The 230,686-nt window shown below is 64.1% G+C and carries 203 protein-coding genes, 1 tRNA gene and 8 pseudogenes (2 of these 212 only partly in view); 126 read left to right on the top strand and 86 right to left on the bottom strand.

Going from position 1 to position 230,686, the window contains the following annotated elements; all coding sequences use genetic code 11:
* From murD to dnaE, 14 genes are all read left to right on the top strand, one after another.
* Positions 1–1,301: the 3' portion of a UDP-N-acetylmuramoyl-L-alanine--D-glutamate ligase gene (gene murD / locus H4V95_RS12370; protein WP_209730774.1), read on the top strand. 250 nt of this gene lie to the left of the window's left edge; 1,301 of the gene's 1,551 nt are visible here — the last part of the coding sequence; its start codon lies beyond the left edge, outside the window; its stop codon occupies positions 1,299–1,301.
* A complete protein-coding gene (gene ftsW / locus H4V95_RS12365; protein WP_245345685.1) occupies positions 1,301–2,659 on the top strand; it encodes a putative lipid II flippase FtsW in 1,359 nt (452 codons plus the stop codon). Before murD ends, ftsW begins: the two co-directional genes overlap by 1 nt.
* Entirely contained in the window at positions 2,656–3,765 is a 1,110-nt protein-coding gene (gene murG / locus H4V95_RS12360) for an undecaprenyldiphospho-muramoylpentapeptide beta-N-acetylglucosaminyltransferase (protein ID WP_209730773.1), read from the top strand. The genes ftsW and murG overlap by 4 nt, the downstream gene beginning before the upstream one ends.
* Positions 3,762–5,183, top strand: a complete 1,422-nt coding sequence (gene murC, locus H4V95_RS12355; protein ID WP_209730772.1) for a UDP-N-acetylmuramate--L-alanine ligase — start codon at positions 3,762–3,764, stop codon at positions 5,181–5,183. The genes murG and murC overlap by 4 nt, the downstream gene beginning before the upstream one ends.
* Positions 5,180–6,052 (top strand): cell division protein FtsQ/DivIB, encoded by an 873-nt coding sequence (locus tag H4V95_RS12350; RefSeq protein ID WP_209730771.1) that lies wholly within the window; start codon positions 5,180–5,182, stop codon positions 6,050–6,052. The genes murC and H4V95_RS12350 overlap by 4 nt, the downstream gene beginning before the upstream one ends.
* A 186-nt stretch (positions 6,053–6,238) precedes the next feature.
* Positions 6,239–7,432 (top strand): cell division protein FtsZ, encoded by a 1,194-nt coding sequence (gene ftsZ, locus H4V95_RS12345; RefSeq protein WP_171585401.1) that lies wholly within the window; start codon positions 6,239–6,241, stop codon positions 7,430–7,432.
* 11 nt (positions 7,433–7,443) lie between these two features.
* Positions 7,444–8,157 carry a polyphenol oxidase family protein gene (locus tag H4V95_RS12340; RefSeq protein ID WP_209730770.1) on the top strand — a complete coding sequence of 238 codons (714 nt, stop codon included), beginning with the start codon at positions 7,444–7,446 and terminating at the stop codon, positions 8,155–8,157.
* The gene (locus H4V95_RS12335) at positions 8,154–8,897 is read left to right on the top strand and encodes a YggS family pyridoxal phosphate-dependent enzyme (protein WP_209730769.1); all 744 of its coding nucleotides are present in this window, start codon (positions 8,154–8,156) and stop codon (positions 8,895–8,897) included. Before H4V95_RS12340 ends, H4V95_RS12335 begins: the two co-directional genes overlap by 4 nt.
* 38 nt (positions 8,898–8,935) lie before the next feature.
* Positions 8,936–9,454, top strand: a complete 519-nt coding sequence (locus tag H4V95_RS12330; RefSeq protein WP_171585398.1) for a cell division protein SepF — start codon at positions 8,936–8,938, stop codon at positions 9,452–9,454.
* 60 nt (positions 9,455–9,514) lie between these two features.
* Positions 9,515–9,811, top strand: a complete 297-nt coding sequence (locus tag H4V95_RS12325) for a YggT family protein (protein WP_196867937.1) — start codon at positions 9,515–9,517, stop codon at positions 9,809–9,811.
* A gap of 141 nt (positions 9,812–9,952) precedes the next feature.
* On the top strand, positions 9,953–10,765 hold the full coding sequence (locus tag H4V95_RS12320) for a DivIVA domain-containing protein (RefSeq protein ID WP_209730768.1): 813 nt from the start codon (positions 9,953–9,955) through the stop codon (positions 10,763–10,765).
* A 158-nt stretch (positions 10,766–10,923) separates the two neighbouring features.
* Positions 10,924–11,544, top strand: a complete 621-nt coding sequence (gene lspA / locus H4V95_RS12315; protein WP_196867935.1) for a signal peptidase II — start codon at positions 10,924–10,926, stop codon at positions 11,542–11,544.
* Positions 11,541–12,476 (top strand): RluA family pseudouridine synthase, encoded by a 936-nt coding sequence (locus tag H4V95_RS12310; protein WP_209730767.1) that lies wholly within the window; start codon positions 11,541–11,543, stop codon positions 12,474–12,476. Before lspA ends, H4V95_RS12310 begins: the two co-directional genes overlap by 4 nt.
* A gap of 159 nt (positions 12,477–12,635) precedes the next feature.
* Entirely contained in the window at positions 12,636–16,112 is a 3,477-nt protein-coding gene (gene dnaE, locus H4V95_RS12305; RefSeq protein WP_245346141.1) for a DNA polymerase III subunit alpha, read from the top strand.
* Positions 16,113–16,122: 10 nt separating this feature from the next.
* On the opposite strand, the gene H4V95_RS12300 is transcribed toward dnaE, so the two are convergent.
* Positions 16,123–16,641: a flavin reductase family protein gene (locus tag H4V95_RS12300; protein ID WP_209730766.1), complete on the bottom strand. Its 519-nt coding sequence runs from the start codon at positions 16,639–16,641 to the stop codon at positions 16,123–16,125.
* 55 nt (positions 16,642–16,696) lie between these two features.
* On the opposite strand from H4V95_RS12300, the gene H4V95_RS12295 reads away from it, so the two are divergent.
* The 3 genes from H4V95_RS12295 to H4V95_RS12285 all read left to right on the top strand — a co-directional run bounded on the left by H4V95_RS12295 (position 16,697) and on the right by H4V95_RS12285 (position 18,769).
* Entirely contained in the window at positions 16,697–17,209 is a 513-nt protein-coding gene (locus H4V95_RS12295; RefSeq protein ID WP_209730765.1) for a hypothetical protein, read from the top strand.
* Between the two features lie 83 nt (positions 17,210–17,292).
* Positions 17,293–18,315 (top strand): NADPH:quinone reductase, encoded by a 1,023-nt coding sequence (locus tag H4V95_RS12290; protein WP_209730764.1) that lies wholly within the window; start codon positions 17,293–17,295, stop codon positions 18,313–18,315.
* Positions 18,316–18,364: 49 nt separating this feature from the next.
* The gene (locus tag H4V95_RS12285) at positions 18,365–18,769 is read left to right on the top strand and encodes a hypothetical protein (RefSeq protein ID WP_209730763.1); all 405 of its coding nucleotides are present in this window, start codon (positions 18,365–18,367) and stop codon (positions 18,767–18,769) included.
* Between the two features lie 626 nt (positions 18,770–19,395).
* Here H4V95_RS12285 and H4V95_RS12280 read toward each other — a convergent pair.
* Positions 19,396–20,535: a calcium/sodium antiporter gene (locus H4V95_RS12280; RefSeq protein ID WP_209730762.1), complete on the bottom strand. Its 1,140-nt coding sequence runs from the start codon at positions 20,533–20,535 to the stop codon at positions 19,396–19,398.
* A gap of 238 nt (positions 20,536–20,773) precedes the next feature.
* A complete protein-coding gene (locus H4V95_RS12275; protein ID WP_395939873.1) occupies positions 20,774–21,919 on the bottom strand; it encodes an IS30 family transposase in 1,146 nt (381 codons plus the stop codon).
* Positions 21,920–22,167: 248 nt separating this feature from the next.
* Here H4V95_RS12275 and H4V95_RS12270 point away from each other — a divergent pair, with 248 nt between their 5' ends.
* Positions 22,168–22,617: a hypothetical protein gene (locus H4V95_RS12270; RefSeq protein ID WP_209730761.1), complete on the top strand. Its 450-nt coding sequence runs from the start codon at positions 22,168–22,170 to the stop codon at positions 22,615–22,617.
* Positions 22,614–22,919, top strand: a complete 306-nt coding sequence (locus H4V95_RS12265) for a transcriptional regulator (protein ID WP_312884028.1) — start codon at positions 22,614–22,616, stop codon at positions 22,917–22,919. The genes H4V95_RS12270 and H4V95_RS12265 overlap by 4 nt, the downstream gene beginning before the upstream one ends.
* A 34-nt stretch (positions 22,920–22,953) precedes the next feature.
* Here the strand turns inward: H4V95_RS12265 and H4V95_RS12260 are convergent, their stop codons facing one another.
* The 4 genes and pseudogenes from H4V95_RS12260 to H4V95_RS12245 form a co-directional block, all read right to left on the bottom strand.
* A complete protein-coding gene (locus tag H4V95_RS12260) occupies positions 22,954–23,403 on the bottom strand; it encodes an SRPBCC domain-containing protein (RefSeq protein ID WP_209730759.1) in 450 nt (149 codons plus the stop codon).
* Between the two features lie 253 nt (positions 23,404–23,656).
* Positions 23,657–23,947, bottom strand: coding sequence for a hypothetical protein (locus H4V95_RS12255; RefSeq protein WP_209730758.1), 291 nt, complete (start codon positions 23,945–23,947; stop codon positions 23,657–23,659).
* 283 nt (positions 23,948–24,230) lie between these two features.
* Positions 24,231–24,656, bottom strand: coding sequence for a hypothetical protein (locus tag H4V95_RS12250; protein ID WP_209730757.1), 426 nt, complete (start codon positions 24,654–24,656; stop codon positions 24,231–24,233).
* A gap of 119 nt (positions 24,657–24,775) precedes the next feature.
* Positions 24,776–25,388 (bottom strand): annotated as a pseudogene (locus tag H4V95_RS12245) (recombinase family protein).
* Positions 25,389–25,680: 292 nt separating this feature from the next.
* On the opposite strand from H4V95_RS12245, the gene H4V95_RS12240 reads away from it, so the two are divergent.
* Positions 25,681–26,828, top strand: a protein-coding gene (locus tag H4V95_RS12240; protein ID WP_209730756.1) for an IS3 family transposase whose coding sequence is annotated in 2 segments (ribosomal slippage) — positions 25,681–25,960 and positions 25,960–26,828 — 1,149 coding nt in all. Because the reading frame shifts where the segments join, the coding sequence is not laid out codon by codon here.
* Positions 26,829–26,876: 48 nt separating this feature from the next.
* Positions 26,877–27,584, top strand: coding sequence for a class I SAM-dependent methyltransferase (locus H4V95_RS12235; RefSeq protein WP_209730755.1), 708 nt, complete (start codon positions 26,877–26,879; stop codon positions 27,582–27,584).
* A 75-nt stretch (positions 27,585–27,659) separates the two neighbouring features.
* Here H4V95_RS12235 and H4V95_RS12230 read toward each other — a convergent pair whose 3' ends face one another.
* On the bottom strand, positions 27,660–27,959 hold the full coding sequence (locus H4V95_RS12230; RefSeq protein ID WP_209730754.1) for a hypothetical protein: 300 nt from the start codon (positions 27,957–27,959) through the stop codon (positions 27,660–27,662).
* A 374-nt stretch (positions 27,960–28,333) separates the two neighbouring features.
* Between H4V95_RS12230 and H4V95_RS12225 the strand changes: the two genes are divergently transcribed.
* A complete protein-coding gene (locus H4V95_RS12225; protein ID WP_209730753.1) occupies positions 28,334–28,783 on the top strand; it encodes a hypothetical protein in 450 nt (149 codons plus the stop codon).
* 314 nt (positions 28,784–29,097) lie between these two features.
* Here the strand turns inward: H4V95_RS12225 and H4V95_RS12220 are convergent, their stop codons facing one another.
* Positions 29,098–29,940, bottom strand: a complete 843-nt coding sequence (locus H4V95_RS12220) for a helix-turn-helix transcriptional regulator (RefSeq protein WP_209730752.1) — start codon at positions 29,938–29,940, stop codon at positions 29,098–29,100.
* Positions 29,941–30,041: 101 nt separating this feature from the next.
* Here H4V95_RS12220 and H4V95_RS12215 point away from each other — a divergent pair, with 101 nt between their 5' ends.
* Positions 30,042–30,833 carry an SDR family NAD(P)-dependent oxidoreductase gene (locus tag H4V95_RS12215; RefSeq protein ID WP_209730751.1) on the top strand — a complete coding sequence of 264 codons (792 nt, stop codon included), beginning with the start codon at positions 30,042–30,044 and terminating at the stop codon, positions 30,831–30,833.
* A 48-nt stretch (positions 30,834–30,881) separates the two neighbouring features.
* Positions 30,882–31,841, top strand: coding sequence for an SDR family NAD(P)-dependent oxidoreductase (locus H4V95_RS12210; protein WP_209730750.1), 960 nt, complete (start codon positions 30,882–30,884; stop codon positions 31,839–31,841).
* A 59-nt stretch (positions 31,842–31,900) separates the two neighbouring features.
* Here H4V95_RS12210 and H4V95_RS12205 read toward each other — a convergent pair.
* A protein-coding gene (locus H4V95_RS12205) for an IS3 family transposase (protein WP_209728238.1) occupies positions 31,901–33,297 on the bottom strand; the annotation gives its coding sequence in 2 pieces (ribosomal slippage) (positions 31,901–32,946 and positions 32,946–33,297; 1,398 coding nt in all).
* 87 nt (positions 33,298–33,384) lie between these two features.
* Here H4V95_RS12205 and H4V95_RS12200 point away from each other — a divergent pair.
* The gene (locus tag H4V95_RS12200) at positions 33,385–34,236 is read left to right on the top strand and encodes a universal stress protein (RefSeq protein WP_209730749.1); all 852 of its coding nucleotides are present in this window, start codon (positions 33,385–33,387) and stop codon (positions 34,234–34,236) included.
* Positions 34,237–34,331: 95 nt separating this feature from the next.
* On the opposite strand, the gene H4V95_RS19000 is transcribed toward H4V95_RS12200, so the two are convergent.
* A complete protein-coding gene (locus tag H4V95_RS19000; RefSeq protein ID WP_209730748.1) occupies positions 34,332–34,538 on the bottom strand; it encodes a PLDc N-terminal domain-containing protein in 207 nt (68 codons plus the stop codon).
* 554 nt (positions 34,539–35,092) lie between these two features.
* Between H4V95_RS19000 and H4V95_RS12190 the strand changes: the two genes are divergently transcribed.
* The 3 genes from H4V95_RS12190 (at position 35,093) to istB (H4V95_RS12180) (ending at position 39,045) form a co-directional block, all read left to right on the top strand.
* Positions 35,093–35,590 carry a tetratricopeptide repeat protein gene (locus H4V95_RS12190; protein WP_209730747.1) on the top strand — a complete coding sequence of 166 codons (498 nt, stop codon included), beginning with the start codon at positions 35,093–35,095 and terminating at the stop codon, positions 35,588–35,590.
* Between the two features lie 1,137 nt (positions 35,591–36,727).
* Positions 36,728–38,269, top strand: coding sequence for an IS21 family transposase (istA, locus tag H4V95_RS12185; protein ID WP_209730746.1), 1,542 nt, complete (start codon positions 36,728–36,730; stop codon positions 38,267–38,269).
* A complete protein-coding gene (istB, locus tag H4V95_RS12180; RefSeq protein ID WP_196842421.1) occupies positions 38,266–39,045 on the top strand; it encodes an IS21-like element helper ATPase IstB in 780 nt (259 codons plus the stop codon). The genes istA (H4V95_RS12185) and istB (H4V95_RS12180) overlap by 4 nt, the downstream gene beginning before the upstream one ends.
* A 543-nt stretch (positions 39,046–39,588) precedes the next feature.
* On the opposite strand, the gene H4V95_RS12175 is transcribed toward istB (H4V95_RS12180), so the two are convergent.
* The 6 genes from H4V95_RS12175 to H4V95_RS12150 form a co-directional block, all read right to left on the bottom strand.
* Positions 39,589–39,882 carry a transcriptional regulator gene (locus H4V95_RS12175; RefSeq protein ID WP_209730745.1) on the bottom strand — a complete coding sequence of 98 codons (294 nt, stop codon included), beginning with the start codon at positions 39,880–39,882 and terminating at the stop codon, positions 39,589–39,591.
* A gap of 155 nt (positions 39,883–40,037) precedes the next feature.
* Positions 40,038–40,514: a DUF4166 domain-containing protein gene (locus tag H4V95_RS12170; RefSeq protein WP_209730744.1), complete on the bottom strand. Its 477-nt coding sequence runs from the start codon at positions 40,512–40,514 to the stop codon at positions 40,038–40,040.
* A 56-nt stretch (positions 40,515–40,570) separates the two neighbouring features.
* On the bottom strand, positions 40,571–41,350 hold the full coding sequence (gene istB / locus H4V95_RS12165) for an IS21-like element helper ATPase IstB (RefSeq protein ID WP_245345517.1): 780 nt from the start codon (positions 41,348–41,350) through the stop codon (positions 40,571–40,573).
* Between the two features lie 20 nt (positions 41,351–41,370).
* Positions 41,371–42,909 carry an IS21 family transposase gene (gene istA, locus H4V95_RS12160; protein WP_312883925.1) on the bottom strand — a complete coding sequence of 513 codons (1,539 nt, stop codon included), beginning with the start codon at positions 42,907–42,909 and terminating at the stop codon, positions 41,371–41,373.
* Positions 42,910–42,995: 86 nt separating this feature from the next.
* Positions 42,996–43,271: a DUF4166 domain-containing protein gene (locus tag H4V95_RS12155; protein ID WP_209730743.1), complete on the bottom strand. Its 276-nt coding sequence runs from the start codon at positions 43,269–43,271 to the stop codon at positions 42,996–42,998.
* Between the two features lie 1,409 nt (positions 43,272–44,680).
* Complete coding sequence (locus tag H4V95_RS12150) at positions 44,681–46,330, bottom strand: carboxypeptidase regulatory-like domain-containing protein (RefSeq protein ID WP_245346140.1); 1,650 nt, start codon at positions 46,328–46,330, stop codon at positions 44,681–44,683.
* An 810-nt stretch (positions 46,331–47,140) separates the two neighbouring features.
* On the opposite strand from H4V95_RS12150, the gene H4V95_RS12145 reads away from it, so the two are divergent.
* Both H4V95_RS12145 and H4V95_RS12140 read left to right on the top strand, forming a co-directional pair.
* A protein-coding gene (locus tag H4V95_RS12145; RefSeq protein WP_209728238.1) for an IS3 family transposase occupies positions 47,141–48,537 on the top strand; the annotation gives its coding sequence in 2 pieces (ribosomal slippage) (positions 47,141–47,492 and positions 47,492–48,537; 1,398 coding nt in all).
* A gap of 364 nt (positions 48,538–48,901) precedes the next feature.
* Positions 48,902–51,592, top strand: coding sequence for an HAD-IC family P-type ATPase (locus tag H4V95_RS12140; RefSeq protein ID WP_209730741.1), 2,691 nt, complete (start codon positions 48,902–48,904; stop codon positions 51,590–51,592).
* A 194-nt stretch (positions 51,593–51,786) separates the two neighbouring features.
* Here H4V95_RS12140 and H4V95_RS12135 read toward each other — a convergent pair whose 3' ends face one another.
* The 7 genes and pseudogenes from H4V95_RS12135 to H4V95_RS12105 form a co-directional block, all read right to left on the bottom strand.
* Positions 51,787–52,242 carry a succinate dehydrogenase hydrophobic membrane anchor subunit gene (locus H4V95_RS12135; RefSeq protein ID WP_245345682.1) on the bottom strand — a complete coding sequence of 152 codons (456 nt, stop codon included), beginning with the start codon at positions 52,240–52,242 and terminating at the stop codon, positions 51,787–51,789.
* Positions 52,239–52,823 carry a dTMP kinase gene (locus H4V95_RS12130; protein ID WP_209730739.1) on the bottom strand — a complete coding sequence of 195 codons (585 nt, stop codon included), beginning with the start codon at positions 52,821–52,823 and terminating at the stop codon, positions 52,239–52,241. Before H4V95_RS12130 ends, H4V95_RS12135 begins: the two co-directional genes overlap by 4 nt.
* 107 nt (positions 52,824–52,930) lie before the next feature.
* Positions 52,931–53,104 carry a hypothetical protein gene (locus H4V95_RS12125; protein ID WP_209730738.1) on the bottom strand — a complete coding sequence of 58 codons (174 nt, stop codon included), beginning with the start codon at positions 53,102–53,104 and terminating at the stop codon, positions 52,931–52,933.
* Complete coding sequence (locus H4V95_RS12120; protein WP_312884026.1) at positions 53,101–53,421, bottom strand: winged helix-turn-helix domain-containing protein; 321 nt, start codon at positions 53,419–53,421, stop codon at positions 53,101–53,103. The genes H4V95_RS12125 and H4V95_RS12120 overlap by 4 nt, the downstream gene beginning before the upstream one ends.
* Positions 53,422–53,763: 342 nt before the next feature.
* Positions 53,764–55,030: pseudogene (locus H4V95_RS12115) on the bottom strand (IS110 family transposase).
* A 518-nt stretch (positions 55,031–55,548) separates the two neighbouring features.
* On the bottom strand, positions 55,549–56,673 hold the full coding sequence (locus H4V95_RS12110; protein WP_209730736.1) for a TerC family protein: 1,125 nt from the start codon (positions 56,671–56,673) through the stop codon (positions 55,549–55,551).
* Positions 56,674–56,951: 278 nt separating this feature from the next.
* On the bottom strand, positions 56,952–57,530 hold the full coding sequence (locus tag H4V95_RS12105; RefSeq protein WP_209730735.1) for a hypothetical protein: 579 nt from the start codon (positions 57,528–57,530) through the stop codon (positions 56,952–56,954).
* Between the two features lie 498 nt (positions 57,531–58,028).
* Here H4V95_RS12105 and H4V95_RS12100 point away from each other — a divergent pair, with 498 nt between their 5' ends.
* From H4V95_RS12100 to nrdR, 3 genes are all read left to right on the top strand, one after another.
* A complete protein-coding gene (locus tag H4V95_RS12100) occupies positions 58,029–59,129 on the top strand; it encodes a D-TA family PLP-dependent enzyme (RefSeq protein WP_209730734.1) in 1,101 nt (366 codons plus the stop codon).
* Between the two features lie 97 nt (positions 59,130–59,226).
* The gene (gene hisD, locus H4V95_RS12095; protein WP_312884024.1) at positions 59,227–60,603 is read left to right on the top strand and encodes a histidinol dehydrogenase; all 1,377 of its coding nucleotides are present in this window, start codon (positions 59,227–59,229) and stop codon (positions 60,601–60,603) included.
* A 97-nt stretch (positions 60,604–60,700) separates the two neighbouring features.
* The gene (nrdR, locus tag H4V95_RS12090; RefSeq protein WP_196866607.1) at positions 60,701–61,198 is read left to right on the top strand and encodes a transcriptional regulator NrdR; all 498 of its coding nucleotides are present in this window, start codon (positions 60,701–60,703) and stop codon (positions 61,196–61,198) included.
* Between the two features lie 289 nt (positions 61,199–61,487).
* Here nrdR and ppgK read toward each other — a convergent pair whose 3' ends face one another.
* Both ppgK and map read right to left on the bottom strand, forming a co-directional pair.
* Positions 61,488–62,327 carry a polyphosphate--glucose phosphotransferase gene (gene ppgK, locus H4V95_RS12085; RefSeq protein ID WP_196866608.1) on the bottom strand — a complete coding sequence of 280 codons (840 nt, stop codon included), beginning with the start codon at positions 62,325–62,327 and terminating at the stop codon, positions 61,488–61,490.
* A gap of 62 nt (positions 62,328–62,389) precedes the next feature.
* Positions 62,390–63,268 (bottom strand): type I methionyl aminopeptidase, encoded by an 879-nt coding sequence (map, locus tag H4V95_RS12080; RefSeq protein WP_196866609.1) that lies wholly within the window; start codon positions 63,266–63,268, stop codon positions 62,390–62,392.
* Between the two features lie 60 nt (positions 63,269–63,328).
* Between map and H4V95_RS12075 the strand changes: the two genes are divergently transcribed.
* The gene (locus H4V95_RS12075; protein WP_019481305.1) at positions 63,329–63,493 is read left to right on the top strand and encodes an SPOR domain-containing protein; all 165 of its coding nucleotides are present in this window, start codon (positions 63,329–63,331) and stop codon (positions 63,491–63,493) included.
* Between the two features lies 1 nt (position 63,494).
* Here the strand turns inward: H4V95_RS12075 and panB are convergent, their stop codons facing one another.
* Entirely contained in the window at positions 63,495–64,379 is an 885-nt protein-coding gene (panB, locus tag H4V95_RS12070; protein WP_209730733.1) for a 3-methyl-2-oxobutanoate hydroxymethyltransferase, read from the bottom strand.
* A gap of 116 nt (positions 64,380–64,495) precedes the next feature.
* Here panB and H4V95_RS12065 point away from each other — a divergent pair, with 116 nt between their 5' ends.
* From H4V95_RS12065 to H4V95_RS12055, 3 genes are all read left to right on the top strand, one after another.
* Positions 64,496–66,109 carry an SLC13 family permease gene (locus tag H4V95_RS12065; RefSeq protein WP_196866611.1) on the top strand — a complete coding sequence of 538 codons (1,614 nt, stop codon included), beginning with the start codon at positions 64,496–64,498 and terminating at the stop codon, positions 66,107–66,109.
* 124 nt (positions 66,110–66,233) lie between these two features.
* Positions 66,234–67,574 carry a type I glutamate--ammonia ligase gene (gene glnA, locus H4V95_RS12060; RefSeq protein WP_196866612.1) on the top strand — a complete coding sequence of 447 codons (1,341 nt, stop codon included), beginning with the start codon at positions 66,234–66,236 and terminating at the stop codon, positions 67,572–67,574.
* Between the two features lie 13 nt (positions 67,575–67,587).
* On the top strand, positions 67,588–70,599 hold the full coding sequence (locus tag H4V95_RS12055) for a bifunctional [glutamine synthetase] adenylyltransferase/[glutamine synthetase]-adenylyl-L-tyrosine phosphorylase (RefSeq protein ID WP_209730732.1): 3,012 nt from the start codon (positions 67,588–67,590) through the stop codon (positions 70,597–70,599).
* 209 nt (positions 70,600–70,808) lie between these two features.
* Here the strand turns inward: H4V95_RS12055 and glnA (H4V95_RS12050) are convergent, their stop codons facing one another.
* Entirely contained in the window at positions 70,809–72,233 is a 1,425-nt protein-coding gene (gene glnA, locus H4V95_RS12050) for a type I glutamate--ammonia ligase (RefSeq protein ID WP_196866614.1), read from the bottom strand.
* A 261-nt stretch (positions 72,234–72,494) separates the two neighbouring features.
* Here glnA (H4V95_RS12050) and H4V95_RS12045 point away from each other — a divergent pair, with 261 nt between their 5' ends.
* Positions 72,495–72,932, top strand: a complete 438-nt coding sequence (locus H4V95_RS12045; protein ID WP_209730731.1) for an RDD family protein — start codon at positions 72,495–72,497, stop codon at positions 72,930–72,932.
* Here the strand turns inward: H4V95_RS12045 and H4V95_RS12040 are convergent.
* The 4 genes from H4V95_RS12040 to lipB all read right to left on the bottom strand — a co-directional run bounded on the left by H4V95_RS12040 (position 72,929) and on the right by lipB (position 75,905).
* Positions 72,929–73,267 (bottom strand): YciI family protein, encoded by a 339-nt coding sequence (locus tag H4V95_RS12040; RefSeq protein WP_209730730.1) that lies wholly within the window; start codon positions 73,265–73,267, stop codon positions 72,929–72,931. The genes H4V95_RS12045 and H4V95_RS12040 overlap by 4 nt on opposite strands.
* Positions 73,268–73,331: 64 nt before the next feature.
* The gene (locus tag H4V95_RS12035) at positions 73,332–74,084 is read right to left on the bottom strand and encodes a DUF4191 domain-containing protein (protein ID WP_196866617.1); all 753 of its coding nucleotides are present in this window, start codon (positions 74,082–74,084) and stop codon (positions 73,332–73,334) included.
* A gap of 96 nt (positions 74,085–74,180) precedes the next feature.
* A complete protein-coding gene (lipA, locus tag H4V95_RS12030; RefSeq protein WP_196866618.1) occupies positions 74,181–75,185 on the bottom strand; it encodes a lipoyl synthase in 1,005 nt (334 codons plus the stop codon).
* A 3-nt stretch (positions 75,186–75,188) separates the two neighbouring features.
* Positions 75,189–75,905, bottom strand: coding sequence for a lipoyl(octanoyl) transferase LipB (gene lipB / locus H4V95_RS12025; protein ID WP_209730729.1), 717 nt, complete (start codon positions 75,903–75,905; stop codon positions 75,189–75,191).
* Between the two features lie 111 nt (positions 75,906–76,016).
* On the opposite strand from lipB, the gene H4V95_RS12020 reads away from it, so the two are divergent.
* Positions 76,017–77,849, top strand: a complete 1,833-nt coding sequence (locus H4V95_RS12020; protein WP_209730728.1) for a serine/threonine-protein kinase — start codon at positions 76,017–76,019, stop codon at positions 77,847–77,849.
* Between the two features lie 40 nt (positions 77,850–77,889).
* Here H4V95_RS12020 and H4V95_RS12015 read toward each other — a convergent pair whose 3' ends face one another.
* Complete coding sequence (locus tag H4V95_RS12015) at positions 77,890–78,789, bottom strand: TIGR01777 family oxidoreductase (RefSeq protein ID WP_196866621.1); 900 nt, start codon at positions 78,787–78,789, stop codon at positions 77,890–77,892.
* 118 nt (positions 78,790–78,907) lie between these two features.
* Between H4V95_RS12015 and H4V95_RS12010 the strand changes: the two are divergent.
* Positions 78,908–82,298: pseudogene (locus tag H4V95_RS12010) on the top strand (S41 family peptidase).
* 74 nt (positions 82,299–82,372) lie between these two features.
* Here the strand turns inward: H4V95_RS12010 and H4V95_RS12005 are convergent.
* The 4 genes from H4V95_RS12005 to H4V95_RS11990 form a co-directional block, all read right to left on the bottom strand.
* Entirely contained in the window at positions 82,373–82,804 is a 432-nt protein-coding gene (locus tag H4V95_RS12005; RefSeq protein WP_196866623.1) for an OsmC family protein, read from the bottom strand.
* 45 nt (positions 82,805–82,849) lie between these two features.
* A complete protein-coding gene (gene sucB, locus H4V95_RS12000) occupies positions 82,850–84,667 on the bottom strand; it encodes a 2-oxoglutarate dehydrogenase, E2 component, dihydrolipoamide succinyltransferase (RefSeq protein WP_209730727.1) in 1,818 nt (605 codons plus the stop codon).
* A gap of 125 nt (positions 84,668–84,792) precedes the next feature.
* Entirely contained in the window at positions 84,793–86,175 is a 1,383-nt protein-coding gene (gene lpdA / locus H4V95_RS11995) for a dihydrolipoyl dehydrogenase (protein ID WP_209730726.1), read from the bottom strand.
* 189 nt (positions 86,176–86,364) lie between these two features.
* On the bottom strand, positions 86,365–87,900 hold the full coding sequence (locus tag H4V95_RS11990; protein WP_209730725.1) for a leucyl aminopeptidase: 1,536 nt from the start codon (positions 87,898–87,900) through the stop codon (positions 86,365–86,367).
* A 177-nt stretch (positions 87,901–88,077) separates the two neighbouring features.
* On the opposite strand from H4V95_RS11990, the gene H4V95_RS11985 reads away from it, so the two are divergent.
* The 3 genes from H4V95_RS11985 (at position 88,078) to H4V95_RS11975 (ending at position 92,018) form a co-directional block, all read left to right on the top strand.
* Complete coding sequence (locus H4V95_RS11985) at positions 88,078–89,076, top strand: proteasome assembly chaperone family protein (RefSeq protein WP_209730724.1); 999 nt, start codon at positions 88,078–88,080, stop codon at positions 89,074–89,076.
* 98 nt (positions 89,077–89,174) lie between these two features.
* Positions 89,175–90,485, top strand: coding sequence for a DUF4192 domain-containing protein (locus H4V95_RS11980; RefSeq protein WP_196866628.1), 1,311 nt, complete (start codon positions 89,175–89,177; stop codon positions 90,483–90,485).
* 249 nt (positions 90,486–90,734) lie between these two features.
* Positions 90,735–92,018, top strand: coding sequence for an RNA polymerase sigma factor (locus H4V95_RS11975; protein WP_245345681.1), 1,284 nt, complete (start codon positions 90,735–90,737; stop codon positions 92,016–92,018).
* Positions 92,019–92,120: 102 nt separating this feature from the next.
* Here the strand turns inward: H4V95_RS11975 and H4V95_RS11970 are convergent, their stop codons facing one another.
* Positions 92,121–92,345 (bottom strand): hypothetical protein, encoded by a 225-nt coding sequence (locus tag H4V95_RS11970; RefSeq protein ID WP_196866630.1) that lies wholly within the window; start codon positions 92,343–92,345, stop codon positions 92,121–92,123.
* A 259-nt stretch (positions 92,346–92,604) separates the two neighbouring features.
* On the opposite strand from H4V95_RS11970, the gene H4V95_RS11965 reads away from it, so the two are divergent.
* Positions 92,605–94,713, top strand: a complete 2,109-nt coding sequence (locus H4V95_RS11965) for a type IIA DNA topoisomerase subunit B (RefSeq protein WP_196866631.1) — start codon at positions 92,605–92,607, stop codon at positions 94,711–94,713.
* A 363-nt stretch (positions 94,714–95,076) separates the two neighbouring features.
* Here the strand turns inward: H4V95_RS11965 and H4V95_RS11960 are convergent, their stop codons facing one another.
* Both H4V95_RS11960 and H4V95_RS11955 read right to left on the bottom strand, forming a co-directional pair.
* Entirely contained in the window at positions 95,077–96,054 is a 978-nt protein-coding gene (locus tag H4V95_RS11960) for a M56 family metallopeptidase (protein WP_209730723.1), read from the bottom strand.
* A 4-nt stretch (positions 96,055–96,058) separates the two neighbouring features.
* Entirely contained in the window at positions 96,059–96,424 is a 366-nt protein-coding gene (locus H4V95_RS11955; RefSeq protein WP_196866633.1) for a BlaI/MecI/CopY family transcriptional regulator, read from the bottom strand.
* Between the two features lie 134 nt (positions 96,425–96,558).
* Here H4V95_RS11955 and H4V95_RS11950 point away from each other — a divergent pair, with 134 nt between their 5' ends.
* Positions 96,559–97,545 carry a GNAT family N-acetyltransferase gene (locus tag H4V95_RS11950; RefSeq protein WP_245345680.1) on the top strand — a complete coding sequence of 329 codons (987 nt, stop codon included), beginning with the start codon at positions 96,559–96,561 and terminating at the stop codon, positions 97,543–97,545.
* Between the two features lie 2 nt (positions 97,546–97,547).
* Here H4V95_RS11950 and H4V95_RS11945 read toward each other — a convergent pair whose 3' ends face one another.
* Positions 97,548–100,028, bottom strand: coding sequence for a DNA topoisomerase (ATP-hydrolyzing) subunit A (locus H4V95_RS11945; protein WP_209730722.1), 2,481 nt, complete (start codon positions 100,026–100,028; stop codon positions 97,548–97,550).
* A gap of 82 nt (positions 100,029–100,110) precedes the next feature.
* On the opposite strand from H4V95_RS11945, the gene H4V95_RS11940 reads away from it, so the two are divergent.
* Genes H4V95_RS11940 through H4V95_RS11925 form a run of 4 tightly spaced genes read left to right on the top strand, consistent with a single transcriptional unit; the run spans position 100,111 to position 105,447 of the window.
* Positions 100,111–102,813, top strand: a complete 2,703-nt coding sequence (locus H4V95_RS11940) for a bifunctional GNAT family N-acetyltransferase/acetate--CoA ligase family protein (protein WP_209730721.1) — start codon at positions 100,111–100,113, stop codon at positions 102,811–102,813.
* Positions 102,814–102,857: 44 nt separating this feature from the next.
* Entirely contained in the window at positions 102,858–103,535 is a 678-nt protein-coding gene (locus H4V95_RS11935; RefSeq protein ID WP_196866636.1) for a DUF5998 family protein, read from the top strand.
* Positions 103,536–103,541: 6 nt separating this feature from the next.
* Complete coding sequence (locus H4V95_RS11930) at positions 103,542–104,738, top strand: alkaline phosphatase family protein (RefSeq protein ID WP_209730720.1); 1,197 nt, start codon at positions 103,542–103,544, stop codon at positions 104,736–104,738.
* Entirely contained in the window at positions 104,731–105,447 is a 717-nt protein-coding gene (locus H4V95_RS11925) for a thymidine kinase (RefSeq protein WP_209730718.1), read from the top strand. Before H4V95_RS11930 ends, H4V95_RS11925 begins: the two co-directional genes overlap by 8 nt.
* 52 nt (positions 105,448–105,499) lie before the next feature.
* On the opposite strand, the gene sepH is transcribed toward H4V95_RS11925, so the two are convergent.
* A complete protein-coding gene (gene sepH, locus H4V95_RS11920; RefSeq protein ID WP_209730717.1) occupies positions 105,500–106,747 on the bottom strand; it encodes a septation protein SepH in 1,248 nt (415 codons plus the stop codon).
* 279 nt (positions 106,748–107,026) lie between these two features.
* Here sepH and H4V95_RS11915 point away from each other — a divergent pair, with 279 nt between their 5' ends.
* Positions 107,027–107,326, top strand: a complete 300-nt coding sequence (locus tag H4V95_RS11915) for a DUF4193 domain-containing protein (protein WP_209730714.1) — start codon at positions 107,027–107,029, stop codon at positions 107,324–107,326.
* Between the two features lie 17 nt (positions 107,327–107,343).
* Here the strand turns inward: H4V95_RS11915 and H4V95_RS11910 are convergent, their stop codons facing one another.
* On the bottom strand, positions 107,344–107,808 hold the full coding sequence (locus H4V95_RS11910) for a DUF3093 domain-containing protein (protein WP_209730713.1): 465 nt from the start codon (positions 107,806–107,808) through the stop codon (positions 107,344–107,346).
* Positions 107,809–107,940: 132 nt separating this feature from the next.
* Here H4V95_RS11910 and dut point away from each other — a divergent pair, with 132 nt between their 5' ends.
* The 4 genes from dut to H4V95_RS11890 all read left to right on the top strand — a co-directional run bounded on the left by dut (position 107,941) and on the right by H4V95_RS11890 (position 110,488).
* Complete coding sequence (gene dut / locus H4V95_RS11905) at positions 107,941–108,429, top strand: dUTP diphosphatase (protein ID WP_196866642.1); 489 nt, start codon at positions 107,941–107,943, stop codon at positions 108,427–108,429.
* Between the two features lie 229 nt (positions 108,430–108,658).
* Positions 108,659–109,387 carry a DUF3710 domain-containing protein gene (locus tag H4V95_RS11900; RefSeq protein ID WP_196866694.1) on the top strand — a complete coding sequence of 243 codons (729 nt, stop codon included), beginning with the start codon at positions 108,659–108,661 and terminating at the stop codon, positions 109,385–109,387.
* Positions 109,380–109,760: an OB-fold nucleic acid binding domain-containing protein gene (locus tag H4V95_RS11895; RefSeq protein WP_196866643.1), complete on the top strand. Its 381-nt coding sequence runs from the start codon at positions 109,380–109,382 to the stop codon at positions 109,758–109,760. The genes H4V95_RS11900 and H4V95_RS11895 overlap by 8 nt, the downstream gene beginning before the upstream one ends.
* Entirely contained in the window at positions 109,757–110,488 is a 732-nt protein-coding gene (locus H4V95_RS11890) for a DUF3159 domain-containing protein (protein WP_196866644.1), read from the top strand. The genes H4V95_RS11895 and H4V95_RS11890 overlap by 4 nt, the downstream gene beginning before the upstream one ends.
* A 57-nt stretch (positions 110,489–110,545) precedes the next feature.
* On the opposite strand, the gene H4V95_RS11885 is transcribed toward H4V95_RS11890, so the two are convergent.
* Together H4V95_RS11885 and H4V95_RS11880 are read right to left on the bottom strand one after the other, a co-directional pair.
* Positions 110,546–111,262 carry a TrkA family potassium uptake protein gene (locus H4V95_RS11885; protein WP_196866645.1) on the bottom strand — a complete coding sequence of 239 codons (717 nt, stop codon included), beginning with the start codon at positions 111,260–111,262 and terminating at the stop codon, positions 110,546–110,548.
* On the bottom strand, positions 111,259–111,933 hold the full coding sequence (locus tag H4V95_RS11880; RefSeq protein ID WP_196866646.1) for a TrkA family potassium uptake protein: 675 nt from the start codon (positions 111,931–111,933) through the stop codon (positions 111,259–111,261). The genes H4V95_RS11885 and H4V95_RS11880 overlap by 4 nt, the downstream gene beginning before the upstream one ends.
* Before the next feature lie 127 nt (positions 111,934–112,060).
* Between H4V95_RS11880 and H4V95_RS11875 the strand changes: the two genes are divergently transcribed.
* The 16 genes from H4V95_RS11875 to H4V95_RS11800 all read left to right on the top strand — a co-directional run bounded on the left by H4V95_RS11875 (position 112,061) and on the right by H4V95_RS11800 (position 131,030).
* A complete protein-coding gene (locus H4V95_RS11875) occupies positions 112,061–114,037 on the top strand; it encodes an APC family permease (RefSeq protein ID WP_196866647.1) in 1,977 nt (658 codons plus the stop codon).
* Between the two features lie 58 nt (positions 114,038–114,095).
* Entirely contained in the window at positions 114,096–115,409 is a 1,314-nt protein-coding gene (locus tag H4V95_RS11870; protein ID WP_196866648.1) for a class I SAM-dependent RNA methyltransferase, read from the top strand.
* Between the two features lie 163 nt (positions 115,410–115,572).
* The gene (gene dxs / locus H4V95_RS11865) at positions 115,573–117,546 is read left to right on the top strand and encodes a 1-deoxy-D-xylulose-5-phosphate synthase (RefSeq protein ID WP_209730711.1); all 1,974 of its coding nucleotides are present in this window, start codon (positions 115,573–115,575) and stop codon (positions 117,544–117,546) included.
* A gap of 375 nt (positions 117,547–117,921) precedes the next feature.
* Positions 117,922–121,200 carry a ribonuclease E/G gene (locus H4V95_RS11860; protein WP_209730708.1) on the top strand — a complete coding sequence of 1,093 codons (3,279 nt, stop codon included), beginning with the start codon at positions 117,922–117,924 and terminating at the stop codon, positions 121,198–121,200.
* A gap of 283 nt (positions 121,201–121,483) precedes the next feature.
* On the top strand, positions 121,484–121,792 hold the full coding sequence (gene rplU, locus H4V95_RS11855) for a 50S ribosomal protein L21 (protein ID WP_019482657.1): 309 nt from the start codon (positions 121,484–121,486) through the stop codon (positions 121,790–121,792).
* A 35-nt stretch (positions 121,793–121,827) separates the two neighbouring features.
* Positions 121,828–122,088: a 50S ribosomal protein L27 gene (rpmA, locus tag H4V95_RS11850; RefSeq protein ID WP_081743419.1), complete on the top strand. Its 261-nt coding sequence runs from the start codon at positions 121,828–121,830 to the stop codon at positions 122,086–122,088.
* Positions 122,089–122,204: 116 nt separating this feature from the next.
* Positions 122,205–123,824: a GTPase ObgE gene (gene obgE / locus H4V95_RS11845; protein ID WP_312884023.1), complete on the top strand. Its 1,620-nt coding sequence runs from the start codon at positions 122,205–122,207 to the stop codon at positions 123,822–123,824.
* A 7-nt stretch (positions 123,825–123,831) separates the two neighbouring features.
* Positions 123,832–124,965 (top strand): glutamate 5-kinase, encoded by a 1,134-nt coding sequence (proB, locus tag H4V95_RS11840; RefSeq protein WP_196866651.1) that lies wholly within the window; start codon positions 123,832–123,834, stop codon positions 124,963–124,965.
* Positions 124,966–124,974: 9 nt separating this feature from the next.
* Positions 124,975–126,258, top strand: coding sequence for a glutamate-5-semialdehyde dehydrogenase (locus tag H4V95_RS11835; protein WP_209730707.1), 1,284 nt, complete (start codon positions 124,975–124,977; stop codon positions 126,256–126,258).
* Positions 126,259–126,351: 93 nt separating this feature from the next.
* Positions 126,352–126,597, top strand: a complete 246-nt coding sequence (locus H4V95_RS11830; protein ID WP_196866653.1) for a hypothetical protein — start codon at positions 126,352–126,354, stop codon at positions 126,595–126,597.
* A gap of 59 nt (positions 126,598–126,656) precedes the next feature.
* Positions 126,657–127,280: a nicotinate-nucleotide adenylyltransferase gene (gene nadD, locus H4V95_RS11825; RefSeq protein WP_312884101.1), complete on the top strand. Its 624-nt coding sequence runs from the start codon at positions 126,657–126,659 to the stop codon at positions 127,278–127,280.
* 7 nt (positions 127,281–127,287) lie between these two features.
* Positions 127,288–127,950 (top strand): hypothetical protein, encoded by a 663-nt coding sequence (locus H4V95_RS11820; protein WP_196866654.1) that lies wholly within the window; start codon positions 127,288–127,290, stop codon positions 127,948–127,950.
* 31 nt (positions 127,951–127,981) lie between these two features.
* On the top strand, positions 127,982–128,443 hold the full coding sequence (gene rsfS / locus H4V95_RS11815; RefSeq protein WP_312884022.1) for a ribosome silencing factor: 462 nt from the start codon (positions 127,982–127,984) through the stop codon (positions 128,441–128,443).
* Complete coding sequence (locus tag H4V95_RS11810) at positions 128,440–129,120, top strand: histidine phosphatase family protein (RefSeq protein ID WP_196866655.1); 681 nt, start codon at positions 128,440–128,442, stop codon at positions 129,118–129,120. Before rsfS ends, H4V95_RS11810 begins: the two co-directional genes overlap by 4 nt.
* Positions 129,121–129,227: 107 nt before the next feature.
* Positions 129,228–129,303 (top strand) — tRNA-Ala (locus H4V95_RS11805).
* A gap of 296 nt (positions 129,304–129,599) precedes the next feature.
* Complete coding sequence (locus tag H4V95_RS11800; protein ID WP_209730705.1) at positions 129,600–131,030, top strand: IS1380 family transposase; 1,431 nt, start codon at positions 129,600–129,602, stop codon at positions 131,028–131,030.
* Positions 131,031–131,201: 171 nt separating this feature from the next.
* Here the strand turns inward: H4V95_RS11800 and H4V95_RS11795 are convergent, their stop codons facing one another.
* A complete protein-coding gene (locus H4V95_RS11795) occupies positions 131,202–133,193 on the bottom strand; it encodes a S8 family peptidase (protein ID WP_245345678.1) in 1,992 nt (663 codons plus the stop codon).
* Positions 133,194–133,447: 254 nt separating this feature from the next.
* Here H4V95_RS11795 and H4V95_RS11790 point away from each other — a divergent pair, with 254 nt between their 5' ends.
* Complete coding sequence (locus tag H4V95_RS11790; RefSeq protein WP_196866657.1) at positions 133,448–133,918, top strand: hypothetical protein; 471 nt, start codon at positions 133,448–133,450, stop codon at positions 133,916–133,918.
* Here H4V95_RS11790 and H4V95_RS11785 read toward each other — a convergent pair.
* From H4V95_RS11785 to H4V95_RS11775, 3 genes are all read right to left on the bottom strand, one after another.
* Entirely contained in the window at positions 133,915–134,934 is a 1,020-nt protein-coding gene (locus H4V95_RS11785) for a DUF808 domain-containing protein (protein WP_196866658.1), read from the bottom strand. The genes H4V95_RS11790 and H4V95_RS11785 overlap by 4 nt on opposite strands.
* A gap of 959 nt (positions 134,935–135,893) precedes the next feature.
* Positions 135,894–136,145, bottom strand: coding sequence for a zeta toxin family protein (locus tag H4V95_RS11780; protein WP_196866659.1), 252 nt, complete (start codon positions 136,143–136,145; stop codon positions 135,894–135,896).
* On the bottom strand, positions 136,136–137,122 hold the full coding sequence (locus H4V95_RS11775; protein ID WP_281064588.1) for a LacI family DNA-binding transcriptional regulator: 987 nt from the start codon (positions 137,120–137,122) through the stop codon (positions 136,136–136,138). The genes H4V95_RS11780 and H4V95_RS11775 overlap by 10 nt, the downstream gene beginning before the upstream one ends.
* Before the next feature lie 303 nt (positions 137,123–137,425).
* Between H4V95_RS11775 and H4V95_RS11770 the strand changes: the two genes are divergently transcribed.
* From H4V95_RS11770 to H4V95_RS11730, 9 genes are all read left to right on the top strand, one after another.
* Complete coding sequence (locus H4V95_RS11770) at positions 137,426–138,697, top strand: M20 family metallo-hydrolase (protein ID WP_245345677.1); 1,272 nt, start codon at positions 137,426–137,428, stop codon at positions 138,695–138,697.
* Positions 138,698–138,742: 45 nt separating this feature from the next.
* Positions 138,743–139,498, top strand: coding sequence for a DUF5058 family protein (locus H4V95_RS11765; RefSeq protein ID WP_196866661.1), 756 nt, complete (start codon positions 138,743–138,745; stop codon positions 139,496–139,498).
* A gap of 28 nt (positions 139,499–139,526) precedes the next feature.
* Positions 139,527–140,258, top strand: a complete 732-nt coding sequence (locus H4V95_RS11760; protein ID WP_196866662.1) for a hypothetical protein — start codon at positions 139,527–139,529, stop codon at positions 140,256–140,258.
* Positions 140,259–140,296: 38 nt separating this feature from the next.
* Complete coding sequence (locus H4V95_RS11755) at positions 140,297–141,526, top strand: amidohydrolase (RefSeq protein ID WP_196866663.1); 1,230 nt, start codon at positions 140,297–140,299, stop codon at positions 141,524–141,526.
* The gene (locus H4V95_RS11750; protein WP_209730703.1) at positions 141,523–142,935 is read left to right on the top strand and encodes an amidase; all 1,413 of its coding nucleotides are present in this window, start codon (positions 141,523–141,525) and stop codon (positions 142,933–142,935) included. The genes H4V95_RS11755 and H4V95_RS11750 overlap by 4 nt, the downstream gene beginning before the upstream one ends.
* Positions 142,936–143,103: 168 nt before the next feature.
* Positions 143,104–144,450: a sensor histidine kinase gene (locus tag H4V95_RS18800; RefSeq protein WP_196866665.1), complete on the top strand. Its 1,347-nt coding sequence runs from the start codon at positions 143,104–143,106 to the stop codon at positions 144,448–144,450.
* A gap of 89 nt (positions 144,451–144,539) precedes the next feature.
* A complete protein-coding gene (locus H4V95_RS11740) occupies positions 144,540–145,229 on the top strand; it encodes a response regulator transcription factor (protein WP_196866666.1) in 690 nt (229 codons plus the stop codon).
* A 79-nt stretch (positions 145,230–145,308) separates the two neighbouring features.
* A complete protein-coding gene (locus tag H4V95_RS11735) occupies positions 145,309–146,190 on the top strand; it encodes an ABC transporter ATP-binding protein (RefSeq protein WP_196866667.1) in 882 nt (293 codons plus the stop codon).
* On the top strand, positions 146,187–147,434 hold the full coding sequence (locus tag H4V95_RS11730) for an ABC transporter permease (RefSeq protein ID WP_209730701.1): 1,248 nt from the start codon (positions 146,187–146,189) through the stop codon (positions 147,432–147,434). The genes H4V95_RS11735 and H4V95_RS11730 overlap by 4 nt, the downstream gene beginning before the upstream one ends.
* A 30-nt stretch (positions 147,435–147,464) precedes the next feature.
* Here the strand turns inward: H4V95_RS11730 and H4V95_RS11725 are convergent, their stop codons facing one another.
* The 4 genes from H4V95_RS11725 to H4V95_RS11710 form a co-directional block, all read right to left on the bottom strand.
* Complete coding sequence (locus tag H4V95_RS11725) at positions 147,465–148,154, bottom strand: hypothetical protein (RefSeq protein WP_196866669.1); 690 nt, start codon at positions 148,152–148,154, stop codon at positions 147,465–147,467.
* A gap of 276 nt (positions 148,155–148,430) precedes the next feature.
* The gene (locus H4V95_RS11720; protein WP_196866670.1) at positions 148,431–148,790 is read right to left on the bottom strand and encodes a VOC family protein; all 360 of its coding nucleotides are present in this window, start codon (positions 148,788–148,790) and stop codon (positions 148,431–148,433) included.
* A gap of 91 nt (positions 148,791–148,881) precedes the next feature.
* Positions 148,882–149,817 (bottom strand): 5'-3' exonuclease, encoded by a 936-nt coding sequence (locus H4V95_RS11715; protein WP_312884019.1) that lies wholly within the window; start codon positions 149,815–149,817, stop codon positions 148,882–148,884.
* Positions 149,818–150,075: a hypothetical protein gene (locus H4V95_RS11710; protein WP_209730699.1), complete on the bottom strand. Its 258-nt coding sequence runs from the start codon at positions 150,073–150,075 to the stop codon at positions 149,818–149,820.
* Between the two features lie 155 nt (positions 150,076–150,230).
* Here H4V95_RS11710 and H4V95_RS11705 point away from each other — a divergent pair, with 155 nt between their 5' ends.
* The gene (locus tag H4V95_RS11705; protein ID WP_209730698.1) at positions 150,231–151,859 is read left to right on the top strand and encodes a cellulase family glycosylhydrolase; all 1,629 of its coding nucleotides are present in this window, start codon (positions 150,231–150,233) and stop codon (positions 151,857–151,859) included.
* 29 nt (positions 151,860–151,888) lie between these two features.
* Here the strand turns inward: H4V95_RS11705 and H4V95_RS18795 are convergent, their stop codons facing one another.
* The gene (locus H4V95_RS18795; RefSeq protein WP_209730696.1) at positions 151,889–153,382 is read right to left on the bottom strand and encodes a GGDEF domain-containing protein; all 1,494 of its coding nucleotides are present in this window, start codon (positions 153,380–153,382) and stop codon (positions 151,889–151,891) included.
* A gap of 189 nt (positions 153,383–153,571) precedes the next feature.
* Positions 153,572–154,309 carry a M50 family metallopeptidase gene (locus H4V95_RS11695; protein WP_209730695.1) on the bottom strand — a complete coding sequence of 246 codons (738 nt, stop codon included), beginning with the start codon at positions 154,307–154,309 and terminating at the stop codon, positions 153,572–153,574.
* 53 nt (positions 154,310–154,362) lie between these two features.
* On the opposite strand from H4V95_RS11695, the gene H4V95_RS11690 reads away from it, so the two are divergent.
* Positions 154,363–155,469 carry an App1 family protein gene (locus H4V95_RS11690; RefSeq protein ID WP_196866675.1) on the top strand — a complete coding sequence of 369 codons (1,107 nt, stop codon included), beginning with the start codon at positions 154,363–154,365 and terminating at the stop codon, positions 155,467–155,469.
* Here H4V95_RS11690 and H4V95_RS11685 read toward each other — a convergent pair.
* Entirely contained in the window at positions 155,435–156,553 is a 1,119-nt protein-coding gene (locus H4V95_RS11685; RefSeq protein WP_209730692.1) for an aromatic acid exporter family protein, read from the bottom strand. The two genes, H4V95_RS11690 and H4V95_RS11685, sit on opposite strands and share 35 nt — an antisense overlap.
* Positions 156,554–156,914: 361 nt before the next feature.
* On the opposite strand from H4V95_RS11685, the gene H4V95_RS11680 reads away from it, so the two are divergent.
* Together H4V95_RS11680 and metE are read left to right on the top strand one after the other, a co-directional pair.
* On the top strand, positions 156,915–157,832 hold the full coding sequence (locus H4V95_RS11680) for a methylenetetrahydrofolate reductase (protein WP_209730690.1): 918 nt from the start codon (positions 156,915–156,917) through the stop codon (positions 157,830–157,832).
* Between the two features lie 30 nt (positions 157,833–157,862).
* Entirely contained in the window at positions 157,863–160,178 is a 2,316-nt protein-coding gene (gene metE, locus H4V95_RS11675; protein WP_209730688.1) for a 5-methyltetrahydropteroyltriglutamate--homocysteine S-methyltransferase, read from the top strand.
* On the opposite strand, the gene H4V95_RS11670 is transcribed toward metE, so the two are convergent.
* Positions 160,175–161,098, bottom strand: coding sequence for a LysR family transcriptional regulator (locus tag H4V95_RS11670; protein WP_196866679.1), 924 nt, complete (start codon positions 161,096–161,098; stop codon positions 160,175–160,177). The two genes, metE and H4V95_RS11670, sit on opposite strands and share 4 nt — an antisense overlap.
* 200 nt (positions 161,099–161,298) lie before the next feature.
* Here H4V95_RS11670 and H4V95_RS11665 point away from each other — a divergent pair, with 200 nt between their 5' ends.
* The 8 genes from H4V95_RS11665 (at position 161,299) to nrdF (ending at position 170,340) form a co-directional block, all read left to right on the top strand.
* On the top strand, positions 161,299–162,672 hold the full coding sequence (locus H4V95_RS11665; RefSeq protein WP_209730685.1) for an NAD(P)/FAD-dependent oxidoreductase: 1,374 nt from the start codon (positions 161,299–161,301) through the stop codon (positions 162,670–162,672).
* The gene (locus tag H4V95_RS11660; protein ID WP_196866681.1) at positions 162,669–163,424 is read left to right on the top strand and encodes a DUF1365 domain-containing protein; all 756 of its coding nucleotides are present in this window, start codon (positions 162,669–162,671) and stop codon (positions 163,422–163,424) included. The genes H4V95_RS11665 and H4V95_RS11660 overlap by 4 nt, the downstream gene beginning before the upstream one ends.
* Positions 163,421–164,698, top strand: a complete 1,278-nt coding sequence (locus H4V95_RS11655; RefSeq protein WP_196866682.1) for a cyclopropane-fatty-acyl-phospholipid synthase family protein — start codon at positions 163,421–163,423, stop codon at positions 164,696–164,698. The genes H4V95_RS11660 and H4V95_RS11655 overlap by 4 nt, the downstream gene beginning before the upstream one ends.
* Positions 164,699–164,715: 17 nt before the next feature.
* Positions 164,716–165,990: a cyclopropane-fatty-acyl-phospholipid synthase family protein gene (locus tag H4V95_RS11650; RefSeq protein ID WP_245345676.1), complete on the top strand. Its 1,275-nt coding sequence runs from the start codon at positions 164,716–164,718 to the stop codon at positions 165,988–165,990.
* A 363-nt stretch (positions 165,991–166,353) separates the two neighbouring features.
* Positions 166,354–166,608 (top strand): glutaredoxin-like protein NrdH, encoded by a 255-nt coding sequence (nrdH, locus tag H4V95_RS11645; protein WP_196866683.1) that lies wholly within the window; start codon positions 166,354–166,356, stop codon positions 166,606–166,608.
* 25 nt (positions 166,609–166,633) lie between these two features.
* Positions 166,634–167,107 (top strand): class Ib ribonucleoside-diphosphate reductase assembly flavoprotein NrdI, encoded by a 474-nt coding sequence (gene nrdI / locus H4V95_RS11640; RefSeq protein WP_196866684.1) that lies wholly within the window; start codon positions 166,634–166,636, stop codon positions 167,105–167,107.
* A 68-nt stretch (positions 167,108–167,175) separates the two neighbouring features.
* Positions 167,176–169,275, top strand: a complete 2,100-nt coding sequence (gene nrdE / locus H4V95_RS11635; RefSeq protein ID WP_209731358.1) for a class 1b ribonucleoside-diphosphate reductase subunit alpha — start codon at positions 167,176–167,178, stop codon at positions 169,273–169,275.
* A gap of 90 nt (positions 169,276–169,365) precedes the next feature.
* Positions 169,366–170,340, top strand: coding sequence for a class 1b ribonucleoside-diphosphate reductase subunit beta (nrdF, locus tag H4V95_RS11630; RefSeq protein WP_019482488.1), 975 nt, complete (start codon positions 169,366–169,368; stop codon positions 170,338–170,340).
* Positions 170,341–170,389: 49 nt separating this feature from the next.
* Here nrdF and H4V95_RS18405 read toward each other — a convergent pair.
* Positions 170,390–170,551 (bottom strand): annotated as a pseudogene (locus H4V95_RS18405) (NAD(P)-dependent dehydrogenase); the annotation flags it as partial.
* Positions 170,552–170,703: 152 nt separating this feature from the next.
* Between H4V95_RS18405 and istA (H4V95_RS11625) the strand changes: the two are divergent.
* Both istA (H4V95_RS11625) and istB (H4V95_RS11620) read left to right on the top strand, forming a co-directional pair.
* Positions 170,704–172,451, top strand: a pseudogene (gene istA, locus H4V95_RS11625) (IS21 family transposase).
* An 11-nt stretch (positions 172,452–172,462) separates the two neighbouring features.
* Positions 172,463–173,272, top strand: a complete 810-nt coding sequence (gene istB, locus H4V95_RS11620) for an IS21-like element helper ATPase IstB (protein ID WP_312884100.1) — start codon at positions 172,463–172,465, stop codon at positions 173,270–173,272.
* A 43-nt stretch (positions 173,273–173,315) separates the two neighbouring features.
* Here the strand turns inward: istB (H4V95_RS11620) and H4V95_RS18995 are convergent.
* From H4V95_RS18995 to H4V95_RS18990, 4 genes and pseudogenes are all read right to left on the bottom strand, one after another.
* Positions 173,316–173,561: pseudogene (locus H4V95_RS18995) on the bottom strand (DUF5956 family protein); the annotation flags it as partial.
* 81 nt (positions 173,562–173,642) lie between these two features.
* Positions 173,643–174,422, bottom strand: a complete 780-nt coding sequence (istB, locus tag H4V95_RS11615; RefSeq protein ID WP_245345517.1) for an IS21-like element helper ATPase IstB — start codon at positions 174,420–174,422, stop codon at positions 173,643–173,645.
* Between the two features lie 20 nt (positions 174,423–174,442).
* Positions 174,443–175,981 (bottom strand): IS21 family transposase, encoded by a 1,539-nt coding sequence (gene istA, locus H4V95_RS11610; RefSeq protein WP_312883925.1) that lies wholly within the window; start codon positions 175,979–175,981, stop codon positions 174,443–174,445.
* A 521-nt stretch (positions 175,982–176,502) separates the two neighbouring features.
* Positions 176,503–176,637 (bottom strand): annotated as a pseudogene (locus H4V95_RS18990) (NAD(P)-dependent dehydrogenase); the annotation flags it as partial.
* Positions 176,638–176,785: 148 nt separating this feature from the next.
* On the opposite strand from H4V95_RS18990, the gene H4V95_RS11605 reads away from it, so the two are divergent.
* The 3 genes and pseudogenes from H4V95_RS11605 to H4V95_RS11595 form a co-directional block, all read left to right on the top strand.
* Positions 176,786–177,742: a TIGR03885 family FMN-dependent LLM class oxidoreductase gene (locus tag H4V95_RS11605; protein ID WP_209730681.1), complete on the top strand. Its 957-nt coding sequence runs from the start codon at positions 176,786–176,788 to the stop codon at positions 177,740–177,742.
* Complete coding sequence (locus tag H4V95_RS11600; RefSeq protein WP_209730679.1) at positions 177,742–179,415, top strand: alpha-amylase family protein; 1,674 nt, start codon at positions 177,742–177,744, stop codon at positions 179,413–179,415. The genes H4V95_RS11605 and H4V95_RS11600 overlap by 1 nt, the downstream gene beginning before the upstream one ends.
* 9 nt (positions 179,416–179,424) lie before the next feature.
* Positions 179,425–179,652, top strand: a pseudogene (locus H4V95_RS11595) (DUF3140 domain-containing protein); the annotation flags it as partial.
* A gap of 220 nt (positions 179,653–179,872) precedes the next feature.
* On the opposite strand, the gene H4V95_RS11590 reads toward H4V95_RS11595, so the two are convergent.
* The 4 genes from H4V95_RS11590 to H4V95_RS11575 all read right to left on the bottom strand — a co-directional run bounded on the left by H4V95_RS11590 (position 179,873) and on the right by H4V95_RS11575 (position 184,461).
* Positions 179,873–180,721, bottom strand: coding sequence for an alpha/beta fold hydrolase (locus H4V95_RS11590; protein WP_209730677.1), 849 nt, complete (start codon positions 180,719–180,721; stop codon positions 179,873–179,875).
* A 180-nt stretch (positions 180,722–180,901) separates the two neighbouring features.
* Positions 180,902–181,585: a DNA alkylation repair protein gene (locus H4V95_RS11585; RefSeq protein ID WP_209730675.1), complete on the bottom strand. Its 684-nt coding sequence runs from the start codon at positions 181,583–181,585 to the stop codon at positions 180,902–180,904.
* Positions 181,586–181,726: 141 nt separating this feature from the next.
* A complete protein-coding gene (locus tag H4V95_RS11580; protein ID WP_312884017.1) occupies positions 181,727–183,214 on the bottom strand; it encodes a DUF222 domain-containing protein in 1,488 nt (495 codons plus the stop codon).
* Positions 183,215–183,315: 101 nt separating this feature from the next.
* Complete coding sequence (locus tag H4V95_RS11575; protein WP_395939873.1) at positions 183,316–184,461, bottom strand: IS30 family transposase; 1,146 nt, start codon at positions 184,459–184,461, stop codon at positions 183,316–183,318.
* A gap of 493 nt (positions 184,462–184,954) precedes the next feature.
* On the opposite strand from H4V95_RS11575, the gene H4V95_RS11570 reads away from it, so the two are divergent.
* Entirely contained in the window at positions 184,955–185,185 is a 231-nt protein-coding gene (locus H4V95_RS11570) for a hypothetical protein (RefSeq protein ID WP_209730671.1), read from the top strand.
* A 323-nt stretch (positions 185,186–185,508) separates the two neighbouring features.
* On the opposite strand, the gene H4V95_RS11565 is transcribed toward H4V95_RS11570, so the two are convergent.
* On the bottom strand, positions 185,509–186,054 hold the full coding sequence (locus tag H4V95_RS11565) for a flavodoxin domain-containing protein (RefSeq protein ID WP_209730669.1): 546 nt from the start codon (positions 186,052–186,054) through the stop codon (positions 185,509–185,511).
* 222 nt (positions 186,055–186,276) lie between these two features.
* On the opposite strand from H4V95_RS11565, the gene H4V95_RS11560 reads away from it, so the two are divergent.
* Entirely contained in the window at positions 186,277–186,687 is a 411-nt protein-coding gene (locus H4V95_RS11560) for a hypothetical protein (protein ID WP_209730667.1), read from the top strand.
* Here H4V95_RS11560 and H4V95_RS11555 read toward each other — a convergent pair.
* The 3 genes from H4V95_RS11555 to H4V95_RS11545 form a co-directional block, all read right to left on the bottom strand.
* A complete protein-coding gene (locus H4V95_RS11555) occupies positions 186,651–187,118 on the bottom strand; it encodes a pyridoxamine 5'-phosphate oxidase family protein (RefSeq protein WP_209730665.1) in 468 nt (155 codons plus the stop codon). The two genes, H4V95_RS11560 and H4V95_RS11555, sit on opposite strands and share 37 nt — an antisense overlap.
* Before the next feature lie 3 nt (positions 187,119–187,121).
* On the bottom strand, positions 187,122–187,988 hold the full coding sequence (locus H4V95_RS11550; RefSeq protein WP_209730663.1) for a universal stress protein: 867 nt from the start codon (positions 187,986–187,988) through the stop codon (positions 187,122–187,124).
* Between the two features lie 116 nt (positions 187,989–188,104).
* Positions 188,105–188,806 (bottom strand): FadR/GntR family transcriptional regulator, encoded by a 702-nt coding sequence (locus tag H4V95_RS11545; protein WP_209730661.1) that lies wholly within the window; start codon positions 188,804–188,806, stop codon positions 188,105–188,107.
* A 156-nt stretch (positions 188,807–188,962) separates the two neighbouring features.
* Between H4V95_RS11545 and H4V95_RS11540 the strand changes: the two genes are divergently transcribed.
* From H4V95_RS11540 to H4V95_RS11530, 3 genes are read left to right on the top strand one after another with little or no spacing between them, the layout of a single operon-like run.
* Positions 188,963–190,342, top strand: coding sequence for an SLC13 family permease (locus H4V95_RS11540; protein WP_209730659.1), 1,380 nt, complete (start codon positions 188,963–188,965; stop codon positions 190,340–190,342).
* Between the two features lie 59 nt (positions 190,343–190,401).
* Positions 190,402–191,616, top strand: a complete 1,215-nt coding sequence (locus tag H4V95_RS11535; protein ID WP_209730657.1) for a CaiB/BaiF CoA-transferase family protein — start codon at positions 190,402–190,404, stop codon at positions 191,614–191,616.
* Between the two features lies 1 nt (position 191,617).
* The gene (locus tag H4V95_RS11530) at positions 191,618–193,144 is read left to right on the top strand and encodes a carboxyl transferase domain-containing protein (protein WP_209730655.1); all 1,527 of its coding nucleotides are present in this window, start codon (positions 191,618–191,620) and stop codon (positions 193,142–193,144) included.
* A gap of 86 nt (positions 193,145–193,230) precedes the next feature.
* Here the strand turns inward: H4V95_RS11530 and H4V95_RS11525 are convergent, their stop codons facing one another.
* Positions 193,231–193,842 (bottom strand): rhodanese-like domain-containing protein, encoded by a 612-nt coding sequence (locus H4V95_RS11525; RefSeq protein WP_209730653.1) that lies wholly within the window; start codon positions 193,840–193,842, stop codon positions 193,231–193,233.
* 122 nt (positions 193,843–193,964) lie between these two features.
* Here H4V95_RS11525 and H4V95_RS11520 point away from each other — a divergent pair, with 122 nt between their 5' ends.
* The 3 genes from H4V95_RS11520 (at position 193,965) to H4V95_RS11510 (ending at position 195,814) form a co-directional block, all read left to right on the top strand.
* Complete coding sequence (locus tag H4V95_RS11520) at positions 193,965–194,222, top strand: metal-sensitive transcriptional regulator (RefSeq protein WP_196867462.1); 258 nt, start codon at positions 193,965–193,967, stop codon at positions 194,220–194,222.
* 127 nt (positions 194,223–194,349) lie between these two features.
* Positions 194,350–194,973: an ECF RNA polymerase sigma factor SigK gene (gene sigK / locus H4V95_RS11515; protein WP_196867461.1), complete on the top strand. Its 624-nt coding sequence runs from the start codon at positions 194,350–194,352 to the stop codon at positions 194,971–194,973.
* 19 nt (positions 194,974–194,992) lie between these two features.
* Positions 194,993–195,814, top strand: coding sequence for a GAF domain-containing protein (locus tag H4V95_RS11510; RefSeq protein WP_209730651.1), 822 nt, complete (start codon positions 194,993–194,995; stop codon positions 195,812–195,814).
* Positions 195,815–195,842: 28 nt separating this feature from the next.
* Here the strand turns inward: H4V95_RS11510 and H4V95_RS11505 are convergent, their stop codons facing one another.
* Together H4V95_RS11505 and H4V95_RS11500 are read right to left on the bottom strand one after the other, a co-directional pair.
* Positions 195,843–196,865, bottom strand: a complete 1,023-nt coding sequence (locus H4V95_RS11505; protein ID WP_209730649.1) for a CNNM domain-containing protein — start codon at positions 196,863–196,865, stop codon at positions 195,843–195,845.
* Positions 196,862–198,292 (bottom strand): hemolysin family protein, encoded by a 1,431-nt coding sequence (locus tag H4V95_RS11500; RefSeq protein WP_209730647.1) that lies wholly within the window; start codon positions 198,290–198,292, stop codon positions 196,862–196,864. The genes H4V95_RS11505 and H4V95_RS11500 overlap by 4 nt, the downstream gene beginning before the upstream one ends.
* A gap of 247 nt (positions 198,293–198,539) precedes the next feature.
* On the opposite strand from H4V95_RS11500, the gene H4V95_RS11495 reads away from it, so the two are divergent.
* From H4V95_RS11495 to H4V95_RS11480, 4 genes are all read left to right on the top strand, one after another.
* Positions 198,540–199,037: a DNA alkylation repair protein gene (locus tag H4V95_RS11495; protein ID WP_209730645.1), complete on the top strand. Its 498-nt coding sequence runs from the start codon at positions 198,540–198,542 to the stop codon at positions 199,035–199,037.
* Positions 199,038–199,435: 398 nt separating this feature from the next.
* Positions 199,436–200,212: a thioesterase family protein gene (locus H4V95_RS11490; protein ID WP_209730644.1), complete on the top strand. Its 777-nt coding sequence runs from the start codon at positions 199,436–199,438 to the stop codon at positions 200,210–200,212.
* A 68-nt stretch (positions 200,213–200,280) separates the two neighbouring features.
* Positions 200,281–201,312, top strand: coding sequence for an aldo/keto reductase (locus H4V95_RS11485; protein WP_209730642.1), 1,032 nt, complete (start codon positions 200,281–200,283; stop codon positions 201,310–201,312).
* 100 nt (positions 201,313–201,412) lie between these two features.
* On the top strand, positions 201,413–201,697 hold the full coding sequence (locus H4V95_RS11480) for a DUF427 domain-containing protein (protein WP_209730640.1): 285 nt from the start codon (positions 201,413–201,415) through the stop codon (positions 201,695–201,697).
* Here the strand turns inward: H4V95_RS11480 and H4V95_RS11475 are convergent.
* Both H4V95_RS11475 and H4V95_RS11470 read right to left on the bottom strand, forming a co-directional pair.
* The gene (locus tag H4V95_RS11475) at positions 201,681–202,118 is read right to left on the bottom strand and encodes a DUF2177 family protein (RefSeq protein ID WP_209730638.1); all 438 of its coding nucleotides are present in this window, start codon (positions 202,116–202,118) and stop codon (positions 201,681–201,683) included. The two genes, H4V95_RS11480 and H4V95_RS11475, sit on opposite strands and share 17 nt — an antisense overlap.
* Entirely contained in the window at positions 202,115–202,498 is a 384-nt protein-coding gene (locus tag H4V95_RS11470) for a DUF2177 family protein (protein WP_209730636.1), read from the bottom strand. Before H4V95_RS11470 ends, H4V95_RS11475 begins: the two co-directional genes overlap by 4 nt.
* A 19-nt stretch (positions 202,499–202,517) precedes the next feature.
* Between H4V95_RS11470 and H4V95_RS11465 the strand changes: the two genes are divergently transcribed.
* A complete protein-coding gene (locus tag H4V95_RS11465; RefSeq protein ID WP_245345675.1) occupies positions 202,518–203,285 on the top strand; it encodes a lipoyl protein ligase domain-containing protein in 768 nt (255 codons plus the stop codon).
* A 35-nt stretch (positions 203,286–203,320) separates the two neighbouring features.
* Entirely contained in the window at positions 203,321–204,127 is an 807-nt protein-coding gene (locus H4V95_RS11460; protein WP_245345674.1) for a PIG-L deacetylase family protein, read from the top strand.
* A 75-nt stretch (positions 204,128–204,202) separates the two neighbouring features.
* On the opposite strand, the gene H4V95_RS11455 is transcribed toward H4V95_RS11460, so the two are convergent.
* Positions 204,203–204,832 (bottom strand): MBL fold metallo-hydrolase, encoded by a 630-nt coding sequence (locus H4V95_RS11455; RefSeq protein WP_196867450.1) that lies wholly within the window; start codon positions 204,830–204,832, stop codon positions 204,203–204,205.
* On the bottom strand, positions 204,832–205,917 hold the full coding sequence (locus tag H4V95_RS11450; RefSeq protein WP_209730634.1) for an S-(hydroxymethyl)mycothiol dehydrogenase: 1,086 nt from the start codon (positions 205,915–205,917) through the stop codon (positions 204,832–204,834). Before H4V95_RS11450 ends, H4V95_RS11455 begins: the two co-directional genes overlap by 1 nt.
* Positions 205,918–206,153: 236 nt before the next feature.
* Here H4V95_RS11450 and H4V95_RS11445 point away from each other — a divergent pair, with 236 nt between their 5' ends.
* The gene (locus H4V95_RS11445; RefSeq protein ID WP_209730632.1) at positions 206,154–207,809 is read left to right on the top strand and encodes an HNH endonuclease signature motif containing protein; all 1,656 of its coding nucleotides are present in this window, start codon (positions 206,154–206,156) and stop codon (positions 207,807–207,809) included.
* 100 nt (positions 207,810–207,909) lie between these two features.
* Here H4V95_RS11445 and H4V95_RS11440 read toward each other — a convergent pair whose 3' ends face one another.
* Both H4V95_RS11440 and H4V95_RS11435 read right to left on the bottom strand, forming a co-directional pair.
* Positions 207,910–208,167 carry a mycoredoxin gene (locus H4V95_RS11440; protein WP_196867447.1) on the bottom strand — a complete coding sequence of 86 codons (258 nt, stop codon included), beginning with the start codon at positions 208,165–208,167 and terminating at the stop codon, positions 207,910–207,912.
* Positions 208,168–208,306: 139 nt separating this feature from the next.
* A complete protein-coding gene (locus H4V95_RS11435) occupies positions 208,307–208,744 on the bottom strand; it encodes a VOC family protein (protein WP_196867446.1) in 438 nt (145 codons plus the stop codon).
* 128 nt (positions 208,745–208,872) lie between these two features.
* Between H4V95_RS11435 and thrS the strand changes: the two genes are divergently transcribed.
* From thrS to pdxS, 4 genes are all read left to right on the top strand, one after another.
* Positions 208,873–210,888 (top strand): threonine--tRNA ligase, encoded by a 2,016-nt coding sequence (gene thrS, locus H4V95_RS11430; RefSeq protein ID WP_209730630.1) that lies wholly within the window; start codon positions 208,873–208,875, stop codon positions 210,886–210,888.
* Positions 210,889–210,893: 5 nt separating this feature from the next.
* Positions 210,894–211,544: an HIT domain-containing protein gene (locus H4V95_RS11425; protein ID WP_209730628.1), complete on the top strand. Its 651-nt coding sequence runs from the start codon at positions 210,894–210,896 to the stop codon at positions 211,542–211,544.
* A complete protein-coding gene (pgsA, locus tag H4V95_RS11420; protein ID WP_196867443.1) occupies positions 211,534–212,154 on the top strand; it encodes a phosphatidylinositol phosphate synthase in 621 nt (206 codons plus the stop codon). The genes H4V95_RS11425 and pgsA overlap by 11 nt, the downstream gene beginning before the upstream one ends.
* A 69-nt stretch (positions 212,155–212,223) precedes the next feature.
* A complete protein-coding gene (gene pdxS / locus H4V95_RS11415; protein ID WP_171586949.1) occupies positions 212,224–213,138 on the top strand; it encodes a pyridoxal 5'-phosphate synthase lyase subunit PdxS in 915 nt (304 codons plus the stop codon).
* Between the two features lie 65 nt (positions 213,139–213,203).
* Here pdxS and H4V95_RS11410 read toward each other — a convergent pair whose 3' ends face one another.
* The 3 genes from H4V95_RS11410 to H4V95_RS18790 form a co-directional block, all read right to left on the bottom strand.
* Positions 213,204–213,914 (bottom strand): GNAT family N-acetyltransferase, encoded by a 711-nt coding sequence (locus H4V95_RS11410; RefSeq protein ID WP_209730626.1) that lies wholly within the window; start codon positions 213,912–213,914, stop codon positions 213,204–213,206.
* 6 nt (positions 213,915–213,920) lie between these two features.
* Positions 213,921–215,930: a M3 family metallopeptidase gene (locus H4V95_RS11405; RefSeq protein WP_209730624.1), complete on the bottom strand. Its 2,010-nt coding sequence runs from the start codon at positions 215,928–215,930 to the stop codon at positions 213,921–213,923.
* A 94-nt stretch (positions 215,931–216,024) separates the two neighbouring features.
* Entirely contained in the window at positions 216,025–216,321 is a 297-nt protein-coding gene (locus H4V95_RS18790) for a hypothetical protein (RefSeq protein ID WP_312884016.1), read from the bottom strand.
* Here H4V95_RS18790 and H4V95_RS11400 point away from each other — a divergent pair.
* Complete coding sequence (locus tag H4V95_RS11400) at positions 216,311–217,327, top strand: CapA family protein (RefSeq protein ID WP_312884015.1); 1,017 nt, start codon at positions 216,311–216,313, stop codon at positions 217,325–217,327. The two genes, H4V95_RS18790 and H4V95_RS11400, sit on opposite strands and share 11 nt — an antisense overlap.
* Positions 217,328–217,361: 34 nt before the next feature.
* Here H4V95_RS11400 and H4V95_RS11395 read toward each other — a convergent pair whose 3' ends face one another.
* Both H4V95_RS11395 and H4V95_RS11390 read right to left on the bottom strand, forming a co-directional pair.
* Positions 217,362–218,084, bottom strand: a complete 723-nt coding sequence (locus tag H4V95_RS11395; RefSeq protein WP_209730622.1) for a type 1 glutamine amidotransferase — start codon at positions 218,082–218,084, stop codon at positions 217,362–217,364.
* Positions 218,084–219,355, bottom strand: coding sequence for a Mur ligase family protein (locus H4V95_RS11390; RefSeq protein WP_209730620.1), 1,272 nt, complete (start codon positions 219,353–219,355; stop codon positions 218,084–218,086). The genes H4V95_RS11395 and H4V95_RS11390 overlap by 1 nt, the downstream gene beginning before the upstream one ends.
* A gap of 69 nt (positions 219,356–219,424) precedes the next feature.
* Between H4V95_RS11390 and pdxT the strand changes: the two genes are divergently transcribed.
* From pdxT to H4V95_RS11345, 9 genes are all read left to right on the top strand, one after another.
* Positions 219,425–220,141, top strand: coding sequence for a pyridoxal 5'-phosphate synthase glutaminase subunit PdxT (pdxT, locus tag H4V95_RS11385; RefSeq protein WP_209730617.1), 717 nt, complete (start codon positions 219,425–219,427; stop codon positions 220,139–220,141).
* Positions 220,125–220,883 carry a YebC/PmpR family DNA-binding transcriptional regulator gene (locus H4V95_RS11380; RefSeq protein WP_209730614.1) on the top strand — a complete coding sequence of 253 codons (759 nt, stop codon included), beginning with the start codon at positions 220,125–220,127 and terminating at the stop codon, positions 220,881–220,883. Before pdxT ends, H4V95_RS11380 begins: the two co-directional genes overlap by 17 nt.
* A gap of 49 nt (positions 220,884–220,932) precedes the next feature.
* On the top strand, positions 220,933–221,505 hold the full coding sequence (gene ruvC, locus H4V95_RS11375) for a crossover junction endodeoxyribonuclease RuvC (RefSeq protein WP_196867435.1): 573 nt from the start codon (positions 220,933–220,935) through the stop codon (positions 221,503–221,505).
* Between the two features lie 104 nt (positions 221,506–221,609).
* Entirely contained in the window at positions 221,610–222,236 is a 627-nt protein-coding gene (gene ruvA, locus H4V95_RS11370; protein WP_209730612.1) for a Holliday junction branch migration protein RuvA, read from the top strand.
* Positions 222,236–223,375 carry a Holliday junction branch migration DNA helicase RuvB gene (gene ruvB / locus H4V95_RS11365; RefSeq protein ID WP_245345672.1) on the top strand — a complete coding sequence of 380 codons (1,140 nt, stop codon included), beginning with the start codon at positions 222,236–222,238 and terminating at the stop codon, positions 223,373–223,375. The genes ruvA and ruvB overlap by 1 nt, the downstream gene beginning before the upstream one ends.
* A 106-nt stretch (positions 223,376–223,481) precedes the next feature.
* The gene (gene yajC, locus H4V95_RS11360; protein ID WP_312884014.1) at positions 223,482–224,033 is read left to right on the top strand and encodes a preprotein translocase subunit YajC; all 552 of its coding nucleotides are present in this window, start codon (positions 223,482–223,484) and stop codon (positions 224,031–224,033) included.
* Between the two features lie 86 nt (positions 224,034–224,119).
* Positions 224,120–225,856, top strand: coding sequence for a protein translocase subunit SecD (gene secD / locus H4V95_RS11355; protein ID WP_209730610.1), 1,737 nt, complete (start codon positions 224,120–224,122; stop codon positions 225,854–225,856).
* Positions 225,857–226,867: a protein translocase subunit SecF gene (gene secF, locus H4V95_RS11350; RefSeq protein WP_209730608.1), complete on the top strand. Its 1,011-nt coding sequence runs from the start codon at positions 225,857–225,859 to the stop codon at positions 226,865–226,867.
* A gap of 359 nt (positions 226,868–227,226) precedes the next feature.
* Complete coding sequence (locus H4V95_RS11345; RefSeq protein WP_312884099.1) at positions 227,227–229,527, top strand: bifunctional (p)ppGpp synthetase/guanosine-3',5'-bis(diphosphate) 3'-pyrophosphohydrolase; 2,301 nt, start codon at positions 227,227–227,229, stop codon at positions 229,525–229,527.
* Between the two features lie 28 nt (positions 229,528–229,555).
* On the opposite strand, the gene H4V95_RS11340 is transcribed toward H4V95_RS11345, so the two are convergent.
* Together H4V95_RS11340 and H4V95_RS11335 are read right to left on the bottom strand one after the other, a co-directional pair.
* Positions 229,556–230,197 carry a hypothetical protein gene (locus H4V95_RS11340; protein ID WP_209730604.1) on the bottom strand — a complete coding sequence of 214 codons (642 nt, stop codon included), beginning with the start codon at positions 230,195–230,197 and terminating at the stop codon, positions 229,556–229,558.
* Positions 230,198–230,287: 90 nt separating this feature from the next.
* Positions 230,288–230,686 carry the final stretch of a DUF349 domain-containing protein gene (locus tag H4V95_RS11335; RefSeq protein ID WP_209730602.1) on the bottom strand. It continues 1,197 nt past the right edge of the window, so only the last 399 of its 1,596 coding nucleotides appear in the window; its start codon lies off the right edge, out of view — the gene reads right to left on this strand; it ends in the stop codon at positions 230,288–230,290.

Genomic DNA, 230,686 nt, shown 5'->3' with positions numbered 1-230,686 from the left:
TCGACGGCAGCCTCCCGGACCTGGTGGTCACCTCTCCCGGTTGGACACCTCAACAGCCCCTGCTCCTCGCCGCAGCCGACGCCGGCATCCCCGTCTGGGGCGACGTGGAGCTCGCCTGGCGGGTCAGGATCCGCGAGGGCCGGTCCACCGCGGAATGGCTGACCGTTACCGGGACCAACGGCAAGACCACCACCGTGACACTGGTGGAGTCGATGCTGCAGGCCGCCGGGCTCCGCGCGATTGCGGCAGGCAACATTGGCACCCCAATCCTCGATGCCATCAGGGACCCGCAGGGTTACGACTTCCTCGCCGTTGAACTCTCCAGTTTCCAGCTGCACTGGATCACAGCCATCTCCCCGCTGGCCAGTGTCTGCCTGAACGTCGCCGAGGACCACGTTGACTGGCATGGCGGATTCGACCAGTACACGGCCGACAAGGCAAAGATCTACGCCAACACGAAGGTCGCGTGCGTCTACAACGCTGAGCAGTCTGCCACCGAGAGGATGGTGGAGGACGCCGAGGTCGTCGAGGGGTGCCGCGCGATCGGCTTCACCACCTCCGCACCCATGGTGAGCATGCTCGGCGTGGTCGACAACCTGCTGGTCGACCGCGCGTTCATTGAACAGCGCAAAGATTCGGCCGTCGAGCTCGCGGCCATCACGGAACTCGGCGAACTGGTGCCCCGCCACCTGGTAGCCAACGCACTGGCTGCCGCGGCGCTGGTCCGCGCCGCCGGTGTGGCGCCGGCAGCGATCCGCACCGGAATCCGGAATTTCCAGCCCACCGACCACCGGATCCAGTTGGTCTCCTCCCACGGCGGAGTCCTCTGGATCAACGACTCCAAGGCAACCAATCCGCATGCGGCCGCTGCGTCCCTGGCGGCGTTCCACTCGGTGATCTGGATTGCCGGGGGCCTGTCCAAGGGCGTCAATTACGACGAACTGGTGCGGACCCACGCCCGGCGGCTGAAGGCGGTGGTGCTGATCGGTGCGGACAGCTCCGACCTCATCGCCTCATTGCGCCGACACGCTCCGGATGTTCCGCTGATCAACGCTGGCACGGGAGAGACTGGGAGCGTGACGTTGGCCGACGAAACCACCACCGCGCCCCAGGGCGAGCGGGTGATGGAATCGGCGGTAAGGGAATCGGCACGGATTGCCATTGACGGTGACACCGTGCTGATGGCTCCGGCGGCAGCATCCATGGATCAGTTTTCCTCCTATGCTCACCGAGGCACGGCCTTTATCGAGGCGGTCCGCGTGATCGTGGAAGGGCAGGCGAAGACCGCAAAGGAGTTCTAATGGTCACCACGCCCACCCGGCCAGTCCGCCGGAAGCCGGTGATGCGTCAGCATTCCCGTTCTTCGACCCCAACCGCCACGGCACCCCCTGCCTCCGGCGAGCAGGCTACTTCCCCCGACGAAGCAGTCGCACCCGTGAGAGGCCTCCGCGCCCGCTTCGGCAGGTTCTGGACCTACCTCGAAGGCAGCGACAAGCAGGCCAGCGGTGCCAGCTACTACATGATCCTCGGGGCGGCCCTCGCCCTCACGGCGATCGGCCTCATGATGGTGCTCTCGGCATCATCCGTGGAAGCGATCGCCGAGGGAAGCAGCGAGTTCGAACTCTTTCTCCGGCAGGCCACCTGGGCCGGCGGCGGCGTGATCCTGATGTTGCTGCTCTCCCGGTTCAGTCCCCGCGCCTACCGGATGATGGCGTGGCCGGTCCTCGGCATCGCTGTGCTCCTCCTGGTTCTGGTGCTCGCCATCGGCGTCAACATCAACGGCAACCAAAACTGGATTCAAATCGGTGGCTTCACCATGCAGCCCTCCGAACCCGCGAAGCTCGCCCTGGCCATCTGGCTTGCCAACGTGTTGGCCCGAAAGGGGCGGCTCATCCGCGACTGGAAACACGCGATGATTCCGGCCCTCCCACTCGGTGGGCTTCCCATTGGGCTGGTCCTGCTTGGTGGTGATCTGGGCACCGTGATCATTCTGATGATGATCCTCGCAGCCGCGCTCTTCTTCGCCGGGGCGCCCATGAAGATGTTCACCATTGCCGGAATCGCTGGGATCGCGGGAGCGATTGTCATGGTTCTGGTGAGCGGGAACCGCAGCGACCGGATCAGCGCCTGGCTCCGCATCAACTGCGAGGACGGCCAGGACCTCTGCCTGCAGGCGGACAACGGGCTGTTCGCCCTAGCCTCCGGCGGCTGGTGGGGTGTAGGCATCGGGCAAAGCCGGCAGAAATGGAACTGGATTCCCGAGGCCCACAACGACTTCATCTTCGCGATCATCGGCGAGGAATTCGGGCTGGTAGGCACGCTCGTCGTCGTCGCACTCTTCGGCATCCTCGCGGTCGCCACCATCAGGGTTGCCCGCCGCTACACCGACCCGTTTGTGCGGATCCTGCTGGGTTCAATCCTGGTCTGGCTGATTGGTCAAGCCTTCGTCAACATCGGCATGGTCACCGGCGTGCTGCCCGTGATCGGCGTACCCCTGCCCTTCATTTCCTACGGTGGGTCAGCGCTGACCTTCACCCTCGCCGCCGTCGGGGTGCTCCTCGCCTTCGCGCGGAAGATGCCTCCCGCCCCCGTGACGGAAGCGCCGGGCGCCTCCGTCACCACCCTTCGTACCCCAGAAAGAGATTCCACAGCCCGATGAGCACAAGTCCCCTCTCAGTGGTCCTGGCCGGCGGCGGTACCGCCGGCCACATCAGTCCACTGCTGGCCATCGCCCACTCCCTCAGCGAGCACGATTCAAGCATCCGCCTCACGGTGGTGGGCACCGCCGCCGGCATGGAAACCCGGCTGGTTCCGGCTGCCGGCTACCCGCTCGAAACCATCGACCGGGTCCCAATGCCCCGCCGTCCATCGATCGACCTGGTGAAACTGCCCGTGCGGCTGGTGCGCGCCGTCCGTCAGGCGTCCGCAGTGATTGACCGTGCCGGTGCCGACGTCGTCGTGGGGGTGGGCGGCTACGTCTCGACCCCCCTGTACCTGGCGGCGTGGCGGCGGAAGGTCCCGGTGGTTATCCATGAGGCCAACGCGCGGCCGGGGCTGGCCAACCGGCTGGGTTCCCGGATCGCCACCTCGGTGGCCGCCGCGTTCAAGGGCACTGGCCTGCCCCGGGCTCAGGTGGTCGGCATGCCGATGCGCCGGAGCATCTCCACCCTGAATCGGGCGGACGCGCGTTCCGCGGCGCGGAACGCGCTCGGGTTGAACCCGAGCAAGCCGGCCCTGATCGTGACCGGCGGCTCGTCGGGTGCCCTCAGCATCAATCGCGCCGTGGCGAATATCGTGCCCTTGCTCGCTGCCGAAGGGATCCAGTTGCTGCACATCACCGGTGGCGGCAAGCAGGTATCCGGTGCCGACGGGCAGGCCCTGCAGGCCGAGGGCTACCGCCAGGTCGAGTACGTCGATGACATGGAAACGGTCTACGCGGCAGCCGACCTCCTGCTCGCGCGGGCCGGGGCCGCTACTGTGAGCGAGGTCAGCGCCGTCGGCCTGCCCGCCGTATTCGTTCCCCTTCCGCACGGCAACGGTGAACAGCGCCGCAACGCCGCCGATCTGATTACTGCCGGGGGTGCGCTCCTGGTCGAGGATGCGGCACTGACCGCGGACTGGCTGCAGAAAGAGGTGTTCCCGTTGCTCAAGAACGAGGCGGCCCTGGCCGCGATGGCCGCTGCCAGCGCCAAGCTGGGCATCAGGGACGCCGACATCCAGATGGCCCACCTGGTGGTCGCCGCTGCACGGAAGTCCGCGGCATGAGCGCCCCCGATCTGACACCGGGTGACCTGGGCCGGGTGCACTTCATCGGACTCGGTGGCGCGGGCATGTCGGCGGTGGCCCGGGTCCTGCTGGGCCAGGGCGTGCGGGTGTCCGGATCGGATGCCGCCGCATCGTCGACCCTCAGTGCCCTCGCCAGCCTCGGGGCCGACACCACCGTCGGCCATCAGGCCGGGAACGTTGACGGGGTGGACACGGTGGTGGTGTCCTCAGCCATCCGGGCCACCAACCCCGAGCTGGTGGCGTCCCAGCAGCGGAACCTGCGGATCCTGCACCGGTCGGAGGCTTTGGCCGTCGCGATGACCGGCCGGGAAGTGGTGGCCGTGGCCGGCACCCACGGCAAAACCACCACCACCGCCATGATCACCGTGATGCTGCAGTCCGCCGGACGGGAGCCATCCTTCGCCATTGGCGGCGACGTCGCGGCGCTGGGTGTGAACGCAGCCTGGGCTGACGGCTCCGTGTTCGTCGCCGAAGCAGATGAATCCGATGGATCCTTCCTCAACTATTCGCCGCGGATCGCCGTGGTCACCAACGTCGAGGCAGACCACCTGGACCATTACGGCACGGCCGAGGCCGTCTACGAGGTGTTCGACCGCTTCGCCGCCCTGCTGCCTGCTGACGACGGCGTGCTCATCACCTGCCTGGACGACGACGGCGCCGCCGCCCTCGTTGCCCGGATCGGTGACACCCGACGGACGCGGACCTACGGGTACTCGGAGTTTGCCGACGTGCGCATCGGTGAGACACACACGGCGGGCAGCGGCTCTACCAGCCTGCTCTCCTTTTCGGTGGACGGGCTCGACTGCGAGCAGGAACTGCGGTTGAGTGTCCCCGGTGCCCATAACGTGCGGAACGCTGCTGCGGCGTTCACCGTGGCCCTCGAACTGGGGGTGGATCCGGCCGCCGCGGCCGTGGGCCTTGCCGCCTTCACCGGCGCTGCCCGCCGGTTCGAAGCCAAGGGCACCGGGAGGGGAGTGCGGGTGTTCGACGACTATGCCCACCACCCCACCGAGGTGACCGCCGCGCTGCACGCCGCCCGCGCTGTCGCCGCCGGGCACGGCGTCCATGTGCTCTTCCAGCCGCACCTGTTTTCCCGGACCAGGGAATTCGCTGCCGAATTCGCGACGGCCCTGAACCTGGCCGACTCGGCCACCGTCCTGGACATCTACGCCGCTCGGGAAGACCCCACGCCGGCGGTGACCAGCCGGCTGATCACCGACCGGCTCACCGTGCCGGGCGGCTACCTTGCCGATCCCGCCGAGGCGGTGCAAGCGGTCGCCGCCCGTGCCGTCCCGGGTGACATCATCCTCACGATCGGCGCCGGCGACGTGACCCAGTACGGCGCCCACCTCGTGGCTGCCCTGACCGGCTCCGGCAATCCCACCGGTCCCTCATGAGCCGCAGAAAGCCAGCCCCGCCCGTGGTATCCGCCACCGACATTTCCGTGAAGCCTGGGCCGGTCCGCGTCCCAAGGGTCAACAGCAGCAAGGTTTCCCTCCTCGACACCCCCGATGACCCGTGGCTACCGGCGGAGGACGACTCCCACGGTTCGGTGGTCGCATTTCCGACACCGCGCAAGAGCCGACGACGGCTGTACCTCATCCTCGGACTCAGCACGCTGATCCTGCTGATTGGCGGGCTGCTGGCCTACCTGATCTTTTCCCCGGCCCTGGCGCTCCGCAGCGTTGAGTTCACTGGCAACACCCTGGTGACCTCCGAAGAAGCCACCGAGGCGCTGGAGCCGCTGCTTGGCATTCCGCTGCCCCAGATCTCTGATGGGCAGGTCGAGGAACTTCTGGACGGCTTCGCTCCCATCGAGAGTGTCACGGTCGCCGCGGTTCCGCCGTCGGGACTGGCCGTCACCATCCGGGAACGCGTTCCGGTGGCCATCCTCCAGAGCAGTGGACAGTTCCTGCTGATCGACGAGGACGGGCGCCAGCTCGCCTCAGTGGAGGACCGTGAAGCGGTGCAGCTTCCCCTGATCGACGGGGGCACAGACGCGGTCAACAGTGAGGTGTTCTCCTCGATCGCTGCGGTCCTCGCCGCGTTGCCGGAGAGCATCCTGAACCAGCTGAACCACGCCTCGGCGGACTCGGTGGATTCGGTGGAACTCTCGCTCGCCAACGATCAGACCATCTTCTGGGGAAGTGCCGAGGAGAACGAGGCCAAGGCGCTGGTGCTCGAGGCGCTATTGGGGGCCCCGCCGGCCGATCCGCCAGCCGAGGTCTTCGACGTGAGCACGCCGTCAAGTCCGGTCACCCGCTAAAGAAAAATCCGACACGCGGGTTCGGTCATTGCAGAAGCATGCACCTGCCCATAGCGTCTTGAATAGAAGTTACTTGACATAACATTGACTTTCAAGTTGAGAGTTAACGTTGGTCAAGGTGAAGGCTGGGAATACATCCAGCCGGACAAGCCCCACACTTAGCATTCGAACAAGGGACACAGGACCGTGGCAGCACCGCAGAATTACTTGGCCGTCATCAAGGTAGTAGGTATCGGCGGCGGTGGCGTGAACGCCGTCAACCGCATGATCGAGGTGGGGTTGCGTGGCGTTGAGTTCATCGCCATCAACACCGACGCGCAGGCACTCCTGATGAGCGACGCCGACGTCAAACTAGACGTAGGGCGGGAACTGACCCGCGGCCTCGGCGCCGGCGCCGACCCCGAGGTGGGCCGCCGCGCCGCCGAGGATCACGCAGAGGAAATCGAAGAAGTACTGCGCGGCGCGGACATGGTCTTCGTCACTGCCGGCGAAGGTGGTGGCACCGGCACCGGTGGCGCGCCCGTCGTCGCCCGCATTGCGCGCTCCCTCGGCGCGCTGACCATCGGCGTGGTCACCCGCCCCTTCACCTTCGAGGGCCGGCGCCGGTCCAACCAGGCCGAAACCGGAATCGACACCCTCCGCGACGAGGTTGACACCCTGATCGTCATCCCGAACGACCGGCTGCTGTCCATCAGCGACCGCAACGTGTCGATGCTTGACGCTTTCCGCTCGGCCGACCAGGTACTTCTCTCGGGCGTGCAGGGCATCACCGACCTGATCACCACCCCGGGTCTGATCAACCTCGACTTCGCCGACGTCAAGTCAGTGATGCAGGGTGCAGGTTCGGCCCTGATGGGCATCGGCTCGGCCCGCGGCGAAGACCGCGCGGTCAAGGCAGCCGAACTGGCCATTGCGTCGCCGCTGCTTGAGGCATCGATCGACGGCGCCCACGGCGTCCTGCTGTCCATCCAGGGCGGATCGGACCTGGGCCTGTTCGAGATCAACGAGGCCGCACGCCTCGTCCAGGAAGTGGCCCACCCCGAGGCGAACATCATCTTCGGTGCTGTCATCGATGATGCTCTCGGAGACGAGGCGCGGGTGACCGTGATCGCTGCAGGCTTCGACCAGGTCGATGCCACTTCTCAGCCCAGCGCTCAGCTGTCCAAGCCGGTCTCCGCTCCGTCAGTGGGCGCCAGCGTGCCTGCCGCCGCCGCAGCCGTTCCCGCCTCCGCGGGTCTCGGTGCCTGGTCGCAGCGTTCACAGCAGTCCAACAACGTCCCCGCCGATTCAGGTTTTGACGTTGACCTGCCAGCCGTCGTCGAACCGGATTTTTCCTCGAGCCGCTCCGATGAACTCGACGTGCCGGACTTCCTGAAATAACAGCCGACTCAGTGTTCTTCTGGCGCCAGGAAATCTACCCGGGCCGGTGGGCGGCCTTTTCGGATGCCGGGGCGGGCAATCTCGCGCTCCATGTGGGGGACGAGCCCGCTTCGGTGCTTCGGCGCCGTGCGCAATTGGAGTCTGCCATGGACGTCCCGGCAGGTTCGTTGCGCTTCATGCACCAGACCCATTCCGCGCACGCGGTCGCGGTGGGGTCAGGGGATGACCGCAGCGCAGTGGTACCCGCTGACGCACTGATCAGCGACGACGGATCGGTTCCCCTGGCAGTCATGGTTGCCGACTGTGTCCCTGTGGTGCTTTCGGCCCGCGGGGGCGGCGGGGCGACCGCCGTCGTCCATGCAGGCCGGCAGGGAATCCTTGGCGGCATCATCGAGAACACCGTGGCCCAGCTTCGCCGCAACGGTACCCAGGATCTGGTGGCGTGGATCGGCCCGTCCATCTGCGGTGACTGTTACGAGGTTCCCGCGGGCATGCGCGACGACGTCGCAGCGGTGGTCCCGGCCGCGAGGGCAACCACACGCTGGGATACCCCCGGGCTCGACCTCCCGGCAGCGGTCGCGTCGCAACTACAGCAGGTGGAGGTGCAGGTGTTCCCAGTCGGAGACGATCCGGCACAGCTGTGCACCCTGGACAACGAGTCCCTCTACTCCCACCGCCGCAGTCCCGCCTCTGGCCGGTTCGTAGGGCTGGTCTGGAACCAGTGACTGCTACCTCGCGGGCGGAGGAACTTACCGGGCGGCTGGCGGCAGTCCACCGGCGCATCGATGCTGCCCTGCTCGAAGCCGGACGCACTGACCGGCCCCGGCTCATTGTGGTCACCAAGTATTTCCCGGTGGCCGACCTCAGGATCCTGGCTGAGCTTGGGGTGGCGGACCTCGGGGAGAACCGGGACCAGGAAGCATCCGCCAAAGCGCAGGAGCTTGCCGACCTTGGCCTGCGCTGGCACTTTATCGGTCAACTGCAAAGCAACAAGGCGCGATCCGTGGCGCGGTATGCGCACGCAGTGCACTCGGTGGATCGGGCCTCCCTGGTGAAGGCGCTCGGCAAGGGCGTTGCTGCCGAGCGGGAGACCAACCCCGAGGGTCGAGCCCTCGACTGCTTCATCCAGGTTGACCTCTCGGGCGCCGACGGAGCCACCGAGGGTGTCAGCGGACACCAACGCGGGGGAGCGGCCCCGGAAAAGGTCAACACGCTCGGACACCTGATCGAGGGCACCGACGGACTGTCCCTGGCCGGGGTGATGGCGGTTGCTCCACTGGGGCGAGAACCGCGGGCGGCCTTCGAGCAGCTCGCCACGATCTCCGCCCTGCTCCGCACCGAATTCCCCGCCGCTACGGGCATCTCGGCAGGCATGAGCGGGGATCTGGAAGCCGCGGTGGCGGTGGGCGCGACACACCTCAGGATTGGCTCTCAGGTCCTCGGTGAACGCCCGCCCTTGGGGTAGCGTCTGGGCTATACCTAACGAAATGACAGGAGCTACCCATGGCTGGCGCACTGCGCAAGACAATGATCTATCTTGGGCTCGCCGACGGTGATGAGCACTACGAAAACGAGCAGAAGACAACACATGCCAGGAACGAGGATCACTCAGTGGACTACGACCGAGACGACCGCCATGCTGACGCCGCTCCTGCGGCACGGCTTGCGCCGGTCGACGAGTATCGGGCCCCGGTGACACCGATCAAGCGTGCGCAGTCCTCACGCGAAGACTCAGCCGCCCTGCGCCAGATCACCACGGTGCACCCGCGCTCCTACAATGACGCCAAGCTCATCGGTGAAAGCTTCCGGGACGGCATCCCTGTCATCATGAATGTCACCGACATGGGTGAATCCGATGCCAAGCGTCTGGTCGACTTCTCGGCAGGTCTGGTGTTCGGGCTCCACGGAAGCATCGAACGCGTGACGAACAAAGTGTTCCTCCTGTCGCCCTCCTACATCGAGGTGCTGGGCGAAGACCAGAAGGCCAGCGAGGCGCAGGCTAGTTTCTTCAATCAAAGCTAGCGTGGTTAACTGGTTCACGGGTTCCTTTCGAATTATCGTTTTTAGGACTGTGACTGCCGCGTGAGTTTGGTTTTTGTTCTGATCTACCTGGTACTGATGGTTGTCCAGGTGGCGCTGATTATTCGGATCGTTTACGACGCCGTGCAGATGTTTGCGCGCGGATGGCGCCCCAAGAGGCTCGCACTGGTCCTCGCATCGGGCGTGTATACCGTGACCGACCCACCGATCAAGGCCTTCCGTCGGCTCATCCCGCCGCTGCGGCTGGGTGGGGTGTCGCTCGATCTGGCCTTCCTGGTGGTGTTCATCGGAGTGACCATCCTGATGTTCGTCGCTGCCAGCCTCGCCACTTCGGTCTAACGGTTCGTTTTCGAGTCCCCAAAGATATACGCTGAATCACATAATCGGTGTAGATTCTAGAGTTTCGTGTCCACAATTCGGTACCGTAGTCAGGTCTGCTTCATAGGCAGGCATGTCTTATAACCACTATGAGGTGACCAGATGGCCCTGACGCCAGAAGACGTTGTCAACAAAAGGTTTCAACCCACTAAGTTCCGCGAAGGCTACGATCAGGACGAGGTAGACGATTTCCTCGACGAGATCGTCGTCGAGCTTCGCCGCCTGAACCAGGAGAACGACGAACTGCGACGCAAGGTCGCGGACGCCACCTCCTCCACGTCCCAGGACGCGGCCCCTGACACAGCAGTGCCGGCCCCCGTAGCGGCAAGCTCGCACACGGAGAAGGTCAAGGACGAGCCGAAGGGTCCCGCGGCCAAGGCGGACGACACCAAGACCGCCGCACCGAAGGCTGACGCGACCAAGACTGACGCAACGAAGGCTACTGACGCCAAGACTGACGGTGTGCAGGCCGATGACGCGAAGGCCTCGGACGACACCACCACCGCGGCGCCTGCAGCAGCAACGCCTGCCGTCGGCACGGCCGACGCAGCCGCTGGCGTGCTTGCTATGGCTCAGAAGCTCCATGACGAGTACGTCAACGCGGGTGTCGAGCAGCGCGACAAGATCATCGCCGAGGCGCAGGTCAAGGCCACCGGAATGGTTGACGACGCCGAAGAGAAGACCCGCCAGACTCTGGGCGCGCTGGAGCAGCAGAAGGCTGTTCTTGAGGGCAAGGTCGAGCAGCTCCGGACCTTCGAACGCGACTACCGCTCACGCCTCAAGGCATACATCGAGGGGCAGCTCCGCGATCTGGATTCCCGCGGATCAGTTGCGTCCGAGACCACCAGCACCGGGACCACCGGCCCCGGTACCACTAGCTCCAAGAGCACCGGCTCCGAGGCCACCAACTCGTAGGTCCAATCCGTGCGGCGCTTAGTCGCCGCAGCACAGTTCAAGGCACGCCATGAGGCCGGCCACCGGGATCCCCGGCGGCTGGCCTCTGCCGTAGGCTGGTTACCAGCACTGATGCACCCCTCCCGCTAGGCGCGGCCAGCGCCAAACACGAAAGCGCTATGACAGACCAGACACCCGAGCGTGGCACCCCCACCGGCTCCGACGAACCCTCACCGGCCGACCGCGCCCCGACGACGGACGCCAGCCACCGGCGACGCACCGGCGCCCGGTACGCGCTGCTCTTCATCGCCTGCTTCGCGGTCATCTACATCGCGGACCAGCTGACCAAGATCTGGGTGGTCTCAACCATGACCGAGGGCCAGATCACCCCCGTGTTCCCGCCCCTCCTCAACTGGCACTTCATCCGCAACCCCGGGGCGGCCTTCTCCATCGGCACCGACTACACCTGGGTGTTCACCATCATCATGGCGGCGGTGGCCATCGCTATCATCACCCAGGTCCGCAAGGTGGCGTGCTGGTCATGGGCTGTTGCACTGGGCCTGGTGCTCGGTGGGGCTGTGGGAAACCTGACCGACCGGTTATTGCGGGAACCCTCCTTCGGGCAGGGCCACGTGGTCGATTTCATCGCCTTCCCCAACTTTGCCATCTTCAACATCGCCGACTCCGCCGTCGTCACCGGCGTCTGCCTGATCTGCCTGCTCACCCTTCGGGGGATCGGCCTGGACGGTCAACGCGTCGTTGATGAACCGGCCGTCGACGGCCCGGAAGAGACCAAGTGAACGCCGTGGAACGGGACGAGCGCGTCCCGGCTGATCTCGGCGGTGCACGCGCCGACGCGGTACTCGCAGCGGTCGCCGGGGTCTCCCGGTCCGCTGCCGCCGCCTGGTGCGTGGCCGGTTTCGTCATGAGCAACGGAAAGGCGGTCGGCAAGTCCGACCGACCGGCCGCGGGAGCGGTCCTGCAGATCAGGGTGCCCGCCACCGTTGACCCCCTCGCGGTCGTCGTCGAGACCGTTGACGGCATGGGCATCCTGTACGACGACGACGACCTGGTGATCATTGACAAGCCCGTCGGCGTTGCCGCGCATCCCTCGCCCGGCTGGGTGGGACCGACGGTAGTGGGCGCCCTCGCGGGGGCCGGATACCGGATCTCAACATCGGGCGCCACCGAACGCGCAGGGATTGTCCATCGCCTGGATGTGGGCACCTCCGGAGCGATGGTGGTCGCGAAAACCGAGCACGCCTACACGGTGCTGAAACGCGCATTCAAGGAACGCAGCGTGGAGAAGGTCTACCACGCCCTGGTCCAGGGGCTCCCGGACCCGCTGGAGGGAACCATCGACGCTCCCATCGGTAGGCACCCGGCGCACGACTGGCGCTTCGCCGTACTGGAGGATGGGCGACCGTCCCGGACCCACTACACGGTGCTGGAGGCGTTCGGGAAGGCGAGCCTGCTGGAGGTCAACCTGGAGACCGGGCGTACCCACCAGATCAGGGTGCACTTCTCGGCCCTCCGCCACCCCTGCGTCGGGGACCTGACCTACGGTGCCGACCCCAGCCTGGCCGCCCACCTGGGGTTGACCCGGCAGTGGCTCCACGCCCAGAAGCTCACGTTTGAGCATCCGGTGTCGGGGGAGACCGTCAGCGCGACCAGCCCCTATCCGGACGATCTCCGGTACGCGCTGGAAGCCCTCGCCGCCGGCACCGTGTGAGCTGAGCCGCCTCCTACGGTGCCCGGCATGTCCGTCGGGCAGGGAGGTGGACTGGCCTAGAATGGGAGGGTGGTTTCAACAGCATCTCCCCAAGCTTCCCCAGCCAAGCCGACCCGTGACGATTCCTTCGTCCACCTGCACAATCACACCGAATACTCGATGCTGGACGGTGCAGCCCGGCTGACTGACCTGTTCAGTCACACCGAGGAACTGGGCATGAAAGCCCTCGCCACCACCGACCACGGCTTCGTCTTTGGGGCCTTCGATTTCTGGGACAAGGCCCGGGCAGCCGGGATCAAACCGATCATCGGCGTCGAGGCCTACCTCACGCCCGGCACCGCACGTGCCGACAAGACCCGGGTGAAGTGGGGCGGTGGCGGCCGCGACGACGTCTCGGGGGCCGGCGCGTACACGCACATGACCATGTGGGCTGAAACCACCGAGGGAATGCACAACCTCTTCCGCATGTCCTCGCTGGCGTCCCTGGAAGGTTACCTGTACAAGCCGCGGATGGACCGGGACCTGCTGCAGACCTACGGTAAGGGTCTCATCGCGACCACCGGCTGCCCCTCGGGTGAGGTGCAGACCAAGCTCCGCCTTGGCCTGTACCGCGAGGCGATGCAGGCGGCCTCCGACTTCCGCGACATTTTCGGCGCCGACAACTTCTTCTGCGAACTGATGGACCACGGCCTCGACATTGAGCGCGCCGTCCAGTCGGACCTGATCAAGCTCGCCAGGGAACTCGGGCTGCCCATGGTCGCCACCAATGACCTGCACTACACGCATGCGGAGGACGCTAAGGCCCACGCGGCCCTGCTCTGCGTGCAGTCCGGGTCCACGATGGCGGACCCCAAGCGGTTCAAGTTCGACGCCGACGAGTTCTACCTCAAATCGCCTGCAGAGATGCGCTCCATCTTCAGGGACTACCCCGAGGCCTGCGACAACACCCTGCTCATCGCCGAGCGGTGCGACGTCGAATTCAACACCAAAGCCAACTACATGCCCGGTTTCCCCGTTCCCGAGGGGGAAAGCGAGCAATCCTGGTTCGTTAAGGAGGTCGAGACCGGGCTGCAGTACCGCTACCCGGCGGGCATCCCCGACGCCGTCCGCAAGCAGGCCGAGTACGAGACCGGCGTCATCACCCAGATGGGCTTCCCCAGCTACTTCCTGGTGGTCGCCGACTTCATCAACTGGGCTAAGGACAACGGAATCCGGGTGGGCCCTGGCCGAGGCTCCGGCGCCGGGTCGATGGTCGCCTATGCGATGCGCATCACCGACCTCGACCCGCTGCAGCACGGTCTGATCTTCGAGCGGTTCCTGAACCCGGAGCGCGTCTCCATGCCCGACTTTGACGTCGACTTCGATGATCGGCGCCGGTCCGAAGTGATCCGGTACGTCACCGAGAAGTACGGCGACGAGCGGGTCGCCATGATCGTCACCTACGGCACCATCAAGGCCAAGCAGGCCATGAAGGACTCCTCCCGGGTGATGGGTTACCCGTTCTCGATGGGGGAGCGGCTCACCAAGGCCATGCCGCCGGACGTCATGGGCAAGGGACTGGCCCTGACCGATGTGCACGACAAGAATTCGAAACGCTACTCCGAAGCCGAGGAGCTGCGTGAGCTGCTAAAGTCTGACGCCGACTCGGCGAAGGTTTTCGAAACCGCGCTGGGCCTGGAGGGCCTGAAGCGCCAGTGGGGTGTCCACGCCGCCGGTGTCATTATGTCCTCCGACCCGCTGATCGACATCATCCCGCTGATGCGCCGTGACCAGGACGGTCAGATCATCACGCAGTTCGACTACCCGACGTGTGAAAACCTCGGACTGATCAAAATGGACTTCCTCGGCCTGCGGAACCTGACGATCATCACCGACGCGGTGGAGAACATCAAGCTCAACAAGGACATCGACCTGGTGCTGGAGGACCTGGACCTCGAGGACCAGGGCTCCTACGAACTGCTGGCCCGCGGCGACACCCTGGGCGTGTTCCAGCTTGACGGCGGTCCGATGCGAGCCCTGCTGAAACTGATGCGTCCGGACAACTTCGAAGACATCTCCGCGGTCATCGCGCTGTACCGGCCGGGACCCATGGGCGCGAACTCGCATACCAACTACGCGCTGCGTAAGACCGGCGCGCAGGAGGTCACCCCGATCCACCCCGAACTGGAGGAGCCCCTGGCCGACATCCTGGGGACCACCTACGGCCTGATCGTGTATCAGGAGCAGGTAATGGCCATCGCCCAGAAGGTCGCCGGCTACTCCCTGGGCCGCGCCGACATCCTCCGCCGCGCGATGGGCAAGAAGAAGAAGTCGGAACTGGACAAGCAGTACGAGGGCTTCGCCAACGGCATGAAAGACAACGGATACTCCGAAGCGGCGATCAAAACGCTGTGGGACATCCTGTTGCCGTTCTCCGACTACGCGTTCAACAAGGCCCACTCCGCCGCCTATGGGCTGGTGTCCTACTGGACGGCCTACCTCAAGGCCCATCATCCGGCCGAGTACATGGCCGCGCTGCTGACCAGTGTGGGCGATGACAAGGACAAGCTGGCGATCTACCTCAACGAGTGCCGCCGGATGGGCATCACCGTCCTCCCGCCGGACGTCAACGAGTCGAGCGTGAACTTCACCCCGGTCGGCACCGACATCCGCTTCGGGATGGGGGCCATCCGCAACGTCGGCGCCAACGTGGTGGGCGCCATGGTCGGGGCCCGCACCGAGAAGGGGGCCTTCACCTCCTTCAGCGACTTCCTGCAGAAGGTCCCGGCGGTGGTCTGCAACAAACGGACCATCGAATCCTTGATCAAGGCAGGGTCGTTCGACTCGCTGAAGCACCCCCGCAGGGCCCTCGCCATGATCCACGAGGAAGCCGTGGACTCGGTGATTGTCCTCAAGCGCAACGAGGCAGCGAACCAGTTCGACCTGTTCAGCGCGTTCGACGAACCCGGATCCGTTGGAGGCCTCTCCGTCGAGGTGCCGGACCTGCCGGAGTGGGAGAAGAAGGACAAGCTCTCCTTCGAACGCGACATGCTCGGCCTGTACGTCTCCGACCACCCACTACAGGGCCTCGACAAGATCCTGAGCCAGCACGCCGACTCCTCGATCACCTCGATCATCAGCGACGAAGGCCCCGCCGATGGTTCCATGGTCACCATCGCGGGCATGATCACCTCGCTGCAGCGGCGGATCGCGAAGAACAGCGGCAACGCCTACGCCCGCGCCGAGATCGAGGACCTCGCCGGGTCGATGGAAGTGATGTTCTTCGGGCAGGTGTACGGTCCGATCGCCGGTGTCCTCGCCGAGGATCTGATCGTCGTCGTCCGGGGCCGGCTGCAACGGCGCGACGACGGCGCCGTCACGTTGAACGCGCAGGAGCTCAGCGTCCCGGACCTCAGTGAGGGCCACTCCGGGCCGGTGGTCATCTCGATGGCGCACCACAAGGCCACCGAAACCGCCGTCGTCGCGCTCCGGGACGTGCTCCGGACCCATCCGGGCACCAGCGAGGTTCAGATCCGGCTGAACAGCAACCGCAAGGTCGAGGTGATGAGGCTCGGCGTCGAGCTGCGGGTCAATCCGACGTCGTCACTCTTCGGCGACTTGAAGGTGCTGCTGGGGCCCGCCTGCCTGGACGTATAGGCGGGCGGCGCTAGATCTCGTAGTCAAGCGCGGCCGGCTGGCCGTACGCTCCGCCGTGGTAGAGCAGCGGGACGCCAGGCTCACCCACTTCGCCTGACGTAACCTCCGCCACCACCACCGCGTTGTTCTCGAAGGACAATCGCATGCTGATCCGGCCGATCAGGTGCGCCGCCACGTTCTCCAGCACCGGCACGCCGTGCGGGCCCGGCTTCCAATGGTCGCCGTCGAAACGGTCACGGCTGCGCGCAAACCGGTCCGCGAGCTCACGGTTGGCGAGCCCCAGCATGTGGACCCCGATGTAGCTGGTATTGGCGACGGCGGGCCAGGACGACGAGGTGCGGGCCATGTTGAAGGTGAACCGTGGCGGGTCGGCGGAGAGGGAAGATACCGAGGTTGCGGTGAACCCAAACGGTTTACCCTCATAGACAGCGGTGATGATCGTGACTCCCGCCGGATGGCGGCGGAAAGAGTCACGGAAGGCTGCTGCCGGGTCGAGGCCTGGCTGGTCGGCGGGAGCTTGTTGATTCACGCACCCCACCCTAGGTGAGGTCCTGGTGCCGGATAACTTTGTTAATGTATAAGTCATGCGCCCCACCAGCCCCGACGCCGAGCACCCCGGCAGCTACCCACCCCCCGTGTACACCGTGGCCGCCAAGGACACCGGCGTTCCGCCGACGTCGCTTGTCTGGTGGGCCTGCGCCATGGCCGGTCTCGGGTTGCTGATGGGCGTGGCGTGGTGGTTTGCCGCACCCGGGGGTGGCCTCTACGGCGACCCGGGGCCCGAGGAAGCAGCTCTGGTGGGCGACCTCACCCTTGCAGGGCTCCAGCTGGTCGTCGGTATCGTGGTGGGCTGGCTCCTGGTGCAACGGATGGATCTGCCTGGGGCCTGGGAGCGGATTGGTGCGGCGGTGGGCGGATCACTGGTGGGGTCGGTGCTCGCCGTCGTCGTCGGCCAATGGCTGGGCATGATGTTTGGTGCGGAACCGGACTTTGTCCTGCATTCACTGGGTGCGGCCGCCATCTGGCCGGCAGCTGCGGCACTTGTCGTGTTCATTTCCGCCCTGATCGATTTGGCCTGGGGCAAACGCCGCGCCTAGCACCTGGTCCCCGGGACCAGGTGCCTACATCAGGTCCGCGGTCCGCAGGGAATAGGGCGCTGACACAGCCCGTTGGCCTGAGTATGAAAGCAATCGTTTACTCCGGAACCGGAGCATCTTCAGTCCTGGCCCTCGTAGAGCGTGAAGCAGCCGCTCCCGGCCCCGGTGAAGTCCGGGTTCGCGTTGTCGCCTCCGGCGTCAATCCCACCGATTGGAAGGCCCGCTCCGAAGGGGAGCTCGCCTTTGACGAGGTGGTCCCCAACCAGGACGGCGCCGGCGTGATCGAGTCGCTCGGCGACGGCGTCACGGGTCTGGCAGTCGGGGACAGGGCCTGGCTGTATCTGGCTGCGCATGGCCGTCCCACGGGAACCGCGCAGGAGTTCACCGTACTTCCCGCTGACCGGGTGGTGACGCTTCCTGAGGGTATCGACTTTGACGTGGCCGCCAGCCTTGGCGTTCCGGCGATGACGGCGCACCGTGCACTCACCGTCCACGAACAGGGGCCGGCCCGTCTGGGACCAGACGCGCTGAGCGGCCGGGTGGTTCTGGTGCAGGGCGGAGCGGGGGCCGTCGGACATGCCGCGATCCAGCTCGCTGTCTGGGCAGGCGCCACCGTGATCGCGACGGTGAGCAGCGACGCGAAGGCTGAACTGGCCCGAGTGGCGGGTGCCCACCACGTGGTCCGGTATCCCGATGACTCCCTCGCTGAGCGGATCCGCGAGATCGCTCCCGACGGCGTCCACCACGTGGTCGAGGTGGCGCCAGCCCAGAACGCAGCGCTCGACGTCGAGGTGCTGGCCAACCATGGCAGCATTGCCTACTACGCGAACAACAACGGGGACGAGTTCACGGCCCCGATCATCGCTAGTTTTGCGAAGAACGTCCGCTGGCAGGGTCTGCTCCTCTACACAGTGGGGGCCGAGCCGCTGCAGGCTGCTGCTGAGGACATTACCGCTGCATTGCGCGCTGGCGCTCTGCCCGTGGGGGAGTCCGCCGGACTTCCGCTGCACTGGTTCCCTCTGGAGGAGACGGCTGCCGCGCACGACGCCGTTGAAAGCGGCGTGACCGGCAAGGTCCTCATTCGGGTTGCGGACGAGACCGTCTAGGTCCCGTGCGTCCACCTGACGGCCCCTCGATCCACCGGAGAAGTGGGATATGAAATTTGAGCATCACGACATTTTTCGTCGCCTTCTGCTCCGGGTCGGGCGGGGTCTAGCTCTCGGTGCCGGTGTTGGACTTTTCGTGGGAATCATCGCGGCTGTGGTGACCTCGGGTGGGACGGACAACGTCCTGCGCAGCGACGTGGGGTGGCGTGCAGGACTGGTGGCCTTCGCGATTGCGTTCCTGTTCACCATTTTCCTTCCCTCGCACGACGCCAACGACGACGACGCCGATCCAGACTCCGGATCCCAGGTCCCGGGCGGCGCGGCCTTGCGTGGGCCCTCAAGGGATGAGCTGAGTCAGCGTCTGCGAGGGGAGGAACCGCTGGGCCGCCTCAAAGCAGACGATCCGATGATCGAGCCGCCAAGGTTTGGACAGCGGATCGATCCACAGCCGTAGGGTTGCCACCGTGGACCTGGGCGGTCGCGAGCTGCTGGTCCCTTCCCTGGTCACCAGGAAGCGTCGATCACGTTTCTTGACCCATGAATCGCCATACTTTTCACGGGCGATACCGTCTATCCGGGGCGCGTGGCAGGTGTGTCTTCCACGCCCAGTTTGGGCCGGTCTTTTCGCCGGCATTGATCTGGGCCTGGACCACCCAACGGCGCAGCGATTCAGCACCGACTCCCAGCTTCGGCGCCAGCGCCTTACAGGCTGTATAAACAGAGGGATAGTCGGACAACCGATCCACCGTCATGCGAACTGCACGAGAAGACAGCGGCATCAAATCCGGGACGGTTCACTTCGCCTTCTACGCGAGGTGATGTGACCGGCACAGCGCTAGTTGGCAAACCCGTAGTAGCAGTAGTAGCACCTCTATTCATCGCGGTCGCCCCCGTGCGCTCCACCTATCGATCCGGCTTGCCACAGAGCAGGCAATAGCATGGGTCCCTCTGTCGGTTCATCTCCGGATGGGAAAGGCTAGCAAGCGGATTAGGCCCGGAGGCAAGCACACCCAGCGGTATTCTTGCCGCTGCTTCGGTGGGGCGTCCGCCTCGTTGGTCCGGCGGGACCAAGGACATGGACTAGGGCGAGCTCTTGGTCTGGTCCGGGTTTTGGCGTCCTTTGTGGAGCCCGATTTCATAGGCTGTAAAGGAGATGAGGGTCATCGCGATCAATGGCAGCACGAACCAGGCCATGGCTGCAGTGAACCCTTCCAGCGCATCGTGTGCGGTGGCGGTCAGAATGACATATCCGGTGTAAGCCAGGTATAGGCCCACGAACAGGATGCCCTCCCAACGCGCGATTGCGAAACCGGTGAACGCGACAGGCAGCAGGGCCACCGCGGCCGCCAGCAACACCGGCATATCGAAGGCCACTGCAGCAGCGGATACGGGAATACCCTCAAGCGAAATCAGTGCAGGCAGACCAAGCACCACCCCAATGTTGAAGATGTTGCTGCCGACTACGTTGCCTACGGCCAGGTCACGTTCACCGCGACGCACCGCAATGATGGATGTCGCCAGTTCGGGCAACGACGTCCCGACTGCCACCACAGTCAGACCGACCACGAGGCTGCTCACGCCCAGTGTGGCGGCAATGCTCACCGCGCCTTCCACGAGCAGCGTGGCACCGGCCACCAGTAAGGCGACCCCCAACAGCACCAGCAGTAGCGATCTGCCGAAAGAGTCGGCAGGCGCTGCTTCTTTTCCCCGGGACGGATCGGCGGTGTTCGACCCCCCGGCCAGGACCGGCGTCATGGGGATCTTTGCATCGCGCCGGCTGATGACGACGGTCATCACAGTGTGCACGACCACGACGCAGAAGAGGACCAACCCATCTACCGCGCTGATCCGCCCGTCCAAGGACACGAGGAACAAACCGACTGATAGGCCGACCATCAAGGGCAGGTCAAAGCGCACCAACCGCTGCTTCACAGCAAGCGGAACAACCAGTGCGGAAAGCCCCAGGATGAGCAGGACATTGACGATGTTGCTGCCGACCACGTTGCCCACAGCAAGCCCGGGTTCGTCGCGCATGACAGCACCGATGGTCACGGCCAGCTCCGGTGCAGATGTGGCCGCCGAGACCACGGTGAGCCCAACCACCAGCGAGGAGATTCCCACGCGTCGCGCCATCGCTGAGGCCCCCCGTACCAGGAATTCCCCACCCAGCACCAGCAACGCCAGTCCAGCCACAATCCGTCCCACGTCAAATGCATCCATGGGTAGGAGTGTACGGACCACAGCCCCAGCCCTGCCATCGGTGCCCACAGCAGCTAACGGTGCTCCGTCACCGCCGACATCGTGGAAGCCGCGCTCTCAACCCTCCTCGCAATCGGATATCAGCTGAACCGCCAACCAAAGCTGTGATAAAACGCCACCCACGGCTAACAGTCGCACATATGGGATTTTGACTTCCGGGGGAGCGGTGAGAAGGTGTCGCGGTGAAGGACCGGCGAATTTAGGCGGTCGTTGCAACGATGGGTTTGCCTGGTTCGAATAGTAGTCGTTCCATGGCTTGTGCGGGGGTGATCCCGCCGAGTGTTTTGCGGGGCCGGTCGTTGAGTTCGGTAGCGACTTCGAGCAGCCGCTGGGGTGAGTGCACGGACAGGTCTGTGCCTTTGGGGAAATACTGGCGCAGCAACCCGTTCGTGTTCTCATTGGAGCCCCGCTGCCACGGTGAATGAGGGTCGCAAAAGTAGATGGCCATTTTCGTGGCCATGGTGATCTGGCGGTGCTGGGCCAGCTCGGTGCCCTGGTCCCAGGTCAGCGACTTAGCCAGGTGTGCTGGGAGGGTCTTGATGGCCGCCAGGAGACCGTCACGGACCGCGATGGCGCCATGGTCCTCGGGCAGGTGGATGAGCATCGTGAACCGGGTCTGGCGCTCCACGAGGGTGGCGATGGCCGAGCGGCAGTTTGAGCCCAGCACCAGATCCCCTTCCCAGTGGCCAGGGACGGCGCGGTCTGCGACCTCGGCGGGCCGTTCGCTGATCAGGATCATGTCTGGGATCTTCCCCGAACTCTTAGCAGCGGTGGAGCGTCTGGGACGCCTCATGGCACGGCCGGTGCGCAGGTGTTGGTGCAGGTCAGCGCGTAAATGACCGCGGCCCTGGACGTACAGTGCCTGGTAGATCGTTTCGGGACACACCTGCATCTCCGCTCGGTCTGGGAACGCCGCGGCGAGGTGGTCGCTGATCTGCTCGGGGCTCCACTTCACGCACAACTTGGCCTGTACTAAGGATGCCAGTTCCAAGTCATCAAACTTGCTGGCCTTGGGTCGGCGTCCGCGGAGCTCGGCCCGTTTCTGGGCAGCATACGGAGCGTACTTCCCCCGCCCCCGCGGACCCGGTTCGGGGCCGTTGCGGTGCAGCTCACGGCTGACCGTCGAGGCCGACCGCCCCACCTCTCGGGCGATCCCCCGCACGCCGGTCCCGGCCAGATGCAGGTCGGCAATCCGCAGCCGATCCTCCAGGCACAGGTACCGACCCGACGGCTCCGGCTTGGCACGCGGGATCCGCCCACCGGTTGCTTGCCGCCAACGTCGCCCAGTTTGTCGATTCACACCCACAGCATCACACGCCGCCGTCAACGTGGAGCCCTGCGCCATCAACACCCAAAACCGCGCCTCATTCTCGATCCGTTCCTTCTTCGACAACGTACGCAGCACCTCACATCAATAGGGGTGTTGCAACGACCGCTTGAGCTCGCCACCGGCTTACGGACACCTTTCAAGTGTCGGGTCGGAGAACCTAATTGGGCAGACGTTCGACGAAAATTCTGATAGTGCCTTCTAGTGAAGTCTTCATTTGCACTAAGTTTATTGACGATTCGTTAACTGATCAATAGGTTGGAAACATGGATAAGGACGAGCTTCGCGGCGACAGTGTTCCAATTCGATCGGCTGTTCGAGGCCAGGTAGCTTTCAAACGGGTATCCAGCCGGCGAGATGGGATGCTCGTGGCCGCGTGGGCAACGTCGATTGCAGTCTATGTCCTGCTGATGTTCCAGTTTGGAACGGATCTCTGGGTCGAGACCTATGGGCTGATAGTCATCGGGGGATGGCTGCTGCTGGGGGTTCTGCTCAGCGTCGTTCATTCTCGTGTCAGAACAGTGCGTCCGCGCCACTACAGGACAATAGAATCCCTTGCAGCTCTGTGGGGTGCAATCGGTGCTTCACTCGCAGTGCAATGGCTGAGAAACGATGTTGAATCCCCAGCTCATTTTGGTGTCGCGCTCTTGGTAGCCCTGCTTGTATCCGCCCCCATGTTCGCATGTGCACTGTGGCTCTTGGTGCGCAGCCGGTGACACTCGGGGACTCCCGAGCAAAGCTCGATGACTTGGTACACTCCCCGGTGCGGTTCACAATCATGGCTGCACTATCTACTGTGGACGATGCAACCTACCAAGTGCTGAAGGAAGAACTGGCAGTCAGCTACGCACTATTGTCCAAACACGCGGCGATCCTTGAAGAGCACGAGCTGATCGAAATTAAGAAGTCCTTCCTGGGGAAAAAACCTCAAACTGTTTTCCGCCTTACCCGCAAAGGAAGGAAAGCATTCAAGGAGCATGTAACGGCGTTGGAAGAGATCTTGAAGGGGCTGGTGTAACGGTTGAGGATCGGCGTATGGGCGGTGGAAACGACTATTCGTCAAGAACAAACTCTTCGAGCTGGTTTAGTGCCTTTGCGTGCCCGTTTCGGTTACCCTCGATCATGCCGTCACCGACGAATGAGGTGACTTGGCTCGTGAGCTGCACCTCGGTTATATCCCCGCTGACGGTGAAACTCCAGGTGACCACGCCCGCGCTTAGTGGCTGATCAGAGGTCGTCACGGTCTCGGTGTACACAATAAGCGATTGGGGCACGATGAGCGAGTAGTCGACGATGTTGACGAAATCGAGCGATTCAGGCGAGCCGCAGCGGTATCGGTCGCGACCACCGACTTCGAACGCTGCCCGTTCGTAGACCATCGCTTCGCCCATAGGCACGCTCCACCGAGCACGCTGAATCGGATCAGCGAATGCTTCCCAAACCCTCGATAGCTCGGCATTAATCGTTTTCGTGAACTTCAGTGTTTCGTGAACGATCGACATTCCAGCTCCTGTGCGATTATGTATCCGTTGTTGCCATTGACGCCCACCTTACGGACCGGCTGAAGATGTCTGCCGGGGACAACCCACTGTGCCCTTTGTGCGGAGTGCAAGTCATCAGAAGCACCGCAATTAACCGCCATTTCTGGCTCCAGTGCGGATTTGTTTCCCAGGCTCTGGCGCTGGCTGCGTTCGTCTCAGCAATGTGTCTGAAGGTCATCACTCTCATCAACAGCCCAAATGACCTTTGATGGGATTATGGGCCGCTGATGAGGGTTATGGTGACGACGAGGACCTGGATAAGGACGAAGCCCCAGAGGGCGGAGGTTGCTGCCCACCACGGATGCCTGGTTCGCAGCGCGAAGGCAGCTCCGGTCAGGCCGAGAAGGATGGGTATGGTGAAGACCCAGATTGGGCGAGGGGTGCCGCTTCCAGCCCAGTCGGGGAGAAGGAAGACGACAGCGAACGCCAGGAGCATCAACACCCATGTAGCAACGGGCCGAGTGGCTCGCGGTTCCTGGTGGTCCGCGTGATCTGCGTAGGTCATGACTTCAGCACCTCCTATCCTTCGTGCAATCTATTGTGTCGTTGACGGCCTACTTCAAGGGGTTGCAGAGGCAGTAGGTGAAGTAGGTACTCACTGCTGCAGCTACGGCTCGTTCCTGTGTCTTCATGCGGGACGCGTTCGCGCGTACGTCGCGGACGATGGCCCGGTCACAGGAACATGCGAAGTAGCCGCGTGAGCCGTAGCACTGGTCGTGGGTGCGGCAAATCGAGTCAAGGACGTCCACCGCCGCGCCGCCACCGTGGCCGGGGCCACACCAGTTGCCTCAAATGGGCAAGCTCGCCCGGATCGACACCTGACCTTCAGGAGCGGGCTGCTGGGACGCGGCGAGCTGATTGATGACGGTTCCCATTTCCAGGATCGTCAGGTCAGCATTCGCCGCGTGTGCGGCGTCGGTGTCGAAGTAGGTGGAACCATCAGGGGCCGTGCGCATGAACTTTGTTGCTTCCTCGACCTGACAGTCGAAGGCCTGCGTGACGTTGCCTTTGCCCTTTCCTTGACCTTTCCCGTTGCCGTGTCCTTGGCTCTGAAGAGTGCCGGCATTGTCCGCTGTCGCTGAGATGGACATCATGAGAGGTGACGCGGCGATTGCTGGGGACCCTCCTGTGAGGACGAGGGCTGTGAGGCCAAGAACGGCCCAGTTGCGCAGATTGGATTGACCGAGCTTGGGTGATGACAGACGTGAGACCATTTTTCTTCCCCCAAAGAAGTCACAGGTGCTCCAGTGCCTGATCGGCACCTTCGACGGTAGGGCTGACAGTATGCTGGGCCCACCCCGCGGTCAATGGTCGGATTAGGGGCCGCCGGCAACTACGGCGGATCAGCTGATTGGGAGGCGACCCATAGTTTCGCGTCTAGGTGGCCGATGCGCCGATATACGGTGGTCCGTGACATGCCCAGGTCTCGGGCGACGTGAGAGGCGGGTTGGCCTTGTTCGATGAGCCTGCGGGCATTGGCGATCTGGCTGTCGGAGAAGATTGGGCGTCGGACGCCGAGGTCGAGGCCGGCGTCTCGGCGTTTGGTGATGGAGTTGTTGGCGTGTTCGCGTTTGATCTCCAACTCCATCTGGGCCAGGGCTGCCATGACGGTGAAGACCATCGAGCCCATGGGTGTGCCTGTGTCGACGTTCCCGCCGCCGAGATTCAATACCCGACGGTTTACCTTCCATGCCTTTAGCTCGTCGGCAAGGGCGAGCATGTCCGATGTCGATCGTCCCAGCCGATCAAGCGCCGTCACGATCAGGGTGTCACCCGGGTGCACTGCCTCGAGGGCTTTATTGAACTCGGGGCGGCGGGCGTGAGCTCCGCTGACTCCGTGATCGATGTAGAGGTCATCGCGACGAACGCCGGCGCCAAGAAGGTCTGCGACCTGCCGATCGGTGGGCTCGGGTTAAAACTCTCGCATATCCCATCAGCTTGCTCATGCCGCTCCTCGCACCAAATTCTCCACTAGGTGCCTTGCAACCAACGCTGTTGCCGCTGATTGGCACCCCTGCTTAGGAGGCAGGGTAGCAAGACATAATAGGAGCAGTGGTGGGGGAGAAGAGGTTGTGTCTGGGGTCAGACCTCGGGGAATGTCTTGCGGTTCGGGATCGTCCGCGAGACGTCGGTTCCCGCGACACCAATCAATCTATGGGAGGGTCGAGTGGGACTGCTGAAGGTTTGGTTGACTCCTAACCTGTGAGGATTAGCCTCGCGGGTGGAAGGATGTTCATCATGCCTAAAGCCTTTCCCGAAGAGTTCCGCCGTGACGTGGTCGCGGTTGCCCGTAAGGGCGAAGCTCCCTTGTCCACGATTGCTAAGGACTTCGGTGTTTCCTCGGCTGCCCTGCACCGTTGGTTGAAGAAAGCCGACGAGGAAGACGACCCTAAAGCCAGAGCGGCGAAGGAAGAATCCGTCGAGTTGCGCGACGCCAGGAAGCGCATCAAGTTGCTCGAGCAGGAAGCCGAAGTGATGCGAAGGGCCGTCGCTTATCTTTCCCGGGACGTCAACCCAAAATGATGTACCCGCTGGTACGCGAACTGGCCGCTGACGGTGTTCCCGTCACGGTGACCTGCCGGGTATTGCACTTCTCCAAACAAGCCTTCTACAAGTGGAGGGCAAACCCTGTCGCAGCCCGGGATTGGGAAGAGGCGCACCTGATCAACGCCGCCCTCGACATCCACGCCGACGATCCGGCGTTCGGATACCGGTTCATCGCCGATGAACTCAACGCCGACAAGGCCCCTGTGGCCAGTGAGCGGCGCATCTGGCGGCTGTGCTCGACCAATGGCATCCTCTCGGTCATTCACCGCAAACGGGTCGGAGGAGGCAAGGCTGGCCCGCCGGTCCACGATGACCTGCTGCAACGGGACTTCACCGCTGACGCCCCAGATACCAGGTGGGTTACCGACATCACCGAACACCCCACCGGGGAGGGCAAGCTCTACCTCCGCGCGATCAAGGACCTGTATTCGAACCGAATCGTGGGCTACTCCATCGACGGACGGATGAAAGCCTCACTAGCGGTCGCCGCGCTGGCCCACGCTGTGGCGCTGCGAAGCCCTTCCGGGACCGTGGTGCACTCAGACCGAGGCAGTCAATTTCGGTCCCGGAAGTTCGTTTCCGCCCTGCACGCCAACGGGCTGACAGGGTCCATGGGACGAGTCGGCGCATGCGGCGATAACGCAGCAATGGAATCGTTCTTTTCGCTACTGCAGAAGAACGTGCTGAACCGGAAACGGTGGGAAACACGCCACGAACTACGGTTGGCGATCATCACCTGGATCGAACGCACCTACCACCGCCGGCGACGGCAGAAAGCCCTCGGTAAACTAACCCCGATCGAGTTTGAGACAATCAACAACATGGCGCTAGCCGCCTAAGAAACTATCAACCCCACGAGTCAACCAAACCGTGGGCAGTCCCAGTTCATGCTTACAGATTTCACCAAGGCATGGAACCAAGGTCAGAACGTCGTCCTCTACGAGAAGGAGAATGACGCGATCGACCATGAGGGAACGCTCTGGCGTGCGATTCAGGCAGCTGCGCCTTGGGAAGGGAAAGACCTTCTAGACCTGGGATGCGGCACCGGATATTGGTTACCTCGCTATGCCCCGACCACACGTCGGCTTTACGGCGTGGAACCCGACACGACCCTCTTAGAGGCTGCAAGCGAAAGGACCTCTAATGCGGAGGTACTTCACGGCTCAGCTGAACACATTCCATTACAAAATGCCTCGGTCGACGTTGTGCATGCTCGCTTTGCCTACTTCTTTCCCTCGCCAAACAACGAGTGCTCAGCAGGATTGGCTGAGGTGCTCCGTGTTCTCCGACCGGGTGGTTCGCTGGTCGTGATTGATAATGACCAGGAGCATGGCGACTTCGCTGATCTCCTTCGGGCTGGCAACGTAGCCGAGTATCAAGGACCGGGTGAGTATATTCTGCAGTGGTGGCGGGATCGAGGCGCCACTACCGAAAAGGTTATGAGTAGCTGGACTTTTCGCTCCGCGCGCGACCTGGAAGAGGTAGTTGCCATGGAATTCCCTCAGGGCACGGCGCGGTCCTGGCTCCAAGACCACCCGAATCAAACAATGCTTTCTTATGGCTATCTTCTCCACACTCTGACTAAAGCGATTTGAGCGCAGTCTTCAGACGAGCATGCGAGATGCAGGGTTTGCTGTCGCGGTCAAGGATCCGCCTGCAGGCGTTCAGCGCTACTTCACTTCAGTGAAACGAGTGCCAAGAGGTTCAGATAGAACTGAGAGGTCCAAGGTTTCAGGATCTGTGGCGCCGAGCCCGACCTCGGAGTAATCAACGACGAACCAGTTCTTTCCCTCGGCGAAGTACACGGAACCGCCAGTCTCCGCCGTGCCAGCCATCAAGTTGTATGCATCGTCACGAGCATCTTGCGATGTGAAGTAAAAGATCTCGGCCGTTTGAGTGCACTTCACCGATTCGGCAGGTATCTGTCCGTCATCCCCGATGACAGTGGTGGGTGAGGGTGGGTCATCCAAGCAGTCGAGATGGTTGGACACAACCCCTCGGGCATCTTCCAAAGAATTGATCGACGGCAACCCATCAATAGATCGGTTCTCCGTATTGCAGGCAGTGCAGGTTCCGACGAGAAGTGTAAGAAAGGCTGTCATCACCGCAATTCGGCTTTTCACCATTATCTGTCCCCCATCTACTTTGCAAGATATCGTGGCACACTCAGGACCAATTGAGAAAGATACGGCCGATCTTCTGGTGCGGCCGGGGATACCTCTATGGATCGTCGGCTGATCTGCGACGCTAGGCAAGGATGAAGTTGTGCCACAACCGATAGCGGGGAACGTGAGCCATCTGCCAGGACAACCGAGCATGTTAGTGACCGACGGAGTGAGCCATTGTGGTTGAGATGTGGGATCGGTTGAACGTTCCGCAGCGGCTGGTAGCGCAGGCTGTGGCGGCTGCTACGTTGTGGGTCCTCACCTATCTGTCGTCGTTCCTGTGGTTCGCGTGGCTTGGGGGCACTGTGCGTGACGGTCTCTGGTATTCCTATGGTCAGGCATGGGAGTACGTCGGTCTGACCGTGACGGTTATTGTCCTGAGTCGATGCTTTGCCCTAATGCTCAACAGGGGCCTTGTCATAGGAACCATGTCCCTGTCGTTGATCTTCGCCTTCTATGATTCGACGCGAGGGGATGTGACCGGCACCTCGCTCGTTGGCATACCCGTCGTAGCAGTAGTAGCACCTCTGTTCATCGCGGTAGCCCTCGTGGGCTCCACCTATCGATTCCGGCTTGCCACCGAGGAGGGCAATGACGAGCTCGAGGGTTCTGCATGGAATCGATCGTAAATGGACAGGAAGTCAGTCCCTGAGCCGGGCCGTCAGCTCGTGACTGCCCGTGAACGAAGCCTCCGCATAAAGACCGTGCGACGGGGCCAGAAGTCTCCTCTAGCTGGAGAGCTGTAGATCCTTAGGGGAGTAGCGATACTCGTAGCGAAGTTTCTTGATTTGTTTGATCGCCATGAAGATCAGAAGGGGCTCCCTGATCGGCTCGAATCCCTGGTCTGTGCGACAGGAAGCTCGGCTCGCATGCTCGTGCGAAGTGTGGGTCTCGGATTTGGGAGGTCCATGAGCTAAGGGTGAATGCTCGACGGCGCCTTGAATCAGGTGGTCGTGGTGTTGGCCATGCTCCAGCTGGCGAGGAAGGGTAGTTTCCGTGTGGTGTCCGAATCGGGTTGCGCCGTGTACACGATGAGGACCTGATCGGCGTTGCGTGTCGACGTCATGGTCTCGATGTCGAAGGACAATGTCCCCACATCGGGGTGGAGGATCTGCTTTGCGGCGGATGCATAATCCTGGACGCTGTGGTCCTCCCACCATCGTGCGGCGTCGACGTCCCGCGATCTGAGTTCATCGATTAACGTGATCAGCCGGTGATCGTCGGGGTGGCGGCCGAGCTCACCGCGGAGAGCAGAGATTGATGAGGCGGCGAAATGCTCCCAGTTCACGATGCGTTCCCGGGCGAGGGGTTCGAAGAACAGGTAGCGCATCAGGGATGAGCCGGGTCGTACGTCACCGAGGACGGCGGCGAGGAGCGCATTGGTCGCCAGCACTTCTCCCCGGCGGGCGAGGATGAGCGCCGGCACATGATCGATGACGGTCATCATCCGGAGCAACCCCGGGTCAGCGTGCTGCTCGACGGCGATTGGGGAACGGCGCCGCGGTGAGGGACTGGCCAGTATGTGAAGGTGCTGCCGCTCTACTTCCGTCAGGCGCAGCGCCTTAGCCAGGGCGTCGAGGACGCTTCGGGAGACATTCGCCTGCCGTCCTTGTTCCATGCGGCTGTAGTAGTCGGAACTCACGCCGGCCAAGACCGCTAGTTCCTCCTTGCGTAGTCCGGGCACACGGCGCGGCCCGGGGAAGGCCCGCATACCGACGTCTGCCGGGGTCAGGCTGTCGCGGCGGGAGCGCAGGAACAATCCGAGGTGCGTTCGATCAGCTGCCATGTCCTCACTGTAGGGTCTCGCGTACTGCTCTGCGTGGTCCTGTCATGCCCGGGTTGACTGTGATCTGGTTCCCGTGTCCGGCCCGGATGTAGAAATGATTCATGCCATTGACATCGATTAACCCATCCATCAGCGCCCGGTCCCTTGAGGGCCGGACTGCGCTCGTTACCGGTTCCACGAGCGGCATCGGGGCCGCCATCGCCTCTACCTTGGCGGCGGCTGGCGCGGGGGTCCTGGTGAGCGGACGTGACAAAACTCGCGGACAGACGGTCCTAACCCGGATCCGGGAAGAGGGAGGCCAGGCACGGTTTCTTGGCGTCGATCTGGCCGCCGACCACGGGGACCTGCGACAGTTCGCCATCGAAGCCACCGATCTGCTCGGAGGACGCATCGACATCCTCGTCAACAACGCGGGGATCTATCCTGCGACGACGACCGCGGACCTTACCGACGGTGAGCTCGATGCCATGCTCGCCGTCAACGTGCGGGCGCCTCACGTTCTTGCGTCATTAATCCTTCCGGCCATGGCCGAGAATGGGGCGGGCGTGGTTGTCAACGTCGGTTCGTGGATGGCGTCGGTCGGTAACCCTTTCGCGGCCATGTATACGGCGACGAAGGCGGCCGTCGAGCAACTCACCAGGTCATGGGCCGCCGAATTCGGTCCCAGCGGTGTGCGTGTCAATACGATCTCCCCGGGAGTGACGCTGACCCCGGGTAACGAGGCAGCCCGCCCGATCCTCGATGCCATGACGGCCGTGACACCGGCGGGCGTGGTGGTACAACCCGAGGACATCGCGCAGGGAGTACTCTTCCTTGCCTCCGACGCCTCCCGCATGATGCACGGAAGCATCCTGGCGATCGACGGGGGAATTCTCTCCACGCGGCCGGCTTGAGACCAAACAACCAGAAACAACTATGAGCACCATGACAGGACTCTCTCCATGGTACGTATCGATTCACCGTTCACTGCAACGAATACCGCCCGGGAGGTCGTCGAGGGTATCGATCTGTCCGGCCGCACCGCGATCGTCACCGGAGGCGCTTCGGGGATCGGCATCGAAACCGCTCGGGCCCTCGCCCATGCCGGCGCGGACGTGACCCTCGCGGTCCGCGACATCAACGCCGGACAGCGTGTCGCGATGGAGATCACCCAGACCCACCCCGGTGCTGTCGTCCACGTCGCGCCCCTCGATCTCGCTGACATCGACTCGGTCAATCGGTTCGCGAACACCTGGTCGGCTCCGCTGCACCTGCTGATCAACAATGCTGGCGTTATGATGACTCCGCAATCGCGGACAGGGCCCGGGTGGGAGTTGCAATTCGCCACCAACCATCTCGGCCACTTCGCCCTCGCACACCGACTGCACGGTGCGCTAGCAGCCGCCGGTAACGCCAGGATCGTCTCGGTGAGTTCCAGCGGACACGGCATGTCCGACATCATCTACGAAGACCTGTTCTTCGAACGAAGACCGTACGACGCCAGTCAGGCCTACGGACAATCGAAAACAGCGAACGTGCTCTTCGCCGTCGAGGCAACAAGGCGATGGGCAGGCGACGGGATCACCGCGAACGCCGTCATGCCCGGCGGGATCTGGACCAACCTGCAGCGCCACTGGGATCCGGAGGTCCTGGCTACAACGAAGAAGCACGTCGCAGCTACGGGCCTGACCATTAAGACACCCGAGCAGGGCGCCGCAACCTCGGTCTTCGCTGCAACCTCCCCTTTGCTGGACGGCATCGGAGGACGATATCTGGAGGACTGCAGGGAAGCCGATGTGGTTCCTGCGATTAAGGACGGGATTTACGGGGTCCGGCACTACGCGCTGGACCACACCAGCGCGCGGCAACTCTGGGACGTCTCCCTCGACCTCCTGCAGCAAGCACCTACCCCGATGCACTGAGGGGTGAAACCGATCTGTGTCGGACCGGAAGTTGTCAAGGTGAATGGGGCCAGTGGGAGTTAGGCGGCTGCTTCTGTCTGGGTTTCCTGGGATGGTTTGTTGATCCATGCCGCGCCGGGGACGGTGAGTATTTTTGGGTCCGTTTCGGTGCTGAATCGTTCGGGATTCTTCTGCCGTGCGGCGGCCAAAGTGATGGAGCGTTCGGTGGCCTTCGTCGCGGCAAGACCGTAGTGGACGTCTGCCGGGGTGTTTAGTCCGATTCCGGTATGGCGGTGGCTGTGGTTGTATCCTTCGACAAAAGTCGCCATGAAGGCCCTCGCATCGGCCAGGGAGCCGAATCGTTCAGGGAACACGGGAGCGAATTTCAAGGTCTTGAACCACGCCTCGCTGTAGGGGTTGTCATTGGATACGCGGGGCCTGGAGTGTGACCTGGTGACTTCCAGATCGGAGAGCAGTACAGCTACGGTCTTGGACGTCATAGAAGTCCCGCGGTCCGCGTGCACGATTTCCGGGATGCCGTGGATACCGAAGATTTCCTTCATCATCTCCACCGCCAACTCCCCGGATTCGTGGGCATGGACGTATGCGCCCACGATGTAGCGGGAGTAAATATCGAGCATCACGTAGGCATCGAAGTACTTACCCCTGACCGGGCCGGCAAGCTTGGTAATGTCCCAGCTGTAGACCTGCCCGGGGCCAGCCGCTGTCAATTCCGGAACGGTCCTGGGCGGATGGCGTGCCTGCCGGCGGCGCTCTTTGACCTGCTTATTCTCAGTCAATATCCGGTAGATCGTTGAGATTGAGCACAGGTAGGTCCCCTCGTCCAGCAGCTGCGCGTAGATCTGGACCGGGGCTAGATCCACGAAGCGGGCAGAGTTCACGGCAGCGAGGATACCGGCGCGTTCGTCCGGGTCGAGCTTGTTTGCCGGGACAGACACGGGCATCGGCCCGGCCTGCGGGATCCGCGGGCTGCGGGTTGCGGTCGCCCGCGGTATCCCGGCCAAGACCGCCGCTTCCCGCGTGGGGATATGCGCACCTGTGAGTTCGGCATAAACCCCCATCAGGGTTTCCTGTACCACTGCTGCTGCTCCTCGCTTTCGGAGATTTCCTCCAAAAGCTGCCGTGCTTTTCCCATGATGTCCAACGCTGCCCGAGTCCGTGCCAGCGTGCGTTCATTCACCTCCAGTTGCCGGCGTAGACGGGCGATTTCGGCCTGCTCAGCGGTAAGCTTGCCGATCTTCTCCCCGGGCTTCCTACCCTCGAGCACACCTGCATCACGGAGTTTGCGCCACTCAGTGATCTGGGAGGAATAGATGCCCTCACGACGAAGGTACGCCCCGCCTCCGGAGCCATCGTCACAGGCCTGTTGGTAAGCGGCCAGATGGGCTAGTTTCTGCGCCGGGGTAAACGACCTTCGAGGCCTTGGACCGCCGGCACGAGGGCCAGAATTACTCATGGACCCATCTTCCCGCACCCGGGAAATTGTGGAGATAGACATTGGTTCTGATCCTGATTCTCGCCCTACGAATTAGACGGACTTGCTATGAGCCACTGGCCTCAACTCACCCTGACACGTAGGGTTGTTGGCTTCGACGGGTCTGACACAGCAGAACGTGCAGTGTTGTGGGCTGCGCATCACGCCGCAGCGACCTGGCTTCCCCTCGTCGTCACGCACTGCTGGATGGGAATGTCTCATCCAACGGTCCTCAGCCCGATGATCGACGACGCCGACAGTGCCCGGCGGGTCGCAGCAGAAAGAATTGCTGCCAGAGGTCTGGACCTCGCCAAACAGGCCGAACCGAAAGTCAACACAAGCGTTAAGATAGTTGCTGGGCGCCCTTCTGAGGTGCTCACCAAGGCCTCCACGGACGCTTCGCTGCTTGTCACCGGCTCTCGAGGACTAGGCGGCTTTAAGGGTCTTCTCATCGGATCTGTCAGCCTTCACCTCGCATCCAGCGCCTCCTGCCCCGTTGCGGTTGTACGCACAGAACGACCTGCGAAAAGGGGAATCCTCGTCGCTATTGATGGCTCCACTCAAAGCGACAAGGCCCTCTTGTTCGCCGCGGATATGGCAAGAGCGCAGCATACCTCTTTGCGTCTTCTACATATCCGTCCCTACAGCCGATATGCCATCACTCGGCCACCAGTCCCGGAATCAAAAGACGACCCCATCATTCAGCGGGCACTCAAACTGCTGCCGGATGACGTCGATGTCACCATTGTCGAAGACGAACTAGCCGGACCCACTGTCCCAAGAAATGTCGTGCTTCACGCACGAGAAGCCGCCTGCGTTGTTCTCGGAGCAAAGGGACGCAACACCCTTCCTGTTCGTCTCGGATCTACCGTGCACGCCGTCTTGCACTATGCCCAAGGGACCACCGTCATCGTCCGCTAACGAACTAAAAACCGATCCCCACCGCAACACTCAGTGTTTGGATGGCCTTCGGGCAAGCCGAGCCAAAGTGGAGGACCAGTAGGTGGCAGCCTTCTCTAATAACGGGAGTTGACTAGAGATTCGTTTACTGAGGGCGCGCTGCGGTGCCCGACGAGGAACCAGACGACCGGGCCAAGGAAGGGTAAAACGAGCGCTGCCCACACCCAAACCGCTTTGATCCTGGTAGTGAGGTGCTGGGAACGAAGTATGTCGATAAGTGCCGTTACAAAGAGCGCCAGGGCCAGGATAGAGATTCCCAGCACGCTAAACTCCCAGGCATTCGGCACAAGAGGATTTGACCCCTCTATGGCAAGTGACAGCACCTAAAACCCCCATCTCGACAGCATCTTTCCAGTCGGAGCTTGAACATACCCAACTCGAACAATTGGATAGCAGCATACCGGGATGTCAGCGACTTCAAATCCCGACGATTCCTCGACATTCCTCGGCCGCTCGTTGATCATCCGGGCATACAGCAACTTCCAGGAAACCAAACGTGATTCCTTCAAAACAGATTGTGGTTGACCAGGTCGTGGAGAACCTACTGCCAGCGGAGCTGATAAGTGACCATCCGGCGTTCAAACATGGTGGGCTACCTGACGATTTATCCGCCGGTCATCCCGGAGCCATTACGGATTCCAGGGAATGGCTCCGCTGCCATAAACAGATCGGTTTGGGAGTTCCCGGGCCACTGAGAGTGCTCTGGACTCCAGAAAAAGATTCGGCTCGGTGAACTGTCCGACGTGGACGATGTAGGTCTCTGCCTTGACGCTACGGGGATGGGGTTCGGACCATGACCGCGTGGCAAGCTGTCACAATGACTGATGCCAACTGGGAGCAAACAATCAGGCGATTCTACGAGCAGGAATTCGACGATTCCGACACGCATGGCTCTATCGCGAGAATGCGTGAACTCGTATCAGGGCGTCCAGAAGGTGACGCCGAGGCGTTATTTGAGTTAGCCGGCGTGCACGACGCCCTTGGGCTCGAGGGCAAAGCGATCCCGCTCTACAGGCGAGCCATCGAAACAGGTCTCAAGGGTACAAGTGCACTTCGTGCGACTATCCAGCTCGCGAGTACCCTGCGCAATGTCGGCGACTTTGCTGAAGCTGTGTCGATTCTCGAATTAATGCCCCATGCTGGAACTGACGAGGGTGCACGCCAAGCTTTCCTTGCTTTGGCGCTGCACGACGAGGGCCGTTACGGTGATTCGCTGCGGGTGGCGCTAGGAGCCCTCATCCCCACTCTGGACGGATATAAACGAGCCCTCACCGACTATGCGGCGCAACTCCCGAGCACTTTCGCTTCACCCTGAATCGGGGTGCTTCGGCGAAGGATCGGTTAGTGGGACTTGAACGCTCGGGACCCGAGTTCAACCATCCGAGTGGGTTGGCAGGAAACTATGATGCCAAGAATTCTTCTTGTATATGAATCTTGTCAGTGGGTTCGAGACGCGGGAATGCCGTCATTGCGCGTTTGCTGCGCCCCATACATACGACGCAGATACCCTGATCGGGTGACTGACCGAACGACCCAATCCCAATAGGTAACGCCGGGTTCAAGTCGAAGTTGCATCCATAAAGCGCCAGCATACAAGGCCTCGGCAATGATCAACCCGAGGGGCAGCATTAAGCCTTCAACAAGCAGAACCTGGCCCCGGAAGACGAGAACGGCAGCGGCAGCGCCACTAAGAATGAGACAACTTATCACGGGCGCCCACTTCACTTTGGGTACACGCGCCGAAGCTAAAACCACCCCAAGACACGCCCCGACAATTGCGATTCCAATCAGCATCATGAATCCCCCTCGATTTGTATTATTGCCATCATCGTCCTATCGGCGCCTTGGACCGAGCCGTTGCTGGTTGTTAGCCAACCGAACGGAAGCAAGGCCGATTCGATTGCTCCGAAGAAGCGTCGCGGTAGGGGTGGCGTATTCCAGCGGTCCCTCAACGCGACAGTAGATCCTGCTTTTGGCTACATCCGTTCTTGACCCCGTTCACGCCAGTAATCTTTCCTTTGCTTCCTTACGGCACGAACTAGGAATACCACCATCGACCCCACGACGACGGTTTGAACAGCAAGAACTACCCACTCCCACGCACCGCTCCTCAAAGCTGGTATCCACGGGGGTACAACTAACACAACAAGAACCAGTAGCAGAAACACCAGTCCTGCCCACTGCTGCTGCTGGGAACGTATCCCTGAGTCCTCGTCAGGTCTATTTGGAACGATACGGATCCAAGACTCCCCCGCCTTCTGTCAGCGGCCATGAAAAACTGCCCATAGGCGGCCACGGAACTGCCCACTGATGGCCAGTAAAACTGCCCGCCGGTGGCCATGGGATCTGCCCACTTCTTTACTGGATCGACCGCGCTTGCGCGGCGGGAGCCTCTTCCCGGGGTTTGATGACGGTGTCTAGTCGCACCAAAGTCGCCCGGGAAGAGGCCCAATTGAAGTCTGACGGAGAAATCATGGAAATACTTGCTGCTTATGATCTGACCGGGTCGTTGCGCGCTGCCGCGGAGCTTACGGGCTGTTCCCACCACACGGTCAACCGGCATGTTGGGGCGCGGAACGCGGGCCAGCCAATGGCCGAGCCGGTCTACCGGGGCCGTGTCACTGACGCGTTCCTGCCCAAGATCGAGGAATGGGTTGAGGCCTCCAAGGGCAAGATCCGCGCCGACAAAGCCCACGACAAACTCCGGGCCCTGGGCTATGAGGGTTCGGAACGCTCGACCCGCCGTGCTGTCGCCCAGGTGCGGGCGGCGTGGCGGCTGGGTCATGTCCGGGTGCACCGGCCCTGGATCACCGAGCCGGGGATGTGGCTTCAGTACGATTTCGGCGACGGCCCCCTGATCGAGGGGAGGAAGACCGTGTTGTTCGTGGCATGGCTGGCGTGGTCGCGGTTCAGGATCGTGATCGCTTTGCGGGACCGGACGGCGCCGAGTGTGTTCGCGGCATTGGACCGCACCTTCCGTGTCCTAAGCGGCGCGCCAACCTATGTCCTGACCGACAATGAGAAAACGGTCACCGTTTCCCATGTTGCCGGGGTCCCGGTGCGTAACCAGCAGACCGTGGACTTCGCCCGCCACTACGGTGTGACAGTGTTGACCTGCCAGCCGGCGGATCCTGCCTCCAAGGGCGGCGTGGAGGCATCGGTGCGGGTCGCTAAAGCCGACATCGTCCCCAAAGACACGAATCTGCGGGCCGAATACGCCTCCTTCGCGGAGATCGAAGCGGCGTGCCAAGTGTTCATGGACGAGGTCAACAACCGTGAGCACCGTGCCACCCGCCGCAAACCAGCGGTGATGCTCGCCGAGGAAGCACCCCGGCTGCACCGGATCCCGGACACCGCGCACACGGTCGCGTTCGGGCTCTCCCGGACGGTGCCGGAGAACACGCCGATGGTCACCTTCGAAAACGGCCAGTACTCCGTCCCGGCAGCCCTGCTCGGCGCGCGCGTATTCGTGCGCAGCCACGGCGCCGGACCCGGTGAGCAGGTCATCATCGTCCATCACGGCAGCGCCGGCCCGGTGGAAATCGCCCGGCACCAGCGGGCCCGCCCGGGCAGCCCCGCGATCAACGACGCCCACTTCCCTGATCACCGGCCGAAGATCCCAGGCGATTACGCGGTCAAGGCCCGCAACGCCGCGGAGGCGGAGTTCCTTGGCATCGGGGACGGCGCCCGCGCGTGGCTGCTCGAAGCCGCCGCCGCGGGCACGGCGCGGATGAACGTGAAGATGGCCGAAGCGGTGGCCTTGGCGAAGATCGCCGGGCAGGCCGACGTCGATCAGGCGTTGGGGACCGCGGCCGTCCATGGCCGCTTCGCGCACAAAGACCTGGCCTCAATCCTGACCGCCGGGGGCGCCCGCACCACGACCCACGCCGCGGACGAAACCCGGTCCTTGACCCAGGGCACGGCCGGGTGGGCGGCCATCGGACGTCCCCCCGGTGCCGGCCGTGGTGAGACCGGACTGGAGGAAAGCGCATGAGCCCGGTCCCGGTCACCGCGCCCGTCCTGCCGGCGGACCTGGAGGCGCTGATGCGGCAGCTGAAGATGCCCTACGCGCGGGCTCTGGCACCGGAGTTGATCGCGACCGCCCGTACGCAACGCTGGGAACCGGCCGAGGTCATCAAGGCCCTCTTCACCGAGGAAGTCGCTGGCCGGTCCCGGTCCATGCTCGCCACCAGGCGTAAAGCCGCAGGGTTCCCGACCGGGAAGACCTTCGGCACCTGGGATCCCGCCGCGTCCTCAGTCCCGCTACCGACACAGCAGGCGCTGCGGACACTGGAATGGATCGGGCGCAAGGAAAACGTTGTCATTTGCGGGCCCTCCGGCACCGGGAAAACGTTCTTCCTCGAAGCCCTCGGGCAGCAGGCCGTCGAGGCCGGCATGCGCGTGGCATGGTTCCGCCTTGAAGACCTCGGCGCGCTGATGCGCGCGCACCGCTCCGACGACAGCGTCACGAAAGTGGTCGCCAGGATCCTGCGCGCGGATTTAGTGGTGGTCGATGACATAGGGCTCCTGCCTGTCGGGACCGATGCCGCCGAGGGCCTCTACCGCCTTGTTGACGCAGCCTATGAGAAACGCTCCATCGCGGTCTCCTCGAATCTGCATCCCGCGGGCTTCGACGAGCTCATGCCCAAAACCCTCGCCACCGCGACGGTCGACCGGCTGCTGCACCACGCACACGTCTGCCAAACCACCGGGGAATCGATCCGCCTCAGCCAAGCCCTGGCCGGACAAGGAGTCACGCCAATGAGCTAAACAAATCCCGAACATGGCCAACGCCGCCGAATACCCGGTGGGCAGATCCAATGGCCATGACCGGGCAGTTTTCATGGCCACCAGCGGGCAGTAATGCTGGCCACCCGTGGGCACCTTTAACTGGCCCTTGACACCTTCCGCACCACTCTTCTGTCTTGATTACGCCAAATCACGAATGCGATTATCAGCAGAACTACGAAAATTGGAATCAAAATGGCGAATAATTCGGTTGCACCAGTATTCATAGTCGGCACATACGCAGCGCCACGCAAGAAGTCATGCCTGAGATCGTACTCCATCAACTGAGCATTTGTGCCTGACAGTAGGCCGTCCCTCACCGCCACCGGAGTCAACAGAACGACAGGATCCGAATTAGTCCCAACGCCCACTGGCAGAGTGACACTGGCTTTTTCGGATTGGACCACGATGAATGAAATATGTTCAGTGTGCCGATTCTTGTAGATCAGCGATTGGCATCACCGGGGTTATAAGAAGGAATTAACTGTGGCTGATTCGTACTCTCTACCGGCCGGCCCGGTAGTGTTATCGCAGGCCGCGTTGGATGTCTCTGAGCGCGGTGGTGTGGTCGCGGAAAGCCGTGCGCCCTCTACGGGTCAACCGAAACACGGTCTGAGGCTTCTTCGCGAGGAATGATTTTTGGGCCTCCAGGTAACCCTGCTCTTCAGCTTCATTTGAACCGGCCGGCCCTAGGACCTGGTTGGCAATCCCTTCGCCTACCCCTAACCAGAGGGCAGCGAATCCTTCGACCAGGTTGAAGTGCCGTGGACGCACGGTGCGGATGTTCGCCCGACCAATAAGGAACACGACGATCAACATGATAAAACCAGTAACAATTATGATGCTGCTGGCCCGGGCCCCTGAATCGCTCCATGCGGTGTAGCAAACCGATCCCTCACCGCGACATCTACCACGCGCCCGCTGACGTGTGATTGCTCTGTTGTTTGACCAATAACGCAAGCATTTGGTCATCGTTATTGGCGGGACTCTTCCCGAATGGGCCTCAAATGGTCGGGAAGACCTGTGGATGTCATCGATGGGAATTCACAGTTGAAGGTGCCGCTATAACCGAAAAGGAATCCGAAGCGGGGGTTGCGAACCTGCATCCTGACGGTGAAGACCTGGCGAATCTCGTCATACGCCTCGTGAAGCTCTGCTGTGCCGGTGAGTGACGCCGGAAAGGTGAACCCGAAGATGCCCTCGTAAAAGCGTTGTGTTCCAGAGGTGAGATATAGCGAACCATCTGTAAGGACTTTGAGGTCTAATCCCGTCGCAAGATGTTGGTGGGTGCCAAGGTAGTCGATGATTCGTCCCTGTTCCGGACTGTAGATCATCGTTGCGTCAAAACGGCGTATTCTTCGGGGACTCATTCTAAGAGTCCTCACGAACGTTACGGTCTCCCGTCCGAGACCATCGATGTAAGGGTAGTTCTCAATGGTTGGGAATAGCAAGTTGATTTGGCCCCGGTTTCGCCGCTTGTTTTGGCCCCACCCTGTTGGTGTTCCGGTCAGTTTTGCCGGGACTTGTTGATGGTCTGTTGGGTGGTTTTCAGCCGGTAGGAATCGGTGCCGGTGTTGATGATGTGGCCGCGGAAGGTCAGCCGGTCCACGACCGCCGCCGCGAGGCGCGGGTCGGTGAACGTCTGGCCCCACTCGCTGAACGGGGCGTTGCTTGCGCAGGCGATGGACGCCCGTTCTTCCCTGGCCGTGATGATCTGGAACAAAAGCTCGGCGCCGTGGGTATCGAGCTTGACGTAGCCGACCTCATCGAGGCAAAGGAGATCCAGGCGCGCGTATTTGCCCACCAGCTTTGATAGCTCCTTGTTGTCGGCAGCCTCGACGAGTTCGTTGACCAGCGCGGCCGTGGTGATGTAGCGGACCCGCCGTCCCTGCTCGGCGGCGGCCATGCCCAGGCCGATGAGCAGGTGTGTTTTCCCGGTCCCGGAATTGCCGAGGAGTACCAGTGGTTCCCCGGCATCGATCCACGCGCCGGTGGCCAGGTGTGTCAGGGTCGCCGGCGGCAGGTCAGGGATCTGGGCCAGGTCCAGGTCTTCGAGGCGTTTGCTGCGAGGGAACTTCGCTTCCTTGATCCGCCGGGCCCGGGCGCGGTTATCGCGTTCCTCGCATTCATAGGTCAGGACCTCGGCGAGGTAGGCCTGGTGGCTGAGGCGCTGCCGGGCCGCTTCGGCTGCCATGGACCCGGCGACCTGCGCGGTGCCTCTCAGATACAGGGTTTTGCAGGCTGCGCCGATCGCCGCCGCGGCGGCGGGCTCACTGAGCTGGCCCATGGACGGTCCTTGCCCGGCGCTCATCGGCTGCCCGCCGCGGCCAGCAGCCCGTCATAGCCGGCCAGCGAGGGCTCCCAGCGGTCGGGCAGGTGCCTGATCCGTCCGGAAACTTCATCAGGTAGCGCCGCCGGGACGTGGTGGAAGCTCTGGCTGGCACGGGCGTCGATGGCCAGATGATCGGGGTCGAAGTCCCCGGTCCTCACGGCGTTCTCCATGGCGCCGGTGACCGCGGCGGCCGGCAGGGTCCGGGCCATCAGCAGGACCTCGATCAGGGCCTTCGTGCCGGCCTTGTCGCCGAGCGCGGCCCGGGCCCTGTCCCAGTATTTCTGGTGGGCTCCGGTGAAGGCCCCGGAGGCGCGGGCGGCCATCAGCGCTGTTGCCCCGGCCAGGGCGCCGGGTTTGCGGGTGAGGACCTCAAGGTAGTGGTCCAGTTCCAGGACGTAGGAATACTTGTGGATGGCCCGGACGTGGGACGCGATCCGGGCGCCTTCGGCGAACATCTCGATGGTGCGGGCACCGAGCCGGACGCTGACCCGGCGCCCGGCATAGCGGGCCGGGACCGAGTAGTAGGACTGGCGGACGCAGACCTGGGACTTGTGGTCGGCCTTGAACGAGAACGTCGAGGCGGCCTCGAACGTGTCCGCCGGCAACGGCCGAAGCATGCCGGCTTCCTCCGCTGCCGCGGCACCGACGGTGACGGGGCGGCCCGTGATGACGCGGTGGTCGTCTTTGACATCGCAGCCAGCCATATACGCGTTCAGCCCGGCCAGGGTATCGAACTCCGGAACCGGGGTCAGCCAGCGGCGGCGGAACCTGCCGACTTCACCTTCGACGCCGCCCTTTTCGTGGGCGCCGTCGATGCCGGGCAGGCAGAAGAACGAGTCGAACCCGTAATGGGAGCGCAGGGCGATGAAGCGTTCGTTTTCCAGCCGTTCACGGCCCAGGATCACGGTGGTGACAGCGGGTTTGAGGTTGTCGTAGCGGATCATTTTGGCCGGGATCCCGCCGAAGCGTTCGAACGCGGTGTTATGCCCGTCCAGAAAGGACTCCTGCGACTGGTTCGCGTAGGCCACATGCGCGGCGCGTCCGGAGTAGGACAGCCGCATCACGAACATGAACAGCTTCGCCTGCACGCCGCCGATCACGGCCTGGAACTCGCCGAAATCGACCTCGGCTTCCCCGCCCGGGGTGTGGGTCTGCGGGACCGCGACGTCAGCCTGCGTGTCGACGAGCCCGCGGCGGATCCTGGCCACAGCGTGGGCGACCGTGGACTCGGCAACCACGACGCCGTGTTCATCGACCAGCCGCTGCCAGATCCGGCGGGCCGTGTGGCGCTGTTTGCGCGGTGACTTCTGGTCCGCGGTCAACCAGGCCCGGATGGTGTCCTCCCAGGGCCCCAGCTTCGGAGCCTTCCGCTCCGGCGTCTTCCGTGCCGGCGGCGTGGCCTCCGCCAACGCGGCCCGGACGGTACGGCGGTGAACGCCGTGCACCCGTGCCAACTCTCTGACCGACATATCTTTATCCCTCGCATCAAGGCGGATACGCTCGAATTGCTTCACTCTCGATCTCTCTTTCAAACCCGTTCCGATCTCTTCGTCTTGGCCGACAAAAAGAACGCTACGGGCGGGTCGAGGGTGGGGCCACTTCAAACGGCTAAAAGTCCCCTAAGTGGGGCCATTTCAGAGTGCCATACCCAAATGGTGAAAGGAACGTTCGTTCCTCTGTCCGGGAAAAGGATGTTGCGAAAGGCGCCCAAGCGCAGAAAAGGAACCGTCCACCATGCACCGCGTTTCACTTCGCCGAAGGTGCCGGAACCGATACAGGCGTAGCCGAAATCCACGCCGACACCGAAACGCTTCTGCAGCATTGGATGCAGCCGCTGGAAGTCCTCTCCCAAAGCCTCCCTAAAAATGGAAGTCATGCTCTGTTTTCCTTCATTTGTCCGTACTTCGAAGGTATGCCTAATGGAGTTGGCAGGGTTACAAGTGTGGGTGGTGCAGATGCCCCCTCTTTCACTAGTGGGCGTCTGAGGCATCGTCGGGCTCGAGGCACCGTTTGGTGAGCCGGAAGTAAAGTGACAGCAGCAATTGCTGCCGAAGAGAATGCAAGATGGAGTATACGGTGACGGCAGGGCTGAAACAGAGCGCGCCTCAAAGAAGTGGCTGCGCCGATAAGGGCGGCTGTTCGGGCGACTCCGTCGAGAATCCATCTAGTTCGTGCCATTGCCGGATCCTGCCCAGCTTCTGCCCAGAGACGGAGCCTGTCGAAGCTCACCGCCGTCGCCCATACAAGAGCTGGACGGATGAACCCGGAGTCCAATAGTCGGCCGACTAATCCCATCCCCGGATCATAGGTGTATCCAGTGATAAACCTGGTGCCGCGATCAGTCGGAATATAGCGCCAGTAGCCTGAGCCCTTCCTGATCGGCGATAAGGGGTTCGCGGTGGAGAACTTCAGTACCGAAGTTGCCTGCCCGTCTGCCCGGAAACGGTGTCCTAAGGAAACACCCATCCCCGCGATCGTGTAGAACGGTAGATTGAACGCATAGCGGAAATGTGTGACCTTTTGATCGTCTGTGCTAACCGGAACAATGCTAGAAAATCGCAGATCCCACCGGGGATGCTGTTCAGGGTTTTGGCTAAGATCCCATACTTCCTCAAGAGATGCGCCTATTAGGGTCTCGACATAAATCTGCTTCCGACCTGCGGCAGCTACCTTCTTGTTCCCCATTGCCCCCATCTCGGTAGCTTACTGGGCCGCTCATACCCTTCGGATCTACGGGTCTGGAACGCCGCACCCCTCATGATGATCCCGTTTCCCATACGGCCCATTTTCGGAGCCCGTAGCCGATCCCTCACCGCACCGCGCTCAACATCTTGGGGCGGCTGGCAGGTTTAGGTAGCAGGATTTGCATCTGTCGAATAGCGACGTCCCTGGCCGCACCTTGTTCCGACTTCCCAGCTGAAGCAAATTGCCCCGTTCTCGTATGAGCCCTGCAGCTCGGTGGCAAGTGCCCATGCTTCTTCCTGTGTCTCGAACACGCCGAGAACGGTATTGTCAGGAGTTTCGTCCTGGCAGACAATCCAATCTGTTTGGCCAATGCTGCAATCCTAAAGGCCCAAGCATCTCGTATGCCCATGCTCCTACGAGACGAAATGATGCGCTCGGAAGGGCCAATCAGAAGGACATTCCGCGCTAGGCAAGAGTGAATTGGCTCTAACCGAAAAGACTGTTTGTAGCCTTTATGGGAGGACAGCGACGAATAATGCGTTGAATGGAAGACGTCCCGGCCCGCGTGTCGGGCCGGGACATCTACTGTCGTGGTTCGGTTTATGGTTGTTCGTTCACCATCTCGGCGTAGCGGAACATGAATGCTGCCATTGCGTCGCGGTTCACTGGGTCGAGCGCGCGGTAGGTCTTTTGTCCGTCAGGTTCGGTCCAGCCGGTGCTGATGCCGGTGGATGCGAGCCAGGCGATGGCTTCGAAGTGTTCCTGTTCGACGCTGATGTCGGCAAAGGGTGACTGCGTTTGCGGATCGGTGTCTGGTTCGCCAGCGAACCGGTAGAGGAACGCGGCCATGGCGTCGCGGGCGATGGGGCTGAGCGGGCGGAATGCTTTATCGCCGTTTCCATTTGTCCATCCGGCGCTGATTCCCGTGGATTCGAGCCAGGCGATCTCCTTGTAGTACATGCTCTCGGTTGAGACATCGATAAACGGGGATTCCTTCGGTGCGTCGTAGTCCGGCGATCCTGCCAACCGGTACACGAAGGCTGCCATGGCGTCGCGGGCAATCGGGGTGACCGGGCGGTAGGTGTTGGTTCCATTCGGCCCGGTCCATCCTGTGGTTACTCCGGAGGATGCGAGCCACGAGATTTCGTCATGGAACAGCAGGCCCGTCGGCACATCGGTAAAGGATTTGGCTGGGAAATAGGTGACGGCGGGGGCTTCGCTGGTCTGGCCTGCCTGGACCGTTACTACTGCGGCATTGGACTTGAGGATCGCTCCGGAAATCCATTGCCCTGCGCGGGTGAGAGGCCGAAGATTGCTGCCCCTCGGCGGGAATGGCTCACTCAGGTACAGGCGGTAGGAACCTTCGGGCAATCCTCGAAACTCCAGCTCCGGGGTGTTTCCTAGTGCAATCTCCATTGCTACAGCGTCGGGAGAGTAGCCGCAGGGTTCCCCTGTCTGTGGACGTGCTCGAACAGGAAGTTCAGTCCGCCCGGTGGCCGGATAGGCGAAGACACAGGTCATCTCAACGTCAGCCTTCCCCTCTATGTTCAGAGCAATAGTCCCGCTTTCAGCCAGAGGCAGACTTTCGGCGGTCTCGATAGGATTGTCGATCAGGATGCTTTCGGCCGTGGTGAACGATGTGCCTCCGCCGTACCATGTGGGGGCAATGACCAAGGACGAGTGAACCATCATGCTGAACTGGAGCTTGTACTCTCGTCCGGGCGCGAGACCTGCCAACGCGTAGCTTCCGTCAGGTTGCACCTCCGCGTAGGAGGCGTATTGCGGATAATCGGCTGTATCGTACGCGGAGACGATGAGGCGTGAATCGCCCTTGCCGGTCACCGATCCCTGGATGGTGGCACCGGTGGCTAGTTCGAGATCAACGCCCGTTGTTTGTCCATTACCGACGCTCACGAGTTCCGCATCCGACACAGCGAACGCGTCACCGTAGTACTCAGAAACGAGGTTCCCAAACGCGTCGCTGACATAAACGGTGTATTGGCCGGGGCGCAGCCCCTGGACGGTGAACGATCCATCGTCATCTTGGGGCATTGCGTGGCCGTAAAAATAGGAATCCTCTTCGACAACCGAGATATTGATTCCCACGAGACTGCTGCCGGCCGGGGCGGTAATTGTGCCGGAAATGCTGCCGCCTGTATTGGCTGCGACCGACGGCAGCCCTGTTCCCAAAGCCACAGCGGTGGCGACTAGGCCGACAAGGGCGGTGCGCCACCTAGATACGGACCCCATCTGCGATTGCGTTCGTAATGCCTTCTTCATGCCCAATTGGGGTCCCCTCCATAGATGCGAAGCATCAGCCCGTCCTCGAACTGTGCGGCGAGACTAGCGCCCAGACAGTGGAATACGTCTTAGCGGTCTTGAAATTATTCTCGACGCTATTCCGTCCTTTGTTAGCCAACGATGCCGAATCTTCACCAACGATGCCGAATCTTTATGCAGGATCAAAGCACCACAACGCCGAAGTACCGTGCATTTCTCTTACTCAACCTTTCGTGGAAGTTCGAATTCGTCAGAATGAATCGTTCAGGAGTGGGCTGGAGCAAATCTGGCGACAAGAATCGCAACGTTGAACTAGAAAGTACCTCGAAGTGCGGTCCAATAAAGTCCATGCCGGGTTTTCGCAGGGTGCTGCACTGTCGTGGCTAAAGGTTCGCAAATGAATCTCACTGCGCATCATGCAGCGATCCGCACAGTTTTGCGAGATCTAGTGCCGCGGTGGGGGATCCCTCTATGGATCGTCGGATGATCCGCGACGCTAGGCAAGATGAAGTCATGTCACAACCGATAGCGGGGAACGTGAGCCATCTGCCAGGACGACCGAGCATGTTAGTGACCGACGGAGTGAGCCATTGTGGTTGAGATGTGGGATCGGTTGAACGTTCCGCAGCGGCTGGTAGCGCAGGCTGCAGCGGTTGCCCTACGTGTCAGGGTGAGTTGAGGCCAGTGGCTCATAGCAAGTCCGTCTAATTCGTAGGGCGAGAATCAGGATCAGAACCAATGTCTATCTCCACAATTTCCCGGGTGCGGGAAGATGGGTCCATGAGTAATTCTGGCCCTCGTGCCGGCGGTCCAAGGCCTCGAAGGTCGTTTACCCCGGCGCAGAAACTAGCCCATCTGGCCGCTTACCAACAGGCCTGTGACGATGGCTCCGGAGGCGGGGCGTACCTTCGTCGTGAGGGCATCTATTCCTCCCAGATCACTGAGTGGCGCAAACTCCGTGATGCAGGTGTGCTCGAGGGTAGGAAGCCCGGGGAGAAGATCGGCAAGCTTACCGCTGAGCAGGCCGAAATCGCCCGTCTACGCCGGCAACTGGAGGTGAATGAACGCACGCTGGCACGGACTCGGGCAGCGTTGGACATCATGGGAAAAGCACGGCAGCTTTTGGAGGAAATCTCCGAAAGCGAGGAGCAGCAGCAGTGGTACAGGAAACCCTGATGGGGGTTTATGCCGAACTCACAGGTGCGCATATCCCCACGCGGGAAGCGGCGGTCTTGGCCGGGATACCGCGGGCGACCGCAACCCGCAGCCCGCGGATCCCGCAGGCCGGGCCGATGCCCGTGTCTGTCCCGGCAAACAAGCTCGACCCGGACGAACGCGCCGGTATCCTCGCTGCCGTGAACTCTGCCCGCTTCGTGGATCTAGCCCCGGTCCAGATCTACGCGCAGCTGCTGGACGAGGGGACCTACCTGTGCTCAATCTCAACGATCTACCGGATATTGACTGAGAATAAGCAGGTCAAAGAGCGCCGCCGGCAGGCACGCCATCCGCCCAGGACCGTTCCGGAATTGACAGCGGCTGGCCCCGGGCAGGTCTACAGCTGGGACATTACCAAGCTTGCCGGCCCGGTCAGGGGTAAGTACTTCGATGCCTACGTGATGCTCGATATTTACTCCCGCTACATCGTGGGCGCATACGTCCATGCCCACGAATCCGGGGAGTTGGCGGTGGAGATGATGAAGGAAATCTTCGGTATCCACGGCATCCCGGAAATCGTGCACGCGGACCGCGGGACTTCTATGACGTCCAAGACCGTAGCTGTACTGCTCTCCGATCTGGAAGTCACCAGGTCACACTCCAGGCCCCGCGTATCCAATGACAACCCCTACAGCGAGGCGTGGTTCAAGACCTTGAAATTCGCTCCCGTGTTCCCTGAACGATTCGGCTCCCTGGCCGATGCGAGGGCCTTCATGGCGACTTTTGTCGAAGGATACAACCACAGCCACCGCCATACCGGAATCGGACTAAACACCCCGGCAGACGTCCACTACGGTCTTGCCGCGACGAAGGCCACCGAACGCTCCATCACTTTGGCCGCCGCACGGCAGAAGAATCCCGAACGATTCAGCACCGAAACGGACCCAAAAATACTCACCGTCCCCGGCGCGGCATGGATCAACAAACCATCCCAGGAAACCCAGACAGAAGCAGCCGCCTAACTCCCACTGGCCCCATTCACCTTGACAACTTCCGACAACGATCGGCTTACCCTGTGTGTCGTGGGTGCTCACGTTGGCACCATAGGAAGAGTTAGGTGGCTAGTCCCAGGTCTGGAACCGCCAATTCCTCTCACCAGGGATGGTGCAAAGCTCGCGTTCATCATCAGTCCTATGCGGTAGCGGGTCTCCTTCAATAGTGGCTTGATCCAATGCAGGCGGAAAGAGCCGAAAGGCCCGATTGCGGAAAGGCTTCGACGTGCGCCGTACGGGCAGCACTGGGACCCCATTGTCTTGTAAAAGTAAGTTGCAGAACTCGGTCCCAAGGTCCCTTGTCGGATAGTCGGTGTCCCAGAAGACTGAGCCTATGGCAGCCAAGTCCGCGGCCTCCGCGCCGAGCTCAGTTGGGCCGCCCTTATGGCATGCGATGAGTCCTGATGAGGTTTTCGCGGGTTTGTCCTCGGGCCCGCAAGGGCTCGGCAGTTCCGAAGCTGCTCGCCGACTGGCGGAACTGGGCGCGAATGAGTTGAGCTTTGCCAACGTGAGCCCCTGGTGGCGGGTGCTTCTTCGCCAGTTCATCAGCCCGCTGATCGGTATCCTGCTGGTGGCTGCAGTGGTGACGCTGGTCCAGGAGCACTGGGTGGACGCTGGCGCGATTTTCCTGATTTTATGCATCAACGCAAGCTTGGGATTTTTTCAGGAGCGAAAAGCCGAGGATGCGGTGCGCGCACTCCAATCGTTGTCTAGCCCGACGTGCCGGGTACTCAGAGATGGCGCCGAACAAGTGGTTCCGGGGCGCGACGTCGTTCTTGGCGACGTGGTGCTGTTGGAGAGCGGAGAAAGGGTGTCAGCCGACCTGCGACTCTTCGCGGTCAATGGCTTACAAGTGGATGAGTCGATGCTGACGGGGGAGTCTTTTGCGTCGTCTAAGCAAACAGCTGCTTTGCCAGCAGAAACTGGTGATGCAGATAAATCGAACGTGGCATTTAGCGGAACGTTCGTGGGGAACGGCAGGGGCAGAGGTGTTGTGATTGCGACGGGGGCAGGAACCGCGTTGGGGGAGATCAATGCCCTTGTTCAAGGGCCGACCGGGAAATCACCGCTGCAGTTGCTTACTCACAGCTTGGAGCGGCGCATCGGGATGATCGTCCTGGCTGCCATCGTCTTCATTTTTATTGCTGGGCTGGTGCTTGGCAATGATGTCTCCACAATGTTCCGCACCGCCGTCGGGTTGGCGGTGGCTAGCATTCCCGAGTCCTTGCCGATCGTCCTGACGGTGGCCCTGAGCCTGGGGGTGTCACGAATGGCTCGACGGAACGCGATCGTGCGTACCCTTCCTGCTGTTGAGACGTTGGGGTCCACAAATGTCATTGGCTCGGACAAAACCGGGACGCTCACTGAAAACCGCCTGACCGTGGAGAGAATCTGGACTTTCGACGGGATCTTGGACGTTTCCGGCGATGAGGGCGACGGCGCATCAATGGACCCGCCGTTGATTCGCGCTGTTCTGCGGGCCGGCGCGCTGACAAATGAGGCGACACTCTCTGCCGAGGACGAAGGCCTCGAATACTCAGGCGATGCGGTAGACGCTGCGATGGCCCGGATTGCTGTGGTCCGGGCCGCTATCAGCGAAGCGGAGCGCATAGCCGAACCGGCGGCTCATCAACCCTATGAGCCTCATCTGCGTTATTCGCAGACCGTCGTACAGGATGCTGACGGGCGTCGCGTCCTGTACGTGAAGGGGTCCCCGGAAGCGGTCCTGGATGGGGCTGTTGACATGGCGGCACCCGATGGCACAGCACCTCTAGATCCGAACCGAGTCCATGCGGCGAACGAGACGATGGGCCGCGAAGGACTACGCGTTATCGCTACTGGAACCCGAGTGCTTGCCGACAACGAGGAAGTGTCTTCACCGCTGCTGCCACCGACCGGCCTGACATTTCTAGGTATGGAGGGAATGACCGATCCGCCGCGGGCCGGAGTAGCTGATGCCATAGGGAGATGTAGGCGGGCCGGGATCAAGGTCATGATGATTACCGGAGACCATCCTGTGACCGCGACAGCCATCGCCGGTAGGCTCGGCCTCTCGACGGATAGGCCAGCACTAACCGGCGCCGAAATGGCGGCCCTAGATGACCATATGCTTGCCGCTCGCCTGGAGCAGACGTCCGTGGCAGCACGGGTTTCGCCTGTGGAGAAGCTCAGAATAGTGCGTGTGCTGCAGGCAAAGGGGAAAGTCGTTGCCGTCACGGGTGATGGGGTCAACGATGCCCCAGCCCTGAAGGCGGCCGCCATTGGCGTAGCGATGGGTAAGTCCGGAACAGACGTCGCCCGAGAATCATCCGACGTCGTGCTGACCGACGATAACTTTGTCACGATTGTGCACGCCGTGGAAGAAGGTAGAGTCACGTTCTCGGCCGTCCGTAAGACTACTTTTTTCCTTCTCTCCACTGGTGCCGCGGCTCTAGTAGCAGTGACGTTAAGCGTCTTCGCTGAGACGCCCCTGCTGTTCCTGCCGGTCCAGATGTTATGGATGAACGTCGTCACGAATGGCGCACAGGACATCGCTCTGACCTTCGAACCGGCAGAAGGTGATGAGCTTACTCGTCCGCCCCGCGCGCCATCCGAGGGCGTACTCTCGCGCACGCTGTGGTTCCGGGCCGGAATCACCGGCTGCTGGATGGCATTGGCTGTGACGTTGACTTTCGTCGTTGCTCTGCACAATGGGTATACAGAGACCCATGCGCGCACGTTTGCCCTGACCATGTTCGTGGTGCTCACTTTCTTCCAGGTCCACAGTTCCCGGGCTGAGAACAAGTCGATCTTCCAGCTTCGGTTGCTCGCCAACAAACCTCTCCTTTTCACCTCCCTGGCCGCCCAGACACTGCACTGGGCCGTCCAGACCTGGCCGGTCTCGGCAGACCTTCTTGGGCTTACGCCTTTGCATCCGTGGGAATGGCTTCTCTGTGTCGGCGTCGGCTCAACGGTGCTGGTTATCGTGGAGGCAGAAAAGGGTGTCCGACGCTGGGCACACAGACACGACGCACCAATGTTTTGACCAGAGTCAAGGACCCTCGAGACGACGATGATCCGGCGGCTGAAGGGTCACGCGAGAGTCTTTGTATGGTCGGCAGCGGCTATTCCCGTTCAGCAATCCGTCGTGGGAATCAGCTTCGGTAGTCGTATTCTGTTCCTTCTTCGGGAGGCTAGGGACCAGTCGCTATTGAGCCTTCGCGGTAGCTGATCTGATGCTCAGCTCGTCGCTTCTGGGCAGAACGTGGGGAGTGTTTCTGCGGGAGCGTTAGTGGGGCAGGGGTCGAAGGTGAAGATAACGAGTGTTCCGAGCACGATGATGGTTGCTGTGCAGATGGCCAGGAGGGTTTTCAGCACGAGGCGCGTTCGGGCTGCGCCCGTGTAGTCGTTGATGATCACGCGGAGGCCGTTGGTGCCGTGAAGCATGGCGAGCCAAAGCATGATGAGGTCGAACCACTGCCAGAAGGGGTTGGCCCATTTCCCTGCGACGAAGGCGAAGTCAATTTGTTGGATACCCTCGCCGAGAACGAGGTTGACGAAGAGGTGAACGAAGATCAGGATCAGGAGCAGCGCACCGGACCACCGCATGAACAGCCAGGCCATGAGTTCAAAGTTGCTACTTGCGAGCGGTCGGTGGCGGTAGGAGCTGATGGGAGTGCGGTGGGAGGAGCTCATGGTTGTAGTCCCAGACCGCATACCCCGAGTTCTTGCAGAATGTCGTCTACGACTTGCTCGGGGAAACGGTTCGCGTCGATGACGATGAAGGACGGAAATGCTTGAAGTGCCCGGTAGGCGTTGTCGAACATATCGAGGTGCTCGAGTGTTTCAGTATCCGCGGCCCGGCTACTCACCCTGGCGTGGGCGGTGTCGGCGTGGACAGCAAAATAGAAGACAATATCTGGGGCGGGAAGAAATTTGAGAAGTGTAGGCAGCAACCAGCCCGGGCGTAGGCCTTGTACCCGCCTCAGCGCGAGCTGACAGTAAAGGTAACGGTCCATAATGACCAACCGAGAACTGCTCCTTGCGCGTAAGTGCGAGATAACCACGTTTACGCAGCGTATACCGGTTTCTATCGCATCAAGCAGTATCCCAGGTGGGTGAATGTTCCAACGGTTGCACCATGAGGTGATGCTGCGTCGTCCGGACCGGTTGGTGGTGAAGACCGCGGGATAGGCCGCCGAGGAGAGTCGTTCGGCAAGTAGTTTCCCTGCCGTTGTTTTCCCTGCACCATCAACCCCGGTGAGCACAATTATCATCGTCTTTGGCTGCCCTCTTTGGTGTACCAAGTGACATCGTGTTCGTTCGTCATATCGCTTTCCGCCGCCTTACGTAGCCTCTCTCTGCTAATTCAGATTCAGGGCCGCTAGTCATCGTCTTTTTCGTTGTCCTGGTCACCGTTTTCGCCTTGCTCCTCGCCACCGTCTTGTTCTTCCACACCCGGCATTTGCGGAAGTGGCGTGTCGTTGCAACCGGTAAGGAACACGGTCCCGGTCAGGAGGAGACCAGCGCTCAGGAGTGCCGTGGTCCGGGTCTTCACGGTGTCTCCTTTCGGGAGTCTCCGTCGGTGGGCGCCAGAAGGTTCAGCAGTGCATCAATCTCTTGGTGCGCGATGGAGGGGTGGCGAAAATGTTGGTGCCTTTTCACTGTGTAGTGGGTCCGCCGTCCTGACTTGGTGCGGTTGAGGTATCCACTTTCTTCGAGGTCCGCGAGGATGTGAAGCGTTCCCCGCGGGGTGATCCCAACCGTCTCGGCGATGTCTTGCACTAACATGTCCGGATTGCTGGCGACGGTGATCAGAACGTGGCCGTGGTTCGTCAGGAACGTCCAGGGTGGACGGTGAAAGGTAGCAACCACTTGGCCTTCACCTCCAACAGCCGGGCTTTCGGCAGCTAAATCCGGTGAACTGGTGTGCGGCATTGCAGCGGTCCTTTCTATGGACGTCGATGAAGCTTCTTCTGAGCTTTGTGCTGTGTCGTCATTTGTTAGACACAGCACCTCCATCCCGCGTGTCAGCGCCCTGGGTAGTTTGATCGGTGTGACGATGACAGCCGCGCGTGCCCGGTGCGCGGCGCGGGGGGTGTCCCTATGTTCTTTGTCAAGCTGGTTGGGTGGTTTTCGGAGATTGGGGTTTGCCGGGTTTTTGGGCAGGAGGGAGTGGCCGGTGGCGCGTGGTCGGCCGGCTGCTGGGCTGGTTGTTTAGGCGGCTTTGACTGCGGGTGCCTCGTATAGCACTCCGTCGCGCAGCATCGCGAACAGTACATCGCAGCGGCGTCTGGCGAGGGCGATCAGGGCCTGATTATGCCGTTTGCCTTGGGCTCGTTTGCGGTCGTAGTACGCCCGTGAGACGGGGTCTTTCAGGGCCGCGAATGCGGAGAGGAAGAACGCCCGTTTGAGGATCTTGTTGCCCTTTTTTGAGGAGTGGTCTCCTCGGATCGAGGTACCGGATCGCCACGTCACCGGCGCGAGTCCGGCGTAGGATCCCAGATGCCCGGCGGTCTTGAATTCCTTGCCTGCAACCTCGGTAATGATCCGTGCTGCCGTCCTGACGCCGACCGCCGGTAGGGACGTCAGGAGTTCGTGAAGAGGGTGGGCCTCCACGATGGCTTCAACCTGGGTCAGAACCTCGGCACGAGAGGTGCGTAGTTGGGTCAGCTGCGCGGCGAGTTGGGGCAACACGACGCCGGCGGCGCCAGTGCCGGCCACGACTACGCTCTGCTCACCCAGAGCGGTGAAGATCTCTTCTGCCCAGCGCCTGCCGGCCCGCGGCGCGGACTTGGCCATGAACGCGGCGACCCGGCTCTGGCCAGCCCGGCGCAGAGCCTCAGGGGCAGGGTATTTCCGCAGCAGTTCGGCCATTACGGGGTGGTCCAGGTGCGGGCCGATGGCCCGTTCCAGGGCCGGGTGGATCTGCGTGAGGAGCCCGCGGATCCGGTTCGAGGCGGCGGTGGCCTGCTTGGCCAGGTCGTCGTCGAAACCGCAGAGCATTGACAGCTCTGCGGCCTGTTCATCGGCGACGGCAATCGAGCGCAGCGTGTGCGGCATGCTCCGGGCGGCCTCAGCAATGATGTAAGCGTCTCGGGCATCCGTCTTGGCCTCACCGGGGTGCAGGTCAGCGATGCGGCGCATCGCCAGGCCCGGCAGGTAACCGACGAGGATACCGGCGGCCTGCGCCACAGCGACCGGCAGTGCACCGATGGTGGCCGGCTGGTCCACGACGAGTAAAAGCGTGCCGTGCTTGGTGAGACTGTCGATGATCGCCCGCAGTTTCGCCTCGTCTTGCGGCAGTGCCTTATCGAGCAGTTTCTTGCCGTTCCTGTCCAACGCCACCGCGTGGTGGTTGGACTTACCGACATCGACGCCGATAAACACATCGACGAGTTCGTGATCCTTAATCACTACTACCTCCAGAGGTGAAACCCAATGAGACCGTGCTGGTCTGTCCTGCGGCCCCAGAGCTCGGCATCCACGTTACGGCCGACCTACCACGATGGTGTCTGCAGCTGGTCCGGTCCCCATTAGCGATCCTCTGGCGCCTATCGAACCCCGGTGACAACACCCCCCGGATCATACATTCGACTGGGGGACTCAATCATGCCAGGACCGACAGGCCAGCAACCCCGATTCTTGCTCGTTTAGGGGCTATAAGAAAGGTAACGGGGGCTGTGGCTCGGGCTGGTCGGGATCGTCTGAAAGACCTGGCGCCGTGCCACGCCACGCGGGTAGGTGTGAAGAATCCTGCCGCTATAAGGATTGGTTGTGCCTGGGCGGCAAGGATCTCAGCATCGCGGAGCAACCGGTGATAGATCCGTGCCACGGTCGCCGGGTCGGCGGTAAACGCCGGCCGCTGGATAGGTACCAAAAGAAGTAGTGGCCTGTCCTGGTCTGAAGCTACCCCTACCGCGGTATGAGCCACGATCGCTGCGTCCGTTTCATGAGTGATGATGGCAACAATGGGGCGACGTTGCGTTAGGACGATTGTATTCATCGCGAACCTCCGTCCTTGGTTGACACTTCGCGGTCAGCTTCGACGACGCCCTTGGTCTCACTCTCACCATCCGTATCTGCGGCATCGGATTGCTGGCGGGTGTGCGCTTTGGTCCGGCGACGCTTCCATACCGGTTCCAGCTCGATGTTCTCTTCGTCGGTGGCAACCCGGAAGGGCGGGTCCGTGGGCTGGGGGATGGATTTGCGTCCTTGACCGCGGGTAGCGCGCAGGCTGGCGACGACGGAAACCGTGATGATCGTTGCAACCACGGCCAACGAGACAGCCGTGGGGATGTAAAAAAGATCGATCTTCAGGAGCATCTTGATTCCGACCCAGATGAGCACCAGGGCCAATCCGACTTTCAAGTAGATGAATCGGTGTATCAGGTCCGCCAACAAAAAGTACATGGCGCGAAGGCCCAGAATCGCGAAGGCGTTAGCGGTGAAGACAAGGAACACTTCGTCGGTCACTGCGAAGATTGCCGGGATCGAGTCGACGGCAAAGACCACATCGGTGAACTCAATCAACACCAGCACCGCCAACAGTGGGGTGGCCAGGAGTACACCGTTACGCCGTACCAGCAACTTTTGTCCGTGGTACGCCTCGGTCATCGGTATGAAGCGGCGGAACCCGCGCAGCACCAGCGATTGTTCGGGGTTCAAGTGGTCATTTCGCTGCCGGATCATCCGATACCCGGTGTAGAGCAGGAAGGCGGCAAAGACGTACAGGATCCAGGCGAAGTTCTGGATGAGGACGGCGCCGGCGGCGATGAAAATAGCGCGGAATACCAGTGCTCCCAACACGCCTAGGAACAACACCCGGTGCTGGAACTCCCGAGGGACCGCGAAGTAGCTGAAAATGATGGCCCAAACGAACACATTGTCTACCGAGAGGGACTTTTCGATGAGGTAACCGGCGAAATACTGCTGGCCGAATTCGGCACCCCAGTTCATCCACACCAGCACGCCGAACGCGACTCCGAAAGCCACCCACACACAGGACCAGACGGCCGCTTCCCGCACGCCAATGACATGAGCTTTGCGGTGAGCCAAGAGGTCAACGGCGAGCATCACCACGATGAAGCTAAGCACCGCGGCCCACATCCAGAATGGGACATCCATAAAAAATCCTCCGATCGATTCGATCGGAGGTCTTTCCCGGCCAGTAAAGGCCTTGCCCGCCGGGCCGCTAAGGGCCGTAGTGACGACGGGACAATCAGGGGATACTCCCCTCCGTGTACAGAATAAGTGAAACATGCTTCATGTATCAGGGTCAAGGTGCAGCCAGATCCAAAATATCAAGCACTCGAACTCAGACCCCAGGTGAATAGGCTTTCGGGCTCCGATCGGAGGGGGCGATGGTGGGAAAACCTGATACGTCGTCGAAGGGGTGCGATTGGCTATCGATTGAGAAAGTGGGCATGGTCAAGAGCAGCCGAAAGATTCTTGTTGGTGTACTCGGGAAACTTAGCCCGCAGTTGTTCCATGTGGGGCCCGTTCCAGGAGCGCCACACGAGGGTCGAGGCGAATTTGATGACCTTGGCCGCACTGTGTTTTGCCGCTTTGATCTCCTCCAACGAGAAGACACTGCCTAGCTCGTGCTTTATGCCGATATGGCCGAGCCCGTCCTGAACATAGTGGTTGCCATACCTTGCGTTGAGAAGATGCAAGACGAACACTGCATTCAGTACATCGAGTTTCCTGGCTTCCTCAATTTCCGATTGCCGTCGCCGAAGACCGTTCTGCCTGTTCTCTTCGGCCCATTCCATCGCGCGGGTAAGTTCGCGTTCATAGGCCTCCGGCGCGAACCCCGGGGCGACGGACTGCATCCGTTCAATAGTTCGCTCCCTGGTCCATCCGTTGTACAAGTGGTGGCAGGCGTGCCAGTTCGAGCTGGCCCGGATCTGGTCCGCAGAGTGGGATCCGCTCGCACCTTCGAGATGTTGTTGGTCTTCCAAGCGATCGTTCTCATTCCCCATCGTTCGACTGTAGAGCACATCGACAATCCGATTTTGCATCGAGAAGATGCGCCACCCGGGATGAATACCTGCGGGCGGCCAGCGTCACGGGCTCACCCTCCCTGCGGAGGAGAACTGACCCACTAATCTATTCGCCTGGCACCCTGTGCAGTCTTGATTTCCTCGATACGAAGTCGAAGGAATACTGTCAATAGCACTAACGCATAGACCGCCAGTACTACGATTATCGCTACCACCAGAATGTATAAGATACCAATGATCCCTGCATATCCCATTCAGTAACCCCATCATTCTTCAGCTGATTATGCTCTGAGGCTTCGAGGCTAGCATTACTGCGGAATCACACGAAGCTGCGGCAGTATGCAGAAAGGGTAACTACCAGTGCGATGAGGGCCTCGGACTACCTTTCGGGTCAGACAATGGCCCATCATCCGAAACCAGCATCCGTTCGGAACCGGGGTAAGAAATGCCGCAGGGCCGGTGCCAGGAAGAGGAACAATGAGTGCTGTACCAGCTGAAATTGAGACCCCGGAGGTCCTGATTGACCGGGACGTTCTGGAACAGAACATTCACCGAATGGCGACCGTCGTGGGGGCCAAGGGAATGGACCTTCGACCCCATGTGAAGACCCACAAGATGCCGGAGATTGCCAAATTGCAACTCGCGGCGGGAGCGGTCGGACTAACGGTGGCGACCATCGGTGAGGCCGAGGTCTTTGTGCAACATGGTGCGAGGGATGTCTTTATCGCCTACCCCCTGTGGGTCACACCTCATCATGCTCGCAGGCTGGCCCAGCTCAGCTCCGTGGCCCGGGTTGCGGTCGGCACGGATTCGGTAGAGGCCGCGCAAGCAATGGGCGCGGCGCTTTCCGGCGCGGCCGAACAGATAGAGATCCTGGTGGAGATCGATAGTGGACACCATCGCAGCGGAGTCAGCCCATTACACGCTGTTGAGGTGGCCCAGTCGGCAACTGCTGCAGGTCTTCGGGTGTCCGGGGTCTTTACCTTCCCCGGGCACAGCTATGCACCGGGAATGCCGGTAAAAGCAGCCGAGCAGGAACAGCTCGCTCTCGACGAGTCAGCCAGCCTTCTGCGCAGTGCAGGATTCGACATTTCCAGGATCAGCGGGGGATCCACTCCCACGGCGGCCCTCGCTGGCCAGTCAGTGGCAAACGAGGTGCGGCCGGGTGTGTATGTCTTCGGGGATGCTCAGCAGCTGGAACTTGAACGGTGCACCCTCGACGAGATCGCGCTAACGATCGCGGCGACGGTCGTGAGCCGCCATGAGCGGCAGGGTTCAGCACCCCGTCGATGTGTCCTGGATGCGGGAAGCAAGATCATCGGCAGTGACCGTCCGGCGTGGGCGAGTGGTTTCGGGCGTCTCATGGACCATCCAGAAGCGCGCATCAGTGCGCTATCGGAGCATCACGCCACGGTGATCTGGCCAGAGGATAGTGAGCTTCCAGCGCTGGGAACACGTCTGCGGGTGATCCCAAACCACGTGTGCCTGACCATGAACCTTGTCGATGAGGCGACCGTTGTCAGTGGTGACAAAGTTATTGCCCGCTGGAGGGTCGACGCCCGCGGCAAGAACAAGTAGCCATCCTGCGGGCTCAGACTGGTTCTGATGGCCACGAGGCAAGGAGCGGCGTCAAAGCGACCAGGTCTCCGCTGGCGTAGCCCGGTAGACTCACAGGGTGAACAATTCGCTCGCTCAACAGTCTCCGACTGATTCCTTTACCGACTTCCGGACCATCGATCTGCGCGGCAGCGACCTCACCGGCGCAGCCCTTAGCGAGGTGATGCCACGTCCCGAGGTGGGTGGCTCCGGGGTGGAGGCGCCGGTCGCCGCGATCCTCGCCGATGTCCGGGAGCGCGGCCTCCTCGCGCTGCGGGAGCTGGCGCTGAAGTTCGACGGCGTTGAGCAGACGTCGCCGCGCGTTCCGCGGGAGGCGCTGTCACGGGCCCTTGCTGACCTTGACCCGGAGGTGCGTCTGGCGCTGGCCGAATCCATCGACCGCGCTCGCCGATTCGCTGCCGCGCAGGTCCCGGGCGATGTTGAGGTGGAGATCTCCCCGGGCGCCGTTGTGACCCACAAATGGATTGCCGTTCGCCGCGTGGGCCTTTATGTGCCGGGCGGTCTGGCCGTCTACCCGTCTTCGGTGGTGATGAACGTGGTGCCCGCGCAGGCCGCCGGAGTTCAGTCAATCGCGATCGCTTCCCCACCGCAGAAGGAATTCGGTGGGCTGCCACACCCGGTCATCCTCGCTGCCGCGGAGATGCTCGGCATCGCCGAGGTGTACGCGATCGGGGGAGCGCAGGCAGTGGCCGCGTTCGCGTATGGGGTGGACGGTGAGACCGCCGAGGACACCCTGGAACGCGTCGATGTGGTCACCGGTCCGGGAAACATTTTTGTGGCGACCGCCAAACGCCTGCTGAAAGGCACGGTTGGGATCGACGCCGAGGCCGGGACCACCGAAATTGCCGTCCTGGCCGACGCCGACGCCGACCCCCGGCTGATTGCCGCCGACCTCATCAGCCAGGCCGAACACGATCCGCAGGCCGCATCGGTGCTGATCACCGACTCCGAAGAGCTGGCCTCCATGGTCCGGATCCAGCTGTCAGCGCTGATCGCGACCACCAAACACGCCGAGCGGGTGCGGGAGGCATTGGCAGGGCAACAGTCCGGCACCATCCTGGTCGACGACGTCGAACACGGCATCGCTGTCTGCGACGCCTACGCTGCCGAACACCTGGAAATCCAGACAGCTGATGCTGCCGGGGTCGCCGCGCGGATCCGCAATGCCGGAGCAGTCTTCGTGGGCGAGTACAGCCCGGTCAGCCTGGGCGACTATTGCGCCGGGTCCAACCACGTCCTCCCGACCGGAGGGACCGCGACGTTCGCCTCCGGGCTCAACGTGACGACCTTCCTCAAAGCGGTCCAGGTGATCAATTACGACAGGGCAGCGCTGGCGGACGTCAGCCAGCACATCACCAGCCTGGCCGACGCCGAGGACCTCCCGGCCCACGGCGACGCCGTCACCGTCCGGTTCAGCCGAAACCACAACATGTAGTAATGACACTGTTGTAGTTTTCCCATATCTAGTTCTAGAATGGTGATATTGCACACGGTGGCCCCGCTACCGATCACCACCGATTGAAAGGCGCGGCATGTTTTGTCCCTTTTGCCGTAACGCCGATTCGCGGGTGGTCGACAGCCGGTTGGCTGACGACGGTTCAGCCATCAGGCGCCGTCGCCAGTGCCCGGAGTGCGGACGGCGGTTCACCACGGTCGAGACCACGAGCCTGAGCGTTATCAAACGCTCCGGTGTCGGCGAGCCTTTCAGCCGCAGCAAGGTCATCAACGGTGCCCGGAAGGCCTGTCAGGGCAGGCCGGTCACCGAAGACGATCTGGCCCTCCTGGCGCAGGAGGTCGAGGAGTCGATTCGTGCCAGCGGTGCCGCGGAAATCGACGCCCACGAGGTAGGGCTGGCAATTCTTGGTCCGCTGCAGAAGCTGGATCAGGTGGCCTACCTCCGGTTTGCCAGCGTGTATCAGGGATTCGACTCACTCGAGGACTTCGAGTCGGCTATCGCGAAGCTGCGCCGCGAGGCCGGCGAGGACCAGTCCGGCCCCACCGGCGCCCAAAGGCCGCTGACCGCGCGGTAACACCATGCTCCGGTGGTGGCTGCGGAGGGGAAGCCGACGCCACCACCGGCACCACTTCTTCACCATGCCAGGCCCCCGCGCCTACCCCCGCATTTCGTGGCGGGTCAGCGCCCACCGCTCACTGGCAGGATTGCCCGGTGATGTGGGACGCCACGCCGACAGGCCAGCACATCCACCGCACCCTTGGTCGCCGCATGGTGCACCCAGATGCCGGGAGCCCGCCTGTACCCCGGTGGAGGAGATCAGGTTGCGGGAACCAGGACCCCACCGGGGTGGTCAGGCATGGGAATCAGGCATCGGGGACGGCCGTCGCCAGCTTCGCGAGCCGCTTGAAGTGCAGGGCTGCCTGCAGGGCGGCACCCACGATGCCGGCCTGATTCTTCAGCTCGGCCGGGATGATGCGAGTGCGCAGGTTCAGCGCGGGCAGGTATTCCTTGCTGCGCTTGGAGATACCGCCGCCAATGATGAACAGTTCCGGCGAGAACAGGAACTCGACGTGTGAGAAGTACCGCTGGAGACGGACCGCGTACTCGTCCCAGTCGATCCCATCGCGTTCGCGGGCAACCGCAGAAGCACGGGTTTCGGCGTCGTACCCGTCAATCTCCAGATGGCCAAGTTCAGCGTTGGGCACCAGCTTCCCGTCGAAAATGAACGCGGACCCGATCCCTGTGCCCAGGGTGATGACCAACACCGTGCCGTCGATCCCCTTGCCAGCCCCGTACCGCACTTCGGCGAGGCCAGCGGCGTCAGCGTCGTTGATGACGTGAACGTCGCGGCCGAGAACCTTGCTGAACAGACCGTCAACGTCGGTGTTCACCCAGCTCTGGTCCACGTTGGCCGCCGACCGGGCGATACCATGCTGGATGATCGCGGGGAAGGTGACACCGATCGGGACGTCGGCCGCCGGTGCGTTGGGCCGGGTGGAGAGCTCCGCGACGATGTGCGACACCACCTCGGCCACCGCCTCCGGGGTGGATGGTTGAGGGGTGGGGACCCGGTAACGCTCACCGACGATCTCGCCAGCCACCAGGTCAACAATGCCGCCCTTGATGCCGGTCCCACCGATATCAATTCCGATGACGGTGTTGGGCAGGTGCTTGCCCTGCTTCTTCTCGGTACTTTTGCCCACGTTTATCTCCAGGGGTAGGTCATGGGTCGCCGGCGCAGCAGGGTGCCGCTGGAACCCGATGGCTAAGGGACGGTCAAAACTTCGGCGCCGCTGTCGGTCACCAGCAGGGTGTGCTCAAACTGTGCGGTGCGCTGGCGATCCTTGGTGACCACGGTCCACTCATCCGCCCACATGTCCCACTCGATGGTTCCGAGGGTGAGCATCGGCTCGATGGTGAACGTCATCCCCGGCTCGATGACCCGGTTGTAGGCCGGCGCGGCGTCGTAATGGGGGATGATCAGCCCGGTGTGGAACGCTTCACCGACGCCGTGCCCGGTGAAGTCGCGCACCACGCCGTAACCAAACCGTCGGGCGTAGGACTCGATGGCCCGCCCAATCACGTTGATTTCCCGGCCGGGGGCTACCGCCTTGATGGCCCGGTTCAGGGATTCCTTGGTGCGCTCCACCAGGAGGCGGGACTCGTCGTCGACGTCGCCCACCAGGAAGGTGTGGTTGGTGTCCCCGTGGACCCCGTCCAGGTACGCGGTGATGTCGATGTTGATGATGTCGCCGTCGCGGACCACCGTGGTGTCGGGGATGCCGTGGCAGATCACCTCGTTCAACGAGGAGCAGATGGACTTCGGGAACCCGCGGTAGCCCAGAGTTGAGGGGTACGCGCCATTCTCCACAAGGAACTGGTGTCCCACCCGATCCAGGTGGTCGGTGGTGACGCCAGGCTCAATGTGGCGTCCCACCTCGACGATGGCCTGAGCGGCCAGGCGGCTGGCCCGGCGGATCTTTTCGATCGTCTCCGGAGTCTTGACCTCGGACCCGGTGAAGGGTGCTGGCCCGCTGCGGCCGACGTACTCTGGGCGGGTAATGCTGGCCGGAACCGGCAGCTGTGGGCTGACGGTCCCCGGAACAAGCGTTCCTACGGGTGCGCTGACGGATTGCTGAGGCATACTCTTGATCTTATAGGCGGTACGGCGTCCCGCCGAAAGTGACCATCGAGGAGGACACCCATGGCCGAGTTCTGGTACAACGTACAGACCCACGAGATTGAAGAGGACGCACAGTCCGATTGGCGGAAACTGATTGGGCCTTATCCCACCCGGGCTGAGGCTGAGCGCGCCCTGGAGAAGGTGGCGCAGCGCAACCAGGCGTGGGACGCCGAGGACGAGCAGTAGCTCAGAAGCTGTGTTCCGGTCCGGGGAAGGTGCCGTTGCGTACTTCCTCGCCGTAGGTCGTCGCGGCCGCGGCCAGTACCGACCGCACATCAGCGAACTGCTTGACGAACTTCGGCTGACGCCCGGTCCGGACCCCTGCCATGTCCTGCCAGACCAGGACCTGCCCGGTGGTCGCGTTGCCGGCGCCGATCCCAATGGTCGGCACTCCGATGGCGCGGTCGACGGCGGCAGCCACGTCGGCGGGAACCATCTCCATTAGGACGCAGAATGCTCCGGCGTCGGCGAGGGCCACGGCGTCGTCAATCAGTTCCTGGGCGGCGTCACCCCGTCCCTGGACCCGGTACCCGCCCAGGGCGTGCTCGCTCTGCGGCGTGAATCCGACGTGGGCCATCACCGGGATTCCAGCGGTGGACAGGGCCCGGACGGTGTCAGCGTAATGCCGTCCGCCCTCCATTTTCACCGCGTGGACCCCGCCCTCCTTCATCAGACGCACCGACGACTCGATGGCCTGGGCGGGGGAGACCTCATAGCTGCCGAATGGCAGGTCGCAGACCACCAGCGCGCGGTGCGCTCCGTTGGTGACGGCGCGGGAGAAGATGATCATTTCGTCCACGGTGATCGGCAGTGTGGTGCTGTAGCCGAGTACGTTGTTCGCGGCGGAATCACCGACGAGCAGCACCTCGATGCCGGCGTCGTCGAAAATCTCCGCTGCGTACTGGTCGTAGGCGGTGAGCATCGCGAAGCGCCGACCCTCGGTCTTGGCCTGCTGGAGGTGATGGGTGCGGATCCGGGCCGGCGTCCGGGGCGTGGCGTCCACCGCTGGCGCGACGGCGTCGGCGTCCCGGGCGCCCGACCCGTAAGGTGCTGGGATCTCTGCTGAAGTCATACACCCGAGCCTACTTCAGACCCCCTGCCGGTATGTAGGCCGCAACATCCGTTATCGGTATGACCACCCGTGTTACGTTGTGACTCAAAACACGACGGCGTGCAGGAGCTGAACTTATGAGTGATCAGGCAGAAGAATCAAGAGCGGGCGGTACTTCAACAGCCGCCGCAACCGAGGGCGGCGAGCCGACCCGGTCGGCAGGGCGCCTCTGGATGGTGCGGGGACTCGGGGTGGCGATCGCCCTGGTGATCTACTTCGCCCTGGGCGGGTCTGAGCTCCCTAACGAGGCCCGGGCGGTCGCGGCTATTGCCGGCCTGATGGCCGTGTGGTGGATGACCGAGGCGCTTCCGCTGTCAGTGACATCGCTGCTGCCGATTGTCCTGCTGCCGATGCTCTCCGGATCGACGGTGGCAGAGGCGACGGCGCCCTACGCAAACCCCATCGTGTTCCTGTTCCTCGGCGGCTTCCTCATCGCCATCGCCATGCAGAAATGGAACCTGCACCGCCGGATCGCGTTGCTGACCCTGCGCCGCGTTGGCACCCATCCACGCCGGATCATCCTCGGACTGATGATCTCCACCGCATTCCTCTCGATGTGGGTCTCCAACACGGCGACCACGCTGATGATGCTCCCGATCGCGCTCAGCATCCTCACCCTCGTCGTCGAGAACAGCCACGGGTCCAAGACACCCACCGGCCAGACAGCCAGGGACCTCGACGCCGGCAAGTCCATCAGCGACGTCGTCAGCGACAAGGAGGTCCGCATTTTCGGTGTGGCCCTCATCCTCTCGATCGCCTGGGCAGCAACCATCGGTGGTCTGGGTACCCTCCTCGGCAGCCCTCCCAACGCGATCGTCGCCGGATACATCAGCACCGAACTCGGTGAGGACGTCGGCTTCGTCCAGTGGATGATGCTCGGTGTCCCGATCGTCGTCGTCTTCATCGGAATTGCCTGGCTGCTCATCACCCGTGTCATCTTCAAGTTCGCCCTCGAGGAAATCCCGGGCGGCAAGGAACTGATCGATTCCGAGATCAGCAAGCTCGGCACCATGAGCCAGGGCGAAAAGACCGTCCTCGTGGTGTTCGCGAGTGCCGCCTTCCTCTGGATCTTCCCGGGTCTCCTGTCGAACATCGGCGCGGTCGAGTCGGCTATGCCATGGCTTGGATCGCTGGATGACACGGCGATTGCGATCTCGGCGGGTATCGCACTGTTCATGATCCCGGCTGACAAGAAGGGAAACATGACCCTGGTCTGGAAGGATGCCGAAGAGGGCCTGCCCTGGGGTGTGCTGCTGTTGTTCGGCGGAGGCCTAGCCCTCGCCGGAGCGGTTGCGCGGACCGGGCTCGACGCCTGGTTCGGCGAGCAGGTCAGCGGGCTCGGCGCCCTGCCGATTGTGTTGCTGCTGGCCGTTGTGGTGACGATTGTACTGCTCCTGACAGAGATCACCAGCAACACTGCGACGGCAGCAACCTTCATTCCGATCCTCGGCGGCGTTGCCATCGGCATTGGTATCGACCCGCAGACGCTGCTCATTCCGGCAGCCCTCGCGGCCACCTGCGCGTTCATGCTCCCGGTCGGTACGCCTCCCAACGCGATTGTCTACGCCACCGGAAACGTGAAGATCACCGAGATGGTGCGCGGCGGTATTGTCCTCAATATCGTGGGCGTCATCCTCATCACGATCTTCACGGTCATGATTGGTCCTTTCGCCCTGGGCCTGGTGCTCTGACGTCACCCCGCCTGGCATAACGGTGGTGATCCTGCCGTACGAGACCCCGCCCAGTAGAGTGAACTGGTGGCCCGCCCTCGTGATGATGGGCGGGCACCAATCAACTGCATGAAAGAGGGTAGCAATGGACCGCCAGCAGGAATTTGTACTCCGTACCATCGAGGAACGCGATGTGCGGTTTGTGCGCCTGTGGTTCACCGACGTCGTCGGTTCACTGAAGTCGGTGGCACTTGCCCCGGCAGAAGTGGAAGGAGCCTTCGAGGAGGGGCTGGGCTTTGACGGCTCCTCCATCGAAGGCTTGGCGCGGGTGTTCGAGTCGGACATGCTGGCGCAGCCCGACCCGTCAACCTTCCAGATCCTGCCCTGGCGTGGGGAGAAGGAACCGACGTCGAGGATGTTCTGTGACATCCTCACCCCGGATGGGGAGCCCTCCACCGCCGACCCCCGCGGGGTGTTGAAGCGGACCCTGGCGAAAGCCGCGGACATGGGATTCACCTGCTATACCCACCCGGAAATCGAGTTCTACCTGCTCAAATCCGACGAGCTGGGCCCGGACGGCCAGCCCGTACCGGTGGACCAGGCGGGCTACTTCGACCACGTGCCGGGCGGCGTGGCGCAGGACTTCCGGCGCACCGCCGTCGCCATGCTGGAATCGGTCGGGATCTCCGTCGAGTTCACCCACCACGAGGCCGGGCCGGGCCAGAACGAGATCGACCTGCGCTACGCGGACGCGCTGCAGACCGCCGACAACATCATGACCTTCCGGACCATCATCAAAGAGGTGGCACTGACCCAGAACAGCTACGCCACCTTCATGCCCAAGCCGTTCTCCGACCACCCCGGCTCCGGCATGCACACCCATTTCTCCCTCTTCGAGGGCGACGCCAACGCCTTCTACGAGGCCGGAGCCGAATTCCAGCTGTCCAAGACGGCACGCCAGTTCATCGCCGGAATCCTCAAACACGCCCCCGAGTTCACAGCGGTCACCAACCAGTTCGTCAACTCCTACAAGCGGCTCTGGGGCGGGGGAGAAGCCCCCAGCTACCTGTCCTGGGGCCACAACAACCGTTCAGCACTGGTCCGCGTCCCCCTGTACAAGCCGAACAAGGGCCAGTCGGCGCGCATCGAATACCGCGGTATCGACTCGGCCAGCAACCCCTACCTCGCCTACTCAGTGCTGCTCGGCGCCGGTCTGAAGGGTATCGAGGAAGGCTACGAGCTGCCGCCGGGCGCCGAGGACGATGTGTGGAGCCTGACGGCCACCGAGCGCCGCGCGATGGGCCACGACCCGCTGCCCGCAAGCCTCCACGACGCGATCCGGGTGATGGAGGATTCGGAACTGGTTGCCGGGATACTGGGCGAGCAGGTCTACGAGAACTTCCTGCGGAACAAGCGCGCCGAATGGCACGACTACCGCATCCAGGTCACGCCCTATGAACTGCGGCGCAACCTCGGGATCCTCTAAGCTGGCACCCACCATGAGCCTGAACCGCCAACTCATCAGTAGGGGTTTTACTGATCTGGAGAAAAGCACCCGGTTCCTGGCTGCACCGGAGCTGAAGGACATCCCGGAGCGGGCCCTGTTCGATGGGCTGGCGCGCTCTGCCAACCCCGATCTTGCCCTGCAGTCGCTGGTCCGCCTTCTGGCGGTCCAGCCCGGTCTGGCTTCGGTGGTGGCCGACGGCGGTGCCAGCAGCGAACCGCTGTTCCGCCTCCTGGGTGCGTCGGAGGCGCTGGCAGAATTCCTGATGCGCCGGCCCGAGCACCTCGACACCATCAAGGTCAGTCCCAGCAGGGCCCCCGGAGGAGTTCCTGCCGCACACCTCCGGTCCTCTCTCCTGGAAGCGGTCGACGCCGACCCGTCGTCGGGCATGCCCGTGGCCGGTACCGGCGGCAAAGAAGCCTACGCTCTGCTGCGCACCCGCTACCGCTGCCATCTGGTGGAGCTTGCCGTGCGGGACCTGTGTTCGGCGTCGCCCGTGGACTACCTGCCCACCGTCGGCCAGGAGCTCGCAGATCTGGCAGCGGCGGCGGTCGAAGCAGCGTTGGCCGTCTCCCGCGCGGAACTGGCGAGCAGTTTCTCCGTCGCCGACATCGCATCGGTCCGCCTCGCTGTGATGGGGATGGGAAAGTGCGGCGCCGGCGAGCTGAACTACATTTCCGACGTCGACGTCATCTACGTGATCGACGCGCCAGACCTCGCCGAGGATCTGGCCGTGAAGATCGGGACGTCACTGGCCACCGGGATTTCCCGGGCCATCACGTCCAGCGGTATCGAGCCGGGCCTCTGGGAGGTGGATGCGAACCTGCGTCCGGAAGGCCGCGACGGTCCACTCGTTAGGACCCTCGACTCCCACCTGTCCTATTACGCGCGATGGGCCCAAACCTGGGAGTTCCAGGCACTGCTGAAAGCACGAACCATCGCCGGCGACGCCGACCTTGGCCGCCGGTACGAGGATTCCGTGGCACCCCTCGTCTGGAACTCGTCCGAGCGTGAAGGGTTCGTCGACTCGGTCCAGGCGATGCGCCGCCGCGTCACCGACAACATTCCCTCCCACGAGGCGGAACGCCAGCTGAAGCTCGGGCCAGGTGGCCTGCGCGACGTCGAATTCACCGTCCAGCTGCTGCAACTGGTCCACGGCAAGGCGGACGAAACGATCAGGATCAAGGACACCACGTCGGCGATCGCGGCACTGAGCGCGGCGGGCTATATCGGCCGTTCCGATGCGAAGGCGTTCGACGAGTCCTACCGGTACCTGCGCGTCCTGGAGCACCGGATCCAGCTGGTCAACATGCGCCGCACCCACCTCATGCCCGAGGATGACGCCTCACGCCGCGCCCTCGCCATGACCTCCCAGGGTGCACAGATCACCACCCGGCCCGCAGCTGCCGCCCTGCTGGAGCAATGGCAGCAGACCAAGCGGCTGGTGCGCGGATTGCACGAGAGCATCTTCTACCGCCCGCTGCTGAACACCGCCGCGAACCTTAGCGTCGACGACGTCAAGCTCACACCCGAGGCGGCCCGGGCTCGCCTTGCCGCCCTGGGCTACCTCGACCCGAAGGTGGCCATGCGCCACATCGAGGCCCTCACTTCCGGTATCAGCCGGCGCTCTGCCCTGCAGCGGCAGTTGCTGCCCGTGCTGCTCGGCTGGTTGGCCGACGGCGTGGATCCCGACGCCGGGCTGCTCGGTTTCCGGCGGCTCAGTGAGGGGCTGGGACAGACCCACTGGTATCTGGGCATGCTCCGCGACTCGAAGGCCGCCGCGGAACGGCTCTGCCACATCCTCTCCAGCAGCCGTTTCATCGCCGACCTGCTGGAAGTCTCGCCGGAATCGACGAAGTGGCTGGGCAACGACAAGGATCTGGTCCCGGTCGAGTTCGAAGCCCAGTGGGGCGAGATCCAGTCGAAAATGTCACGTCACCCGGAGCCGCGGGAGGCGATGCGGCTGATCCGGTTGATCCGCCGTCGGGAATTATTGCGGATTGCGATTGCCGACAGCTCCGGTCTGCTGGACCAGTCAGAGGTGGGGGCGGCGCTGTCCGCCACCGACCGGGCAGCTATTCTCGGCGCGCTGCATGTCGCCGAGGGTGCGGTGTTCGCCAACGAAGCCCCGCTGACCGACGTCGTCGTCGTCGCGATGGGCAGGCAGGGCGGTCGGGAGATCACCTATGGTTCGGATGCGGACGTAATGTATGTGCACCGTGCCCATCCCGGCGCCGATGAGGCAGCGGCGCAGGGTCAGGCCGAGCGGATTGTCAGTCAGCTGTCCGCTCTGCTGCAGCAGCCCTGCACGCCTGCCATCCAGGCGGAGCGGGTGCTGGAGATCGACGCTGATCTGCGGCCTGAAGGCAAGCAGGGTCCGATGGTGCGGTCGCTGGAGTCCTTCCGAGAGTACTACCGGCGCTGGGCCTTGGTCTGGGAGTCGCAGGCACTGCTGCGTGCGTTGCCTGTCGCAGGAAGCGACGAGCTGGCCGCGGCGTTCACCCAGCTGATCGACCCGATCCGGTATCCGGAGGCCATTTCCAGTCAAGGCCTGCGGGAGATCCGCCGGTTGAAGGCACGGATGGAATCGGAACGGCTTCCCCGCGGAGCCGATCCGTCACGCCATCTTAAACTCGGCCGGGGAGGCCTGAGCGACGTCGAGTGGCTGGTGCAACTGCTCCAGCTGCAGCACGCCCACGGGAACGATGCCCTGAAGACCACCTCCACCCTCACAGCGATGGACGCCATCGCCGCAGCCGAGCTGCTTCCTGCAGCGGACGTGGCCACCCTGCGGCAGAGCTGGTGCCTGTCGAGCCGGGTGCGGGCGGCGAACGTGATCTGGAGTGGCAAGGCGTCGGACCTGTTGCCGTCGTCGCGCCGGGATCTGGAAGCGGTGGCCCGCTGGTGCGGGTACGGCCCCGGAATGGGTGCCCTGTTGGAAGAGGACTACCTGCGGCTGACCCGGCGCGCCCGGTCCATCTTTGAGCGCGCCTTCTACGGGTACTGAGTTTCGCACCTATCCCGGTGCGCCGCCGTCGCATTTTCCCACCCACCAGCCCCGATCAGTGGGACTGTCTAGACAATCCCACTGATCGTTCGTGGTCAGCGGGATGGTTGAACTTGTTATGCAAGCGATAGACCCTTGCTGTCCAGTAAATTTTGGGCAGAAAGAAGGCCCGCACGGAATAACTGTGCGGGCCTTCTCCTTGCTAGAGACTAGACGCCGTAGTAGAGCTCGAACTCGTAAGGGTTCGGACGCAGCGACAGCGGAATGATCTCGAATTCGCGCTTGTACTCGATCCAGGTGTCGATCAGGTCCTGGGTGAAGACGCCGCCGGCCTGCAGGAACTCGTTGTCGGCCTCGAGGGCGAGCAGAGCTTCCTCCAGTGAGCCTGGAGCCTTCTGGATGTCCTTGGCTTCCTCGGCGGGCAGCTCGTAGAGATCCTTGTCGATTGGATCAGCTGGCTCGATCCGGTTCTTGATGCCGTCGAGGCCAGCCATCAGCTGTGCAGCGAAGGCCAGATACGGGTTGGATGAGGGATCCGGCGCGCGGAACTCGATGCGCTTGGCCTTCGGGTTTGAACCCGTGATCGGGATCCGGATACCAGCTGAGCGGTTGCCCTGCGAGTAGACCATGTTGACCGGGGCTTCGAAGCCCTTGACCAGCCGGCGGTACGAGTTGACCGTCGGGTTGGTGAACGCCAGCACAGCCGAAGCGTGCTTGAGCAGGCCGCCGATGTACCAGCGGGCCATGTCGGACAGTCCTGCGTAGCCGCGCTCGTCGTAGAACAATGGCTCGCCGGCGCTCCACAGCGACTGGTGGCAGTGCATGCCTGAACCGTTGTCGCCGAAGACCGGCTTTGGCATGAACGTTGCCGACTTGCCCCACGCATCGGAAACGTTCTTGACGATGTACTTGAACTTCTGCAGGTCGTCAGCTGCGTGAGTCATGGTGGTGAACTTGTAGTTGATCTCCGCCTGGCCCGCGCCACCTACCTCGTGGTGCGACCGCTCGACCTCAAGGCCGGCGTTGTCCAGCTCGACGCAGATCGCATCGCGGAGGTCGGCCTGCTTGTCGACGGGGGACACGGGGAAGTAGCCACCCTTGAACGGAGTCTTGTTGCCAAGGTTTCCGCCCTCTTCCTCGCGGCCGCTGTTCCAGGGGGCTTCGACCGAGTCCACCTTGTAGAAGCTGCCCTGGGGGAGGGATTCGTACTGCACGTTGTCAAAGATGTAGAACTCGGCCTCTGGCGCGAAGAACGCGGTGTCAGCGATGCCGGTTGAGCTCAGGTAAGCCTCGGCACGTTCTGCCACGCCCCGTGGGTCACGGTGGTAGGGATCGCCGGTCCGAGGGTTCACAATCGAGAAGCTCAGCGCGAGCGTCTTCTCCATGCGGAAGGGATCAATGAACGCAGTCGTAGGGTCCGGAATCAGCTGCATGTCCGACTCGGCAATTCCCTGGAAGCCGCGGATCGAGGATCCGTCAAACAGCTGCCCGTTGACAAAGAAGTCTGCATCGACTGTCTTTGCGGGAACGTTGAAGTGCTGCTGCACTCCGGGAAGGTCGGTGAATCGGACGTCGACAAACTTTACGTCTTCGTCAGCGATGAACTTGAGGACTTCGTCCGCATTCTTGAACATCGTTTATGCTCCTAACGCATGTGGGGGATAACGACCGGGCGCAGATCAGTGGCATTGAGCGCTCCGCCGCAATAGTTACAACTGTAGGAGATTGCAGTTTCCCACTGGTGTCGCAATTGTTTCCGGCACGTTACTTAAGGATGGTCGGGTGACTAGGGCTCTTTTAGCCTAGCCTGCTTTGGGCTCACCGGTCGGAAAGTGAGCTTCGGTACGACCGCGACGCCGGGAATCCGTGCCACCCGGAGGCGTTAAGATTGGACGGTGGTAGATAGAAATGACATCGGCTCATGGCTCGGCGGCTCGCCGTCGAACCACACCAACTACTGGCCGGGGCAGGGGATGGGTCGGCCGAAGGAAGGGCCGGCATCGATCGCCCGGCCAGCTCGCCGCGTCGGTGCGTTGCTGCTCGACTGGGCCCTCAGCTCGCTGATCTCCTCCCTGTTCTTCGACTACAACAGCTTCGCGACGCTGGGCGTGTTCGCGGTGACACAGATTTTGCTGGTCGGCTTCTTCGGCTACAGCATCGGGCACCGCATCATGGGGATGCAGGTGCAGACAGTCAGCGGTCGCCCCGCAGGGTACGGGAAAGCGGCCGTACGAACCCTCTTGATCTGCCTGGTGGTTCCCGCGCTCATCGTGGACCGTGATCAACGCGGTGTGCACGACCGCGCCGTCCAGACGGTCCTTGTCCGGATCTAGCGGGCCGGGTCGTACATGAACGCGCGCAATTCCTGCGAGCACCTGCACGCTGCTGCTATTTTTCGGGCCCACTCGACCGCTTCATCTCGGGTGGGGAGCTCCAGCACCGTGAAACCGCCCCGTAGCTCGCTGCCGGGATAAATTTCGGTGTTCATCTGGCCGTCAGCGGAGACGAGAACGGGATCCACTTCCTCGTCGATTCCGCCGCCGAACACATACACGCCGGCCGCTTTGGCTTCCTCGATCACCGCGTGTGACTCGGCGACGACGGTGGGGAACTCCTCGTCAGTGAGGACCATGGCTTCGCTCGGGAAAGAGATGAGGTATTTAGTCATGGCCCGATGGTGCCACCAACAGCCGGTGGCGGTCTAGCGTCTAGCCGATCATGTAATCGACGGTCTAGCGTCCGCGCATGGCCTTGCGGTCCGGGCGGGCCTTGAACGGATCGACGCCCTTGGGGATGGGCAGTTTGGTGCCCAAGGCGGTGAGGCGTTTGTTGACGGCCTGGACCTCCTGCTTGGTCAGGGTCTTCTTGAGCTTCTGCGCCTTTTTGGCCACCTTCGCCAGGGGAAGCTGGCCCTCGCCGCGGCCGGCTTCAATGACGTGAATCTGGACGTTGGGGACAATCCTTGCCATCTTGCGCCGTTCGGCGTCGATCAGGGGCTTCACCCGTGCGGAAGGACCCTCGGTAACGAGGACGATTCCGGGACGGCCGATGGCACGGAACACGGCGTCCTGCGACCGGGGATTCATGGCAACCGGCTGATCCTGGAGGATCCAGCCACGGCGCAGCACGCTGAGCGCGGCGCCCGCGGCTCCCGGCTGGCCCTCAATCTGCGAGAAAGCCGCGCGTTCGGCGCGCCGGGACAGGATGAACACTGCCGCGAGGAAGCCGAGGGGAATCGCGATGATGAGCATCGTGATCCAGTTCTGGATCAGGAAACCAATGACCAGGCCGACGGCGACGATCGAAAGAAACGCGAGCAGCATGACCCAGACAACATTCGGGTCGTTCCGCCGGGTCATCTTGAAGACCTCGGAGATTTGCTTCATCCGCCCGGTCTTCTTCGGCCCCTTCTGGGGCTTCGGCTTCCGGGAGAAAAGGCGCCGCTTGGGGGTGGATGATCCGTCTGATTCAATGCTGTTGGCCATAGTGCCTCAATTCTACGTGATCCTCTAATAGCGGGTGGACGTGCCGAAAGCACCCCCGGCCGTCAGACCTGGGGTGCTTTCGGCAGACCTCACGGACTAGCCCGTGGGTGCGAGACTTGACGCCTCCTGGAGCGTCGAACCGGAGTCTTCGATGTGGGCCAGCGCTGGGGGAAGTTCGAGTCCCTTCTTGCGCATGGCCCGTGCCCAGAGTCGGCCGGCACGGTATGAGGACCGGACCAGTGGCCCGCTCATGACGCCGAGGAAACCGATCTCCTCGGCCTCCTCGCGCAATTCGACGAATTCCTGAGGCTTCACCCAACGGTCCACGGGGAGGTGGCGTTCGCTTGGCCGCAGGTACTGGTTAATCGTGATCAGGTCGCAGCCGGCGTCGTGCAGATCCTGCATGGCCTCGGAAATTTCTTCCCGGGTCTCGCCCATGCCCAGGATCAGGTTGGACTTGGTGACCATCCCGAGGTCCCGGCCCTGCGTGATCACGTCGAGCGAACGCTCGTATCGGAAGGCGGGGCGGATGCGCTTGAAGATCCGGGGGACCGTCTCGACGTTGTGCGCAAAGACCTCGGGTGCGGCGTCGCAGATCGCCTTAATGTGTTCCGGCTTGCCGGAGAAATCGGGGATGAGGATCTCGACGCCGGTGCCGGGGTTCATGCTGTGGATCTGCCGGATCGTTTCCGCGTAGAGCCACACGCCCTCGTCAGCGAGGTCGTCGCGGGCGACGCCGGTCACCGTGGCGTAGCGCAGGTTCATCGACTGCACCGACTGGGCAACCTTGAACGGCTCGCTGCGGTCCAACGGCTGGGGCTTGCCGGTATCGATCTGGCAGAAGTCACAGCGACGGGTGCATTCGGACCCGCCAATCAGGAAGGTTGCCTCGCGGTCTTCCCAGCACTCGAAAATGTTGGGGCAGCCCGCCTCCTCGCAGACCGTGTGGAGGCCTTCCTTTTTCACCAGGTTCTTCATGGCCACAAACTCGGGGCCAATGTTCACCTTCGCTTTGATCCAGTCGGGCTTGCGCTCCACCGGGATCTCGGCGTTTCTGGCCTCGACTCGGAGAAGGCGTCGTCCTTCGGGGGCTAGACTCACGGGTTATGCTCCTTCCGGCCGGTGGGGACCGGCAGGGTTGACTGTGCTTGACGGGCGGGAAACCTCTGCCGCCTCGACAACCAGTGATGGTTCATTCTTGCGCAGTTCCTCTTCAATCCGCGAAACGACGTCTGACGGGGTCACCGTCCCGCCCGTTTCCGCCGAGATGGTGGTCACCCCGGCATCGTTGATCCCGCAGGGCACAATCTGCTCAAACGGGGCCAGATCGTTGCTGCAGTTGACGGCGAACCCGTGCATGGTGACCCGCCGGTTGATGCGGATCCCGATCGCGGCGATCTTTCGGTCCGGCCCCCGGCCGTCTGCCGCTACCCAGACTCCCGACCGGCCCTCGATCCGGATCCCCGTGATCCCGTAGTCCCGCAGGACGGCGATGATCACGTCCTCGAGGATGGCTACATAGCCAGCCACCCGCGTCGGTTCGGGGAGCGCGAGGATGGGGTAACCGACCAGCTGGCCGGGACCGTGCCACGTGAGTTTCCCGCCCCGGTCCACCGGGACGACGGGCGTCCCGTCGAAGGGCCGCTCGTGCTCCTCGGTGCGACGCCCCGCCGTGTACACGGCGCTGTGTTCCAGAAGCAGCACGGTGCTGGGCGCCGTGCCAGCCACCACGCCGGCGTGGAGTTCACGTTGCAGATCCCAGCCGGTCTCATAGTCGACGAACTCCGGGTCCAGCCCAATACGCAAGTACTGAAGTGTCATGGCTTAAGGGTAGACCTGCCCGGGGACCAAAGTTCACAGCGTCAGCCAGCGTGGCCTGGAGGCCTGTGGATAACTTCTGCAGGATTTCCCGGCATCCATTAGAACTGGGACATGGACAGCACACCCGCCGGCGAGGGCCGCCGGAACGATCAGGACGCCCGTCCACCCAGCGTGCCCGGTTACCAGAGCGAACGCCTGCTGGGCACTGGCGGTAGCGCGTCCGTGTGGCTGGTCCGCAACGATCAGGGCGCGGTTTTCGCACTCAAGGTCCTGGATTCGGCGGGTCGGGGTGACCACGGCGCGGACGTGGTCCGCCGCGAGCAGCTGTTGCTGTCCCGGTTTGCCCACGAGCACCTCCTCGCTCTCCACGAGGTGGTGGAGACCGGGCAGGGCACCGCGCTTCGAATGGACTACGCGGCTGGCGGATCGTTACTGAACCTTGTCTCGGTGCGGGGACCGCTCTCCCCAGGCGAGGTGGTGACCGTCCTGACGCCGATGGCCCAGGTCCTCGCCTATCTGCATGACGGAGGTGCCGTTCATGGTGATGTCGCGCCCGGCAACATCCTCTTCACCGAGTTGGGTAAGCCCCTGCTCGCCGATCTGGGAATCGCCCGCCTGATCGGGGAAGGCAGTCATGTGGCGGCGGGCACCCCGGGGTTTCAGGAGACGTCGCGCGACCACCACGGGTTGAACACCGAAGCGGACCTGTACGCCCTGGCCGCTGTCGGCTGGTTTGCCCTGACCGGCAGAATCCCCGGCCCTGCGAGCCAGCGTCCGCCACTGTCACTCCTGGTCCCCGACACCCCCGAGGCGCTCGTTGACCTCATTAGCTGGGGGCTGGAGTCAGATCCCGGCGATCGGCCCACCGCGATCGAATTCGCGCGGGCCGTGCAACGAACGGCGACCGCCACACCGCTGGACCTGCTGGCGGCGGTCCACCCCGATGTCACTCCGAGCCTCAGGACCAGGCGATCCGACCCGGGCGAACCAGAGAAAAAGCGCCGGCGACGGGGACTCACGGCTTCCGTCGTCACCCCCGTTCCCCGTAGGTCCACCCCACGCCGGGTAGCTCCCGCTTCGGGTGCACGACGCCGGGCCGCCGCCCCACCCCGGCGCCGGGCACGCAAAGTTGCGGCCGTGCTGTTCGCTGCCCTCACCCTGCTTGTCCTCGCGATTGCTGCCGTGCTGGTCAGTGTGCCCGGACCCGTGGACGCCGGAAGAATGGGCAGCGTCGAACTCCCGGACGGTGCCGTCCTGTCGGGCTCGACACCGACAGCGCCACCATCAGCCACACCGTCACCGTCACCGTCAACGTCACCGACAGCGCCACCATCAGCCACACCGTCACCGTCACCGTCACCGACACCGACACCGACACCGGCACAGGCACCGACGGCGATACCCCTACCGACCCCACCCGTTCCGGTTGCACCGCCGACGCGGGCTCAGACCCAGTCTCGGGGGTCCACTTCGGCAGCTGGACCAACGGTGCGCGCCAGCGACGCGGCAGCCGATGTCCTGACCGAAGCCCTCGCCGGAACCGATCCACTGGTGGTGCTGCCGCACCTGTCTCGGGTCCGGGAGCGCGCCTTCGAGACGGCCGATCCGACTCTGTTGCGGTACGTCTTCGTCCCTGAGTCGCCGGCGATGGCCGCCGACGAGGACGCCGTCGTCGAGCTGGCTACCCGCGGACACGTATTGACCGGGCTCAGCATCGACCTGGAGAACCTTGAACGAATCGAGCTCCCTGCGGGCAGCACGGCTGATGACGCGGCAACGGGCACGGTGGAGGTCGCCGCGACGGCCACCACCTCGGGCTATGCCGAGGTCTCGCCGGACGGCGAGACGCACCGGGTTGACCCGGAGGCGGTCACCCAGCAGTTGGTCTTTGTCCTGCAGCGGGTGGCGGACCGGTGGCTGATCCGGGAGGTGAGGGAATCCTAGGCGCGAGAACCCGAGAAGGGAAAACCCGGATCCGGCAACCCTAGGCGCCCCGTGAGTCCCGGACCCACCGGACCAGATCGTCCAGCGAGTCCTCGCGGAACTCGAATCCAGCGTCCCTGAGCACCGTCGGATCCAGACGTGCGCTGGGAAGAAGCAACTCGCGCGCCAACTGTCCCAGCACCGCGGTCAACAACCACTCCGGCACCCGGAACCGGGTGGGACGGTTCAGGGCGGCGCCCAGCGCCTCCGTCAGCTCGGTGACCGTCGCCGGGGAAGGAGACGCAATGTTGACCGGCCCGCTGACCTCGGCCTCCAGCAGGAAAGCCATCGCCCGCGCCTGGTCGTCGAGGGTCACCCACGGCCACCACTGCTTCCCGGAGCCCAGCGGTCCACCGACAAAAAGCCGCAGCGGCACAAGGAGCTTGGGTAGGGCGCCACCCTTGGTGGACATCACTACACCGGTGCGCATCAGGACGGTGCGGACCGAATCGGGTGCCCGCAACGCCTCGGCCTCCCACCGCCTGCAGATGTCGGAGAGCAGCAGGTCGCCGGAGGCTGCGGATTCCGGCAGCAGCTCCGATCCACGGTCCCCGTAGTATCCCGACGCCGACTGGCTCAGGAACACTGTTGGCGGTGATTCCGCCCGCTGCATGCTGTCGACCAGCGTGCGGGTGGCAGTCAGCCGGGACGAGTAGAGCGTTTCCTTGTAGCCGCGCGTCCACGGCGCGCCAGCGATCCCCGCACCGGAAAGGTTCACGACGGCGTCGGTGGCATCCATGATTGCCGGGTCCAGGCCACCCGCCGTGGGGTCCCACTGGATTTCATCCGGGGCGGACGGAGTGCGGCGGACCAGCCGCGTCACCACATGGGGCCCGGGGGCCACCTGCTGCATGAAGGCCTTGCCAATGGTTCCGGACGCACCGGAGATCAGAATTTTCATACCCCTATCCCACCATCCTGCGCGGCCCAAAAGGAACAGGTGGTGCCCGTGGCGTCCAGGGGTTTTCCACACTCGTACAGTCGGCCGACGCGGGGCCGCCAGTGACTATGATCGTGGGATGGTTCCCTCACACTATTTGCGCTTCCCACATGTCCACGGTGACCTGATCACTTTTGTCGCTGAAAACGATGTCTGGGTTGCCCCTCTGACGGGGGGGACGGGCCTGGCGTATTTCAGCAATGCAGCTGCCCGCACGCGGCCCCCGGTTCTCCCCGGATGGGACCACCATCGCCTGGACCGTCACCCAGGCGGGCGCTCCGGAGGTAGTGGCCGCCGGCACAGAAGGCGGCAATTTCCGCCGCCTGACCTACTGGGGCCATCAGAGCACCAAGGTCCGGGGGTTCACTCCCGACGGCGATGTCATCGCGACCAGTGCGTTCCGCCACCAGGACCCACGGCACGCGTGGGGGTACCGCGTACCCCTCGACGGCTCAGCGCAGACCGTTTACCCCTACGGCCCACTTGACGCAGTGGTCCAGGGCCCGGTGCCCGGAGGCATCCAGCCGGTCGTCATTGCCAGTGTCCTGACCCGCGAGCCCGCCTGGTGGAAGCGCTACCGTGGCGGCACCGCCGGGAAGCTCTGGATGGACGCCGACGGGTCCGGAGACTTCGCCCGATTCATCCCGGAGCTCGACGGAAACATCTCCGACCCCCTGTGGGTGAACGACCGGCTCGCCTTCCTCTCCGACCATGAGGGCTACGGGAACCTGTACTCGGTCACCGCCCAGGGGCAGGACCTGCAGCGGCACACCGACCACGACGACTTCTATGTCCGGCACGCCACCACCGATGGCACCCGGGTGGTCTTCGAATCCGCCGGTGTCCTCTGGCTGATGGGCTCGCTCGACGCCGAGCCCGTCCCGCTGGACATCTCCCTCGGCTCTGCCTCGACCGGACGCCGCCCCCAGCCGCTGAACGTGGTCCGGCATCTGGCTGCCGCCACCCCGGTTCCTGCCGGCACAGCGAGCATCGTCGAGAGCCACGGCACCCTGCACTGGCTGACCCACAGGGACGGACCGTCACGCGTGGTGGAAGCCACCGCCGGGGTGCGAGCCCGGCTCGGCCGACCGCTTGGCGCCGACCGGGTGGCCTACGTCGCCGACCACGACGGCGAGGAGTCCTTGTTCATCCGGGACGTGTTTGCCACCGGAGTCCCAGGCGCAGGGCCCAGGGCAGACGTCCCCTCGACGGTCACCTCCCTGAAAACAGCGGCAACCGCAACGCCGGTGACAGACGGAACGGCAGCTGAAGATACCGTTGTGGCGCAGGATACGGCCGCCGCCTCGGGAGTTTCGCGGTGGGCGTTCGACGGTCCATTCCGTGCCAGCAACCTCACCACCAGCCCGGATGGAACCCGGGTGGCCATCGCCGGGGAGATGGGCGAAATCCTTGTCCTGCAGCTCTGCAGTGGCACCCTGTTCACCCTCGCGTCAACCCATCACGGGGCGGTGGACGATCTGGCGTTCTCCCCGGATTCACAGTGGTTGACGTGGGCCGAACCTGTCACTGGCGAAGGGGCCAGGACCCGGGTCCGGCTCGCCCGGACGGAACCCGGCGCGGAGGTCCACAACGTGACCGATGGCCGGTTCCGCGACCACTCGCCGGTCTTCACCCGCGACGGCCGTTTCCTAGCCCTCCTCTCTGACCGGAGTTTCGACCCGGTGTATGACACCCACCGCTTCGATCTCAGCTTTCCCGTGTCCACCAAGCCCTTCCTGGTGGCGCTGTCGGCGGAGACGCCGTCACCGTTTGGGCCGTCAGTGCACCCGGCCGCCTCCGCACCGGGGGCCGCCATGGGCGCCAGCCAGGCCGACGACGAATCTGACGTCAGCATCACCGTCGACCCGGAGCACCTGGCCGAGCGGATCATCGCTGTACCCGTTCCTCAGGGCAACTACGAGGGTCTACGCGCCGTCGACGGTGCGCTGCTGTGGACAGCGATGGAGCGCGTCGGGGTGACCGGCGACGGGCGGGCCACGACCACGGCGAAGGATCCGGCGAAACGCCTTGAACGTTTTGACCTCGCCAGGCGTGACGCCGACACCCTGGTGTCGGAGGTGGACAGCTTCGAGGTGAGCGGCGACGGCGCCACAGTGGTCGTCATCCACGCAGGCAAGGTGACGGCCGTCCCCACCAAGGGCAAGGTCGACAAGGACTCCCCGGACAACGTGGAGGTCGACCTGGGCCGGATCCGCGTCCTCCTCGATCCCGTCAGCGTCTGGCGCCAGGCCTTCGACGAAACCTGGCGGTTGCAGCGCGACTTCTTCTGGGACCAGGGCATGGGCGGCCTCGACTGGCCCGCCATCCGGGACCGCTACCGTCCGCTGGTGGAGCAGCTGGGATCACATGACGACCTGGTGGATGTCCTCTGGGAGGTCCACGGTGAACTGGGAACCTCCCACGCGTACGTGACGCCGCTGCTGTTCGGAGAACCGGGAACGGGTGCCCAGGGCTTCCTCGGCGCGGAACTGGCTCCGGCCGAGCAGGGGTGGACAGTCCAGCGCATTTTCGCCGGCGAGTCCTCCGACCCACAGGCCGTATCCCCACTCACCGCCCCGGGCGTCGCAGTGGAGGTGGGGGACATCATCGCAGCCGTCGACGGCGTCCCCGTCCCGTCGGCGCACGGGCCCGCAGTGCTGCTCACCGGTGCCGCTGGCAAGACCGTCGAACTCACGGTGGTCAGGCGCCAGGACCAGGGTGAACCCCAGGTCCGGCGGGTGGCCGTGGTGCCGCTGCGCAGCGAGGAACGGCTGCGCTACCAGAACTGGGTGACCGCCAACCGGACGCTCGTCCACGAGACCTCGGAGGGACGTTTCGGCTACCTTCACATTCCGGACATGGTGGCCAGGGGGTGGGCGCAGCTGCACCGCGACCTCGACCGGGAGACCGCCCGCGCCGGACTGGTGGTGGATGTGCGGAGCAACCGAGGGGGCCACACCTCCCAGCTGGTCGCCGAACTTATTGGCCGCAAAGTCACCGCCTGGTCCTTTCCCCGGGGCGAGCAGCCGGGCACCTACCCCGCGCACGCGCCCCGCGGACCGGTGGTCATCCTGACCGACGAATTCGCGGGGTCCGACGGGGACATCATCACGCAGGTGTCAAAGCTCAGGGCGATCGGCCCGGTGATCGGGTCGCGTACCTGGGGCGGCGTCGTCGGAATCGACGGCCGGTTCTCCCTCGCGGACGGAACGGCTGTCACCCAGCCACGGTATGCGTTCTGGATGACCGGCGGCGTGGCCTGGGGCGTGGAGAACTACGGGGTGGACCCTGACATCGAGGTGCCATTCCCGCCGCACGCCCATGCGACGGGAAATGACCCACAGCTCCAGCGTGGGATGGAAGTCCTGCAGGAGATGATCGCTGCCACCCCCACCGACGTGCCACCCGTGCGGACGAACTACCCGCAGCTGAACCCGGGCAAGCTGCCGCCGCGGCCACCGCGTCGCTAGCCAGGCCGGGCATGCAAAAAGGCGGCCACCCGGGTAACCGGATGGCCGCCTTTACTGTCTACGCTACTCAGGAGCTAAGACTGAAGCGTCGCCTCAAGGGTGATGCTCTTGACCCCGGCCAGTGCCTGTGACACTGGGCAGCCGGTCTTGGCTGATTCGGCAAGCCGCTGGAAATCAGCGTCGTCGATGTCCGGGATGGACGCGTTGAGGACCAGCCGGATGGCGGTGATTCCTTCACCAGGTACGAAATCGACCTCGGCTTTGGTTTCGATCCTCTCGGCAGTCTTGCCCTCCTCGCTGAGCGCGAGGCTGAATGCCATGGAGAAGCAGGAGGAATGGGCGGCAGCGATCAGCTCTTCCGGGCTGGTCTTGCCTCCCGCGTCCTCCGAACGTGCCTTCCAGGTGACGTCATAGGTGCCGATACCGGATGTGTCGAGGCTGACCTGTCCGCTACCGGACTGCAGGTTGCCACTCCAAACGGTGTGGGCTGAACGTGATGTAGCCATAGCTGTTCTCCTTCGGGTTGGTATCGGACCTCGGGGGTGGAGCGGTTAAAGTCCGAGATCCGATTCGAATGCGCCGGCTTCCAGACGGGACTTCAGCGACTGCAGGAAGCGGCCGGCGTCGGCTCCGTCCACCAGGCGGTGGTCGTAGGTCAGGCTGAGGTACATCATTGAGCGGATCGCGATGGTGTCTTCCCCATCAGCGGTCACCACGACGGGCCGCTTCACGATCGCTCCGGTTCCCAGGATGCCCACCTGGGGCTGGTTGATGATCGGGGTGTCGAACAATGCACCGACCGACCCGATGTTGGTGATGGTGAAGGTGCCACCCGACAGCTCGTCGGGTCCGATCTTGCCGCTGCGGGTCCGTGACCCGACGTCGGCAATCTTCTTGGCCAGCCCGGCAAGGTTCAGGTTGCCGGCATCGCTGATGACCGGAACCAGGAGGCCCTTCTCCGTATCAACGGCGATCGCCAGGTGCTCAGCGTCGTGGTACGTGACTTCCTTCGCTTCCTCATCGAACGAGGCGTTCAGCTTCGGGTGCTGCTTCAGGGCCTCGGTCACCGCCTTGGAAATGAACGGCAGGAAGGTGAGCTTGGCACCGTTCTGCGCCTGGAAGTTGTCTTTGGCCGAGGTGCGCAACCGCGCGACCTTGCTCATGTCCACTTCGATGACCTGCGTCAGCTGGGCTGACACCTCCAGCGATTCACGCATCCGGCGGGCAATGGTCTGCCGGATCCTTGGAGCCTTCTCGACCGTTCCCCTGAGCTTGGAGACCTCCGCGGAGGGTGCTGCTGGAGCTGCTGCGGGTGCCGGTGTTGCTGCGGCTGGCTCGGACGTCTTCTTCGCCGCCTCGGCGGCTTCCAGGACGTCCTGCTTGCGGATACGACCGCCCACGCCGGTGCCCTTGATGGACTGCAGGTCGACGCCCTGCTGGTTCGCGAGTTTGCGCACCAGGGGAGTCACATAGGCTGCGTCGGAGCCGCCCGATGTGTCCTCGGCGGGCTTCTGTTCGGCTGGCTTTTTCTCTGCAGGCTTGTCTTCGTCGGCCTGGGGAGCTGCCTGCTTGGCCTCTTCCTTGGGAGCGGATTCTTCCTTTGCAGGTTCTTCCTTGGCCTTCTTCGGCTCGGCGACAGGCTCCTCGCGCTCCTCGGACGGAGCAGCGGCAACCGGCTCGGCGCCACCTTCGGCCTTGGCTGGAGCGGATCCGCCGGACCCGATGATCGCCAGAACGGCACCCACTTCAGCGGTCTCGTCCTCGGCGACGCGGATTTCCTGCAGTTTGCCGGCGACGGGGGAAGGGATTTCGGTGTCCACCTTGTCGGTGGACACTTCCAGAAGCGGCTCGTCAACCTCGACGTCGTCGCCCACTTCCTTCAGCCAGCGGGTCACTGTGCCCTCGGTAACGCTTTCGCCCAGGGCGGGAAGTGTCACTTCGGTGCTTTCGCCCGATGAATCACCCGACTCATCGCCGGCGGCGGACTCGGACTCCGGAGCCTTCTCTTCGGGCTCGGGCGCGGCTGCTGGTTCCTCAGCGGCTGGCTCTTCGGCGTCGGCCGCTGGCTCTTCAGTAGCAGCCTCCGACGCGTCAGCGTCATCGGAACTACCTGACTCCTCGGAGCCGCCGGATCCGTCACCAATGCGCACCAGTGGCGCACCAACTTCAGCGGTCTCGTCCTCGGCTACCAGAATTTCCTCGATGACCCCGGCAATAGGCGAAGGGATCTCGGTGTCCACCTTGTCGGTGGACACCTCGAGCAGGGGCTCGTCAACCTCGACACGGTCACCGACCGCCTTGAGCCAGCGTGTGACGGTGCCTTCGGTAACGCTTTCGCCGAGGGCGGGTAAGTTGACGGATTCAGACATAGTGTCCCCGTTTCTCCTGATTAGGTCTTGCTGTGCGGTGTCGGATCCCCATCGGGACCCGACACCTTCGAGCCAAGGTTGCGAGTAATGCTGGTGGAACGCTTAGTTGCGAGCTTAGTGCACGGTTATCCGTGCAGGGCCTTACCCGCCAGGGCGAGGTGCGCCTCGCCGAGTGCTTCGTTCTGCGTGGGGTGAGCGTGAAGCAGCTGCGCCACGTCCTCCGGGTAGGCTTCCCAGTTCACGATCAGCTGTGCTTCACCAATCTGCTCGCCCATCCGGGTGCCGATCATGTGCACCCCGACAACCGGTCCATCCTTCTCGCTGACCAGTTTGACGAGTCCGCCGGAGCCCAGGATGGAGGTCTTGCCGTTGCCAGCCAGGTTGTATTCCTGGGTCAGGACCCTGTCCTCGCCGAGCTTTTCCTTGGCGGCCTTCTCGGTCAGCCCAACGGAGGCGATTTCGGGTTCGCTGTAGGTCACCTTCGGGATGTTCACGTCTTCTACGATGACCGGCTTCAGTCCGTCGATCTCTTCGGCGACGAAGATGCCCTGCTGGAATCCGCGGTGCGCGAGCTGCAGGCCGGGAACAATATCGCCGACCGCGTAGATGTTCCCGACGCCCGTGTGCAGGCGCTCGTTGGTGATGACGAAGCCGCGGTCAATGGTGACACCGGCTTCCTCGTACCCGAGGCCATCGGTGACGGGTCCGCGGCCGACGGCGACCAGCATGAGGTCTGCTTCGAAGGTCTTGCCATCCACCAGGGTGACGACGACGCCGTCGTCGTTCTGTTCGACCTTCTCGAAGAAGGTGCCGGTGTTGAAGTTGATGCCACGCTTCTTGAACGCGCGCTCGAACGCCTTGATGATGGTGGCGTCCTCGTTCGGGACCAGTGACGGCAGGCCTTCGACAATAGTGACGTCGACGCCGAAGGATTTCCAGACGGAGGCGAACTCGCAGCCGATGACTCCACCGCCCAGCACGATGGCCTTCTTGGGCAGCGTGTCCATCTGCAGGGCCTGGTCCGAGGTGATGACCTTCCCGCCGATTTCCAGACCGGGAAGGGTCCGTGAGTAGGAGCCGGTCGCCAGGATGATGTTCTTGCCGGTGTAGGACGTGCCGTCCACCTCGACGGTGGAGGTGGAGGTCAGCTTGCCTGCACCTTCGATCACCGTGATGCCCTTGGACTTGATGAGACCCTGGAGGCCCTTGTACTTGCCGGCAATAATGCCGTCCTTGTAGGCGTTGACGGCAGGCATGTCGATCGATTCGAAGGTCGCCTGGATGCCGTATTTCCCGGCGGATCGCGCGGTATCGGCGACTTCGGCCGAGTGCAGCAACGCTTTGGTGGGAATGCACCCGTTGTGAAGGCAGGTACCACCCAGCTTGCCCTTCTCGATGAGTCCCACGGTGAACCCCAGTTGGACGGCTCGGAGGGCAGCGGCATAGCCACCACTACCCCCACCCAGTACCAGGATGTCGAATTCTTGCGCAGCTGCCGTATCGGCCACTTGGACGCTCCCTCGCGTAATCTGTGACGGGCCATTGGGTCCGTCGATTGATGATTTTGGCGGAATGCTTGGTGTGATCTGGATTTACCCTATCCCCAGATCACACCAGCATCCACTTGATGAAGGGCAATGTTTGCCCCTTTGTGGGCAGTCTCACCCCTGGTTGGGAAGCGAGACTGCCCAGCAGGCTTACTTTGTAGCGGCCACGTCTTCGGCGTATGCCAGCAGGGTGCGGACACCGACGCCAGTGCCTTCCTTCGGCGTGTAGCCGTACGGGGCTCCTTCGTTGAACGCAGGTCCCGCGATATCGAGGTGTGCCCAAGGGATCTTGCGTCCGTTGACTTCGCCAACAAACTCGCGCAGGAACACGGCGGCGGTCATCATCCCGCCGAACTTCTCGCCGATGTTGGCGATGTCAGCGACCTGGGAATCGAGGCTCGGTCGGAGTTCCTCGGGGAGGGGCATCGGCCAGAACAGCTCGCCCGAACGGTCGGCCGCACCCTTGACTGCATCCACCACGTCGTCGTCGCCCATGACTCCTGACACCCGTCGGCCCAGGGCAATCATCTGCGCACCGGTGAGGGTGGCGATGTCGAGCAGCGCGTCGGGGGCCTCTTCACTGGCGGCTGCTAGTGCGTCGGCCATGACGAGGCGGCCCTCGGCGTCGGTGTTGAGTACCTCGACGGTGCGTCCACCATAAGTGGTCATCACATCCGACGGGCGCTGGGCCGAGCCGGACGGCATGTTCTCGGCGAGGCACAGCCAGCCGGTGACCTTCACGGGCAGACCCAGTTCGGCGATCGCCAGGACGGCGCTGAGCACGACGGCGGCGCCGGCCATGTCGAGCTTCATGGTCTGCATTCCGGCGGCCGGCTTCAGGGACAGCCCGCCGGAATCGAAGGTGATGCCCTTGCCGACGAAGGCGAGGCTCTTCTTTGCGGAGTTGGGGGAGTATTCCACCTTGACCAGGCGCGGCTGCCGGGATGATCCCTTGCCGACGCCGAGAATGCCGCCGTAGCCTTCCTTCTCCAGGCGCTTCTCATCCAGCACGGTGACCTTGATGGGCAGGCCCTTGCTCAGGTCCTTGGCCGCCTGGGCAAAGGTCTCCGGGTACAGGTGGCTCGGCGGCTGGTTGACCAGCGTCCGGGTGATGTTGACGCCACGGCCGAGGATACTGGCGCGGCTCAGCGCGGCTTTCAACTGACGGTCCTGCGCCACCGGGGTCACCACGGTGACGCTCTTGACCGGCTGCTTGGCCGGCGAGCCGTCCTTGGCAGCGCGGGCGGACCGGTGCTCGTCGTAGGAGTAGGCTCCCATCGCTGCACCCTCGGCCACCGCCGCGGCGTCGGCCACTGTGGCCGCCGGCAGGGCGATGGTTACCGAGTCGAGCCCGATGAGCTGGCGGATTGCCGCCCCCGCGGCGCGGCGCAGCGCCTCCTGGGTAAGGGTTCCGTCCGATGGTAGACGGCCCACACCGGTGAGTACGAGGACTTCAGCGGTGGCTCCTTCAAGGCCCGGGAGCCGGCGAACCTCGTCGGCTCCGCCGGTGATGCCGAGCAGCGGCAGGGAGTCGGCGAGTGCCTTCGCATCCTTCGCTGAGAGCGGGGAGTCGAGCAGGACTGGCGCTCCGGACTGTTGGCCGACGCCGATTACCAGGGCGTCACCTGCGGTCTTCTTGGAGTCCTTGGTGACAGCTGTCAGCTTGAGTTCGCTGGCGATATTCACTGGGTGTGTTCCTCACTTCCATGTGCTGGACAGATTGGTGGCTGGGCGCTCGATGACGCGCCGTTCCACTATCGATCGTAGTCTGTTAGGGATCCTGACGTCGGGCGGAATGAATCTGCTCCCCTCCGACGTTGGAGAAGGTATCTGTAGAAAGCCGCGAACCTGTTAGGAGGAGAGATGCTTAATCCTGAAACTCTGTTCAACTCAAACGCCGACCTGATCAACGGCCAGCAGCTGCGGGGGCTTCCTCTTCTTGCTGGTTTTACTGGATTCGTCGACGCCGGGCACGTGGTGTCCCAGGTGATCGAGGAAATGCTGACCACGCTTGACCATGAACTGGTGGCGGTCTTCGACGCTGACCAGCTGATCGACTACCGCAGCCGGCGCCCACGGATCACTTTCGCTGAGGACCACCTCGCCGATTACCACCCGCCCCGGCTTGAACTGCACCGGGTGTATGACGGCATGGGCGTGCCGTTCCTGCTGCTGGCAGGTTTTGAACCGGATCTGCAGTGGGAGCGGTTCATCAGCGCGGTGACTGGCCTGGTGGACAGGTTCGAGGTACCGCTGGTGTCCTGGATCAACTCGGTGCCGATGCCCGTGCCGCACACCCGCCCGCTCGGCGTGACAGTGCATGGGAACCGTGCGGACCTGATCGAGGGATTGAATACCTGGCGGCCAACCGCTGAGCTGCAGGCGTCAGTGGGCCACCTCCTTGAGCTGCGCCTGATCGAATCCGGGCACGACGTCGTCGGCTATGTGGTGCACGTGCCCCACTACCTCGCGGAAGCCGAATACCCGCCCGCGGCGGTCACGGCCCTTGAGTATCTCGGTGCGTCCGCGTCTTTGGTGCTGCCTACCGACCGGTTGCGTGAGGCCGGCCGCGACGTGGAACGGCAGATCGCCCGGCAGGTCGACGGATCCGCCGACGTCCGGGGCGTCGTCACTACGCTTGAGCAGCGCTATGACGAGCGCGCTGGATCCGCCGAACGTCGTTCTCTCCTGGTGAAGGAGAACAGCGAACTGGCGGACGCTGACGAGATCGGCGCCGCGGTGGAAGCCTACCTGGCCAGCCCACAGGCCGCCGATGAGTCCGAGCAATTGCTGGAAGTGGACCGGAAGGCCGGCGAAACGCCTGAGCCCGACGTCGAGCCCAAGGATGAAGCCGGACCGTAGGGTTCCAACCCTTCCTCCACAAGGGTTTTTGTGTGGGTCTTACACACATAGAGTCGGCCCGGCCGCCGCGCAGGCCGGGCCGACGGCATGCTCGATCCATGACATCCGCGCCAGCCCCACCCGAGCCTCCCTTCAAGGTCACGTCCCCAGCCGACATCCAGAGCTACATTCTCCACACGCTGGGTTTCCAGCCGGAGGCGAGCCTGGTCCTGCTCACCATGTCCGGAAAGCGGGTCGGGGCGACGCTGCGGGTTGACCTGCCCCATCCAGACGCTGACCCGGGCGCCTATGCGGCGGGCCTTTGCTCAATCCTTGCCTCCGACACCTCCGCTGACGGTGCGCTGATGATCCTCTATACGGGAGAGTCGTGGGACCGTTACGGACCGCCGCCCCGCCAGGAGCTCGTCGGCTACCTCAGGCAGGCACTGGACGCGGCGGGCCTTGCTCTGCGCGATGGGTGGCTGGTGAACGAGAACTACTGGCGTGACTATTTCTGTCAGGACCCGGGCTGCTGTCCTTGGCCGGGGCACCCCTTGGCCAGCGTCCAGAACAGCCCATTGAACGCGGAATTGGTATACCGGGGGAGCAGCTATGCGGAGTCGCTGACCGCCGCCGTGGGCAACGTCGGCCGCGAACCGTGGACGGATCGGGCGGACCTCACCCGCCGGTGGCGGCGCGAGGAGTCCCGCCTGCGACGACGCTGGCGGGATGCCTCCCAATTCAAGGCCACCCTGGCGTTCTGGGAGAAGTTGTTCGACACCGCACCTGAATCTGCCATGACCGAACCCAGACCGGAGGAACCTGCGCCGGCAGAGTGCACCACGGGCGGACCCGCCGCCGACCTGGAGGTGACCGCGCACCTGCTGGCGTCCCTCACCTGCCGCAGCATGCGGGACGCTGTGCTGGTCCTCTCCGGACTGGGCAAAGACATCGCGCTGCAGGGGGCAGCTGAGCTCGGTCTACTCCGAGGTGCTGGGCCCGCTGGTACACCCCACGCGGACACGGCTGATCGGGAGACCCCCCAGGTGGAAAATCCCGACGTGGATACCCCCGATGTAGCTGCACCCGACGCCGGGGCAGCCGGGGACAGATACTGCAACGTCCTGATCGGTCGCTACCGTGGCCAGCTGCAATGGCACCGGATCGACGCAGCCCACCGCCACCTGACCCGGTTGTCCGCCGTCGCCGAGGGTGAACCCCTCGCCGCCCTGTTGGCCATGCTTGGGTGGATCGAGTGGGCGCGCGGTCGTGGTTCCCGCGCTCACCTGTATTTCCAGCAATCGTTGACGGTGCACCCCGGCTACACGCTCGCTGAGCTGCTCGAGGAGGTGGTGGCCCGGGGTATGCTCCCCGAATGGTCCAGGGACAAGGATCTGGCGTGGCGGAACGGCACCCCAGCTGCCACCTAAGCGGCAGCGATCGGGCGGTTTCGGGAGAGCAGGGGATTTATCGAAGCCCACGAATCGTGCGACAATGGGAATTGAGACCCGGTCGGGTCCGTGTGTCAAGAAGTGTTCTGTATCTCAACCGCCCATCCTTCGCGGGATGGTGTGGGGAATAGTGCAGGCGGCGGGACAGTTCCTCTTCAGTGAGGAAAGCCCCGTCAATCTCCTTGAATTCAATCACGGACTTGACAGGGTCATAGTGGTGTTGCCCCCTTGGCAGCATCACAGACGCCGTATGAAAGGTTCTCTGTGTCGGCCAAGAAGACAACTGCACCGGATGTTACAGAACCCGGGGTAACGACCACCAAACGCCGGGCCGCCCCCAAGAAGGCGGCACCGAAGACCGCTGCTGTGAAGCCCTTGTCAGCGCGGGCCGCGAAGGCGGCAGCGCAGAACGCCGCCGCCGCCGAGGTTGAAGACGACAGCCCGGAGATCGACGCCGCGGGAAACCCGGTCGAGCCCGCTGAAACCACCGAGCGCGCGGCCGCCGAGGCCGAAACCAAGGCCGGTTCAGGCTTTGTCTACTCGGACGCCGACGACGACGACGCCCCCGCCCAGCAGGTTATTTCCGCCGGTGCCACCGCTGACCCGGTCAAGGACTACCTGAAGCAGATTGGCAAGGTAGCTCTGCTGAACGCGGAGCAGGAAGTCGATCTCGCCCTGCGCATCGAGGCTGGCCTCTTCGCCGAGGAGAAGCTCGCCGCAGACAAGGACGCCGCCAAGCCGCTGGATCCGAAACTGCGCCGTGAACTGGAATGGGTCATCCATGACGGCAAGCGGGCCAAGAACCACCTGCTGGAAGCCAACCTCCGCCTGGTGGTCTCCCTGGCCAAGCGTTACACCGGCCGCGGCATGCTGTTCCTCGACCTCATCCAGGAGGGCAACCTGGGCCTGATCCGTGCCGTCGAGAAGTTCGACTACACCAAGGGCTTCAAGTTCTCCACCTACGCCACCTGGTGGATCCGCCAGGCGATCACCCGCGCCATGGCCGACCAGGCACGGACCATCCGTATCCCTGTCCACATGGTCGAGGTCATCAACAAGCTGGCCCGTGTCCAACGCCAGATGCTGCAGGACCTGGGCCGCGAACCCACGCCCGAGGAACTCGCACTCGAACTGGACATGACACCCGAGAAGGTTGTCGAGGTTCAGAAGTACGGTCGCGAGCCCATCTCGCTGCACACCCCGCTGGGTGAAGACGGTGACTCGGAGTTCGGTGACCTGATTGAGGACTCCGAAGCCGTCGTACCCGCCGACGCCGTCAGCTTCACCCTGTTGCAGGAACAGTTGCACTCGGTGCTCGACACCCTGTCGGAACGGGAGGCGGGCGTCGTCGCGATGCGCTTTGGCCTCACCGACGGGCAGCCAAAGACGTTAGACGAAATCGGCAAGGTCTACGGCGTGACCCGTGAGCGGATCCGCCAGATCGAATCGAAAACCATGTCCAAGCTGCGCCACCCCTCCCGGTCGCAGGTGCTGCGCGACTACCTGGACTAGCAAACCTTCGGGGCCGGGAACACCGGCTTCAACCAGAAAGGACCCCCACACCTGGAGTGTGGGGGTCCTTTCTGGTTCCGGGCCGTGGCCCGGGTGACGCTTTTAGTCTTCGCTTACCGGTCCGGGTGCTGCATTCAGACGGTTGGTCTCATCCTGCCACTCGGACGTCAGCGGCCTGAGATTCGACTCAACGGAACGCGCGTGGTGGCCACAAAAGAGCAGCTCACCACCGGAGGACTGAAGAACTGCGCGCACATAGGCCTGGGCTCCGCAGCGGTCACAGCGGTCCAGCGCGGTCATTTCGCGGGTTGCTACTGCTGTTGTCATGATTGCCTCCTTAGTGGTTCCTGTAGTTCATATAACCACTATTCGTTGCCGATCCATCGCAGGCTGGGTGATCTTTCGCTGAGCGCGTAGCACAGTCCGACGCCGTCACACCTTTGATGCCGGACCGTGCGGCCCGCCTACCCCGAACCGTCGGCCCGGGGGAATATGCTGGAGGGGTGCGGCCGGAGGTCTCCGGCGCGGCGCCCGGCTTCCGGTGTCGCTTCCAACCTGTACTACCTGCCAAGGAGTTTCACCCAACGTGGCGCCACCAAGCACCGAATACAACGCCCGTCACCTTTCCGTCCTGGAAGGGCTCGAAGCCGTCCGCAAACGGCCCGGCATGTACATCGGCTCCACCGACTCCCGTGGGTTGATGCACTGCCTCTGGGAGATCATCGACAACTCGGTGGACGAGGCCCTCGCCGGTCACGGCCAAAGCATCAAGGTCATACTCCACCCGGACGGCTCGGTCGAGATCCACGATGACGGCCGAGGCATTCCCGTCGATGCCGAACCCAAAACGGGCCTCAGCGGCGTCGAAGTGGTGTTCACCAAGCTGCATGCGGGTGGAAAGTTCGGCGGCGGGTCCTACACCGCGTCCGGTGGGCTGCACGGCGTCGGCGCGAGCGTGGTCAACGCGCTGTCCGCCCGGCTGGATGTCCAGGTGGACCGCGGCAGCAAGACCTATCAGATGTCCTTCAGACGCGGCGAGCCCGGCCGTTTCCTCGACGCCAAGACCCCCTCGCCCACCGCGAAGTTTGAGCCGTTCCTCGAAAGCTCCCGGCTCGAGGTGGTCGGTACCACCAAGCGAGGAGTCACCGGTACCCGGATCCGTTACTGGGCGGACCGCCAGATCTTCACCCCTGATGCGAAGTTCTCCTACGAGGAACTGCAGTCCCGTGCCCGCCAGACGTCGTTCCTGGTACCCGGCCTGCGGATCACCCTGCGCGACGAACGCCGTCTCGCTGGCACCGCCGCCGAGGCAGGACCACTGGAGGAAGTGTTCCAGCACGACGGCGGAATCTCCGAGTTCACCACCTTCCTTGCCGCCGACAGCGCGGTGACCGATGTGTGGCGCCTGCACGGCTCCGGACGGTTCAAGGAGTCGGTGCCGGTCCTCGGAGAGAACGGGCACAGCGAGATCGCCGAGGTGGAACGCGACTGCGAGGTCGACATCGCCCTGCGCTGGGGGATCGGCTACGACACCACCGTCAAGAGCTTCGTGAACATCATCGCGACGCCCAAGGGCGGCACGCACCAGAGCGGCTTTGAGCAATCCCTCCTGAAGTCCTTCCGCAAGGTGATCGAAGCCAACGCCCGGAAGCTCAAGGCCGGCAGCGACAAGATCGAAAAGGACGACGTGTTTGCCGGGCTGACAGCCGTCCTGACCGTGCGGTTGGCGGAACCACAGTTCGAGGGCCAGACCAAGGAAATCCTCGGCACGTCAGCGGTGCGGGCCATCGTGGCGAAGGTGGTCGAGAAGGAAATCCTCGCCAGACTCAACTCCACGGCCCGCGGCGACAAGGCACAGAGTGCCTTGCTGCTGGAAAAGGTTGTCGCGGAGATGAAGTCCCGCATCTCGGCGCGGGTTCACAAGGAAACCCAGCGACGGAAGAACGCGCTTGAGACCTCGTCGATGCCGTCCAAGCTGGCCGACTGCCGGATTGACGACGTCGAGCGTTCCGAACTGTTCATCGTCGAAGGTGACAGTGCGCTCGGCACAGCGAAGCTGGCGCGCTCCTCCGACTACCAGGCGCTGCTCCCCATCCGCGGGAAGATCCTCAACGTCCAGAAGGCCTCGGTGGGGGACATGCTCGCCAACGCCGAATGCGGCGCCCTGATCCAGGTGGTGGGCGCCGGCTCCGGCCGCAGCTTCCAGCTGGACGCAGCCCGCTACGGGAAGGTGATCCTGATGACCGACGCCGACGTCGACGGCGCCCACATCCGGACCCTGCTGCTCACCCTGTTCTTCAGGTACATGCGCCCGCTGGTCGACGCGGGACGGGTGTTTGCTGCGGTGCCGCCGCTGCACCGGGTGGAGGTGGTCAACCACGGGTCCAAGGCCAACGAGACCATCTACACCTACTCGGAGCAGGAGCTGAACCGGCTCCTGGCCGCGCTGGAGAAGCAGGGCAAGCGGTACAAGGAACCCATTCAGCGGTACAAGGGGCTGGGGGAGATGGACGCCGAGCAGCTGGCCGAAACCACCATGGACCCGCGGCACCGAACCCTCCGACGGGTCCGGATCCAGGAGGCCGAATCCGCGGAGCGGGTGTTTGACCTGTTGATGGGCAGCGATGTCGCGCCGCGCAAGGACTTCATCGTGGCGGGCGCCGCGTCCCTGGACCGGGAGCAGATCGACGCCTGACCGTTCAGTCAGCACGAATGCTCACCAGGGGAGTGGCTTCAATGTGCATGAGCGTTGATGCTCAGTGAGGGTGATCCCGTGGTGAGGAGCTGTGCCCGCCATCTGGTTCCCACTGGTTCACGGTGATCAGTGGGCATGTCTAGACATTCCCACTGACCGGATCCGATCAGTGGGAAAAGAGCCCGGGAGGGTGAATCTTCCGACCGTTCAGGCAGCACAAATGCTCACCAGGGGAGTGGCTTCAATGTGCATGAGCGTTGATGCTCAGTGAGAGTGATCCCGTGGTGAGCAGCCGTGCCCGCCAGGGCCTCCCTGCACAGGGGCACCACGAGGGGAGGGCGCCCCGGGCTGCGGCGTGATGTCCTAGCCCAACACCCAGGGGGCCATCAGGAGCAGGGTGGGGGCCACCAGCAGCAGGCCGGAGGCGCCGAGGGCTACTCCCTGCTGCGCGGGCGAAAGGGGTGGCTGCGGGGTGAGGAGCCGGTGGACCCGGTTCACCGTGGATCCGGTGTCCTGCCCGTTCGGGGGCCCGGGTGTCAGCATGGTCGTGGACAACGCGTCGGGTGGACAGACGCCGTCGGGATCGTCCAGCGGACCGGACGCCACAATGGCGATCGCCCGTGCCAGGACCGGCTCGCTGACCGTCTTCAGTGCCTCGTCGTCGGCCAGCATCTCGATCAGCTCGTTGACCGCTCGCTGCGCCAGCTGGGAAGTCGGCAACCACGGCAGTGCCGACCGCCAGGCGGCAAACGCCCAGAGCAGCAGGTGGTGGCGTTGGTGGAGGTGGGCGCGCTCGTGCACCAGGACGGCGTCTAGCTCCTGCGCGGTCAGCAGTTCCAACAGCCCGTTCGACAGGACGGTGACTGAGCGGGCGCCCCCCGGCAGACAGTAGGCGACGGGGGTGGGGTGGTTGATGACCAGTGTGGCCGGGCGGTTCGCGGCCGGTGAGCTGAGCAGGTTCAGCATGTCACGGTGGCGGCGGCGCTGGCCCTGGATCTTGGCGTAGGTCAACAGCAGCGTGAAGATCAGGTGGGCGCCCAGCAGACCTGCTGCGCTGAGCGCGAAGACGTGCACCAGGCCCAGTTCAGCGGCCGGCTCATTGCTGACGGCCATGGCTCCCAACCGGCCGAGAGCCTCCACGAGGTTGTCTCCCAGCGGGTCGAGCCCCCACACCAGCATGGCACCGATCATCGAGAGCCCACCGGCCAGTGCAATGGCCTGCCAGAGGATCATGGCGATCGCTGGTGCCCGGGTGGGCCACTTGGCCCGCGACAGTGCTACCGGAGCGGGCCAGGCGAGAACGACGGCGAGCCCGGCCAACAGATGGGCGGCCCAAAACATCCGTTCAGCTGCCGAGCAGTTTACGCAGCGCCTGTGCCTCGCTGTCCGATACGCTTCCGATGAACCGTGCCAGAACAGCTTCCCGGTCCGGCGCGGTGACGAGGACCTCGTGCATCAGCTCGGCGGTGTGTTCCTCGCGGCTGGTGATGGCCCGGTAGCGGTGTGGGCGGGTTTCGCGTTCCCGCTCCACCAGGCCCTTTTTCTCCAACCGTGACAGGACGGTCAGGACAGTTGTCACAGCGAGTTCCTTGCCCACGGCCTCATTTGTGGCCAGTGCCAGCAGGTCGCGGAGCGCATTGGCTGTCAAAGCCCCGGGGGTGCCCCACAGCAGGTCCATCACTGTGCGTTCGAGTTCTCCGAGGGTGGCCATGCAAATCCTTCGTGTTAGTTGTGGGTTACTGGCTAAATCTACTCCCTTTTCCAGCAATGTTCTACATACGGTAGAACAGATCACATTGACGACGGCGAAATGCTTCACCCGGCCTCGTGTCATATTCTTTTGCCATGACTAAGTCAGTGACGGAATACTTTCCCACCGGCACGCCCCTGCAGTGGCGGCCCATCACGCCGGACGATATCGGGCAGTGGCTGGAACTGCTCAAGCGCATGGCCGAGGAAGACAAGCCGGACTGGGTTGAAGAGCGCGCCGACCTGGAGCAGATTCTGGAATCGTCCAAAACCGACCCGGTGCAGGACACCATCCTGGGCCTGGACGCTGACGGCGTGCCCCGCGCGTTCGGTGCCATCCAGAAGAACCACGGTTCCACCCTGATCCACACGATGGGCGGGGTGGATCCGGCCTGGCGGCGCCGCGGCATTGGTACCGCATTGTATGGGTGGCAGGTCGGGCGGGCCCGTCGTCGCCTTGACGAAGACGGCGCAGCGGCAGGCGTGCTGCGCACCTATGCCGAGGAGCGGGTTCCCTCCCAGCTGGCCCTGATGGAGGCGACCGGGAACACCGTGGTGCGGTACTTCACCGAGATGACCCGCCCGCTGCGGACCGAGATCCCGACGGTCGAGATCCCGGCGGGACTGCGGATCGCGACGTTTTCCGAGGAACTTTCCGAGGCGGTCCGGCTGGCCCACAACGAAGCGTTCCAGGACCACTGGGGCAGCGAACCGCGGGATCAGGAATCCTGGCGGTACACAGTGACCCACCCCGAGTTCAAGCCGGATTGGTCCCTGGCAGTGGTCGACGAGGAAACCGGCGAGGTGGCCGCCTACCAGCTGGTCAGCTTCGACCCCGGCTCGAAGGACATCCTGGGATACACGGAGGCCTACACCGACCTGCTCGGGGTGCGCCGGAACTGGCGGGGGCTCCGGCTGGCCCCCGCGCTGCTCGTCGAGGCGATGCGCCGGTTCGCGGCCGACGGTATCGAGAACGCAGGTCTGGGCGTGGACACCGAGAATCCGTCAGGCGCGCTCGGCCTGTACGAACGTCTGGGCTACGAACCCACCCACCGGGTCAGGGTCTGCGAACTACCGATCTAGCCTCAGACCGGGCTGGGCCCGATCGCATCGACCGTCTGGCTGAGCGCCACGCCTGAACCATCACGCCGACCGTGCTCGGTGGGCAGCGCCCGGGACACACCGCTGGAGGATGCGGCCTTCGCCGGTCCGTGTCCAGCCCAGGCGACGACCAACCCATCCTCGTCCTTGAGGAACCGGTGGGCGCGCACCCCGGCGGTGGCCCTGCCCTTCGCTGGGTACTCGGAGAACTCGGTGACTTTCACCGATCCCGCGGAGGTGCCGGGCAGCGCCCCGCTGGCGGCTGCAACGGTGACGACGACGGCGGCCGGGTCGTCCGCGGTCACCGCACCGAAGTGAATGACCGAGTCGCCCGTTCCCAGCTTGATGCCCGCCATCCCGCCGGCGGTGCGGCCCTGGGGCCTGACTGTCGCCGCAGGGAAGCGCAGCAGCTGTGCCTGCGAGGTGATAAAGACCAGCGCATCCTGCTCGGCAGCAGCGGCCAGGCCCACCAGCCGGTCCTTCGGCTTCAGGGAAATGACCTCCCACTCGTCCCGGTTGAGCGGGTACTCGGGAGCCACCCGCTTCACCACGCCCTGTGCGGTGCCCAGGGCGATCACGGTGTCCAGGGGCGCCAACCCCACCAGGACCTCTCCCGGAAGCAGGGTCATAAACTCCTGGGCGGGGACGCCACCGGCCAGGTTCGGAATGCCAGCGGTGGGGGCCAACGCCGGCATGTCCATCACCTGCAGGCGGAGCATCCGCCCGGCGGAGGTCACCGCACCGACCTCTGCCCGGGCGGTGGAGGGAAGGACCGATCGGAACACATCGTGCTTGACCCGCTGCCCGCCCTCACCGAAGGGATCCTGGGTGGAGGTGCGCGCCAGCTGCCCTGACGTGGAGAGGATGACCCAGCAGGGGTCGTCCGCGATCTCGAGGGGCAGGGGTGCCGGCTTGCCGCCGGTCGCAGCAGCGGTCGGCATCACGGTGCCCTTCAGCGGGGAGCTGGACTCGGACTCCAGCAGGACCGTCCGGCGCGGCGTCGCGAATTCCTCCGCTACGTCGGCAAGTTCCTCCGACAGGAGGGCCCGCAGCCGTTCCTCGGAGCCGAGCAGCTCTTCCAGCAGCGCAATCTCGCGGCGCAGCTCGTCCTGTTCCTTCTCGAGCTCGATCCGCGAGTACTTGGTCAGCTGGCGCAGACGTAGTTCGAGGATGTAATTGGCTTGCAGCTCGGACAGGTCGTAGATCGACATCAGGCGTTCCCGCGCCTGCGCCGACTCGTCGGAGGAGCGGATGATCTGAATGACCTCGTCGATATCAACGATGGCGATCAGGAGACCCTCGACCAGATGCAGCCGGTCCTTCTTGCGCCCCAGCCGGTACGTGGTGCGACGCCGGACCACCGAGAGCCGGTGCTTGATGTAGACCTGCAGCAACTCGACCAGGCCAAGGGTGCGGGGCTGCCCGTCCACCAGGGTCACATTGTTGATCCCGAAGGAATCTTCCATCGGCGTGTACCGGTACAGCTGGGCGAGGACCGCGTTCGGGTTGAATCCGTTCTTCAGCTCGATGACCAGCCGGAGACCGTGACGGCGGTCGGTCAGGTCCACAATGTCGGAGATGCCCTGCAGCTTCTTGGAGGTGACGGCATCCTTGATCTTCTCGATGATCTTTTCCGGTCCCACCGTGTAGGGGAGCTCGGTCACCACCAGACCGGTCCGCCGGGCGGAGAGCTGTTCGATGCCCACGGTGGCCCGGGTCTTGAACGATCCCCTGCCGGTGGCATAAGCGTCCCGCACCCCGGCGAGACCGACAATTTTGCCGCCGCTCGGAAGGTCCGGTCCGGGAACGAAACGCATCAGGTCATCGAGACCCGCATCCGGGTTGCTGATCAGGTGCCTGGCGGCGGCGATCACCTCGCCGAGGTTGTGTGGTGCCATGTTGGTGGCCATGCCGACGGCGATGCCGGTGGCACCGTTGACCAGCAGGTTGGGGAACGCCGCCGGGAGTACTTCCGGTTGCAGGAGCTGGTTGTCGTAGTTCGGGACGAAATCCACCACATCTTCGTCCAGATGGTCGGTCATGGTGAGCGCCGCGGCCGCGAGCCGTGCCTCGGTGTACCGGGGGGCGGCCGGGCCGTCGTCGAGCGAGCCGAAGTTGCCGTGACCGTCAATCAGGGGCAGGCGCAGCGAAAAGTCCTGGGCCATGCGCACCATCGCGTCGTAAATCGCCGCATCCCCGTGGGGGTGCAGCTTTCCCATCACCTCGCCCACCACGCGGGCGGACTTCACATGCCCGCGGTCCGGCCGCAGACCCATGTCGGTCATCATGTAGAGAATGCGCCGCTGGACGGGTTTGAGCCCGTCCCGCGCGTCGGGCAGCGCCCGGGAGTAGATCACCGAGTAGGCGTACTCCAGGAACGAATGTTCCATCTCGGAAGTGACGTCGATATCGATGATGTTCTCGGTGTAATCCACCGGGGCTGCTGTGGTTTGGCGCCTGGCCATGATCGGGTGGTCCTCGGGTCGTGAAGGGGGTGTGCTGCCAACGGTAATGACGTGGGCGCCAAACGCCCACTAGGGTGAGTCTATGGCTGCTGGCGGACATTACCCGGAATATTGGGAGGCCGACGTCGTGTTGCGGGACGGCGCCACCGCACATTTGCGACCCATCTCGCCCGACGACGCGGATGCTGTCCAGCACTTTCACATGCAGCAGTCCGAGAATTCCATCTACCTGCGGTTCTTCACCTACAAGTCGTCGCTGAGTACCAAAGAGCTCAAGCGGTTCACCGAGGTGGACCACCGCGACCGGGTCGCCTTCGTTATCACCCGCGGCACCGACATCCTGGGCATCGGCCGGTATGACCGGCTCGATGACCCGACCGAAGCGGAGGTCGCGTTCAACGTCTCGGACGCCCATCAGGGCAGGGGGCTGGGGTCCATCCTGCTGGAACACCTCGCGGCAGCGGCCCGGGAGAACGGGATCAGCCGGTTCTCGGCTGAGGTCCTTCCGGAGAACCGGAAAATGATCACCGTTTTCGCTGAGGCCGGGTATGAGGTGCAGCGCCATTTCGACGACGGCGTGGTGATGCTGCAGTTCAACATCGACCCCACCGAGAAGTCACGAGCCGTCATGGAGTCCCGCGAGCACCGCGCTGAGGCGCGCAGCGTCGCTGACCTGCTCTCGCCGTCGTCGGTCGCCGTCATCGGCGCCAGCCGCGAATGGGGAACCATCGGGTACTCCCTCCTGGAACACATCATCGACGCCGGCTACACCGGTGACGTGTACGCCGTGAACCCCGAGGCCTTCGAACTGGCGGGAATGATCTCCTTTGCATCGATCGCGGAGGTGCCGGGGCCCGTCGACCTCGCGGTCATCGCGGTGCCCTACGACCAGGTGGCAGCGGTGGTCGACCAGTGTGGGGAGGCCGGCGTCAAGGGTCTACTCGTCGCGACCGCCGGGTTCGCCGACGACGGCGCCGCCGGCCTGGCCCGGCAGCGGACCCTCGTTCACCGGGCCCGGGCCTACGGGATGCGGGTGGTGGGACCGGCATCCCTGGGACTGGTGAACACCGACCCGGCGGTCCGGCTCAACGCGTCAATGGCTCCCGCCCTGCCCACCGCCGGAGCACTGGGCCTGTTCAGCCAGTCGGCGGCGATCGGTGTTCTGCTCTACGCGGCCGCCGGGCGGCGCGGACTGGGACTGAGCTCCTTCGTCTCCGCCGGGAACCGCGCTGACATTTCCGGCAACGATGCCATGCAGTACTGGGAAGATGATCCCTCCACCCGGGCGGTGGGGCTCTACCTCGAATCGGTCGGTAACCCCCGCAAGTTCTCCCGTATCGCCCGCCGACTGTCCAAGACGAAACCCGTCATCGTGGCGAAGTCCGACGTGATGGGCCTCCAGCTGCCGCCGGGCCACGCCGTGCGCACCACCCAGGCGCCGTCCGGCGCGCTGGATGCGATGCTCAAGCAGTCGGGGGTGATCCGGGTAGAGACCACTGCCCAACTGGTGGACATCGCCCAGATCCTTGTCAGCCAGCCGCTGCCCGCCGGTCCCACCCTTGCGGTGTTCAGCAACTCCCTGGCGCTCGGCAAGGTGGTGGCCGATGCAGCCGCCGCCCAATCCCTGGACGTACGGCGCCTGGTGACCGACATCGACCTGGACACCGGACAGTCGGTCGCCCTGCCCGCCCTCCGCGCAGCGGTCCTGGAGGCCTTGGCGGACGAGGAGGTGCACTCGGCGGTCGTTGCCCTGCTGCCCGCCCCGGGCCTGACGGTCGACGCCATCGCCGCCTGCCTCAGGGACTGCTCAGGGACGGCCAACAAGCCGCTGGTCGCGTCCTTCGCCGGCATCCTGGACCCGATGGTCCGCTCCGAGGGGCTGCTCGCTGTCCCCGACAATCCGGTGGGGGAACCTACCGGCCAGCGGGGGGTGCCGTGCTATGCGGGCCCAGGAGCGGCAGTCGCGGCGCTGGGAGCCGTCGTGACGTACGCCCGGTGGCGGGCCCGGGACAACGGCGGGTTCCACGAACCGGCGGATATCGATCCGGACGCGGCGTCGGAGCTGCTCCATCAGGCGCTGGAACGGGTCGACGGGGACGGGCTGACCCGCCTGGACGCGGCAGAATCTGCCACCCTGCTGGACCACTACGGCATCACCTTGCTCCCCGCTGTCCGGTTCACCACCGCCGATGAGGCGGTCGCGGCCGCCGACCGGCTGGGCTGGCCCGTGGTCATCAAGACCGTCGATGAGCACCTCCGGCACCGGCTCGATCTCGGCGGCGTCCGGCTGAACATCGAGGATGCCGACTCTCTGCGCCTCAACATTGCCCAGATGGAGAAGGTGCTCGCGCCCTTCGGAGTCAGCGGGATGGAGGTGCAGGCGATGGCGCCATCCGGTCAGGCGTGCACCCTCCGTGCCATCGAGGACCCACTACTGGGGCCGGTGCTGTCCTTCGGGCTGGCGGGCGACGCCGTCGACCTCCTCGACGACTGGGCCCACAGCATTCCGCCGCTCTCCACCGTGGACATTTCGGACCTGGTCCGTGCACCCCGGGCCTCCCGCAAACTGTTCGGGTACCAGGGCCTCCCGGCCACCGATATCGCGGCGATCGAGAACCTGATCAAGAGGGTCGCCGTCCTGAAGGACCGCCACCCCGAGATTGCCCTGCTCGAGTTCAACCCGGTGCTGGTCTCGGCGGGTGGGCTGGTTATCCTGAGCACGGACATCCTGGTGGGCAACCCGCAGCGACGGACCGACAGTGCCCGGCGCGCCATGCGGGACTGACACCGGGTTAGGCGGCGGGCGCCCACGTAAGGGAAACTGGATATATGACCTCATCGCTCTCCGCTGAACGCCGCAGCCTCGACGCCTCCCTGGAACGGGCTGGCTTCTACCCGCGTCTGGTCGCAGACACGGTGCACGATGCCCTCGACGGCAGGGAACCGCTCTCACACGTGGTTCACCTGGAGACTCACTTCGAGCGGAACGAGGTGCACCGCCACATCACCGTGCTGGTCCTCACCGAAGACATGCTGGTGATCACCCACGTGGACGATCAGCAGCTGGACGAGGACGGGCAGCAGATGATGGCGCAGGTCTCCACCGAGTCCGTCCCGGTCAGTCAGATCCGGTCAGTGGTGCTCAGCTACCTGTACGCCCAGCCGCAGGACTACAAGCCCTCCGATCAGGCGCGTGAACTGACCCTTGCTATCGCCTGGTCCGGCGGCCAGCGGCTGGATATGGGACCGGCCGGCTGCAGCGACCCACAGTGCGACGCTGACCACGGCTACACCGGCACCATCTCGCAGGAGGACATTGTGCTCCGCGTGAGCGCCGAGGCCGACGGCATGCAGGCCGTTCAGAACGCCAAGTCGTTTGCCCGCGCGCTGCGGAAGGTCAACACGGCCAACCCGGTCACGCCCGCCGCCGCGGGCACGTTGGCTCCGGCGCCGCGCAGGCAGCCCGGTCTCGGTGCGCGTTTCAGCCGGACGCACCACCAGGGCTAGCCCGCAGTGGACCACGTAACCGGACACCGGGAGCCTCTTCCGGCGGCACCCGCCTATGGCCGCAACACCATCGCCGAGGTGTTTACCAGCGCCGCCGCCGCCCTGGATCTCACCTCCGCCACCGGCCCCTTCGATAATGCCCTTGGCCTGCCGGACGCGTCCCGCGTCTGCGTGGTGGTGGTCGACGGTCTCGGGTCGGCGCTGCTGAAGAAACGTGGCGGGCACGCTCCGTTCCTGCGGCGGCACCTGGACAGCGCGCGCACCATCGGATCGGCGTTCCCGTCAACGACCGCCGCGTCGCTGGCCAGCCTCGGCACCGGTCTGCCTCCCGGGATGCACGGCCTGGTTGGCTACGACGTCCTGGATCCCGGGCAGGACAAGGTGGTGAACATGCTCGGCGGCTGGGACTCCGCAGTGGACCCAGAGCGTTGGCAGCCCTACCCCTCGGTCTTCGAACAGGTTTCCTCCCAGATCCCCGTGGTGAGCGTTTCCCTCCCGAAGTTCGCTGATTCTGCCATGACCCGCGCCGCACTCAGGGGCGGCAGCTACGTGGCAGCGGGAACCCTGCAGGCGCGGGTGCGCAGTGCACATGAGCAGCTTGCTGCGACGAAGCGCTCCCTCGTGTACCTCTACTTCAACGAGATGGATAAGGCTGGACACCGGTTCGGCTGCGGTTCGCCCCAGTGGGGTACCCAGCTGGAGGATGTCGACGCCGCTGTCAAAACGCTCGCCGCCCGCGTGCCATCCGACACGCTGCTGCTGCTGACCGCGGACCACGGGATGGTCGACGTCGATGTAGCGCACCGCTACGACTTTTCGACCGATCCCACACTGATCGACGGAGTCGCCCACACGGCCGGAGAGCCGCGGATGCTCCACCTGTACCTGGAGCCCGGTCTGTCCGCTGACCGGCGCGAGAGCCTCATCGCGGCCTGGCAAAAGGCCTACGGGCAGTTCGCGTGGATCTTCACCCGTGAGCAGGCCATCGAGGGAGGGCTGTTCGGACAGGTCGACGAACGGGTCCTGCCTCGCATCGGTGACCTCCTGGTCGCGGCACGGGAACCCATTGCGCTGTACGATCGCCGCCGCACCTCCGAATCGGCGATGGAAGTCGTGGGGCAGCACGGCTCCCTGACCCGCGCTGAACGCGAAGTGCCGTTGCTGACGCTCGGCCGTCCGGGCGGGAAGGTCACCCGTGGCTGAACTGATCTTCTTTTCCGGCACCATGGACTGCGGCAAGTCGACGCTGGCTCTGCAGATGGACCACAACCACCGTGCCAGGGGGCGTGCCGGTTTGCTCTTCAGCTCCCACGACCGGGCGGGGGAGGCGATGATCTCCAGCCGGCTCGGGCTCCAGACGGGGGCGGTGGAGGTCTCTGACAGCAGCGATTTCTGGGCCGAGATTGTCCGACGGCGTACGGCCGCGGAACGGGTCGATTACCTCATCTGCGACGAGGCCCAGTTTTACACCGGCGAGCAGATCGACCAGCTGGCGCGCATTGTCGATGAGATGGACGTCGACGTGTTTGCGTTCGGGATCACCTCGGATTTCCGAACTAGGCTTTTCCCGGGCTCACAGCGGCTGATTGAACTCGCGGACCGGGTCCAGGTGCTTCAGGTGGAGGCGCTCTGTTGGTGCGGCCGGCGGGCTACCCACAATGCTCGGACCATCGACGGCGTGATGGTTGTGGAGGGCGACCAGGTGGTGCTGGGCGACGTCGAACTACAGAAGGTGCAGCGGGACCCGCTGCAACCCGAACTACCGATTGTTGACGGGGTTGAGGAAGACGCTCCCCACCTGCCCGTGACGGCTTACGAAACGTTGTGCCGGCGACACCACACCCGGCGGGTCACCCTGCGGACAGCCAACGCAATGAAGAGCAACGAAATGCTGCTTCCGTTCTCACCCTAGGGGGGAACGGAAGCAGCATTTCGTTGTCTCAGTGCACGTGGTCTCAGTACACCTAGTCGCTCTTGGTACCGAAGACGATCTCATCCCAGCTGGGGACGCTTGACCGCTTCGGCCGGATCTTGCGATCTGCCGGCTCGTCTGCTGCCTTCGGTGAGCTGGCGGGCACCGGGTCCCGTCCCTGGCGGTCATCTGTTGCCTCAGCCGGGTCATCCGACGGCTGTACCGGGCGGCTGGGCCGGGCGAAAATACTGATCTCGTGGGTTTCAGTGCTCACTGCTTCGGAGAGGCGGGGCGAGCCATCACTGTAGGTCTGGTGCTCCTGGTCGTCGTCGTGCGGCACTGATGGGGCCAGGCTGAGGCCGGCAAACCGCTGTGGTCCCTCGGCGTCATCGGTGCTCTCAGCGGATCCGGTGGCCTCCAGCTCCTCTTCGCCCTCGGTGGGACGGGGGTGGGCAGCCGGGATGCTGCCCTTGGCCAGCAGGTGCGCGAGGGCGTCGTCGCCCTCCTCATCCACTCCCAGGCGCTGCCCGCGGCGGGACCGGAGCACGTCCAACAGGTTGTCGGAGGCTTCTTCGGCGGCAACCTCGGGGGACTTCTGGGCTTCGAAGTCGAAGACGTGATCGGCGACGGCGCTGAGCCGGCGCGTCGGCAGGGGGCCGTCGAGTGGTTCGAGCTCGCTGAGCAGCTGGGCCCAGCGGTTGGTGTTGAGGACCGTCTTGCGGCTGGGGTTGAACGTCCACTGGGCTGGTGGCTCCTCGCCCACGCTTACCCGGGCGTCGGTCGCGAGCTCAAAGCGGGCGACGACATTCCATAGTCCGTCCGGGCGGCGCCACGCGTCCCACTCGACGCCGCTCGGGTCCACCCCGTAGGCCTGCAGACGGTAGTCAACCATTTCACCCAGCTGCGCCGGGTTCTCACCAAACGCTGACCGGTAGCCATCGTGGGACGGCAAGGGGGAGGACACCTCGACGCGCTGGGCCAGGATGGCCATGTAATCTCGCTCGGCGCGCACCGGACCCTCGTAGCGGAGCACGTGCGCCAGTTCCTGGCCGGACTCGTCAACGATGTCCTGTGCCGTTGCGCCGCTGCGGATCCGCGCCTGGATGTCGCGCGGTGACAGTGGCACCACCGGCTTGCCCGCCGGGGGTGGTGGTGTGGTGATCTTGTGCTGTTCCATGGGGCGGGAAACCGCCATGCGGAGCGCCTCGTTGACCGGCAGGCTGTAGCTCGAGCCGTCCTCGCCGTTCAAGTGCAGGTGTCCGCCGTTTTCGTGAACACCTACCAGCCGTAGTTCCTGCATGAAAATCCTCCGAGCCGACATTGCTTCCTTACCGTGAAACTGTGCCACCTGTTGGCCCACATGCCTACTACACCCGTGGTGTGGCGAGGAACTTTCGCCGTCGGATAGGCCAGGACGACGCCGAATTGGACTATCACGGCAGCTTCCGTAACAATCGCTGGCTACGGGCACAAACTGCAGTCGGTCAGCGTTGGAGACGACGTTGCACAGTTTCGACATGAACGTTGGACAGGTTCCATGGAGCACAACCACAGAACACCGGAGAGTGAACAACCCCTAATGGCGCTTGATGACTATACGCCGCGCACCACCCACGAGGCCGTCGGCACTGATTCGGTCGATGAGTTGAACGCCCAACGTGCCGAGCACCAGTCGCCGGTGATCGACGAGGACGAGCTGGAAGCTGCCGATGGGTTCGAACTACCCGGAGCCGACCTCTCGGGCGAGGAAATCCAGGTGCGGATCCTTCCAGCCCAGGCCGATGAATTTACCTGTGCCTCCTGTTTCCTGGTGCGCCACCGATCCCAGATCGCCCGGCAGATCGGTGCGCTGACTTACTGCAGCGATTGCGAGGGATAGACCGCCAGGACCGAGCATTAGCTGGCCAGGGCGGCGACGAGCTGGTCGGGGCGGCGGGTGGAAGTCATCCAATAAGGAGTGGGATCCGCCGGGTCGGTGATGGCCACCCGGACCACCGGGGAGATCCAGCCGCGAATACACAGGTATGCCGTCGCATTCAGTTGCGGTCCGCGCTGCGCGGTCGCGTCCTCTCCCATGTAGGCCGTCGCCTCACCGAGGAATTGCCGTTCTATGGTGGCCCGTCCCACGGTCAGGTGCGACGAGGTGACGACGATCCGTGGGGTCGACAGCACCAGGAGCGTGACCAAAACCACCGCGACGACGGTGGCCGCGATGAACCCGGTGGTCAGGTTGATCGGGGCGAACGTGACGACTGAGGCGCCCGCTGCTCCGGCCGCGACGAGCCAGATCCACGGTGCGGGCCAGAGCCGCTCCTCGTAGATGACGGGGCTGGCGGATGGTCCGGGCGCGGGGGTTGACATACCCCTACCCTGACAGATTTTCCGGGCCACTTCATCCCGATGCGCACCATCAGGCCACCCGGCGGCCGCCAAGGTTAAGGCGCTAGAGTGAAGGCCTACCCCGATCACCCACGACGTAGCTGGAGTAAGAACGTGCTGGACCCACAGCGGAGACTTCCCGTGCAGATCAAACTGCTCGACGACGCGATGACACCCCCGGCGTACGCCCAGCCGGGTGACGCAGGAGCAGACCTGCGGACCCGCATCGATTTCCGGCTGGCCCCGGGGGAGCGGGCCCTGGTGCCCACCGGTGTGGCCATTGCCCTCCCGGAAGGGTATGTGGGCCTGGTCCATCCGCGGTCCGGTCTGGCTACGAAGCACGGGGTGACTGTGGTCAACGCTCCGGGGACCATCGACTCAGGCTACCGGGGTGAGATTGCCGTCACCCTCCTCAATACCGACACTACTGAGTCCCTGAGCTTCAAGCGGGGGGACCGGATCGCCCAGCTCATCATCCAACAGGTGGAACAGGCCGACTTCACCGTGGTTCAGGAGCTTCCGGAATCGGTGCGGGGCGCTGCGGGATTCGGGTCCACCGGCGGCTACACCATTGAAAACACAGCGCATCCGACCCACGCATAACCTAGAGGATATCCAGCTACGGGACCCGACACTACGGATCCCACACACCAAGGAAAGGAACCCAATCATGGTTTTTGGGCGCCTGAAGAAGAAGCAAGCGAACCTCCCGGCAGAAGAGGCGGCACCCGCCGGCAGCCCGGTCGAGGAACAGGATGCATCAGCGGCAGCCGCTGCAACCGACGAGGCAACCACCGGGGCGAGCACCCCGACGGACGTCCCCGAACCGGAAATGGTCTCTGACGACACCGCCGCTCCGGCCGCAGCCGACGACGACGTCGAGCCAACCCCCGCGGCCCCCGCAACTCCCGTGGCGCCCGCCCCAGGAGTGGTTGTCTCCCGTGACAACGGCCCGTTCGACGTCTCGGAACACGACAACGACGCCGGCTACATCGACCTCGGGGCCCTCCGTATCGGGGCGGCCGAAGGCCTGCAACTTCGTCTGGAAGTGGAAGAGAAGACCAAGCGGGTCATCGCCGTGACCCTCGACCTGAACGGATCGAACCTGCAACTGCAGGTGTTCGCTGCTCCCCGCACCGATGGGTTGTGGGACGAAATCCGCGCCCAGATCGGCGTCTCCGTCGGTTCGCAGGGCGGCACGGTCCAGGATCGGGTTGGAACCTTCGGCACCGAGCTGGTCGCCCAGCTCCCGGCCAAAACCGCCGATGGGCAGCCCGGCTTCCGGGTGGCTCGCTTCCTCGGCGTCGACGGCCCCCGCTGGTTCCTCCGCGGGGTCATCGGCGGACCCGCGGCGATCAACAAGGAAGCGGCCGCACCGATTGAGGAACTCTTCCGCAAGGTCGTCGTGGTCAGGGGAGACCACCCGCTGCCGCCGCGTGAACTGCTACAGCTCCGGCTGCCCAAGGAATCGGCGTCAGCGCGTCCCACTGAGCCCGTGCAACCGGCTCCTGATCTCACCGATCCGCTGAAACGCGGTCCCGAGATCACCCACATTGGCTGATCGGCCGGGGGTCGACAGCGCCGGGGTGCACCCCGGCGCCACAGGCATCGCAGGGCTTCCGGCCCGAGGACGGGCCCGGGCCCGGGGCTACATTTCCCGGATCACTGTCCTGCCCCGCAGCTCAGCACCCCAGTTCTCCGCGGTCGTGTCCGACGACGCCCCGCCGGTGACCGCCGGATCCGACCGCCGCGACAGTGTGTCCCGCCGCCAACGGGCCCAGGTGCGGTTGGTCTGGATCGGGCAGCGGCGGGTGCCGGGCATCGAAGCGGGAACCCAGATAGCTTTTGAAGGTATGGTCAGCCCGGTGGACGGGATGCCAACGATCTACAATCCTCGTTACGAAATCATCGGCCGTCCGGAGGCACAGCAGTGAGCACCCCGCAACCACCCAGCACCGGGCCCGAGCCCGATCCGGCGCAGCGTCAAGGGCCCTCGGCAGCTGAACTGGCGGAACAGTATGCCGCACGGTCCGGTATGCAACGCTCGGAGGACGGCCAGATCGACGTCCTGAAGTCGATTGGTGGCGTCAGGGGCCTCGCCGAAAGCATCCTGCCCGGCCTGATCTTTACGGTGGTCTTCACCATCAACCGGGACCTGGCGAGTTCCCTCATCGCCGCGCTGGGTGTCGCGGCTGTCTTCACCGTCATCCGCCTGGTCTCCAGGACCCCCCTCACGCAGGCGCTATCCGGCCTGATCGGCGTGGCGATCTGCGCTTTCGTCGCAAACCGCACCGGCAACGCCGAAGACTTTTTTGTCCCCGGATTCTTCACGAACGGCGCCTACATCATGGTGATGGTCATCTCCATCGCAGCGCGGTGGCCGATCGCTGGGCTGTTGTTCGGCTTCATTAGGGGCGAAGGAGTCGACTGGCGGAAGGACCCCCTGCGGGTCAAGGCGTACACCATCGCCACCTGGATCATCGTGACGGTTCTTGGACTGAGGCTCGCGGTCCAGATGCCCCTGTATTTCGCCGAGAACTTCGTGGCACTCGGGACCACCCGGCTGATTATGGGGCTACCGCTCTATGCGCTCGGACTGTGGCTCGCGTGGCTCGTGTCCCGCCCGCCCGCCCAGCTCCCTGCCGGGGCAGCAGGCCGGTAGCCCGAGGCTGGCGGCAGCCCTAAAGTCAGGGGAGCCGTCAGCCAGCGGAACTGTGGGTTAGGGCAGCCCCGGCGCGTCGACCGGCGCACCGGGCTCGTCGTCGCCCGCGTCACCGGGAACGGCGAGCAGCACGCTGCGGAGCGCATCCTCAGCGGCGATCGCGGCGATCAGGAACAGCTCGTCGCCCGGTTCCACCACATCGTCCGGGCTCGGCGTAATCGATGCGTCGTCCCGCAGGATTGCCACCACGGTGCAATCCTCCGGCAGGATCAGCGAACCGAGGGTCCGGCCCACGATCGGCGACTCCTGCGGGACAGTGAACTCGACGATCGACGTGACACCGCTCTGCAGTGTCAGCAGCCTGACCAGGTCGCCAATCTCGACCGCCTCCTCGACGAGCGCGGTCATCAGCCGGGGAGTGTTCACTGCCACGTCGACACCCCACGAGTCGTCGAACATCCAGTCATTCTTCGGGTTGTTGACCCGACCCACCGTCCGGCCCACCCCAAACTCGCTCTTCGCCAGCAGGGACACCACCAGGTTGACCTTGTCATCGCCCGTCGCGGAGACCACCACGTCAGCCTCATCCAGCCGGGCGTCCTTGAGCGTGGTCAGCTCGCAGGCGTCGCCGATCAGCCACTTGGCGCCTTTGAGACCGCTGCGGCCGATCACCTCGGGCTTCTCGTCGATCAGCAGGATCTCGTGGTTGTTCGAGAGCAGCTCCTTGGCGATCGACGATCCCACGCTTCCCGCGCCCGCTATGACTACTCTCACTCCGACTCCTCCACAGGTTTCTTGGCGAGGATACGCCCAATCTCGTCGGTGGCGGAGGTCTTCATCATGGCGTGCACAATGTCGCCTTCCTGGTAGGAAGTCTCCGAGGTGGGCAGCATCCCCTCACCGAACCGGGTGAGGTAAGCGACGCGGATCCCGGACGCGGCCTCGATATCGGCGAGCGACCGTCCCAGCCAGCCGTCGTGCAGGGTGAGCTCACCGAGAATCAACCGTCCCGAGGTCTCCCGGAAATCCCCGTTGATGCTCTGTTCCGGCAGGATGCGGCGCAGCACCTGGTCGGCGCTCCACCGGACCGCGGCAACGGTGGGAATGCCCAGACGCTGATAGATCTCCGCGCGTCCGGGGTCGTAGATGCGCGCCACCACGTGCGGCACATGGAAGATCTCGCGGGCCACCCGGGTAGCGAGGATGTTTGAGTTGTCGCCGCTCGACACCGCAGCGAAGGCATAGGCGTTTTCAATGTCGGCGTTCTTCAGCGTGTCGCGGTCAAAACCGACGCCGGTGACCTTCCGCCCCCCGAACGTTCCCCGGAGCCGGCGGAATGCGCGGTCGTCCTGGTCAATGATGGCCACCGTATGCCCCGACTCGTCAAGGGTATGGGCGAGACTGACGCCAACCCTGCCGCACCCCATAATCACAAAATGCGCCACTAGCGCCACCTGCCGTTCCAACCGATTGCCAACCTACGTGTCAACGCGCTCCACTCGCTGGGGGCCTGCGTCCGCTGCACCCAGCCTAATGGAGTGTGGCAGCAACAAACGCGCTAGTCTGTGGGCTGTGCTGACTTTCTTTGAAGCCGTCAAGCGGGTGCTGGTGGGCAAACCGTTCCGCAACGACCGGCTGCGGCATCAGACCCTGCCCAAGCGGATCGCGATGCCGGTGTTCTCGGCCAATGCCCTGTCCTCCGTGGCCTACGCACCCGACGAAATCCTCCTCACCCTGGCTTTGGCAGGACTGGCGGCCGTATCGGTGTCCCCCTGGGTAGGTTTGGCCGTCCTGGTGGTGCTGCTGGTGGTGATCGCCTCCTATCGGCAAGCCGTCCACGCGTACCCCACCGGGGGCGGCGACTACGAGATTGCCCGCCGCAATCTGGGAAGTTCAGCCGGACTCACCGTGGCGTCGGCTCTGATGGTGGATTACGTGCTGACCGTCGCCGTCTCCGTGTCCGCCGCTGCCCACTACCTCATTGCCCTCGCCCCGGGATTGGCTGGTGGCCAGACGGTGATGGCGGTGGCTGGCGTCGTCGTCCTGGTGTTGCTGAACCTCCGCGGCGTGTCCCGGAACACCCTCGCCCTGGCCATCCCCACCTATGTCTTCCTGGCCGCGATCCTCGGCATGTGCGCGGTCGGCATCATCCAGCGCCTCAACGGGACGCTGGGGGAGGCGCCCAGCGCCAGGTTCGAAATCATCCCGGACCCCGCGCTCGACGCCGGACTGGTGGGCCTCGCGGGTGCGCTGCTGATTCTCCGGGCCTTCTCCGCCGGGGCGGCAGCCCTCACCGGTGTCGAGGTCCCCAGCGCCAACGTGCCAAGCTTCCAGGCTCCCCGCAGCCGCAACGCAGCGTCCAGCCTGCTCATTCTCGGCGTCGCTGCGTCGGCCATGATGGCCGGGGTGATCTACCTGGCCAACGCGGTGAAGGTGCACGTGGTGCAGAACCCGCAGGAGCAGCTGCTGCTGGACGGCAATCCCGTATCCGAGGACTACATCCAGAACCCGGTGGTGAGCCAGCTGGCCCGCACCATCTTCAGCGACGCGGCGATACCCTTCGTCCTGGTGGTGGGCGCCACCGCCCTCATCCTGGTCCTGGCCGGTCACGCCGCCTTCAACGGCTTTCCCGTCCTAGCCTCCATCCTCGCCAAGGACGGCTATCTGCCCCGCCAGCTACGCACCCGGGGGGACCGGCTCACCTTCAGCAACGGCATCCTCGCCCTCGGCGCTGGAGCCATTTTGCTGATCTTTGTCTTCCGGGCCGACGTCACCCAGCTGGTGCAGCTCTATATTGTCGGCGTGTTTGTGTCCTTCACCGCCAGCCAGGCCGCACTGATCAAGCACTGGACCCGCGAACTGCGCAGCACCGCAGACAAGAAGCGGCGGTGGCGGATGAAGAAGTCACGGGCCATCAACACGGTCGGTTTCGTGCTCACCGCCGCTGTGCTGGTGGTGGTCCTGGTGACCAAGTTCAAATACGGCGCCTGGGTGGCGGTGCTGGCAATGGTGGTCCTGTTCGCGCTCATGCACAGCATCAAGCGGCACTACGACCAGGTGGCGAACGAACTGGCCCTCGACGAATCCACCTTCTCCCGGGCGCTACCGTCCCGCGTCCACGCGGTCATCCTGGTCTCCCACGTCCGGAAGCCGGTGCTCCGGGCACTGGCGTTCGCCCGCGCGTCCCGGCCGTCCAGGCTGGACGCGATCGTGGTGGACGTGGACCCCGAAGAGACCGAGCGGACGCTGCGCGACTGGGACCGGTACGAAATTCCGGTGCCGATCACCGTCCTGGCGTCACCCTACCGGGACACCATCCTCCCGATCATGGAGTACATCAGGAGCATCCGCAGCGACTCCCCACGGGACCTGATTGTCGTGTACATCCCCGAATATGTCGTCGGCCGATGGTGGGAGCAGCTGGTCCACAACCAGACCGCCCTCCGCATCAAGACCCGGCTGCACTTCGAGCCGGGGGTTATGGTGGCAAGTGTCCCCTGGCAGCTCGCATCCTCCGACGCTGCAAAGAAATTTCAGGACCTGCAGTGACATTGTTTTAGCTTCACCTTTCGTTCCACAGAGCCGCAGCACTAGTTAAGGACCCACAGTGACAGACGAGCCGTCAGGCACCCTCGACCTCTCCATCGGCCCGGTGGCCCACGGTGGCCACTGCGTCGCGCGACATGAGGGCCGGGTCATCTTTGTGCGTCATGCCCTGCCCGGTGAGAGAGTGCGGGTCAGGCTCACGGAGCACGACGACGGCGCGAGCTTCTGGCGCGCGGACGTGGTCGAGGCGCTGGAGGCATCAGAGCACCGGGTCAACCATCCATGGCCCCTTGCCGATGCGTTGCTGGCCGCCCAACGGGGCGCGGCGCCCGTGGGCGGTGCCGAGTTTGGGCATATCGCCCTGCCCACCCAGCGCCAGCTCAAGGGGACGGTCGTCAGCGAGCAGCTCGCCCGGCTGGCGGGAGTGGAGCGGACGGTCGAGGTGGAACCGGTTCCGGGCGAATCCCCGGACGGCCTGAGGTGGCGCACCCGGGCAAGTTTTGCCGTGGCACCCGACGGGCATCTCGCCATGCATGCCCACCGCTCCAACGAACTGATCCCGGTAGCCGAGATGCCGCTCGCCATCGATGCGATCAACGAACTCCAGCTGTGGACCATCGACTTCACCGGCATCCAGCGGGTTGAGGTGGCGGTCGGCTCCGCGGGCGGGCCGCCCCTTGTGCTCCTGGTTCCCGCGCCGGGGGCACGGCGCAAACAGACCGCGGCCGTCGTTCACCAGTTCGACGGTCCCGCGGTCGCCTTCTGGGATCCCGAGAAGGGGACGGTGGAGCGGGTTCGGGGCAAGACCTGGCTCGCTGAGACGGTGCGGGATCAGACCTACCGGATTACGGGCGACGGGTTCTGGCAGATTCACCGGGGCGCACCGGATCTGCTGATGGGCGCTGTCCTGGATGGCCTGGCCATCCAGCCGGGGGAGCGGGCCGCCGATCTCTATGCGGGGGCGGGGCTCTTCACTGCGCCGATCGCCGATGCCGTCGGCGACACGGGCAGCGTCCTCGCGGTCGAGGGGGCGCCCGGCGCCTCCCGCGACGCCAAGCGAAACCTGCACGGCCGCACCCAGGTCGACATCGTGCAGGGCAAGGTGGACCGGGTGCTCCAGGAGCGGAAGCCTTCGCTCGATGTTGTGGTGCTGGATCCGCCGCGCGCCGGCGCGGGTCAGGCCGCCATCACCGAGGTGATTTCCGCCGGTCCGCGTGCAGTGGGTTACGTGTCCTGCGACCCGGCGTCGTTCGCCCGCGACGTCGGATACTTCCAGCAGGCCGGGTGGGAACTGGACACCCTCCGCGTGTTCGACCTGTACCCCCACACGCATCACCTGGAGTCCTTCGCAGTGCTCCGACCGACTGCCGGCTAGGTCCGACGGCGGGTCGGTCGCCCATCGGTGCTCCCGGCCGGTCCCCGGTCGCCACCGGGTCCGTGGCGTTTTGGCCACGGGCACGCTTGGCGGGGATCCCGCGTTAGAGTTAAAGACCCGCAGGTGGACGTCCGGCGGGATTGACCAACGCAAGGAGGCACCGATGGGACTCTTGGAAACCATCCGCCACCCCCAGGATCTCAGCCGGCTCACCGACGACCAGCTGATGCGCCTGACCGGGGAGATCCGTGACTTCCTGATCACCAACGTGTCCCGGACCGGAGGGCACCTCGGCCCCAACCTGGGAGTCGTCGAACTGACCCTCGGGATGCACCGGGTCTTCGATTCGCCGCGCGATGCGATGATCTTCGACACGGGACACCAGTCCTACGTGCACAAACTTCTCACCGGCCGCCAGGACTTCAGCACCCTCCGCCAGCAGGGCGGACTGTCCGGTTACCCGTCCCGCGCCGAATCCGAACACGACGTCGTCGAGAGCTCCCACGCGTCCTCGTCCCTGTCGTGGGCGGACGGCATCTCGCGCGCCCGGGTGCTCGCCGGTGAAGGCGACCGGTACACCGTGGTGCTGGTCGGCGACGGTGCCCTGACCGGTGGGATGGCCTGGGAGGCCATCAACAACATTGCCGCCGACAAGCGTCGCCGGGTGGTGATCGTTGTCAACGACAACGGCAGGTCCTACGCGCCGACCATCGGGGGAGTCGCCGACTACCTTGCCTCGCTGCGGCCAACCCTCGACACAGTCCGCACCCACCCCGTCTACGAGGGAACCCTCGACTGGTCGAAGCGGCGCCTCCAGAACGGCGGTCCCGTGGGCCGTTTCGCGTACAAGAGCCTGCATGCCACGAAAAAGGGCATCAAGGACTGGTGGGCACCCCAGGGGTTGTTCGAGGACCTTGGGATGAAATACGTCGGCCCGATCAACGGCCACGACCTGGCAGCCGTCGAGCACGCGCTGCACCAGGCCCGCAACTATGAGGGACCGGTGATCGTTCATGCGATGACCGAGAAGGGGTACGGCTACGCCCCGGCCCGCGCCCACGTCGACGACCAGTTCCACGCAGTGGGCATCATCGACCCCGAAACCGGTCAGCCCGTCGGTGCCGCCGGACCGCAGTCGTGGACCTCGGTTTTTGCCGACGAGATCACGGCCATCGCGGACGAGCGCAAGGACATCGTCGGGATCACCGGCGCCATGCTCATCCCCGTGGGCCTGCACAAGTTCGCGGAGAAGTACCCGGAACGGGTATTCGACGTCGGCATCGCCGAGCAGCACGCACTCACCAGCGCCGCCGGGATGGCGTTCGGCGGGTTGCACCCGGTGGTTGCGCTGTACGCAACCTTCCTGGGCCGGGGCTTCGACCAGCTCCTGATGGATGTGGCACTGCACAAGGCGGGCGTCACCGTGGTCCTGGACCGTTCGGGAGTCACCGGCCCCGACGGCGCGAGCCACCACGGGATGTGGGACATGGCCATGCTCCAGATCATTCCCGGGCTGCACCTGGCCGCCCCCCGAGACGCCACCCGGTTGCGTGAAGAGCTTCGGGAAGCGGTCGCCATCGGCGACGCCCCCAGCGTGGTCCGCTACTCCAAGGGCGCGGTGGGCGCCGAGGTACCGGCCATTGAGCGGCTCGACGACGGCGTCGAAGTGCTCCTTCGCCGCCCAGCCGGATCGAACAACAATGACGTCCTCATTGTCAGTGTCGGCGCGATGAGCGAGCTGGCCCTGGACGTCGCCAACCGGTTGGGTGCCCAGGGGATCAGTTCGACGGTCATCGATCCGCGGTGGGTCCTCCCCGTGCGCCGCTCGGTGATCGACATGGCCGCCGAGCACCGCATTGTCATCGTGATTGAGGACGGCGTCAGGGCGGGCGGCGTCGGGTCACGGATCCGGCAGGAAATGCGCGCCTGCGGTGTCGACACCGCACTGAATGAGGTAGGGCTTCCAGTGGAATTCCTCGACCACGGCACCCGCAGCGAGGTGCTCGAGCGCGTCGGACTGACCGCCCGCAAGGTGGCACAGGACGTCGTCGAACAGGTGCTGGGCACCCGGGTCCCCGTCGCACGCCCCCTCACCGGTCAGGATTCACCGGTGACCGGGCAGCTGCCCAAACTCTAAACCACCGAAAAGCTCAGTGTCAGAAACAGTCTGTGAGACAATGAACGTGGCTGGCAGGGGAACCACATTCCCCGGCCGGTCCAGTGACAGGCTTCCGGCTCTGCCGGCGACGCTTCCGCGTGCATCGTGAAAACATCCTGACGGATGGGGTGCCGGGAATCCGCTGTGCAGGCCAACCGTTGGGAAAGCAGCGGGTAAGGAAAAGCGCCACTGGTCTTCGAGTGATGCCGCACCCCACGGATGGTGCGACCTCGAAGCTCACTTAGACGACTTCCGGTAAGCGCGAGGCGCCAAGGTCCGCGAACAACCGACATACTGCCCCCGGGGGCGTCGGAATGTGGCCGACGCCGCAGGGGCGCTGGAGCAAAACACCATATGGATCATCAGCAGAACCCGACAGAGCAAAATCCGACAGACCCCGCGCAGGAACAGCTCGATGTTCCGGTGAAGAAGGCTCCAAGGACCCGCCGCAAGAAGGTGGAGCCCGCGGCCGAGACCCCGCAGGAGTCACTCACCGACCCTGCCGCCACCGACGCTGCATCCACTGAAACGGCGGCCGCCGACGTGCCAGCCGCACCGCGCCGTCGCGCCTCGCGCAGCCGCAAGGCAGCGACCAGCGATATCGTCCTCCCCGATGCACCGGCCACCCCGCCAACGGGTGCGACGACGCCGGACCCGGCAGCAGCCGATCCTGCAGGCCAGTCAGCAGCAGCTGATCCAGCCGACTCAACCGAAGCCGAGCCCAAGGCGAAGGCCCCGTCCCGGCGCCGTTCCACCCGCAAGGCTGACGCCACGAACACAGCACCCAGCGAGGACACAGCGAGCGGGGACGCCGAGGCGGCCGCGCCACCGGTGGATGCCGAGCTGACCCCGGTCAAAAAGGCCCCGCGCCGCCGGCTCACCGTGGCCCAGAAGAAGGCTGCGGCCGCGGAGGCTGCCGCTGCGGAGGGCACCCCAACCCAGGAAGCGGCGGGCCAGGGCACCTCCAACGGTGCCAGCGCGGGTACTGGTGGCGTTGCCGCCGACCAGGACGCTTCCCGCGAGGCCGTGCAGGACGCACGGGAAACCCCAGCCGCGCTCCAGGTGGCCGAAGCTTCCGAGGTCCCTCCGACCCTGTCGGCGGCCGACCCCTTTGCGATCCCCGCGTCGCTGTTTCACGCCCCCGATCTGCAGGCTGTTGCAGCCCCCGTCAGGAAGACCGCTGTCGCGGGGCCCTCCGCCGAGGACGACACCGCCGAGGACGATGAGGACGGTGACACCGAGACCGGTGGGCGCCGCCGTCGTCGCAACCGTCGCAGCCGGGGCAGGGGCCGCGCCGACCAGGACGCCGGCAGCAACGACAACGACCAGGCTGCCGATGGCGGCTCGGACAGTGACAGCGATGAGGGCGTGACCTCGCGTCGCCGCCGTCGCCGTCGCCGCGGAGACGAGGACCTCGAACTCACCGGCGGCCAGGATGACGACCCACCCAACACGGTGACCAGGGTGCGTGCACCCCGGCAGGCCCAGGAGACTGCACCCTCCAACAAGGTCACCAGCGTCAAGGGATCCACCCGGTTGGAGGCCAAAAAGCAGCGCCGGCGGGAATCCCGCGACACCGGGCGCCGTCGCCAGGTCATCACCGAGGCAGAATTCCTGGCACGCCGCGAATCGGTGGACCGGCAGATGATCGTCAGGCAGCGCGACGACAGGATCCAGATCGCCGTCCTCGAGGACGGATTGCTGGCAGAGCACTTCGTGTCCAAGACGCAGCAGGACTCCCTGATCGGCAACGTCTACCTGGGCAAGGTCCAGAACGTGCTGCCGAGCATGGAAGCAGCGTTCGTCGACATTGGCCGCGGCCGCAACGCCGTCCTGTACGCCGGCGAGGTCAACTGGGATGCCTCCCGTCTCGACGGCCAGCCCCGCCGGATCGAGCTCGCCCTGAAGTCCGGCGACACCGTTCTGGTGCAGGTGACCAAGGACCCGGTCGGCCACAAGGGTGCACGCCTGACCAGTCAGATCTCCCTGCCCGGGCGCTACCTGGTGTACGTCCCGGGCGGGTCCATGACGGGGATCTCCCGGAAGCTCCCCGACGTGGAACGCAACCGGCTCAAGCGCATCCTCAAGGATCGCCTGCCCGACAACGCCGGGGTGATCGTGCGCACCGCTGCGGAGGGTGCCAGCGAGGAAGAGCTGACCCATGACATCAACCGGCTGCGGTCGCAGTGGGAAAACATCGAAGCCAAGTCCGGCTCCACCAAGTCCCTGGCACCCGAGCTGCTGTACGGGGAACCTGACCTGACCATCAAGGTGGTCCGTGACGTCTTCAATGAGGACTTCTCCAAGCTGATCGTCTCCGGTGATGAGGCCTGGGACACCATCGAGGCCTACGTCATGTACGTGGCTCCCGACCTGGTCGGTCGTCTGGAGAAGTGGACCGGCAACGAGGACATCTTCCTCGCCAGCCGGATCGACGAACAGATCCACAAGGCCCTCGACCGGAAGGTGTTCCTCCCCTCCGGCGGCTCACTCGTGATTGACCGCACCGAGGCGATGACGGTTGTCGACGTCAACACCGGCAAGTTCACCGGCAGCGGTGGAAACCTCGAGGAGACCGTCACCAAGAACAACCTGGAGGCGGCGGAGGAAGTGGTCCGTCAGCTGCGCCTGCGCGACATTGGCGGGATTATTGTCATCGACTTCATCGACATGGTCCTGGAAGCCAACCGTGACCTGGTGCTGCGTCGGATGGTCGAGTGCCTGGGCCGCGACCGCACCAAGCACCAGGTTGCCGAGGTCACCTCGCTCGGTCTGGTCCAGATGACCCGGAAACGGATGGGGACCGGGCTGCTGGAGGTCTTCGGCGAGAACTGCGAGCACTGTGCTGGCCGCGGTGTCGTCACCCACGACGAACCGGTGGAACACAAGCGGCATGCCGTCTCGCCGGACAACCATCAGCAGCACCTGCGGCAGGAGAAGGTTTCCCGGAGCGAACGCAAGCGCAACCGGAGCCGTTCCTCCTCGCCGGCCGATGAGGAGCAGCAGGCACCCGAGGCACCTCAGAACGACGCCGAGCGGCAGGCACGGGCCGAAGCGGCCCGGGTGGCCCTGGCGAGCATCGCTGCAGCCACTCACGCCGCCCACGAGGCCGAGGGCCACCCGGCGGCCGACGAGGCCGCCGAAGTGGTGCTCACCATCAACGGTGAGACGGTGAGCCTGCCCCGCGCGGAGAGCAGCGACGCCGAGGTGCAGGAAGCACGACGCCTGACCCTCGACAGCCTCACCCAGGCGTTCGACCGCAAGCCCGCTTCGGAACAGCCAGCCAACGAACGGCCTGCCAACGAACAGGAAGCCAACGACCGGCCTGCTGCGCAAGCACCGGTGCGTGCGGCGTCGGGTGGTGCAGGATCGTCCGGTTCCAGTCAGCAGTCGGTGAGCCCTCCAGAGCCTCCTCGCAGCCCGCGCCGTAACCGTCGGCGCGCCGGGAGCCCCCAGGGGACTGCAGCGACGTCCACCATCGAACGGAAGCAGTCCGGGGAGGAAGAGGCCGCCGAGAAGCCGGTGGCACGATTCGTGGCGACCGCAGTGGCACCCCGGAAGTCCCCGGCAGCAGCGCCAGCCAAGGATGAGCCGATGATCCTTGGGGTTGGGGTTCCCGCGTCCGAGTTGTAGCGGTGGGTTGCTCCCGCACCCCTGGTCCTCCCGTGGGAGGGCAAGGGGTGGGGGAGCAGACCCTCCCGGTTCGGAGGTTCCCGCGACTCGCCCACCCCCGGGAGGATTTGCAGGAAACCGCCGCTCTGGCGTAATCTTGATCTTCGGTGCGTTCGCCTTCTAACCGGTTATCCGGGGCGTCGATGCACAGCGTCAGCGGTGGGACCAATCAGTACGGTTTACCGGTGTAAGTACGCAAACAGTAGTTTTCCAAGCATAGTTGTCGAGAGAAGTGAGTTCCCAAGTGGTGTACGCGATTGTCCGCGCAGGCGGCCGGCAAGAAAAGGTTTCCGTGGGAGACCTCGTAACCCTTGACCGCGTCACCGGTAAGGCCGGCAGCAGCTTTCAGCTGCCCGCCCTCCTCCTGGTCGACGGCGACAAGGTAACCTCAGCAGCAGATGACCTGGCCAAGGTCGCCGTCACTGCCGAGATCATTGAGAATCTTCGTGGACCGAAGATTGTCATCCAGAAGTTCAAGAACAAGACCGGCTACAAGAAGCGCCAGGGTCACCGTTCGGAACTGACCCGCGTCAAGATCACAGGCATCAAGTAACCTCTTCGTTCTTTATCAAAAGGTAGGCAAAGCAGATGGCACATAAGAAGGGTGCGAGTTCCACTCGCAACGGTCGCGATTCAAACGCCCAGTACCTTGGCGTCAAGCGGTTCGGTGGACAGGTTGTCAAGGCTGGCGAGATCATCGTCCGCCAGCGTGGCACCCACTTCCACCCCGGCGCTGGCGTTGGCCGCGGCGGAGACGACACACTGTTTGCACTGGAGGCCGGCTCAGTAGAGTTCGGTAGCCGCCGTGGACGTCGCGTCGTCAACATCGTGGGCGCAGTCGCAGAGTAGTTTCTGCGCACCAAGCATTAGGCAGTGAGGTGGGGTGAGCCGATCCGGCTCGCCCCACTTTCTTTTTAAGCCGGGATCATCTCGGCATCAATCCAAAAATTCTGAAGGAGTTCAACGTGGCAAGCTTCGTTGACCGGGTGGTTCTGCATGTGTCGGGCGGTACCGGCGGTCATGGCTGCGTTTCCGTCAAGCGTGAAAAGTTCAAGCCGCTGGGCGGGCCTGATGGCGGCAACGGCGGCGACGGCGGCAGTGTGATCCTGCGCGTCGATTCGCAGACCACCACCCTCCTGGACTACCACCACGCCCCGCACCGTCACGCCACCAATGGCGGCAACGGGATGGGCGATTGGCGCGGCGGCAAGCAGGGCGAAACCCTGATCCTCCCAATGCCTGACGGGACGGTCATCAAGACCAAGGACGGCGAAGTGCTCGCCGACCTGGTCGGGGAAGGCGCCGAATTCGTCGCTGCCTCCGGTGGCCAGGGCGGCCTCGGCAATTCCTCGCTTTCCTCCCAGAAGCGCAAGGCTCCCGGCTTCGCACTGCTCGGTATTCCCGGTGACGCCCGCGACATTGTGCTCGAACTGAAGTCGATTGCCGATATCGCGCTGGTTGGTTTCCCCTCCGCAGGCAAGTCGAGCCTCGTCGCAGCCATGTCCGCGGCCCGCCCCAAGATCGCCGACTACCCCTTCACCACCCTGGTGCCGAACCTCGGTGTCGTCGAATCCGGCGACGTCCGCTACACGATCGCCGACGTGCCCGGCCTGATCGAGGGCGCCAGCGAAGGCAAGGGCCTTGGCCACAACTTCCTGCGCCACGTCGAGCGCTGCGCCGCGCTGGTCCACGTTCTGGACTGCGCCACCCTCGAGTCGGATCGCAACCCGCTGAATGACCTGGACATCATCGAACGCGAACTCGAGAAGTACGCGGTCGACATGAGCTTCGCGGGCCCCGACGGCGACGTCGTCCCGCTGAATCAGCGCCCCAAACTGATCGCCCTGAACAAGGTCGATGTCCCCGACGGCAAGGACATGGCGTCCTTCGTCCGGCCTGAGCTCGAAGCGCGCGGCTACCGCGTGTTCGAGGTGTCGGCGTCCAGCCACGAGGGGCTTCGGCAGCTGGGCTTCGCCATGGGCGAGATTGTGACCGCCGCCCGCGCGGAGCTCAAGGCCACCCCGCCGAAGATCACCCCGCCGGTCCTCCGCCCGCGCGCCGTCAACTCCCGCGGCTTCATCATCCGGAACGAGGAGAAGAACCTCCTTCCGCTGTTCCGCGTCATCGGCGAGAAGCCCGAACGCTGGGTCAAGCAGACCGACTTCAACAATGACGAAGCCGTTGGCTACCTGGCCGACCGGCTGGCAAAGCTCGGGGTCGAGGAACAGCTGTTCAAGAGTGGCGCCAAGCCTGGCGACACGGTGGTCATCGGCGAGGACGACGGCGTCGTCTTCGACTGGGAGCCAACCATGATGGGCGGCGCCGAGCTGCTCGCATCACCGCGTGGTACCGACATCCGCCTGGCGGAGTTTGTACGGCCCACCCGCGATGAGAAGCGCGAGGACTACCAGGACCGTAAAGACGCTCGCGCCGCGGCACGGGCGGACCTGGAGACCGAGCGAAAGGCCGGGATCTGGACCGAGTCGGTCAACTACAAGACCCGCACCGGCCCGGGAGCGGATCCGGACCAGCCGCAGGTCGATGAGCCGGCGCCAGCAGCGGATGACGAAAAAGCTGGACACTGAGGTGACCATGACCGCTAAACGTCCCCTGAAAACCCGTTCGGGCCTCGCGAAGGCGAAGCGGATTGTCGTCAAGGTGGGGTCATCATCGCTGACCTCCATCTCGGGCGGGCTGTCCGAGGAAGCCCTGGTGGGCCTCTCGAACGTCCTCGCCGCCCGGCGCAACGAGGGCACCGAGGTGATCCTGGTGTCCAGCGGTGCCATCGCCGCCGGCCTGGCCCCGCTCGGGTTGAAACGCCGGCCCAACCAGCTTTCCTCCCAGCAGGCCGCCGCGAGTGTTGGTCAGGGCCTGCTGATGGCCCGGTACACGGCTGCGTTCGGTGCGCACGGTGTCACGGTCAGCCAGGTGTTGCTCACCGCCGAGGACCTGATCCGCCGCGGCAACTATGCCAACGCGCACCGGGCCATGGAAAGGCTGCTGAATTTCGGCGTCGTCCCCATCGTCAACGAAAACGACACGGTCGCCAGCCATGAGATCCGGTTTGGTGACAACGACCGGCTGGCAGCCCTGGTGGCGCACCTGGTGAAGGCTGACGCGCTGGTGCTTCTTTCCGACGTCGACTCCCTGTACGACGGGCCGCCCAAGGACGGTGCCCAGCGAATCCCCGAGGTCAAGGGCCCGCAGGACCTTGTCGGCGTTGAAATCGGACGCACCGGCAAAGCCGGGGTCGGTACCGGCGGCATGGTTACCAAAGTCGAGGCGGCGACCATCGCCGCGAGCTCCGGAATTCCGGCGCTGGTCACCTCAACCGACAACGCGGCTGCCGCGCTGGCGGGCGCCGACGTCGGCACCTGGTTCAGCACCAACGGCCGGCGCAAGCCGATCCGCCTCCTGTGGCTCGCCCACCTGGCAGACATCCGGGGCACCCTGACCCTCGACGACGGCGCCGCGAAGGCCATCGGGGAACGTCGGCGCTCCCTGCTGCCTGCCGGAATTGTCTCGGTCGGCGGAGACTTCGAAGCCGGTGACCCGGTGGCCATGCTGGACGCCCAGGGCGGCGTCGTCGCACACGGGCTGGTCAACTACAGCTCCTTCGAACTGCCCAGGATGCTGGGCCGGACGACCCGCGAGCTCTCCAAGGAACTGGGCCGCGAATATGAGCGTTCAGTGGTCCATGTCAACGACCTCGTGGTGCTTCGTTAGACTGGAGCAATGACTTCCGTGACCGAACAGCAGACAGATGTGACCTCCGCAGTGCACGCCATCGCTGACCGCTCGCGAGCGGCGGCACGGCTGATAGCCGCCGCCAACCGGGCCGCCAAGGACCAGGCGCTGCTCGCCATAGGTGAGGCTCTAGTCGCCAACCGCGCCGGGATTCTCACCGCCAACGCGTTGGACGTTGAGGCAGGGCATGCGAACGGTACGTCGAAGGCGCTCCTTGACCGGCTCAGCCTCTCCGACGAACGCATTGAGGGTCTGGCGGCAGCCCTGAGGAACCTTGCGGGACTTCCCGATCCGGTGGGCTCACTGGAGCGCGGACAGACCCTGCCGAACGGCGTCCGGATGCGTCAGGTCCACGTACCCCTCGGCGTCGTCGCCGCGATCTATGAGGCCAGGCCCAATGTCACCGTCGACATCGCCGGGCTGGCGCTCAAGAGCGGCAACGCGGTGATCCTCCGTGGTGGCAGCGCCGCCGCGCACACCAACCTTGCGTTGTTGGACATCATCCGCGGCGCGCTGGTGGCCTCGGGTCTGCCTGCCGACGCCGTCCAGAGCGTCGACGAGTACGGACGGGAGGGTGCCAACGTCCTGATGAAGGCTCGTGGCCGGGTGGACGTACTGATTCCCCGGGGTGGCCATGACCTGATCCAGACGGTTGTCACCAACTCGGCGGTGCCGGTGATTGAGACCGGCGAAGGCAACGTGCACATTTACGTCGATCGCAGCGCCGATCCCACAATGGCCGTCGACATCCTCCTCAACGCGAAAACCCATCGCCCCAGTGTCTGCAACACGGTCGAGACCCTGCTGGTGCACCGCGACGCCGTCGCCACCGGCGACGTGCTGCGCGCACTGGTGGCGGCTGGCGTGCGCATCCACGCTGACCAGCGGACCCTCGACGCGCTGCCCGACGGCGTCCAGGCTGATCTGGCTACCGACGACGACTGGGCCCGAGAGTACATGGATCTGGATCTCGCGGTGGCGACAGTGGACTCGCTGGATGACGCCATGGCACACATCCGACGGTGGACCACCGGGCACACCGAAGCGATCGTCACCAACGACCTGGGCAACGCCGAGCAGTTCATAGCAGGCATCGACTCGGCAGCCGTGATTGTCAACGCCTCCACCCGGTTCACTGATGGTGCCGAGTTGGGGCTGGGCGCCGAGGTGGGAATCTCCACCCAGAAGATGCATGCCCGCGGACCCATGGGATTGCGCGAGCTGACCACTACCAAATGGATCCTTCAGGGTGACGGCCAGGTCCGGGCCTAGGACAGCACGCCGATGCGCGTAACATGGTAGGGAACCTATCCGCCGGTTTGTGCTGATCGGCCACGTACTACTCTGATTTCAAGGGGAAAATTTATGCTTTCTCAATTTCTCGATGCCGCAGTTGTCGCTGCCGAGACCGGCGAACATGCGGTACACGTCGAACTTCCGATGGATCCTGTGCTGTACGGGATCATCATCATGGGCGCGCTCGTGGCGCTGATGTTCATCACACTGGCTTTCACCAGCCTTGGGAACCGTCACGACGCCGTTGAGGAGCACGCTGACCCGCATAAGCAGCACCCCAACAAGCATGACCACGGCGAAGCCACGCGCCGCTAGTCCGGGACGTGAATCCAGCCGGTAGGGCACACGCGGACGGCCGCCCGTGGCGACTGGGGGTGATGGGCGGTACCTTCGACCCCATCCACCATGGGCACCTCGTCGCAGCCAGCGAGGTAGCTGCAGTATTCAACCTCGACGAGGTAGTGTTCGTGCCCACCGGGCAGCCGTGGCAGAAGGCTGAGCGCGCAGTCAGTGCAGCTGAGCACCGCTACCTGATGACGGTCGTGGCGACGGCGTCCAACCCCAGCTTCACGGTGAGCCGCGTAGACATCGACCGCCCCGGTCCCACCTACACCATCGATACGTTGCGCGATCTAAGGGCTGCGAGGCCCGAGGCCGAACTGTTCTTCATCACAGGGGCCGATGCCATGGCACAGATCCTTTCCTGGAAGAACGCTGATGAATTGTGGACCCTCGCCCATTTCGTGGGCGTCACCCGACCGGGCCACGAACTCGATGGGGGAGGCAGGGACGTGAGTCTGCTGGAAGTGCCAGCCATGGCCATTTCCTCAACTGATTGCCGGCTGCGGGTGGCGGCGGGGGATCCCGTCTGGTACCTGGTGCCCGACGGTGTGGTCCAGTACATTGCCAAGCACGGTCTGTACCGGGATGAGGCAGCGGCCGGGCAGCGCGTCGAACACCCCGTCCGGAACAACGAACTGAAATCTACTACTGGGTGAGAGACCAATGATCAACGGCAACGATTCCGCGAACGAGCGGAAACGACGGGATCTGCGCGAAACGAACGTCGACGTCGACCGTCCTGTGGCCGGTCTCGGACCGGTACGCGAGGGAGGCAGGCGGGATCGCCGTCGTCGCAGTGGCGAATCCTCCATCGGGGCACAGGAGCAGGTCGCCCTGTTGGAGGCCGGGGAGGACGAGCCGTTTGCTGTCGACCCGGAAATCCTGAAGCAGCAAAAAGCGCTTGCGGATCGCGCGGCAGCACTGAACACCCGTGCGCTTTCGGCGCAGCAGCCTTCCATTGAACAAACGCAGCACGCCCTGGTGGGACTCAGCTCCGAGCCGGGCCCCAACGACCCCACGGCTGCACATAACCTGTCGATTTTCTCGTCCGGAAGCTTCATCGCCCTGCCGGTCGCTGCTTTCCGACCACCGGGTGCGACGACGCCCGATCCACTGTCAATGACGACTACGGAACCCGTGAACGCCGCCCCGGAGCAGGCGGATCCCATCGGTGCGCGCACCGCGCACGGTCTCGAACCACTCGACGCCATGACGGCGGGGCTGGCGCGGGTCAAGCGCCTGCAGCTATTGCAATATTCGATTGTCAGTCTGGGCGCCCTGGCGCTGATCACCGGGGTCATCATGATCACCGGGGTCTTCAGTTGAACCTGACGGCTGACTACACACAAGGAGATACGTGAGCGCTAACGAAACGTCCATCGCAATTGCCCGGGCGGCTGCACATGCAGCCTCGGACAAAATTGGTCAGGACATTGTGGCTATTGACGTCAGCGAACGGCTGGCGATTACCGATGTATTCCTGGTTGCCTCGGCATCCAGCGAACGCCAGGTCAATTCGATTGTCGACGGCATCGAAGAGGAACTGGCAAAGCGGGATCTCAAGCCCGTCCGCCGGGAAGGACGCAGTGAGGGTCGCTGGGTCCTGCTGGATTACCTGGATGTCGTAATTCACGTCCAGCACGAAGAGGACCGCGTCTTCTATGCGCTGGAGCGTCTGTGGGGGGACTGCCCGGTCATCGACCTGCAACTGGAGGACGCACCCGCAGCATCGACGTCGTCAGCACCTGCCCCAGCACCAGCACCAGCATTGGCCAACGACGCCGTTGCCCCTGACGCCACTGCCCCTGACGCCGGGTGAAGTTCAACGCCGCCGGATCGGTAGGTGCACGAAGGATTATTTTCTGGCGGCACGGGCGGACCGAGTGGAATGCCCGGGGCTTGTTCCAGGGGCAGGAAGACATCTCCCTCGACGAACTGGGTGAACAGCAGGCGCGGGAGGCCGCGGCTGAACTGGTGCATCTGGCACCCTCGCGGATCTATTCTTCCGACCTTGCCCGGACCGTTGCCACAGCGAATGAGCTGTCCTCGTTGACCGGCGTCGGCGTGGAGTTGGATACGCGGCTGCGGGAGACCTATGCGGGGCAGTGGCAGGGGTTGGCCTTCGCGGAGATTGCCTCACAGTTCCCGGCCGATCACGCCGCCTGGCATGGCGGGGATCCAACGATGCTTGCGGGTGGGGGAGAGAGCCGTCTCGACGTGGGACGTCGGATGGCGGAAGGTACGCTCGACGCTGTGTCGGGCCTGGGTGCCGGGCAGACCCTGGTGGTGGCGAGTCATGGCGGATCGATCCGGGCGGGGCTTGCTGCGCTGATGGGCTTACCACCGGAGCTCTGGGCGTCGCTGTCAGGAGTCTCAAACTGTCACTGGTCGGTTCTCGAGGAGCTGGATCACGGTCCGCGAGCCCGAAACAAGTGGCAGCTGACCGAGCACAATGTGGGTTTGTCTTCGATGCCGTCTACCCCGCTGGAAGGTTAGCTGCCCGCCCTGATCGGTCAGAAACCGGCCGATTTTGCAGGGGGCCGATTGTTGACTAAACTGAACAAGTTGCTTCAGCCGGTTCGGCGGGGTGACACCAAGGAATTGGGGCTATGGCGCAGCTGGTAGCGCACCTGCATGGCATGCAGGGGGTCAGGGGTTCGAATCCCCTTAGCTCCACCAAAGATCCGCTAGAACAATGGCTTGTAGTCGTTGATCCAGCGGATTTTTCTTTGCCCGATACCCCTAACCCTGCTTTGAGGTCCTTTTCGAACGGGTAGTATCCATGTCCACTTCGTAATGTGTGAGTGCAGGCGCCCCGCTGTATATTTTGGGAGGGACTTCCTGAATGGGTGCTAGCCCGAGGTTTTCATGGCGGGTCTGTGGGGCTGGCGTGTTAATCAGGGAAAGGGTGCTCTGAGCTGGGAAAATAGTGGTTGTCGAGACCGTTATTCGCCGAGCGAGGGAGCACCCTTTCGATGCAAAAGTCTATCGCTGTTTTTCCGTCCATGCCGGTCAGTTTCACCGGCCAGTCGCTGATCTCCCACGCCGGGGTTTCGGTGGTCACTGGCTTCATGGACGCCCTGGGATTCGGCAGACTCTGCGAAGACAGACTCGGACAGTTTGTCCCTTCCGGCGCGAAGCACCGGCCCGGGCGGCTGGTGGGGTCCCTCGCGGCGATGCTCACCGCGGGAGGTGAACACGCCTCGGACCTGGACATCCTGCGTTCCTCACCCGGGGTCTTCGGCCAACTGCCCTCGAACGCGACCGTCTCTAGGTTCTTCGAACGCACCGTGGTGAACCCCGAGCTGTTCAGCTACGGATTCGAGACCCTCACCAGGGAGCTGCGCACCCGGGCCTGGAACGCCGCCGGGAACCGGAACCCGGCACTGACCGCGACGGCCGCGGATCCGCTGATCATCGACCTCGACGCGACCCTGGTGACCTCACACTCCGATAAGGAAAACGTCGCCGGGACCTACAAGGGCGGCTACGGATTCGCACCGTTCATCGCCAGCGTCGACTACGGGACCGGTAAGGGTTCCGGGGAAATCCTCGCGGCCGTGCTGCGGCCAGGGAGCGCCGGAGCGAACAGCGCCGAGGACCACATCCGCGTCTTCCACACCGCCGCAGCCCAACTCCCCGACAGCTTCTACGACGAAACCGGGGCACTGGCCGGGGAAAAAGTCCTGGTCCGCACCGACAGCGCCGGGGCCTCACGGAAATTCCTGTGGCACCTGCACAGCCTCGGCGTGCAGTTCACCACCAGTTACACCCTGCCGTTCGGCAAAGCCCACATGGTCGACTGGATCAGCGACAAGGAGTATTGGCAGCCGGCCCTGGACCAGTCCGGAAACGACCGGACCGACGCGTGGGTCATCAACGCCACCGACGTCATCCCCCTCACCGATTACCCGCCTGGCACGAAACTGTTCCTGCGCGCCGAGCCGCTCCACCCCGGGGCGCAGCCGACCCTGCTCGATGTTGACGGGCACCGGATCACTGCGTTCCTGACCAACTCACCGCGCTGGCACGGACCGTTCCTGGACGCCAGACACCGCGCCCGCGGCCGCTGCGAGAACCGGATCAAAACCCTGAAAAACACTGGCCTGGGCAAACTGCCATTCTTCGACTTCGCCGCGAACCAGGCCTGGGCCAACATCGCAGCGCTGGCCTTCAATCTCGTCTCCTGGCTCCAGCTCGCCGCCCTCCCGGACGGCCACCGGGCCAAAGCCTGGGACATCAAACGCTGGCGCTACCGGCTCTTCGCCACCGCAGGGAAAATCATCACCCGCGCCCGCCGCCATCAACTCCTGCTCCCCGAATCAGCCCCGGAAAAAGACCTCATGAAACTCCTCCTGGAAAACACCGCCCGCCTCGCCAAAGGCCTCGTCCCTTCCACCGGCTGACCAACGCCACTCATCTCGTCCCAACCAACAGCACGATCACCGGAAGTGGAACCGGCGCCAAACCCAGGCGAACCAACGGGCCCCATCAGCTTGCCCGGAAACAGAAAACAACTGCGAAGCGACCGCGGCCACGAATCCGCGCAAGTCACCGGGCATCATGAAAAATCAAGGCTAGAACTTCTTCGAGTACCGGAACATGAACGCGGCCATCGCGTCTCGGTTTACCGGGGTCAGCGCCCGGTAGGTCTTGGTTCCGTTATTCTCGGTCCAGCCGGTACTAATTCCGGTGGAGGCCAGCCATGCCATCTCTTTGTAGAACTGCTGGGTCGCGGAAACGTCGGCGAATGGTGACTGAGCCGGCGGAGCGAAGGCGGGGCTCCCGGCCATCCGGTACATGAACGCAGCCATTGCATCCCGGTTCACGGGCGTCAGGGCGCGGTAGGTTTTGGTGCCGTTATTCTCGGTCCAGCCGGAGCTGATGCCGGTTGAGGCAAGCCAGGACATTTCCGTGTAGAACTGCTGGTTCGTGGAGAAATCGGCGAACGGTGACTTGGCCGGGGGAGTGTAAGCCGGGCTGTTCGCCATCCGGTACATGAACGCTGCCATCGCATCCCGGTTGACGGAGGTCAGCGGCCGGTAGGTTTTCGAGCCGTCCTTCTCCGTCCAACCGGTGGAGATCCGCTCGGTCGCCATCCATGACATTTCCTTATGGAACTGAGTGCCGGAGGGAACATCCTTGAAGGTTCCTGGCGAGAATGGGGTTGCGACGGACTTCACGGCCGCCGTGGCATCCACAAGCCCCGTCCCGCAGCCGCCGAAGCAGTTGCCCGGCAACGGCCGGACCGTCTTCTTGAGGTTCTCTTCGATCTGCGCCGGGGTCAGGGCCTTGTTGGCGGAGAGCATGAGCGCAGCTGCACCGGCCACATGGGGTGTGGCCATGGAGGTGCCCTGCAGATAGCTGTAGCCCTGGGTACCCGGCCGGTAGTAGCCCTGGTTGAACGTGGCCAGGATGCCGCCTTCGATGCCGCGACTCATGTCCCCGCCGGGTGCGCTGACATCAACTTCGGGCCCATAGCTCGAATAGGGTGCCTGGTCACCGTTGCGATTTGTCGCTCCGACTGTGACGACGTTCTGGCAATCCGCAGGGGAGGTGTTGGCGACTGGCCGGGCGGAGTTGCCGGCGGCAGCAATGACGACGGCGCCGCGGCTGACTGCGAAGTTAATTGCATCCTGGTAGGTCCGCCCGCAGGACGCATCGGTGCCCAGGCTCAGGTTGATCACCTTGGCGGGGGTCGCGTTGTTTGGGATCCCGGCGATCGTGCCGCCCGCCGCCCAGACGATGCCCGGGGCGATGTCGGAGGTCCAGCCACCGCAGATGCCCATCACGCGGATGTGTTGCACCTTTGCCTTGTAGGCGACCCCGGCAATGCCAGTGGTGTTGTTGCCTGCGGCGGCGACGGTTCCGGCAACGTGGGTGCCATGCCAAGACGAGGTGTTGCTGCCGCAGGCATCACCGGTGTCGCTGGGATCTGAGTCGCGCCCGCCGCCGTCGCCGCTGACAGCAGGGTCGGCGATGAAATCCCAGCCAGGAACAGTGTTGGCTGCCAGATCGGTGTGCAAAGTGCTGCCGGTGTCGATGACCGCGACGGTGACGCCAGCTCCGGTTGAGGAGTTCCAGGCGTCTTGGACGCGCATTCCACCTTTGGCCTCATGTAGGTTCCACTGCAGCGGGTACATCTGGTCGTTCGGAACCGCCGCTGGGGTGGCGAACTGGTCGACCTCGGCGTACTCCACGTCGGGGCGCGCTTCGAGAGTCGCAAGGACGTCCTCGACTTGCTTCTCAGTGAGGTCCTTGTCCGCTTCGAGTACGACGGCCCCATCGCCGGTGGTCCGCAGCTCCTCGACGGCGGACCCCAGAACTTCTGTGCTGTCGTAGGCCATCTCACGAGCGGCCGCGCTGGTCTGGGCCCGATCGGTGAATTTCACAATGAACCGGTCGGGCCGGTCCGTTACGGTCGAGGGCGGCAGCTCGATGGCCGGCATCCGGAAAAGCGGATCTTCAGGATCTGCCGCAGCGGGGGCGGCGCCCAGCGACCCGAGCAGCAAGGCCGCGATGGACAGAGATGTCACAGACTTCAGCAGGTAACGGAAAGCAACGGTCATTGGTGTTCCTTGAGGCAAAGCCGCAGCGACACCAGGTAACCCCGTCAGCCACTCCAACGTGAGAGATGAATGCTCGCAGGGGTGAGGAAGACGACGATGGCTCCCCACATCGAACTGTATCGGCACGAGACGGCGATTGGTAGGGTCTGGCCGGCCGGGTAAGGGGAGTGTTACCGTGGGGAAGTGCCCGGAACGCTCATCTTTCTGAAAGCCACAGCGCCACTTTTTGTCTCGATCAGATGTGACGACGATGCATGACTAGTCACCTGCAGAAGTCAATGGCCGATCCGGCGTCGCCAGTCTTTGGCGCGGCGTCTGTTGTCGCCATGGGTGGGCTAACGCTTGTCGACCCCACCAAGCTGGACGATCGGGACCGCCGCACGATGCGTGTGGCATCAGCGGTTGTGTCGGGCCTTTACGCAGGCGTCACGATCGGCGGCAAGCAGCTACCTCTGAGGGTCCTGGCCGGCCTCGCCGCAGGTGTTGCCACGCTTCGCTTGGCTACCGTCAGCGAGTCAATCGACTTACGACTGGAGAGGAAACTTCGCCAGTTTGGAGTTCAGCACCCGCGACCATGGATGGCCGTGGGTACGGCAGTGTTCATCTTCGCCGGATATCTCGCGGACCGTGCCGCAGCCAAGCACGAACGCCGTCTTGAAGAGCACGCCGAACCGGAGAGCGACGTCGTCGTCGATCATCCCGATGGGACAGCCACCCTGACTTAGGAGGCCGGCTCCGAGTCGTGTTTCGGCCGGTGGCCGGCGATTGCGGCGCGCAGGTCTCCTTCTTCGTGACCACCCTTGTTCTTGCCGAACGGCAGCGCTTTGATCAGCGGGTGCACGATGGCCATCACCATGAGGCCCCAGATGAGTCCGAGGACCGCTGAGCACAGGGTGTTCACCAGCCAAGCCAGGAAACCGCCGACGACGGCGATGCCGGCGAAGGGTGCCTCGAGGACGTGCACCAGGTCGTAGGGGGCGTGCCAGCCGAGATCGTAGGCACCCTGCAACATGATGTGACCACCAACCCACAGCATGGCGACGGTCCCGATCAGGGTGATCGTGGCAAGCACCGACGGCATGCCTTTGACGAGCATCTCGCCGAAACGCTTGGACCCTTCGGAGTCCTTGGTGGTCAGGTGCAGGCCAATGTCGTCCATCTTGACGATCAGCGCGACCGCTCCGTACACGATGACGGTGATGGCGATCGCGACGACCACCAGGATGATCGCTCGGGCCCAGATCGATTCATCGGCCACCTCGTTCATGGAGATCACCATGATCTCGCACGACAGGATGAAGTCAGTGGTGATGGCCCCTTTGGTGACCTTCGCCTCCGCCTCGGGACCTCGGTCGACAGCAGGAGCCTTCTCGACCGCGTGCTGGCCGCGAAGCTTGTGCCAGACCTTCTCCGCGCCTTCGTAGCAAAGGTAAGTGCCGCCAGCCATGAGGATGAACGGGATAATCCAAGGGATGAAGGCGCTGATGAGCAGCAGCGCGGGGAGGATGATCAACAGCTTGTTCCGCAGGGAGCCCCAGAAGATTCGCTTGATCATCGGCAGCTCGCGGGACGGATCGGCCCCGGACATGTACTGCGGGGTCACGGCAGCGTCGTCGATCACTACGCCCGCGGCTTTTGCCCCCGCTTTGGCGGCGCCGGCCGCGACATCATCCACTGAGGCAGCTGCAATGCGGGCCAGAGCCGCGACATCATCCAGCAGCGCGACAAGACCGCCGCTCACAGATTGCCCTCACGCTGGGTTGTGGGGGAAGGCAGCGGGCGGGAGCCATAAATGAGGCTGGTGATCGGCATTCACCGATTATATGACCTTGCGACCCAATCGATGACTACCCGACAGTTATAGTCATCAGTTTTACGACCCCTATTGTGGCGCGGCTTGAATTGGCGGCGGAGCAAAAGACCCCAACAGGTGTTACACGATTCTCCAGCGAATTCGGATGAGCTCCAGGGCGCCGAGACCCCGGACGAGTAGGTCGACCAGGCCACCCCGCTAAAGCCTAGGTTTTTCGCTTGATACAGTGCGGTGTCGGCCCGGGGGACTCTGGGCCAAGACGACTCCGTGGGCCAGCATCAGCACCATCATCAGGAGAGGCCCGGGAACGGCAGAGAGCGCCAGCGGAGCCGCACTCCATCGTTGGCGTGTTCCGACCGCCGTGACCGGGCGACAATGACACGGTAGCCCGATGGCCAGCCTGGGGCGGTGAAAATGGCGAAGATCCATCAACCGGAGTTGGGGGTGACGGCCTAGGTTCCCGGAAGGTCGACCCAGACGGCTCTCGACGAATCCTACTGCGGCCGCGGGGAGCGATGGGCGGAGGAGGGTTCGGATTGCGGGTTCCCCCTGTCCGTCCATATCCTGTCATTGTCCTCAGACAGGCGGGGCCCGGATCACCCTGCGCGGGTGATCCGGTACTGGAAGCGGAGAGGGACAGTGTGGGTAGGAGGCGCCAGCAACGGATCGAGTCATTATGAACGCGTGACCAGGTGAGGAACTCGTCGGCGAGCCAGGTTTCCCAGCTATCAGTATGCCTATCCCACCCGACCGGTGAGCTGGTTTCGACGCGGTGGGACGCTTAGCACCGGAACGGTCAATCCCTGTCGCCGTTTGCGGTGGGCTTCACCGTCACTCTGGGCGCAATTGTCGCGGTCGGTCTGATGCTGTCGCTGGTGGCGATGTCGTCAGGGGCATTCACCGTCTTTGCTGCGCTGGTCATCGCGCTGGCCCTCCTTGCGGTGGTGGAAGTGGTCCAGGCTTACCCGCACCACACTCTGGCCCTGACGTCGAAGGTACTCCGCCAGCGCATCGGCAAACGTGGTCTTGCCCGCACCGTCCACCCCATCGATCCCCACCAGGGTTCGCCGGGGGCCAGCCGACGGCGTAATGGCTGCGGCGATCCTGGAAAACGCTGTCGCGGTGGGGCCTACTCCCACCGTTCAACCGTGGTCGCGCGGGGGATAAGCACTGGTTTCAGGAGCACCGATTCGGTCTCCTCACCGTTGATCCGCCGTTGCAGCGCGGCGAAGCTGAGTTGCCCCATCTCGGTGAGCGCCGAGCGGACAGAGGTCAATGGAACCGGCAGGTTGGCGGCCAGATCGACGTCGTTGTAGCCCACCAACGCCACATCCTCGCGGAGTTGTTTCCCGACGGCGCGAATGGCACCCATGGCGCCGACAGCTGTCAGGTCGTCCACGGCGAAGATTGCCGACGGCGGGTGCGGAAGGCTCATGAGTTGGTCGCCGGCGAGCCGCCCCGCCCGGGCCCCGAAACCGGAGTTCACCACGTAGTGGTCATTGATCGGGTACCCGGCAGCCTCGAAAGCGGTCCGGAAGCCCTGGGTCCGTTGCAAGCCGGTGCTCGCCAGCAGGTCACCGGCGATCACTCCCACCCGTTGGTGCCCCAGCGACAGCAGATGTTCGGCTGCCAGACGGCCGCCGAGTTGATCGTCGGTGGTCACCGACAAATGGCCCTCGAGTTTACGCATCACCAGGACGTACGGCACGCCGCGCTGCTGCAACTCGAAGGCAGCGGTGTCTCCGATGTGTGAGTCGCCGATGATCACGCCGTCGAGCCGGCGGGAGAGCAGGGCATCCAGCCGGCTGCGTCGACGAGCCGGATCGTCAAGAGTGTTGGAGACGACGGTGGTGTACCCGGCAGTGCCTGCAGCGGCGTCAATGCTTTCGTAGATGGTGGCCAGGACCAGGTCGGTCAGGCGGGGTACCAGCACCCCGATGAGGCGAGAATTTCCGGTGCGGAGTGCTGCTGCCCCGACATCCCGGTGGTATCCGAGCATCGCTGCCAACTCCCGGACCCGGCGGACGGTGTCTGTTCCCACCCCGGAGGGATCCTCGCTCAGGGCGCGCGAAACGGTTGATACGTGCACCTGGGCATGCCGGGCAACGGTCGCCAGCGTTACCGGTCTTTGGCGCTGTGCGCCCGTTGGATCAGAAATAGCCCTGCCCCTTCCATTCCTTCAGCGAAGTCTACGGCCCCCCGCACCGTCATGCCTGCAATGGTTTGCGTGAATTGTCCTCGGCGATAGGCGCGAAGAGTGAAGGGTGAAGAGTTAATTCCCGCGAAACCTTGACGAAACGTGGCATCGGTAGTGTGATGTAGACCATATTCGCACGAGCGTTATTCATATGGGATTCAATGCAATCGTTTGCGCTGAAATTTCGCATACCGCCCGACGACCTCGACGGAAGGCCCCATTTTGCACACTCCAAGCCACGCGATCGAGGCAGCCGAGCGGTTAGGAGCCGGGATCACCGAACTCTCCGACTACCGTGAGGCCTCCCGCCCGGGATGGACCCGGGATGTGTTCAGCGAGGCCTACCGTGAGTCCCGGCAGTGGACAGGCCAGCGCATGAAAGACGCCGGACTCGAGGTGCACACCGATGGTGCCGGCAACATCGTGGGGCGGCTTCCCGGAACCAACCCCAACGCGCCCGCGCTAGTCACCGGATCCCACACGGACACGGTCGACGGTGGCGGTCGCTTTGACGGGATCGTCGGAGTGCTCGGGGCGCTCGACGCGGTTCGCCAACTGCGGGAAAGTGGCACCTCCCTGACCCGGGACCTCCTGGTGGTCGACTTCTTTGGTGAGGAATCCAACCCCTACGGGCTCAGCTGCCTCGGCAGCCGCGCCGCCGCCGGCGAGCTGACCGCCCAGGATCTGGACCGCACCGATTACCGGGGAGTGACCCTCGGTGAAAGCTATTCAGACTTCGGTCTCGACCCGGCCGCCACCCTCAACTCCCACTGGGCCCGCAGCACCGGGTTGCACGCTTTCCTCGAACTGCACATTGAGCAGGGCCCCACCCTCGAGCAGCGTGGACTTCCCCTCGGGATCGTTACCGGCATCGCGGGAATCCAGCGGCTCCTCGCGGTCTTCACTGGTTCACCTGACCACGCCGGGACAAGGCCGATGACCGACCGGGCCGACGCCATGGTTGCCGCCGCCGAGGCGGTCCTCGCCGTGAGGAGGGAAGGATGCGGTGCACCCACCCATGGCGTGGCAACCACCACCCGACTCGAATCCGAGTCCCGCTCGCCCAACGTGGTTCCGTCGCTGGTCAGGATGACCAGCGAGGTGCGGAGCGTCGACGCGGACTGGCTTTCCGGCGTCAAGGGCCGGCTCGCCCACGAAATTCTGGACCAGGCCAGCCAGCACGGTGTCGACGTCGACTTCACCTGGTCGACCGACAACGAGGTGGTCCAGACCCACCCGGGTGTCCACGACACCGCAGCGCGGGTTGCCGACACGCTGGGTGTCCCCTGGATGCCGGTCCCGAGCGGTGCCACGCACGACGCCGTCCACATGGCGACCCTCGCGCCGATGGGCATGATTTTTATCCCCTCCAAGGCCGGCAAGAGCCACTGTCCCGAGGAATGGACAGACTTCACCGATGTCGCGACCGGCGTTACCGCCCTCACCCAAACACTGATCGCCCTCGACCAGACAACCCTTTCCCATCATGTCTAGACCTTCCCCGTCAATGATCCGTCACCCCAGCCCCCTGGAGCAGTCATGAAAACCGCAGTCATGCCCGGAGGATCCACCGATATCCTCGCCATCGCCAACATTCCCATCCTGTGGATTCTGGCGATCGGTGTTTTCGGAGCGATCATCCTTCAATCAGTGATCTACATGCGCGCAGCCCAGAAGGCGGGTCCCTCCGCCAACATCTCCCAGGCCGAGCTGAAGACCTCGTTCAGGGCAGGTGCCGTGGCAGCGATCGGACCTTCGCTCGCGGTGGTCCTCGTCAGCGTCGCGCTCCTGACCCTGTTCGGCACCCCGGCGGTGCTGGTCCGGATCGGCCTGGTGGGATCCGCCGCCACAGAGTCGGCTTCGGCGTCGCTCGCCGCGGCCACCATGGACGCCACGCTGGGTGGACCGGACTACACGCAGACGGTCTTCGTTGTCGCCTTCATGGCCATGAGCATGTCCGGTGCCATGTGGATGATCGCCACCCTCGCCCTCACACCGCTGCTGAAGCGGGGTGATTCCAAACTGCGCCACGTCAACCCGGCGCTGATGGCGATCGTCCCCGCGGCCGCCCTGATCGGTGCCTTCGCCAGCCTGGGCATTGCCGAGTTCGGGAAAACACCGGTGCACATCATCACCGTGATCGTCTCAGCCCTGGTGATGGGTGTCTGTCTCTTCCTCGCCAAGACGCTGTCCGCCGCCTGGCTCCGGGAGTGGGGCCTCGGTATTGCCATCCTGGTGGGCCTCGCGGTCGCCTACTTCGCCCACACCGCCGGCCTCGCTCCCGCAGCGGCCTGAGCAGCACCCTCCACGAAAGGAACAAGCCATGACCTTTACCGCCACTGCTGAACAGACCGCCGCCGTCGACCAGTTTGATCGCACCACTTCCCGCTGGGGACGCATCACCATGATCATCGCGCTGATGTTCTCCCTCTCCGCTCCCATCTACCTTGTCCTGTTCACCGATCTCGGCATCACCTCCGGGATGATCTGGACCGCGTTCTTTGCCGTCGCTGCCGCCTTCTTTGTCCTCTGGTTCGTCGAGCCGATCACCTACTACCCGGTCCTCGGACCCGCCGCCATGTACCAGGCATTCATGATCGGCAATATCGCCAACAAACTGCTTCCCTCAGCCCTGGTGGCCCAGGCGGCCGTGGGGGCAAAGGCGGGAACCAAGCGCGGCGAGTTCTCAGCGCTGATGGCCATCTGTGGGGCCGCGATGGTCCACGTCTTCTCGATGCTCCTGTTCGTTGGGGTGCTCGGCACCTGGCTGGTCAGCATCATTCCCGCCGATATTGTCGACGTCGCCCGGCTCTACATCTTCCCGAGCATCATCGGCGCCGTACTGGTGCAGCTCATCGTCACGATGAAGCAGCCCCGGGTGACGGTGATCGCCGTCGTCGTCGCCGTCGTCGTCCTGTTTGTCGTGGTGCCCGCCGTTCCGGCCCTCGCCAAGCCGGCCACCGGAATTGTGGTGCTGCTGACCGCCGTGCTGGCCTGGTTTCTGCGCTCCAGGAACTCCGACGCTGCCGCGGTCCAGGAACACCCCGTTATCTAGTCCGCCGCCTTCACCATCCCCTCCACGATAGGAACCCCATGACCACCGAGACCACCCCGCTCGAACTGTCCGCCGAACACCGCACCGCCATGCACGAGCTGTACCGTCATCTGCACGCCCACCCCGAACTGTCCATGCAGGAAACCCGGACCGCCGACTACATCCTGAAGGCACTCACCGAGCTGGGAATCGAAGCGTACCGGTGCGGCGGGACCGGCGTCGTCGGCGTCCTCAGCAACGGCGAAGGCCCGGTTGTCGGCTTCCGCGCCGATACCGATGGCCTGCCCATGCAGGAAGATACCGGCCTTGACTTCGCCAGCCAGGCGAGGGGCAACCTTGCCGACGGCACCGAGGTGCCGGTGATGCACGGGTGCGGTCACGACACGCACATCACAGCAGCGCTCACCGCGGCCCGGTTGCTCAGCGAGGGGCTGGAGACCTGGGCGGGTACGGTGGTGTTCATTTTCCAGCCCGGTGAGGAGACCGCCGCCGGGGCCAAAGCCATGGTGGAGGACGGCATCTGGGACAGGGCGCCCAAGCCCGAGGTGATCTACGGCCAGCACGTCTGGCCGGGTCTTGCGGGCACCGTGAATATCAGCCGTGGCACGGCGATGGCCATGGCGGATTCCTGGAAGATCACCGTGCAGGGCCGGCAGGCGCACGGGTCCCAGCCGGATCAATCGATCGACCCGATCGTGCTCGGCGCCCACATGGTGGTGCGGATCCAGACGATCGTCGCCCGCGAGGTGCACCCCATGAAGTCGGCCGTCGTCACGATCGGCACGTTCCACGCCGGGCTGAAGGAGAACATCATCCCCGACACCGCCGAATTCTCGGTCAACGTGCGCACCTTCGACCCCGAGGTACGGGAGCGGGTGCTCGACTCCCTCCGCCGCATCATCAAGGCGGAGGCCGACGCATCCGGAGCCCCGGCGCCGTCGATCGAGGAAATCTCCAGCTTCCCGCAGTGCTACAACGACCCCGACACCACCGACGCGCTGATCAAGGAGTTCCATCTGACGCTGGGCGAGGGCTCCGTCAACGAGGTTCCACCGGTCATGGGCAGCGAGGACTTCGGATTGTTCGCGACGGCGATCGGTGTGCCCTCCGTGTACTGGATGTTCGGCGCCTACAGCCAGGAACGGCTCGACGCCGACACGCCCCTTCCCGGCAACCACTCGCCCCACTTCGCCCCCGATATCGAACCGACCCTCACCACCGGCGTCCGTGCCGCAATGGCAGCCATCCTTTCGAAAGTTGCGCGATGACCGGCGGGCCCATGGATCTGTCGGCGACAGCGCTGACCAGCGCCATCCGCCGTCGCGACATCTCTGCCAGGGAAGCACTCGAGGCTCACTTCGCCCGGATCGACGCGGTGAATGCGAGGATCAATGCGGTGGTGACCCAGGACCGGGACGGCGCGCAGCGGCTGGCCGCTGCAGCTGACGAGCTGACGGCGTCGGGCGCGCTCTTGCCGCCTCTGCACGGCCTGCCGATGACTCACAAGGACACCAACAACACCAAGGGGATGCGGACCACCCAGGGATCGGTCATCTTCAAGGACCATGTGCCGACGTTCGACGATCTGGTGATCGGCCGGCTGAAGACGGCGGGGGTCGTGACCACCGGGAAAACCAATGTGCCCGAGTTCGCCGCCGGATCGCACACGTTCAATGAGATTTTCGGTACCACCACCAACCCGTATGACACCACCGTCAGCGCCGGGGGGAGCAGCGGGGGAGCCGCCGCTGCGATCGCGTCCCGTATCCAGCCGCTCAGCGACGGCAGCGACATGGGCGGGTCGCTGCGCATCCCGGCCTCGTTCTGCAACATTGTGGGCTTCAGGCCGTCGGTGGGGGTCCTGCCCATGGCACCCACCCGCAACGCGTGGGCCTGGCTGGGCCGGACCGGGCTGATGGCCCGCGACGTGGAGGACATCGCCCTGGGAATGAGCGCGGTTGCCGGCGCGCATCCGGAGGTCCCGTACCCCTACCCGTTGGGCAGCAAGCGGTTCAGTGACCCGTTGCAGCGGGATCTCACCGGTTTGAGGATTGGCTGGTCGCCTGACTTTGGGTTGGGCGTCCCCGTGGAGAAAGAGGTGCGGCGGGTTCTGGAATCCCAGCTGCAGGTCTTCGTGGAGCTGGGGGCGACGGTCGAGGAGGCGGCCCCCGACCTGCGGGATGCGGACCAGGTGTTCGGCACCACACGGGCGTTCGATTTTCTGCTGGCTTATGGAATTCTCCTGGAGAAGCACGGCGACGTGATCAAACCCGAGGTGCGGTGGAACGTGGAACAGGGCAAGGCGTTGACTGGCCGCGACCTGGTCGATGCTGCGCTGGCCCGGACCCGGTTGGCCGGGAGGGTGGCCGGTTTCTTCAAGAGATTCGATGTCTTCGTCACCCCCGCGGCCCAGGTGCTGCCCTTCGACGCCACGCTGCGCTACCCCACGTCAGTGGAGGGGATCGAATGTGAGACCTATCTGGACTGGATGCGGTCGGCCTGCCTTATCTCGGCGACGGGACTGCCGGCAGTGTCTGTGCCCGCGGGCTTCAGCACCACCGGGCTCCCGGTCGGTCTGCAGCTGACGATGCCTCACGGGATGGATGTTGACCTTTTGCAGGTGGCGTATGGGTTCGAGAAGGCCACCGGTTACGCGAAACAGGCCCCCACCCTCTGATCGACCCAGCCACCCTGCCCACCCCGCTACGCGGTGGTGCGGGGTGAGTGTGGTCGCACCCTCATCCGATCGGACTAGACCGGGCGGGGGAGTCGGACTGCCGGTCCCGCTGGCTACACTGGCATCCATGATGGATTCCGTGCGCCCAGTACCGCGAAGGCCGGACCAGTGAATCTCCTCGCATGGCTCAGGCTCCACACCGTCGACAGCCAGGACAGCCGCTGGGAACGTCCCGGCCCCACCCGTGACGAGCTTCGCAGGGATGTCATCGGCGTCATCGTGTTCGCGCTGGTCAGCGCCCTGGCCCTGGAACTGTCCCGTGGCTTCGGTATGGTCTCCGAGGATAACCATCCGGTCTGGGTTCAGCACCTGGTGCTGGCATCGATGATCCTGCCGCTGGTGCTACGCCGACGATATCCAGTGATTGTCATGCTCGTGATGTCAGCCCTCTTTATCGCCCTCAGCCTGTTCTCACCACTAGTTTCCCTCCAGCTCTCCTATCAGGTCGCGTATTTCGCTTCCCTTTACTCGGCCGTCGCCTGGGCCAAAGATCGGAGAGTGCTCTGGCTGGGGACAACAGTGGTGGTAATCGCGATGGCACTGTGGCTGATCCTCGCGCTGACGGTAGCCAATACGTTCGACGCGATTCTGGCGCAAACCGAGGACAATGCCGACTTCACCGGCGGAATCCTCGACCCATTGCTATCGATAGCCCTGTACAACTTCCTGGTGAATTTCGCCTATTTCGGCGGCGCAATCCTGGCCGGCATGTCCTCCTGGCGCAGGGCACTGCAGCGCACCCAGCTTGCCGAGCAGGCGGTGCAGCTCAGTGAGCAAGCGGAAGAGTTGGCACGGCGGGCCGTCGTCGAGGAACGCTTGCGCATCGCCCGTGAACTGCACGACGTCGTCGCGCACCACGTTTCAGTGATCGGGGTGCAAGCCGGTGCCGCCCGCCGGGTGATCGACAAGCGCCCGGACGTCGCCGTCGAATCGCTACGCACCATCGAGGAGGCCAGCCGCCAGGCGGTGACCGACATGCGGAATCTTCTCGGCGTGCTCCGGTCCGAGGGTAGCGAGCCCGGAGAAACGAACGACGGCGACCGGAGACCGGAGCCCGGGCTCGACGACCTTGAGGACCTGGCACGCCAGCACCGGGAGCTTGGGCTCACTGTCAGCTTCGGCCGGGTGGAGGACATTCCCGGCGCGCTCGCCGAAATTTCGGCACCGCTGGCACTGTCGCTGTTCCGAACGGCCCAGGAATCCCTGACCAATGTGCGACGGCATTCAACCGCCGGTGCCGCCGTGATGACCCTGCGTACCGGTCGTGCGGGGGAGCAGCGGTGGGTAGAGCTCGAAACAGTGGACAATGGGATGCCGCGCACCACATCCGACACCGGGTCCGGCTTTGGTCTGCGGGGAATCCGCGAGCGGGTGGCCCTGCACCGGGGCACCGCTGAGATCGGGCCGCGCTCGGAGGGTGGCTGGCGGGTTCGCGCCAGATTCCTGCTCCACTAGATACTCCACCGATCACGCCGCGCCGCTCTTGATCCACCTGCTGGACCATCATCCTTACCACCTGCTGAACCAACTGCTGAAGGACACCCATGGACTCCATCCGCGTGCTGCTCGCCGACGACCAGGCCCTGGTCCGGGCGGGATTCGCCACCATGCTCTCCATCGAAGACGATATTGAGGTAGTCGGACAGGTCACCAACGGTCAGGAAGCGGTTGACTTCGCCAGCCAGCACGAGGTCGACGTCATCCTGATGGATGTCCAGATGCCAGTGATGGACGGCATCCAGGCAACTGAGCTGATTGCCAGGGCGCACCGGGGCAAGGTCATCATCCTGACCACCTTCGAGCGCGAGGACTATCTCTTTGACGCGATCCGCAGCGGTGCCAGTGGTTTCCTCCTGAAGAATGCCGACCCCGACGATTTGATCGCCGCCGTGCAGGCTGTCGCCGGAGGCTACGCGCTGCTTGCCCCCGAGGTGACAGTCCGGGTGATCGAGCGTTTCGCCCAGTCCCTCGAAGCTGCAGGGACCGCATCGGCGGGAGCGCAGCCGAGCAGTGAACACCGCAAACGCCTCGATTCCCTCACGCAGCGGGAGAAGGAAATTCTCGCGAGCCTGGCCACCGGGCTCAGCAACGCCGAACTCGCCAGCAGGTTTTTCCTCGCTGAGGCCACCGTGAAGTCGCACGTCTCCTCACTCCTCGCGAAGATCCAGGTGCGGGACAGGGTGCAGGCGGTGGTCTTCGCCTACGAGAGCGGACTCATCCGTCCGGGGGAGTAACAGGTTCAGCCTTTTGGCTCATCTGGTGTGGGGCGCTGCTGCCTAGGCTTGACTCCAGGAAGACAACCAGGAGGAAACCATGCTGCAGGTCCAGAACCTCACGCGGCGCTTCGGCGAGAACCTCGCCGTCGACGACGTGAGCTTCACCGTCCCAGCCGGGAAGATGACCGGATTCGTCGGCGCCAACGGGGCCGGCAAGACCACCACCATGCGGATGATCATGGGGGTGCTCGCCGCCCACGGTGGTGAAGTGCTCGTGGACGGCAGGCCCATCACCGCCGATGACCGGTCCACCTTCGGCTACATGCCTGAAGAACGCGGGCTCTACCCCAAACAGCCGATCCTCGACCAGCTGGTCTACCTCGGCCAGCTGCACCGGATGACTCCCTCCGACGCCCGCGCCCAGGCGCAGGACCTGCTGGACCGGTTCCAGCTCGGCGGTCGGGGCAAGGACAAGCTTGAATCCCTGTCCCTGGGTAACCAGCAGCGCGTCCAGATCGCCGCATCCCTGCTCCACCGGCCGACGGTACTGATCCTGGACGAGCCGTTCTCCGGTCTCGATCCGGTCGCGGTGGATTCGATGGTCGAGCTTCTCCGTGATCGTACCGCTGAGGGTGTTCCCGTGTTGTTCTCCAGCCACCAGCTGGATCTCGTCGACCGGTTGTGCGACAACCTGGTGGTTCTGCAGGAGGGCCGGCTCGTCGCTTCGGGGTCCGGTGAGGAACTTCGGGCGACGGCACCCCGGCGCCACCGGTTGACCGTCACCCCGGACGCCGGGTGGGTCCGCGAGGAAGCAGGAGTGCGGGTGATCGACGTCGCCGGTCAGGACGCCGTGGTGGAGCTCGACAATGATGACACCGCCCAGCGCCTGCTCGCCACCGCAATGACCCGCGGCAGTGTGCACGAATTCAGCCGGATCAGGCCAAGCCTGAGCGAAATCTACCGGGAGGTTTCCCAATGAGCACCGAGACACGCGTCAAGAATCGTGACGGGAGCGCGCCGTCGCCACAGGATGCCCGCCCCCGGTCAGCGGGGACCCAGCCACCCTGGCTGATCGTGACCCTGCGGGAGGTCATGATCAAGGTCAGGGACCGCAGCTACGCGATCAGTACGCTGGTCACCCTGGTGTTGATAGTTGCTGGGATTGTCTTCAACGCCTTCGTGATGAACCGCGGCGACGACTACATCGTGGCCGTCCAGTCGGATTCTGCTACCACCGTCGTCCAGCTCGCCGATGAGGCGGGCCGGGCCGACGACGGCAACGTCACCTTCACCGCCGTCGAGGCGGGCTCCGACGATGCCGCCGTTGATCTGGTGCGCGCCGAGGAAGCCGATGCAGCACTGCTGCAGGGAGCCGGGGGCGCCTGGCAGCTCACCGGAAATACCGAAATTGATTCAGGAATCAGCCAGCTGGTGGGTGAGGCGCTGAACGCATTTGTCCTGGAAAGCAATGCCGCCGCTGTCGGCACCACTGCCGAGCAGCTCCTCTCCGGTGCCGAGCTGGAACAGACACTGCTGGAGGGCAGTGCCGAGAACCAGTTGCTCGCTACCATCGCCGGCTTCGTGTTCAGCTTCCTCTTCTATATGGCGTCGATCATCTTCGGCATGGCAATCGCCAACTCGGTGGTCGAAGAGAAGCAGAACCGGGTGGTGGAAATCCTGGCCACCGCCATTCCGATCCGTCAGCTCCTCTATGGGAAGGTGCTGGGAAACACGATTCTGGCCATGGTTCAGCTGGCCCTCTACGGCGGCGCGGCGCTGCTGGCGCTCAACCTCACGGGCACCGCGGACCTGGTAGGGAGCATCATTCCTGCCTCCGGCTGGTTCCTCGTGTTCTTCCTCTTCGGATTCCTGATCCTCGCAGCCATCTGGGCGGTTCTCGGGTCCCTGGCCAGCCGGCCCGAGGACCTGAACAACAATTCGACTCCGGTGATGGCACTGATCTTCGGTGCCCTGTTTGTCGGGTTGTTCGCCTCGGGCCAGTTCCTGGTCATTGCCTCCTACATCCCGGTGGTGTCCTCCGTAGCGATGCCGATCCGGGTGCTGAACTCACCCGTAGCACTGTGGGAGCCGCTCCTGTCACTGGTGATCGCGCTGGCCGCGGCCGTCGCGTTGCTCCACCTCGGCGAGAAGATCTACCGCCGAGCCGTCATGCAGGGTGGGGGAGCGCTGAGCCTGAGGAAAGCAATGAAGCTGGAACAGTAGCAACCATCGAAGTGGTCTCCGCCGGGTCAGCTAGGGCGCCCAGGTGGAGACCACCTCGATGATAGAGAACCGTTTGGCTGCCTCGGTGTCCTCGAAGCTCAGGCCCAGGGGGACAGCCATCACCCCGTAGTCACCTGGTTCCAGATCGGGTCCGAGGCTGATTTCGAAGGTGTAATTGCCGTCGGCGTCGGCGTAGGTGACCGGGTAACCAATCAGCGAATAGTCACTCTGAATGGGTGTGAAGATGACCTGGATCTCCGCCCCCGGCGCGTAGCCCGAGCCGACGATGTTCCAGGTGGTACCGACATGGCGGACAACCCGCTGGCCATCCCAGGTGGAAACCAGTTCCAGGTTGTCGTAGCTTCCCGACAGCCCGGGAATCGGTGGCTCCGACGTCTCAGTGATCGGCTCATCCGTTGGCTCCGCGGTTGGCTCAGCCACCATGGTCGGCTCGCTGGTTGGTTCAGGAGTGACCTCAGCGGTCGGTTCAGGGGTGGTCGGCTCAGCGGTGGGTGCAGGGGAGACCGCTGCAGGCTCAGTCGTCGGTGCGGCCACGGCAGAGTCCGAGGGAGTCGATGCGGGGCTGGGCGACGCCGTCGCGGCGGGTGCGGAACTTGTTTCAGTGTCGGTTGCCTCGGCCGCGGGTCCAACGTTAGCGGCGCAACCCGTCAGGAGAAGGGCGGCGATGGACAGGGCAAAAAAGGGCGAGAGCTTCTTCACGGGCGGTGCTTTCAGTGAGACGGTGAGTAGATGTCTTGGACACTACAGACGCGACACGCCAACTGACAGCACAACTTGGTTACGTGGTCGAACCGTTATAGAGCGACCTCGGCGGGAGTCGGGTTCGAGGCATGGGTTTATCGATCAGTCAGCTGAGGGGCTGTGCCTGACAGTTGTCGAATACTCGTAGCCCTCCCGGACCAGCAATAAATTCGGTGGGGTCTTGGCCGGTTGGGTCAGTGAGGGAATCAGTCATCGGTCACCGATTCCTTCGGGTCAGCTCAGGCACAGGCAGAACGGATGACCGGCGGGGTCGAGGTAGACCCGGAATGTTTCGCCCGGTTGGACAGCAGCCTTGATTCCACCCAACCCAAGCACCACCGACTCGCCGTGATCGAGGTCCTGCACCATCAGGTCAAGGTGCATCTGCTGCGGAGCGTCCTGCCCCGGCCACTGAGGCGCGCGGTAGTTCTCCACCGACTGGAACGAAATGCAGTTGCTTCCGTCATCCGGCCGGATATCCGCCCACCCATCGTTGACGTCAGAACGCCAACCCAGGATTTCGCCGTAGAACGCTGCGAGCGACGGAGCGTCAGGACAGTCGATGACCACACTGGGGTAGCGAGCAATAACCATGCCGGAATCCTACTGCCAGACCCGGTCAATATGAAGGCACACCCGAGGCATCCACTGTCCTGATGGGTGGCGTGGCCAGCTAGCCAGAGCCTCAGCCAGTAGGGCTGTTCCCCAGGGCTTGCAGCGCCCGGGCAGCAGACCCACCAAGGTTCCAGTCCCCGGTAAGCTTCTCGATTCGTTTGAGCTGCTCAGCATCGAGGGGGCGGATTTCGGCATTGAACCCGCCGAGTTCCAGGTCACGAACCACATTGACCACGGTTGGCGCGACGGCCAGGTAGTCAGCGGCGCCGGTGATCCTGGCCCGCATCGAAGCTGACATCGTCGACGCCGGGTCGCCAGCGGCTGCAATCACCCCGTCCAGATCGACAAACTCCTGCAACAGACTCGCAGCGGTCTTGTCGCCAATCCCCGCGACACCGGGCAGTCCGTCGGAGGTATCCCCGCGGAGGGCAGCAAAATCCGCGTACTGGCCGGGGAGGACCTGGTACTTGCTGACCACTGTCGCATCGGTCAAGACCTCGAGCCGGCTCATTCCGCGGGCGGTGTAGATCACGCGGACATCACCGCGGTCGTCGACCAGCTGGAACAGGTCGCGATCCCCGGTAACCACGTCCACCGGTGTATCCGATTGAGCCGCCAGACTGCCGATGACGTCGTCGGCCTCGTGCTCGGGCACGCCGATCACCGTAATATCGAAGGCCGCCAGAATCTCGCGGATACGCGGAATCTGTGCCACCAACCCGGGGGGCGCCTCTTCGACGTCGACGCCGTCCGTGACCGCCTTCGTCATCCGGTGCTCTTTGTAACTGGGAATGAGATCCACCCGCCAGGCCGGGCGCCAATCATCATCCCAGCAGGCAACCAGGTGGGTGGGCTCGTAGTCGGCAACCAGCCGGGCGATCATGTCGAGGAAGCCGCGGACAGCATTGACCGGGGTTCCGTCGGGGGACTTCAGGGAGTCCGGCAGACCGTAGAACGCCCTGAAGTAGAGGGAAGCCGTATCTAGGAGCATCAGGCGGTTGGGCACTTAGGGATCCTCTGTCTTGGGGTCCTCGGTCGACTGGTTGTTTTTGCCGCCGGAGGTATACCGGCGCATCATTCGCCGAGCCGGGCCCGCCCAGGACAGCAGCAGGAGAATGGTGAAGAAGTGGTTCATCATTCCGCCCAGGAGATTCACCGGAAGGATCTGGGTGATCAAAATGAGGATCAGCGCCGCCCCGATCACGGCCTTGGCAATGTTCAACACCCTGGTGCTGACCGGGAGCGGCCACGGGTGAAGTTCCACAGTCGAAGAGTCCGCACGCTCTTGCTTATCCACTGGTACGCTCCCCTTTCGTCAGCCACCAGAATACCCCGCACGCGGAGTGCCGCACTATTGGCGTATTCTCAACATGAATTGGTGCCGGACTGATGGTCTTACGCGAAAAGGAACCCCCGCACATGCCAGTAAAACCCGGCACTCACCCCAGGGCGCGCGCCCGATGGACGAAGGTACTCGTTCCGGCCGTCGCCGCCCTGCTCGTCCTGGCCGGTTGTGGTGTGGCGCAGCCCGCCGCGCAGCCGACGGCGATCAGCGCCGTCCGTGCCGCGGACGTGTCCGTCACCGGTGCCGGATGGCTGCACACCGACGGCGGCACTATCCGCGACGCAGCGAACAAGCCCTACGTCATCAGGGCCGCCAACTGGTTTGGTCTGGAAACTCCCGACTGCGTTCCGCACGGTCTCTGGACCATCAAACTCAACGATGGTCTCCGGCAGATCAAGTCGATGGGCTTCAACACCATCCGCCTGCCCTACTCCAATCAGTGCATCACCTCGGGCAAGGTCAGCTCGGATACCAACTTCTACGCCAACCCCGATCTGGCCAGCAAGAGCCCGCAGCAGGTGATGGATCTCTTCGTCGCCAAATCGAAGGCTCTTGGGCTCAATGTGATTCTCGACCGTCACCGCCCTTCCTCGAACGCGCAGGCGGAGCTCTGGTACACACCCCAGTATTCGGAAGCCAAGTGGATCGCCGACTGGAAGATGCTGGCCGCCCGGTACAAGAACGAACCGACGGTGATTGGCTTTGACCTCCACAATGAGCCGCACGGTGTAGCGCGGTGGGGCGGCGCCAATCCTGCCCAGGATTGGCATGCTGCGGCAACCCGGGCGGGGAATGCTGTCTTGGCGGTCAACCCCAAGCTATTGATCATCGTGGAGGGCGTCGAGGCGCAGGGTAATGACTCGTGGACGTGGTGGGGTGGGGGTCTCGCCGATGTCGCGAAGAAGCCGGTGAAACTGTCGGTGCCCAACCGGGTGGTCTATTCGCCCCACGATTACCCTGCCTCGGTCTATCCCCAGAAGTGGTTCGCTGCCCCCAACTACCCGGCGAACCTGCCGGGTATCTGGGACGCCAATTGGGGGTTCATCGCCAAGCAGGGGATCGCCCCGGTGCTTGTCGGCGAGTTCGGTTCGAAACTTGTAACGACCTCGGACAAGCAGTGGATGAGCAAACTGGTCTCCTATCTGGCCACCAACGGAACGAGTTTTGCGTACTGGTCCTTCAACCCGAACAGCTCCGACACCGGGGGCCTGCTGAAATCGGACTGGCGCACCCCGGAGACGGCAAAGCTGACCGCGCTGCAACCCATCCTGCGACCCGTAGCCGTACCTGCCGTAACCCCGAAGCCCAGCGCGTCACCGTCACCGAAGCCGTCGCCGAAGCCGTCGCCGAAACCAACGTCGAAGCCCAGCGCGTCGCCGTCGCCGAAGCCGCCGACTGGTGCACCCGCTGTGTCGGCCCACTGGTCGGTGCAGAGTTCCTGGGCGGGCGGCTACGTTGCCACCATCACGGTGAAGGCTGCCCGGGATGTGAGCTCGTGGTCGGTGACCTTCACTGACCCCCAGGTGATTGGCGTAGTCAACTCCTGGGGTCTGAAGTGCACCTCGGTGACGAAGAGGTCTGTCACCTGCGTCGGGACGGACTGGACCACTAGCCTGCGGAAGGGCCAGACGGCCACCATCGGCCTGCAGGTCAACTCCGCGACTCCGCCGGTCAATCCGAAGGTCACGGTGACCGCCAAGTAGCCCGCGCCAGGAAGCCACGTAGCCCCACGCTAGGAAGGGGAGGAGTCGGCGTGGACGGCGTCGCCGTCGTCGTCCACCAGATCGTTCGCATCCTTGATAACGGTCTGGTGGAGGGAGCGCCAGAACTCGTCTGCCTCGGGTGAACGCTGGACCTCGATGATCGAGTCCAGCCTGAGGGTGTCGGCCCAGTGCTGCACCAGATCATGATGGAATACGAACTCTTCCAGTGCATTCCGTTCGGGAAGCGCCAACCCTGCTGGTTGCTGTCCCTCGGGCAGCTGTTCGATTGCCGCTACGACGGACTCGAGCGTGCGCCTCACAGTTTCGGGACCGCGGGACTGCTCGGGGATCAGCCCTAGCTCTTTCGCTGAGGCAATTTCCGAACGGAGGTCGTGTGTGTAGGCCGCCCACGCCCGCGCATGGTCGGGGTGGACCGCCAGCGTGCCCAGCGTGCCAGCGGCCAGGGTCTTATCGAACACCATGTAGCCGCCGCGGCCATTGTGCTTGGCTGCGTACATGGCCTGATCCGCTTCCTGCAGCAGCAGCTCAGACGAAAGACCCGGCGAACTCAGAGCGATACCGATGCTCACGCTCATCTGCATCTCGACGCCGAGAAGGAAAACCGGTGAACTTACCGCTGCCATAACCCGCTCGGCCATCGCCGGCGCCTCTTCGGGAGGTGTGCCGGGCAGCAGCAGAGTAAACTCATCGCCGCCATGACGTGCCGCGGTGTCGCCTGCCCTGATGCACGATTCGAGGCGGCGTGCCAGCTCGATCAGCAATGTGTCCCCGGCTGCGTGCCCGTAGGAGTCATTGACCGGTTTGAAACCGTCAATGTCAACGGTGAGCACCATCACTGGGGTGCCGGTGCGCTGGCTCATGATCAGTGCCTGGGAAAGTCGGTCATTCAACAGGGTGCGGTTGGCCAGCCCGGTGAGAGGATCGTGGAGTGCCTGGCTGGCGAGCTGGGCCAGCAACATGGAGCCATCCCGCCGGGCCCGTTCATGGATGGTCCAGTGCACAATGCTGGTGGCGCACATCGCAAGAAACAGCGCGCTATGAATCAGTGACCAGGTGAGCGGATCATCATGCGCCGCGTCATGGTTGTAGACGACGGTCGGCAAAGCGACTCCCATTATTGAGTGATGGCCCAAGACCAGGATGGAGGCTGTTGCCAGTGGCGCCCAGTCCTCGTACAAAGCAACGACGGGAACGAGGATAAAGAACAGGAAATGGGCTTCGATGGTGCCACTGATGTTCACGACCATTGCCGCGACAAGCATCAGGGACGCCGAGCTCAGCGATGCGCTAAAACGCCTACTCAACGGGGCTTTCCAAGCCAGCAACGCTACTGCTGCGGGAGCGGCGCCCTGGACCAGCGCCATCCGCAGGGGTTCCTGTTGGAAAAGGGAAAAGAGAGCGACCAGGACCGACGATATTACCGCGAACAGCAGGATTAGCCGGTGGCGCATATTCCAGGCCGGGTCGGGGAGCCGCGAACCGCGCGGAAATGCATTGAACACAGACCTAGTCCACCGAAGTACCACCAAGATGCTCCCGTACTTGTCAAAGGACGCTCCCCGCGCCGGTCACCACAATCAGCGTGGCACCCCTACGTTAGCCTCATTGTGGGCGGTTTTGGCTGACCTCGGCCGATCCAGCGCAAAAATTGCGTTGTTGGCCGGCCGGGCCTGGTGCTCGCACCCAAAATGCTAGCTGAGCGCCGTGCCGACCACCTTGGACAATGGGAACCAGGCCGCAACCAACGACCCCGCGATGACGACGGCGAAGAGTAGTAACCAGACTGGCGAGGGGACACCGGTGCTGCGGTACAGCAGGTACGCGTCGGAGGACTGCAGTTCCCGACGGCGCCGTAGGTGTACCGAGATCACCTTGCCCAGATCCCGCACCGACCCGACCAGGAGCGCCAGCCCGAGGGCAATGACCACATGCCCGGTGAACGCTGCCGGGAGGGTCAGTACCAGCAATGCCGAGACGGCCACCGCTGACAGCAGGATGAGCAGGCCGCCGCCGTTACGGATCAACAGGAGCGCTGCGAGCAGGATCAACGCTCCCAGCGACAGGGCCGCGGGCCCCCACCCGTTGAGGCCGGCCCAGGTCAGCGATGCTCCGAGCACTGCCGGTGTGGGGTATCCCCAGAACCCGGACCATGCGGCGCGCCACCCCGGGCGCCCGATCGTCGTCGTCGTGCCCGCATGGTCCATGGTCAGCGTGATGCCCTTGAGTACCCGGCCGGTCATCAGGGCAGCGAATGCGTGGCCGAGCTCATGCACCACGGTGGTGAACAGGCCGAAGTAACGCCAGGTGAACCGGGGGATCGACAGCGCCGCGGCGGCGAGCACCATGATCGCCAGCTCCACGGCGGTGACCTCCGGTGGCTCGGCCCGGGCGAACCCCTCCACGATCCGGTTCCACCACGTCTCAATCATGTCTCCACCCTACTGAACCCTCGGTGGCGGCCCCGACGTGAAAGACTGGGAGCATGTCATCGAGCACCCCACCAGATCAGGCCGCGTCGGACAACGACGGCGTCGAAGAACGAACCCATCTTGGCCTCCGGATAGACGATGCCTGGCACTCGGTCCAGACAAATGTCGCTATCAAGCGTGGACACGTCGAAACGATCATCCCGTACACCGGTTATGGGACCGGCAGCTGGATACGGGTTCTGGCCCGCGTGGTCCTGGCTGATCCCGAGGAGATGGCGCCGATCAGCGGCGGTGAGGTGCTGAAGACCATCAAGGAAGGCATCCGTGGGTGGCGCAATTTCACCAGCGCACCCGTTCGCTATGCGTCGGTCACCGTCGAGGTGGACGGAGAGAGCCACCAGGTGACTGCCGACCGTGGCGGAATCGTCGACGCACGGATCGATGCCCAGCTCTCTCCGGGCTGGCACACCATCACACTACGCTCGGCCGACAACATCCTGGTCGAGTCGCCGGTGCGGATCATTGAATCCGGCATCGACTTTGGCGTGGTCTCCGACATCGACGACACCGTCATGGTCACTGCGCTGCCCCGGCCGTTCCTCGCCGCGTGGAACACGTTCGTCCTCGACGAGCACGCACGGGCTGCCACCCCGGGGATGGCCGTGCTGTTGGAACGCATCACGCAGGAGTCCCCCGGGGCACCGGTGCTGTATCTGTCCACCGGGGCGTGGAACGTCGCTCCCGCGCTCACCCGTTTCCTGTCGCGAAACCTGTATCCCGCCGGGCCGAAACTGCTGACCGATTGGGGCCCCACCCGGGATCGCTGGTTCCGCAGCGGCCCCGAGCACAAGCGCAGCTCGCTGAAACGGCTCGCCGCCGAGTTCCCCGACATCAAGTGGCTGCTCATCGGCGACAATGGCCAGCATGACGAGGAAATCTACGCCGACTTCGCTGAGCAGTACCCGCAGAATGTTCGGGCTGTGGCGATTCGCCAGCTGACCATGGGTGAGGCAGTGCTGGCCGGTGGCCGCTCGAACGCCAAGCCGTCCTCGCCCACCCCGAACATTCCGTGGATCTACGCACCGGACGGCGCCGGAATGTCATCCCAGCTGGCGGACCTTGGAATTATTGATCATTCGTTTCAGGAGCCGGCAGAGTAATTCCGTCCTGATCCTGCGGGCCGGCGTCGGCGCGGATGGTCAGGAGGATGCGTCGAAGGGCCATGCCCAGCGAAGCGGTCGCGTCAATCCGCTCGTCAGGGGACACATCCTTGAGGTGCTGCATCAGGTCCTCGACGGCGGTCTCGGCGTCGGTCAGGGACTCGGCCGTGGTGTCCCACTCTTCGACGGCGGTCCCGGTGAGCTTCACCGCGTAAGCGAGGGGCGGACCGAGCGGTTTGGGCAGGGGAGTGGATTCCGGGGTACGCCAGATGACGTCGGTGAGCAGTTCGGTCATGTCCTCGACGTAGAACGTAATACGCTCCATCGACTGCAGTGAGTGGAAATCGGCGGCCAGGTCCCGTTTGTGACGGTACTGGCGGATGTTCCCGTGCCGGCTGGAATCTGCCAGCTGCACTGCGGTGCGCACCTCCTTGCTAAAGGTGGTGAGCTTGTTTTGCCGATCGGCCCAGTCCTTGTGCTCCGGTGGCCATTGCTCTCGGAGGGCCTCGCCCATGTCCCGCAGCTGAAGTGCGAGTGCGGAGCGGAGACTGTCGAGTCCGGCAACCACCGCGTTCAGGTGCAGGGGCGGAATGATCAGCACATTCACGATCAGGCCGATTGTTACGCCCACCAGCATCTGCAACAGATACCCGAACGAATACCCGTCAGGATCGTCGCCGCCGAGCAGCAGGACAAACAGGGCAGCGACGGGGATCCAGTCCCGGCCCGCTCCGATGTGGGGAAGCCCGGCGGTAAGTACCCCGAGTCCCACGACCAACGCCACCGACACCACCGAACGATCGCCGAAATATATCACCGGGAAGGCCAGGGCAAACCCGATGGCGAGGCCCACCAGGGTCTGGAAGCCCTGTTTTGCCGAGCCCGCAATGGTCGGGTACATGCAGGCGACGGCGCCCAGGGGTGCGTAATACGGGTACTCGGAGGCGACGCCCGGCACCTGCAGGGCAACCAGCCAGGCAATGGAAGCGGCAAGGGCGGCCTTGAACGCCAGCAGCAGTCGCTTGTGGCGGATCAGTCCTCCCACCCGGGTCAGCAGGCGGGCGCCGGAAGGGTTGTTCAGCATGCTTGCTATTCTTCCAGCATTCCCTCTCCCACGGAATTCGCCGTCCCAATGTGTCCCCGGTTCTGATGTGCACGGGGTATGCCCAGGTCGATTCAGTGCCCAGATTGACGCGGTCGTCAGCGCTAGGTACTTGATGCGGCGGGGTCGACGGCGTAGCGTAGCCCCCAAGTTACTTCAGTAACGGGTCAGCGACTCTCCCACGGAGAGTGTGGGTGCCCCCATGTGGGTCTGACATTTGTTCGTAGGAGTTCCTCGTCAGCGCGGCCGCGCTACGCCGGGACTCGGATCTGCGTTCCTCCGGATTATTTCACCAGCCGAATGCCCTGATGGGTTGGCGGTGACCTAACGAAACAGGACACAAATGTCATTTCCTCTTCCGCCGCCGCCCACCTACCCAGCCCTGTCCTACGAATTGTTCCCGCCGCGCACCACCAGTGCCGAAGAAGGTCTGTGGCGGACCATCCGGGCGCTTGAAGATACCCGGCCAGACTTCGTATCAGTGACCTATGGTGCTTCCGGCTCCAACCGGGACACCGCCGTCGGGCTGCTGAAGCGTCTCCTGGACGAGACCACCCTGAAGCCGCTCGCCCACCTCACCTGCGTGGGGAACTCCCGGGACTATCTGGTCCAGCTCGTGTACGAACTGATCTCCCGCGGAGTGCGCGGTATCCTCGCCCTTCGCGGTGACCGGCCACTTGACCGGTCGCTGCCCGAGGGCGATCTGCAGCACGCCAGCGAACTGGTGGAATTGATCCGGCAAGCGGAACGGCAGCTCACGGCACATCTGTGCGCCGGCCGGGTCGCCGTCGGCGTTGCCGCCTACTCCACGAAGCACCCGGAATCACCGAGCACCGAACACGACATCGAAGTACTGCTGGCCAAACAGGCGGCAGGAGCCGACTTCGCCATCACCCAGGTCTATTTCGCACCGGAACAGTACAGCCAGCTCCTGCGCACGGCCCGCCGCGCCGGCGTGGACATTCCCATCATCCCGGGCGTCATCCCCTTCACGAGCGTCAGGCGGCTGGAGCGGCTCAGCGAACTCGCGGGACTGCAGATCGACGCCCGGTTGAAGGATCGGCTGGTCAGCGCCGGTGACGACGCCGAACGACGGCGCATCGGCGTCCGCGCCACCGTGGACCTGGCGCACGCTGCCCTGAACGACGGCGCCCCGGGCATCCATATCTACACCTTCAACGAACACGCGGCAGCGCTGGACGTCCTCGACCGGCTCGAGTTGAGCCGCCCGCCAGCGCCGGGCCTGATCCAGACCGCCTGACCCACCACTACTTCCGAAGGGTTAACCACCATGCACAGTGAATTCCCGGCCGCCACGATCGTCGGCTACCCCCGTATCGGCCCCCGGCGCGAACTGAAGAAGGCCGTTGAATCCTATTGGGCGTCCAGAATCTCGGCGGCGGAGCTGGAAGCCACCGCCCGCCAGCTCCGCGAGGACGGTTACGCGCGGCTGGCCGGCCTCGGGCTTTCGGAGACCGCGTCGGCCATCCCAGCGTCCTTCTCCCTGTATGACCAGGTGCTCGATACCGCCGTCACCTTCGGGGCGGTGCCGGCCCGGTTCCAGGACCTGTACGACGACGGCGGTTCGCTGGGACTCGACGCCTACTTCACCCTCGCCCGCGGCGACGCCGGGCGGCCGCCCCTGGAAATGACCAAGTGGTTCGATACCAACTATCACTACCTGGTCCCCGAGATCGGGCCGGACACCCGGTTCACGATTGCCAACGACTGGACGCTGCGCAACGTCGTAGAGGGAGCCGACCTGGGGATCACGCTGCGGCCCACCCTCATCGGCCCGGTCACTTTCCTGCTGCTCAGCAAGGCCGCGGCAGAGGCGCCTGACGGCTTCTCCCCGCTGACCCGGCTCGACGACCTGCTGCCGCTCTACGCCGACCTCCTCGGCCGGCTGGCTGCTGTGGGAACGCGCTGGGTGCAACTGGAGGAGCCGGCGCTGGTGGCGGACCAAGTGATCCCCGAACACGAGGTGGCGGCTGCCGTGGAGCGGGCCTACCAGTACCTCGCCGGGACGGCCGAACGGCCCTCACTGCTCGTCACCACTGCGTACGGCTCACTGGGATCGCTGCTGCCGGTCCTGGCCGCCACCGGCATTGACGCGCTGCACCTGGACCTCTTCAAGGGCGATCTGCCCTCAGCCCAGGACCTGGCCGTCCTGGGTAGCACCACCCTCGTGGCCGGGGTGGTCGACGGCCACAACATCTGGAAAGCCGACCTCGCGGCCGCGGCGGCCAAGCTGACCACCCTCGCTGATTCGGTCGACCGGCTTACGGTGGCGACCTCCACCTCGCTGCAACACGTCCCGCACGACGTCGACGACGAACCGGACCTGGCTCCCGACCTCCGGTCGTGGCTGGCCTTCGCGGACCAGAAGATCGCCGAGGTTCTCACCCTGTCCCGGCTGGTGGATGGGTCCCCGACCGGGTCGATCGACGGCGCCATCGCCGAGGCCACGGCGGTGCTGGCCTCCCGCGCGGCCGCCGTCGGCGTCAACCGGCACGAGGTGAGGGAGCGGCTCGGCGCACTCACGCCGTCGGACTTCACCCGCGGACCGTACCAGGAACGGGTCGCGGCGCAGGAGGAGGCCCTCCAGTTGCCCGTGCTTCCCACCACCACCATCGGATCGTTCCCACAGACCGTCGAGGTGCGGTCAGCGCGGGCCCGGTTCCACCGGGGAGACCTCACCACCGAGGAGTACACGGGCCTGATGCAGGAGGAGATTGCGCGGGTCATCGCACTGCAGGAGGACCTGGGGTTTGATGTCCTGGTGCACGGTGAGCCGGAACGCAACGACATGGTGCAGTACTTCGCCGAACACCTGGACGGCTTCGACGTCACGGTGAACGGATGGGTGCAGTCCTACGGGTCGAGATGTACCCGGCCGTCAATCCTGTGGGGCGATGTCAGCCGACCCGAACCGATCACCGTGCGGTGGGCCGAATACGCCCAGTCCCTGACCAGCAAGCCCGTGAAGGGGATGCTGACCGGTCCGGTCACCATCCTGGCCTGGTCCTTTGTCCGGGATGACCTGCCGCTGGGCGAGACGGCAAGCCAGGTGGCCCTCGCGCTCCGCGACGAGGTGAGCGATCTGCAGCGTGCCGGTATCCGGGTGATCCAGGTCGACGAACCGGCGCTCCGCGAGCTGCTGCCCCTCCGGGCGGCACAGCGGCCGCACTACCTGGCGTGGTCGGTCAACTCCTTCCGGCTGGCAACCTCCGGGGCGGCGCCGTCCACGCAGGTCCACACCCATCTCTGCTATTCCGAGTTCGGCGCCATCATCGAGGCGATCGACGGCCTCGATGCGGACGTCACCTCGATCGAGGCCGCCCGGTCGCGGATGGAAGTGGTCCACGACCTGCAGTCCCACGGTTTCGCGCGGGGGGTGGGGCCGGGGGTGTATGACATTCATTCGCCACGGGTCCCGGACGAGGATGAGGTTGCGGACCTCCTGGGGAAAGCGGTCCGGCACGTGCCAGCCCGGCAGCTCTGGGTGAATCCCGACTGCGGCCTGAAGACCAGGGGGTACACGGAAACCACCGAGTCATTGGGTAACCTGGTCAACGCCGCCGTTCGGGTGAGGCTGACACTCTAGCTGCGGACCGGCTCGATGCTCTGTGCCTTCAGGATGGCAGCGAGCTGGTCCATGAAGAGCCCCACCCTGGTGGTCTGCCGGTCACCGATCTGCAGGGCGAAGATACTGCGGGCCAGGCGGATCTCGGGGACATCCAGCGCCACCACGCCGGATGGGCCGTGGGTCATGGCGAGGTCGGGGACCAGCGCGGCGCCGAGCCCGGCGTCGGCCATCGCCAGACTGGCGTTGAAATCGTCGCAGTACGCCACCACCCGCGGGTGCAGGTTGCAGCTGGCGAACAGCCGTTCGATCACCGTGGCATCGGCAGTCCCGGGGTGGTGCATGATCCATGGCATGTCGGAAAGCTGGTCGGCGCTGACCGCTGCCCCGGGCTGGATGCCCCATGCAGCCGGGAGCACCACCCGGAAATTGTCATCCCCGATCCACTGGCGACTGACCGACGACGGCCAGGCGAGCCCACCCTGGCCCACCTGGAACACCAGGGCCAGGTCGAGTTCGCCGCCGGCCCGCAACCCCTGGATGGTCTGACCCGGTTCCGCGACGTACACCTTCAGGCTGATCCCCAACCGACGCCATTCAGGGGTGCCGAGCAGTCGCGGTAGTGCATAGGTGGCCAGACTCGGGAAAATCCCCAACCGTAGCTCCTGCGTGGGCTCTGCCTCGGCCCGCGCCGTCGAGGCCAGGAGGGCGTCGATGTCGGTGAGCACCTTCGCCGCATGACGTGACATGACCACTGCCGCCTCCGTCGGAATCGCGCTGCGCGCGGACCGCTCAAACAGGGTGGCCCCGGTGTCCCGCTCCAGAGCCGACATCTGCTGTGACACCGCCGACGCCGTATACCCGAGGCGGGACGCTGCAGCCGTGAACGAGCCCAGCCGGATGACCTCCAGAAGTGTGCGCAAATGCACGGGGTTGACCACTGGCACTCCTTTCCGCAGCGGAGGGCCATTCGCGATCCTCGGCCCTGGCTGGGGCACCAATCCGGGAATGAACCGTCTCCGAACAATAACCAAACTATATTTACAACAGGCGTTTTCCTTTTGGGAGGCCTGTGGTGAGGTGCCGGACGGTCGGATCGACCGGCTGGACGCCTTACGCAAACCTACGCGGAGGAGCGCAGATGACTGAGCAACAGCATGGCACGCCGGACCTTGACACGCCCGACGCCGGCTCCAGCGAGCCGGGCGTCCGCCGCCGGGTCGCCGTCGTCGGCAGCGGCGTGGCGGGGCTGACCGCCGCCTATGTGCTGAGCCGTCACCACTCGGTCACCCTCTACGAGGCCGACCGCCGCGCCGGTGGCCATGCCCATACCCACCAGATGCCGATGGCCGACGGTACTACGTCAGGTGTCGACACCGGGTTCATTGTCCACAACGACCGTACCTACCCGACGCTGTTACGGCTCTTTGACGAACTGGGCGTTCCCACCCAGGACTCCGACATGACCATGTCGGTCCGGTGCGATGGTTGCGGGCTCGAGTACGCCGGGGCCAAGGGCAGGCGCGGGGTATTCGGTCAGCTGGGAGTGTTGCGCCGCGGCAGGTACCTCAAAATGTTGCTCGAGGTTCTCCGTTTCCAGCGCAACGCCCGTGCACTCCTGGAGGCTACCGGCGCAGACGATGGAATGACCCTCGGTGAGTTCCTCGCCCGGGGACGGTTCAGCCAGTACTTCACCTCCCACTTCATGACCCCCGTAGTGTCCGCGGTGTGGTCCTGCGACCCGTCGACGGCGCTCGCCTATCCGGCGCGGTACCTGTTTTCCTTCATGTCGCACCACGGAATGCTCACCATCAAGGGGTCGCCGCAGTGGCGCACCGTGACGGGCGGGTCGGGAGAGTACGTGAGCCGGGTCCTCGATCACATCGAGGACGTGCGGCTCGGATCGCCCGTCGCCGGGGTGCGAAAGGCAGGGGACGGCGTCGTCGTCACCTCCAACGGCGAGACCGAAACCTATGATGCGGCTGTGATCGCGACTCACCCGCACCAGGCGCTCGCCATGCTGGGGGAGGCCGGCCCGCTCGAGAGGCAGGTGCTGGGCGATCTGCCGTACTCGACAAACCACACGCTCTTCCACACCGACGAATCGGTACTGCCGCGGACCGACGCCGTCCGGTCCTCGTGGAACTACCGGCTGCCGTCCTGCGAGGCGAGCCCCGACCGGGTCCTGGTCACCTACGACCTGACACGGCTGCAGCGGCTGGAGGGGCGCACCGCGCACCGGTTCCTCGTCAGTCTTGGTGAGCGCGACGAGATTGCCCCGGAGTCGGTACTGGAATCAATGACCTACGAGCACCCGCAGTACACGCCGTCGTCGCTCGCCGCGCAACGCCGCCTGGCCGATCTCAGCGACGAGCGGATCGCCTTCGCCGGCGCCTATCACGGGTGGGGTTTCCATGAGGACGGGGCCCTCTCCGGGCTCCGGGCGGCTGAACGTCTCGGCGGTTCCTGGGACGCCGAACCGCTCGAGGTTGCAGTGGTGGACGTTCCGTCATGAGCCCTGCTTCCTACCCCGCGGACCCAAGCCCGTCCGCCCTGTACCCGACGACGATCCGGCATGTGCGCCGGTCGCCGCTACACAATGAGTTCACCTACCGCAGCTACAGCTGGTTCGTGAACCTGGATGACCTCCCACAGCTCCCAAGGTGGCTGCGGCCGTTCGCGGTGTTCTCCGCCGCCGACCATCTGGGGGACCCGGAGCGCTCGATCCGGTCCAACGTCGCCACCTATCTGGCGACCCAGGGTATCGACGACGACGGCGGAACCGTCACCATGCTGACCAGCGGCCGGGTGCTCGGGCACGTGTTCAACCCCCTGAGCCTGTTCTGGTGCCACCGCACCGACGGGACACTGGCCGCGGTGATCGCCGAGGTGCACAACACCTACGGGGAGCGGCACTGCTACCTGCTGGATCCGGACCTGGTGGGCCGCGCTGTCACCGAGAAGGCGTTCTATGTGTCGCCGTTTAACGACGTCTCGGGCAGTTACGAGATGCGTGTCCCGGAACCGGCTGAACGGCTCACCATCGCAATTACCCTGCACCGGGATGGTCAATCCCCCTTTATCGCAACGATGGCGGGCCACCGCCTGCCAGCCACGACCGGCAACGTTGTCCGCATGATCACCGCCATCCCGGTTGCACCCCTGCGCGCGGCTGCGCAGATCAGGTGGCAGGGAGTTAAACTCTGGATGCGCCGGTTGCCCGTCCGCACCAGGCCACACCATGATTCGCAGGAGGCAGTTCGATGAGTACCCTTGTTCGTTCCGAGGAAGACGTAGATCCTCAGTACTGGCCCGGTATCGCCCTTGTTCCGTCGGGCCCCCGGAACAAGGTTGCCGCGGCGCTCGCTGAGAAGATCTTCACCGCAGCCGTGAACCGGTTGCAGTTGCGGGTCCTGTACGACGACGGGACGGTCCTGGGTGCACCCGGCGGGGGACCCCGCCCCGAGATGCGGATCCACCGCCCAGCTGATTTCTTCGCGCGGCTGGGCGACAACGGGCTGATCGGGCTGGGCGAGGCCTACATGGCGCAGGACTGGACGGCGTCGGACCTCACCGAAGTGATGCAGGTGTTCGCGGCGCAGGCCGCCCATCTGGTGCCGGTCCCGCTGCAGAAGCTGCGCGGGCTGTACCTGCCCAAACCGCCCCGCAAGGAGCGCAACACCAAGGTCAATACCCGGTCCAACATCTCCCGGCACTACGACCTGTCCAACGACCTGTTCAACCTGTTCCTGGACGACACCATGTCCTACTCCAGCGCCCTGTTCGACGCCAATGGGCCACAACTGCTGGATGCGCGGTGGGACGACCTTCCGGAAGCCCAGCAGCGCAAGGTTGACCGGCTGCTGGACCAGGCCGACGTCGGCGAGGGAACCAGGGTGCTGGAGATCGGCACGGGCTGGGGCGAGCTGGCCATCCGTGCCGCCCGCCGCGGGGCCACAGTGGTCTCGGTGACCCTGTCGAGCGAGCAGAAGGAACTGGCTGAGCAGCGCGTTGCAGAGGCAGGGTTGTCCCACCTGGTCACCATCGAGCTGAAGGATTACCGCGCCGTCGAGGGCCAGTACGACGCGATTGTGTCGGTGGAAATGATCGAGGCGGTGGGCTACGAGTACTGGGGCGTGTACTTCCAGACCATCGACCGGCTGCTCGCTCCTGACGGCCGGGTAGCCATTCAGGCGATCACCATGCCGCACGAGCGAATGATGGTGACCCGCCGGTCGTACACCTGGATCCACAAGTACATTTTCCCGGGCGGCTTCATCCCCTCGGTCCGGGCGATCGAGGACATCACCGACCGCTATACGAGCCTGAGGGTGCGTGAGCGGCTTTCAATGGGCGACCACTACGCGCAAACCCTCAGGCTGTGGGAGGAACGTTTCCTTGCGCACGCCGACGACGTCGCGGCCCTCGGCTTCGACGACGTCTTCCAGCGGATGTGGCGCTTCTACCTGTGCTACTCGCGGGCCGGCTTCCAGTCCGGCTACCTCGACGTGCAACAGCTCATCTTCGACCGCCGGCCGTAACCATCAGGAGCATTCCCTTGACTCAGTCCGAAACCACACGACACACCGCCAGCATCGATCAGGACATCGCCGGCAGGATCGCGCGGATCCTCGACCCGATAGTGGGCGGCGAACTGCCGGTGCATCTCCGCGCCTGGGACGGCAGCACGGCCGGACCAATTGGTCAGCCCGAAGTCCAGATCAACAGCGCCAATGCGTTGCGCCGGCTGTTGTGGAGCCCGGGGGAGTTGGGTGCCGCGCAGGCGTATGTGACCGGGGAGGTCGATGTGCCCGGGTCGCTTGACGACGCCCTCACCCATCTCTGGAATGTGGTGGCGTCACGGGATCTCACCATGCCGAAGCTGACCCCGTCGCTGGTGCTGCAGCTGACGAAGCTGGCCCGCGAACTGGGAGTCTTCGGACCTCCGCTGCCGGCGCCGGCGTCGCAGGCGAAGATCAAGGGCAGGCTGCACAGCCTGCTGCGCGACCGGGAGGCCATCAGCCACCACTACGATCTGTCCAACAGTTTCTACGAGCTGATCCTCGACGACCACATGGCCTACTCCTGCGGCTACTGGCTGTCCGACGATCCTGACTACACGCTCGAGGATGCCCAGCGGGACAAGCTGGATCAGGTCTGCCGCAAAATCGGTCTCGACACGATGCCCGGGCAGCGCTTCCTCGACGTCGGCTGCGGCTGGGGCTCGCTGAGCCTGTTCGCTGCCGAACATTTTGGGGCGAAGGTCACCGGGGTCACCATCTCCAAAGAGCAGAAGGCGTTTATCGATCAGCGGATTGCCGAGCGCGGGCTGCAGGACCGGGTGGAAATCCGGCTCCAGGACTACCGCGAGGTCAGCGACGGACCCTACGACGCGGTGGCGTCCCTCGAAATGGGGGAACACGTCGGCGAGGAGAACTACGGAACCTACACCTCAACGCTGTTCCGCAATGTGCGGCCCGGCGGTAAGGTGCTGATCCAGCAAATGTCACGGCACGGCAAGAACCCTGGTGGTGGCCCGTTCATCGAGTCCTTCATTGCGCCCGACATGCACATGCGGTCGGTGGGGGACACTATCAACCTGATCGAGAACGCCGGGTTCGAGATCCGCGGCGTTGAAGCCATGCGGGAGCACTATGTCCACACCATCGATGCCTGGCACGACCGGTTCGAGGCGAACTGGGATCAGGCAGTCGAAATGATGGGCGAGGAAGTTGCCCGTGTCTGGCGGCTCTACCTGGTGGGTGCGTCGATGACCTTCCGCGACGGTCGCATGGGTGTGGACCAGATCCTGTCGCAGAAGCCACTGGGGTAGTTAACTTCCGGCGCATAGACGACACGCCGACAAACCACGACACAGAAGTATTTTGCCTGTGCGCAAGTACTCCACAGGGGTGTGGATGACGGCCATGGATCAGCGGGTTTCCGCGCATTTCGGAGAGCTCCGATTGTGGATTATCTGTGGACGAACCAGCCGATGAATGACATACTTGTAATACATCATCTTGGGGTCGCACCCAGAGGTTTGCACTAGATGTAGTATTTAGATATCGAACCGCTGGCATGGCGGGCACAAGCGACACACCCCGGAGAACCTCCGGAAAGTCCCTCGTTCACAGCCCGCCAGTTCCTGAATACGCGTCGATGACAAGCCAAGAATTACAAGGGGAGAGGGACTATGACCGTCACGGTTTATACCAAGCCAGCATGCGTACAGTGCAACGCCACGTACCGGGCCTTGGACAAGAAGGGCATCACCTACCAGAGCGTGGATATCTCGCAGGATCCAGCAGCTCTGGAGCGTGTCCGCGCACTGGGCTACATGCAGGCTCCGGTAGTCATCACCGAGCAGGATCACTGGTCGGGTTTCCGCCCGGACAAGATCAACGAACTGGCTGAGCTTGGCCACGCCTCGGTCAGCTCGGTCGCCTGATTCGACAGGATGCGGGTCCTTCATCATGACCCTCACAGCAGTGCACACGTCACCCACCGCAGCGGCTCACAGTGAGCCGGGCGGGGTGACCGATGCCCGGCTCATCTACTTCTCCTCGTCCTCGGATAACACGCACCGGTTCGTCCAGAAACTTGATGAGGCCACGGGGACAGCGTCGGCGCGGATGCCGCTGCTGACCCGGGAACCAACACTTAGAGCACAGCAGCCGTTTGTCCTGGTCCTGCCGACGTATGGCGGGATTTCCGGACGGGGCGCCGTACCCAAGCAGGTAATCAAGTTCCTCAACGACGAGGGAAATCGATCCTTGATCCGCGGCGTGATTGGCGCAGGAAACACCAACTTCGGGGAAACCTACTGCCTGGCGGCGGACATTATTGCGGCCAAGTGCGGGATCCCCGTTCTGTACAGATTTGAATTAATGGGAACGTCCGAGGACGTTGACCGAGTAGCCCAAGGATTGGAAGCGTTTTGGATATGACTGTTGCAGAGACAGAGACAAAGGGAGCAGGCGGCGCCCCCGCACCTGCGCTAGAGCGTTTTCATGGCATGGGCTATCACGAGCTTAACGCCATGTTGAACCTGTACGGCCCCAACGGAGATATCCAGTTCGAGGCCGACCGCGAGGCTGCACACCAGTACTTCCTGCAGCACGTCAACAACAACACCGTGTTCTTCCATGACCTCGAGGAGAAGCTCGACTACCTCGTGAAGAACGAGTACTACGAGCGGGAAACCCTCGATCAGTACTCAATGAACTTCATCCGCGACCTTTACAAGCGCGCCTACAACAAGAAGTTCCGGTTCGAGACCTTCCTCGGAGCCTTCAAGTTCTACACCTCGTACACGCTGAAGACGTTCGACGGCAAGCGTTTCCTGGAGCGCTATGAGGATCGCGTCTGCATGGTGGCGCTCCACCTGGCCCGCGGCGACCAGCAGTTGGCACTCCAGATGGTCGACGAGATCATCGAGGGACGCTTCCAGCCGGCCACCCCCACTTTCCTCAATGCCGGCAAGCGCCAGCGTGGCGAACTGGTTTCCTGCTTCCTGCTCCGCATCGAAGACAACATGGAGTCGATTGGCCGGTCCATCAACTCTGCGCTGCAGCTCTCCAAGCGTGGTGGCGGTGTGGCGTTCGCGCTGACCAACATCCGCGAGGTCGGTGCGCCGATCAAGCAGATCGAGAACCAGTCCTCCGGCGTCATCCCCGTGATGAAGCTTCTTGAGGACAGCTTCTCCTACGCGAACCAGCTCGGTGCCCGCCAGGGTGCCGGTGCCGTGTACCTGCATGCTCACCACCCGGACATCTACCGCTTCCTCGACACCAAGCGGGAGAACGCAGACGAAAAGATCCGGATCAAGACCCTCTCGCTCGGCGTCGTCATCCCTGACATCACCTTCGAGCTGGCCAAGAAGGATGAGGACATGTACCTGTTCTCGCCCTACGACGTCGAAAAGGTCTACGGGATGCCGTTCTCCGACGTCTCGGTCACCGAGAAGTACTACGAAATGGTTGACGACGCCCGGATCAAGAAGACCAAGATCAAGGCTCGCGACTTTTTCCAGACCCTGGCGGAAATCCAGTTCGAGTCCGGCTACCCGTACATCATGTTCGAGGACACGGTGAACCGGGCCAACCCGATCGACGGCAAGATCATCATGAGTAACCTGTGCTCCGAGATCCTTCAGGTTTCGCAGCCCACCACGTACCACGATGACCTGTCCTACGACGAGACCGGCAAGGACATCTCCTGCAACCTGGGTTCGCTGAACATCGCGAAGACCATGGATTCGCCGGACTTCGGTCTGACCATCGAAACGGCCATCCGGTCGCTGTCGGCTGTGTCCGACATGTCCAACATCACCTCAGTGCCGTCGATCGCCCGTGGTAACGACCAGAGCCACGCGATCGGCCTGGGCCAGATGAACCTGCACGGTTACCTGGCTCGGGAGCGGGTCCACTACGGCTCCGAAGAGGGTCTGGACTTCACGAACATCTACTTCTACTCAGTGGTTTACCACGCGGTGCGGGCGTCCAACCTGCTGGCCATCCAGACGGGCACCACGTTTGGTGGCTTCGAAAAGTCGAAGTACGCCACCGGCGAGTTCTTCGACAAGTACACCGACCAGGCCTGGGTTCCCCAGACCGAGAAGGTCGCTGAGCTGTTCAAGAACATCCACATTCCTACCCAGGAAGACTGGAGCGCACTGAAGGCTTCGGTCGTGGAGCACGGCATTTACAACCAGAACCTGCAGGCTGTGCCGCCGACCGGTTCGATCAGCTACATCAACAACTCCACCTCGTCGATCCACCCTGTGGCCTCGAAGATCGAGATCCGGAAGGAAGGCAAGCTGGGCCGCGTGTACTACCCGGCTCCTTACCTGACGAACGACAACCTCGAGTACTACGAGGATGCATACGAGCTGGGTTTCGAAAAGATCATCGACACCTATGCTGCCGCCACGCAGCACGTGGATCAGGGTCTGTCGTTGACGTTGTTCTTCAAGGACACCGCCACCACTCGTGACATCAACAAGGCGCAGATCTACGCCTGGCGCAAGGGCATCAAGACCATCTACTACATCCGTCTCCGCCAGCTTGCGCTGGAAGGGACCGAGGTAGACGGTTGCGTTAGCTGCATGCTGTAACCAGCTGCTTCCGAACAGCAGTACGACGGCGGGTCATCGCCCGTCGTCGTACGCTTTAACTAAGAACCAACCCACCATTGAGGGGATGACATGACCGAGAAGGTCAAGCTGCTTAGCCACGTTGAGGCAATCAACTGGAACCGCATCCAGGACGACAAGGACGTGGATGTCTGGAACCGTCTGGTCAACAACTTCTGGCTGCCTGAGAAGGTGCCGCTGTCGAACGACGTCCAGTCGTGGGCGACGCTGACTCCTGACGAGCAGCAGCTCACCATGCGGGTGTTTACCGGTCTGACCCTGCTGGACACCATCCAGGGCACCGTTGGCGCTGTCAGCCTGATCCCTGATGCGATCACCCCTCACGAAGAGGCCGTCTACACGAACATTGCGTTCATGGAGTCGGTGCACGCCAAGAGCTATTCGTCGATCTTCTCCACGTTGGCTTCCACCAAGGAAATCGACGAGGCGTTCCGTTGGTCGACTGAGAATGAGAATCTGCAGCGCAAGGCTGAGATTGTCATGAACTACTACCGTGGTGACGATCCCCTGAAGCGGAAGGTGGCGTCGACGCTGCTGGAGAGCTTCCTGTTCTACTCAGGGTTCTACCTGCCGATGTACTGGTCTTCACGTGCAAAGCTGACCAACACGGCTGACCTGATCCGTCTGATCATCCGCGATGAAGCCGTCCATGGCTACTACATCGGCTACAAGTTCCAGAAGGGTCTTGAGAAAGAGTCGGCTGAGCGGAAGCAGGAGATCAAGGACTACACGTTCGAGCTCTTGTTCGAGCTGTACGAGAACGAAGTGCAGTACACCCACGATCTCTATGATTCCGTTGGTCTGGCTGAGGACGTCAAGAAGTTCCTGCACTACAACGCCAACAAGGCGCTGATGAACCTGGGCTACGAAGCCATGTTCCCGGCATCGGTGACCGATGTGAATCCTGCGATTCTGTCGGCGCTGTCACCGAATGCCGACGAGAACCATGACTTCTTCTCGGGGTCGGGTTCGTCTTACGTCATTGGTAAGGCTGTCAACACTGAGGACGACGACTGGGACTTCTAGTCTCTCTTCTTTCTCACCTCACGCACTTACTAGTAAGGCGGACAATCTCGTCGGCGTCGGCGTCGGCGTCGGCTTCCTCCTCAGGCAGGTAGGGAAGCGCGACGTCGGTGTTTTCGCGGGCGAATGCGATCGCCGCTGCCGCGCCGATCCCTGAATCCGCTCCCGTGATGAGAGTCTTCCGGACCTCCAGCCGTCCGGTGCCACGGTATGACTATGGGAGCTTGAGTGGAGGCCACTTCCGCAGCCTGACTTGAGCCCACCACCCTTCCCAATCCGACTCGCCAGTGGACTAATCGCAGTTTCACTTGAGCCCACCCCACCGTTGAATTCATCGAAGTGTGTTTCTGATGGTGGAAGGCAGCGATGGAGTCGAAGGTGGAGTTATTCGAGCAGATTCGCAGGGACACCCGGGTCAACGGTGACTCGATACGGTCCTTGGCCAGGAAGTATCGAGTCGCGCGGAGGACTGTGCGTCAGGCCTTGGCATCGGCGGAACCTCCACGACGAAAGACACCGGTCAGGAACGCTCCTAGGCTTGACCGGTTCAAGGTGGTCAGTGACGGGATGCTGCGGGAGGATCTGACTGCACCGCGGAGGCAACGTCATACCGCTCAGCGCATCCATGATCGGTTGGTGGATGAGCATGGCGCAGATCGGTCGTATTCGACAGTCCGTCACTGTGTGAAGAGCCGGCGGCCCGAGCTCGAGCACGAGGGTGGGAAGTCCACTGCGAATGTGTTCATCCCCCAGGAGCACGCACCCGGCGCGGAGGCCGAGGTCGACTTCGGTGAGGTCTGGGTTGACCTGGCTGGGGTCCGCACGAAGTGCTATATCTTCGCATTCCGCCTGTCCTTTTCCGGCAAAGCCGTGCACCGCGTCTATTCGACTCAGGGGCAGGAGGCGTTCCTCGAAGGCCATTTTGAGGCGTTTACCAGGATAGGCGGCGTCCCCATCGGTCATATCCGGTAAGACAATCTGACGGCTGCCGTGAAGCAGGTCCTCGGGACGTCCCGTGACCGCGTGGAGAACGATCGGTGGGTCCTCTTCCGGTCCCATTGCGGGTTCGACGCGTTCTACTGCCAGCCAGGAATCAAGGGTGCGCACGAGAAGGGCGGTATTGATGGTGAGGTTGGTAGGTTCCGCAGGAACCGGCTCACGCCCGTGCCGGTGGTGGAGTCCTTGGCGGAGCTTAACGCGGGCATCATCGTCTGGGACGAGGAGGACGAAAGACATAGGATCAGCGGGAAACTGACTACGATAGGGACTGGCTTCGCGCACGAACGAACCCTTCTGAACCCGTTACCGACCGAGGCCTTCGACCCCGGCGTGGTCCTCGTGCCGAGGTGGACCGGTCATCGCTGATCCGGGTTCGAATTATCAAGTACTCGGTTCCGGTCCGGTTCATCGGACGGACCGTCCGCGTGTCCCTGCAAACATCAGAGGTCCTGGTCTTTGATGGACGGACTTTGATTGCAAGGCATGCCCGGGTCGTTGCCCGGCATGGCAGCTGCGTCGACCTCGATCACTACCTCGAGGTCCTCCACCACAAACCCGGCGCGTTTCCCGGCTCGACGGCCCTCGCCTCAGGATCATTCACCTCCGCGCATGACGCGTTCTGGGCAGCCGCCCGCCGCGCGGACGGATATGCCCAAGCGACTCGGGAGCTGATCAACGTGCTCCTGCTGCACCGGTCGATGATCACCAAGGATGTTGTGAGCGGGATAAAAGCAGCCCTGACGGTCGGGGCTGTCACCGCTGATGTAGTCGCTGTCGAAGCACGCCGAGTCGCCACCGATCGAATCACCGCCGAACGCCTCCAACCTGCAGCCGCGGTGGTGGAACCCGGAACTTCTGACCGTCATCGCCTCAATGAACTCGGTTTGGAGGGCACCGTCGCGGTACGTCCTTCCGCGCGTGAACGGCAGGTCATCAGTCTCACGCAACGCAGACTGGCCGATCCTGCAGCGGTGATTGCCGTTCTGCCACCAGACACCCGTCCGTTGCCGTCCGTCGCGGGCTACCACGAGCTCCTCACCCGACGAACTCCTAACCCAACCTCTGACCAGATGCTGACCGGTACGAACCGACAGACGAGGGAGAACATCTCATGAGCCCAGCTAACATCAACCCGATCACCGTCTCCTCGACCCTGCGCCGACGGCGTGGACTGACCGAAGAAGCAGCAACCGCGGCTGTCGATCAATCCTGCCGCCGGATGCGCCTGCCATCCATCCGCGCCGTCCTGGGCGAAGCACTCACGGTCGCGGGTAAGGAACTGCTCTCCTATCAGGGGTTCCTTGCTGAGCTGCTTCTGGCCGAGTGCGACGACCGGGACCGCCGCTCATCAGTACGACAGGTCAAATCAGCGAACTTTCCCCGCGACAAATGGTTGGGAGACTTCGACTACGACGCGAACCCCAACATCAACCAGGCCACCATCAACACTCTCGCGACCGGCGACTGGATCCGCAAAGGACAACCCCTTTGCCTCATCGGGGACTCCGGCACCGGGAAGTCTCACCTGCTGAGCGGCTTAGGGACTGCAGCCGACGAGAAGGGGTACCGCGTCAAATACACGCTCGCCACCCGGCTCGTGAACGAACTCGTCGAAGCCGAAGATGACAAGGTCCTCGCCCGGAGTATAGCCCGCTACGGCCGGGTTGACCTGCTCTGCATCGATGAGCTCGGCTATATGGAACTCGACAAACGCGGCGCTGAATTACTCTTCCAGGTCCTCACCGAGCGCGAAGAGAAAGCCTCCGTCGCGATCGCCACCAACGAGTCCTTTTCCGGATGGACCAGAACCTCCACCGACCCCCGCCTCTGCGCCGCGATCGTTGACAGGCTCACCTTCAAAGGAACCATCATCGAGACAGGAACCGACTCCTACCGCCTCGCGCAAACTCGGAACCAGCACCTCGCCCATGACTAAGCAGGAGTTTAGGTCGGGGTTTCACCCTTCCCGCCGGCCAGTCCTAAGAGTACGAACGCTGCAGAAAGGATGAGACGAGTACGCTCAGATCCCCAGGAAGGGAAGCTGTCGGATCACTATTCGTGATGAACGTATTGAGATCCTGCTGAAACGCCCGCTGGTTCGTAATCCCCTGAGGTAACCGCAGGAACCACGCGTACCCCCGAGGGCGGGGCGGGATTCCTGCGGCACCAAGATACTCATCGATAGTGCGGTCGACAACTTCCTGATCATCAGCACGAAACCGTGAACCATCGCGAACCTGGGAATAGCAAGTTGATTTGGCCCCGGTTTCGCCGCTTGTTTTGGCCCCACCCTGTTGGTGTTCCGGTCAGTTTTGCCGGGACTTGTTGATGGTCTGTTGGGTGGTTTTCAGCCGGTAGGAATCGGTGCCGGTGTTGATGATGTGGCCGCGGAAGGTCAGCCGGTCCACGACCGCCGCCGCGAGGCGCGGGTCGGTGAACGTCTGGCCCCACTCGCTGAACGGGGCGTTGCTTGCGCAGGCGATGGACGCCCGTTCTTCCCTGGCCGTGATGATCTGGAACAAAAGCTCGGCGCCGTGGGTATCGAGCTTGACGTAGCCGACCTCATCGAGGCAAAGGAGATCCAGGCGCGCGTATTTGCCCACCAGCTTTGATAGCTCCTTGTTGTCGGCAGCCTCGACGAGTTCGTTGACCAGCGCGGCCGTGGTGATGTAGCGGACCCGCCGTCCCTGCTCGGCGGCGGCCATGCCCAGGCCGATGAGCAGGTGTGTTTTCCCGGTCCCGGAATTGCCGAGGAGTACCAGTGGTTCCCCGGCATCGATCCACGCGCCGGTGGCCAGGTGTGTCAGGGTCGCCGGCGGCAGGTCAGGGATCTGGGCCAGGTCCAGGTCTTCGAGGCGTTTGCTGCGAGGGAACTTCGCTTCCTTGATCCGCCGGGCCCGGGCGCGGTTATCGCGTTCCTCGCATTCATAGGTCAGGACCTCGGCGAGGTAGGCCTGGTGGCTGAGGCGCTGCCGGGCCGCTTCGGCTGCCATGGACCCGGCGACCTGCGCGGTGCCTCTCAGATACAGGGTTTTGCAGGCTGCGCCGATCGCCGCCGCGGCGGCGGGCTCACTGAGCTGGCCCATGGACGGTCCTTGCCCGGCGCTCATCGGCTGCCCGCCGCGGCCAGCAGCCCGTCATAGCCGGCCAGCGAGGGCTCCCAGCGGTCGGGCAGGTGCCTGATCCGTCCGGAAACTTCATCAGGTAGCGCCGCCGGGACGTGGTGGAAGCTCTGGCTGGCACGGGCGTCGATGGCCAGATGATCGGGGTCGAAGTCCCCGGTCCTCACGGCGTTCTCCATGGCGCCGGTGACCGCGGCGGCCGGCAGGGTCCGGGCCATCAGCAGGACCTCGATCAGGGCCTTCGTGCCGGCCTTGTCGCCGAGCGCGGCCCGGGCCCTGTCCCAGTATTTCTGGTGGGCTCCGGTGAAGGCCCCGGAGGCGCGGGCGGCCATCAGCGCTGTTGCCCCGGCCAGGGCGCCGGGTTTGCGGGTGAGGACCTCAAGGTAGTGGTCCAGTTCCAGGACGTAGGAATACTTGTGGATGGCCCGGACGTGGGACGCGATCCGGGCGCCTTCGGCGAACATCTCGATGGTGCGGGCACCGAGCCGGACGCTGACCCGGCGCCCGGCATAGCGGGCCGGGACCGAGTAGTAGGACTGGCGGACGCAGACCTGGGACTTGTGGTCGGCCTTGAACGAGAACGTCGAGGCGGCCTCGAACGTGTCCGCCGGCAACGGCCGAAGCATGCCGGCTTCCTCCGCTGCCGCGGCACCGACGGTGACGGGGCGGCCCGTGATGACGCGGTGGTCGTCTTTGACATCGCAGCCAGCCATATACGCGTTCAGCCCGGCCAGGGTATCGAACTCCGGAACCGGGGTCAGCCAGCGGCGGCGGAACCTGCCGACTTCACCTTCGACGCCGCCCTTTTCGTGGGCGCCGTCGATGCCGGGCAGGCAGAAGAACGAGTCGAACCCGTAATGGGAGCGCAGGGCGATGAAGCGTTCGTTTTCCAGCCGTTCACGGCCCAGGATCACGGTGGTGACAGCGGGTTTGAGGTTGTCGTAGCGGATCATTTTGGCCGGGATCCCGCCGAAGCGTTCGAACGCGGTGTTATGCCCGTCCAGAAAGGACTCCTGCGACTGGTTCGCGTAGGCCACATGCGCGGCGCGTCCGGAGTAGGACAGCCGCATCACGAACATGAACAGCTTCGCCTGCACGCCGCCGATCACGGCCTGGAACTCGCCGAAATCGACCTCGGCTTCCCCGCCCGGGGTGTGGGTCTGCGGGACCGCGACGTCAGCCTGCGTGTCGACGAGCCCGCGGCGGATCCTGGCCACAGCGTGGGCGACCGTGGACTCGGCAACCACGACGCCGTGTTCATCGACCAGCCGCTGCCAGATCCGGCGGGCCGTGTGGCGCTGTTTGCGCGGTGACTTCTGGTCCGCGGTCAACCAGGCCCGGATGGTGTCCTCCCAGGGCCCCAGCTTCGGAGCCTTCCGCTCCGGCGTCTTCCGTGCCGGCGGCGTGGCCTCCGCCAACGCGGCCCGGACGGTACGGCGGTGAACGCCGTGCACCCGTGCCAACTCTCTGACCGACATATCTTTATCCCTCGCATCAAGGCGGATACGCTCGAATTGCTTCACTCTCGATCTCTCTTTCAAACCCGTTCCGATCTCTTCGTCTTGGCCGACAAAAAGAACGCTACGGGCGGGTCGAGGGTGGGGCCACTTCAAACGGCTAAAAGTCCCCTAAGTGGGGCCATTTCAGAGTGCCATACCCACGAACCTGCCTCACCACGTTGCCCGCTCCTGCTCGCGCAGAAATAAGCGCATCCCACGTCGAGTCCTCAAGCTCCACCCAACCCGCAGGCGGCACCGAGACCCGTACAGATTCCCAATCAAACGTAGACATGATCCTCCTTATGACCGGACTAATACGGGAAGCAGCAGTTACCGGATCAGCATCAAAAGGGAGCGAAGCTACAACTCTGTCCCTTAGGCGCCTGAGTGTGAGTGTCTCACTTAGCTGGCCCTGACGACCGGTGATCAACGGTGGGGTGGGCTCAAGTGAAACTGCGGTTAGTCCACTATCAAGTCGGATTGGGAAGGGTAGTGGGCTCAAGTCAGGCTGCGGAAGTGGTCTCCACTCGCGTTGACATTCTCACACGGTACGACTCTTCGCCCCGGTCACTCCGCGGCTCGAGGTCGCGGTCCAGACCGGGTTCCGGCTCGTCCTGCTTGGGTGGCGAGATCTCCGGGAAACGTGTCGCGGGGTTCTGAAATGTGTACTGATCACGCATGCGTTCCTCCAGGTATCCGGAAGTTTTGGTAGCACCCTTGAGGGCCTCCTACAGGACAGATACGCTCGAGAGGTATTGCTAAGCCTGCCGGTCACACTAGGACGGACCTGCTTAAGCGTTCAAGCGCCACCCAAGGAAAGGCCCCTGCATGCCCCTCATCGGCTTTCATGCCTCCCACGAACAGATCGCGCCAGGACAGCTCCTCGCGGATGTCCAGCTGGCGGAGCAGGCCGGCTTCGACGCCGCAATGTGCTCCGACCACTTTGAACCGTGGTCCAAGGTGCAGGGACATTCTGGGTTTGCCTGGTCCTGGCTCGGAGCCGCGCTTGCCACCACGAGGCTGCGCTTCGGCGTCGTTACCGCCCCTGGGCAGCGCTACCACCCGGCCATCATTGCTCAGGCTAGCGGCACGCTGGCGAGCATGTTCCCGGGTCGATTCTGGGCCGCCCTTGGCAGCGGAGAAAACCTGAATGAGCACATCACCGGGGACGCCTGGCCACCCAAGGAGGAGCGCCAGCAGCGAATCGAAGAGTGCGTTGACATCATCCGGCGAATGCACGACGGCGAGGAAGTCACGCACCGGGGCCTCGTCACCGTGGAGCAGGCCCGGCTCTGGGATGTGCCGGAAATAAAGCCGCAGTTGATCGCGCCGGCGATAAGCGTTGAGACCGCCGCGCGGAGCGCACGCTGGGCCGACGGCCTGGTCACCACGAACCAGCCGCACGAAAAACTGACGGAAATGATCAACGCATACCGGGACAACGGAGGTCAGGGGAAGCTTATTCTGCAGGTGCACCTGTCCTGGGCGCCCAGTGAGGAAGAGGCTGTGGACATCGCTCATAGACAGTGGAGTTCCAACTGTGTGAAGCCGCCGACCACCTGGGATCTCGCCCGTCCGTCCGACTTTGAGGAGGCTACCCGGGACCTTACCGAGAAGGAGCTTCGGGGCACCGTGCAGATCTCGGCCGATCTCGCCACGCACGCCCAGCGGCTTCGTGAATTTGCTGACCTCGGTTTCGATGAGCTGTACCTGCACTACGTCGGAACCGAACAGAAACCATTCATCGAGACGTTCGCCGAACACGTGTTGCCCGAGGTGCGCTGATGCGGATCACGGACACCTCTGACCTCTGGTGGAAAAATGCTGTCATCTACTGCCTCGACATCGAAACGTTCTGCGATTCCAACGGTGACGGCATCGGCGACTTCGCCGGCGCTGCCCAGCGCTTGGACTATCTTGCGGAGCTCGGTGTCACCTGTGTCTGGCTGATGCCGTTCTACCCGTCGCCACAGCGTGATGACGGATACGACGTCGTCGATTTCTACGGGGTTGACGAGCGGCTGGGCACGCTGGGCGACGTGGTCGAGTTCATCCGCACTGCCAAGGACCGCGGGATGCGGGTTATCGCCGATCTGGTGGTGAATCACACCTCAGACGAGCACCCCTGGTTCAAGCAGGCGCGCTCTTCCAAAGACAATCCGTACCGCGACTTCTACGTATGGCGATCGGACCCGCCTCCCGACACGTCGAGTGAAGTGGTGTTCCCCGACCAGGAGAACTCAATCTGGACCAAGGACCGGAAAACCGGCGAATGGTATCTGCACCGCTTTTACTCCCACCAGCCGGACTTGAACGTGGCCAACCCGGCCGTCCGCGATGAAATCGCCAAGGCGATGGGCTTCTGGATGGAACTGGGGTTGTCCGGTTTCCGCGTCGACGCCGTTCCCTTCTTTCTGGAAACCGAGGGTATCGATGGTCACACAGGCGACCCGCACGACTACCTCCGGGACCTGCGCCGGTTCCTCTTGCGGCGGTCCGGTGACGCAGTGCTTCTGGGCGAGGTGAACCTGCCCTTCGAACAGCAGATCGAGTTTTTCGGGGATGCCGCGGACGAGCTCACCATGCAGTTCGATTTCGTCACAATGCAGCAGATGTATCTCTCGCTGGCCCGCGGCGATGCGCGGCCGCTGGCCCATACCTTGACTGACCGGCCCGGCATCGATCCCGACAGCCAGTGGGCCACGTTCGTACGCAACCATGACGAACTGACCCTGGACAAGCTATTGGATTCAGAGCGCCAGGAGGTCTTCGAAGCGTTCGGTCCGGAGAAGAACATGCAGGTCTACGACCGCGGACTCAAGCGACGGCTGCCCCCGATGCTCGACGGCGACCCGCAGCGCATCCGCATGGTCTACTCGCTCCTGTTCTCCCTGCCCGGCACCCCCGTGCTGTTCTACGGTGAGGAAATCGGGATGGGGGAGAACCTGGCCGCCGAGGGCAGGCTGGCGGTACGCACGCCAATGCAATGGACGCATGAAGAGAGTGCGGGCTTCTCCTCAGCTCCGCCGGGCAAGCTTGTTCGGCCGCTGGTGGAGGGCAAGTTCGCCCAAGACAGTGTGAATGTGGTGGATGCGCGGCGGGACCCGACGTCGTTACTGGGTTTCATGGGTAGTCTGATCCGCCGCTATCGGGAGTGTCCCGAGCTCGGGTGGGGTTCTTTCTCCCTGATCGACACACCTAATCCCGCTGTTCTTGCCCATCGCTGTGATTGGGAGGAAAACTCCCTTTTCCTCTTCCATAACTTTGGGGCCGAACCCACTGAGGTATCAGTGAAGCTCAAAGACGGCGACGTACCCGACGGTGGCGGAATCCTGACCGACCTGCTGCAGGACACCATGGCCGACATCCAAGCGGGGGATGAGATGCAGGTTGAATTGCCTGCGTACGGGTACCGCTGGCTGCGAGTCCAGGTTCCTGAGGTGGGCCGGCTCTGGTGAAATCCGCAGCTGTGGGATGACTGGAAGGAATCGGTCAATATGACCGCTTCTGAGCTAAACGAGTGGCTGGACACGGATGAGTCATAGGAGGTCGGCCAGAAAGACGACGACGGAGAATCGGTTGGCCACGCATCCGGCCGTCGAATCATCAAGATTCTGTCCACGAAGAAGGCCGGCCTGACCGACTCCGACATTGAACATATGCGCACGGTGGTGGGCTACGTTCACCGGCACCTTACGCTGAAGTCGTCCTCGGACGTGATCATTCGCGCAGTGTGCCGGCCTTGCTGTTCACCCGCTGGACATTCATCCAGCTGGCCAGCCGGTATTCCTCCGGATCTTTGGCGCGGCGGTTGGGGCCCTGGAAGTGACATTGCGCAGCCCCTCGTCAGCCGTGACGGTCCACCCATGCTTGTCGGCCAACTGGACCAGGTATGGCGCCGTTGGTCGGGAACGCCTACAGACAGCGTGGCTGGAACGTCGGATCCGCCGGGCCATCCTGAGCAAGAGCATGGGACACCAGCCGGTGCACCACTGGATCGTTGGGAGCCTGATCATGCTCGATCAGGTTCAGCGCGCATTTGTCCTGAATGGTGATGTTGGTGACCTGCCTGGCTCGCCCGTCGAGGAACTGGCTGGTGTAGGGCGTAACAACCTCGTCGTACTTCGTGCTGATTACCGTGTAGGACGGACCATTCACCGTGTCACCGATCGAGTTCAGCTCGGTCAGGAAAGGTGAACCAGCCTGCTGATCGGAACATGCCTGGCAGAGGAAGTTGGAGTCAAACGCAGCGAGCAACGGGTCGTCACCGGCGGGCACGAGTAGTCCCTCGGTGCCATGGTTTGAGGGAGCGATTCCGACGAGGTGGTTGACCTTCTTGGCGCCGCCGAGGAACCCGATGTAGTAGCGCGGCATCATGCCGCCCTGGCTGTGGCCGACCAGATCTACCTTCTCTGCTCCGGTGGCACCCAGCACGGCGTCGACGAACGAACCAAGCTCCGCGGCAGAATCAGCCACCGGGCCGGTGGCATCGATGTTATTGGTGGTGCCGTAGTTGAGAGCGAAGACGCAATAACCCTGCCCGGCGAGGACCGGGGAGAGCGTGGACCAGTTTTTGAGCATGCTTTCGAACGTTCCGGGCACGAGGATGACGGGGTACGGGTGTTCGGCACTCGGCTGGCAGGACCAGTTGTTCGCTCCTGGCGGGGAGATGTCCAAGGTATCGGCTGCGGCAGGAGGCGCCCCGGCTAGGCTTCCGCCAAGCAGGGCAACAGTGGCAAGGAATGTCGAAAAACGGTGCGGCATGCGCTGAAACCTCTTCGTATCATCGAAGCTCCCCGGGCGGGAGCGTGCACCGCACACACGATAGCTACTCGCCGGTAACCTTCGCAACACTCATGGGAATACGTGCACGCTCCGGCAGCCGCTCGCCGCCCCAACGGCCGGTGGGCGAGCTCTTTCCGCTCCTCCTGAGGGGGCCAATTGTTATTTGCCCACCTGTCGGCTCACCATCTCATTGATCCAATTCGGCGCGAACGGCGAGGTGCAGTTCGGGGAAGTGGGATAGTCCTTGAGCACCTCCAGGCGCTCACCAATAGCGAGTGCACGGGCACGATACGCGGAGTGTTCAATACCGATCATGGCCAGACAATGATTCATGGCCCATTGCAGTCGGTCCGGCGCGTCTTTCATCTCCGCTTCGATGACATCGAGCAACGCCGGCAGATCGATAGCATCTGGGTTCTTAATCACTCGTTCCGAAGTCAGCGCCCAGCCCGCGCTTGCGACGATCGGGTCAGGATCCGCTGACCAGGTTATCCGGAGGTCTTCGGCATGAGGACTCTTTTTGACCACATAGTTTACCAGCCAGTCGTGCACCTTGGGTGCGCGGGCTTCGCGCAGCATAGAGTCCAACTCGTCTCGGTCAAAAGCCTTCGGGCGGCAGATCAGCAGAGCTACCAGTCGTGCAGCCGTGTCATCGGAAGCCCAGAGGTCACGGGCAAGATCATGTTGGGTCTTGAGTGTCTTTGCGACGGCACGCAGCTTTCCCAAATTGACCGCGTGATCGTCACCGTGCCGCTCGTTCACTGCTTTGATCTTCGGGTCTTCGAGCAAGGCGAGTTCGGCGAGTACTTCGTCACGAGTCGCAGCCGATGTGGTTGCCGTCATTGCAGCCTCCTGGCAGGGTGGACGTTTCAGCGTGAGTACGGTTCAGCGTGGACATCTGTCGGTCGACGTTCCGCTGTTGGACGGTCAAGACTACTCCGCGGGTGAATGTTCAGGCGGCACCGGGTTCAAGCCGCGCCGTGCTCAGGCCGCTCCGGGTTGAGGGCTTCCGCGTTCCCGTATCCGACGGCGTCGGATACCTAGCGTGACGGATTCGAGCCGAATAGCTGGTTTGGCTCTCCCCGGCTCGGCGCCAGCTCCAGCTCCAGTTCCAGCTCCAGTTCCAGATAGGGGTGGTGCGGTGGAGTGGTAGGTGTGGCCGGTGGGGGTGGTGGTTTTGAGCTGATGTCTCGGTCCGGGGACGGGGGCTACAGTCCAGCCGGGGTGTTCTTTGGTGTGGTTGCACGCTTCGCAGAGTCCTGCCCCGTTGCTGATCGATGTTGGCCCGCCGCGGTGCCAGGGGATGATGTGGTCGATGTGGCGGATCGGTGCGTCGCAGTACGGGGTCCGGCAGGTGTCATCCCGGGCGGTGATAAATCTGCGTTGCGCTTTCGTGAAGAGCCGGGCCCTGGAATCCATGGCCACCAGATCCCCGGTCGATGGTGCGGTGTAGAGGCGACGTAACCAGACATCGAAAGCCGAACCTCCTTGCCCCGACCGGCTTTGACCCTTCCGCCCAGTGACAGTGCCGCCAGCTGACCCTGACCCGGTCGAATCTGCCCGACCGGTTGCCGGGCTGGTTGAACCGTCCTGGCTGTTTGTTGGGCTGTTTGCTGGGTTGGTCGGTGTTTCTACCTGAAGGAGGTTGCGTGCCCAGCTGGAGGGGACGATGCCGTAGCCGGGGATCCTGGCCGGTTCGCTGTCGCCTTGGAAGAGGGCACGGTCGGTCATGATGAGCTGCAACTCGACCCGGCTGATACCCCCGGGGACCCCGGTGACGCGTTCGACGAGGGTATCGGCCATCACCTGACCCCTAGACCTCGGGTCACCAGTACCCCGGACCGTGTCAGCGTGACGAGTCAGGGTGGCGTAGGTGGCGACGGCCTCCTTCACCGGAAGCAACGCTGTCAGATAGGCCATGGTGTCCGGTGCCGGGCGGATACTCACACACCGCTCCGTGACAGCGTGGGCGGCACGGTTCACCACCGACCGGGGATCCCGCCGGTACGCGGCGGCCTTCACCGCCGCGACGACCGCCTTATCCCCACACCCGGTGAACCTACCCGTATCAGCTGATAGTTCTTCATCGACGGCTACCCGGTCAGCACTACTGAGGCACGCGGTCTCTTTCACTAACAGGGTCGCCCGCCACTCATTCAACTGACCGGTGTGAAGGGCCGCCAGTGTGTGGGGCATCTCCGTGACCAGTGCACGCGCCAAGCCGAGGAGCCGGCTGCCGCGGGATGGGGATTCACGCCTCGCTAACGCGATCTGCGCCCCCACCCCCTTGCCCCGCTCCGCGGCGGGTACCCCGGCGAGGGTTTGGGTGTGGCGTTCGGAGACGTCGATCGCGACCGTGATCCGGGCCTGCACCCCAGCAATCGCCGACTTCAGATCCTCCAACTCCCGCAACTGATCAATCAACCCCACCACATCCACAGCCGGCCGCAACGAGTCGAGGGCTTCGGCCACAGCCGTCGTATCTCCCACAACGACGCTGCGACCAGCACCACCAGTAGAAACAACACCAGAGGCGCCCCGCGGAGCCGCTACCCGGGAGGGGTTTGGCGAATTTAGGCGGTCGTTGCAACGATGGGTTTGCCTGGTTCGAATAGTAGTCGTTCCATGGCTTGTGCGGGGGTGATCCCGCCGAGTGTTTTGCGGGGCCGGTCGTTGAGTTCGGTAGCGACTTCGAGCAGCCGCTGGGGTGAGTGCACGGACAGGTCTGTGCCTTTGGGGAAATACTGGCGCAGCAACCCGTTCGTGTTCTCATTGGAGCCCCGCTGCCACGGTGAATGAGGGTCGCAAAAGTAGATGGCCATTTTCGTGGCCATGGTGATCTGGCGGTGCTGGGCCAGCTCGGTGCCCTGGTCCCAGGTCAGCGACTTAGCCAGGTGTGCTGGGAGGGTCTTGATGGCCGCCAGGAGACCGTCACGGACCGCGATGGCGCCATGGTCCTCGGGCAGGTGGATGAGCATCGTGAACCGGGTCTGGCGCTCCACGAGGGTGGCGATGGCCGAGCGGCAGTTTGAGCCCAGCACCAGATCCCCTTCCCAGTGGCCAGGGACGGCGCGGTCTGCGACCTCGGCGGGCCGTTCGCTGATCAGGATCATGTCTGGGATCTTCCCCGAACTCTTAGCAGCGGTGGAGCGTCTGGGACGCCTCATGGCACGGCCGGTGCGCAGGTGTTGGTGCAGGTCAGCGCGTAAATGACCGCGGCCCTGGACGTACAGTGCCTGGTAGATCGTTTCGGGACACACCTGCATCTCCGCTCGGTCTGGGAACGCCGCGGCGAGGTGGTCGCTGATCTGCTCGGGGCTCCACTTCACGCACAACTTGGCCTGTACTAAGGATGCCAGTTCCAAGTCATCAAACTTGCTGGCCTTGGGTCGGCGTCCGCGGAGCTCGGCCCGTTTCTGGGCAGCATACGGAGCGTACTTCCCCCGCCCCCGCGGACCCGGTTCGGGGCCGTTGCGGTGCAGCTCACGGCTGACCGTCGAGGCCGACCGCCCCACCTCTCGGGCGATCCCCCGCACGCCGGTCCCGGCCAGATGCAGGTCGGCAATCCGCAGCCGATCCTCCAGGCACAGGTACCGACCCGACGGCTCCGGCTTGGCACGCGGGATCCGCCCACCGGTTGCTTGCCGCCAACGTCGCCCAGTTTGTCGATTCACACCCACAGCATCACACGCCGCCGTCAACGTGGAGCCCTGCGCCATCAACACCCAAAACCGCGCCTCATTCTCGATCCGTTCCTTCTTCGACAACGTACGCAGCACCTCACATCAATAGGGGTGTTGCAACGACCGCTTGAGCTCGCCTTTCCCTTCCGTCTCGGTGATGGAGCTGCGCTGCCTTCCATACCTCTATTGTCCCAAACCCCACCGACATTCCTACGGAATTCCGGGCTATGTGGACAAACCTCTCGAACAAATATTCGAACGATGAGAGTCTGCCTATCTGCCCATTTGGAGCCAGGATGAAGCCAGGACTAGCAAGCGGATCTAGGACGCCAATCAGGGTGAGCTGTATCCTCAACCTGTGAACACCGAGCCGCACAAGAACGGCACCAATCGCCAGCTCATGGGCCGTTTGGGTTGCCGACCATATTGACCACATGGTCAGGGGAAGTTCGCCAAAGGTTCCCGAGGAGCTACATCAGAGGAGCTACGTCATCTGATGCACTGGCCTACGGCACCGAGAGGAATCGCGGTGAAGGTTGCCCACCGGACCTCGATCCTTCCGCCGGTTCTTGGCGGGGAGGGCCACGCCGTGATGCCATCGACCTGGGCGGTGCTGGACAACCGCTCAGGGCTGGGCACCGTCATGATTGAACCGGTGTTCCGACCCGAGGTCGCACTCCTCAGCAGGGAAACAAAACCTACGCTGGCGGCTGGCTCCTTTCTCGCCGCCGCTGCCAACCAGCATGCCGCCCATGGATAAACACCGTCTCGCGTTGAAGGCTGTCAAGGCGTTTCATACCTTCGCATGGTTCTCCATTGAAGCCTGCGTGGTGTACGTGCTTTACGCAGGCCTCGCGGGCAAGACAGACCGGCGTGCAGGAATTGCCGCGGTGGTGGTCGGTGGCGAAATCCTCGTCTTCGTTGGCAATGGTTTCCGGTGCCCGCTGACTCCGCTGGCGCAACGGTTGGGCGACCCCACCGGATCAGTGACTGACATCTACCTACCGAGATGGTTTGCACATAATCTGCCAGCACTTCACGTGCCCCTGATTGCGCTGGCTGTCTGGGCCCACCTGCGAAACGTCAGGTCGCCCCAGCGGAACCCTTCAGCGCTGCTGCGATGTCGTCTGCCCAAACGTCGATAGCATCCCAGTCACGGAAATCTCCGCCGGGTAGCGCCCCGGTCGAGGCCGGAGCCAGCCTCATCAGGCGCTCACCAATGCCGACAACGGGGGAGTTAGGGTCCCAGGCGCCGAAGAAAACCCGCGCATCCTTGGGGTTCAGGGTTGCTTGTAACTCCCCGAAATCCTTCGGTCGACTGCTGTGCAGGACGCTCCTGCCATCCTTATCGACGAGACTGCGGCCGAGCGGCCCGCTGCTGAACAACCAGACCTGCCGGGATTGGAGCGCTTCGCGGTGTCGTTTTGCAAAGGCTGCCGCCGGTCTGAGCCACCGTCCCATGTACGCAGCGCTGCCCAGTACGACGGCGTTGTAAACGCTGACATCGCGAACCTCTTCAACCGGCAGGGCTTCTGCCGGGATGCCGTCGTTCACCAGACGGTCAGCAATCCGCTGGGCAATCCCAGCAGTTGACCCGTGCCTGGTCGCATACGCAATAAGGACCCTCATCGATCTTCCCCCTTCGTCTCACTTTCCCTCCTTAAGGGTGGTTCTGCCACAGGGAAGGCAAAAGGGTCAAAGGTCCCTGCCGTGGCGTGGCAGGAAGGGCAAGGATGGTTGGGTACCTAGCTCGTTTTTTTCAATACCGGAGTCGGAATTATGGATGCCAGGCAATTCGACAGCGCAACGACCACCCGCTCGGTCCGGACCCGAAGCCGCCGTCGTGGGTTAATGAGAAAAGTCGTGGGCGGATTCTTCCTGTTTACCGGGGGAATACACCTCGGCATCGTTGCGGCTGATCCGCAGTTCTACGCGGCGTTCGCCAACGAAGCCGTCTTCCCTCTCGTCACGGAGGCGTGGCACCAGGTGTTCATGGCTCAACCAGCCGGCTGGGGGCTCGCTCTCGCCGTTGGCGAAGCAACCCTGGGGGTGTTGTTGTTGAGGGGCGGGACTGCCGCCAAGGTGGGGTGGCTGGGAGTCATCACCTTCCATCTCGGATTGATGCTCTTTGGCTGGGGATTCTGGTTGTGGAGCGTTCCTTTCCTGGCGATTGTGCTCCCCGCAGCATTGAAGGACTTGCGATCCCGTCGTCCCACCGGCGGGTCCTACTCCAGTCCGGCCCGGGTAGCGTCGTCCAGCTGACCACCCCAGGAGAATGGCGCGGCGATGGTGAACCGTCGTCCGCTGAGGCTTTCCGGGGTGATGCCGATGAAATGGTCCTTTGTTCCGGCATCCCACGGGACGAGAAGCCTACCCACCGAATCGAGAATCTCAGGCGTGCGATCCAGCCGGTTCGCGTGGCCTTTGACCGCAACACTCCACGCGATGCTGCGGTTGTTCTCGGTGCCATCCGTTTCAAAGGCAACCACCTTGCCCAGGGCTGAGGCCAGCTTGGTGCCATGACCGGTCCGGAACACCAGCAGACCTCGATCGATCCTGTAGTTGATTGGGAATATTTCGGGGTGGTCGATGACCCAGACGGCAAGCCGACCGTAGGAGCCAGCCCGTAACAAATGCCAGCAATCATCAGCGGACAGGGAGGATTTCTGGGGAACGGCGTCGTTGGCAGCCATGATCTAGTCCAGGTGCTTGATGTGGTGAAGTGGCGTCACCACGGTGGGGCAGGGGAGATGGTGCAGGACACCATGGGCGGTCGATCCAAGCAGTAGCCGTTTGAAGCCGCCCCGCCCGCGGCTCCCGACCACCAGAAGGGTCGCGTTGGCTGCCGCGTGCAGCAGTGCGGCCGCTGGTTCCCTTTCGGTTTCCAGCACCTTGCGCACCGTGAGGTCAGGGAAGTCCTGCCCGACGCCGGAGACCGTCTCGGACAACACCACCCGTTCCTCTTCCTCGAGGGCCTGGTTGAGCGTTCGGGGCAGGAGGCCCTCATCCAGCAGGTGATTGGGCGTATGCACGGCGTACACCACTACCAGTTCCTGGCCATCCCGGTCTGCCTCAGCAGCGGCGAAGGCGACCGCCTGGATCGATTCTTCCGACCCATCAACACCAACCACTACTCCCCGGCGGCCATCACCCTCGTGGGCACCAATCACTGCTACCGGGCAGTCAGCCGTGGCGGCGATCTGCAGGGCACGGTCGGTGAGGGAGCCACCCAGATGGATGCTGCCCGAGCCGACCACCAACATTGATACCTCTGCCGAATACTGTCCCAGCTTCCCGGCCACTCCGCCTTCGAGGAGCTTGGTGGTGACCTCCAGCTGATGATCCGCGCGGACGCGCCGGGCAGTATTTTCCAGCAGTTGCTCGCCGTCTTTGAGGAGGCTGTTGGCCCAGGGGATGGGTTCTGTCACCCAGCGGTCGTCGACGACGTGAATGATGACCAGCGGCAGCTTGAGGCGTTCCGCCCTGCGGGCAGCCCATCTCACCGCCGCCTGGCTTTGGGCATTGTCAGTGGTGGCGACGGCAATCGGTTTGGACGCATTCACAGCGGGCCTCCGGATCAGCTAGGTGGGCTTTCAGCCTCCCGCACAACCACCCAGGAACCCTAGGGCCAAAAGTCACGAGTACGGGCAACTCCGCTCCCGCACCCGGTGACACACCGCTACTTCAGGAGCGCGACATCCGACACCAGATCGATGTGCGACTGCATCGCAGCTGCCGCCGCAGACGCGTCCTGCGAACGGATCGCCTCGGCAATGACCCGATGAGACTTCAACGACTGTTCAGGCCGGCCCGGCTGGCCTAACGACTCAATCCGCGTTTCCAGCACCATCTCGGCAATGAACGCCATCAGCTGCCCCAGCACGGGGGAGTGGGCTGCCGCGGTCACCGCCTGATGGAACAGCTCATCCCCGTGCGTCCCCCGATCTCCGCCGTCGATCTCCCCTGACATGGCGTCCAATGCAGCGTCGATCGCCACCAGATCCTCAGGGGTGCGCCGCTCAGCTGCCAGCGCGGCTAGCTTGACCTCTAGCGTGCTGCGGGCCTCCGCAATCTCGGGCAGCCGGGACTGGTGCTCACGCAGTTTCCTGATCACCGTCGCCAGGGAAGGCCGGTAGACCAGCACGGCACCCGTCCCATGTTGCACATCAATGATGCCCAGCACCTCCAGGGCCACCAGCGCCTGCGCCAGTGTGGCCCTCGACACTCCCAGCTGGTCGGCGAGGATGCGCTCGGCTGGTAGTAGGTCGCCAGGTCCCAGCTGGGCTTCCTCGATGTAGACGAGAATCTGCTCCACCAGCTGTTCATACAGTCGTGGCCGTGGTGCGCGAACCAGATGCCGTGGATCGGGCGGTGAGTTCATCAGCGGTCCTCGTCGTCGGCGGGAATGGTCTTTCCAGTCTACGAGCAGGTCGGCGGGGACCAGGTCACAATTGACAAATGGATTAGTGTCTAACAGTCTAGTCCAGTGCGCAGGTAACGTGCGTCACATCACACTTTCACCGGCGAAAGAAGCCCTATGTCCGTCCCGCTCCTCTCCATCATCATCCTGGCAGCGATGTTCCTCATTGCCACGCTGCTGCCCGTCAACATGGGCGCCCTGGCCTTCGTGGGCGCCTTCCTGCTGGGTGCAGTCTTCCTCGGCATGGAAACCGATGACATCATCGCCAACTTCCCCGGTGGTCTCTTCCTGACCCTGGTCGGGGTCACGTATCTCTTCGCGATCGCCCAAAATAACGGCACGATCGACCTCTTGGTCAACGGAGCGGTCAAACTCGTCCGCAGCAGGGTGGCCCTGATCCCGTGGATCATGTTCATCATCACCGGTGTGATCACCGCAGTCGGCGCGCTTGGCCCCGCCGCCGTGGCCATCATGGCTCCCGTTGCCCTGGGCTTCGCAGCCAAGCACAAGATCAGCCCCCTCCTGATGGGCATGATGGTGGTCCACGGTGCACAGGCGGGCGGCTTCTCGCCCATCGCCGTCTACGGCGTCATCGTCAACGGCATCGTCGCGGACACGGGCTTCGACTACAGCCCGTTGGCCCTCTTCCTCTCCAGCCTGATCTTCAACTTCCTCATCGCCGTCGTCTTGTTCCTGGTGCTGGGCGGACGGAAGCTCTTCTCCGCCCGCGTCGAGCAGTTCGTCGAAGGTGCAGCCGACGCCCGGATGCGCGCCAGCGTGGGAGCCCGCGCCTCGGGCGCCGACGTCGACTTCCGCGGTACCGGGTCCGGCACCGACTCGCTGCAGGGCAAAGCCACATCAGGGAACGACGGCGGCGCTGTCGCCACCGATTCCCAGCAGACCCTGGCACAGTACGCCACCATCGCCGGGCTGATCATCCTGGCCGTCGTCGCCCTCGGCTTCAAGGTCGACGTCGGCTTCGTCGCCATTACTGTCGCCGTCGCCCTCGCACTGATCTCGCCACGGTCCCAGAAGGGCGCGGTTGAGAAGATCAGCTGGTCCACGGTCCTGCTGATCTGCGGCATGCTCACTTTCGTCGGCGTCCTGCAGGAAGCCGGAACCATCGAGTACGTTTCCGACGGCGTGGCCAGCCTCGGCATGCCGCTGCTGGCAGCCCTGCTGATCTGCTACATCGGGGCAGTGGTCTCCGCCTTCGCCTCCTCGACAGCGATCCTGGCAGCGCTCATCCCGCTGGCCATCCCGTTCCTGGAATCCGGCGAAATTGGCGCGATCGGGGTCATTGCAGCCCTCTCGATCGCCTCCACGGTGGTCGATGTGTCGCCGTTCTCCACCAACGGCGCCCTGGTGCTCGCCAATGCACCCGAGGGCACCGACCGGGACCGCTTCTACAAGCAGATCCTTGCCTACGGCGGCATCATCGTCGTCGTCGGCCCGCTGGTCGCCTGGCTGGTCCTGGTGGTTCCGGGCTGGCTCTAAGCCTCGGCTTCAGACCCTGAACGTCGGAACCGGCCACCCCACTGAGAGGAAAGAACATCATGAGCACAGCTACCCCCACCCCCGCAGAGCGATCCGGCCCACTTGCCGGCACCCTCGTGGTGGACCTCAGCCGCGCCCTGGCCGGCCCGCACGCCGGAATGATGCTGGCCGACCTGGGTGCCCGCGTGATCAAAGTGGAAAACCCCGGTTCCGGCGACGACACCCGCGGTTGGGGCCCACCCTTCGTGGGCCCCGAAGACAACCCCCAGGCGACCTACTTCCTGTCCTGCAACCGCAATAAGGAATCGATCGCCCTGGATCTGAAGAGCGACGACGGCAAAAAGATCCTGACGGCGCTCCTTCAGCGGGCCGACGTCGTCGTCGAGAACTTCCGACCCGGAGTCCTGGACCGGCTGGGGTTCTCCACCGAAGCGATGCATCAGCTCAACCCCCGTCTGGTCATCCTCTCAATCACCGGCTTCGGCCATGACGGGCCCGAGTCCAGCCGGAGCGGCTACGACCAGATCCTGCAGGGCGAAGCAGGCCTGATGTCCCTGACCGGGCCCAGGCCGGACGACCCCCAGCGCGTCGGCGTCCCCATCGCCGACCTCCTCTCGGGCATGTACGGAGCCTACGGTGCGCTGGCGGCACTCCTGGAACGGGAAAAGACCGGCATGGGCCAGGTGGTGCGCACCTCGCTGCTCGCCGCACTGGTTGGTGTCCATGCCTTCCAGGGCACCCGGACCACCGTCGCCGGTGAGGTGCCGCAGGCACAGGGCAACCACCACCCCTCCATCGCCCCGTACGGCCTCTTCAGCTGCGCCGCCGGGAAGGTCCAGATCAGCGTCGGCAGCGAGAAGCTGTGGCAGAAATTCGCCACCACCTTCGGGCTCGACGCCGGCCGTGCCGAGTTCGCCACCAACGGCGACCGGGTCCGGAACCGGGACCTCTTGATCGGCGAGATCGAGAAAGCCTTCGCCGCCTATGAATCCGAACCGTTGCTGGCGAAACTCAACGAGGCAGGAATCCCGGCCGGCAAGGTCCGCTCACTCGATGAGGTCTACGAGTGGGAGCAGGTCAAATCGCAGGGACTACTGATCGACGTCGAGCACGAACTCCTCGGCAAGGTCAGCCTCCCCGGACCGCCGCTACGGTTCTTCGATGGCGCATCACAGGAGACCACCAACTCCAACCACACCGCCCCACCCCTGCTGGACCAGGACGGCGCCGACATCCGGCGCTGGCTCGACGACGCCCTGGCGGAGAACTCCTAGCGTGGCGGCGGCCCAGCCGGTGCGCCACCTGACCGCGGCGGAACTGATCGACGTCGTCCTCGATCAAGGGACCTTTGCCTCCTGGGATGAGCCGGTCCCCGGCCCGCACGCCGACGAAAAGTATGAGCGGGAACTGCAGGCCGCGCGGGAGAAAAGCGGCGTCGACGAGTCGGTGCTTACCGGCGAAGGGCTGATCCGCGGGCGCCGGGTCGCAGTGATCGTGTCCGAGTTCCGGTTCCTTGCCGGTTCCATCGGGTTGGCCGCCGCGAACCGGATCGTGGCGGCGATCGAGCGCGCCACCCGTGAGGAACTTCCGCTGCTGGCGGGACCGGCGTCGGGCGGTACCAGAATGCAGGAGGGCACCCTCGCGTTCCTTTCGATGGTGAAAATCTCGGCTGCGGTCCGCACCCACCGCCGGGCCAGGTTGCCCTACCTGGTCTATCTGCGGCACCCCACCACCGGCGGGGTGATGGCCTCCTGGGGGTCGCTGGGCCACGTTACCGTCGCCGAACCTGGCGCTCTGCTCGGGTTCCTCGGTCCACGGGTCTACGAGGCGCTGTACGGCACTCCTTTCCCGGAGAACGTGCAGGTCGCTGAGAACCTGCACGACAAGGGACTCATCGACGCGGTGGTCCCACCCGAGCTGCTTCCCGAAATCGTCGATCGGGCCCTGAATGTGCTCTCCCGACAGGCCACCGAGCCGGTGGCACCTCCGGAAACCCTCGACGTCGTACCTGCTGCCGTCGACGCCTGGACGTCCATTGAGATCTCCCGGAACCGTCGCCGCCCCGATTTGCGCCGGCTGCTCGCCTGGGCCGCGCAGGATGTGCTGCCCCTCAACGGCACCGGGCAGGGTGAGAAGGACCCGGGTCTGCAACTGGCGCTGGCCCGCTTCGGCGACCAGTCCTGCGTAGTGTTGGGCCACAACCGGTCCCGATCGGCCCCGGAGAGCGCCATGGGGCCAGCCTCGCTCCGGGAGGCGAGGCGCGGGATGAAGCTGGCCGAGGAACTCGGTCTGCCCCTGCTGACCGTGATTGACACGGCGGGCGCCGCGCTGTCGAAGGAAGCTGAGGAGGGCGGGCTTGCCGGCGAGATTGCACGGTCGCTCTATGACCTGATCGGGCTGGCGTCTCCAACGGTCTCGGTGCTGCTGGGCCAGGGGGCCGGGGGAGGGGCGCTGGCGCTACTCCCCGCCGACCGGACCATCGCCGCCCACCATGCCTGGCTCTCGCCGCTGCCGCCCGAAGGTGCGAGCGCCATCATGCACCGGAGCACCGAGTTTGCGCCTGCTCTATCCGAGGCCCAGGGAGTCAATGTGGCCTCACTGCACGCGAACGGGCTGGTGGACCACATCGTCGATGAGCGCGACGATGCCGCCGAGGAAGCCAAGGCGTTCTGCCTCCGGTTGGGGGCAGCCATCGAGTACGAGCTCGCAGCCCTCGCCGGCGCCCCGATCGACGACCTGCTGGTCCAGCGGACCGCCAAGTACCGCGACCTGGGGCCACGCCTGGCAACCACCGTCGACTGACCGAAGCTGCAGCCCAGTTCTGCGGCAGGGATACCGGCTGCCCCGGCCAGGCCGACGACTGGCCAGTTGAAGGCCGAGCGCACGAGTCATGAGGCCATTGCTGTACTGTCCCGGCGTGGCGGCAGTTGCGCGATGGCGGATTCGCGGGTGTGCTCATCCTGGGCACGGTTCCAGGGGAGGGCTGAGAGCACTGTGCCCATGGCGCACGTGTTGGTGGCTGCGGAGAAGGTCAGCCCTGCCCCGATCACTCCGGCGAGGCTGCGGATTTTCGGCGAAAGGAAGCGGCCGCCGGTGAGACCCAGCAGCACCAGCGAGCCGGCGGTCATGCGGACCTGGCGTTCCAGATCCCAGCGGGTCTTGCCGCTGACCACTGCACCCCCGCCATCAGCGAACCCGGCGGTGCCCCCGTTAAGGACGTAGGCGGCGTCGAGCCCTACGCCATTGAGGCGCTGCCGTGCCTGTTCGGCGCGGGCACCTGACTGGCACACCAGCACTACCCGGCTGTGGAGCCGGGAGGCGAACTCCCCGGCGTGCTCGGACAAGAGCGGGAGCGGGACGTTGCAGGCTCCGCGGATGTGCTGGGACGCGAACTCGGCCGCCGAGCGCACGTCGATCACGACAACGTCCTCGTGTTCCTGCTGCCAGCTGAGCAACTGCTGGGCGGTGACGGACTTGAGAATGGTGGGGCCGTGGGCCATGGAGTCTTTTCCTTCCGTCGAGCATGAAAAGTGAATACCCCACTGAGTATTCCAGACACCCAAAGGGCATACAAAACACCCCGTGGGGTATACTTGAACGACATGCCAACCTGGAGAAAACCATGCAACTCGACACATCAGAGCTGACCCCCGTCATCAACCGGCTCAAGCGCGCCCAGGGACAGCTCGCTGCCGTCACCCGCATGCTTGAGGACGGCAAGGACTGTAAGGATGTCATCACGCAACTGGCCGCCGTCTCGAAAGCCCTGGACCGTGCAGGGTTCGCCATCATCGCAACCGGGCTGGAGCAGTGCCTCACCAGCGAGGACGCGACCATGGACAAGAAGCAACTGGAGAAGCTTTTCCTCTCCCTCGCCTAACGATTTGGACACCGCCTCTTGCGACGAGGTCCACCGGGTGGCATAGTTCGGATTGTGCTGGGCGCCGCGGAGCTCTCTCGCGCTGATCGGTTGATCCTGCACAACCAACTCAAGGTCGAGCACGTCCATGGCATACCCGATCACCGCAAGCCTCCCCACCGCTTCGCCGCAGGAATCCGAAGCAACCCCTGCGTCGCTGACTGATTTACTCGTCAGAATCGCTACGGGAGATCAGGAGGCATTCGCTTCCCTCTATGCGCAAACCTGTAAGCGGGTCTACGGCCTGGTGCTACGGGTGATCAAGAATGCGGCCATTTCAGCGGAAGTGGTGCAGGAGGTGTACCTCATGCTGTGGACCACGGCAGGACAGTTCGACGCCGGCCGGGGGTCTGCCCAGAGCTGGATCTTCACCCTCGCCCACCGCCGTGCTGTCGACCGGGTCCGCAGCGAACAGAGCTCGAGCGGTCGCGACACGGCGTACAGCCAGCGGTCGGCCGCGGTGAAAGTGGACAGCATCGAGGAGGCCGTCCATCACACCCTGATGTGCGAGAGCGTCAGGAAGTGCCTCGCGTCGCTCACCGAGCGGCAGGCGGAAGCCATCAACCTGGCGTATTATGGCGGACTGACCTATGTTGAGGTCGCCGAGAAACTGCACATCAAACTGCCCACCGCCAAGTCGAGGATCCAGGCTGGACTCATTCGGCTGCGGGACGCTCTGGAAGCTGACGGATACGACTCCCATTCACGGTGAGCAGAAAGTGACGTTCACTATGAATCCCCACCTGCAGCAGTGGTTCACGCGCCTCGCTGCCGTGAACTCCGGGCTCGACCTCGACGCCGCATGGGAGGTCTACACCAGCATCGGGGGCTCCTGCGACGTCCTGGAGTTCAAGGCGTATGTGAGCGGCCTCCTCCAGCTCGGCGACTTCGAACGGGACATGGTCTCGCATGCCATCAACGAGATGCTCGACGACGGGCGCTCACCCGTGCGACGGGCCGCCTACACCACCGACAACATATCGCTGGCCTCAGGCATCCCTTCCGAGAGCACGTTCGAGAGCCCGACCGACCCGGCGCTGAAGCGGCTGACCATCTCGGCTGCAGCGCTGTTTCCCCTGAACGGCGCCGAAACCCGACGTCTGCGGTCTCTGCACCTCACCGGTCTGATGGGGTCTGCGCCGGAGGAACGGTTTGACCGGATCACGCGCGAGGCCCGGGCGGCGTTCGGAGTCAGCTCGGCGTCCATTGCACTCATCGGCCAGCATCGCCAGTTCATCAAATCGGTGACCGGACCCATCGGGGCGAATGTCCCGCGCCGGATTTCCTTCTGTAACCAGACGATCCGGAACCGGCAGTCCATGGTGGTGCCCAATGCTCTGGCTGACAAGTCGTTCAGCAACAACCCACTCGTCCAGCTCAAGCCACACATCAGGTTCTACGCGGGCTACGCCCTCCGTGGCCCGGGCGGCTGGCCCATCGGCACCCTCTGCGTGATCGACGATTCGCCCCGCGGGTTCTCCGCGGCTGACGAACTGACCTTAAAAAGACTGGCCGCCGAGGCCCAGAGCGAAATCGAATTGATTCCGTCCTAGGGCCCCATCGGCCATTCGCACTGAGGACCTACGCGGCGGGGGTCATCGACATTGGGAGTACCCGGCGCAGGACGTCGGACAGGGTGATCACGCCCACGAACTCACCGTTGTCCATCACCGCCGCCAGCTGCACGCTTGCGCTGCGGATCTGGGCGAGCGCTTCATACACGGGCACGTCGGCCTCCAGCAGGAATGCGGGCCCTGCCAGCTCGCGTACCCGTCGCTCCGCGGGCTCAAGGAGCGTGTCCCGCACATGGATGACGCCCGGCGCCTCACCGGCGGTGCCCTGCACCAAAATCCGGAGATGCTTGGAGCGCGCCGCTACTTCCTGCACGTCTGCCACCGAGGCCGTGTCGGGGACGACGGTCGGTTTCCCGTCGGGCGCGATCAGCGACCGAACCGTGAGCGTCTCCAGCTCCAGAACGCCCGACAGCTGTGTCTCAAAGGAGGGGTCGAGGGCTCCCGCCGCCGCGGAGTGCTCCACCAGGTGTCGGATGGAGCCGGCGTCGAGCCCGCCCACTGCAGCCCGGTTGACCGGCGTGACACCGCTGGCCGCCACGAGGCGGTTGGCGATGGCATTGACCCAGACCAGCAGGGGCCGCACCAGCCAGATGAATCCCCGGGATGGCAGCCCAATCAGTTTGGCCGAACGCTCCGGGTGGGCAATCGCCCAGGACTTGGGCGCCATCTCTCCCACCACCAGGTGGAGGAACGTGACGAACAGTAGGGACAGGGCGAAGGCCGTCCCGCCCGCGATGCCGGCAGGCACGCCCCACGATCCGAGGACCGGTCCCAGCCAGGCGTCGACAGCTGGCTTGGTGATTGCTCCCAGGGCGAAGGTGCAGGCCGTGATACCCAGCTGGGCACCGGCAAGCATGATTGTCAGTTCGTTGATGCCGCGCAATGCTGCGCGGGCGGACCGGTTGTTGGCGGCCTCGGCTTCCAGACGGTAACGACGCGCGCCCAGCAAGGCGAACTCGATCACCACGAAGAAGGCACTGAGGACGATGAGCAGCACGGTCACCAGGGTTACGGTCAATGGGTCCGTCATCGGGTCTCATCCTCACTGGTGTCGTCCTGGGCATCGGTGCGGCGTTCGGCACGGTCACCGGCGTCGGCGTTCTCGGGTGTTACCTCGATCAGTCGTACGAGCAGTTCGCTCGGTACATGGCGTGCGACGTCGAGGACTTCGACGTCGAGCACCCGCCGTACCGGCTCGTCCTCCACCAGATCGCGGGGATCATCGGGTAGCACCACCGTCACGGTTTCGCCGATGACCGGCAGCTGGCCGCGTGCGGCGATCAGCACACCGGAAATGGTCTCGTAGTCGCCCTCGGGCAGGTCGTGCCCGATGGCCCGCTCCACCTCGTCGACGTGAACGTCGCCGCTCATCCGCCACGTGTTGTCTTCCCTGGTTTCGATCGTGGGCGGCGCTTCGTCGTCGTGCTCGTCGGTCAGTTCGCCCACCAGCTCTTCGGCGAGGTCCTCCACGGTGATGACGCCGGTAAAGCCGCCGTATTCATCGATGACGCAGGCGAGTTCGTTGCGGGAGTTCATCAACTGCTCCAGCGCATCGGGGAGTGACATCAGCGTGGGCAGGACGAGCGGTGGGTGCATCACTGTGGTCACCAGTGCGTCGTCGCTCACGCTTGAGGGCAGGATGTCGGCAAGCTGCACAACGCCGAGGGGCTCCTCGGATTCCGATACCACCGGGTACCGGGTATGGGCATCGGCCATCAGGATACGCACCTGGCCCACTGTTGCCAGGGGTCCCACCGTGCCGACCTGGGAGCGTGGAATCATAGCGTGCTCGATGTCCCGGTCCGGGAAGTCGAGGATACGGTCGATCAGCATCGACAGTTCCTCCGGCAGGTCGCCACTCTGGCGGGAGTCGGAGACAATCCGGTCAAGGTCCTCCGCGGTGGCGGTGGTGTCGACGTCATGCACCGGTTCCACGCGCACGAGCTTGAGCAGCGCGTTGGCCGAGTGGTCGAAAATCGTGATCAGCCAGCCAAAGGTGGCGAGGTAGATGGTGGTCGACCGCGCCAGCCCGCGGGCCATTGGCTCGGGATTGGCGATGGCCAGGTTCTTCGGATACAGCTCGCCGAAGATCATCTGCACCACCGCGGCGATGACCAGCGCCAGCACGGTGCCGATCGAGATGCCGAGCGCCATGGGCACCCCGGCGCCGCCGAGGAGGAGGCCCAGCGATTCACCGACCAGCGGCTCAGCGACGTAACCAATGAGGAGGCCCGTGACGGTAATACCGAGTTGGGCGCCGGAAAGCATGAAGGACGTCCGTTTGGTGACCTTCAGGGCGCGTTGGGCAGCTACGTCGCCAGCTTCGGCGCTGGCAGCCAGCTTGTTCCGGTCGACTGACATGTAAGCGAATTCCTGGGCCACAAAATAGCCGTTGGCGGCAATAATGGCGAGGATAATGATGACGCCGAGCAGAAGCGTGAGCAGGGTGATCGTCATAATGCGGACCCCCCGCTGCTGACCGGTGAAAACTCACGGCAGCGATACAGCTCAAGACTTAGATTGAAAGAACAACAATGACTGGGGTCATCAGAGGACCCCGGTTTCGTACGCAGTTAGACCAGCACCTTTAGCAGTCTTGGGACATTTACCTACACCAGTATACCGAGGGTCCGGCCACCCTCAGTAGCCTTCCTACCCAGTTGCGGTATTCGACGCGGTGCCTGAGCCGGTTGAGAATGGATGGGTGAGTGATGCCGGGGAGTTCATCGATGCTGGGCTGCAGCGTGAGGCGTCGTGGGAGCGGGCAGCGGATCCGGGTCCCGACGGCCTGCGGCGGTACGGCTCGTCGGTGGGCGCGGTGCGCGGCACCGTCCGTGATGCGTTCCGCCGCTACCGGGGGTTGGAGCACGACGCCGTGCTCGCCCTCAGCTCCGAGCTCTGGGCGATTCCGGTTTTCGAACGCCGGCTCGCGGCAGTCGTCGTCCTGCAGACGAAGCTGCCGCTGCTGGTGGCCAGCGACCTGACACGTCTTGAGGGATTCCTCCGCGAGGCAGGAACGCGGGAACTGGTCGATCCGCTTGCGCACGATGTGGTTGGTCCGCTGATCGAGGGTCTAACGCGCAGGGATGCTGATCGGGCTGCCACCATCGTGACTCGGTGGGCGGCCGACGTCGACCCCTGGCTCGGCCGCGCGGCGCAGCTCTCTGCGCTTCGGCCGTCGTCGTCGCCAATGAAGCGGTGAACCGGATCCGTCAAGCGGTGGCCCGGACCAGACTGGCGCTGAAAATTTCGCTGCGGTCAGCAGCTAGGTGGGGCCTACCGAGTAGAGTCGAAGGCGAGCTGGCGGTGCGCCAGCGGTCACCAACCAAAGGAGTACACCATGGGCCTGAGCAACACGATCAAGAACGCCGTTGGACGACTTGGGGGCGGCAACCGCGGAACCACTGGGGGCCGCACAGGGTCAGCCACAGGCGCAGGAACCGGCCGCCCAGGTGGAGCAGGCGGCGGAATCAGTTCCAAGATCCGCAGCTTCCTCAACCGGCGCTAAGCTTCTGCGCGCCCGTCACTGGGCGCGCCGGGACCGGCCGCCGTCGCCGGTCATCTCACCATCCACCATCTGAGGATCTCGGGAGTTCACACATGCCAGGCTCTTACTACCGCTCACTGGGCGAGGGCAGCTTCGAATCAACCATCCACGCGCAGGGTGCCTGGAATCCCGAGGAGCAGCACATGGCTCCGGCGGCCGGCCTGCTGGCCCACTGCCTCGAACAGTGCAGCCCCCGGCCCGACCTGCGGATGGCACGGCTCAGCTTCGATATTCTCGGCATGATTCCGGGCGGGGCATTCGATGTCCTCGCGAAAGTGATCCGGCCCGGCAAGACCATCGAACTGCTCGAAGCCGAGATGATCTCCGGCGGACGCACGGTGATACGCGCGAAGGCCTGGCGTCTGGCGAAAGCGGACAGCTCGGCAGTGTCCGCCATTGAGGATGAGCCGATGCCGGGTCCCGAGCAGGCGGGGCCGTTCGCGGAGATGACCGCCTGGCCGGGAGGCTACATCGAATCATTGGAGTTCAGGGTGCTGAAGGGCCACCGCCCGGGCCGGGGACGCGTCTGGCTCCGGACACCCCACCAGATGGTTGACGGCATTGAGACAGCCGATGTGGTCCGGCTGATCGGCCTGATCGATACGGCCAACGGGGTGTCGGCCAGGGTGCCACCGGGGCCAGGGAGCTGGATGTTCCCCAACCTGGATCTGCAGGTCCACCTGTACCGGGAACCGGTGGGCGAGTGGCTCGGACTGGAAACCAGCGTGAGCTTCGGAACCGACGGGATCGGGTTGACGTCGGCGGTGCTGCACGACACCACCGGTCCCTTCGGGCGAGCCGAGCAGATCCTGACTATCCGGAAGCTGTAATCATTGGTCGGATCAGTGCAACTAGGGTGGAAGCAGAACACCCATCACCGATCCCAAGGAGCACCCCCATGGAATACCGGAAGCTAGGCAACAGCGGAGCAGCAGTCTCGGCGTACGCGCTCGGCACCATGACCTTCGGGGCGGAGGCCGACGAAGCGACCTCCCACCAGATCATGAGTGCCTACGCGGCTGCCGGCGGCAACTTCATCGATACCGCCGACGTCTACACCCGCGGCGCCTCCGAGGAAATCATCGGCTCCTGGCTGGCGAAAAACCCCACCGAGCGTGACCAGATGGTCATCGCGTCCAAGGGGCGGTTCCCGATGGGCGACGGTGTCAACGACATTGGACTGTCCCGCCGCCACCTGCGCCGTGCGCTCGATGACTCGCTGGCAAGGTTGGGAGTCGACCACATTGATCTGTACCAGGTGCACTCGTGGGATCCACTCACCCCACTCGAGGAAACCCTGGGGTTCTTAGAGGATTCGATCCGCAGCGGCAAGATCGGCTACTACGGCTTCTCGAACTACACCGGTTGGCAGCTGACCAAGGCGGTGTGGCTTGCCAAGGCCCACGGCTGGAACGCCCCCGTCACCCTGCAGCCCCAGTACAGCCTGCTGGTTCGCGAGATTGAGTCGGAAATCGTTCCCGCAGCCCTCGACGCCGGTATGGGCCTGCTGCCCTGGTCACCACTCGGCGGCGGCTGGCTGACCGGAAAGTACAAGCGGGACACCTCGCCGACCGGGGAAACCCGGCTGGGTGAAAATCCTGAGCGCGGCATGGAGGCGTGGAAGGAACGCAACTCCAAGGAGCGCACCTGGCGCATCATCGACACCGTCGTGGAAATCGCCGGTTCGCGGGGCATCACCGCGTCGCAGGTTGCTCTCGCCTGGGTGGCGCAGCAGCCAGCCGTCACCTCCGTGATCCTCGGTGCGCGGAACACCGGGCAGCTCGCCGACAACCTCGGCGCCGACGCCGTAACCCTCACCGCGGACGAGATCGACCGTCTCAGCACCGTCAGCGCCCCGGAGGTCTCCGACTACCCCTACGGTGTGCCGGGACAGGAACAGCGCAGCCGTAAAATCGACGGCGGGCGCTAAGCGAGGGTCTTCCGGCACCACCACGGAATTCGGAAGCGGGCACGGTCGTTGAGACACAGTAGACGCCCACCCCGGGCGCTGTGACAGGAAGGCCAGCACCATGGCAAAGGCAATGTGGAACAACGTGGTCATCGCAGAGTCGGACGAGACAGTGATGGTCGAGGGTAACCACTATTTTCCCCGGGAGTCGGTCAAGACCGAGTACCTCAGCGAAAGTGCAATGACCACAGTCTGCCCGTGGAAGGGAACCGCCAACTACCTGTCCATCACGGTAAACGGCGACACCAACGACGACGCCGCCTGGTCCTACCTGGAGCCGAAGTCGGCCGCCGAGAACATCCGGGGCCATGTGGCTTTCTGGCGCGGGGTCACGGTCTCCGACTGATCGGGGCTTTCCCGTCGGTCCGGCGGTCAATACGCCGGATCGTCGCGTAGGCGGCGGCGCAGATGCTGGCGGTGAGCAGGGTTCCCCAGATGGTGTCGATCAGCAGCATCTGGGCTGGCCAGTCGCGAAGGGTGGCGGCGTTGGTGAAACCGTAGGTGCCGTACGCGGCGAAACCGAGGACGGCACCGGAGATCGCTGCCATCCGCAGGCTGCCGCTCTCCAGGGCGGGACGGACCGCGAGCCAGTATGCTGCCGCTGAATAGGCCAGGTAGAACACCACCGCGTAGCCCAGCGAGGTGTCCTCGGCCATGAGCGGCCCAATCCAGCCCCGATACGTTCCCGCCATGGCCAGCAGCCACGGGATGTCGAAGAGCAGGAAGAAAGCCGCGACCACCGCTGCGTTCCGGGCGAACCTGATCATGCGAACACCAGGTAGGTAGCCAGGGTGATCAGAGCGGTCAGGGCGGTGCCCCAAGCCAGGTCGACGACGATCAGCAGGGCGGGCCACCGTTTGAGGGTTGACGCGTTGGTCAGGTCATACGTGGCGTAGGCGAAGAGCCCCAGGGCTCCGCCGTAGCCGAGGGCGGCCAGCCATGATCCAGCGGCCAGAGCCGGTTGCACGGCGAACAGCACGATGCCGGCTATATAAATTAGGTAGAACGCCGCCGCATAGAGAAAATTGGGTTTGTCGGCGAGCTGGTCGCCGAGCTGACCCCGGTAAAACTTGCTCATCGATTTGAGCCACACGGCGTCCAGCAGCAGGAACGTCGCTGCGGCAACCAGGAACTGCAGGAAGATCATGGACAGGAGCCTAACCTAGATGAGCGGTACAGAGCTGTCCCTGGTTCGCGGCGCTGCCTCAGCTGGCGCCGCCGAGGATCTGGCGGCAGGGATCACCCTCCTCCGGACCGTCGCCGCCGGAGACCAGCCAGCCACGCTGCGGCTCTACCGGCCACAGCCCACCCTGGCGTTCGGGCAGCGGGATACCCGGCTTCCCGGCTTCACCGCTGCGGAGTCCGCCGCCCGGGAGCGGGGGTTCGAGCCGTTGGTCCGGCGGGCGGGAGGTCGTGCAGCCGCCTACCATCAGGGCTGCTTGGTGATCGATCATGTGGAGCCGCAGACCGACGCCGTCGCCGGGTCCCGCGCGCGCTTCTCCGGATTCGGTGACCTTCTGGCCGATGCACTGGAATCCCTTGGCGTCGCAGCGGGCGTCGGGGAGATTCCGGGGGAGTACTGCCCCGGCGAGTACAGCGTCCACGGCACCGGCACGGCCGGGCAGCTCAAACTGGTAGGCACCGCCCAGCGGGTGGTTGCGGGTGCTTGGCTTTTTTCCTCAGTGGTGGTGGTCGAGGACTCGCCGCCGATCCGCGAGGTGCTGACGTCGTCGTACGCGGCGATGGGACTCGACTGGGACCCGGCGACCGCCGGTGCGGTGGAGGATCTGGTTCCCGGGGTAACCGTCGGGATGGTGGAGGACGCGGTGGTCGCCGCCTACCGGCGTAGCGGATACTCGATCACCGTTCCCGCTTCCACCCCTTCCACTTCCACCCCTTCCACTTCCACCGCGGTGCTGCCCGGCGTATCCTGACTGCCAGAATCCCCACGGACCGGCAGGAGGCGGGAATGACGGCGCCAGCCCCCACCGTGAGCAGGTCGGTCATGCTGGTGGTCGCCCATCCGGATGATGACGCCTACGGGATCGCCGGAAGTGTGGCGCTGCACTCCGCAGATCCCGGTTTCCGGTTTGTCCTGGTCCATGCCACGGACGGGTCCGGCGGTGACATCCCGCCGGGCTTCCCCGCCACCCGGGAGTCGTTGGGAGCGGTCCGCCGGGGCGAGTGCCGGAATGCGTGGCGTGCCCTGGGTCGGGTTCCGGACCGGCATGTCTGGCTCGACTACCAGGATGGTGAGGTGGCCGAGGTACCGGACGGCGAACTGGCCGACCGGATCGCCGCCCTCCTCCAGCAGGAACGCCCCGATGTGGTGGCAACTTTCGGACCCGACGGGATCACCGGGCACCCGGACCACATCGTGGCGGGACGAGCCACCGACGAGGCTTTTCACCGTGTCCGGGCCGACGGCGGTGCCGTGCTGCGGCGACTGCTGCACGGGGCGCTGAAGGCATCCACTTTCGAGCGGTGGAACGCCGCGCGGGTGCGGACAGGCAGGGACGCCTGGGACCCGAACCGGGTCTACCACCTGCGGGGTGTGCCCGATGAGATGGTCGCGGTGGAGGTCGACACCAGTCCGGTGGCGGACCGGATTGTGGCCGGCTTGTCGCAGCACCGTAGCCAGTTGCATGTCATTACCGATCACACCCGGAGCGCCGCAGACTGGCAACGCACCGTTGGCCGCGAGTGTTTCGTCATGGCCTGGCCGCCCCGGAACGCCGACGACCCGCTCCTGCACGATATCTTTGAGGCGCTGTAGACCGTCCTGACGCGGACTGCCCCGCAGCCTGACCGGCTGCGGGGCAGTCATCGTCATGCGGGGAAAGTTTCGGATCTACTGCCCGCGTGCGATCCAGTCGTCCAGGGACGGTGCCTCGGCGCCGACGGTCGTCGAGTCGCCGTGTCCGGGCCGCACCACCGTGTCCGCCGGGAGGCTGAGCAGGCGGTGACGGATGGACTCGATGATGGTCGGGAAATCGCTGAAGGACCGGCCGGTGGCGCCGGGGCCGCCCTGGAACAGGGTGTCGCCGGTGAAGACTGTTCCGGCCTCCTCGAGGTAGAAGCTCACCGAGCCGGGGGAGTGGCCGGGGGTGTGCAGCGCTTTGAGGGTGACGCCGGCAACCGTGAACTCGTCGCCGTCGTTGATGTCCTGGTCCGGTGCCGGGTCAGGGTAGACCTGATCCCACAGCATCCGGTCCGCCGGGTGCAGGTGGATGGGCGCCCGGACGGCGTCGTACACATCGCCGACCGCACGGATGTGGTCATCGTGGCCGTGGGTCAGCAGGATGGCACGGACCTGACGGCCGTTGATCTGCTCGACGACGGCGTCGGCGTTGTGCGCCGGGTCGATGACGATGCATTCGGTGTCGTCGCCAATGATCCAGACGTTGTTGTCCACGTCCCAGGTTCCACCATCAAGGGAGAAGGTTCCGCTGGTGAGCAGGTGCTCTACGCGTGCAGCCATCAGAGCTCCACCACCGAGCGCAGCACCGAGCCGTCGTGCATCTTGTCGAATGCGGCTTCAACCTGGTCGAGCTTGATCCGTTCGGTGACGAACGCGTCAAGATCCAGGTTGCCCTGCTGGTAGTGACTTACGAGCATGGGGAAGTCCCGGGACGGCAGGCAGTCGCCATACCAGGATGATTTCAATGAGCCGCCCCGCCCGAACACGTCAAGGAGTGGCAGTTCCAGCACCATTTCCGGGGTGGGCACGCCGACCAGCACCACGGTGCCGGCAAGGTCGCGGGCGTAGAACGCCTGCTTGTAGGTTTCGGGGCGGCCGACGGCGTCAATCACCACGTTGGCGCCATTGCCGTCGGTGAGGGCCTGGATCGCTTCGACGGCATCCTGGTCCTTGGAGTTGACCGTGTGGGTCGCTCCGAGCTTTCGGGTGGCTTCGAGCTTCCGGTCGTCGATGTCGACGGCGATGATGGTCGTCGCCCCCGCCAGTTTGGCGCCGGCGATCGCGGCGCTGCCCACACCGCCGCAACCGATGACCGCTACCGAGTCGCCGCGACGGACGTTGCCGGTGTTGATGGCGGCGCCGATGCCTGCCATGATTCCGCAGCCCAGCAAGCCGACGGCGGCGGCATCCGCTGCGGGATCCACCTTGGTGCACTGGCCCGCAGCGACGAGGGTCTTCTCGGCGAACGCGCCGATTCCCAGCGCGGGTGAGAGCTCGGTGCCGTCCTCGAGGGTCATTTTTTGGGTGGCGTTGTGGGTGTTGAAGCAGTATTGGGCTTCACCACGACGGCAGGCGCGGCACTCGCCGCACACGGCACGCCAGTTCAGGATGACGCGGTCGCCGGCCTTGACCTGGGTCACGTCCGTGCCGACGGCGCTGACCACTCCGGTCGCTTCGTGGCCGAGGAGGAAGGGGTAATCGTCGCTGATCCCACCCTGTTTGTAGTGCAGATCGGTATGGCAGACACCGCAGGTGAGGATGTCCACCAGCGCTTCACCCGGTCCCGGATCTGGCACCAGGATGGTTTCGATCGTGGCTGGAGAGTTCATTTCCCTGACAACGACGGCTTGGACTCTATGAGCCATTTCAACACGGTCCTTTCGGTTGGGTACCGGGCGGTAACTCAAGCATAGGCACGGACACGGACAGTGACTCAATCAGGTGATGTTCACCAAACTCGGGCCATAGAGCCAGACGAGCCGGCCGGGGAGCTCGACGAGCCGGTCGGGACAGGGAATTGGTGGACGGTCTTCGAGATTTTTTCTTTTCCCCTACCCCCGCTCACCCTAAAAATGTCAGTGGGGGGTGATGTGATGGAGGTATGAAGCGGCAGGAGAACGCAGAGCAGATCACCGGTTTTCCGGTGTCTGATCCTGGTGTCCCGGGTTCCGCTTCTGCCGGTCAGACGCCGTCGGTTGACCCGATTTCCCCGGAGTCGTTCAGTCTTGAGGGGAGGATCTGGATGGAGCCTGTCGCCGCTTGGGTCCGCCGCCGCCCGGTCGCTGGTGACACTCCAGCCACCGTGGTGGAGGTAGCCAGCCCGGAGACGCTGGTGGCCATGCTGCAGGGGGACACGAGGCAGGTGGCGGGGACTGGTGCCCTTGAGCCAACGCCTGACCCTGCCGAACCTGACCTTGCCGAGCCTGACACTGTTGAGTCTGACACCGCTGGGCCTGATACGGCTGATTTGTTGGTGGCTGCTGATCGGTTGATGTCGTGGGTTGTTGCCCGGCAGGCGGAACTGGTCGCCGCTTTGCACACCGAGGTCCAGGACCAGACAGTCGCTCAGGCTGGGTCCCGTTCTGGTGAGAGGGTGGGGGCGGGTCTGGGGTTTACTCTGACGGCTGAGGAGTTGGTGCCGTTGCTGAACCTTTCCACCCGTGCCGCGCACCGGCTGCTGGACCAGAGCCTGAGGTTGGTCGAGGATCTTCCCAAGACCCTGCAGTCGTTGGGAGCGGGGATGCTCACGGCCCGGCAGGCCCAGATCATCCTCGATGAGGCATCCACCATCCCGGCGCAGGCGTTGGCGGGCTTCGAAGATGAAGTCCTCGCCTCGGGGGCCCACCTGATGGCGCCGCGGCTGAAAGCCAAGTGCAAGCGAGTCAGAGAGAAGCTCCACCCCGAATCTGCGGTCACCCGAAGGCGTACCGCTACGGCGGACCGGCACGTCGAGGTCACCCCCGACCAGGACGGCATGGCCTGGCTTTCGGCGTATCTGCCCGCGGAGCGGGCCTGTGGCATCGAGAACCGGCTCACTTTCATGGCCCGGGCACTGCAGAACCCCCAGGAAACCCGGACCCTCACCCAACTCAAAGCCGACGTCTTCGGAGACCTCCTCACCCACCGCTGCGACCCAACCCCGGGCGGGGCTGCCACGCACAAGACGCACAAGGGGACCGGTGCCAGCGGCACCCGCGCCAACGGCACGGCTGCCGGTGAGACGGGTGCTGGTGAGACTCATGCTGAGAGCGCGGGCCTGGTCGATTTGGCGTCAGTGCTGGGCGTGCAGCCTGTGGTGTTCGTGACTGTTCCCGTGATGACCCTACTCGGCGGCAACGAACCAGCCGAGCTCGAGGGGTTCGGGCCGATCGACGCGGACACCGCCAGGAAGCTCGCCGCCCACGCAAAAGGGTTCACCCGGATCCTCACCCACCCGGAAACCGGGACGGTACTCAGCGTCGGGAGGGACCGCTACAAGGTCCCCAAAGACCTTCGCAGGACCGTCCTGGTCAGGGACAAAACCTGCCGCCACCCGGGGTGTAACCGTCCCGGCCCTGCCTGCGACCTTGACCACACCATCCCCTGGCACCAGGGCGGAAACACCAGCTACGACAACCTCGCCGCCCTCTGCCGGAAACACCACATGCTCAAATCCGCTGGCTACTGGCACTACGAGCAACCCGAACCCGGCACCCTCACCGCCACCTCACTCACCGGCAAAACCTACACCACACTGCCCCAACCACCCCCGTTCTAACAGGTAAATCGGTGTGGTGAGAAGCGGACGCGCGATCAGGTGAGCGTCGCCCCCGCAAGGTACTGCAAGGGCGACGGCGTGGACTGGGCGCCGGGGACGACTAGCTACCGAGCCGTGCCATCACATCGGAGACTGAAGGATTGGTGGCGGCAGTACCGTCGGGGAACAACACCGTCGGGACCGTCTGGTTGCCACCGTTAAGGGATTCCACCAGTGCTGCGGTGCCTTCAACCTCTTCGATGTTGATCTCTGTGTAGCCGACACCCTTGGCGTCAAGCTGCTTCTTCAGCCGGCGGCAGTATCCGCACCAGCTGGTGGAGAACATGGTGATCGAGCCGGCATCGGGGGTGTAATCCACGGTGCTCCTTCAGGAATTGTTGGTGGCGGCAAGGCAGGAACGTCTTGCACGGATACGCAATGATTCGCGTACACAGGGTTCAACACATGTGGGGACGTTTAGATTCCGAGTCGGTAGTTGGTAGTGGGCCGCTGACGGATCAGACGATCTCCCGGAGCGCGACGGTCCCGTCGTCAGCCACTGTCAGGCCCGGGTTGTGGCACACCTCCCAATGGAAGCCGTCCGGATCGGCAAAATAACCCGAGTAGCCGCCCCAGCTCATGGCGGTGCCCTCCGCGACCAATTCCGCACCAGCACTGAGAACCGTCTGGAGAACCGCATCCACCTCTTCCGGTGAATCGACGTTGTGGCCCAGGGTGAGCGGTGGAGCGATCAGACCGTGGCCAATACCTCCGGCCTCCGCAGCCAGGTGATCGGCACGGAAGAGCGACAGCACCAGCCCCTGACCCACCTGGAAGAACGCCACCTCGTCAGGGACGTAGACGAGGGGCTCCCAGCCAAGAGCCGTTGCATAAAAAGCGTAGGAGGTATCAAGGTTCCGGACACCCAGCGTAATAACTGTGACCTGAGGTTTCATGAGTTGATCCTACTGACACTTTCGAAGGTTCAGCACCGGCGCGCGCTGGCCGGGTTGTTGGTCGCTTCAGGCGCAGCGGATACCATCAGAGAGTTAACCCACCGCACCACCTTTGCTAGGAGACCACTGTGTCAGCGCCTTCCCTTATCACCCTCCTCGTCGACGGCGAAGAGCACCAGGTGACTACGGGCACTACCGGCGTTGACTTGTTCGCCGACCGCCGCGACGTCGTCGTCGTCCGCGTTGATGGCGAATTGGTGGACCTGGATCAGCCAATCCCCGCCGGTGCCACGGTCGAACCCATCACTATCGGATCGCCCGAGGGCCTCGAAGTGTTGCGCCACTCGGCTGCCCACGTGATGGCGCAGGCAGTGCAGCAGTTGCGCCCCGGCGCCAAACTGGGCATCGGGCCGTACATCACTGACGGCTTCTACTTCGACTTCGACGTCGACACCCCCTTCACGCCGGAAGACCTGAAGCAGCTCGAGAAGATGATGCTGAAGATCGTCAACAGCAACCAGCTGTTCGTTCGCCGCGTCGCGACCGAGGCCGAAGCCCGCGAAGCGATGGCCAACGAGCCCTACAAGCTGGAACTGATCGGCCTCAAGGGCGGTTCGGGAGACATCACCGACGACGACGGCGCCTCGGTCGAGGTCGGCGCTGGGGAATTGACCATCTACGACAACATCGACCGCAAGAGCGGCGACGTCGTCTGGAAAGATCTGTGCCGCGGCCCGCACCTGCCCAACACCAAGCTCATCTCCAATGCCTACGCTCTGACCCGCTCGGCCGCCGCGTACTGGCGCGGCAGTGAGAAGAACCCGCAGCTGCAGCGCATCTACGGCACCGCCTGGCCCACCAAGGACGAACTCAAGGCCTACCAGGAGCGCATTGCCGAAGCGGAGCGCCGCGACCACCGCAAGCTCGGCACCGAACTGGACCTGTTTTCCTTCCCCGACGAGCTGGGCTCTGGCCTGCCCGTATTCCACCCCAAGGGCGGAATCATCCGCAAGGCGATGGAGGACTACTCACGCCAGCGCCACGTCGACGCAGGCTACGAGTTCGTCTACACGCCCCACATCACGAAGGGCCACCTCTACGAAGTGTCGGGCCACCTGGACTGGTACCGCGACGGCATGTTCCCGGCGATGCACGTCGACGAGGAACTCAACGAGGACGGCACCGTGCGCAAGCCGGGCCAGGATTACTACCTCAAGCCAATGAACTGCCCCATGCACAACCTGATCTTCAAGTCCCGGGGCCGGTCCTACCGCGAGCTGCCGCTGCGCATGTTCGAGTTCGGATCCGTCTACCGGTACGAAAAGTCAGGTGTGGTGCACGGGCTGACGCGGGTGCGCGGCATGACCCAGGATGACGCCCATATCTACTGCACCCGCGAGCAGATGAAGGACGAGCTCACCGAGACTCTCAACTTTGTGCTCGGCCTGCTCAAGGATTACGGGCTGGACGATTTCTACCTGGAGCTCTCCACCAAGAACCCCGAAAAGTCGGTGGGCTCGGATGAGATCTGGGACGAAGCAACCCGGACCCTCGCCGAGGTGGGCGAGGCCTCAGGGCTTGAACTGCGTCCCGATCCAGGCGGAGCTGCGTTCTACGGTCCCAAAATCTCCGTTCAGGCCCGCGACGCCATTGGCCGCACCTGGCAGATGTCCACCATCCAGCTGGACTTCAACCTGCCGGAACGGTTCGGACTGGAGTATCAGGCGGCCGACGGAACCCGTCAGCGCCCGGTCATGATCCACCGTGCGTTGTTTGGCTCGATTGAACGTTTCATGGGGGTGCTCACGGAGCACTACGCCGGTGCGTTCCCGGCCTGGCTGGCACCCGTACAGGTGCTGGCCATCCCGGTCGCCGAAGCCTTCAACGAGTACCTGTTCGACGTCGTCGACAAGCTTAAGGCAGAGGGCATCCGAGCTCAGGTGGACATCGGCACCGACCGGTTCCCGAAAAAAATCCGCACTGCGAGCAAGGAAAAGGTTCCCTTTGTCCTGATCGCTGGCGGCGACGACCAGGACGCCGGAGCCGTATCGTTCAGGTTCCGGGACGGCAGCCAGGACAACCAGGTGCCGGTCGACGAGGCAGTCGGGCGCATTGTCGAGGCTGTCCGGAATCGGGATAAGTAAAACGTATGGAAGGTACTACGGGGGCTGACGGGGCGAACGCCGACGGGAATTATCCCGGCGACGACGACGTAAGGGACGACTTCGAGCTTGCCGGGGTGCCCGACGCTTTCCAGCGCCTGTGGACTCCGCACCGGATGGCCTACATCAAGGGCGGCCAATCCCAGTTCAAGGACAAGGACTGCCCGTTCTGTGTGGCACCGTCGCGTACCGACGAGGAATCCCTCATCGTGCACCGCGGCACGTACGCCTACGTGATCCTCAACTTGTTCCCGTACAACCCGGGTCACCTGCTGATCTGCCCGTACCGCCACGTTCCCGACTACACCGACGTCGACACCGCCGAGACCATCGAAATCGCCGAGCTCACCCAGACGGCGATGCGCGTGCTGCGGGAGGTGGCCAAGGCCACCGGATTCAACCTCGGAATGAACCAGGGAATAACCGGAGGCGCCGGAATCGCAGCGCACCTGCACCAGCACGTGGTGCCGCGGTGGGGCGGCGACGGGAACTTCCTGCCGATCATCGCCCAGACCAAGGCAATCACCCAGACATTGGATGAGGTGCGGACCCAGATGGCTGACGCCTGGCCCCAGCCGTCAGGGGTCGCGCCATCGGGCGAGAAGACCGGGCAGGCCGGTGGCACCGATGCTGAATAAGTACGCGCGCAGGTTCTTCACCTCGCTGTTCAGCCCCCTGGCTAAGCTGCTCCTCAAATGGGGAGTCTCGCCTGACGCGGTGACCATTGTCGGCACCCTCGGCGTCGTCGTCGGTGCGCTGGTGTTCTACCCGATGGGCGAACTGTTCTGGGGGACGGTGTTCATCACGGTGTTCGTGTTCTCCGACCTGGTGGACGGCATCATGGCTCGCATCAAGGGTGCGGGAGGGACCTGGGGAAACTTCCTCGATTCGACCCTCGACCGGATTGCTGATGGCGCCCTGTTCGCCGGGGTGGCCATCTGGTTCTTCGGCGGCGGAGACAACGCCCCCATTGCGATTGCCGCGCTGGCGTGCCTCGTCCTCGGGATGCTCGTGTCCTATGCGCGGGCGAAGGCCGAATCGCTGGGCTTCACCGCCAACGTTGGCATCGCCGAACGCGCCGAACGGCTGGTGTCGGTGCTGGTGGTGACCGGCCTGACCGGGTTGGGACTCCCCGAAGTGGTACTGCTCACGGTGCTGATTCTGCTGGCTCTTGCGAGCACGGCCACAGTGATCCAGCGGGTAGCGGCTGTCCACAAACAGGCGATGGCCTCCAGCGGAAGCCACTAGCGGCAGATACCGGTCCGTCGCGGGCGTATTATTAATTGTTATCTTTTTACCTAACTTTAGGGGCGAATTGTGTCCACCGTTGAAGAAACTTCGACAACCGCGCCCGTGACCGGCAGCAGCCGGGTCAAGCGCGGCATGGCTGAAATGCTCAAGGGCGGCGTCATCATGGACGTTGTCACTGCCGAGCAGGCGCGCATCGCTGAAGATGCCGGCGCCGTAGCCGTCATGGCCCTGGAGCGCGTACCTGCCGATATCAGGGCGCAGGGCGGCGTGTCACGGATGAGCGACCCTGACATGATCGACAGCATCATCGAGGCGGTCTCCATCCCGGTGATGGCCAAAGCCCGGATCGGCCACTTCGTTGAGGCACAGGTGCTGCAGTCCCTCGGCGTCGACTACATTGACGAGTCCGAGGTATTGACCCCGGCCGACTACGCCAACCACATCGACAAGTGGAAGTTCACTGTTCCTTTCGTCTGCGGCGCCACCAATCTGGGCGAGGCGCTGCGCCGCCTCAACGAGGGTGCCGCGATGATCAGGTCCAAGGGCGAGGCAGGTACCGGCGACGTCTCGAACGCCACCATGCACATGCGGAAGATCCGTTCCGAGATCCTGCGCCTGTCCTCGATGGCTGAGGACGAGTTGTACGTGGCCGCCAAGGAACTGCAGGCACCCTTTGACCTGGTCAAGGAGGTTGCCCGTACCGGCAAGCTCCCGGTGGTGCTCTTCACCGCCGGCGGCATCGCCACCCCGTCCGACGCCGCGATGATGATGCAGCTCGGCGCTGACGGGGTCTTCGTGGGCTCGGGCATCTTCAAATCCGGCAACCCGGCCGAGCGTGCGGCGGCGATCGTGAAGGCGACCACCTTCCACGACGATCCCGACATGATCGCCAAGGTATCCCGTGGCCTCGGCGAGGCAATGGTCGGTATCAACGTCGACGAAATCCCGGAGCCACACCGCCTCGCAGAGCGCGGCTGGTAACAGTTCACCAACCAGTACACCCAAATGCGGACCGCCCTTAGGGGTGGTCCGCATTTGTAGGTGGCCTACAGCTCCAGCCAGTACGTCTGACCCCGGCCGATCAGCTCGAATCCCCGGCGCGAATACAGCTCAAAACCCTGCGGCGTCGCGTTCAGTGCGAGGTTTTCGGCACCCGAGGCGGCAGCGGCGGTGCTTAGCCGGCTCAGCAGCGCAGTCCCCAGGCCACGTCGCTGGTACTCCGGCAGCACCTCCATAGTGAAGATGCCGCCCAGCCCCTTCAAACCCGAAACCCCCGACGGGTAGAACGAGTACCCGGCGCCCGCAATGGAGCCGTCCACCCTCGCTTCTGCGTGCCACGCCTGACGAGGCTGGGACCGCACCACCCGCAGCTCCTGGAGCAGTGGCCCGCGGTAGTCGGGGACCTCGGTGGTGAGGGTCGCGGCGGCGTCGTCGTACGCTGCCGGATCCTGAACCCTGGCGGCCATCCACCAGGGTTGCCACCCCGGGCTGAAACCCAGCCCGGTCAAGGGCGAACCCTTGACGCCACCGCCCAGCCAGGCGCCCACCCGGTGGGCGCCCAACCTGGTCGCCTCGGCGAGGGCTGGCCGGATCCCGGCCGGCGAGATTTCCAGCGGGAAGAGCAGGATCAGTTCCCGGCGCGCGGGAAGCCAGACCCACTCCGACCCGTGGGTAGTGAACATGCGACCGCCCGTGGCCGAGGACACCGCGGCGAACCAGGAACGTTGCAGGCGCTGGCACGCCGCGATGGTGACCATGGTTTTCTAGGCCAGCCCGCGGCGGGTGAGGAGCGGGTCGATCAGGGCGTCGCGGCCGCGGAAGTTGCGGAACGCCTGCAGCGGGTCGATGCTGTTGCCGCGGGAGAGCAGCTCGGTCCTGAAGTGGTCGCCATTTTCGCGGGTCAGGCCCCCGGCGGACTTGAACCATTCGACGGTGTCGGCGTCGAGCACTTCGCTCCAGATGTACGCGTAATAGGCGGCCGAGTAGCCTCCCGCGAAGATGTGCTTGAAATAGCCGGTCCGGTACCGCGGCGGAACGGGGGAGAAGTCGAGGCCAGCCTGGGTGAGTGCCTCCCGTTCGAACTCCACCGGGTCCGCGACAGTGGTCCCCGCCGGGATCGCATGCCAGGCCAGGTCCAGCAGGGCTGCCCCCAGGTACTCGGTGGTTGCGAAACCTTCGCCCCAGGCCTGCGCAGCGAGCAGCTTGTCGACGGTCTCCGCCGGCAACGGCTCACCCGTCTGGTAGTGCTTGGCATAGTTGGCCACCACCTCGGGCCACAGGATCCACATCTCGTTCACCTGTGACGGGTACTCGACGAAGTCCCGGGGCACGGAAGTCCCGGAGAAGGTCGGGTAGGTGACCGACGAGAACAGGCCATGGAGGGCGTGCCCAAACTCGTGGAACGTGGTCACCACCTGGTCGAACGTCAGGAGGGTGGGCTCGCCCGCGGGCGGCTTGGGGATGTTCAGGTTATTGACGACGACGGCGTGGGTGCCGTTCAGCGTCGACTGCTCGACGAAGGAGTTCATCCAGGCGCCACCATTCTTGGTGTCCCGGGTGTAGTAGTCGCCGAGGAACAGGCCCAGGTCTCCGCCGTCGGCGTCCCTGACCTCCCAGACCCGCACCTCGGGATGGTAGCCCTCGAGATCGGACCGTTCGGAAAAGGTGAGGCCGTAGAGCTTGTTCGCGGCGAAGAAGATGCCGTCCTGCAGCACCCGTTCCAGCTCGAAGTAGGGACGCAGGGCAGCGAGGTCGACGTCGAACTTGTCGGCGCGCACCTTCTCCGAGTAGTACGCCCAGTCCCACGCCTCGATCGGGTGCCCGGCGGCGGCTTCAAGGTCCACCACCTCGGCCCGCGCGTTGCGCACCGCTGCCGGAGCCAACTGCCCCAGCATCCGGTGGATGGCATCCAGTGAAGGGGCGGTCTGGTCGTCGGTGGCAGCCGCAGCGTGGCTGTCGAAACCCAGCAGTGCGGCCCGGTCTGCCCGCAGTTCGGCCATCCGGGCGGCGATGCCCAGGGTCCGGTTCTCATGGTCGGCAAATCCGCGGTTGACCGACGCCTCATGCAACCGCTGGCGGGTGGCCCGATGGGTCAGGGTCTCCATCGCCGGCTGCGCCGTCGGCAGGATCAGGGTGAGCAGGAACTTCCCGGGGTGGCCTGCGGTTTCGGCTGCGGCTGCTGCCGATCCGATGTCATCCGCCGAGAGACCGGCGAGCTCGTCAGCCGTGTCCACGAGGAGCGCGGAGTTGTTGGTGTCCCTGAGCAGCCGCTGCTGGAAGTCGGTGCTCAACTGGGACAGCTCGGTGTTCAGGGCCCGCAGCTTGCCCTGGGCGTCGTCGTCGAGCTGGGCGCCGGCGCGGATGAACCGCCTGATGTACTCCTCGACCAGGCGGACGGCCTCGGCGTCCAGCCCGGCGGTCGGCACCGCCCGGACCCTGTCGAAGAGGCCACGGTTGAGGGAAATGTTGTCCTCGTGCGCCGCGTAGCGGGGAGCGATCTCGGTTTCCAGGGCCTGGATGGCGGGGGTGGAATGCGCGGAGGAGCTGTTGTGGAAGACCAGTGCCACCCGCCGTAGGGTGGCACCGGCCTTCTCGAGGGCAACAATGGTGTTCTCGAAGGACGCCGGCTCCGGCGAGGACACGATCGACTCGATTTCCGCGAGATGCTCGGCGAACCCCGCCTCGAAAGCCGGCAGGTAGTGGTCATCCTGGACCAGCCCGAAGGGTGGGAGCTGATACGGCAGGGTACTGGGTGCAAGGAAAGGGTTGCTCATAACAACTAACCCTTACACATGCTGGGCGGGCACTCCAGCAACCGGCGGATCCGCTTCGGCGCGCGGCGGGGCCCTGATCGCTTGGCGGGGCTTATCATGGGGGGACATCGACGAGGGGGTCAGCCGTGCGGGCTACTTTGACCAGTTTGGCAGGAGCGGCGCTGGCTATCGGGCTGCTCAGCAGCTGCTCGGCGGCGGGGCAGAACCCCACCCCGGACGGGCAGGGGCCGACGACGGCGACCGGGGGACCCCAGTCGTCCGCCTCATCCCAGCCGACCCCATCATCCGCCACCGCATCCACGACGGCGGCACCCGAGCCCACCGCACCCGAACCCACGCCGGGCGAAGGTCCACCATGTGATGCGGACAGGTGTTTCAGCGTGGCTGCCACCGGTGACCTGCTGATCCACCCGGGACTGTGGGAGCAGGCCGCCGCCGACGCCGCGACAGCCGGCACGGGGGATCTAGATTTTGAACCACTGCTCGCCGGGCAGCGCGGGTATCTCGACCAGGCCGATCTGGGAATCTGCCACATGGAAACCCCGGTGGCGTTGCCGGAAGGGCCGTTCAGCGGCTACCCCCAGTTCAACGTTCCCCCGCAGATCCTCGACGCCGCCCGTGACGTCGGCTACGACGCCTGCACCACCGCCAGCAACCACACCATCGACGCCGGCACTGAGGGGCTGAACCGCACCCTCGGTGTCCTGGATGGCCTGGGCCTGGAACATACCGGCTCCTACGCCGATGAGGCATCCTCCGGGGAAGTCATGATCCTTCAGACCCCCGCAGCCCGGGTGGCGGTCATCCAGGCGACCTACGGGCTCAACGGGCTGATTCCCGAGCAGCCGTGGCAGGTGGACCTGATCGACGCAGCCGCCATGACCGCCAAGGCCCGGCAGGCCAGGGACGAAGGCGCAGACGTCGTCATCGCCGTGATCCACGTCGGCGACGAATACGCGACGATGCCCAACGCACAGCAGGTGGAGGTGGCCCACGCCCTCGCCGACAGTGGGGAGGTGGACTTCATTTACGGCCATCACACCCACTCGGTGCTGCCGATCGAGAAATACAACGACACCTGGATTGTCTACGGCCTGGGAAATGGCGTCAGTGAACTGTCACCGGTCCACGCGGTGAACAACGAGGGGCTGATGGTGAGGGCCCAGTTCGCCCAGGACGACGGCGGCGACTGGACGGTCAGCGACCTGGCCTGGGTACCGTCCATCATCGTCGCCGACCCCTACCGCTGGTGCGCGCTGGCACCGGACCAGCCCGACGGTGCGTGCACCTCGCCCGAACGCGAGGCGGAGGTCAGTGCGCGGATCGCGGCGGTGGTCGATACGTTCGGAGCGGTCGACGACGGCGCCCACCTGTGGGATCTCACCGACGACCAGTGACCGGGCAGCCCAGCCCGCGAGCCGGGCGGTTTCCCTAGCGGGGACGGGCCCCGGCGTGACGGCGCGCCAGCTCGGCGAGGCTGTCGTCGAGGTCGGCTGCGTCGAATGAGCCGAACTTTCGCTCAGTCGCTTTCCTGAGCAGGAAGTCGGCAATGGCCGGGTTCTTCGGCAGCAACGACCCGTGCAGGTAGCTCGCGACGACATTCAGGTGGCGGGCGCCCTCGTGGCCGTCCTGCGAGTTGTTGCCGGCACCCTTGGTGACCGTGCCCAGCGGCCGGACTCCGGGACCCAGCCGGGTCTGGCCGCTGTGGTTCTCGTAGCCGTGGATTTCCCCGAACTCCTCGCTGTCAGCGACCACGTTGCCGATCAGGCGCTCGTTGGTGCCGTGGGTCTCCAGATCGAGGATCCCGATGCCCGGGATGACCGTCCCATCGTGGGTCTTGAAGAAATTGCCGAACAGTTGGTAGAGCCCGCAGATGACCAGCATCGGCAGACCATCCTCGGCGAGTTCGCGCAGCTTCGGGGCAATGGCCTGCAGGTCCTGCTGGATGACCAGTTGGCCGCTGTCCTGTCCGCCGCCCCCGATGATCAGATCAACGTCTTCGGGAAAGGTGTCCCCGGCGCTGTGCTCAAGGATGTTCGCCGTGTACCCGTGCCAGACCAGCCGCTGTTTCAGCACCAGGACGTTGCCCCAGTCGCCATAAATGTTCATTTCGCGGGGGTAGAGCTGCAGGATGTTCAGGGTGCCTTTGGACATCAGGAAACCACCTCGACTGTTGTGATCTTGGAGAGGTCCCGGCGGACCGCGAGCATGGCCGTGTAGGTGCAGAAAATCCGCTTGGGCTGGTCGTGGGTGGCGCTGATAAACGCCTTCAACGCCGCGGTCGTATCGGGTTCGACGGCGCGGACGTCGACGTCGTCGTACTTGAGCCGCAGCGCCATATCGTAGGCCCGGACACCGCTGACCATTTCCACCCCGGCCTGTCCGAGGGAATCGAAGTCGACGTCCCAGAGCCAGGACATGTCCCGGCCGTCGGCGTAATTGTCGTTGATGGCAATCATGGTGGCGTATCCGGTCGCGTCGAACGACTTCAGCCCGAGCCGGAACCCGCTGGGGTTCTTCACCAGCACCAGTTCCAGTGGCTTGCCGTCCACCACGAGGGATTCACCGCGGCCGAAAGCGGGCTCGACGGTGGCGAGGGAAGCGAAGAGGGCGGCACGGTTGATGGCCCCGCCGAGGACGGTGCGCGCGGTTGCCAGCGCCGCGGCAGCGTTGAAGATGTTGTAGACACCGCGGAGCCGCAGGTCCACACTCGTCGATTCGCCATCGGTCAGGAACATTGCAGTGTTCCCGTCGACGTGTTCGAGGATCACATCGGCGGGGAGGCTCGACGGGGGAGCGACGCCGATGTCCCCGCGCAGCTCGTCGTCGTTGGGAAAGGTGCTGCGCAACGACGCGTCGAGCCCGAAGTAGGTGACCTCGGCGTCGTGGACGGTCGACGCGATCCCGGCGACGCGGGGGTCCTCGCGGTTGAGCACCACGGTACCGGTGGTCTTCGCGGCGATCTGTTCGAGCAGACGCGTGGTCTGGTCAATTTCGCCGAAGCGGTCCAGCTGATCCCGCAGCACATTGAGCAGCAGGCAGTGGGTGGGCGGGACCAGTTTCACGAAGTGGACCGCGTGCGCCTCATCGAGTTCGAGGACCGCGACGTCGGCCTTGAGCCTGCCTCGCCAGTTCACCTCGCCGAGCAGCGCGGCGGCCACCCCGCGGGTGAAGTTGCTGCCGGTGCGGTTGGTGAACACGGTCAGGCCCTGACCCTGGAGGAGTTCCACGACCATCTTGGTGGTGGTGGTTTTCCCGTTGGTTCCGCTGATGACCACCACTCCGTGCGGCAGGCCGGTCAAGGCGCGGCCCATGAACCCCGGATCGATTTTTTCGACGACCAGGCCCGGCAGCGCCGAGCCTCCGCCACGCAACCGCGAGATGCGGCGCACGGCCTTACCGACCAGCACACTGAAGGGAAACATGGAACCTAACTTATCGCAGTCCGGGCTCCGGTTGATCGCGGGCTGGCCCGCCCAACCTAGAATGGATCAATGACCACTTACCCCGTACCCGCCCCATCCGGCGTGCATGTTGGCGTGCTGGCTGTCCAGGGCGACGTGCGGGAACATATCCGCACCATTGAGTCCCTCGGGGGACGGGCCAGCGCCATCCGCCGGCCCAGCGAGCTGGCCGGGATTGACGGCCTCATCATCCCGGGCGGCGAATCCACGGCGATCGACAAACTCACCCGGGCCTTTGACCTGGCCGATCCGCTGCGGGAACTCATCATGTCGGGGCTCCCGGTCTACGGATCCTGCGCCGGAATGATCATGCTCGCCGACGCCATCGCCGACCCGGCCACCGACCTTTCAGGGAACCCACAGCAGACCCTCGGTGGGCTGGATATCGTGGTCCGCCGGAACGCCTTCGGTCGCCAGCGGGACTCATTCGAAACAGATCTCGAGTTCGCCGGGCTTGCGCCGTCGTCGTCGGGGGAGGTACCCCCGGTGCGTGCCGTGTTCATCAGGGCTCCCTGGGTGGAGCGGGTGGGGGAATCGGTCGAGGTACTCGCGCAGGTACCGGCGAAGGCCCCCGCTAGTGACGCGCCGCACCCGGATGTGGACCGGGTCGCTAGGATTGTTGCGGTGCGGTCGGGGAACCTGCTCGCCACCAGCTTTCATCCCGAGGTAACCGGGGAGCGGCGGATACACGAATTGTTTATGCAGATGATCGTAAGGAGAACGGTAGATCATGTCGGGGCACTCTAAATGGGCAACCACCAAACACAAGAAGGCCGCGATTGATGCGAAGCGCGCCAAATCCTTTGCCAAGCTGATCAAAAATATCGAGGTGGCGGCGCGTGCAGGCGGCGCCGACATGGCTGGCAACCCCGGCCTGGAACTCGCTGTGCAGAAGGCCAAGAAGACGTCCGTGCCGATCGACAACATCAACCGCGCCGTGAAGCGCGGCGCCGGACTGCTGGGCGACGCCGTCGAATACCAGACCATCATGTATGAGGCCCGCGGACCGCAGGGTTCGGCCCTGCTGATCGAGTGCCTCACCGACAACAAGAACCGCGCCGCTTCGGAGGTCCGGTTGGGTGTCACCCGCAATGGTGGCTCGATGGCCGATCCAGGCTCGGTGTCCTACCTCTTCACCCGGAAGGGAGTGGTCACGCTCCCGGGCAACGAGCTCACCGAGGATGACCTTCTGCTCGCCGTGCTCGACGCCGGCGCCGAGGAAGTGAAGGAAACCGCCGGGCGTTTCGAGGTCATCTCCGAACCGCAGGATCTCCGGGCGGTCGTCGCAGGCCTGGAGGAGGCCGGTATCGACTACGACACCGACGAGGCCGAGTTTGTGCCGTCCATGCAGGTGGAGCTCGACGCCGACGGCGCCCGCAAGTTCATCCGCCTGGTCGACGCGCTCGAGGACCTGGACGACGTCCAGAACGTATATTCAAACGCCGACCTCTCCGATGAGGTACTGGCCGAGCTGGACGGCGACGACTGAGGCCGGTGGCTACCGTTGCACTCCAGACCCCTCACCGCCGGGCCGTCACGTGACCCTGCGTGTGATGGGGGTGGATCCGGGCCTCACCCGCTGTGGTCTGGCCGTGGTCGACATCGAGCCCAACCGGCGGTCATCGCTCGTAGCGGTGGGGGTGGTTGGCACACCGGCCGGTCAGGACCTCGACCAGCGGCTGCTCGTCATTTCCGACGCGGTCGATAAGTGGCTCGATACCCATTCACCTGACGTGCTCGCCGTCGAACGGGTGTTCAGCCAACTCAACGTGAGCACGGTGATGGGCACAGCCCAGGCCTCCGGTGTGGTGATCGTCGCTGCCGCACGGCGTGGAATACCGGTGGCCCTCCACACACCCACCGAGGTGAAGGCCGCTGTCACCGGCAACGGCCAATCCGACAAGGTGGCGGTCACCAAGATGGTGACGAAAATCCTTCGGCTGGAAACCGCCCCCAAGCCGGCCGACGCCGCCGATGCCCTGGCCCTGGCCATCACCCACGCCTGGCGGCAGGGTGTTGCCACGAACCGGGCCTCCGCCAGCGGTGGCACCGCGACGGCAGCCCAGCGGATCTGGGCTGAAGCCGAAGCCAAGGCCCGACGGCGGCGCTAGGCCGCCGTTCACCACCGCTGACGGTGTGGCGCACCGAGGAACGTCCCCGGATGCCGGTACGCTGTTCGTAGATATGTTCGGATAGAAATTTTGGAGTAGCTCGCATGATCAGTTCCCTCCGCGGCACGGTTGCCCACGTTGGCCTCAACTCGGCAGTGCTGGACGTCAACGGGTTCGGCATGCAGATCCTTGCCACCCCGCAAACCCTTGCCACCCTGCGCGCCGGGCAGGAGGCGCAGGTCTTCACCGCGATGATTGTCCGTGAGGACTCCATGACACTGTTCGGGTTCGAGGAAGCCGACCAGCGCGAGGTGTTCGAGACCCTGCTCAGCGTCAGCGGCATCGGCCCCAGGCTGGCCCTGGCCGTCCTGGCCGTACACACCCCCGAAGCGATCCGGGTGGCTGCCTCCTCCGGGGACGACAAGGCGTTCAGCAAGGTCCCGGGAATCGGACCGAAGGGCGCCCGACGGATTGTCCTCGAACTGGCCGACAAACTCGTTCCCCTGGGCACCACCGGTGGAACCCCGAAGAACGCCTGGCAGGGTCAGGTGCTGACGGCGATGATGGGACTGGGCTGGTCCGAGAAGGACGCGGGTGCAGCCATCGACGCCGCGACCGCTGAGGCCCCCGAGATCGCCGCCACCGGTGACGTGGGAGCCATCCTGAAGCTCACGCTGCGCCGCCTCGGCCAGGACGGCGCGCGAGCCTCCGCCCGGAGCCGGGTGAGCTGATGGCGCGCGACGACGCAGCGGCGGGGGAGGAGACCCCTGTAGTCTCACCCGCCGGGGACCCCGAGGACCGGGCGGTCGAGGCTGCCCTCCGCCCCAAGAACCTCGACGACTTTGTGGGCCAGCAGCGGGTCCGCCGCCAGCTTTCCCTCGTGTTGGAGGCGTCCCGGCTTCGCGGCCGGACGGCCGACCACGTGTTGCTGTCGGGCCCCCCTGGCCTGGGCAAGACCACCCTCGCCATGATCATCGCCGCCGAAATGAACGCACCACTGCGCATCAGCTCCGGGCCGGCGATCCAGCACGCCGGTGATCTTGCCGCGATCCTGTCCTCACTCACCGACGGTGAGGTCCTCTTCCTTGACGAGATCCACCGGATGTCCCGGCCGGCCGAGGAAATGCTCTACATGGCGATGGAGGACTTCCGGGTCGACATCATTGTCGGCAAGGGACCCGGGGCGACCGCCATCCCGCTGGACCTGCCACCCTTCACCCTGGTGGGCGCCACCACCCGCGCCGGGCTGCTCCCCGGCCCGCTGCGGGACCGGTTCGGTTTCACCGGGCACCTGGAGTTCTACTCGACCGGGGAACTTGAGCTGGTGCTCCGCCGGTCGGCGATGCTCATGGATATGAAGGTTAATTCGGCGGCGTTCTCCGAGATCGCCGGCCGATCCCGCGGCACCCCCCGAATCGCCAACCGGCTGCTGCGCCGGGTCCGTGACTGGGCGCTCGTCCACGGGGTGGACCTGATCGATGCGCGCTGCGCCGGGGCAGCCCTGGACATGTATGAGGTGGATGCGAAGGGTCTTGACCGCCTGGACCGGGCTGTACTGACCGCCTTGATCACCAAATTCAACGGCGGCCCGGTGGGGCTGTCCACTTTGGCAATCGCCGTCGGCGAGGAACCCGAGACCGTCGAGACAGTCGCCGAACCCTACCTCGTCCGGGAAGGGATGCTGGGGCGTACGCCCCGCGGCCGGATCGCCACCCGGGCCGCCTGGGATCACCTGGGCCTGGTCATGCCAGCCACCGTTGCTGCCGCGATGCCCGACGATCTCTTCGCCGTCCTCACCGACGATGCCCTTTCCGGTGACACCCTGGTTGATGACAACGGTGAGGTAACGGAATGGGTCAATACCGACTGACAGGCGTGCCGCAGGGACGCGGACAATCTCGTTTCCCTTTACACTGATATGACGTGCGGCACGTCAGGTGCGTGCGGATCCCAAGATATAGAAACGGAATTACTCTGTGTTCTCAACCCTATTAGCCCAGACTGCCGCCCCAGAGCAAGGCTTTGATATTTTCAGCCTGCTTTTGCCGCTGGCGCTCGGAGCATTGATCTTCATGATGTTCCGGAGGCAGCGGAAGACCCAGAAGACCATCAAGGAACAGCGCACCCAGATGGTTCCCGGCACCGAAGTGATGACGAACTTCGGCCTGTTCGGCACAGTGCTCTCCCTCGATGAGGAGAACAACAAGGCAGTGCTCGAGCTCGGCCCCGGCGCCACCGCCACCGTGCACATGCAGACCCTCACCAAAGTGGTCCAGCCTGAGCCCGCCGAGGACGACGAAGAGACCCCCGCCGTTCCCGACGACGCCTCGTCGCTGACCAGCTCCACCGCCGACAGCCCCGTCACCGATACCCGGACCGCCACCGTTGATGGCCAGGACCAGCCGGGCCAGGACGGGACACTCCCCGCCGAATCCGGTACGGAGCGCCTTGACGCCCGCGCGGACGACGATCTCCGTCTGGACTATGACAACACGCGGGACAACACGCGGGACAACAAGGACAACTAGCGCCGGGTGGGGCGGCCGGGATCCGGTGACAGCCCCACCCCCACCAGCAGGACCCAGCGCGCTCTTTCGATAAAAGGAAATTCCACATGCCTCGTACCGGCCCAGGCACGGCAGCGAAACGGACTCTCGTTTGGCTCGGCGTTATGTTTGCACTACTCGCAGTTCTCCTGGGCAGCGGGTCCATCTGGGGCACCGCGAGCTGGAGCCCCAAGCTGGCTCTCGACCTGGAGGGTGGCACCCAGATGATCCTGGCGCCGCAGGTCCAGGGTGGCAGCGATTCCATCACCGAGGAGCAGCTGGACCAGGCGGTGGAAATCATCCGGCAGCGTGTGGACGGCAGTGGCGTGGCCGAAGCCGAAATCAACACCCAGTCCGGCCGCAACGTGATTGTCTCCCTCCCCGGCATTCCGGACGCCCAGACCCGCGAGCTGATTCAGGCGTCGGCGCAGATGGAATTCCGTCCGGTACTCTTTGGCGGGCCGGGTCAGGCCCCCGCCGCCGAAGAACCCACCCCTGAAGAGGACTTGCCGACACCTACCGCCGAGCCTACCGATGCGAGTGACCCGAACTGGATCACCGCCGAGATCTTCTCCGAGTTTGAGGCCCTGGACTGCACCTCTCCCGAGGCGCTGGAGCCAGCCGAAGAGGCCGCACCAGCGGACCAGCCAATGGTTGCGTGCGAGCCGGGCAACATGGGCAAGTACATCCTCGGTCCCGTCGAGGTGCCGGGAACCGACATCGACTCAGCGGACTTCGGCATGCAGCGCGGTGCCCAGGGTCAATCGCTGAACACCTGGGCCGTCAACATCCAGTTCAACGCCGAGGGAAGCGACACCTTCCGCGAGGTGACCGAGCGGCTGTTCGCCTTCGGGCAGGGTGACCCACGGAACCAGTTCGCCATTGTTCTTGACGGTGCAATCATTTCGGCACCCACCACCAACGCGGTCATTCCCGACGGCCGTCCGTCGATCAGCGGCAGCTTCACCGAGGAATCCGCTGCGGCGCTGGCCGAGCAGCTCAAGTACGGCGCGCTGCCGATCAGCTTCGAGATCCAGAGCGAGCAGCAGATCTCAGCGACCCTTGGTGCTGACCAGCTGCGGCTGGGCCTCATCGCCGGTGTGATTGGGCTCATCCTGGTGGCAGGCTATTCGATGCTGCAGTACCGGATGCTGGGCCTGGTCACCATCACCTCCCTCGTCGTCGCCGGGTTGCTCACCTACCTGGCCATCTGCATCCTCGGCTGGACCGAGAACTACCGGCTCTCCCTTGCAGGTGTGGCTGGCCTGATCGTGGCCATCGGGCAGACCGCCGACTCCTTCATCGTCTACTTCGAGCGAATCCGTGATGAGCTCCGGGACGGCCGTGGGCTGGTCTCGGCCGTCGAGAATGGTTGGCGTCGGGCCAAGAGCACGGTCCTGGCGTCAAAGGCGGTCAGCCTGCTCGCCGCCGTGGTGCTGTACTTCGTGGCCGTAGGAAACGTGCGCGGGTTCGCTTTCACCCTCGGGCTGACGGCTATCGCCGACCTCATCGTGGTCTTCCTCTTCACCCATCCAGTCATGCGCCTGCTGGCGAGGACCAAGTTCTTCGGCGAGGGACACCGGTTCTCCGGCGTCGACCCGAAGAAGTTGGGCGTCATGCCTCTGTACCGGGGCGCCGGGCGAATCCGGATGCCCTCCGCAACCCCGGAGTCCGCCGCGCCGCGCACCAGGAACAAAGCAGTATCAGGCGAAATCGCCCGCCGCACCACCATTGCCGAACGACGGCTGGCTGAACAAAAAGCCCATGCCGCGCGCAGCAATGGCACCGATCAGGAGGAAAAGTAAATGCGGGGCAATAGTTTCGCCAGGTTCGGCAACGACCTCTATTCGGGCAAACGCTCCTACCCCTTCGTAGGGAAGCGCAAACTGTGGTTCACCATTGCGGCCGTGGCCGTCCTGGTCTCGATCATCATTCCGATCGTCAAGGGCGGGTTCAATCTGGGGATCGACTTCCGTGGTGGGTCCGAGTTCACCGTCTCAAGCGTCGAGAACACCGAGATCACGCTCGGTGAGCAGGCGGTTACCAGTGTGGTGCCGGGCGCAGTCCCCAGTGTCACCAATATTGCACCGCAGACCATGCGGATCCAGACCGAACGCCTGTCCGACGACGAAACCCTCAGCGTTCGCGATGCACTGATCAACGCGTATGACGTCACCGGGGAAGAGGTGACGACCAACTTCGTCGGCCCGACCTGGGGCGAGGACGTCAGCCGGCAGGCACTGATCGGTCTGGTGGTCTTCATCGGGCTGGCGGCGATCCTGATGGCCCTGTACTTCAGAACCTGGAAGATGTCCGCAGCAGCCATGATTGGCCTGGTGGTCGTAATGACCGTGACGGCGGGCCTGTACTCCCTGAGCGACTTCGAAGTCACACCGTCGGCGATGATTGGGTTCCTCACCGTGCTGAGCTATGCCCTGTACGACACGGTGGTGGTCTTCGACAAGATCAAGGAGAACACGGCGGACCTCGATGTCTCGACGAAACGGACCTTCAGCGAACAGGTGAATCTGGCGGTCAACCAGACCCTGGTGCGATCCATCAACACATCGGTGGTCGCAGTGCTCCCCGTCGCGTCGATCCTCTTCATCGGTGCGCTGCTCCTGGGCGCCGGAACGTTGCGAGACCTCTCTTTGGCCCTGTTTATCGGCATCATCATTGGCACCATCGGCACCCTGTTCATCGCCGCGCCGGTGTACGCGCAGCTGAGGATGCGAGAGCCCGACATGAAACGGCAGGAGAAGCGGGTTCTGCATCGCAGGTCGGTGGAGGCTTCCGAGGCCGTCGCCACCACCTGATTTTGGTCACCTGATTTCCGTCGCCTGATGGAGTGTCCCGGACTGGGTGAGGTCCGGGACACCTCCATGTGTGGCACTTGTTCGTACCTGTGGGGAGAACCGTTTCAGCACGGTTTGGTTTGCCCGTCTAGACTTAAATGTGCATGCCGAAGAACAAGCATGGTGTAATTCTTTTCAGCCGTTTCACGGTTGAGGAATCGGGGTAGTACGTGGCAGATGCCAGCGGTCCAGCAGAGCGGCCCGACACTGATAACAGTGGGGAGCGCGCCGGTTCAACCACGCGCCCATCGACTGCCCAGCTTGAACAGGTGCCTGCACCTCCTGTAGCAGCGCCCCCGGTCCGGACACCTGATGCGGCGATTGGCTCGTCAGGATCGGCGCCGTCGGCGACAAGCGCCGACCACAGCGGGCTCCCCGAGCGGAAGGCCAAGACCCGGTCCCGGCTGGCCCGGCTGACGGGTCGGGCATCCAGCGGGTACTCCCCGGTGCTCGAACCCCTGCTGCGCACGGTCAGGGCGAACAACCCTAAGGAAGACCTGGACCTGATCCAGCGTGCCTACCTCGTCGCCGAACACAGCCACGAGGGGCAGAAGCGTAAGAGCGGCGACCCCTACATCACCCACCCGGTTGCCGTCGCCACCATCCTGGCCGAGTTGGGCATGACCGGTACCACCCTCGCCGCCGCCCTGCTGCACGACACGGTCGAAGACACGGCGTGCACCCTGGACGACATCAAACGGGACTTCGGCGCCGAAGTGGCGATGCTCGTGGACGGGGTCACCAAGCTCGATAAAGTGTCGTTCGGCGACGCAGCCCAGGCGGAAACGGTCCGCAAGATGGTCGTCGCGATGGCCAAGGACATCCGGGTACTGGTGATCAAGCTCGCCGACCGGCTCCACAATGCCCGGACCTGGCGTTTCGTTTCACCGGAGTCCTCGGCCCGGAAGGCCCGCGAAACACTCGAGATCTTCGCGCCCCTGGCGCACCGGCTGGGCATGAACACCATCAAATGGGAGCTTGAGGACCTGTCCTTCGCGGCACTGCACCCGAAGGTCTACGAAGAAATCGTCAGGATGGTCGGCGACCGCACCCCCGAGCGGGAAAAGCACCTGGCCGTGGTGCGCAACCAGATTGGTGAGGACCTGAAGTCGGTCAAGATCAAGGCCACGATCACCGGTCGGCCCAAGCACTACTACTCGATCTACCAAAAGATGATTGTCCGCGGCAAGGACTTCGACGACATCCATGACCTGATGGGTATCCGGGTCCTCGTGGACAGCGTCAGGGATTGTTACGCCACCCTGGGCCAGCTGCACGCCCGCTGGAATCCGCTGCCCGGACGGTTCAAAGACTATATTGCGATGCCCAAGTTCAACATGTACCAGTCACTGCACACCACGGTGATTGGTCCGGCCGGGCGCCCGGTGGAGATCCAGATCCGCACCCACGATATGCACCGTCGCGCTGAGTACGGCGTCGCCGCCCACTGGAAGTACAAGGGTGGCGGGGCGAAGGGGGCAGACGGGCCCGACAATAGCGACATGGGGTGGCTGCGCAGCCTCGTTGACTGGCAGCAGGAGACGTCCGATCCGGACGAGTTCCTTGATTCGCTGCGGTTCGAGATCAACGCTGGCGAGGTATTCGTCTTCACGCCGAAGGGTGAGGTGATGGCGTTGCCCGCCGGGTCCACACCGGTCGATTTCGCGTACGCGGTGCACACGGAGGTGGGCCACCGGACCATTGGCGCGCGGGTCAACGGCAAACTTATTCCGCTCAACAGCGAGCTCAACCACGGCGATATGGTGGAAATTTTCACCTCCAAGGCCGAGGGGGCTGGGCCCAGCCAGGACTGGCAGGGATTCGTCAAGAGCCCCCGGGCACGCAACAAGATCAGGCAGTGGTTCACCAAGGAGCGCCGCGAGGAAGCCATCGAGAAGGGCAAGGAGCTGCTGACGCGCGCCATGCGGAAGCAGAACCTTCCGCTGCAGCGGATGATGACCCACGATGCGCTGATGGCTGTTGCCCAGGAGCTACGGCACGCTGACATCGCTGCCCTGTACGCCGCCGTCGGTGACGGCCATTCCTCGGCCCAGAATGTGATCGAGCGCCTCGTTGCCCTGATGGGAGGCAATGAAGGTGCCGAGGAGAGCATTGCGGAGACAGTGGTCGCCAGCAGCCCCCGGCGACCCAAGTTCTCCGACTCCGGGGTAACAGTGCGCGGCGTCGGTGACGTCTGGGTGAAGATTGCCCGCTGCTGCACTCCCGTCCCGCCGGACCCGATCATCGGCTTCGTCACCCGCGGCTCGGGGGTATCTGTTCACCGGAACGACTGCCGGAACGTCGAGGAGCTTCGTGATCAGCCGGACCGCATCGTCGAGGTCGAGTGGGCCCCCACCCAGTCCAGCGTGTTCCTGGTGGAGATCCAGGTTGAGGCACTGGACCGGAAGAGCCTCCTGTCCGACGTCACCCGCGTCCTCTCGGAGAACCATGTGAACATTCTCGCGGCGAGCGTCAACACGTCGACGGACCGGGTAGCGCTGTCGCGGTTTGCCTTCGAAATGGGCGACCCGAAGTACCTGACCCACATCCTCAACGCTGTCCGACGGATAGACGGCGTGTTTGACGTGTACCGGACCACCGGGGCGCAACGCCGCCTCTAAACCGGGCCGCCGCTAAACAACGCCGCCGCTAAACCGGGCGCGCAGCTTCGACTAGATGTAACGCTGCCTGCAGCCGGGCCAATGCCCGGTTCTTTCCGGGGACGCGGCGCGCCGCTTCGAGAGCCGTCACCACCAGCCGCAGGTCGCAGTTGAGTCCCGGCAGGGTGGCGAGCCGGACCAGCGTGGGGGCCGTCCAGGCGTCGTGCCCATGGACTGCGACATCCAGGGCGGTGCGGAGCGGGGCGGTCACTCCGACCCCGCCGATCAGGTGCACATCGCAGGGCCCCAGCGCCACCTGGTGCATGAGGGCGTCGCTGAAGGGCGGCAGCGCGGTGGTCCGGCGCCGGTGGTCTGTCACCAGGATGACCGTTGCAGGCAGGGCCGAGCAGCCGTAGACCCAGGCGGCGCTCTGGCGGGCCAGAACAACCTTGGACCGGAGCGATCCGGGGACACACAGCATCGCCGACTGCGCCCGGGACGCCGGATCGAGGTGATGGTCGGCGCGCGCATAGGACTGCCCACACACCCGGTGCACCAGTCCGTCAATGCGCATGGCCTGCAATTCCTCGCTACTGAAGATGTCGTCGGCGCGGAAGAGCACCCCACCGGTCGAGTTCACGGGCACTCCGGTCTCTGGTGCGGGTGCGGTGGCTAGCTGGGCGATGGCCATGGACCCAAGCATTCCGAACGGCCCGGCAATGCGAAAGCCCCGGCCCCCGGATGTGGATAACTCAGGGGTCGGGGCTCTCGTGGGGATTGTCTAGGAGAAGTCCTGCGCCGACTTGCGCAGCATCTCCATCCACTGCTCCCGGGCACCGAGTGCCTCCCTGGCTGCGGCGATACGCTTCGAGTCGCCCGCCTTTTCCGCCGCGTCCAGATCCTCCTGAAGTGCTGCGATGGTCGACTCAAGCTGGCTCAGGGCACTGTTGGTGCGGGCCTGGGTCTCAGGGTTGGTCCGCTCCCAGTGGGCGTCGTCGGCGGCCTTCACCGCGTCCTCGACTTCCCGGATGCCGGCTTCGATCCGGCCCATGTCTGCCCGCGGCACCTTGCCGGCTTCTTCCCAACGGTCCCGGATCGACTGCAGGGACTTTTTGGCTGCTCCGAGATTCTTGATCGGCAACAGCTGGCGTGCCTCAACGAGGAGCGCCTCCTTGACCAC

The organism is Arthrobacter sp. CAN_C5 (assembly GCF_017875735.1).
In the GTDB taxonomy this organism is placed as follows: Bacteria; Actinomycetota; Actinomycetes; order Actinomycetales; family Micrococcaceae; genus Arthrobacter_D.
Note: the sequence above shows the minus strand (reverse complement) of the source record. Positions and strands in the feature narration are given on the sequence as shown.

What these genes read in the sequence shown, in the direction of transcription:
- H4V95_RS11705 (WP_209730698.1), top strand. Translation starts at nt 150,231, where the DNA reads ATGCCAGTAAAACCCGGCACTCACCCCAGGGCGCGCGCCCGATGGACG.
- H4V95_RS11525 (WP_209730653.1), bottom strand. Translation starts at nt 193,842, where the DNA reads ATGGCCCACGGCCCCACCATTCTCAAGTCCGTCACCGCCCAGCAGTTG.
- ruvB (WP_245345672.1), top strand. Translation starts at nt 222,236, where the DNA reads ATGGCGCGCGACGACGCAGCGGCGGGGGAGGAGACCCCTGTAGTCTCA.
- H4V95_RS11750 (WP_209730703.1), top strand. Translation starts at nt 141,523, where the DNA reads ATGACCGGCGGGCCCATGGATCTGTCGGCGACAGCGCTGACCAGCGCC.
- H4V95_RS11380 (WP_209730614.1), top strand. Translation starts at nt 220,125, where the DNA reads ATGTCGGGGCACTCTAAATGGGCAACCACCAAACACAAGAAGGCCGCG.
- H4V95_RS11405 (WP_209730624.1), bottom strand. Translation starts at nt 215,930, where the DNA reads ATGAGCAACCCTTTCCTTGCACCCAGTACCCTGCCGTATCAGCTCCCA.
- H4V95_RS11510 (WP_209730651.1), top strand. Translation starts at nt 194,993, where the DNA reads ATGAATCCCCACCTGCAGCAGTGGTTCACGCGCCTCGCTGCCGTGAAC.
- murC (WP_209730772.1), top strand. Translation starts at nt 3,762, where the DNA reads ATGAGCGCCCCCGATCTGACACCGGGTGACCTGGGCCGGGTGCACTTC.
- H4V95_RS11945 (WP_209730722.1), bottom strand. Translation starts at nt 100,028, where the DNA reads ATGGCCAGGCGCCAAACCACAGCAGCCCCGGTGGATTACACCGAGAAC.
- H4V95_RS12110 (WP_209730736.1), bottom strand. Translation starts at nt 56,673, where the DNA reads ATGGATGTCCCATTCTGGATGTGGGCCGCGGTGCTTAGCTTCATCGTG.
- glnA (WP_196866614.1), bottom strand. Translation starts at nt 72,233, where the DNA reads ATGTTCAAGAATGCGGACGAAGTCCTCAAGTTCATCGCTGACGAAGAC.
- H4V95_RS12015 (WP_196866621.1), bottom strand. Translation starts at nt 78,789, where the DNA reads ATGAAAATTCTGATCTCCGGTGCGTCCGGAACCATTGGCAAGGCCTTC.
- H4V95_RS11940 (WP_209730721.1), top strand. Translation starts at nt 100,111, where the DNA reads ATGGCTGCTGGCGGACATTACCCGGAATATTGGGAGGCCGACGTCGTG.
- H4V95_RS11970 (WP_196866630.1), bottom strand. Translation starts at nt 92,345, where the DNA reads ATGACAACAGCAGTAGCAACCCGCGAAATGACCGCGCTGGACCGCTGT.
- istB (WP_245345517.1), bottom strand. Translation starts at nt 41,350, where the DNA reads ATGGGCCAGCTCAGTGAGCCCGCCGCCGCGGCGGCGATCGGCGCAGCC.
- H4V95_RS12100 (WP_209730734.1), top strand. Translation starts at nt 58,029, where the DNA reads ATGAGTGCTGTACCAGCTGAAATTGAGACCCCGGAGGTCCTGATTGAC.
- H4V95_RS11485 (WP_209730642.1), top strand. Translation starts at nt 200,281, where the DNA reads ATGGAATACCGGAAGCTAGGCAACAGCGGAGCAGCAGTCTCGGCGTAC.
- lspA (WP_196867935.1), top strand. Translation starts at nt 10,924, where the DNA reads ATGACAGACCAGACACCCGAGCGTGGCACCCCCACCGGCTCCGACGAA.
- H4V95_RS12350 (WP_209730771.1), top strand. Translation starts at nt 5,180, where the DNA reads ATGAGCCGCAGAAAGCCAGCCCCGCCCGTGGTATCCGCCACCGACATT.
- H4V95_RS11535 (WP_209730657.1), top strand. Translation starts at nt 190,402, where the DNA reads ATGAGCACAGCTACCCCCACCCCCGCAGAGCGATCCGGCCCACTTGCC.
- secF (WP_209730608.1), top strand. Translation starts at nt 225,857, where the DNA reads ATGCGGGGCAATAGTTTCGCCAGGTTCGGCAACGACCTCTATTCGGGC.
- H4V95_RS11835 (WP_209730707.1), top strand. Translation starts at nt 124,975, where the DNA reads ATGACTTCCGTGACCGAACAGCAGACAGATGTGACCTCCGCAGTGCAC.
- H4V95_RS11460 (WP_245345674.1), top strand. Translation starts at nt 203,321, where the DNA reads ATGACGGCGCCAGCCCCCACCGTGAGCAGGTCGGTCATGCTGGTGGTC.
- H4V95_RS12200 (WP_209730749.1), top strand. Translation starts at nt 33,385, where the DNA reads ATGAGCCACTGGCCTCAACTCACCCTGACACGTAGGGTTGTTGGCTTC.
- H4V95_RS11465 (WP_245345675.1), top strand. Translation starts at nt 202,518, where the DNA reads ATGAGCGGTACAGAGCTGTCCCTGGTTCGCGGCGCTGCCTCAGCTGGC.
- H4V95_RS11665 (WP_209730685.1), top strand. Translation starts at nt 161,299, where the DNA reads ATGACTGAGCAACAGCATGGCACGCCGGACCTTGACACGCCCGACGCC.
- H4V95_RS11600 (WP_209730679.1), top strand. Translation starts at nt 177,742, where the DNA reads ATGCGGATCACGGACACCTCTGACCTCTGGTGGAAAAATGCTGTCATC.
- H4V95_RS11590 (WP_209730677.1), bottom strand. Translation starts at nt 180,721, where the DNA reads ATGCCGCACCGTTTTTCGACATTCCTTGCCACTGTTGCCCTGCTTGGC.
- H4V95_RS12175 (WP_209730745.1), bottom strand. Translation starts at nt 39,882, where the DNA reads ATGTTGATCGTCGTGTTCCTTATTGGTCGGGCGAACATCCGCACCGTG.
- nrdE (WP_209731358.1), top strand. Translation starts at nt 167,176, where the DNA reads ATGGGCTATCACGAGCTTAACGCCATGTTGAACCTGTACGGCCCCAAC.
- H4V95_RS12140 (WP_209730741.1), top strand. Translation starts at nt 48,902, where the DNA reads ATGGCAGCCAAGTCCGCGGCCTCCGCGCCGAGCTCAGTTGGGCCGCCC.
- H4V95_RS11935 (WP_196866636.1), top strand. Translation starts at nt 102,858, where the DNA reads ATGACCTCATCGCTCTCCGCTGAACGCCGCAGCCTCGACGCCTCCCTG.
- secD (WP_209730610.1), top strand. Translation starts at nt 224,120, where the DNA reads ATGCCTCGTACCGGCCCAGGCACGGCAGCGAAACGGACTCTCGTTTGG.
- H4V95_RS11425 (WP_209730628.1), top strand. Translation starts at nt 210,894, where the DNA reads ATGGAAGGTACTACGGGGGCTGACGGGGCGAACGCCGACGGGAATTAT.
- H4V95_RS12280 (WP_209730762.1), bottom strand. Translation starts at nt 20,535, where the DNA reads ATGGATGCATTTGACGTGGGACGGATTGTGGCTGGACTGGCGTTGCTG.
- H4V95_RS12320 (WP_209730768.1), top strand. Translation starts at nt 9,953, where the DNA reads ATGGCCCTGACGCCAGAAGACGTTGTCAACAAAAGGTTTCAACCCACT.
- H4V95_RS11450 (WP_209730634.1), bottom strand. Translation starts at nt 205,917, where the DNA reads ATGGCTCATAGAGTCCAAGCCGTCGTTGTCAGGGAAATGAACTCTCCA.
- H4V95_RS12285 (WP_209730763.1), top strand. Translation starts at nt 18,365, where the DNA reads ATGAAATTTGAGCATCACGACATTTTTCGTCGCCTTCTGCTCCGGGTC.
- sigK (WP_196867461.1), top strand. Translation starts at nt 194,350, where the DNA reads ATGGCATACCCGATCACCGCAAGCCTCCCCACCGCTTCGCCGCAGGAA.
- ruvA (WP_209730612.1), top strand. Translation starts at nt 221,610, where the DNA reads ATGATCAGTTCCCTCCGCGGCACGGTTGCCCACGTTGGCCTCAACTCG.
- H4V95_RS11445 (WP_209730632.1), top strand. Translation starts at nt 206,154, where the DNA reads ATGAAGCGGCAGGAGAACGCAGAGCAGATCACCGGTTTTCCGGTGTCT.
- H4V95_RS11900 (WP_196866694.1), top strand. Translation starts at nt 108,659, where the DNA reads ATGGTCTCTGACGACACCGCCGCTCCGGCCGCAGCCGACGACGACGTC.
- H4V95_RS11555 (WP_209730665.1), bottom strand. Translation starts at nt 187,118, where the DNA reads ATGGCTGCCAACGACGCCGTTCCCCAGAAATCCTCCCTGTCCGCTGAT.
- H4V95_RS11680 (WP_209730690.1), top strand. Translation starts at nt 156,915, where the DNA reads ATGTCATTTCCTCTTCCGCCGCCGCCCACCTACCCAGCCCTGTCCTAC.
- H4V95_RS11470 (WP_209730636.1), bottom strand. Translation starts at nt 202,498, where the DNA reads ATGATCTTCCTGCAGTTCCTGGTTGCCGCAGCGACGTTCCTGCTGCTG.
- H4V95_RS12330 (WP_171585398.1), top strand. Translation starts at nt 8,936, where the DNA reads ATGGCTGGCGCACTGCGCAAGACAATGATCTATCTTGGGCTCGCCGAC.
- H4V95_RS11690 (WP_196866675.1), top strand. Translation starts at nt 154,363, where the DNA reads ATGTCATCGAGCACCCCACCAGATCAGGCCGCGTCGGACAACGACGGC.
- H4V95_RS12055 (WP_209730732.1), top strand. Translation starts at nt 67,588, where the DNA reads ATGAGCCTGAACCGCCAACTCATCAGTAGGGGTTTTACTGATCTGGAG.
- H4V95_RS12135 (WP_245345682.1), bottom strand. Translation starts at nt 52,242, where the DNA reads ATGAGCTCCTCCCACCGCACTCCCATCAGCTCCTACCGCCACCGACCG.
- H4V95_RS12130 (WP_209730739.1), bottom strand. Translation starts at nt 52,823, where the DNA reads ATGATAATTGTGCTCACCGGGGTTGATGGTGCAGGGAAAACAACGGCA.
- H4V95_RS12020 (WP_209730728.1), top strand. Translation starts at nt 76,017, where the DNA reads ATGGACAGCACACCCGCCGGCGAGGGCCGCCGGAACGATCAGGACGCC.
- H4V95_RS11765 (WP_196866661.1), top strand. Translation starts at nt 138,743, where the DNA reads ATGAAAACCGCAGTCATGCCCGGAGGATCCACCGATATCCTCGCCATC.
- sucB (WP_209730727.1), bottom strand. Translation starts at nt 84,667, where the DNA reads ATGTCTGAATCCGTCAACTTACCCGCCCTCGGCGAAAGCGTTACCGAA.
- H4V95_RS11540 (WP_209730659.1), top strand. Translation starts at nt 188,963, where the DNA reads ATGTCCGTCCCGCTCCTCTCCATCATCATCCTGGCAGCGATGTTCCTC.
- nrdI (WP_196866684.1), top strand. Translation starts at nt 166,634, where the DNA reads ATGACCCTCACAGCAGTGCACACGTCACCCACCGCAGCGGCTCACAGT.
- H4V95_RS12220 (WP_209730752.1), bottom strand. Translation starts at nt 29,940, where the DNA reads ATGGCAGCTGATCGAACGCACCTCGGATTGTTCCTGCGCTCCCGCCGC.
- H4V95_RS11795 (WP_245345678.1), bottom strand. Translation starts at nt 133,193, where the DNA reads ATGACCGTTGCTTTCCGTTACCTGCTGAAGTCTGTGACATCTCTGTCC.
- H4V95_RS12270 (WP_209730761.1), top strand. Translation starts at nt 22,168, where the DNA reads ATGGATAAGGACGAGCTTCGCGGCGACAGTGTTCCAATTCGATCGGCT.
- H4V95_RS11985 (WP_209730724.1), top strand. Translation starts at nt 88,078, where the DNA reads ATGCTTAATCCTGAAACTCTGTTCAACTCAAACGCCGACCTGATCAAC.
- H4V95_RS12155 (WP_209730743.1), bottom strand. Translation starts at nt 43,271, where the DNA reads ATGACTTCCATTTTTAGGGAGGCTTTGGGAGAGGACTTCCAGCGGCTG.
- pgsA (WP_196867443.1), top strand. Translation starts at nt 211,534, where the DNA reads ATGCTGAATAAGTACGCGCGCAGGTTCTTCACCTCGCTGTTCAGCCCC.
- H4V95_RS11790 (WP_196866657.1), top strand. Translation starts at nt 133,448, where the DNA reads ATGACTAGTCACCTGCAGAAGTCAATGGCCGATCCGGCGTCGCCAGTC.
- murG (WP_209730773.1), top strand. Translation starts at nt 2,656, where the DNA reads ATGAGCACAAGTCCCCTCTCAGTGGTCCTGGCCGGCGGCGGTACCGCC.
- H4V95_RS11760 (WP_196866662.1), top strand. Translation starts at nt 139,527, where the DNA reads ATGACCTTTACCGCCACTGCTGAACAGACCGCCGCCGTCGACCAGTTT.
- H4V95_RS11395 (WP_209730622.1), bottom strand. Translation starts at nt 218,084, where the DNA reads ATGTCCAAAGGCACCCTGAACATCCTGCAGCTCTACCCCCGCGAAATG.
- H4V95_RS11980 (WP_196866628.1), top strand. Translation starts at nt 89,175, where the DNA reads ATGACATCCGCGCCAGCCCCACCCGAGCCTCCCTTCAAGGTCACGTCC.
- H4V95_RS12005 (WP_196866623.1), bottom strand. Translation starts at nt 82,804, where the DNA reads ATGGCTACATCACGTTCAGCCCACACCGTTTGGAGTGGCAACCTGCAG.
- pdxT (WP_209730617.1), top strand. Translation starts at nt 219,425, where the DNA reads ATGACCACTTACCCCGTACCCGCCCCATCCGGCGTGCATGTTGGCGTG.
- rpmA (WP_081743419.1), top strand. Translation starts at nt 121,828, where the DNA reads ATGGCACATAAGAAGGGTGCGAGTTCCACTCGCAACGGTCGCGATTCA.
- H4V95_RS12210 (WP_209730750.1), top strand. Translation starts at nt 30,882, where the DNA reads ATGGTACGTATCGATTCACCGTTCACTGCAACGAATACCGCCCGGGAG.
- H4V95_RS11480 (WP_209730640.1), top strand. Translation starts at nt 201,413, where the DNA reads ATGGCAAAGGCAATGTGGAACAACGTGGTCATCGCAGAGTCGGACGAG.
- dnaE (WP_245346141.1), top strand. Translation starts at nt 12,636, where the DNA reads ATGCTGGACGGTGCAGCCCGGCTGACTGACCTGTTCAGTCACACCGAG.
- H4V95_RS11720 (WP_196866670.1), bottom strand. Translation starts at nt 148,790, where the DNA reads ATGGTTATTGCTCGCTACCCCAGTGTGGTCATCGACTGTCCTGACGCT.
- istB (WP_245345517.1), bottom strand. Translation starts at nt 174,422, where the DNA reads ATGGGCCAGCTCAGTGAGCCCGCCGCCGCGGCGGCGATCGGCGCAGCC.
- H4V95_RS11545 (WP_209730661.1), bottom strand. Translation starts at nt 188,806, where the DNA reads ATGAACTCACCGCCCGATCCACGGCATCTGGTTCGCGCACCACGGCCA.
- H4V95_RS11410 (WP_209730626.1), bottom strand. Translation starts at nt 213,914, where the DNA reads ATGGTCACCATCGCGGCGTGCCAGCGCCTGCAACGTTCCTGGTTCGCC.
- H4V95_RS11490 (WP_209730644.1), top strand. Translation starts at nt 199,436, where the DNA reads ATGCCAGGCTCTTACTACCGCTCACTGGGCGAGGGCAGCTTCGAATCA.
- H4V95_RS11660 (WP_196866681.1), top strand. Translation starts at nt 162,669, where the DNA reads ATGAGCCCTGCTTCCTACCCCGCGGACCCAAGCCCGTCCGCCCTGTAC.
- H4V95_RS12290 (WP_209730764.1), top strand. Translation starts at nt 17,293, where the DNA reads ATGAAAGCAATCGTTTACTCCGGAACCGGAGCATCTTCAGTCCTGGCC.
- H4V95_RS11695 (WP_209730695.1), bottom strand. Translation starts at nt 154,309, where the DNA reads ATGATTGAGACGTGGTGGAACCGGATCGTGGAGGGGTTCGCCCGGGCC.
- H4V95_RS11950 (WP_245345680.1), top strand. Translation starts at nt 96,559, where the DNA reads ATGACTAAGTCAGTGACGGAATACTTTCCCACCGGCACGCCCCTGCAG.
- H4V95_RS11955 (WP_196866633.1), bottom strand. Translation starts at nt 96,424, where the DNA reads ATGGCCACCCTCGGAGAACTCGAACGCACAGTGATGGACCTGCTGTGG.
- H4V95_RS11730 (WP_209730701.1), top strand. Translation starts at nt 146,187, where the DNA reads ATGAGCACCGAGACACGCGTCAAGAATCGTGACGGGAGCGCGCCGTCG.
- H4V95_RS11520 (WP_196867462.1), top strand. Translation starts at nt 193,965, where the DNA reads ATGCAACTCGACACATCAGAGCTGACCCCCGTCATCAACCGGCTCAAG.
- H4V95_RS11565 (WP_209730669.1), bottom strand. Translation starts at nt 186,054, where the DNA reads ATGAGGGTCCTTATTGCGTATGCGACCAGGCACGGGTCAACTGCTGGG.
- H4V95_RS12215 (WP_209730751.1), top strand. Translation starts at nt 30,042, where the DNA reads ATGCCATTGACATCGATTAACCCATCCATCAGCGCCCGGTCCCTTGAG.
- nrdH (WP_196866683.1), top strand. Translation starts at nt 166,354, where the DNA reads ATGACCGTCACGGTTTATACCAAGCCAGCATGCGTACAGTGCAACGCC.
- H4V95_RS12275 (WP_395939873.1), bottom strand. Translation starts at nt 21,919, where the DNA reads ATGGCGCAGGGCTCCACGTTGACGGCGGCGTGTGATGCTGTGGGTGTG.
- H4V95_RS11755 (WP_196866663.1), top strand. Translation starts at nt 140,297, where the DNA reads ATGACCACCGAGACCACCCCGCTCGAACTGTCCGCCGAACACCGCACC.
- H4V95_RS12065 (WP_196866611.1), top strand. Translation starts at nt 64,496, where the DNA reads ATGAGTGATCAGGCAGAAGAATCAAGAGCGGGCGGTACTTCAACAGCC.
- H4V95_RS11830 (WP_196866653.1), top strand. Translation starts at nt 126,352, where the DNA reads ATGCTTTCTCAATTTCTCGATGCCGCAGTTGTCGCTGCCGAGACCGGC.
- H4V95_RS11735 (WP_196866667.1), top strand. Translation starts at nt 145,309, where the DNA reads ATGCTGCAGGTCCAGAACCTCACGCGGCGCTTCGGCGAGAACCTCGCC.
- H4V95_RS12235 (WP_209730755.1), top strand. Translation starts at nt 26,877, where the DNA reads ATGCTTACAGATTTCACCAAGGCATGGAACCAAGGTCAGAACGTCGTC.
- proB (WP_196866651.1), top strand. Translation starts at nt 123,832, where the DNA reads ATGACCGCTAAACGTCCCCTGAAAACCCGTTCGGGCCTCGCGAAGGCG.
- sepH (WP_209730717.1), bottom strand. Translation starts at nt 106,747, where the DNA reads ATGCAGGAACTACGGCTGGTAGGTGTTCACGAAAACGGCGGACACCTG.
- H4V95_RS12105 (WP_209730735.1), bottom strand. Translation starts at nt 57,530, where the DNA reads ATGGGGAATGAGAACGATCGCTTGGAAGACCAACAACATCTCGAAGGT.
- glnA (WP_196866612.1), top strand. Translation starts at nt 66,234, where the DNA reads ATGGACCGCCAGCAGGAATTTGTACTCCGTACCATCGAGGAACGCGAT.
- H4V95_RS12035 (WP_196866617.1), bottom strand. Translation starts at nt 74,084, where the DNA reads ATGGCCAACAGCATTGAATCAGACGGATCATCCACCCCCAAGCGGCGC.
- H4V95_RS11800 (WP_209730705.1), top strand. Translation starts at nt 129,600, where the DNA reads ATGCAAAAGTCTATCGCTGTTTTTCCGTCCATGCCGGTCAGTTTCACC.
- map (WP_196866609.1), bottom strand. Translation starts at nt 63,268, where the DNA reads ATGCCTCAGCAATCCGTCAGCGCACCCGTAGGAACGCTTGTTCCGGGG.
- H4V95_RS11820 (WP_196866654.1), top strand. Translation starts at nt 127,288, where the DNA reads ATGATCAACGGCAACGATTCCGCGAACGAGCGGAAACGACGGGATCTG.
- H4V95_RS11915 (WP_209730714.1), top strand. Translation starts at nt 107,027, where the DNA reads ATGGCGCTTGATGACTATACGCCGCGCACCACCCACGAGGCCGTCGGC.
- H4V95_RS11585 (WP_209730675.1), bottom strand. Translation starts at nt 181,585, where the DNA reads ATGACGGCAACCACATCGGCTGCGACTCGTGACGAAGTACTCGCCGAA.
- H4V95_RS12150 (WP_245346140.1), bottom strand. Translation starts at nt 46,330, where the DNA reads ATGGGGTCCGTATCTAGGTGGCGCACCGCCCTTGTCGGCCTAGTCGCC.
- H4V95_RS11340 (WP_209730604.1), bottom strand. Translation starts at nt 230,197, where the DNA reads ATGGCCATCGCCCAGCTAGCCACCGCACCCGCACCAGAGACCGGAGTG.
- H4V95_RS11605 (WP_209730681.1), top strand. Translation starts at nt 176,786, where the DNA reads ATGCCCCTCATCGGCTTTCATGCCTCCCACGAACAGATCGCGCCAGGA.
- H4V95_RS11860 (WP_209730708.1), top strand. Translation starts at nt 117,922, where the DNA reads ATGGATCATCAGCAGAACCCGACAGAGCAAAATCCGACAGACCCCGCG.
- H4V95_RS11435 (WP_196867446.1), bottom strand. Translation starts at nt 208,744, where the DNA reads ATGAAACCTCAGGTCACAGTTATTACGCTGGGTGTCCGGAACCTTGAT.
- H4V95_RS11500 (WP_209730647.1), bottom strand. Translation starts at nt 198,292, where the DNA reads ATGACGATCACCCTGCTCACGCTTCTGCTCGGCGTCATCATTATCCTC.
- H4V95_RS11740 (WP_196866666.1), top strand. Translation starts at nt 144,540, where the DNA reads ATGGACTCCATCCGCGTGCTGCTCGCCGACGACCAGGCCCTGGTCCGG.
- dxs (WP_209730711.1), top strand. Translation starts at nt 115,573, where the DNA reads ATGGGACTCTTGGAAACCATCCGCCACCCCCAGGATCTCAGCCGGCTC.
- panB (WP_209730733.1), bottom strand. Translation starts at nt 64,379, where the DNA reads ATGACTTCAGCAGAGATCCCAGCACCTTACGGGTCGGGCGCCCGGGAC.
- H4V95_RS12295 (WP_209730765.1), top strand. Translation starts at nt 16,697, where the DNA reads ATGCGCCCCACCAGCCCCGACGCCGAGCACCCCGGCAGCTACCCACCC.
- H4V95_RS11960 (WP_209730723.1), bottom strand. Translation starts at nt 96,054, where the DNA reads ATGTTTTGGGCCGCCCATCTGTTGGCCGGGCTCGCCGTCGTTCTCGCC.
- H4V95_RS11475 (WP_209730638.1), bottom strand. Translation starts at nt 202,118, where the DNA reads ATGATCAGGTTCGCCCGGAACGCAGCGGTGGTCGCGGCTTTCTTCCTG.
- ftsW (WP_245345685.1), top strand. Translation starts at nt 1,301, where the DNA reads ATGGTCACCACGCCCACCCGGCCAGTCCGCCGGAAGCCGGTGATGCGT.
- H4V95_RS11455 (WP_196867450.1), bottom strand. Translation starts at nt 204,832, where the DNA reads ATGGCTGCACGCGTAGAGCACCTGCTCACCAGCGGAACCTTCTCCCTT.
- H4V95_RS11505 (WP_209730649.1), bottom strand. Translation starts at nt 196,865, where the DNA reads ATGACGGACCCATTGACCGTAACCCTGGTGACCGTGCTGCTCATCGTC.
- nrdF (WP_019482488.1), top strand. Translation starts at nt 169,366, where the DNA reads ATGACCGAGAAGGTCAAGCTGCTTAGCCACGTTGAGGCAATCAACTGG.
- H4V95_RS12040 (WP_209730730.1), bottom strand. Translation starts at nt 73,267, where the DNA reads ATGACTAAATACCTCATCTCTTTCCCGAGCGAAGCCATGGTCCTCACT.
- H4V95_RS12190 (WP_209730747.1), top strand. Translation starts at nt 35,093, where the DNA reads ATGACTGATGCCAACTGGGAGCAAACAATCAGGCGATTCTACGAGCAG.
- H4V95_RS11560 (WP_209730667.1), top strand. Translation starts at nt 186,277, where the DNA reads ATGAGAAAAGTCGTGGGCGGATTCTTCCTGTTTACCGGGGGAATACAC.
- H4V95_RS12075 (WP_019481305.1), top strand. Translation starts at nt 63,329, where the DNA reads ATGGCCGAGTTCTGGTACAACGTACAGACCCACGAGATTGAAGAGGAC.
- H4V95_RS11910 (WP_209730713.1), bottom strand. Translation starts at nt 107,808, where the DNA reads ATGTCAACCCCCGCGCCCGGACCATCCGCCAGCCCCGTCATCTACGAG.
- lipB (WP_209730729.1), bottom strand. Translation starts at nt 75,905, where the DNA reads ATGACACTTCAGTACTTGCGTATTGGGCTGGACCCGGAGTTCGTCGAC.
- H4V95_RS12255 (WP_209730758.1), bottom strand. Translation starts at nt 23,947, where the DNA reads ATGACCTACGCAGATCACGCGGACCACCAGGAACCGCGAGCCACTCGG.
- istB (WP_196842421.1), top strand. Translation starts at nt 38,266, where the DNA reads ATGAGCCCGGTCCCGGTCACCGCGCCCGTCCTGCCGGCGGACCTGGAG.
- H4V95_RS12250 (WP_209730757.1), bottom strand. Translation starts at nt 24,656, where the DNA reads ATGGTCTCACGTCTGTCATCACCCAAGCTCGGTCAATCCAATCTGCGC.
- H4V95_RS12260 (WP_209730759.1), bottom strand. Translation starts at nt 23,403, where the DNA reads ATGTCGATCGTTCACGAAACACTGAAGTTCACGAAAACGATTAATGCC.
- nrdR (WP_196866607.1), top strand. Translation starts at nt 60,701, where the DNA reads ATGTTTTGTCCCTTTTGCCGTAACGCCGATTCGCGGGTGGTCGACAGC.
- H4V95_RS11390 (WP_209730620.1), bottom strand. Translation starts at nt 219,355, where the DNA reads ATGTTTCCCTTCAGTGTGCTGGTCGGTAAGGCCGTGCGCCGCATCTCG.
- H4V95_RS11655 (WP_196866682.1), top strand. Translation starts at nt 163,421, where the DNA reads ATGAGTACCCTTGTTCGTTCCGAGGAAGACGTAGATCCTCAGTACTGG.
- H4V95_RS11685 (WP_209730692.1), bottom strand. Translation starts at nt 156,553, where the DNA reads ATGCTGAACAACCCTTCCGGCGCCCGCCTGCTGACCCGGGTGGGAGGA.
- H4V95_RS11575 (WP_395939873.1), bottom strand. Translation starts at nt 184,461, where the DNA reads ATGGCGCAGGGCTCCACGTTGACGGCGGCGTGTGATGCTGTGGGTGTG.
- metE (WP_209730688.1), top strand. Translation starts at nt 157,863, where the DNA reads ATGCACAGTGAATTCCCGGCCGCCACGATCGTCGGCTACCCCCGTATC.